Annotated in this window: 158 protein-coding genes, 4 tRNA genes and 3 pseudogenes; 80 read left to right on the forward strand and 85 right to left on the reverse strand. The window is 71.8% G+C overall.

The window, feature by feature from the left end:
- Window positions 1-88 precede the first annotated feature (88 nt).
- Window positions 89-1,531: a CCA tRNA nucleotidyltransferase gene (locus AB0D44_RS00875; protein ID WP_362582430.1), complete on the reverse strand. Its 1,443-nt coding sequence runs from the start codon at window positions 1,529-1,531 to the stop codon at window positions 89-91.
- 185 nt (window positions 1,532-1,716) lie between these two features.
- On the opposite strand from AB0D44_RS00875, the gene AB0D44_RS00880 reads away from it, so the two are divergent.
- From AB0D44_RS00880 to AB0D44_RS00890, 3 genes are all read left to right on the forward strand, one after another.
- The gene (locus AB0D44_RS00880) at window positions 1,717-3,981 is read left to right on the forward strand and encodes a DUF6049 family protein (RefSeq protein ID WP_362582433.1); all 2,265 of its coding nucleotides are present in this window, start codon (window positions 1,717-1,719) and stop codon (window positions 3,979-3,981) included.
- Between the two features lie 46 nt (window positions 3,982-4,027).
- Window positions 4,028-6,202 (forward strand): murein biosynthesis integral membrane protein MurJ, encoded by a 2,175-nt coding sequence (gene murJ / locus AB0D44_RS00885; protein WP_362582435.1) that lies wholly within the window; start codon window positions 4,028-4,030, stop codon window positions 6,200-6,202.
- 117 nt (window positions 6,203-6,319) lie between these two features.
- Entirely contained in the window at window positions 6,320-8,044 is a 1,725-nt protein-coding gene (locus tag AB0D44_RS00890) for a protein kinase family protein (protein ID WP_362582438.1), read from the forward strand.
- Window positions 8,045-8,137: 93 nt separating this feature from the next.
- Here the strand turns inward: AB0D44_RS00890 and AB0D44_RS00895 are convergent, their stop codons facing one another.
- Complete coding sequence (locus tag AB0D44_RS00895) at window positions 8,138-8,320, reverse strand: hypothetical protein (RefSeq protein WP_362582441.1); 183 nt, start codon at window positions 8,318-8,320, stop codon at window positions 8,138-8,140.
- Between the two features lie 126 nt (window positions 8,321-8,446).
- Between AB0D44_RS00895 and sigM the strand changes: the two genes are divergently transcribed.
- The 4 genes from sigM (at window position 8,447) to trxA (ending at window position 11,541) form a co-directional block, all read left to right on the forward strand.
- Window positions 8,447-9,148, forward strand: a complete 702-nt coding sequence (gene sigM, locus AB0D44_RS00900) for an RNA polymerase sigma factor SigM (protein WP_362582444.1) — start codon at window positions 8,447-8,449, stop codon at window positions 9,146-9,148.
- Window positions 9,145-10,059 (forward strand): hypothetical protein, encoded by a 915-nt coding sequence (locus AB0D44_RS00905; protein WP_362582447.1) that lies wholly within the window; start codon window positions 9,145-9,147, stop codon window positions 10,057-10,059. Before sigM ends, AB0D44_RS00905 begins: the two co-directional genes overlap by 4 nt.
- 124 nt (window positions 10,060-10,183) lie before the next feature.
- Window positions 10,184-11,143: a thioredoxin-disulfide reductase gene (gene trxB, locus AB0D44_RS00910; protein WP_362582450.1), complete on the forward strand. Its 960-nt coding sequence runs from the start codon at window positions 10,184-10,186 to the stop codon at window positions 11,141-11,143.
- A 56-nt stretch (window positions 11,144-11,199) separates the two neighbouring features.
- A complete protein-coding gene (gene trxA, locus AB0D44_RS00915) occupies window positions 11,200-11,541 on the forward strand; it encodes a thioredoxin (protein ID WP_361750197.1) in 342 nt (113 codons plus the stop codon).
- 67 nt (window positions 11,542-11,608) lie between these two features.
- Here trxA and AB0D44_RS00920 read toward each other — a convergent pair whose 3' ends face one another.
- The 9 genes and pseudogenes from AB0D44_RS00920 to rpmH all read right to left on the reverse strand — a co-directional run bounded on the left by AB0D44_RS00920 (window position 11,609) and on the right by rpmH (window position 18,082).
- Window positions 11,609-12,226 (reverse strand): GNAT family N-acetyltransferase, encoded by a 618-nt coding sequence (locus tag AB0D44_RS00920; protein ID WP_362582453.1) that lies wholly within the window; start codon window positions 12,224-12,226, stop codon window positions 11,609-11,611.
- Between the two features lie 117 nt (window positions 12,227-12,343).
- Window positions 12,344-13,435: a ParB/RepB/Spo0J family partition protein gene (locus tag AB0D44_RS00925; protein ID WP_362582456.1), complete on the reverse strand. Its 1,092-nt coding sequence runs from the start codon at window positions 13,433-13,435 to the stop codon at window positions 12,344-12,346.
- On the reverse strand, window positions 13,432-14,520 hold the full coding sequence (locus tag AB0D44_RS00930; RefSeq protein ID WP_362582459.1) for a ParA family protein: 1,089 nt from the start codon (window positions 14,518-14,520) through the stop codon (window positions 13,432-13,434). The genes AB0D44_RS00925 and AB0D44_RS00930 overlap by 4 nt, the downstream gene beginning before the upstream one ends.
- A 264-nt stretch (window positions 14,521-14,784) precedes the next feature.
- Complete coding sequence (rsmG, locus tag AB0D44_RS00935) at window positions 14,785-15,501, reverse strand: 16S rRNA (guanine(527)-N(7))-methyltransferase RsmG (RefSeq protein ID WP_362582462.1); 717 nt, start codon at window positions 15,499-15,501, stop codon at window positions 14,785-14,787.
- A 131-nt stretch (window positions 15,502-15,632) separates the two neighbouring features.
- Window positions 15,633-16,145, reverse strand: coding sequence for a R3H domain-containing nucleic acid-binding protein (locus AB0D44_RS00940; RefSeq protein WP_030008408.1), 513 nt, complete (start codon window positions 16,143-16,145; stop codon window positions 15,633-15,635).
- Between the two features lie 15 nt (window positions 16,146-16,160).
- Entirely contained in the window at window positions 16,161-17,267 is a 1,107-nt protein-coding gene (gene yidC / locus AB0D44_RS00945) for a membrane protein insertase YidC (RefSeq protein ID WP_362582465.1), read from the reverse strand.
- A 30-nt stretch (window positions 17,268-17,297) separates the two neighbouring features.
- Window positions 17,298-17,552: pseudogene (yidD, locus tag AB0D44_RS00950) on the reverse strand (membrane protein insertion efficiency factor YidD); the annotation flags it as partial.
- Window positions 17,549-17,923, reverse strand: a complete 375-nt coding sequence (rnpA, locus tag AB0D44_RS00955) for a ribonuclease P protein component (RefSeq protein WP_328926602.1) — start codon at window positions 17,921-17,923, stop codon at window positions 17,549-17,551. The pseudogene yidD and the gene rnpA, both read right to left, overlap by 4 nt.
- Window positions 17,924-17,944: 21 nt before the next feature.
- A complete protein-coding gene (gene rpmH, locus AB0D44_RS00960) occupies window positions 17,945-18,082 on the reverse strand; it encodes a 50S ribosomal protein L34 (RefSeq protein ID WP_018547628.1) in 138 nt (45 codons plus the stop codon).
- Between the two features lie 356 nt (window positions 18,083-18,438).
- On the opposite strand from rpmH, the gene dnaA reads away from it, so the two are divergent.
- The 11 genes from dnaA (at window position 18,439) to AB0D44_RS01015 (ending at window position 32,786) form a co-directional block, all read left to right on the forward strand.
- Window positions 18,439-20,217: a chromosomal replication initiator protein DnaA gene (gene dnaA / locus AB0D44_RS00965; protein ID WP_362582470.1), complete on the forward strand. Its 1,779-nt coding sequence runs from the start codon at window positions 18,439-18,441 to the stop codon at window positions 20,215-20,217.
- Between the two features lie 862 nt (window positions 20,218-21,079).
- Window positions 21,080-22,210, forward strand: a complete 1,131-nt coding sequence (dnaN, locus tag AB0D44_RS00970; protein ID WP_030153167.1) for a DNA polymerase III subunit beta — start codon at window positions 21,080-21,082, stop codon at window positions 22,208-22,210.
- A gap of 189 nt (window positions 22,211-22,399) precedes the next feature.
- Entirely contained in the window at window positions 22,400-23,275 is an 876-nt protein-coding gene (gnd, locus tag AB0D44_RS00975; RefSeq protein ID WP_362582473.1) for a phosphogluconate dehydrogenase (NAD(+)-dependent, decarboxylating), read from the forward strand.
- A 93-nt stretch (window positions 23,276-23,368) separates the two neighbouring features.
- Window positions 23,369-24,505, forward strand: a complete 1,137-nt coding sequence (recF, locus tag AB0D44_RS00980) for a DNA replication/repair protein RecF (protein WP_362582476.1) — start codon at window positions 23,369-23,371, stop codon at window positions 24,503-24,505.
- Window positions 24,502-25,041 (forward strand): DUF721 domain-containing protein, encoded by a 540-nt coding sequence (locus AB0D44_RS00985; protein ID WP_362582479.1) that lies wholly within the window; start codon window positions 24,502-24,504, stop codon window positions 25,039-25,041. Before recF ends, AB0D44_RS00985 begins: the two co-directional genes overlap by 4 nt.
- Window positions 25,042-25,595: 554 nt before the next feature.
- The gene (gyrB, locus tag AB0D44_RS00990; protein ID WP_362582843.1) at window positions 25,596-27,617 is read left to right on the forward strand and encodes a DNA topoisomerase (ATP-hydrolyzing) subunit B; all 2,022 of its coding nucleotides are present in this window, start codon (window positions 25,596-25,598) and stop codon (window positions 27,615-27,617) included.
- 41 nt (window positions 27,618-27,658) lie between these two features.
- Window positions 27,659-30,271, forward strand: coding sequence for a DNA gyrase subunit A (gyrA, locus tag AB0D44_RS00995; RefSeq protein ID WP_362582482.1), 2,613 nt, complete (start codon window positions 27,659-27,661; stop codon window positions 30,269-30,271).
- A gap of 3 nt (window positions 30,272-30,274) precedes the next feature.
- Complete coding sequence (locus AB0D44_RS01000; protein ID WP_362582485.1) at window positions 30,275-30,904, forward strand: DUF3566 domain-containing protein; 630 nt, start codon at window positions 30,275-30,277, stop codon at window positions 30,902-30,904.
- 83 nt (window positions 30,905-30,987) lie between these two features.
- Window positions 30,988-31,061 (forward strand) — tRNA-Ile (locus AB0D44_RS01005).
- A 145-nt stretch (window positions 31,062-31,206) separates the two neighbouring features.
- Entirely contained in the window at window positions 31,207-31,341 is a 135-nt protein-coding gene (locus AB0D44_RS01010; protein WP_208809277.1) for a DLW-39 family protein, read from the forward strand.
- A 122-nt stretch (window positions 31,342-31,463) separates the two neighbouring features.
- Window positions 31,464-32,786, forward strand: coding sequence for a hypothetical protein (locus AB0D44_RS01015; RefSeq protein ID WP_362582489.1), 1,323 nt, complete (start codon window positions 31,464-31,466; stop codon window positions 32,784-32,786).
- Here AB0D44_RS01015 and AB0D44_RS01020 read toward each other — a convergent pair.
- Together AB0D44_RS01020 and AB0D44_RS01025 are read right to left on the reverse strand one after the other, a co-directional pair.
- Window positions 32,773-34,095: a serine/threonine-protein kinase gene (locus AB0D44_RS01020; RefSeq protein ID WP_362582492.1), complete on the reverse strand. Its 1,323-nt coding sequence runs from the start codon at window positions 34,093-34,095 to the stop codon at window positions 32,773-32,775. The two genes, AB0D44_RS01015 and AB0D44_RS01020, sit on opposite strands and share 14 nt — an antisense overlap.
- A 52-nt stretch (window positions 34,096-34,147) precedes the next feature.
- On the reverse strand, window positions 34,148-34,696 hold the full coding sequence (locus tag AB0D44_RS01025) for a DNA-binding protein (RefSeq protein WP_362582495.1): 549 nt from the start codon (window positions 34,694-34,696) through the stop codon (window positions 34,148-34,150).
- Between the two features lie 161 nt (window positions 34,697-34,857).
- Here AB0D44_RS01025 and AB0D44_RS01030 point away from each other — a divergent pair.
- A tRNA-Ala gene (locus AB0D44_RS01030) sits at window positions 34,858-34,930 on the forward strand.
- Between the two features lie 72 nt (window positions 34,931-35,002).
- Here the strand turns inward: AB0D44_RS01030 and AB0D44_RS01035 are convergent.
- Window positions 35,003-35,527, reverse strand: coding sequence for a GNAT family N-acetyltransferase (locus AB0D44_RS01035; RefSeq protein WP_362582498.1), 525 nt, complete (start codon window positions 35,525-35,527; stop codon window positions 35,003-35,005).
- Window positions 35,528-35,680: 153 nt separating this feature from the next.
- Here AB0D44_RS01035 and AB0D44_RS01040 point away from each other — a divergent pair, with 153 nt between their 5' ends.
- Window positions 35,681-36,232: a LysM domain-containing protein gene (locus AB0D44_RS01040; protein WP_362582501.1), complete on the forward strand. Its 552-nt coding sequence runs from the start codon at window positions 35,681-35,683 to the stop codon at window positions 36,230-36,232.
- A 96-nt stretch (window positions 36,233-36,328) separates the two neighbouring features.
- Here AB0D44_RS01040 and AB0D44_RS01045 read toward each other — a convergent pair whose 3' ends face one another.
- Window positions 36,329-37,021 carry a DUF5324 family protein gene (locus AB0D44_RS01045; protein WP_362582504.1) on the reverse strand — a complete coding sequence of 231 codons (693 nt, stop codon included), beginning with the start codon at window positions 37,019-37,021 and terminating at the stop codon, window positions 36,329-36,331.
- Window positions 37,022-37,196: 175 nt separating this feature from the next.
- Between AB0D44_RS01045 and AB0D44_RS01050 the strand changes: the two genes are divergently transcribed.
- Together AB0D44_RS01050 and AB0D44_RS01055 are read left to right on the forward strand one after the other, a co-directional pair.
- The gene (locus AB0D44_RS01050) at window positions 37,197-37,724 is read left to right on the forward strand and encodes a peptidylprolyl isomerase (protein ID WP_362582845.1); all 528 of its coding nucleotides are present in this window, start codon (window positions 37,197-37,199) and stop codon (window positions 37,722-37,724) included.
- A 167-nt stretch (window positions 37,725-37,891) separates the two neighbouring features.
- A complete protein-coding gene (locus AB0D44_RS01055) occupies window positions 37,892-38,767 on the forward strand; it encodes a rhomboid family intramembrane serine protease (protein WP_362582507.1) in 876 nt (291 codons plus the stop codon).
- A gap of 115 nt (window positions 38,768-38,882) precedes the next feature.
- Here AB0D44_RS01055 and crgA read toward each other — a convergent pair whose 3' ends face one another.
- On the reverse strand, window positions 38,883-39,137 hold the full coding sequence (gene crgA / locus AB0D44_RS01060) for a cell division protein CrgA (protein WP_257555397.1): 255 nt from the start codon (window positions 39,135-39,137) through the stop codon (window positions 38,883-38,885).
- A 91-nt stretch (window positions 39,138-39,228) separates the two neighbouring features.
- Between crgA and AB0D44_RS01065 the strand changes: the two genes are divergently transcribed.
- From AB0D44_RS01065 to AB0D44_RS01090, 6 genes and pseudogenes are all read left to right on the forward strand, one after another.
- Window positions 39,229-40,002, forward strand: coding sequence for a DUF881 domain-containing protein (locus AB0D44_RS01065; protein ID WP_362582510.1), 774 nt, complete (start codon window positions 39,229-39,231; stop codon window positions 40,000-40,002).
- Window positions 39,974-40,753, forward strand: a complete 780-nt coding sequence (locus AB0D44_RS01070; protein WP_362582513.1) for a class E sortase — start codon at window positions 39,974-39,976, stop codon at window positions 40,751-40,753. The genes AB0D44_RS01065 and AB0D44_RS01070 overlap by 29 nt, the downstream gene beginning before the upstream one ends.
- Before the next feature lie 87 nt (window positions 40,754-40,840).
- Window positions 40,841-41,017 carry a hypothetical protein gene (locus tag AB0D44_RS01075; RefSeq protein ID WP_030011120.1) on the forward strand — a complete coding sequence of 59 codons (177 nt, stop codon included), beginning with the start codon at window positions 40,841-40,843 and terminating at the stop codon, window positions 41,015-41,017.
- The gene (locus tag AB0D44_RS01080) at window positions 41,014-41,652 is read left to right on the forward strand and encodes an aminodeoxychorismate/anthranilate synthase component II (protein ID WP_362582516.1); all 639 of its coding nucleotides are present in this window, start codon (window positions 41,014-41,016) and stop codon (window positions 41,650-41,652) included. The genes AB0D44_RS01075 and AB0D44_RS01080 overlap by 4 nt, the downstream gene beginning before the upstream one ends.
- 134 nt (window positions 41,653-41,786) lie before the next feature.
- Window positions 41,787-42,482: pseudogene (locus AB0D44_RS01085) on the forward strand (class E sortase); the annotation flags it as partial.
- A gap of 13 nt (window positions 42,483-42,495) precedes the next feature.
- Window positions 42,496-43,230 carry a class E sortase gene (locus tag AB0D44_RS01090; protein ID WP_362582519.1) on the forward strand — a complete coding sequence of 245 codons (735 nt, stop codon included), beginning with the start codon at window positions 42,496-42,498 and terminating at the stop codon, window positions 43,228-43,230.
- Between the two features lie 234 nt (window positions 43,231-43,464).
- Here AB0D44_RS01090 and pknB read toward each other — a convergent pair whose 3' ends face one another.
- From pknB to AB0D44_RS01120, 6 genes are all read right to left on the reverse strand, one after another.
- The gene (pknB, locus tag AB0D44_RS01095) at window positions 43,465-45,486 is read right to left on the reverse strand and encodes a Stk1 family PASTA domain-containing Ser/Thr kinase (protein ID WP_362582521.1); all 2,022 of its coding nucleotides are present in this window, start codon (window positions 45,484-45,486) and stop codon (window positions 43,465-43,467) included.
- 197 nt (window positions 45,487-45,683) lie between these two features.
- Window positions 45,684-47,147 carry a penicillin-binding protein 2 gene (locus AB0D44_RS01100; RefSeq protein WP_362582524.1) on the reverse strand — a complete coding sequence of 488 codons (1,464 nt, stop codon included), beginning with the start codon at window positions 47,145-47,147 and terminating at the stop codon, window positions 45,684-45,686.
- Window positions 47,144-48,568, reverse strand: coding sequence for an FtsW/RodA/SpoVE family cell cycle protein (locus tag AB0D44_RS01105; RefSeq protein WP_362582527.1), 1,425 nt, complete (start codon window positions 48,566-48,568; stop codon window positions 47,144-47,146). The genes AB0D44_RS01100 and AB0D44_RS01105 overlap by 4 nt, the downstream gene beginning before the upstream one ends.
- Window positions 48,569-48,599: 31 nt before the next feature.
- Window positions 48,600-50,060: a PP2C family serine/threonine-protein phosphatase gene (locus tag AB0D44_RS01110; protein WP_362582530.1), complete on the reverse strand. Its 1,461-nt coding sequence runs from the start codon at window positions 50,058-50,060 to the stop codon at window positions 48,600-48,602.
- Window positions 50,061-50,198: 138 nt separating this feature from the next.
- Window positions 50,199-50,696, reverse strand: a complete 498-nt coding sequence (locus tag AB0D44_RS01115; RefSeq protein WP_215145016.1) for an FHA domain-containing protein — start codon at window positions 50,694-50,696, stop codon at window positions 50,199-50,201.
- Window positions 50,697-50,706: 10 nt separating this feature from the next.
- The gene (locus tag AB0D44_RS01120; RefSeq protein WP_362582533.1) at window positions 50,707-51,552 is read right to left on the reverse strand and encodes a DUF3662 and FHA domain-containing protein; all 846 of its coding nucleotides are present in this window, start codon (window positions 51,550-51,552) and stop codon (window positions 50,707-50,709) included.
- A gap of 292 nt (window positions 51,553-51,844) precedes the next feature.
- Here AB0D44_RS01120 and AB0D44_RS01125 point away from each other — a divergent pair.
- From AB0D44_RS01125 to AB0D44_RS01150, 6 genes are all read left to right on the forward strand, one after another.
- Window positions 51,845-51,927 (forward strand) — tRNA-Leu (locus AB0D44_RS01125).
- 298 nt (window positions 51,928-52,225) lie between these two features.
- A complete protein-coding gene (locus AB0D44_RS01130) occupies window positions 52,226-53,896 on the forward strand; it encodes a histidine kinase (protein ID WP_362582847.1) in 1,671 nt (556 codons plus the stop codon).
- Window positions 53,897-53,904: 8 nt separating this feature from the next.
- Window positions 53,905-54,564, forward strand: coding sequence for a response regulator transcription factor (locus tag AB0D44_RS01135; protein ID WP_362582536.1), 660 nt, complete (start codon window positions 53,905-53,907; stop codon window positions 54,562-54,564).
- A 51-nt stretch (window positions 54,565-54,615) separates the two neighbouring features.
- Complete coding sequence (locus tag AB0D44_RS01140) at window positions 54,616-56,016, forward strand: DUF2252 domain-containing protein (RefSeq protein ID WP_362582539.1); 1,401 nt, start codon at window positions 54,616-54,618, stop codon at window positions 56,014-56,016.
- A gap of 50 nt (window positions 56,017-56,066) precedes the next feature.
- Window positions 56,067-56,882 (forward strand): J domain-containing protein, encoded by an 816-nt coding sequence (locus AB0D44_RS01145; RefSeq protein ID WP_362582542.1) that lies wholly within the window; start codon window positions 56,067-56,069, stop codon window positions 56,880-56,882.
- 80 nt (window positions 56,883-56,962) lie between these two features.
- Window positions 56,963-57,307, forward strand: coding sequence for a rhodanese-like domain-containing protein (locus AB0D44_RS01150; RefSeq protein WP_362582545.1), 345 nt, complete (start codon window positions 56,963-56,965; stop codon window positions 57,305-57,307).
- Between the two features lie 83 nt (window positions 57,308-57,390).
- Here the strand turns inward: AB0D44_RS01150 and AB0D44_RS01155 are convergent, their stop codons facing one another.
- The 6 genes from AB0D44_RS01155 to paaA all read right to left on the reverse strand — a co-directional run bounded on the left by AB0D44_RS01155 (window position 57,391) and on the right by paaA (window position 62,270).
- A complete protein-coding gene (locus AB0D44_RS01155; protein ID WP_362582548.1) occupies window positions 57,391-58,533 on the reverse strand; it encodes an acyl-CoA dehydrogenase family protein in 1,143 nt (380 codons plus the stop codon).
- Window positions 58,534-58,691: 158 nt separating this feature from the next.
- Entirely contained in the window at window positions 58,692-59,792 is a 1,101-nt protein-coding gene (locus AB0D44_RS01160) for a 2Fe-2S iron-sulfur cluster-binding protein (protein WP_362582551.1), read from the reverse strand.
- Entirely contained in the window at window positions 59,793-60,299 is a 507-nt protein-coding gene (gene paaD / locus AB0D44_RS01165) for a 1,2-phenylacetyl-CoA epoxidase subunit PaaD (RefSeq protein WP_362582554.1), read from the reverse strand. It lies immediately after the preceding gene.
- A complete protein-coding gene (gene paaC, locus AB0D44_RS01170) occupies window positions 60,293-61,027 on the reverse strand; it encodes a 1,2-phenylacetyl-CoA epoxidase subunit PaaC (RefSeq protein WP_362582557.1) in 735 nt (244 codons plus the stop codon). Before paaC ends, paaD begins: the two co-directional genes overlap by 7 nt.
- Window positions 61,024-61,308 (reverse strand): 1,2-phenylacetyl-CoA epoxidase subunit PaaB, encoded by a 285-nt coding sequence (paaB, locus tag AB0D44_RS01175; RefSeq protein WP_362582560.1) that lies wholly within the window; start codon window positions 61,306-61,308, stop codon window positions 61,024-61,026. Before paaB ends, paaC begins: the two co-directional genes overlap by 4 nt.
- Window positions 61,305-62,270, reverse strand: coding sequence for a 1,2-phenylacetyl-CoA epoxidase subunit PaaA (gene paaA / locus AB0D44_RS01180; protein ID WP_362582850.1), 966 nt, complete (start codon window positions 62,268-62,270; stop codon window positions 61,305-61,307). Before paaA ends, paaB begins: the two co-directional genes overlap by 4 nt.
- Window positions 62,271-62,486: 216 nt before the next feature.
- On the opposite strand from paaA, the gene AB0D44_RS01185 reads away from it, so the two are divergent.
- The 3 genes from AB0D44_RS01185 to AB0D44_RS01195 are packed head-to-tail and all read left to right on the forward strand — an operon-like array spanning window position 62,487 to window position 65,122.
- A complete protein-coding gene (locus AB0D44_RS01185) occupies window positions 62,487-63,149 on the forward strand; it encodes a DUF5819 family protein (protein ID WP_362582563.1) in 663 nt (220 codons plus the stop codon).
- On the forward strand, window positions 63,146-64,297 hold the full coding sequence (locus AB0D44_RS01190; RefSeq protein ID WP_362582853.1) for an HTTM domain-containing protein: 1,152 nt from the start codon (window positions 63,146-63,148) through the stop codon (window positions 64,295-64,297). Before AB0D44_RS01185 ends, AB0D44_RS01190 begins: the two co-directional genes overlap by 4 nt.
- Window positions 64,298-64,354: 57 nt before the next feature.
- The gene (locus AB0D44_RS01195) at window positions 64,355-65,122 is read left to right on the forward strand and encodes an RNA methyltransferase (protein WP_362582566.1); all 768 of its coding nucleotides are present in this window, start codon (window positions 64,355-64,357) and stop codon (window positions 65,120-65,122) included.
- Window positions 65,123-65,126: 4 nt separating this feature from the next.
- On the opposite strand, the gene paaN is transcribed toward AB0D44_RS01195, so the two are convergent.
- Window positions 65,127-66,809, reverse strand: a complete 1,683-nt coding sequence (gene paaN, locus AB0D44_RS01200; RefSeq protein ID WP_362582569.1) for a phenylacetic acid degradation protein PaaN — start codon at window positions 66,807-66,809, stop codon at window positions 65,127-65,129.
- A 124-nt stretch (window positions 66,810-66,933) separates the two neighbouring features.
- Here paaN and AB0D44_RS01205 point away from each other — a divergent pair, with 124 nt between their 5' ends.
- The 3 genes from AB0D44_RS01205 (at window position 66,934) to AB0D44_RS01215 (ending at window position 70,860) form a co-directional block, all read left to right on the forward strand.
- On the forward strand, window positions 66,934-68,454 hold the full coding sequence (locus AB0D44_RS01205; RefSeq protein WP_362582572.1) for a 3-hydroxyacyl-CoA dehydrogenase: 1,521 nt from the start codon (window positions 66,934-66,936) through the stop codon (window positions 68,452-68,454).
- Window positions 68,451-69,038, forward strand: a complete 588-nt coding sequence (locus tag AB0D44_RS01210) for a TetR/AcrR family transcriptional regulator (protein ID WP_362582575.1) — start codon at window positions 68,451-68,453, stop codon at window positions 69,036-69,038. Before AB0D44_RS01205 ends, AB0D44_RS01210 begins: the two co-directional genes overlap by 4 nt.
- Window positions 69,039-69,219: 181 nt before the next feature.
- A complete protein-coding gene (locus AB0D44_RS01215) occupies window positions 69,220-70,860 on the forward strand; it encodes a PKD domain-containing protein (RefSeq protein ID WP_362582578.1) in 1,641 nt (546 codons plus the stop codon).
- 88 nt (window positions 70,861-70,948) lie between these two features.
- Here the strand turns inward: AB0D44_RS01215 and AB0D44_RS01220 are convergent, their stop codons facing one another.
- Complete coding sequence (locus AB0D44_RS01220) at window positions 70,949-71,503, reverse strand: Lrp/AsnC family transcriptional regulator (RefSeq protein ID WP_362582856.1); 555 nt, start codon at window positions 71,501-71,503, stop codon at window positions 70,949-70,951.
- A gap of 194 nt (window positions 71,504-71,697) precedes the next feature.
- Here AB0D44_RS01220 and pdhA (AB0D44_RS01225) point away from each other — a divergent pair, with 194 nt between their 5' ends.
- Genes pdhA (AB0D44_RS01225) through AB0D44_RS01235 form a run of 3 tightly spaced genes read left to right on the forward strand, consistent with a single transcriptional unit; the run spans window position 71,698 to window position 75,175 of the window.
- Window positions 71,698-72,834 (forward strand): pyruvate dehydrogenase (acetyl-transferring) E1 component subunit alpha, encoded by a 1,137-nt coding sequence (gene pdhA, locus AB0D44_RS01225; RefSeq protein ID WP_362582581.1) that lies wholly within the window; start codon window positions 71,698-71,700, stop codon window positions 72,832-72,834.
- Window positions 72,831-73,850 carry an alpha-ketoacid dehydrogenase subunit beta gene (locus AB0D44_RS01230; protein ID WP_362582584.1) on the forward strand — a complete coding sequence of 340 codons (1,020 nt, stop codon included), beginning with the start codon at window positions 72,831-72,833 and terminating at the stop codon, window positions 73,848-73,850. Before pdhA (AB0D44_RS01225) ends, AB0D44_RS01230 begins: the two co-directional genes overlap by 4 nt.
- Window positions 73,850-75,175: a dihydrolipoamide acetyltransferase family protein gene (locus AB0D44_RS01235; RefSeq protein WP_362582587.1), complete on the forward strand. Its 1,326-nt coding sequence runs from the start codon at window positions 73,850-73,852 to the stop codon at window positions 75,173-75,175. Before AB0D44_RS01230 ends, AB0D44_RS01235 begins: the two co-directional genes overlap by 1 nt.
- 64 nt (window positions 75,176-75,239) lie before the next feature.
- Here the strand turns inward: AB0D44_RS01235 and AB0D44_RS01240 are convergent, their stop codons facing one another.
- The 10 genes from AB0D44_RS01240 to AB0D44_RS01285 form a co-directional block, all read right to left on the reverse strand.
- Window positions 75,240-76,217 (reverse strand): NAD(P)H-quinone oxidoreductase, encoded by a 978-nt coding sequence (locus tag AB0D44_RS01240; protein ID WP_362582590.1) that lies wholly within the window; start codon window positions 76,215-76,217, stop codon window positions 75,240-75,242.
- A gap of 19 nt (window positions 76,218-76,236) precedes the next feature.
- Entirely contained in the window at window positions 76,237-77,334 is a 1,098-nt protein-coding gene (locus AB0D44_RS01245; RefSeq protein WP_362582593.1) for a potassium channel family protein, read from the reverse strand.
- On the reverse strand, window positions 77,322-78,629 hold the full coding sequence (locus tag AB0D44_RS01250) for a molybdopterin molybdotransferase MoeA (protein ID WP_362582596.1): 1,308 nt from the start codon (window positions 78,627-78,629) through the stop codon (window positions 77,322-77,324). Before AB0D44_RS01250 ends, AB0D44_RS01245 begins: the two co-directional genes overlap by 13 nt.
- Entirely contained in the window at window positions 78,626-79,552 is a 927-nt protein-coding gene (locus tag AB0D44_RS01255; RefSeq protein ID WP_362582599.1) for an NTP transferase domain-containing protein, read from the reverse strand. Before AB0D44_RS01255 ends, AB0D44_RS01250 begins: the two co-directional genes overlap by 4 nt.
- Before the next feature lie 179 nt (window positions 79,553-79,731).
- Window positions 79,732-80,271 carry a bacterial proteasome activator family protein gene (locus AB0D44_RS01260; protein WP_362582602.1) on the reverse strand — a complete coding sequence of 180 codons (540 nt, stop codon included), beginning with the start codon at window positions 80,269-80,271 and terminating at the stop codon, window positions 79,732-79,734.
- A 93-nt stretch (window positions 80,272-80,364) separates the two neighbouring features.
- On the reverse strand, window positions 80,365-83,127 hold the full coding sequence (locus AB0D44_RS01265) for an FtsX-like permease family protein (RefSeq protein WP_362582859.1): 2,763 nt from the start codon (window positions 83,125-83,127) through the stop codon (window positions 80,365-80,367).
- A 101-nt stretch (window positions 83,128-83,228) separates the two neighbouring features.
- Complete coding sequence (locus tag AB0D44_RS01270; RefSeq protein ID WP_362582605.1) at window positions 83,229-83,975, reverse strand: ABC transporter ATP-binding protein; 747 nt, start codon at window positions 83,973-83,975, stop codon at window positions 83,229-83,231.
- A gap of 25 nt (window positions 83,976-84,000) precedes the next feature.
- Window positions 84,001-84,657 carry a PadR family transcriptional regulator gene (locus AB0D44_RS01275; protein WP_362582608.1) on the reverse strand — a complete coding sequence of 219 codons (657 nt, stop codon included), beginning with the start codon at window positions 84,655-84,657 and terminating at the stop codon, window positions 84,001-84,003.
- Between the two features lie 73 nt (window positions 84,658-84,730).
- A complete protein-coding gene (locus AB0D44_RS01280; protein ID WP_362582611.1) occupies window positions 84,731-85,360 on the reverse strand; it encodes a hypothetical protein in 630 nt (209 codons plus the stop codon).
- A 145-nt stretch (window positions 85,361-85,505) separates the two neighbouring features.
- Window positions 85,506-87,155: a protein kinase gene (locus AB0D44_RS01285; RefSeq protein WP_362582614.1), complete on the reverse strand. Its 1,650-nt coding sequence runs from the start codon at window positions 87,153-87,155 to the stop codon at window positions 85,506-85,508.
- Window positions 87,156-87,416: 261 nt separating this feature from the next.
- On the opposite strand from AB0D44_RS01285, the gene AB0D44_RS01290 reads away from it, so the two are divergent.
- The gene (locus AB0D44_RS01290; protein WP_362582617.1) at window positions 87,417-88,958 is read left to right on the forward strand and encodes a protein kinase; all 1,542 of its coding nucleotides are present in this window, start codon (window positions 87,417-87,419) and stop codon (window positions 88,956-88,958) included.
- 262 nt (window positions 88,959-89,220) lie between these two features.
- Here AB0D44_RS01290 and AB0D44_RS01295 read toward each other — a convergent pair whose 3' ends face one another.
- Complete coding sequence (locus tag AB0D44_RS01295) at window positions 89,221-89,883, reverse strand: response regulator transcription factor (RefSeq protein WP_362582620.1); 663 nt, start codon at window positions 89,881-89,883, stop codon at window positions 89,221-89,223.
- A gap of 325 nt (window positions 89,884-90,208) precedes the next feature.
- On the opposite strand from AB0D44_RS01295, the gene pdhA (AB0D44_RS01300) reads away from it, so the two are divergent.
- From pdhA (AB0D44_RS01300) to AB0D44_RS01325, 6 genes are all read left to right on the forward strand, one after another.
- A complete protein-coding gene (gene pdhA / locus AB0D44_RS01300) occupies window positions 90,209-91,408 on the forward strand; it encodes a pyruvate dehydrogenase (acetyl-transferring) E1 component subunit alpha (protein ID WP_362582623.1) in 1,200 nt (399 codons plus the stop codon).
- A 5-nt stretch (window positions 91,409-91,413) separates the two neighbouring features.
- Window positions 91,414-92,394: an alpha-ketoacid dehydrogenase subunit beta gene (locus AB0D44_RS01305; RefSeq protein WP_362582626.1), complete on the forward strand. Its 981-nt coding sequence runs from the start codon at window positions 91,414-91,416 to the stop codon at window positions 92,392-92,394.
- A 12-nt stretch (window positions 92,395-92,406) separates the two neighbouring features.
- On the forward strand, window positions 92,407-93,819 hold the full coding sequence (locus tag AB0D44_RS01310; RefSeq protein ID WP_362582629.1) for a dihydrolipoamide acetyltransferase family protein: 1,413 nt from the start codon (window positions 92,407-92,409) through the stop codon (window positions 93,817-93,819).
- A gap of 108 nt (window positions 93,820-93,927) precedes the next feature.
- On the forward strand, window positions 93,928-94,866 hold the full coding sequence (locus AB0D44_RS01315; protein WP_362582632.1) for a GNAT family N-acetyltransferase: 939 nt from the start codon (window positions 93,928-93,930) through the stop codon (window positions 94,864-94,866).
- Window positions 94,867-94,892: 26 nt separating this feature from the next.
- The gene (locus tag AB0D44_RS01320; RefSeq protein WP_362582635.1) at window positions 94,893-95,657 is read left to right on the forward strand and encodes a hypothetical protein; all 765 of its coding nucleotides are present in this window, start codon (window positions 94,893-94,895) and stop codon (window positions 95,655-95,657) included.
- 157 nt (window positions 95,658-95,814) lie between these two features.
- A complete protein-coding gene (locus tag AB0D44_RS01325; protein WP_362582638.1) occupies window positions 95,815-98,586 on the forward strand; it encodes a PKD domain-containing protein in 2,772 nt (923 codons plus the stop codon).
- A gap of 75 nt (window positions 98,587-98,661) precedes the next feature.
- Here the strand turns inward: AB0D44_RS01325 and AB0D44_RS01330 are convergent, their stop codons facing one another.
- Together AB0D44_RS01330 and AB0D44_RS01335 are read right to left on the reverse strand one after the other, a co-directional pair.
- Window positions 98,662-99,087 carry a PPOX class F420-dependent oxidoreductase gene (locus AB0D44_RS01330; RefSeq protein ID WP_362582640.1) on the reverse strand — a complete coding sequence of 142 codons (426 nt, stop codon included), beginning with the start codon at window positions 99,085-99,087 and terminating at the stop codon, window positions 98,662-98,664.
- Window positions 99,088-99,194: 107 nt separating this feature from the next.
- On the reverse strand, window positions 99,195-99,599 hold the full coding sequence (locus AB0D44_RS01335; RefSeq protein WP_362582642.1) for an ATP-binding protein: 405 nt from the start codon (window positions 99,597-99,599) through the stop codon (window positions 99,195-99,197).
- A 221-nt stretch (window positions 99,600-99,820) separates the two neighbouring features.
- Between AB0D44_RS01335 and AB0D44_RS01340 the strand changes: the two genes are divergently transcribed.
- The 4 genes from AB0D44_RS01340 to AB0D44_RS01355 all read left to right on the forward strand — a co-directional run bounded on the left by AB0D44_RS01340 (window position 99,821) and on the right by AB0D44_RS01355 (window position 103,359).
- Window positions 99,821-100,684, forward strand: coding sequence for a helix-turn-helix transcriptional regulator (locus tag AB0D44_RS01340; protein WP_362582645.1), 864 nt, complete (start codon window positions 99,821-99,823; stop codon window positions 100,682-100,684).
- Between the two features lie 4 nt (window positions 100,685-100,688).
- Window positions 100,689-100,889, forward strand: a complete 201-nt coding sequence (locus AB0D44_RS01345; RefSeq protein ID WP_362582648.1) for a DUF397 domain-containing protein — start codon at window positions 100,689-100,691, stop codon at window positions 100,887-100,889.
- 215 nt (window positions 100,890-101,104) lie between these two features.
- On the forward strand, window positions 101,105-102,985 hold the full coding sequence (locus AB0D44_RS01350; RefSeq protein ID WP_362582651.1) for a C1 family peptidase: 1,881 nt from the start codon (window positions 101,105-101,107) through the stop codon (window positions 102,983-102,985).
- Between the two features lie 14 nt (window positions 102,986-102,999).
- Window positions 103,000-103,359, forward strand: coding sequence for a protease inhibitor I42 family protein (locus AB0D44_RS01355; RefSeq protein WP_362582654.1), 360 nt, complete (start codon window positions 103,000-103,002; stop codon window positions 103,357-103,359).
- On the opposite strand, the gene AB0D44_RS01360 is transcribed toward AB0D44_RS01355, so the two are convergent.
- Window positions 103,352-104,527, reverse strand: coding sequence for a DUF418 domain-containing protein (locus tag AB0D44_RS01360; protein WP_362582656.1), 1,176 nt, complete (start codon window positions 104,525-104,527; stop codon window positions 103,352-103,354). The two genes, AB0D44_RS01355 and AB0D44_RS01360, sit on opposite strands and share 8 nt — an antisense overlap.
- Before the next feature lie 130 nt (window positions 104,528-104,657).
- Between AB0D44_RS01360 and AB0D44_RS01365 the strand changes: the two genes are divergently transcribed.
- From AB0D44_RS01365 to AB0D44_RS01375, 3 genes are read left to right on the forward strand one after another with little or no spacing between them, the layout of a single operon-like run.
- Window positions 104,658-105,305 carry a GntR family transcriptional regulator gene (locus AB0D44_RS01365; RefSeq protein WP_362582659.1) on the forward strand — a complete coding sequence of 216 codons (648 nt, stop codon included), beginning with the start codon at window positions 104,658-104,660 and terminating at the stop codon, window positions 105,303-105,305.
- Window positions 105,302-106,666, forward strand: coding sequence for an MFS transporter (locus tag AB0D44_RS01370; protein ID WP_362582662.1), 1,365 nt, complete (start codon window positions 105,302-105,304; stop codon window positions 106,664-106,666). The genes AB0D44_RS01365 and AB0D44_RS01370 overlap by 4 nt, the downstream gene beginning before the upstream one ends.
- A 47-nt stretch (window positions 106,667-106,713) precedes the next feature.
- Window positions 106,714-107,715 (forward strand): helix-turn-helix domain-containing protein, encoded by a 1,002-nt coding sequence (locus AB0D44_RS01375; RefSeq protein WP_362582665.1) that lies wholly within the window; start codon window positions 106,714-106,716, stop codon window positions 107,713-107,715.
- Between the two features lie 204 nt (window positions 107,716-107,919).
- On the opposite strand, the gene AB0D44_RS01380 is transcribed toward AB0D44_RS01375, so the two are convergent.
- On the reverse strand, window positions 107,920-108,744 hold the full coding sequence (locus AB0D44_RS01380; RefSeq protein ID WP_362582668.1) for a maleylpyruvate isomerase family mycothiol-dependent enzyme: 825 nt from the start codon (window positions 108,742-108,744) through the stop codon (window positions 107,920-107,922).
- Between the two features lie 156 nt (window positions 108,745-108,900).
- On the opposite strand from AB0D44_RS01380, the gene AB0D44_RS01385 reads away from it, so the two are divergent.
- From AB0D44_RS01385 to AB0D44_RS01395, 3 genes are all read left to right on the forward strand, one after another.
- On the forward strand, window positions 108,901-109,698 hold the full coding sequence (locus tag AB0D44_RS01385; RefSeq protein WP_362582671.1) for a carbon-nitrogen family hydrolase: 798 nt from the start codon (window positions 108,901-108,903) through the stop codon (window positions 109,696-109,698).
- A gap of 138 nt (window positions 109,699-109,836) precedes the next feature.
- Entirely contained in the window at window positions 109,837-110,637 is an 801-nt protein-coding gene (locus tag AB0D44_RS01390) for a hypothetical protein (protein WP_362582674.1), read from the forward strand.
- Window positions 110,638-110,755: 118 nt separating this feature from the next.
- A complete protein-coding gene (locus AB0D44_RS01395; RefSeq protein WP_362582677.1) occupies window positions 110,756-112,594 on the forward strand; it encodes an NHL domain-containing thioredoxin family protein in 1,839 nt (612 codons plus the stop codon).
- A 22-nt stretch (window positions 112,595-112,616) separates the two neighbouring features.
- On the opposite strand, the gene AB0D44_RS01400 is transcribed toward AB0D44_RS01395, so the two are convergent.
- From AB0D44_RS01400 to AB0D44_RS01410, 3 genes are all read right to left on the reverse strand, one after another.
- The gene (locus AB0D44_RS01400) at window positions 112,617-113,909 is read right to left on the reverse strand and encodes a M18 family aminopeptidase (RefSeq protein ID WP_362582679.1); all 1,293 of its coding nucleotides are present in this window, start codon (window positions 113,907-113,909) and stop codon (window positions 112,617-112,619) included.
- 101 nt (window positions 113,910-114,010) lie between these two features.
- Window positions 114,011-114,745 carry a hypothetical protein gene (locus AB0D44_RS01405; protein WP_362582682.1) on the reverse strand — a complete coding sequence of 245 codons (735 nt, stop codon included), beginning with the start codon at window positions 114,743-114,745 and terminating at the stop codon, window positions 114,011-114,013.
- Window positions 114,746-114,926: 181 nt separating this feature from the next.
- The gene (locus AB0D44_RS01410; RefSeq protein ID WP_362582862.1) at window positions 114,927-116,753 is read right to left on the reverse strand and encodes an acyl-CoA dehydrogenase; all 1,827 of its coding nucleotides are present in this window, start codon (window positions 116,751-116,753) and stop codon (window positions 114,927-114,929) included.
- Window positions 116,754-116,928: 175 nt separating this feature from the next.
- Here AB0D44_RS01410 and AB0D44_RS01415 point away from each other — a divergent pair, with 175 nt between their 5' ends.
- From AB0D44_RS01415 to AB0D44_RS01425, 3 genes are all read left to right on the forward strand, one after another.
- On the forward strand, window positions 116,929-117,387 hold the full coding sequence (locus AB0D44_RS01415; RefSeq protein WP_215146094.1) for an SseB family protein: 459 nt from the start codon (window positions 116,929-116,931) through the stop codon (window positions 117,385-117,387).
- 117 nt (window positions 117,388-117,504) lie between these two features.
- Complete coding sequence (locus AB0D44_RS01420; protein ID WP_362582685.1) at window positions 117,505-118,488, forward strand: pirin family protein; 984 nt, start codon at window positions 117,505-117,507, stop codon at window positions 118,486-118,488.
- 165 nt (window positions 118,489-118,653) lie between these two features.
- Window positions 118,654-119,613 carry a hypothetical protein gene (locus AB0D44_RS01425; protein ID WP_362582688.1) on the forward strand — a complete coding sequence of 320 codons (960 nt, stop codon included), beginning with the start codon at window positions 118,654-118,656 and terminating at the stop codon, window positions 119,611-119,613.
- 36 nt (window positions 119,614-119,649) lie between these two features.
- On the opposite strand, the gene AB0D44_RS01430 is transcribed toward AB0D44_RS01425, so the two are convergent.
- A complete protein-coding gene (locus AB0D44_RS01430) occupies window positions 119,650-121,797 on the reverse strand; it encodes a SpoIIE family protein phosphatase (RefSeq protein ID WP_362582691.1) in 2,148 nt (715 codons plus the stop codon).
- Window positions 121,798-121,956: 159 nt separating this feature from the next.
- On the opposite strand from AB0D44_RS01430, the gene aspS reads away from it, so the two are divergent.
- On the forward strand, window positions 121,957-123,774 hold the full coding sequence (gene aspS, locus AB0D44_RS01435; protein ID WP_362582694.1) for an aspartate--tRNA ligase: 1,818 nt from the start codon (window positions 121,957-121,959) through the stop codon (window positions 123,772-123,774).
- Between the two features lie 63 nt (window positions 123,775-123,837).
- Here aspS and AB0D44_RS01440 read toward each other — a convergent pair whose 3' ends face one another.
- A complete protein-coding gene (locus tag AB0D44_RS01440; RefSeq protein ID WP_362582697.1) occupies window positions 123,838-125,280 on the reverse strand; it encodes a VWA domain-containing protein in 1,443 nt (480 codons plus the stop codon).
- Between the two features lie 294 nt (window positions 125,281-125,574).
- Between AB0D44_RS01440 and AB0D44_RS01445 the strand changes: the two genes are divergently transcribed.
- Window positions 125,575-127,674: a PhoX family phosphatase gene (locus AB0D44_RS01445; RefSeq protein WP_362582700.1), complete on the forward strand. Its 2,100-nt coding sequence runs from the start codon at window positions 125,575-125,577 to the stop codon at window positions 127,672-127,674.
- A gap of 18 nt (window positions 127,675-127,692) precedes the next feature.
- Here AB0D44_RS01445 and AB0D44_RS01450 read toward each other — a convergent pair whose 3' ends face one another.
- The 4 genes from AB0D44_RS01450 to AB0D44_RS01465 form a co-directional block, all read right to left on the reverse strand.
- Window positions 127,693-128,988, reverse strand: coding sequence for a HAMP domain-containing sensor histidine kinase (locus AB0D44_RS01450; RefSeq protein WP_362582703.1), 1,296 nt, complete (start codon window positions 128,986-128,988; stop codon window positions 127,693-127,695).
- A complete protein-coding gene (locus AB0D44_RS01455) occupies window positions 128,976-129,692 on the reverse strand; it encodes a hypothetical protein (protein WP_362582705.1) in 717 nt (238 codons plus the stop codon). The genes AB0D44_RS01450 and AB0D44_RS01455 overlap by 13 nt, the downstream gene beginning before the upstream one ends.
- A 64-nt stretch (window positions 129,693-129,756) precedes the next feature.
- Entirely contained in the window at window positions 129,757-131,745 is a 1,989-nt protein-coding gene (locus AB0D44_RS01460) for an FUSC family protein (RefSeq protein ID WP_362582708.1), read from the reverse strand.
- Window positions 131,746-131,826: 81 nt separating this feature from the next.
- Entirely contained in the window at window positions 131,827-132,654 is an 828-nt protein-coding gene (locus AB0D44_RS01465) for a hypothetical protein (RefSeq protein WP_362582711.1), read from the reverse strand.
- 225 nt (window positions 132,655-132,879) lie between these two features.
- On the opposite strand from AB0D44_RS01465, the gene AB0D44_RS01470 reads away from it, so the two are divergent.
- Window positions 132,880-133,290 carry a hypothetical protein gene (locus AB0D44_RS01470; RefSeq protein WP_362582713.1) on the forward strand — a complete coding sequence of 137 codons (411 nt, stop codon included), beginning with the start codon at window positions 132,880-132,882 and terminating at the stop codon, window positions 133,288-133,290.
- 67 nt (window positions 133,291-133,357) lie between these two features.
- Here AB0D44_RS01470 and AB0D44_RS01475 read toward each other — a convergent pair whose 3' ends face one another.
- The 6 genes from AB0D44_RS01475 to AB0D44_RS01500 all read right to left on the reverse strand — a co-directional run bounded on the left by AB0D44_RS01475 (window position 133,358) and on the right by AB0D44_RS01500 (window position 137,901).
- Entirely contained in the window at window positions 133,358-133,531 is a 174-nt protein-coding gene (locus AB0D44_RS01475; protein WP_362582716.1) for a hypothetical protein, read from the reverse strand.
- Between the two features lie 62 nt (window positions 133,532-133,593).
- Window positions 133,594-133,959, reverse strand: coding sequence for a hypothetical protein (locus AB0D44_RS01480; RefSeq protein ID WP_362582719.1), 366 nt, complete (start codon window positions 133,957-133,959; stop codon window positions 133,594-133,596).
- Window positions 133,960-134,060: 101 nt separating this feature from the next.
- Window positions 134,061-134,756, reverse strand: coding sequence for a class F sortase (locus tag AB0D44_RS01485; RefSeq protein ID WP_362582722.1), 696 nt, complete (start codon window positions 134,754-134,756; stop codon window positions 134,061-134,063).
- A 199-nt stretch (window positions 134,757-134,955) separates the two neighbouring features.
- Window positions 134,956-135,201: a hypothetical protein gene (locus tag AB0D44_RS01490; protein ID WP_362582725.1), complete on the reverse strand. Its 246-nt coding sequence runs from the start codon at window positions 135,199-135,201 to the stop codon at window positions 134,956-134,958.
- A gap of 189 nt (window positions 135,202-135,390) precedes the next feature.
- Window positions 135,391-136,308, reverse strand: coding sequence for a factor-independent urate hydroxylase (pucL, locus tag AB0D44_RS01495; RefSeq protein ID WP_362582728.1), 918 nt, complete (start codon window positions 136,306-136,308; stop codon window positions 135,391-135,393).
- Window positions 136,309-136,539: 231 nt separating this feature from the next.
- A complete protein-coding gene (locus AB0D44_RS01500; protein WP_362582731.1) occupies window positions 136,540-137,901 on the reverse strand; it encodes an aspartate aminotransferase family protein in 1,362 nt (453 codons plus the stop codon).
- Between the two features lie 194 nt (window positions 137,902-138,095).
- On the opposite strand from AB0D44_RS01500, the gene AB0D44_RS01505 reads away from it, so the two are divergent.
- Window positions 138,096-138,518 (forward strand): ATP-binding protein, encoded by a 423-nt coding sequence (locus AB0D44_RS01505; RefSeq protein ID WP_362582734.1) that lies wholly within the window; start codon window positions 138,096-138,098, stop codon window positions 138,516-138,518.
- A gap of 107 nt (window positions 138,519-138,625) precedes the next feature.
- Here AB0D44_RS01505 and AB0D44_RS01510 read toward each other — a convergent pair whose 3' ends face one another.
- The gene (locus AB0D44_RS01510) at window positions 138,626-139,510 is read right to left on the reverse strand and encodes a SigB/SigF/SigG family RNA polymerase sigma factor (RefSeq protein ID WP_362582737.1); all 885 of its coding nucleotides are present in this window, start codon (window positions 139,508-139,510) and stop codon (window positions 138,626-138,628) included.
- Window positions 139,511-139,737: 227 nt separating this feature from the next.
- Between AB0D44_RS01510 and AB0D44_RS01515 the strand changes: the two genes are divergently transcribed.
- Window positions 139,738-140,715 carry an ATP-binding cassette domain-containing protein gene (locus AB0D44_RS01515; protein ID WP_362582739.1) on the forward strand — a complete coding sequence of 326 codons (978 nt, stop codon included), beginning with the start codon at window positions 139,738-139,740 and terminating at the stop codon, window positions 140,713-140,715.
- A complete protein-coding gene (locus AB0D44_RS01520; protein WP_362582742.1) occupies window positions 140,712-141,515 on the forward strand; it encodes an ABC transporter permease in 804 nt (267 codons plus the stop codon). The genes AB0D44_RS01515 and AB0D44_RS01520 overlap by 4 nt, the downstream gene beginning before the upstream one ends.
- Here AB0D44_RS01520 and AB0D44_RS01525 read toward each other — a convergent pair.
- The 4 genes from AB0D44_RS01525 to AB0D44_RS01540 all read right to left on the reverse strand — a co-directional run bounded on the left by AB0D44_RS01525 (window position 141,499) and on the right by AB0D44_RS01540 (window position 146,679).
- Window positions 141,499-144,765 (reverse strand): BTAD domain-containing putative transcriptional regulator, encoded by a 3,267-nt coding sequence (locus AB0D44_RS01525; protein ID WP_362582744.1) that lies wholly within the window; start codon window positions 144,763-144,765, stop codon window positions 141,499-141,501. The two genes, AB0D44_RS01520 and AB0D44_RS01525, sit on opposite strands and share 17 nt — an antisense overlap.
- Window positions 144,766-144,819: 54 nt before the next feature.
- Window positions 144,820-145,197, reverse strand: coding sequence for a hypothetical protein (locus AB0D44_RS01530; RefSeq protein WP_362582746.1), 378 nt, complete (start codon window positions 145,195-145,197; stop codon window positions 144,820-144,822).
- A 144-nt stretch (window positions 145,198-145,341) separates the two neighbouring features.
- Window positions 145,342-145,545, reverse strand: coding sequence for a cold-shock protein (locus tag AB0D44_RS01535; protein WP_030011983.1), 204 nt, complete (start codon window positions 145,543-145,545; stop codon window positions 145,342-145,344).
- Between the two features lie 591 nt (window positions 145,546-146,136).
- The gene (locus AB0D44_RS01540; RefSeq protein ID WP_362582749.1) at window positions 146,137-146,679 is read right to left on the reverse strand and encodes a potassium channel family protein; all 543 of its coding nucleotides are present in this window, start codon (window positions 146,677-146,679) and stop codon (window positions 146,137-146,139) included.
- A 170-nt stretch (window positions 146,680-146,849) separates the two neighbouring features.
- Here AB0D44_RS01540 and AB0D44_RS01545 point away from each other — a divergent pair, with 170 nt between their 5' ends.
- Both AB0D44_RS01545 and AB0D44_RS01550 read left to right on the forward strand, forming a co-directional pair.
- Window positions 146,850-147,125, forward strand: coding sequence for an isoamylase early set domain-containing protein (locus AB0D44_RS01545; protein WP_362582752.1), 276 nt, complete (start codon window positions 146,850-146,852; stop codon window positions 147,123-147,125).
- A 7-nt stretch (window positions 147,126-147,132) separates the two neighbouring features.
- On the forward strand, window positions 147,133-147,660 hold the full coding sequence (locus AB0D44_RS01550; protein WP_362582755.1) for a histidine phosphatase family protein: 528 nt from the start codon (window positions 147,133-147,135) through the stop codon (window positions 147,658-147,660).
- Between the two features lie 63 nt (window positions 147,661-147,723).
- Here the strand turns inward: AB0D44_RS01550 and AB0D44_RS01555 are convergent, their stop codons facing one another.
- A complete protein-coding gene (locus AB0D44_RS01555) occupies window positions 147,724-148,464 on the reverse strand; it encodes a PP2C family serine/threonine-protein phosphatase (protein ID WP_362582758.1) in 741 nt (246 codons plus the stop codon).
- A 148-nt stretch (window positions 148,465-148,612) separates the two neighbouring features.
- Between AB0D44_RS01555 and AB0D44_RS01560 the strand changes: the two genes are divergently transcribed.
- Both AB0D44_RS01560 and AB0D44_RS01565 read left to right on the forward strand, forming a co-directional pair.
- Entirely contained in the window at window positions 148,613-148,912 is a 300-nt protein-coding gene (locus tag AB0D44_RS01560; RefSeq protein ID WP_362582761.1) for a hypothetical protein, read from the forward strand.
- A gap of 11 nt (window positions 148,913-148,923) precedes the next feature.
- A complete protein-coding gene (locus AB0D44_RS01565) occupies window positions 148,924-149,568 on the forward strand; it encodes an endonuclease (RefSeq protein WP_362582764.1) in 645 nt (214 codons plus the stop codon).
- A 472-nt stretch (window positions 149,569-150,040) separates the two neighbouring features.
- Here the strand turns inward: AB0D44_RS01565 and AB0D44_RS01570 are convergent, their stop codons facing one another.
- The 9 genes from AB0D44_RS01570 to AB0D44_RS01610 all read right to left on the reverse strand — a co-directional run bounded on the left by AB0D44_RS01570 (window position 150,041) and on the right by AB0D44_RS01610 (window position 159,335).
- The gene (locus AB0D44_RS01570) at window positions 150,041-150,241 is read right to left on the reverse strand and encodes a hypothetical protein (RefSeq protein WP_362582767.1); all 201 of its coding nucleotides are present in this window, start codon (window positions 150,239-150,241) and stop codon (window positions 150,041-150,043) included.
- Window positions 150,242-150,363: 122 nt separating this feature from the next.
- Complete coding sequence (locus AB0D44_RS01575) at window positions 150,364-151,566, reverse strand: FAD-dependent oxidoreductase (protein ID WP_362582770.1); 1,203 nt, start codon at window positions 151,564-151,566, stop codon at window positions 150,364-150,366.
- Window positions 151,567-151,680: 114 nt separating this feature from the next.
- Window positions 151,681-152,622 carry an RNA polymerase sigma factor SigJ gene (sigJ, locus tag AB0D44_RS01580; RefSeq protein WP_362582771.1) on the reverse strand — a complete coding sequence of 314 codons (942 nt, stop codon included), beginning with the start codon at window positions 152,620-152,622 and terminating at the stop codon, window positions 151,681-151,683.
- Window positions 152,623-152,718: 96 nt separating this feature from the next.
- Window positions 152,719-153,132, reverse strand: a complete 414-nt coding sequence (locus AB0D44_RS01585; protein ID WP_362582774.1) for an adenylyltransferase/cytidyltransferase family protein — start codon at window positions 153,130-153,132, stop codon at window positions 152,719-152,721.
- 181 nt (window positions 153,133-153,313) lie between these two features.
- Window positions 153,314-156,088: a S8 family serine peptidase gene (locus tag AB0D44_RS01590; RefSeq protein WP_362582777.1), complete on the reverse strand. Its 2,775-nt coding sequence runs from the start codon at window positions 156,086-156,088 to the stop codon at window positions 153,314-153,316.
- A gap of 231 nt (window positions 156,089-156,319) precedes the next feature.
- Window positions 156,320-157,930 (reverse strand): phospholipase A2, encoded by a 1,611-nt coding sequence (locus AB0D44_RS01595; RefSeq protein ID WP_362582780.1) that lies wholly within the window; start codon window positions 157,928-157,930, stop codon window positions 156,320-156,322.
- 271 nt (window positions 157,931-158,201) lie between these two features.
- Window positions 158,202-158,621: a transposase gene (locus AB0D44_RS01600; RefSeq protein ID WP_362582783.1), complete on the reverse strand. Its 420-nt coding sequence runs from the start codon at window positions 158,619-158,621 to the stop codon at window positions 158,202-158,204.
- A gap of 113 nt (window positions 158,622-158,734) precedes the next feature.
- Entirely contained in the window at window positions 158,735-158,905 is a 171-nt protein-coding gene (locus AB0D44_RS01605; RefSeq protein WP_362582786.1) for a hypothetical protein, read from the reverse strand.
- A gap of 139 nt (window positions 158,906-159,044) precedes the next feature.
- Complete coding sequence (locus tag AB0D44_RS01610; RefSeq protein ID WP_362582788.1) at window positions 159,045-159,335, reverse strand: hypothetical protein; 291 nt, start codon at window positions 159,333-159,335, stop codon at window positions 159,045-159,047.
- A 249-nt stretch (window positions 159,336-159,584) separates the two neighbouring features.
- Between AB0D44_RS01610 and AB0D44_RS01615 the strand changes: the two genes are divergently transcribed.
- The gene (locus tag AB0D44_RS01615) at window positions 159,585-160,586 is read left to right on the forward strand and encodes a helix-turn-helix transcriptional regulator (RefSeq protein ID WP_362582791.1); all 1,002 of its coding nucleotides are present in this window, start codon (window positions 159,585-159,587) and stop codon (window positions 160,584-160,586) included.
- A 241-nt stretch (window positions 160,587-160,827) separates the two neighbouring features.
- The gene (locus AB0D44_RS01620) at window positions 160,828-161,289 is read left to right on the forward strand and encodes a hypothetical protein (protein WP_362582794.1); all 462 of its coding nucleotides are present in this window, start codon (window positions 160,828-160,830) and stop codon (window positions 161,287-161,289) included.
- A 239-nt stretch (window positions 161,290-161,528) separates the two neighbouring features.
- On the opposite strand, the gene AB0D44_RS01625 is transcribed toward AB0D44_RS01620, so the two are convergent.
- The 7 genes and pseudogenes from AB0D44_RS01625 to AB0D44_RS01655 form a co-directional block, all read right to left on the reverse strand.
- Window positions 161,529-162,332: an alpha/beta hydrolase gene (locus AB0D44_RS01625; protein ID WP_362582796.1), complete on the reverse strand. Its 804-nt coding sequence runs from the start codon at window positions 162,330-162,332 to the stop codon at window positions 161,529-161,531.
- A 159-nt stretch (window positions 162,333-162,491) separates the two neighbouring features.
- Entirely contained in the window at window positions 162,492-163,718 is a 1,227-nt protein-coding gene (locus AB0D44_RS01630) for a PP2C family protein-serine/threonine phosphatase (RefSeq protein WP_362582799.1), read from the reverse strand.
- A gap of 294 nt (window positions 163,719-164,012) precedes the next feature.
- Window positions 164,013-164,297 carry a hypothetical protein gene (locus tag AB0D44_RS01635; protein WP_362582865.1) on the reverse strand — a complete coding sequence of 95 codons (285 nt, stop codon included), beginning with the start codon at window positions 164,295-164,297 and terminating at the stop codon, window positions 164,013-164,015.
- Window positions 164,298-164,402: 105 nt separating this feature from the next.
- A pseudogene (locus AB0D44_RS01640) lies at window positions 164,403-164,612 on the reverse strand (hypothetical protein); the annotation flags it as partial.
- A 93-nt stretch (window positions 164,613-164,705) separates the two neighbouring features.
- Window positions 164,706-164,894 carry a hypothetical protein gene (locus AB0D44_RS01645; protein ID WP_362582802.1) on the reverse strand — a complete coding sequence of 63 codons (189 nt, stop codon included), beginning with the start codon at window positions 164,892-164,894 and terminating at the stop codon, window positions 164,706-164,708.
- Window positions 164,895-164,899: 5 nt separating this feature from the next.
- Window positions 164,900-165,475: a DUF5994 family protein gene (locus AB0D44_RS01650; protein WP_362582805.1), complete on the reverse strand. Its 576-nt coding sequence runs from the start codon at window positions 165,473-165,475 to the stop codon at window positions 164,900-164,902.
- An 879-nt stretch (window positions 165,476-166,354) separates the two neighbouring features.
- Window positions 166,355-166,428: transfer RNA gene (locus AB0D44_RS01655), tRNA-Gly, on the reverse strand.
- 178 nt (window positions 166,429-166,606) lie between these two features.
- Between AB0D44_RS01655 and AB0D44_RS01660 the strand changes: the two genes are divergently transcribed.
- The 3 genes from AB0D44_RS01660 to AB0D44_RS01670 all read left to right on the forward strand — a co-directional run bounded on the left by AB0D44_RS01660 (window position 166,607) and on the right by AB0D44_RS01670 (window position 167,977).
- Window positions 166,607-166,819 carry a hypothetical protein gene (locus AB0D44_RS01660; protein WP_079154239.1) on the forward strand — a complete coding sequence of 71 codons (213 nt, stop codon included), beginning with the start codon at window positions 166,607-166,609 and terminating at the stop codon, window positions 166,817-166,819.
- A 73-nt stretch (window positions 166,820-166,892) separates the two neighbouring features.
- The gene (gene dcd / locus AB0D44_RS01665) at window positions 166,893-167,480 is read left to right on the forward strand and encodes a dCTP deaminase (protein ID WP_109779098.1); all 588 of its coding nucleotides are present in this window, start codon (window positions 166,893-166,895) and stop codon (window positions 167,478-167,480) included.
- On the forward strand, window positions 167,477-167,977 hold the full coding sequence (locus tag AB0D44_RS01670; protein WP_362582807.1) for a phosphoribosyltransferase: 501 nt from the start codon (window positions 167,477-167,479) through the stop codon (window positions 167,975-167,977). The genes dcd and AB0D44_RS01670 overlap by 4 nt, the downstream gene beginning before the upstream one ends.
- A gap of 87 nt (window positions 167,978-168,064) precedes the next feature.
- On the opposite strand, the gene AB0D44_RS01675 is transcribed toward AB0D44_RS01670, so the two are convergent.
- On the reverse strand, window positions 168,065-168,970 hold the full coding sequence (locus AB0D44_RS01675) for a Yip1 family protein (RefSeq protein WP_362582810.1): 906 nt from the start codon (window positions 168,968-168,970) through the stop codon (window positions 168,065-168,067).
- A 263-nt stretch (window positions 168,971-169,233) separates the two neighbouring features.
- On the opposite strand from AB0D44_RS01675, the gene AB0D44_RS01680 reads away from it, so the two are divergent.
- Window positions 169,234-169,926 carry a hypothetical protein gene (locus tag AB0D44_RS01680; RefSeq protein WP_362582812.1) on the forward strand — a complete coding sequence of 231 codons (693 nt, stop codon included), beginning with the start codon at window positions 169,234-169,236 and terminating at the stop codon, window positions 169,924-169,926.
- Window positions 169,927-170,126: 200 nt separating this feature from the next.
- On the opposite strand, the gene AB0D44_RS01685 is transcribed toward AB0D44_RS01680, so the two are convergent.
- Window positions 170,127-172,430, reverse strand: a complete 2,304-nt coding sequence (locus AB0D44_RS01685; RefSeq protein WP_362582815.1) for a (Fe-S)-binding protein — start codon at window positions 172,428-172,430, stop codon at window positions 170,127-170,129.
- A gap of 110 nt (window positions 172,431-172,540) precedes the next feature.
- Window positions 172,541-173,077, reverse strand: a complete 537-nt coding sequence (locus AB0D44_RS01690; protein ID WP_362582818.1) for a sugar transferase — start codon at window positions 173,075-173,077, stop codon at window positions 172,541-172,543.
- 203 nt (window positions 173,078-173,280) lie between these two features.
- Between AB0D44_RS01690 and AB0D44_RS01695 the strand changes: the two genes are divergently transcribed.
- Window positions 173,281-174,372: Hsp70 family protein (locus AB0D44_RS01695; protein WP_362582820.1), on the forward strand; the 1,092-nt coding region annotated here is incomplete at its 3' end.

Here is a 174,372-nt window from a genome sequence, read left to right on the forward strand (position 1 = left end):
GGGCGGGGTTTTACAACAAAAACCCCCCCCCCCCGCCCGCGCGTGGGGTCTTTGTTTCACGTGAAACATCGACCCCGGCGTCCCAGCGTCAGGCCTGCGCGGCCCACCACTCCTTGAGGGCGGCGACGGCCGCGTCATGCCCCATCGGCCCGTTCTCCAGCCGCAGCTCCAGCAGGAAGGCGTACGCCTTGCCGATTACGGGACCGGGGCCGACATCCAGTACCCGCATGATCTCGTTGCCGTCCAGGTCCGGCCGGATCGCGTCCAGCTCCTCCTGCTCCTGCAGCTGCGCGATGCGCTCCTCCAGCCCGTCATAGGTCCGGGAGAGTGCGTTGGCCTTGCGCTTGTTGCGCGTGGTGCAGTCGGACCGGGTCAGCTTGTGCAGCCGCTCCAGCAGCGGGCCGGCGTCGCGGACGTAGCGCCGCACCGCCGAGTCCGTCCACTCGCCGTCGCCGTACCCGTGGAAGCGCAGGTGCAGCTCCACCAGCCGGGACACGTCCTTGACGATGTCGTTGGAGTACTTCAGAGCCGTCAGACGCTTCTTGGTCATCTTCGCGCCCACCACCTCGTGGTGGTGGAAGGAGACCCTGCCATCGCTCTCGAAGCGCCGGGTGCGCGGCTTGCCGATGTCGTGCAGCAACGCCGCGAGCCGCAGCACCAGGTCCGGGCCGGCCTCCTCCAGCGCGATCGCCTGCTCCAGCACGATCAGCGAGTGGTCGTAGACGTCCTTGTGCCGGTGGTGCTCGTCGCTCTCCAGCCGCAGCGCGGGCAGCTCGGGCAGGACCCGGTCGGCCAGCCCGGTGTCCACGAGCAGACCCAGGCCCTTGCGCGGATTGGCGGAGAGGATCAGCTTGTTCAGCTCGCCCTGCACCCGCTCCGCCGAGACGATCTCGATCCGGTCGGACATGGCCTTCATCGCCGCGACGACCTCGGGAGCGACCTCGAAGTCCAGCTGCGCGGCGAACCGGGCCGCCCGCAGCATGCGCAGCGGATCGTCGGAGAACGAGTCCTCGGGCGTACCGGGGGTGCGCAGCACACCGGCGGCCAGATCCTCCAGACCGCCGTGCGGGTCGATGAACTCCTGCTCCGGCAGGGCCAGCGCCATGGCGTTGACCGTGAAGTCGCGCCGGACCAGGTCCTCCCCGATCGAGTCGCCGTAGGAGACCTCGGGCTTGCGCGACGTCCGGTCGTAGGCCTCCGAGCGGTACGTCGTCACCTCGATCTGGAAGCCTCCCCGGTGCGCGCCGACGGTCCCGAAGGCGATGCCGACGTCCCACACCGAGTCGGCCCACGGGCGGACGATCTTGAGCACGTCCTCGGGGCGGGCATCGGTGGTGAAGTCGAGGTCGTTGCCGAGACGCCCGAGCAGCGCGTCGCGGACGGACCCGCCGACCAGGGCGAGGCGGAAGCCCGCCTCCTGGAAACGACGGCCGAGCTCGTCGGCGACAGGGGCGACCCGCAGCAGTTCACTCACCGCGCGGCGCTGCACCTGACTCAGGGCACTGGGATTGTCTTCGTTGGCGTTCGGCACAACAGAAAAGGGTACGTGTCCCGCCCGGCGCGGGCTTCCCCGTTTACGGCGACCCCGGTACACGGCCGCCCCGGGGCTGAGCCGATCATGTGGAGCAAGGGGCGGCACTCGCGCACAGCGGGTCTCGTTACCATGCGTGGACGCACAGACGACGACCACTGACACTTCGAGGGACGGGCTAGCGCGTGGCCGAGGCGGCAGACATCCTGGGGGCGTCCCCCACTCCTGTCCGGCGCCGATGGCTGCGGCGCGCGGTGGTCCTGCTCGCCGGGACGCCCGTCCTCGCCGCCCTGGTCTACTCTCCCGCCCCCGAGGCCCAGGCCGCCCAGGCGGCCACCGTGGACGTCCAGCTGACCTCGATGGCCCCGTCCGCCCCGGTCAAGGGCGACACCCTGACCATCTCCGGCACCCTGGTCAACAACGGCTCCGAGACGATCAACGACGCCCACGTGGGCCTGCGGGTCGGACCGCTGCTCGCGGACCGGTCGTCGATCGACGAGGCGGCGGAGCGCACCGGCTTCCGGGCCGGCGCGGATCCCGGGGAGATCGATCCGGCCCACGCCGTGAAGATCGCCTCGCTGCCGCCGAAGGTCAACCACTCGTTCACGCTCACGGTCCCGGTGAACAAGCTGGAGCTGGACAAGGACGGCGTCTACCAGCTCGGCGTCTCCCTGTCCGGCGCGACCGAGAGCCGCCCGTCCGAGCAGGTCCTCGGCATCAAGCGCACCTTCCTGCCCTGGCAGCCGGAGGCCGCCGCCAAGCGGGCCCAGCTCACGTACGTGTGGCCGCTGATCTCCCCCACCCACGTGACCGCGGAAACCGGCTCGGACGAGACCCAGACCCCCGTCTTCCTCGACGACTCGCTCGCCGAGGAGCTGCGTCCGGGCGGCCGGCTGGAGCGGATGGTCGCGCTCGGCAAGGAGCTGCCGATCACCTGGGTGATCGATCCCGACCTGCTCTACACGGTCGACGCGATGACCAAGGGCTACCGGGTCCGCGTCCCGGGCGGGAAGCCCGTCCAGGGCAAGAACAAGGCCGTCGCCGAACAGTGGCTGAGCTCGCTCGAGGCCGCCGTCCAGGGCAAGAAGGTCGTGGCCCTGCCCTTCGCCGACCCCGACCTCGCCTCGCTCGCCCACCGGGGCAAGGACGTCTCCGGGACCCTGGGCCAGCTGCGCCCCGCGACCGACAAGGCCAAGCAGGCCGTCGAGACGGTCCTGCACGTCCCCGCGTCCACCGACTTCTCCTGGCCCGTGGACGGCGCCATCGATCCCTCGATCGTCAACGTCGCCACCTCGGCCGGCGCCCACAACATCCTCACCCGCAGCGACAGCCTCTCGGAGAGCGGCGCCCTCGGGTACACCCCCTCGGCCGCCCGCCCCATCGGCGCGGGCGCCACCGCGCTCGTCGCCGACGAGGAACTGTCCACCGCCTTCGAGGGCGACATGCTGAGCGCCGGGAACTCCACGCTCGCCGTGCAGCGGTTCCTCGCCCACACCCTCGCCCTGAACCTGCAGAAGACCGACGAGCAGCGCAGCTTCGTCGTCACCCCGCAGCGGATGCCCGGCGTCAGCCAGGTGGAGACGATGGCCGAGGCCGTCCGCGCCCTCCAGGCCGGCCGCTGGACGGTGCCGGGCGACCTCGAGGCCGCGGCCGCGGCCAAACCCGATCCGTCGGCGGCCACCCAGGTGCCGGGTGCCGGGCAGTACCCCGAGGACCTTCGCAAGCAGGAGCTTCCGGTGACGGCCTTCGAGAAGATCCGAACCACCCAGAACACCCTCGACCACTTCAAGGTCATCCTCGCCGCACCCGACCGCGTCGAGATCCCCTTCGGCAACACCACCAACCGGGAGATGTCCACCTCCTGGCGCGGCCGCCCCGCGGAGGCCGCCGTCTACCGGGACCAGGTCCAGGACTATCTGATCGGCCTCACCGAGAAGGTCAAGGTCGTCCCCAAGTCCGACGCCACCCTGTCCGGGCACAGCGCCACCATTCCGGTGAGCGTCCAGAACAGCCTCGTCCAGGACGTGCACGACCTCGTCCTGCGGGTGAAGTCCGCCAACCCGACCCGCCTGATGTTCGACGGCAAGGGCGAGGCAGAACAGCAGGTCACCGTCCAGGGCGACCACACGCAGACCGTCAAGTTCACCGCGAACGCCACCGCGAGCGGCCCCGTCGAGGTCACCGCGCAGCTCTTCACGAAGGACGGCGTCCCCTACGGCAAGGAACGAAAGTTCACCGTGGACGCCACCGAGATCACCCCCACCGTCATGCTCGTCATCGCCGGCGGCGTGCTCCTCCTCGTCCTGGCGGGCATCAAGATGTACGCCAGCCGCAAGCGCATCGCGGCGCGTGCGGCCGCCGAGGAGAGCACGCAGCAGAGTGACGAGTCCCCGGACACCGGACCGCAAAGCACCGAGGGGTCCGGCACGAGTGAGACAGTGGACCGTTGAGCGATGCCGTGGCCGGTCGGCCTGGGGACGATGAGGTGGGGTTTCGATGAACGCGCCGTACGACGGTGACCGCGCGCAGGGCACTGGTGGGCCCACGCCCTCCCAGGGCACTGCCCCGGGCACCCCGGTGCCCGGGCAGGTCCCCGCGCCTGCGCCCGCGCCGGACCGTGACCCGTATGTCCAGGACGCCTACGACCACGACCCGTACCGGTCGCAGGACCTGTCCGCGCAGGACCCCGTGGCCGAGGTCCTCTACGACCGGGCCGCGCACCCCCCGCCGCCGCCGGGCACCTACCAGGAGCCCGGCCCGCTCTACGCGGCGCCCACCGCACCCTCATACGCCCCCGATCCGCGCGTCTGGGCACAGACCCCTCCGCCCGAGCCGGACGGCCCCTCCCGCCACCTGCCCTACGGCGACCACGCGACCACGACCCAGTTCGTCGGTGTGGACTCCCTCGTCACCAAGGCGTCGGACGAGCAGCCCGAACCCGACGCCTTCGCGCACCTGTACCGGGACCAGGAGGCGGCGCCCCGCACCCCCGCCGAGGACGTCCCCGTCGCCGCCCCGGCCCCGGCCAAGCCCGCCGGGCGGGCGGCCAGCCTGCTGAAGTCCAGCGCGCTCATGGCGGCCGGCACGATCGTCTCCCGCATCACCGGCTTCCTGCGGACCCTGGTGATCGCCGGCGCCATCGGCGTGGGCACCTTCAACGACACGTACCAGATCGCCAACACCCTGCCCACGATGATCTACGTGCTGGTCGGCGGCGGCGCCCTCAACGCGGTCTTCATCCCCCAGCTCGTGCGGGCCATGAAGAACGACAGTGACGGCGGTCAGGCGTACGCCAACCGGCTGCTGACCCTCGTGGTGGTCCTGCTGGCCGCCATCACCACCATCTGCGTCCTGGCCGCGCCGGTGTTCATCACGATGATGTCGCCGAAGATCGCCTCCGACCCCCGGCAGATGGATGTGGCGGTCGCCTTCGCCCGCTACTGCCTGCCCACCATGTTCTTCATGGGCGTGCACGTGGTGCTCGGTCAGATCCTCAACGCCCGCGGCCGGTTCGGCGCGATGATGTGGACCCCGGTCCTCAACAACATCGTGGTCATCGCCACCTTCGGCGCCTTCATCTGGGCCTTCGGCGGCTTCACCACCTCCGGCGTCAACGCCACCACCGTCACCTCCGACGGGGTCCGCCTGCTGGGCCTCGGCACCCTGCTGGGCCTCACCGTCCAGGCCCTGGCCATGCTGCCCTACCTGCGCGACGCCGGATTCAAGCCGCGCCTGCGCTTCGACTGGAAGGGCCACGGCCTCGGCAAGGCCGCCCGGCTGGCCAAGTGGACGTTCTTCTTCGTCCTCGCCAACCAGATCGGGCTCGTCGTCGTCACCCAGCTCGCCACCTGGGCCGGATCGGTCGCCGAGAAGCAGGGTCATCCCGGCACCGGCATCACGGCCTACAACTACGCACTGCTGCTCTGGCAGATGCCGCAGGCCATCATCACCGTCTCCGTCATGACGGCCGTCCTGCCGCGCATCTCCCGCTCCGCCCACGACGGGGACGCCGCCGCCGTCCGCGACGACATCTCCTACGGGCTGCGCACCTCCGCCGTCGCGATCGTGCCCTGCGCCTTCGCGTTCCTCGCCCTCGGCGTCCCCATGGCCACCCTGCTCTACGCCGGCTCCGGCTCCGGCGCCCAGAACATCGGCTACGTCCTGATGGCCTTCGGCCTCGGACTGATCCCGTACTCGGTCCAGTACGTGGTGCTGCGCGGCTTCTACGCCTACGAGGACACCCGCACGCCCTTCTACAACACCGTCATCGTCGCCGCCGTCAACGCGGCGGGCTCCGCGGCCTCCTTCTTCCTCCTGCCCGCCCGGTGGGCCGTCGTCGGCATGGCCGCCGCCTACGGCCTCGGCTACGCCGTGGGCGTGGGCGTGGCCTGGCGCCGCCTCAAGACCCGCCTCGGCGGCGACCTCGACGGCGCGCACGTGATGCGCACCTATGCCCGCCTCACCGGCGCCTGCGTTCCCGCCGCCGCCGTGGCCGGGGCCGCCGCCTACGGAGTCACCCGGTGGCTGGGCAGCGGAGTCGCAGGCTCCGCAGCCTCCCTCGTGGCCGGCGGCATCGCCCTGGCGGCCGTGTTCCTCATCGCCGCCAAGCGCATGCGGATCGAAGAACTCAACTCGATGGTCGGAATGGTCCGCGGACGACTGGGGCGCTGATGCGCACAACCGTCGCCCCCCTTCGTGTGTCGTGCATAGCGTCGGACTGTGGGCACAATTGGCATGGCTTCGCAGACTGGCCGACAGCGCGCAACGGATGGGGAGGCGGGAACGACGGTGGCGGAACGTAGCACGGCTGCCGTCGACGTGGCCGACAACAGTGGCGACAAGCCGCTGGCCGCGAAAGCGGACAAGGCCACGGCCGACGGGGTGGACACCCAGAACGGACGAGCCGCGGACGGACCCATGACCGAAAAGGACGGCGAACGCACGACCGCGGCTCCTGCGGCCGCACCCGAACTCCACAGCGGCCACAAGCTCGCCAGACGCTACCGGCTCGAAGAGTGCGTCACCCGAGTGGACGGATTCAGCAGCTGGCGTGCGATGGACGAGAAGCTGCGCCGGGCCGTCGGCGTCCACCTGCTGCCCGCCGACCACCCGCGGGCCCGCTCCGTCCTGGCGGCCGCACGCTCCTCCGCCCTGCTCGGCGACCCCCGGTTCGTCCAGGTCCTGGACGCCGTCGAGGAGAACGACCTCGTCTACGTCGTCCACGAATGGCTGCCGGACGCCACCGAGCTCACCGCGCTCCTCGCCGCGGGCCCCCTCGAGCCCCACGAGGCCTACCAGCTGGTCAGCCAGGTCTCCCAGGCGATGACCGCGGCCCACCGCGAGGGCCTCGCCCACCTGCGTCTGACGCCCAGCGCGATACTGCGGACCTCCACCGGCCAGTACCGCATCCGCGGCCTCGCCGTGAACGCCGCCCTGCGCGGCATCACCAGCGAGACCCCGCAGCGGGCCGACACCGAGGCCATCGGCGCACTCCTGTACGCCGCGCTCACCCAGCGCTGGCCCTACGAGACCGACGCCTACGGCCTCACCGGCCTGCCGAAGGGCGTCGGCCTGATCCCCCCGGACCAGGTCCGCGCCGGAGTCCACCGGGGCCTGGGCGAGCTCGCCATGCGCGCCCTCGCCAACGACGGGGCCACCGCCTCCCGGCAGGAACCCGCCTGCACCACCCCCGAGGAGCTGGCCAAGGCCGTCGCCGCGATGCCCCGCATCCGGCCGCCGGAGCCCGCCTTCACCGCCCCGCCCGAGTACCAGCACACCACCTACCAGCAGGGCAGCTACGGCCGCCCGACGCCGCCCGGACTGTCCACCACGCAGTCCTCGGTCGTGCCCCCGCCGCCCCCGCTGCAGAGCCGCACCGGCCGCGCCCTGAAGTGGGGCGTCGCCGCCCTGCTGATCGCCGCCCTCGGCCTCGGCAGCTGGCAGCTCGCCGACACCCTCCTGGACCGCAACAGCGGCGGCACCAACGGCCCGAACCACACGCAGACCGAGTCCGACGACAACCCGCAGAAGAAGCAGGAACCCGCCCCGCTCGAGATCAAGGGGGCGCAGGAGTACTTCCCGGACGGCAAACCGCAGAACGCCGAGGACGTCTCGAACACCTACGACGGAGACACCTCCACCTTCTGGCGCACCAAGAGCTTCTACGACGGCCCCGAGATGAAGATCAAGGACGGCGTCGGCATCGTCTACGACCTCGGCTCCGAACACGAGGTCAACGGAGCCTCGATAACGCTGAAGTACGGCGGCGCACACACCACCCTCACGCTGTACGCCACCGACTCGAAGTCCCCCAAGGGCTCCGTCGGCTCCATGACGAAGATCGCCGGAACCACGACCTCGGAGACCGCCCTCCAGCTGGCCGCCGAGAAGCCCGTGAAGACGCGCTACGTGTTGCTGTGGATCACCGCGATGCCGCATGCCCCACTCGACGACTTCAGCGATCCCGGATACAAGCAGGCCATCACCAACGTCTCGTTCCTCCGGGCCCCGTAGCGTTCCTCGGAACCGGACGCGCCGAAATGAGCGGGGCTGTGGGAGCAAAGCGCCCACAGCCCCCGAACACGACCCCGTCGGTACGACCGGCATCTACGGTCGGTAGGAGGCGGTCCGCGTGTGCAGGCCCGTGTTCGGGTACTGCGGCCGGCCCTCAGCGGACGAATGCAGCGGATCCTGGTCGTGCACCACGGCCGTGTAGCACGTGTGGCTGCCGAGGGAATCGCCGTGGCTCGGATGCGAGCAGGTGGAGGCCTTGCCGTCGTTGTCGCGCACGAGCTGCGCCGTGCCCCACGGCTCTCGGAAAGCCTGATGCGAGCCCAGGCCGTGTTGCTTGACGCTGTATCGCAGTTCAGCGGCAAACCCGCTTGAATACCAGCACGGCCAACCAGGAGGGAAGTCATGAGGCCTGCGGCTGACGATCCCAGCCTGGTCCAGGACCAGGAGCTGTTGGCCCGGCACGTCGCCGGCGATACCGAGGCTTTCGGCGAGCTCGTGAGGCGCCACCGCGACCGGCTCTGGGCCGTGGCCCTGCGGACGCTCGGCGACCGGGAGGAAGCCGCCGACGCGGTCCAGGACGCCCTCGTCTCCGCCTACCGGGCCGCCCATACCTTCCGCGGGGACTCCGCCGTCACCACCTGGCTGCACCGCATCACCGTCAACGCCTGCCTCGACCGTGCCCGCAAGGCCGCCTCCCGCAAGACCTCGCCCCTCGACGACACGGAGCGCCTGGAGCGCCTCCTGGAGCCCCACGAGTCCGCCGAGGCCCCCGCGGAACGCCAGGACCTCCACCGCCAGCTCCTGGCCGCCCTCAGCACCCTCCCCGCCGACCAGCGGGCCGCACTCGTCCTCGTCGACATGCAGGGTTACCCCGTCGCCGAAGCCGCCGCGGTCCTCGACGTGCCCACCGGCACCGTGAAGAGCCGGTGCGCACGCGGCCGGGCGAAACTCCTCCCGATGCTCACTCATCTGCGCTCGAATGCCGGGGATAACACCGCCACCGAGCGGGGAAGGAACCGGACGCCGGGGACAGCCGTCCCACCAGCGGCAGAACCCAGGCATCCAGACCCCGACGCAGTGAAGGGCGGAGGTGGACGACCGTGAGCCCCACCACCGGCACGACCGGCACGATCCGGCACCCGGACGTCTCGGAGATCTCCGACCTGACCGAAGGACTGCTCTCCCCGACCCGCAGCGCCGAGATCCTCCGCCATCTCGGCGAGTGCGCGCTGTGCGCCGACGTCCGCGCCTCCCTGGAGGAGATCCGCGCCCTGCTGGGCACCCTCCCGGGGCCGGCCCGGATGCCCGCGGACATCGCGGGCCGCATCGACGCCGCCCTCGCCGCCGAGGCTCTCCTCGACGCCACCACCCCCAAGGCTTCCCCCGCGGGCGAGCGGCCCGCAGCCGCCCGGCCCCGCCCCGCCGACCGCGATGTTTCACGTGAAACATCGCCTCCTGGTCACCCGACCGGCCCAAGCGGCCCGGGGCGGCGCCGCGCCCGCCGCAGGATCGCCGTCCTCGCGGGACTGGCCGGGGCGGCGGCCTGCGCCCTCGGCATCTTCCTGTTCGGCGACCTCTCCGGCCCGCCCGCACAGACGGCGCACGACGCGGCCAGCTCCGCTGCCCAGCCCCACACCGCCGACGGCGGTTACACCGCCCAAGGCCTCCCGGAGACGGTCCGCCGGCTCCTCGCCTCCGAAAACGATGCCGGCGCGGTACCAGACGAGCAGAACAAGACGTACGGACTGGAGAACTCCCCTCCGGGCGCCGGAGTCGCACCCAACGACCGCCGGGCGGCCCCCGTACCGGCCTGCGTGCAGAAGGCGACCGGCCGAACCGACGCGCCGATCGCCACCGAGCGCGGCAGCTACCAGGGCACCGCCGTCCTCCTGCTCGTCCTGTCCCACCCGGGTGACACCTCCCGCGTGGACGCCTACCTCGTGGACAGCGGCTGTGAAACCGCCCCCGCCACCACCGGACGGGTGCTGCTCACGCACACCTATGCCCGAAGCTGACACATCAGGGCCCGCACCGGGGCAGGCGGGGAATGCGGGCGCCGTAGGATCCGTTGGGTGGGGTGAGAGTCCGCACCGGCCCCCGGTAGGCAGCACGCAGTCCGCAGAGACGAGGAAGAAACCCGTGAGCGACGTCCGAAACGTGATCATCATCGGATCCGGACCGGCCGGCTACACCGCCGCCCTGTACACCGCACGTGCTTCGCTCAAGCCGCTGGTGTTCGAAGGCGCCGTCACCGCCGGCGGTGCGCTCATGAACACCACCGAGGTGGAGAACTTCCCCGGCTTCCAGGACGGCATCATGGGACCGGACCTCATGGACAACATGCGCGGCCAGGCCGAGCGCTTCGGCGCCGAACTGGTTCCGGACGACGTCGTGTCCGTGGACCTCACCGGTGAGATCAAGACCGTCACCGACACCGCCGGCACCGTGCACCGCGCCAAGGCCGTCATCGTCACCACGGGCTCCCAGCACCGCAAGCTCGGCCTGCCGAACGAGGACGCCCTCTCGGGCCGCGGCGTCTCCTGGTGCGCCACCTGCGACGGGTTCTTCTTCAAGGACCACGACATCGCCGTCGTCGGCGGCGGCGACACCGCGATCGAGGAAGCGACCTTCCTCTCCCGGTTCGCCAAGTCCGTCACGATCGTCCACCGTCGCGACACCCTGCGCGCCTCCAAGGCCATGCAGGACCGCGCCTTCGCCGACCCGAAGATCAAGTTCGCCTGGAACAGCGAGGTCGCCGAGATCCACGGCGAGCAGAAGCTCTCCGGTGTGACCCTGCGCAACACCAAGACCGGCGAGACCTCCGCGCTGCCCGTGACCGGCCTCTTCATCGCCGTCGGCCACGACCCGCGCACCGAGCTGTTCAAGGACCAGCTGGAGCTCGACGACGAGGGCTACCTCAAGGTCGACGCCCCCTCCACCCGGACCAACGTCACGGGCGTCTTCGGCGCCGGCGACGTCGTGGACCACACCTACCGTCAGGCCATCACCGCCGCGGGCACCGGTTGCTCCGCCGCGCTCGACGCCGAACGCTTCCTCGCCGCCCTCGCGGACGCCGAGAAGGCCCACGCGACCGTCTGACCGGTCCACCCCCCGTACCAGCCCCACCCACACCCCGCAGGAAGAAGGAGGCCGCTGTGGCCGGCACCCTCAAGAACGTGACCGACGCTGACTTCGACGCCGAGGTCCTCAGGAGCGACAAGCCCGTACTGGTGGACTTCTGGGCCGCCTGGTGCGGACCGTGCCGCCAGATCGCGCCGTCCCTCGAGGCCATCGCCGCCGAGTACGGTGACCAGATCGAGATCGTCAAGCTGAACATCGACGAGAACCCGGCCACGGCCGCCAAGTACGGCGTCATGTCCATCCCGACCCTGAACGTGTACCAGGGCGGCGAGGTCGCCAAGACCATCGTGGGTGCCAAGCCGAAGGCCGCCATCCTGCGCGACCTCGAGGGCTTCGTCCAGGTCAAGACCGCCTGACGAACCCCGTGTTTCACGTGGAACGGGGCCGCCCCTCCCAGGGGCGGCCCCGTTCCACGTATCCGGCTCACAGCGGGCGCAGTGCCGGCTCCTTGCGCGCCGCACCCAGCAGCCGGTCCAGCGCCAGCTCCACGTCTTCCTTCCACGACAGCGTGGAACGCAACTCCAGCCGCAACCGCGGATGCGCCGGGTGGGGCCGTACCGTCTTGAAGCCCACCGCGAGCAGGTGGTCCGCAGGGAGCAGACACGCGGGTCCCTCCCACCGGGCGTCCCCGAACGCCTCGATGGCCCGGAACCCCCGCCGCAGCAGGTCCTTCGCCACCGTCTGGACCATCACCCGGCCGAGCCCCTGCCCCTGATATCCCGGCATGATCCACGCGGTGATCAGCTGCACGGCGTCCGGCGACACCGGACTGGTCGGAAACGCCGTGGACCGCGGGACGTACGCGGGGGGCGCGTACAGCACGAACCCGACGGGAACCTCGTCCACGTAGACCACGCGGCCGCACGACCCCCACTCCAGGAGGACGGCGGAGATCCAGGCCTCCTTCTCCAGCGCCGGCGTACCCGCCTTCATGGCGGCCTCACCACTGACCGGATCGAGCTCCCAGAACACGCAGGACCTGCAACGACGCGGCAGATCCTGGAGGTTGTCCAGCGTGAGCGGTACCAGCCGACGACCCATGAACGCATCGTAGCCACTGGCTCCCGCTCTTTCGACAGGCACGGCGCCTACAGAACGACAAAGGGGCGGACCGCGCCGGTTCCCACCGGCACGGTCCGCCCCTCGGCGGCCCCGGGGTCACTCCCCGGACAGACCCTGCTCCAGCACCCGGCCCTCGCCCGGCGCCAGCGTCCCCAAAATGCGCTCCAGATCCTCCATCGACGCGAACTCGACGGTGATCTTGCCCTTCTTCTGGCCCAGGTCGACCTTCACCCGCGTCTCGAACCGGTCCGACAGGCGCGTCGCCAGCTCACTGAGCGCCGGAGCCACCCGGGCTCCGGCGCGCGGACCCTTGGGCTTCACCGCACTGGAGGGCTCCGACGCCATCAGCGTCACGATCTCCTCCACCGCGCGCACCGACAGCCCCTCGGCCACGATCCGGTGCGCCAGACGGTCCTGCTGCTCGGAGTCCTCGACCGACAGCAGCGCCCGCGCATGACCCGCCGACAGCACCCCCGCAGCCACCCGGCGCTGCACCGACGGCGACAGCTTCAGCAGCCGAAGCGTGTTCGACACCTGCGGACGCGAGCGCCCGATCCGGTCCGCCAGCTGATCGTGCGTGCAGTTGAAGTCCTTGAGGAGCTGGTCGTACGCCGCAGCCTCCTCCAGGGGATTGAGCTGCGCCCGGTGCAGGTTCTCCAGCAGCGCGTCCAGCAGCAGCTTCTCGTCGTCCGTCGCCCGGATGATCGCCGGAATGTTCTCCAGGCCGGCCTCCCGGCAGGCCCGCCAGCGCCGCTCACCCATGATCAGCTCATAGCGGCCGGGAGACGCCTGCCTCACCACCACCGGCTGAAGCAGACCCACCTCCTGGATGGAGGTCACCAGCTCGGCCAGCGCGTCCTCGTCGAACACCTCGCGCGGCTGCCGCGGGTTCGGCGTGATCGCGTCCATCGGGAGCTCCGCGAACGTCGCCCCGGCCACCGAGCCGGCCTCCGGCGCCGTCGGCACGGGTTCGCTCGCCGGCGCCACCGCGAACGATGTTTCACGTGAAACATCGGCCTGCGCCAGCGACGCCAGCTTCGCCGCCGCGATCCCGCGCTCCGAGGTGATCACCGGCACCGCCGACGGTGACGTCGACCCGCCGCCGACCACCGGCGGCGTCTTCTCCTGCGGAGCCGCCGGAATCAGTGCACCGAGCCCCCGCCCCAGGCCTCTACGTCGCTCGCTCACTGGATCCCCTCCGCCACACTCTGCGTGCTGTTCACACCCGCGCCCAGATGGGCTTGCCGGGCGTCGTACTGCATTCCAACCCCACGAAACGCGATCTCCCGCGCCGCCTCCAGGTAGGAGAGCGAACCGCTGGAGCCCGGGTCGTACGTGAGCACCGTCTGGCCGTAGCTCGGCGCCTCGGAGATGCGCACCGACCGCGGGATGCTCGTCCGCAGCACCTCCTTGCCGAAGTGGCTGCGCACCTCGTCCGCCACCTGCGAGGCCAGCCGCGTCCTGCCGTCGTACATCGTCAGCAGGATCGTGGACACGTGCAGCGCCGGGTTCAGGTGGGCCCGCACCAGATCGACGTTCCGCAGCAGCTGCCCCAGACCCTCGAGCGCGTAGTACTCGCACTGGATCGGAATCAGCACCTCCGCGCCCGCCACCAGGGCGTTGACCGTCAGCAGTCCCAGCGAAGGCGGGCAGTCGATCAGGATGTAGTCGAGCGGCTGCTCGTACGCCTGGATCGCCCGCTGCAGCCGGCTCTCACGGGCCACCAGCGACACCAGCTCGATCTCCGCACCCGCCAGGTCGATCGTGGCCGGAGCGCAGAAGAGCCCCTCCACATCCACCACGGGCTGGACGACCTCGAGCAGCGGCCTGCTGTCCACCAGCACGTCGTAGATCGACGGGACATCCGCGTGGTGGTCGATGCCCAGGGCCGTGGAGGCGTTGCCCTGCGGGTCGAGGTCGACCACCAGGACCCGGGCTCCGTGCAGCGCCAGCGAGGCCGCCAGGTTCACGGTCGTGGTGGTCTTGCCCACGCCGCCCTTCTGGTTGGCGACCACGATGACCCGGGTCTGCTCCGGGCGGGGCAGACCCTCGCCGGCGCGCCCCAGCGCCTCGACCGCCAGCTGGGCGGCTCGGCCGATCGGGGTGTCGTTGTCTACAAGGGGAGGAGGCGATGTTTCACGTGAAACATCGTCTCCCGCCGATTCAGAGCGGGGACCGGGGACCGGATCGGCCATCGGCCCCGCGAGGTTGGCGTCGGACCGCACGGTGTCACTCTCCTCGACATCAGGCTCGCGATGAACAGAGCCTGCCATGTCACCCGGGTCGCGAACCAGCGGGGCCCGTACTCCTGTGGATGAATCCACCGTTGTGGACAACTCCGTCCCCCTCGCGTCCTTGCGGGGGCGGGGGGACGCAGCCGCACGACCGCGGCTGATGATTCCGTGCAGCAGAGAGCGACGTTTCACGTGAAACACGATGCCCGGGCGAGCACTGCACGCCGCTACGACACTCCGAAATCCATACCTATAGGGCTCAACACCGGCGAAATCTCCCGCAGAACCCCATGAAGCGGAGGTTCAGCGACGCCGACGCGTGCGCCCGACCCGGGCCGCCTTGGCCCGCTTGGCGGCGAACCGCACCCCGCCGGGGCTCTCTCCGACCTCGACGCGCACCACCGTCGACAGGGGGTCCACGACACCCTCACCCACGTGCAGCACCGAGGTCTTCACCACACCGAGCTTCGCCAGGGCGCTCTTCGCCGACACCAGCTCCTCCTCGGCGGTATCGCCCTTGAGGGCCAGCATCTCCCCGTACGGACGCAGCAGGGGCACGCCCCAGCCGGCCAGCCGGTCCAGCGGAGCCACCGCCCGAGCCGTCACCACGTGCACCGGCTGCACCTTGCCGAGGACTTCCTCGGCCCGCCCGCGCACCACCGTGACGTGGTCCAGGCCCAGCAGCTCCACGGCCTCCTGGAGGAAGGTCGTGCGCCGCAGCAGCGGCTCGAGCAGCGTGATCTTCAGGTCGCGGCGCACCAACGCCAGCGGGATGCCCGGCAGACCGGCACCCGAGCCCACGTCGCACACGGTGACCCCCTGGGGGACCACCTCCGACAGCACAGCGCAGTTCAGCAGATGCCGCTCCCACAGCCGCGGCACCTCACGCGGCCCGATCAGGCCCCGCTTCACTCCCGCATCGGCCAGCAGCTCCGCGTAGCGCACAGCTTCCGGGAAAAACTCACCGAACACCGCGCGCGCCTCTTCAGGCGCCGGGGGGAGCTCAGCTGCCTCCGTCACGGGGACCGTCCCTTCCGTACCGCATGGTTCTGAAGAACCACGTCTTCAAGATGGCGCGTCGTTCACATGCCAGGCTGACAAACTTCGGCCCCGTCTGCGACACAGACGGGGCCGAACACTCTCGCTACCGGTCAGGCCGGGAGCACGACGACGAAGCGCTGCGGCTCCTCGCCCTCGGACTCGCTCCGCAGACCGGCCGCCGCCACGGCGTCGTGGACGACCTTGCGCTCGAACGGGGTCATCGGGGCCAGCTTCAGGGGCTCGCCGGACGCCTTCACGTCCGCCGCGGCCTGAGCGCCCAGCGCCGCCAGCTCCTCGCGCTTCTTCGCACGGAACCCGGCGATGTCCAGCATCAGCCGGCTGCGGTCCCCGGTCTCACGGTGCACGGCGAGGCGGGTCAGCTCCTGCAGAGCCTCCAGGACCTCACCGTCGCGGCCCACGAGCTTCTGCAGGTCACGGCTGGCCGAGTCACTGACGATGGATACCGCGGCCCGGTCGGCCTCGACGTCCATGTCGATGTCGCCGTCCAGGTCGGCGATGTCCAGCAGACCCTCAAGGTAGTCGGCCGCGATCTCACCCTCCTGCTCGAGGCGGGTCAGGGTGTCGCCACTCTCAGCGGCGGCGGTGGTGGTGCCTTCCGTCACGGGAGGGACTCCTTCTTACTTCTTGGAGGGCTTGCTGGGGGGCGTCTGACGCTTCGACTTCGACTGCCGCTTGGGCTGCTGCCGCTTCGTGGCAACACCACCGCTGGCGGCGTCCGAGTCGACGGTGGTTTCAGAACTCTTGATCACCGAGCCGTCCGCCTGAGCGGCCATGCCCTGCTTGGTGAGCGCGGAGATGAACTTGCGCTCGTTGTCGTTGCGGTCCGGACCCTTGGCCACGATCGCCGCGACGACCTTCTTCTTGCCCCGGCCCTTGACGTCACCGTGCGAGCTGACGTGCTTCAGCAGGCGGGTCAGGTACTGGTCCTGGGCCTTGCTGCCCGGCGTCGGGTTCTGGTTGATCACGTACATCTGCTGGCCCATGGTCCACACGTTCGTGGTCAGCCAGTAGACGAGGACACCGACGGGGAAGTTGATGCCCATGACCGCGAAGATCACGGGGAAGATGTACATCAGCATCTTCTGCTGCTGCATGAACGGCGTCTTGACCGACAGGTCGACGTTCTTCTGCATCAGCTGACGCTGGGTGTAGAACTGCGACAGCGACATCAAGATGATCATGACGGCGGTCACGACACGCACGTCGGTGATCGAGGCGCCGAGGGCGGCGACCTTCTCGGAGCTGTCCATGAACTTCGCCGCCAGCGGGGCGCCGAAGATGTGCGCCTCCCGCGCGCTCTCCAGCAGCGGACCGTCGATGACGCCGATCTTCTTGCCGTTGGCGATGCTCGCCAGCACGTGGTAGAGCGCGAAGAAGAACGGGGACTGCGCCAGGATGGGAAGGCACGAGGAGAGCGGGTTGGTGCCCGTCTCCTTGTACAGCTTCATCATCTCTTCGGACTGACGCTGCTTGTCGTTCTTGTAGCGCTCCTGGATCGCCTTCATCTTCGGCTGGAGCGCCTGCATGCCACGCGTCGCCTTGATCTGCTTCACGAAGAGCGGGATCAGGCAGATACGAATCAAGATCACCAGGGACACGATGGACAGGCCCCAGGCCCACCCACTGTCCGCACCGAAGATCGCCCCGTACAGCTTGTGGAACTGGACGATGATCCACGAAACGGGTGTGGTGATAAAGCTGAACAGACTGGCAATCGTGTCCACTAATCAGGCTCCTTGAGCATTGCGAGATCTACGCAACGCACTGCGCAGCTGCTCGTGCCAACGCGGGCGTTTACGAGGTGGGACGTGGTCCACACCACCCGGGGACCACGGATTGCACCGCAGGATCCGCCAGGCGGTCAGAACCGTCCCCTTCACCGCACCATGCCGGTCGATGGCCGTGTACCCGTAGTGCGAACACGAGGGGTAGTAGCGGCACACCGGCCCGAGCAGCGGACTGATCGTCCACTGGTACAGCTTGATCAAAGCGAGCAGCGGGTACTTCATCGAGCCACGCCTCCCAGGAGCCGCACCAGAGCGGCATCCAGGTCCCGGGCCAGTTCGTCGGGGCCGGCATCACCCGCTCCGGGCAACGCACGTACCACCACCAGGCTACCGGCGGGCAGCTGAGACAGCCGCTCCCGGACCAGATGGCGCAGACGGCGCTTCACCCGGTTACGTATGACGGCGTTGCCGACAGCCTTGCTGACGACGAAACCCGCACGCGTCGAGGGATCGATCTCCCCCGGCTCGTGCGGGTCCGTTGCACCGCTTGTACGTAGGTGGACGACGAGGAGCGGGCGACCAGCCCGGCGACCTCGGCGTACCGCGCTCGCGAAGTCCTCGCGCCGCCTCAGCCGATTCTCGGGAGACAGCACGACGTCACGACCTGCGTGTGGTTACGCGGAAAGGGCGGCGCGGCCCTTGCTGCGGCGGTTCGCGAGGATCGCGCGACCGGCACGGGTACGCATCCGCAGGCGGAAGCCGTGGGTCTTGGCACGACGGCGGTTGTTCGGCTGGAAGGTGCGCTTGCTCACTCGGGGGCTCCAGAGAATGAAATCGTTGTGGCGGGACATCGCCTGGCTGTCACCGTGCGCCCACGAGGAAACTCGCGTGTTCGCCCGAGTGGCACCGCTAAACGATCACTGTCAGTGATCTTCGCCCATCGGTAGGCAGGCGGCAGCAGCCATCGACAACTCGACCTCGTTACGGTACGCGCGGCTACGCCATCCGGTCAAACCGAGGCGGCGCTGCCCCACACTGTGCACAGGCTGTGGACAACGACTTGAACCGTACCCGCTGGCCTGACTACCGTTGCCTGACCCTGGATTTTTTGTCCCGACCGTCCCAAAGAACCACACATTCGTGGGACCCCTGTGAGAGAGCGTGCTCTGTGGCTGACGTACCTGCCGATCTTGCCGCAGTGTGGCCAAGGGTGCTCGAAAAGCTCCTCGGGGAGGGACAGCCGGGGATCGAACCCAAGGACAAGCAGTGGGTCGAGCGGTGCCAGCCGCTGGCACTCGTCGCCGACACCGCACTGCTCGCCGTCCCCAACGAGTGGGGCAAGCGCGTCCTCGAAGGCCGCCTCGCGCCCCTGATCAGCGACGCGCTCAGCCGCGAGTGCGGCCGCCCCATCCGGATCGCCATCACCGTGGACGACTCCGCCGGCGAGCCCGCGCCGCCCGCCCCGAGCGGTCAGCAGCAGGGCGGGTACGAGCCGTACGGCGGCCAGCGCCCCGGCGGCCCGGGCGGCCCCTCCGACGACCAGCTCCCCACCGCCCGCCCCGCCTACCCGGACTACCAGCAGCCGCGCCCCGAGCCCGGCGCGTGGCCCCGGGGCGGCCAGCAGGACGACTACGGCTGGCAGCAGCCCCGCCTCGGCGGCTTCCCCGAGCGCGACCCCTACGCCTCACCGCAGCCGGGATACCTCCAGCAGTCCGAGCCCTCCGCCTACGACCAGGGCTCCTACGAGCAGCAGTACGAGCAGGCCCCGTACGAGTCCCAGCAGCCGCACCCGGGCCACCAGTCCCATCAGTACGAGCAGCAGCAGTACGAGCAGCCCACGCCGCGCCAGGCTCCCGGGCGGCCGGCGAGCGCCCCGGCCCCGTCCGGCGGCTCCACCTCCGGCCCTCTCGAGCCGACCGCCCGGCTGAACCCCAAGTACCTCTTCGACACCTTCGTCATCGGCGCCTCCAACCGCTTCGCGCACGCCGCCGCGGTGGCCGTCGCCGAGGCACCCGCGAAGGCGTACAACCCGCTCTTCATCTACGGGGAGTCGGGCCTCGGCAAGACGCACCTGCTGCACGCCATCGGGCACTACGCGCGGAGCCTCTACCCCGGCACCCGCGTGCGGTACGTGAGCTCCGAGGAGTTCACCAACGAGTTCATCAACTCCATCCGCGACGGCAAGGGCGACGCGTTCCGCAAGCGCTACCGCGAGATGGACATCCTGCTCGTCGACGACATCCAGTTCCTCGCGAGCAAGGAGTCGACGCAGGAGGAGTTCTTCCACACCTTCAACACGCTCCACAACGCCAACAAGCAGATCGTGCTCTCCTCCGACCGGCCGCCCAAGCAGCTCGTCACCCTCGAGGACCGGCTCCGCAACCGCTTCGAGTGGGGCCTGATCACCGACGTCCAGCCGCCCGAGCTGGAGACCCGCATCGCGATCCTGCGCAAGAAGGCGGTCCAGGAGCAGCTCAACGCCCCGCCGGAGGTACTGGAGTTCATCGCCTCCCGCATCTCGCGCAACATCCGCGAGCTGGAGGGGGCGCTGATCCGGGTCACCGCCTTCGCGAGCCTCAACCGCCAGCCGGTCGACCTGGGTCTGACCGAGGACGTCCTCAAGAACCTGATCCCGGGCGGCGAGGACAGCGCGCCCGAGATCACGGCGACCGACATCATGGCGGCCACCGCCGACTACTTCGGGCTCACCGTGGACGACCTGTGCGGTTCCTCGCGCAGCCGCGTCCTGGTCACCGCCCGGCAGATCGCCATGTACCTGTGCCGGGAGCTCACCGACCTGTCCCTGCCCAAGATCGGGGCCCAGTTCGGCGGGCGCGACCACACCACGGTCATGCACGCGGACCGCAAGATCCGCGCCCTGATGGCGGAGCGCCGCTCGATCTACAACCAGGTCACGGAGCTCACCAACCGCATCAAGAACGCCTGAGCCGAGCCCCGGTCCGGCTCCTCGAGCCGGCCTCCACCCGCAGCCAAGAGGGCGCTCCCGGTCCATTCCGGGGGCGCCCTTCTTCGTGCGCGCGCCCCTGACCTGTTCGAATACGCCCCCGCGGGAGCAACTCATCCACAGATTCACGGACTTTCTGCCGTCCACACCCTGGGGACGGCCCCCATCGCCCACAATTTGTCCACAGGGGTGCCGGGTGAGGCACCATCAGTCCAGGTCAGCAGGCTGTGGAATTGTGCGCAAGCGTCATCCACAGCCTGTGGACAGTTTTTTCGTCCACAGCACTGTCCACGGCGTTGTCCACCGCCCACCCACAGGTTCGCCGACACTGTGCACAGGATCGGTGCTCTTCTCCACACCGTTGTCCACTGTTCGGCAACCCGCCACCCCCTCTCACCGCCCCGAGTGAAAGCGGTCACACGGAGGTGGACGTTTGGGCTGTGGAGTACTGGGGAAAAGCTGGGGACACACCTGTGGAGTAGTCGAGGTCGTCTGGGGACGGCTTGTGCAGAACTTTCCGTTCTCCACAGAGGCACCGTGTTGTCCACCGGTGCCACCCACAGGGTGTGGGGATAAAAAACGCGGCCTGACCTGCGAGGACGGGGTTATCCACCGTTTCCACAGGCCCTACTACTACCCCATAGAGAGTTAGCCCGGTTTCGGTTTTCAAGCAGGTCCTGTGCACAACTCGGCGGACGGGCTCGCCGCCGCCCCGCTCCCGACTTGACCGCCAGCCGCAGCGACTGTCGGCGCCGTACGTCAGACTGGTCCCCGGCACTCGAGCCATCGACGAGCCGACGACGAAGGCCGGCAGACGAGCGAGCAACAGCAGGAGGCGGTTCCGGTGAAGATCCGGGTGGAGCGCGACGTACTCGCGGAGGCGGTGGCCTGGGCGGCCCGCAGCCTCCCGGCCCGGCCGCCGGTGCCCGTTCTCGCGGGCCTGCTGCTGAAGGCCGAAGAGGGCACCCTCAGCCTCTCCGGCTTCGACTACGAGGTCTCGGCCCGCGTCTCCGTCGAGGCGGACGTCGAGGAGGACGGCACCGTCCTGGTCTCCGGCCGGCTGCTCGCCGACATCTGCCGCGCCCTCCCCAACCGGCCGGTGGAGATTTCCACAGACGGTGTACGGGCGACCGTGGTCTGCGGCTCCTCGCGGTTCACACTCCACACCCTGCCTGTGGAGGAATACCCGGCCCTGCCGCAGATGCCGACCGCGACCGGCACCGTGCCCGGCGAGGTCTTCGCCTCCGCCGCCGCCCAGGTCGCCATCGCCGCCGGCCGTGACGACACGCTGCCCGTGCTGACCGGTGTCCGCATCGAGATCGAGGGCGACCGCGTCACCCTGGCCTCGACCGACCGCTACCGCTTCGCGGTCCGCGAGTTCCTGTGGAAGCCGGAGAACCCGGACGCCTCCGCCGTCGCGCTGGTGCCCGCCAAGACCCTCCTGGACACCGCCAAGTCCCTGACCAGCGGTGACACCGTCACCCTGGCGCTGTCCGGCTCCGGTGCCGGTGAGGGCCTGATCGGCTTCGAGGGCGCCGGCCGCCGCACCACCACCCGCCTCCTCGAGGGCGACCTGCCGAAGTACCGCACGCTCTTCCCGACGGAGTTCAACTCCATCGCCGTGATCGAGACGGCCCCGTTCGTCGAGGCCGTCAAGCGCGTGGCCCTCGTCGCCGAGCGCAACACCCCGGTCCGCCTGAGCTTCGAGCAGGGCGTGCTGATCCTCGAGGCCGGCTCCTCCGACGATGCACAGGCTGTGGAGCGCGTCGACGCCAAGCTCGAGGGCGACGACATCTCGATCGCCTTCAACCCGACCTTCCTGCTCGACGGCCTGAGCGCGATCGACTCGCCCGCCGCGCAGCTCAGCTTCACCACGTCCACCAAGCCGGCGCTGCTCAGCGGCCGCCCGGCGGTCGACGCCGAAGCGGACGAGGCCTACAAGTACCTGATCATGCCGGTTCGCCTCTCCGGCTGATTCTTCCCAGGTCAGGCCCGGTCTCGCGCGCCGCGAGACCGGGCCTGACCGCGTTTCTCCCCCAGCCCGGGGCCGTGCGCGCCCCGTGGAGCCCGGCGGGCCCGCCGGGCGTAGGCTCGGGGCCTGGGATGTCCTCCGGGAAGCAGGAGGCCCCGGCAAAGACGGCCACAACGCTTAAGGAACCACCTGATGGAGCTTGGTCTCGTCGGTCTCGGCAAGATGGGCGGCAACATGCGCGAGCGCATCCGCCGCGCAGGCCACACCGTCATCGGATACGACCGCAACCCGGACCTCGCCGATGTCCACAGCCTGCAGGAGCTTGTGGACAGTCTGCAGGCCCCCCGCGTCGTGTGGGTCATGGTCCCGGCCGGTGCGGCCACCCAGTCCACCGTCGACGAGCTCGCCGAGCTGCTGTCGCCGGGCGACATCGTGGTCGACGGCGGCAACTCGCGCTGGACCGACGACGAGAAGCACGCCGCCGAACTGGCCGCCAAGGGCATCGGCTTCGTGGACTGCGGTGTCTCCGGTGGCGTGTGGGGTCTGGAGAACGGCTACGCCCTCATGTACGGCGGCGACAAGGAGCACGTCGCCGCGGTCCAGCCGGTCTTCGACGCCCTCAAGCCCGAGGGGCAGTTCGGCGCCGTGCACGCCGGCAAGGTCGGTGCGGGCCACTTCGCGAAGATGGTCCACAACGGCATCGAGTACGCCATGATGCAGGCCTACGCCGAGGGCTGGGAGCTCCTGGAGAAGGTGGACTCGGTCACCGACGTCCGCGAGGTCTTCCGCTCCTGGCAGGAGGGCACGGTCATCCGGTCCTGGCTGCTGGACCTGGCCGTGAACGCCCTCGACGAGGACGAGCACCTCGAGCAGCTGCGCGGTTTCGCGCAGGACTCGGGCGAGGGCCGCTGGACGGTGGAGGCGGCGATCGACAACGCCGTTCCGCTGCCGGCGATCACCGCCTCGCTGTTCGCGCGGTTCGCGTCGCGCCAGGACGACTCCCCGCAGATGAAGATGATCGCCGCGCTGCGCAACCAGTTCGGCGGTCACGCGGTCGAGAAGAAGTAGTCGAGTACGAGTAGGGACAGCGTGCGGCTCACAGCGGCTGCACGGCACCAGCACCACACAGAGCAGCAGGAAGCCGGGGGAGGTCGGCGCCGTATGCACGTTTCGCATCTCTCGCTGGCCGACTTCCGCTCGTACGCCCGGGCCGAGGTCCCCCTCGACCCGGGCGTCACCGCTTTCGTGGGGCCCAACGGCCAGGGGAAGACCAATCTGGTCGAGGCGATCGGCTACCTGTCGACACTGGGCAGCCACCGGGTCTCCTCGGACGCGCCGCTCGTACGGATGGGCGCGGACCGGGCGATCATCCGCGCAGCCGTCACCCAGGGCGAGCGCCAGCAGCTGATCGAGCTGGAGCTGAACCCGGGCCGGGCGAACCGGGCCCGGATCAACCGGTCCTCGCAGGTCAGGCCGCGGGACGTGCTGGGGATCGTACGGACGGTGCTGTTCGCGCCGGAGGACCTGGCCCTGGTGAAGGGCGACCCGGGCGAGCGGCGCCGGTTCCTGGACGAGCTGGTCACCGCGCGCTCCCCGCGGATGGCGGCGGTCCGCTCGGACTACGAGCGGGTGCTCAAGCAGCGCAACACCCTGCTGAAGTCGGCGGCGATGGCACGCCGGCACGGCGGCCGGTCCATGGACCTGTCGACCCTGGACGTGTGGGACCAGCATCTGGCGCGGGTGGGCGCGGAGCTGCTGGCGCAGCGGCTGGACCTGATCGCGACGCTGCTGCCGCTGGCGGACAAGGCGTACGAGCAGCTGGCGCCCGGCGGTGGTCCGCTGGGGCTCTCGTACCGGTCCTCGGCGGGCGAGCCGGTGGACAGCGGCTCGGCGCGCGGGCGCGAGGCGCTCTACGAGGTGCTGCTGGCGGCCCTGTCGGAGGTCCGCAAGCAGGAGATGGAGCGGGGCGTGACGCTGGTCGGTCCGCACCGCGACGACCTGCTCCTGCGGCTGGGGGAGCTGCCGGCCAAGGGGTACGCGAGCCATGGGGAGTCGTGGTCGTACGCGCTGGCCCTGCGGCTGGCCTCCTACGAGCTGCTGCGCTCGGAGGGCGCGGAGCCGGTGCTGATCCTGGACGACGTGTTCGCGGAGCTGGACGCGCGGCGGCGCGAGCGGCTGGCCGAGCTGGTGGCGCCGGGTGAGCAGGTGCTGGTGACGGCGGCGGTGGACGATGACGTTCCGGGTGTGTTGGTGGGGGCGCGGTTCGGGGTGTCCGGCGGTGAGGTGACCCGGCTGTGAGCGATCGGGACGGCGAGCGGGGCGCGGAGCCGCGCAAGGTGCCGGAGCCCTCCGGAGTGGACTTGGCGCGGCAGGCGCTGGCCGCGGCGCGGGAGCAGGCGCGGGCCCGGGGCAACGCGGCGGGCGGGAAGAAGCGGCAGCAGGGTCCGGGGCTGCGGTCCGGGGCCCGTGCGGACGGCCGGGACCCGATGCCGTTGATGGCGGCGCTGGACCGGCTGCGCACGGAGCGCGGCTGGGAGATGCCGATGGCGGTGGCGGGCGTGATGGAGCGCTGGCCGGAGATCGTCGGTCCGGACATCGCGGCGCACTGCGTGCCGGAGCGGTACGAGGACCGTGAGCTGGTGGTCCGCTGCGATTCCTCGGCGTGGGCGGCGCAGCTGAAGCTGCTGGCTCCGCAGCTGGTCGCGCGGCTGAACGCAGATCTGGGTCAGGGCACGGTGCGGATGATCCAGGTGCGGGGACCCGGCGGGCGGCCCCGGCAGTACGGGCCGTGGCGGGCGCCGGGGAGTTCCGGGCCGGGGGACACGTACGGCTAGGTCGTCTCTTTCGGATCTTGCCGGGCGGCACGGGTCTGGGGGCCCTCCCGGCGGTAGCTGCGGGAGCAGGATCCGAAAGAGACGGGCTGGATCCAGGCGGTGCCGGGCGGGCGCCGAGCCGGGGCACCGGAACCCAGGGCACCGGAACCCGGGGCACCGGAACCCGGGGCACCGGAGGCCGGAGCGTCGTGACGCGGAGCGTCGGAACCCCGGGCGTCGCAGCCGCGGGTCCTGGATCCGGTGTCATCGATCCGGGCTGCCGCGGATGCCGGCGGGGCCGGGAGCCGGGTGGTGTCCCTCACGGTAGTGGGAGGTTGACAGGCCGAAGCGCTGGATGCCCGTGTGAGCCTCTTTGAGCCCCTTCCCGGATATGGGGAGTCGGAAGGTAGAGGTTCAGGGCGGCACATGCGGACTCAGGTACCGGCAAACCCCCATTCATGTCAGTGGTACCGGTAGACTGGAGTAAATCCCGCCCGATCGCGGGATCACGCAGACAAAGCAGATCGACGCGGCCGCTCCTCCGGCGCACACGCTGGTCCGGAGTACGGGCTGCGCTGTGCCAGAAAGGGCGCTTCGTGGCCGATTCCGGCGACTCCAACGAGAAGAATTACGACGCCAGTGCCATCCAGGTCCTCGAGGGCCTGGATGCGGTTCGCAAGCGGCCGGGTATGTACATCGGCTCGACCGGTGAGCGCGGCCTGCACCACCTCGTCCAGGAGGTCGTGGACAACTCCGTCGACGAGGCCATGGCCGGGCACGCGGACACGATCGACGTGACGATCCTGGCCGACGGCGGCGTGCGCGTGGTCGACAACGGCCGAGGCATCCCGGTCGACATCGTGCCGTCCGAGGGCAAGCCCGCGGTCGAGGTCGTCCTGACGGTCCTGCACGCGGGCGGCAAGTTCGGCGGCGGCGGTTACGCGGTCTCCGGCGGTCTGCACGGCGTGGGCGTGTCCGTGGTGAACGCGCTGTCGACGAAGGTCGCGGTCGAGGTCAAGCGCGACGGCTACCGCTGGACCCAGGACTACAAGCTGGGCGTTCCGACGGCCCCGCTGGCGAAGAACGAGGAGACCGACGATCACGGCACGACCGTGACGTTCTGGGCCGACCCCGACATCTTCGAGACGACCGACTACTCCTTCGAGACGCTCTCGCGGCGCTTCCAGGAGATGGCCTTCCTGAACAAGGGCCTGACCCTGACGCTGACCGACGAGCGCGAGTCGGCGAAGGCCACGGTCGGCGCCGACGACCCGGACGCGGAGGCGGCCGAGCCCGAGGCGCGCACGGTGAGGTACCACTACGAGGGCGGCATCGTCGACTTCGTGAAGTACCTCAACTCGCGCAAGGGCGAGATGATCCACCCGACCGTCATCGACGTCGAGGCCGAGGACAAGGAGCGGATGCTCTCGGTCGAGATCGCGATGCAGTGGAACTCGCAGTACACGGAGGGCGTCTACTCCTTCGCGAACACGATCCACACGCACGAGGGCGGTACGCACGAGGAGGGCTTCCGTGCGGCGCTGACGGGTCTGGTCAACCGCTACGCGCGCGACAAGAAGCTGCTGCGGGAGAAGGACGACAACCTCGCCGGCGAGGACATCCGCGAGGGTCTGACGGCGATCATCTCGATCAAGCTGGGCGAGCCGCAGTTCGAGGGCCAGACCAAGACCAAGCTGGGCAACACGGAGGCGAAGACCTTCGTGCAGAAGGTCGTGCACGAGCACCTCAACGACTGGTTCGACCGCAACCCGGTCGAGGCGGCGGACATCGTCCGCAAGTCGATCCAGGCGGCCACGGCGCGCGTGGCGGCCCGCAAGGCCCGTGACCTGACCCGTCGCAAGGGCCTGCTGGAGAGCGCCTCGCTGCCGGGCAAGCTGTCGGACTGCCAGTCGAACGACCCGACGAAGTGCGAGATCTTCATCGTCGAGGGCGACTCCGCCGGCGGCAGTGCGAAGTCCGGCCGCAACCCGATGTACCAGGCCATCCTGCCGATCCGCGGCAAGATCCTGAACGTCGAGAAGGCCCGGATCGACAAGATCCTGCAGAACACCGAGGTCCAGGCGCTGATCAGTGCCTTCGGCACGGGTGTGCACGAGGACTTCGACATCGAGAAGCTCCGCTACCACAAGATCATTCTGATGGCGGACGCCGACGTCGACGGCCAGCACATCAACACCCTGCTGCTGACCTTCCTGTTCCGCTTCATGCGGCCGCTGGTCGAGGCCGGCCACGTGTACCTGTCCCGCCCGCCGCTGTACAAGATCAAGTGGGGCCGGGACGACTTCGAGTACGCGTACTCGGACCGTGAGCGCGACGCCCTGGTCGAGCTCGGCAAGCAGAACGGCAAGCGGATCAAGGAAGACTCGATCCAGCGCTTCAAGGGTCTGGGCGAGATGAACGCCGAGGAGCTGCGCGTCACGACCATGGACGTGGACCACCGCGTGCTCGGCCAGGTCACCCTCGACGACGCGGCGCAGGCCGACGACCTGTTCTCGGTGCTGATGGGTGAGGACGTCGAGGCCCGGCGCTCCTTCATCCAGCGCAACGCCAAGGACGTCCGCTTCCTCGACATCTGAGTCGGTCTCAGCTGACCGCCTGAAAGGACTTCTGACCAGCAATGGCCGACGAAACCACCCCCACCGCGGAGATGCCCGCGGAGGACCAGCCCGTGCTGCGGATCGAGCCCGTGGGGCTCGAGACGGAGATGCAGCGCTCCTACCTCGACTACGCGATGTCCGTCATCGTCTCGCGTGCGCTGCCCGACGTACGGGACGGTCTCAAGCCGGTCCACCGCCGCGTGCTGTACGCGATGTACGACGGCGGCTACCGGCCCGAGAAGGGCTTCTACAAGTGCGCCCGCGTCGTCGGTGACGTCATGGGCACCTACCACCCGCACGGTGACTCCTCGATCTACGACGCCCTGGTCCGCCTGGCCCAGCCGTGGTCGATGCGCATGCCGCTGGTGGACAGCAACGGCAACTTCGGCTCTCCGGGCAACGACCCGGCGGCCGCGATGCGCTACACCGAGTGCAAGCTGATGCCGCTGGCCATGGAGATGCTCCGGGACATCGACGAGGAGACCGTCGACTTCACGGACAACTACGACGGCCGCAACCAGGAGCCGACGGTCCTGCCGGCGCGCTTCCCGAACCTGCTGGTCAACGGCAGCGCCGGCATCGCGGTCGGTATGGCCACCAACATCCCGCCGCACAACCTGCGCGAGGTCGCGGCCGGCGCCCAGTGGGCGCTGGAGCACCCCGAGGCCACGCACGAGGAGCTGCTGGACGCGCTCCTCGAGCGGATCAAGGGCCCGGACTTCCCGTCCGGAGCCCTGGTCGTGGGCCGCAAGGGCATCGAGGAGGCGTACCGGACCGGGCGCGGCTCCATCACGATGCGCGCGGTGGTGGAGGTCGAGGAGATCCAGAACCGCCAGTGCCTGGTGGTGACGGAGCTCCCGTACCAGACCAACCCCGACAACCTGGCGCAGAAGATCGCCGACCTGGTGAAGGACGGGAAGATCGGCGGCATCGCCGACGTCCGTGACGAGACCTCCTCGCGGACCGGCCAGCGCCTGGTGATCGTCCTGAAGCGGGACGCCGTCGCCAAGGTCGTGCTGAACAACCTGTACAAGCACACCGACCTGCAGACGAACTTCGGCGCGAACATGCTGGCGCTGGTGGACGGCGTGCCGCGCACGCTGTCGATCGACGCGTTCATCCGGCACTGGGTGCAGCACCAGATCGAGGTCATCGTCCGCCGTACGCGCTTCCGCCTGCGCAAGGCGGAGGAGCGCGCGCACATCCTGCGCGGCCTGCTCAAGGCGCTGGACGCGATCGACGAGGTCATCGCGCTGATCCGGCGCAGCAACACCGTCGAGATCGCGCGCGAGGGCCTGATGGGCCTGCTGGAGATCGATGAGATCCAGGCCAACGCGATCCTCGAGATGCAGCTGCGGCGCCTGGCGGCGCTGGAGCGGCAGAAGATCGTCGCCGAGCACGACGAGCTCCAGGCCAAGATCAACGAGTACAACGCGATCCTGGCCTCTCCGGAGAAGCAGCGCTCGATCGTCAGCGAGGAGCTGGCGGCGCTCGTGGAGAAGTACGGCGACGACCGGCGTTCCAAGCTGGTGCCCTTCGACGGTGACATGTCCATCGAGGACCTGATCGCCGAAGAGGACATCGTCGTCACGATCACGCACGGCGGCTACGTCAAGCGCACCAAGACCGAGGACTACCGCTCGCAGAAGCGCGGCGGCAAGGGCGTGCGCGGCACGAAGCTGAAGCAGGACGACCTGGTCGACCACTTCTTCGTCTCCACCACGCACCACTGGCTGCTGTTCTTCACGAACAAGGGCCGGGTCTACCGGTCCAAGGCGTACGAGCTCCCGGACGCCGGGCGGGACGCGCGCGGGCAGCACGTGGCGAACCTGCTGGCCTTCCAGCCGGACGAGAAGATCGCGCAGATCCTCGCCATCCGCGACTACGAGGCGGCGCCGTACCTGATCCTGGCCACCAAGGGCGGCCTGGTGAAGAAGACGGCGCTCAAGGACTACGACTCGCCCCGTTCGGGTGGTGTCATCGCGATCAACCTCCGGGAGACGGAGGACGGCAGCGACGACGAGCTGATCGGCGCGGAGCTGGTGTCCGCCGAGGACGACCTGCTGCTGATCAGCAAGAAGGCGCAGTCGATCCGCTTCACGGCGACCGATGACGCACTGCGCCCGATGGGCCGCGCCACGTCGGGCGTGAAGGGCATGAGTTTCCGCGAAGGTGACGAACTGCTGTCCATGAGCGTGGTGAGGCCGGGTACGTTCGTCTTCACCGCGACCGACGGCGGCTACGCCAAGCGGACGCCGGTCGACGAGTACCGCGTCCAGGGTCGTGGCGGTCTGGGCATCAAGGCCGCGAAGATCGTGGAGGACCGCGGGTCGCTCGTCGGGGCGCTCGTGGTGGACGAAACGGACGAGATTCTCGCCATCACGCTCGGCGGTGGTGTGATTCGTACGCGCGTCAACGAAGTCAGGGAGACCGGCCGTGACACCATGGGCGTCCAGCTGATCAACCTGGGCAAGCGGGATGCCGTGGTGGGCATCGCGCGCAACGCCGAGGCCGGTCAGGAAGCTGACGAGGTCGCGGGCGACGAGATCGAGACCGAGACCGAGGCAGCCGACGGACAGGCCGCCGAGGCCGCCGGGGGCACGCAGCCTTCGGCCGGGGAGCACGAGGAGTAAGTCGTGAGTGGAGCCACGGGCGCCGGACCGGCCATGACTGGAGAGAACGGTGCCCGTGGCCCTGCCGCGGACTCCCAAGGGGGGACTGTGACGGATACCCGAGGACCGCAGCCGCAGCCGCAGGCGCAGGCCGGCGCGGCCCCCGCGCAGCCGTACCACCCGCCGCAGGCCTACACGGCGCCCCCGGGCCCGGGTGCGCCGCGCGCCGGCGGTGCGGGCGCTGCGCAGCGCAAGCCGCGTACGGGGGCCCGTATGGCGCCCAGGACGCGCAAGGCGCGGCTGAGGGTGGCCAAGGCCGACCCGTGGTCGGTGATGAAGGTCAGCTTCCTGCTGTCGATCGCGCTGGGCATCTGCACGATCGTGGCGGCGGCGGTGCTGTGGATGGTCATGGACGCGATGGGCGTCTTCTCGACCGTCGGCGGCACGATCAGCGAGGCGACCGGCTCGAACGAGAGCAACGGTTTCGACCTGCAGTCGTTCCTGTCGCTGCCGCGCGTTCTGGTCTTCACGTCGGTCATCGCGGTGATCGACGTCGTGCTGGCGACGGCGCTGGCGACGCTGGGCGCGTTCATCTACAACCTGTCGGCGGGCTTCGTCGGCGGTGTGGAGCTCACGCTCGCCGAGGACGAGTGACCTGCGCAGACGCCTCCCGAGTACCGATTTTGGAGCTACCGCCTCCGTGCGCTAATCTTCAGGAGTCAGCGCGCAGCGCGGATGGGGCTATAGCTCAGTTGGTTAGAGCGCATCCCTGATAAGGATGAGGCCACAGGTTCAAATCCTGTTAGCCCCACACTGTCGAAGACCCCCAGGCCCCAGGCCTGGGGGTCTTCGTCGTAGGGGCAGTTGGCCGGTTCCCAGGTAACCGATCGGTATCGGTCGGTGTGTATTGTTGGCTGCCAGAAGTCCCCTACGTCAACGAAAGACGAGGTCGCGCGGTGAAGAAGCTGCTCCTGGTCGCACTGGCCGCCATCGGCGGGCTCCTCGTGTACCGCCAGATCCAGGCGGACCGCGCCGAGCAGGACCTGTGGACGGAGGCAACCGACTCCGTGCCCTCTGGTTCCGGTGTGTGAGACCGAAGGCTGATCTCATGAAGCCCCGGCTGCCGCTGCGGCCGGGGCTTTGTGCTGGTCTGTGACAAAAAGTTACGTTATGCAAAGATTTGGCTTGCGCTAGCAAACTCGGGGTGGGCGTGATGGGTCGGGTACGGACGACGAGGCGGACGGGAGCCGTGGCGGGGGCGGCGGCCCTGGTCATGGCGGCGGCACTGCCGGGGGCCGCCCACGCGGAGGGGACGGCGCCGCAGCCGGTCCCGACGTACCGCGCGGCGGACGGCGCCAAGGCCGTGGCGGGCAAGCCCTCCACGGCGGACGCCCCGCTCATCGAGGCGGGGAACGTCTACGAGGACGAGATCTCCCCCGGAGAGCGCGTCTACCGGCTCGTCCTGGAGAAGGACCAGTCGAACGTCTACGTCTCCGCCGTGGTCCGGCCCGGACCGACCGCCAAGGTCTCGGGCAGCGACGGCATCGAGGTCGAGCTCATGACCACGGCCGGACGGTCCTGCCCGCACAGCGTGGGCCGGGCGAGCTTCGGCTACGACCCGGTGCCCATCAGCGCCGCCGGCGTCCGCTGGGGCGCGGAGGACCTCGACTGCGCGCCGGGCGGGGTCTACTACGTGAAGGTGACCCGTACCTCCGCCAAGGGCTCCGACCAGGGCCCCTGGCCGATGGAGCTCAAGGTGCAGCGCGAGCCCGGCCGCGGCGCCGGGGGGCCCACGGCGGCCCCCGGCAGCTGGCCCTCGGGCGCCCCGTCCCTGCCGGGCACCGAGGCGGTGCCCCGTACCGGCGGGACGGGCTTCAACGACGCCCGCGCCCTGGGCGGCGGGGTGTGGCGCGACGAACTGCGGCCCGGACAGACGCGCTTCTACCGGGTGCCGCTGGACTGGGGACAGCAGCTGGGCCTCAGCGCCGAACTGTCCGCCGCCAAGCTGACCAAGCAGTTCACCTCGGCCTCCAACGGGCTCACCGTCTCGCTCTACAGCCCCTACCGGAGCCTGGTCTCGTACGAGGACGCCTCCTACGACGGCAAGCAGGCCGGGGTCACGTTGGAGAAGACCCCTCCCGTCACCTACGAGAACCGCTTCTCGGGCGACACGGACGTCCGGTCCGTGGGGATCGCCGGCTGGTACTACATCGCCGTCACCATGGGCGGGAAGGTCGCCGAGTTCACCGAGGACGCGACGCCCGTGCCGCTGACCCTGCGCACCGACGTGAGCGGCGCCCCGGCCAAGGCTCCGGCCTACGCGCAGGGCCTGGCCGCCGGCGGATTCGGGGTGGGGGCCGAGGACCGGGCCGCCGCCAAGGAGGGGCTCACCGCCCCCGAGGCCGCCGACGCCGCCAGGAACGGCTCGGTGATGCGGGTGGTGGCGGGCGCCGGGTTCGGCACCGGAACGCTGCTGCTGCTGGCTCTGGGCGGCTGGATCCTGCTCGCCCGCCGGGGCTCCGCTACAGCTGGGTGAGGGCCCACACGCCGACGGCGAAGCAGAGCAGCGCCGCGGCGAGGATCCCGGCCTTCACGGCGGCCGGGGGCTGGGCGATGGGGCCGCCGGCCCGGGCGGGAGCGGCGGGCGGGGCCGTGGGCGGCGCGAGGTGGAAGCTCCCGGTTTCCACAGGCCCGTACGCGGGGACGGTCTGCCCGGTGCCGCCCGGGCCGGTGCGGGTGGCCTCCGCCACCGTGGCCGGGGTCGCGTACGGGGAGGCCTGCGGGGGCCCGTACGGCGAGGGGGCCGGCGAGTTCGGCGACGGGGCCTGCGCCGCGTAGGGAGCCTGCGCCGCGTACGGGGCCGTGGGCCCGGTCACGGCCGCGGCGGCCGCGGGGGCCTGCGCGGTGGTCGGCGCGGGTGTCTGCGCGCCCGTTTCCGTGCCCGTTTCCGTGCCCGCCGCCGCGGCCGAAGGGCCCTGGGGTCCGAAACCGGCGGGCAGCGGGCCGAGTTGGTCGAACACCTCCACCGCGACCTCGTCCGGCGCGGGCGGCGCCAGCAGCTCCACGGCCTCGGCAAGGGCCTTGCGCGCCCCGGTGGCCGTCTTGAAGCGGCTGTGCGGGTCCGGCTGCAGCAGCGTGGCGACGACGTCCCACAGCGGCGCGGGAACGCCTTGTGGCGCGCCGGGGGTGCCGTGCGCGAGGAAGTGCTCGACCAGGGCCTGGGAGTCGGGCTTGCGCCCCTGCAGCAGGTAGAGGGCGACCAGGCCGACGGCGAAGAGGTCGGCCGGGAAGTCGGGCTCGGCGCCCAGCAGTTGTTCGGGGGCGAAATAACCCGGAGTACCGACCACGTAGTTGGTCTCGGTAAGGCGGGGCTCACCCTTGCGCATGGAGATGCCGAAGTCGGACAGCCGCAGGTGCGGCCGCCCGGTTCCGGTGGCCTCCATCAGGATGTTGGCCGGTTTGATGTCGCGGTGGACGACGCCCTCCGCGTGCACCGCTGCCAGCCCCGACAGGAGCTGGTCGAGCAGGGTGCACACGAACCGGGGCGGGAGGGGACCGTAGTCCCCGATCACGTGGCCGAGGGAGCCGCCGCTGACCAGGTCCATCGTGAACAGGACCTTGTCGTCGTCGGCCGCCCAGCTGGCCGGGGCCAGTACGTGCGGGTGATCGATCCGCAGGGCCTGTTCCCGTACGAACCGCAGCAGCGTGTGGGCGTCGCTCTGAAGGAGCACCTTCGCGGCGACGTACCGGCGCCGCCGGTGGTCCCAGGCGCGCCACACGGCGCCCGCGCCCCCGCGCCCGATCGGATCGATCAACTCGTACCGACCGGCGAAGACCTCACCCATCGCTGTGCCCGTCCCCCGTCACCTGTAGTCGCCCTGCCCGCCCGCGTGCGGGTCAGTTCTGGTGGGCCTCGTAATGGGCCACCGCGTCGGCGGTGCGGCCCGCGCCGTACACCCGGAGGAACTCTGCCAGTTCCGGGTGGCTGGGGGCGAGCGTGGCCGCGGCGTCGATGATGTCGCCCGCCGCGGAGACCGAGCGCAGCAGCGACTGGATCTCACGCACGACGCGCTTGACGGTGGGCGCACCCGAACTGACGGGGGTCTGGCCGCTGTTGCTGAGGACCGAGCCGCCCTGGGTCTTCTTGATCTCGTCCATCCGGTCGGTGGCCTCGGCCGCACTGACGCTCCCGTCGGCCACCTGGCCGGCGAGGTCCTGCAGGGCCTGGACGCGCTGCACCACGGCAGGGTTGCCGATCTTGGCGCGCTGGCCGCTCATCAGCTGGGACAGCATGGGCGCGGACAGTCCGAGGACGGCAGCGAGGCGAGCCTGGTTCAGCCCGAGGTCATCTATGAGCCGGCGGAAGAGGGCTCCGAGCGGCTCCCCGTACCAACTGCGCTGGAGCTCTCTGGCTCTGGCCGTGGCCTCTTGCTGTACTGCGTCCACTCTTCCTACTCCCCTTCGCTGGTGCGAACCTCGCGAGCATCTTACGGAGCGTGGTCGCAGGGCGGGAGTCCCTATCATTTTGCGAGATGAGGGGGTACACCCGGTACTCTGTTCTGCGGAACACCCGCTCCCCGCAAGGGGAGAGGCGTGCCCCGACCCATGGGGCCTTAGCTCAGTTGGTAGAGCGCTGCCTTTGCAAGGCAGATGTCAGGAGTTCGAATCTCCTAGGCTCCACGTACAGACCCCCCTTGACCTGCGACAACGCGGTCAAGGGGGGTCTTTTTTCGAATCTCGTTCCCCGAAGGGCTACAGGGTGATCCAGTAGCGGCGCTTGGGGCCGATCAAGGTGTCGCGGACGTCTTCGAGGACGCCCCCGCCCCGCTCGATGGTCCGCACCGAGGCGGTGTTGCCGGGATCGCAGGTCAGCAGGACCCGGTCCATCCCCATGATCCGCGCCTCGTGGAGCACCGCTTCCAGGGCCCGCCCGGCCAGCCCGCGCCCCCGCGCCGAGGGGCGCACGCTGTAGCCGATGTGGCCGCCGGCGTCGAGGAGGAACGCGTTGAGGTGGTGGCGCAGGTCGATGGCGCCCAGGTAGGTGTCGCCCTCGGCGATCCACCAGTACGTCGCGTGCACCCGGCCCTGCTCGACCGGCAGCGTACGGTCCGCGTGGCGGTGCAGCCCCTCCACCCAGGCCGCGAAGCCCTCCGGGGTGTCCACCTCGTCGTCCGAGCCGAGGCCGGCCCCGTCCATGTGCGCGTCGTCGCCCCACTCCGCACGGGCCGCGAGCCACGAGGAGTGCAGCCGGGGGGTGGGCGCGATCAGCTCGAACATGCTCCGGACGCTACCAGCCGGGCCCGGGCCGGCCGGGTCCCCCGGATGGCCCCGTCACGGGGCCGCCCTGCGCCCCGTGTCCGACAGTGGGGACAGGCATCGTGCCCTCAGGGCGCCGCCCAGGGGGAAAGACCACGCCGGAGGCGTACGCACATGGGACTCTTCGACTTTCTGAAATCCGACAAGAAGAAGGCACACGAGGCCGCCGAGAAGGCGAAGGAGCAGGTCCAGCAGCAGGCCCCGGCGGCGGGCCCCGCCACGAGCCAGGCGGCCGACGCCGCGTCGGTCACCCGGGCCGCCGCCGACCGGATGGCCGCCGCCGCGCCGCCCAGGTCCACGCCCGCCCCCGCGACCCCGACCCCCGCCTCGGCCGCGCACAAGGCCGTACCCGCACCGCCCAAGCCGGCCGCGATGCCCAAGCCCGGGCCGGCGGCCGCGGCGGCGCCGGGCGCCGCGCACACCCCCACCCCCGGCTCGGCCGCGCACAAGGCGGTCCCGGCGGCACCCAAGCCGGCGCCCAAGCCGGCGCCCATGGCCAAGAAGCGCACCTACACGGTCAGGCCCGGCGACTCGCTCTCCGCGATCGCCCGCCGCGAGCTGGGCAACGAGGCCCGCTGGCGCGAGCTCTACGCCATGAACCGGGGGGTCGTCGGCTCCAACCCCGACCTCATCCGCCCGGGCATGGTGCTGACGCTCCCCCACTGACCCCGCAGGGTCCCCACTGACCGCGCAGGCACGGCGAAGGGCCCGGATCCGAGGGATCCGGGCCCTTCGCCGTGCCGCTGTGCCGTTCTCCCGCGGTCAGGTCTGCTTGTCCTCGCCCGCCGGGCCGCCTTCGCGCTCCTTCGCCGCCAGCTCCTCGTCGAAGCCCGTCGGCTCCGCGTCAGCCGCCGGCACCTCCGTGGCGGCCGGCGGTTCCACGAGCCAGTCCGGGTTCGACTGCTGGTCCCACCACTTCCACGCCGCGAACGCTGCGCCCGCCACGACGCCCACGACGGCGATCCCGCGCAGCGCCCGGCCGCAGCGCGCCCGCCGTTCGTGGCGCCGTGCGAGCCGCTGGATCTCCTGCGGCGTCACCTGGCCGCGCAGGGCCGCGAACGCCGCGGCCGACCGCGAGGCGGCCTCTTCGGCCACCGGAGTGGCGGCCGCGATCGCGCTCTCGAGCCGCGGCTGCGTGTACTCGGCCGCCTGGCGCGCCGCCCGGCGGGTCTGCTTCACGGCCTTCGTGGCCGCGCGGTCCACGTTCGGCGGCACGTGTGCGCGCGCCGCCCTCATCCGCGGGTGCAGATGGGCGTCATACGCGATCCGCGTCTGCCGTGCTGCCTCGTTGGCCGCGTGCGACACCTTCGGCGCGAGCACCTGGTTCGCCTCGTGCGCGTAGTGCGCCATGGCGTCTTTGGCGGTCCCTGCGTACGGTGCCACCACTTCCGACGCGTGCCGCACGGTTTCCCTGGCGCTTTCCGCTGCCGCGAGCACGCTGTCCTTGCGGGTCACAGGATTCCTCCTTCTCGGTGGCGGACACAGTTCACCTTTCCACCCTTTGTCGGATCATGCCTCGCACGACGCGACCGGGCATGCGCGACAGGGCATACGGGTGGAGCATTTCCGTGCGCAGCTTCCCTCCGTGGGAGGATCGGAACCGACAGTGATGACTATGGAAGGCAGATCTGTGGCCGAGAAGCTCTACGCCACCCTGAAGACCAGCCACGGCGACATCGAGATCGAGCTGCTGCCGAACTTCGCTCCGAAGACCGTCCGGAACTTCGTCGAGCTCGCCACCGGCGCCCGTGAGTGGACCCGTCCCACCGACGGCCAGAAGACCACGGACCCGCTGTACGACGGCACCGTCTTCCACCGTGTCATCAGCGGCTTCATGATCCAGGGCGGCGACCCGCTGGGGAACGGCACCGGGGGGCCGGGCTACCAGTTCGCCGACGAGTTCCACCCCGACCTGGCCTTCACCAAGCCCTACCTGCTCGCGATGGCCAACGCCGGGCCCGGCACCAACGGCTCGCAGTTCTTCATCACGGTCGCGCCCACCGCCTGGCTGACCCGCAAGCACACCATCTTCGGCGAGATCGCCGACAAGGCCAGCCAGAGCGTCGTCGACAAGATCGCCGCGCTCCCCACCAACGCGCGCACCGAGCGCCCGCTGGACGACGTGATCATCAAGTCGGTCGCCATCGAGAAGCGCTGATCGACGCCCCCGCCCGGCCCGCCCAACCCGCGCGCGGGGTGCGGGCCCGTGCGCGGGGCCGCCGGGAACCTTTCCGCCCCGCCCGTCCGTCCTGCATGCGTACGCATCGCGGGTCGTCCAAGGCCGGCGGGGCGTCCCCCATGCCCCGCCGCCGATCGAGGGGACCGATGGACACCGAACGTCTGCCGGGCTGCTACCGCCACCCGGACCGCGACACGGGGATCAGCTGCACCCGCTGCGAGCGTCCCATCTGCCCCGAGTGCATGATCAGCGCCTCGGTCGGCTTCCAGTGCCCCGAATGCGTCCGTGCGGGCTCCGGCACCGGCCACCGCCCGACCGCGAACGCGCCGCGCACCCTGGCGGGCGGGGTGGTGGCCGCCGACCCCCAGCTGGTCACCAAGGTCCTGATGGGCCTCAACGCGGCCGTGTTCCTCGCGGGCCTGGCGGCGCCGGCGCTGGTGGTGCAGCTGGAGTTGCTCGGCCGGTACGTGGAGTTCTTCGGCGCCCCCGTCGAGGGCGTTTCCACCGGCCAGTACCACCGGCTGCTGACCTCGGTGTTCCTGCACGTCGAGTGGTGGCACATCCTCAGCAACATGATCGGCCTGTGGGTGATCGGCGGCCCGCTGGAAGCGGCGCTGGGCCGCTCCCGCTATCTCGCCGTCTACCTGCTCTCGGGGCTCGGCGGCAGCGCCCTCGTCTATCTGCTGACGGCGCCGAACACCCCGACCCTCGGCGCGTCCGGCGCCGTGTTCGGCCTGCTCGGCGCCACCGTCGTCCTCGCCCGCCGGCTGCGCTACGAGATGCGGCCGGTGATCGTGATGGTCGTGCTGATGCTGTTCCTGACCTTCGTGCCGATCGGCGGCAGCATCAACGTGTCCTGGCAGGCCCACGTGGGAGGCCTGGTCACCGGGGCGCTGGTGGGCCTGGGCATGCTCGGCCCCACCGCCGGCAGGAACCGCGCGCTGATCCAATGGGGTACCTGCACGGTGGTGTTCCTGCTGGCGGCAGCCGTGGTCCTGCTCCGGACCGCGGAACTCACCTGATCACACCGGCGTCAACTCTCCACAGGGTTATCCACAGATCTTCTGTCTTTTCCTCAGGTGTGGATGACGCTGTGGATAACTCATGGGGAGAGCTTTCCTCAGGGAAGGTTTGGTGCTACTTCCACTGCGTGGAGACGCCGAATCCCGCCGCGATGAAGCCGAAACCGACCACGATGTTCCAATTGCCCAGCGATTCGATCGGCAGCTGGGTCTCGGTCACGTAGAAGACGACGATCCACGCGAGTCCGATCAGGAAGAGTGCCAGCATGACCGGGGCGACCCAGCTGCGGTTGGTCAGCCTGATGGCCTGCGGCTGCCGCGTCGGCGGCGGCGTGTAGTCGTCCTTCTTGCGGATACGTGACTTCGGCACGAGGGGCTCTCCTGTCGATGCGCTGGGGACCTTGCCTGCCCCGGGCGTCCGTTAGCGTAGTGGACCTGTGGCGTTGAAGGAGAAGGGTACGTTGAGCAATTCCGACGACTCCTCCGCGGGTCCCCGTCGCCGGGCCAGACCCGTCGGGCTGCTGACCGCCGCCGTCTTCGCCCTGGCCGGGCTGCTCTTCGTCACCAGTTTCAACACATCCAAGGGTACGAACATCCGGACCGACGCATCGCTCCTGAAGCTGTCTGACCTCATCGAGGAACGCAGTCAGAGCAACGCGGCGCTGGAGGAGAGCCTGGGACCGGTGCGCCGCCGTGTCGACGCCCTCGCCGAGCGGGACGACGGCAGCACCAAGGCCGAGGACGCCAAGCTGGCCGCCCTGCGCGTGGCCTCGGGCACCGAGGAGCTGACCGGCAAGGGACTGAGCGTCACCCTCAACGACGCCCCGCCGAACGCCACCGCCCGCATCCCCAACGTCCCCGAGCCTCAGCCCAACGACCTGGTGATCCACCAGCAGGACCTGCAGGCCGTCGTGAACGCCCTCTGGCAGGGCGGCGCGCAGGGCATCCAGGTCATGGACCAGCGGCTCATCTCCACCAGCGCGGTCCGCTGCGTCGGCAACACCCTGATCCTCCAGGGCCGGGTGTACTCACCGCCCTACAAGGTGTCGGCGGTCGGCGACCCGGGCGCGCTGCGCAAGGCCCTCGCCGCCTCGCCGGCCCTGCAGAACTACCAGCTGTACGTGAACGCCTACGGTCTCGGCTGGAAAGTGGACGAGCACAGGGCGCTGACACTTCCCGGCTACTCCGGCACAGTGGACCTCCACTATGCGAAGCCGGTGGAGGCCTCGTCCTGAGGCATGGCGGCCCGACGTCGTACTGCGTCTGGTGGTACGGACGTTCAGCGAGGTGTGCCTGACGGCGGGCACCCTCATCGTGCTCTTCGTCGCCTACGTCCTGCTGTGGACCGGGGTCAAGGCCGACCGGGCCATGGAGGGCGAGATGAGCCGGCTGCGCGACGACTGGGCGGCGGCCGCGGCGGCGGAGCCCGCGCCCGCACCGGCGGCCCCGCAGCCCGCGCCCGCACCGGCGGCGTCTGCCCCGCAGGCCGCGCCCGCCGCCGGGCCGGTCCGGCCTCCTGCGGGCCAGGCCTTCGCGGAGATGTACGTCCCGCGCTTCGGCAAGGACTGGAACAAACCCGTCCTGGAGGGCACCGGTACCGAAGTGCTGAAGAAGGGCCTGGGCCACTACCCCGGCACCGCCGCACTCGGCGCCACCGGGAACTTCTCGGTGGCGGGCCACCGGCGCACGTACGGGGACCCCTTCAAGGACTTCCCCCGGCTGCGTCCGGGGGACGCCGTCATCCTCAAGGACGCGACCGCCTGGTACACGTACACGGTGCGCGGCGGGCCGCTGCGCACCCTGCCCACCGACATCGCGGTGGTCGACCCGGTCCCCCGGAAGTCGCCCTTCACCACGCCCGGCCGGTACCTGACGCTGACGACCTGCGATCCCGAGTGGGGCCACAGCCACCGGTTGGTCGTCTGGGCGGAACTGACCGCCACCCGCCCCGTGGGCCAGGGCCGCCCGGAGGGTTTGCCGAGCTGACCCACCTGCCGGGCCGCTGGCTTTAGTCTGTTGGCGTACCGCCCCTGCGGTGCGTGGACGAACGTGGACGAAAAGGAAACAGGCGGCATGTACGGCTGGATCTGGCGGCATCTGCCGGGCAACGCGTGGGTACGCGCGCTGATCTCACTCGTACTGGTCCTCGCGGTGGTGTTCGTGCTGTTCCAGTACGTCTTCCCGTGGGCCGAGCCGCTCCTGCCGTTCAACGATGTGACCGTGGACGAGGGATCGGGAGCCACTCCGTGAGCGCGCGCATTCTGGTTGTGGACAACTACGACAGCTTTGTCTTCAACCTGGTCCAGTACCTCTATCAGCTCGGCGCCGAATGCGAGGTGCTGCGCAACGACGAGGTCGAGCTCTCGCACGCGCAGGACGGCTTCGACGGCGTGCTGCTCTCCCCGGGGCCGGGCACGCCGGAGGAGGCGGGGGTCTGCGTCGACATGGTCCGGCACTGCGCCGACACGGGCGTGCCGGTCTTCGGGGTGTGCCTCGGCATGCAGTCGATGGCGGTCGCGTACGGAGGGGTCGTGGGCCGGGCGCCCGAGCTGCTGCACGGCAAGACCTCGCCGGTGGTCCACGAGGGCCTGGGCGTGTTCGAGGGCCTGCCCTCTCCCTTCACCGCGACCCGGTACCACTCCCTGGCCGCCGAGCCCCAGACCCTGCCCGGGGCGCTGGAGGTCACGGCGCGCACGCAGGACGGGATCATCATGGGTCTGCGCCACCGCGAGCACGACGTCGAGGGCGTCCAGTTCCACCCCGAGTCGGTGCTGACCGAGTGGGGCCACCGGATGCTCGCGAACTGGCTGGTGCGGTGCGGTGACGCGGGCGCCGTGGAGCGCTCGGTGGGGCTGGCCCCGGTGGTGGGCAAGGCCGTCGCGTGACCGCGCTCGCGCCGTCCGCGCCCACCGGGGGCCGGGCCGCGCGGCGCAGGGCAGCACAGGAGGCCGCGAAGCGGGCCGCCCGGAACTCCCGGAGGCGGGGCGGACGGCGGCGCAGGCGGCCGGCGTCGGGCGGACCGCTCATCGTCGCGAGCCGGCTGGGCGGGGAGCTGTTCATCACGGTGGGCCTGGTGATGCTGCTGTTCGTCGCCTACCAGCTCTGGTACACGAACATCGTCGCGGAGCGGACGGCGGACGGCGCCGCGGGCACGCTCGAGCAGACCTGGCAGCGGGACGCGGGCACGGACGCGGGCGCGACGGCCGCGCCGCCGCCCGTGACGGCGTTCGAACCCGGCCAGGGCTTCGCGATCCTGCACATCCCGAAGCTGGACGTGAAGGTTCCGGTGGCGGAGGGGATCAGCAAGCCGAAGGTGCTGGACCGGGGGATGGTCGGCCACTACGGAGAGGGCGCGCTGAAGACGGCGATGCCGGCGGACAAGGAGGGGAACTTCGCGGTGGCGGGCCACCGCAACACCCACGGGGAGCCCTTCCGCTTCATCAACCGGCTGGTGCCGGGGGATCCCGTCGTCGTCGAGACGCGCGACGCGTACTACACGTACGAGATGACCTCGACCCTGGCGCAGACCCCGCCGACGAACGTGGCGGTGATCAAACCGGTGCCGGAGGGTTCGGGGTTCACCGCTCCCGGCCGCTACATCACGCTGACGACCTGCACACCCGAGTTCACCAGCACCTACCGCATGGTCGTATGGGGCAGGATGGTCGACGAACGCCCCCGCAGCCAGGGTGCTCCGCCCGCGCTGACCAGTTAAGGACGAATCAGCAGTGTCTCGTGCCCGCCGCCGCGCCGCGGCACCGCCCGCCGGCAGCCGCAGCGTGTTCGCCGGGTTCCTGAGCCTGCTGGGCGAGCTCCTGATCACGGTGGGGCTGGTGCTGGCCCTGTTCGTGGCGTACTCGCTGTGGTGGACGAACGTGCTCGCGGACCGGCAGGCGTCGGCGCGGGGCGACCAGATCCGCCGGCAGTGGCAGACGCCGGGCAGCGAGCCGGCGAAGGCCGCGGAGCCGGGGGCGCTGGACACCAAGGACGGCGTCGGCTTCCTGCACGTCCCGGCGATGGAGAACGGCGAGGTGCTGGTCAAGCGGGGCACGGACCCGCAGATCCTGAACGACGGCGTCGCGGGCTACTACACGGAGCCGGTGAAGTCGGCCCTGCCGTGGGACGAGAAGGGCAACTTCTCCCTCGCCGCGCACCGGGACGGCCACGGCGCGAAGTTCCACAACATCGACAAGCTGGGCAACGGCGACGCGATCGTCTTCGAGACCAAGGACACCTGGTACGTCTACAAGGTCTTCGCGGAGCTGCGCCAGACGTCGAAGTACAACGTGGACGTGATCAGCCCGGTCCCGAAGGAGTCGGGCAAGACGGGCCCGGGCCGCTACATCACGCTGACGACCTGCACGCCGGTCTACACGTCGAAGTACCGGTACATCGTGTGGGGCGAACTGGTCCGCACGGAAAAGGTGGACGCGAAGCGGACGCCCCCGGCGGAGCTGCGCTGATCCTCCACGCCTCCACCAGGCCCCTGTGGACGGCCGTGACGCCTCCCCGGGCCCCCGATGGTCAAGTCCTCCGGATACCGGCGCAGGTGGCCGCGCAGGGTGCCGCACCGGCCCGGTGGAGCCCGGGTGACTGCAGGGAACTGCGCTGCTCACGGCAATCCGGTTCACCACCGGCGCCACATGACTGCGGCCCCTCTCCCAGAGGAGAGGGGCCGCAGTCATCGCCGGGGCGGCTCAGCGGCCGTCGAGGCCTCCGAAGAAGCCGCCGTTGCCGCCGTTGTTGCCGCCGTCCTGCTGGCCCGCCATGGTCATCACGTTGATCACCGTGCCCGTGGGGACCGGCTGGCCGGCCGCCGGGTCCGAGGACAGGACGCGGGCGCTGTCGTCCGTCGGGCCGGAGAGTACGGCGCCGAAGACCAGGCCCCTGGAGGCCAGTTCCGCCTTGGCCTGCTTGACCGTCTTGCCCAGCAGGTTCGGGACCTGGACCTGCTGCGCGGACTTGGCGATGGTGACGTTGACCGTCTTGCCGACCTCCAGCTGCGAGCCCGCCTGGGGCTGCTGGTCGATGACGGTCTTCGGGGCGGCCCCGGGGGCGTCGACCTCCGTCACGCTGCCGAGCTTGAGGTTGACGGCCTTGAGCGCCTTCTCCGCGTCTTCCTTGGTCTTGCCCTTGAGGTCCGGGACGACCGACTTGGACTGCTCCTTGGCGACCGTCAGCGTGACCACGGAGTTCTTCTCGGCCTCGCCCGACTTCGGGTTCTGGTCGAGGACGGTCCCCGGGGCGCGCTCGGACTCCTGGAGCTTGCGGTCGACCTGGAAGCCCTTTTCCTTCAGGGCCTTCTCGGCGTCCTCGTACGTGAGGTTGACGACGTTGGGGACCGGAACCTTCGCGGCGCCCGAGGAGATCGTCACCGTGACGGTGGAGTCCTTCGCGACCTTGGTGTCGGGCGCCGGGTCCTGCTTGCAGACGTTGCCCTTGGGCTGGTCCTCGCAGGGTGCGTCGGCTCCCTTGACCACCTTGAGGCCGACGTTCTCGCCGCTCCTCTGCGCCTGCTCGAGGGTCGAGCCGATGAGCTTGGGCACGCTGGGGCGGTTGTCGGCGGTGCTGCTGAAGAGGGAGCGGCCGATCAGGATCGCGCCGACCAGGACGAGGATGCCGGCCGCCACGAGCAGGATCGTCGACGCCTTGCTCTTCTTCTGGCGGCGGTGCGGCCCCTGGTCGTAGCCGCCGTGGCCCTGGTCGCCGTACCCGTACCCGCCGTCGCCCGGGGGCGTCGGCGGCATCATCGAGGTCTGGCCCGCGTCGGTGGTGCGCAGGGCGGTGGTGGGCTGGTCGTAGCCCTGGTGCCCGTAGCCGCCCTGGTCGTGCGGGTAGCCGTAGCCGGCCGCGCCCATGGCGGCGGTGGCGGCGACCGGCTGGCCGTCGAGGCAGGCCTCGATGTCGGCGCGCATCTCGTCGGCGGACTGGTAGCGGTAGTCGGGGTCCTTGACCAGTGCCTTGAGGACGATGGCGTCCATCTCGGGCGTGATCTCGGGGTCGAAGTTCGACGGGGGCTGCGGCTCTTCCCGTACGTGCTGGTAGGCGACGGCCACGGGGGAGTCGCCGACGAACGGGGGCCGCACGCTGAGCAGCTCGTAGAGCAGGCAGCCGGCGGAGTAGAGGTCGGAGCGCGCGTCGACCTGCTCGCCCTTGGCCTGCTCCGGGGAGAGGTACTGGGCGGTGCCGATGACGGCGGCCGTCTGCGTCATGGTCATGCCGGAGTCGCCCATGGCGCGGGCGATGCCGAAGTCCATGACCTTGACCTGGCCGGTGCGGGTCAGCATCACGTTGGCGGGCTTGATGTCGCGGTGCACGATGCCGGCGCGGTGCGAGTACTCGAGGGCCTGGAGGATGCCGATGGTCATTTCCAGGGTGCGCTCGGGCAGCAGCTTGCGCCCGGAGTGCAGCAGTTCGCGCAGGGTGGACCCGTCGACGTACTCCATCACGATGTACGGGATGGAGATGTTGTCGACGTAGTCCTCGCCGGTGTCGTAGACGGCGACGATCGCCGGATGGTTCAGCGACGCGGCCGACTGGGCCTCGCGCCGGAACCGGGCCTGGAAGGACGGGTCGCGGGCGAGATCGGCACGCAGGGTCTTGACGGCGACGGTACGGCCGAGCCGGGTGTCGTGGGCGAGGTAGACCTCGGCCATGCCACCACGGCCGAGCACGTGGCTCAGCTCGTACCGGCCGCCGAGGCGACGCGGCTCTTCCATAACGTTGCAGCCCTCTCCGTCAGTCCCGACCGCACCTGTGTGTGGTCCGGCGGTGTGCTGTTCGCGCAAAGGCTACCGGCCGATCGTCTGTGATCGGTTCGCGGCCACAGGCTGATACTGGACCGGTACCGTACGCTCGGATCCGGCCGGTATCAGTGACGTGGATCACGTGATTCCGGCGGTCCGTCATCCCTGGGTCATCCCTTGTTCTTCAGTACGGCTTCCATGACGGCCTTCGCGACCGGGGCGGCGAGACCGCCGCCGCTGATGTCCTCGCGGTCGGCGCTGCTGTCCTCGATGACGACGGCGACGGCGACGGGCGAGGTGCCGTCCGGGTTCTCGGCGTAGGAGATGAACCAGGCGTAGGGGCGCTTCTTGTTGCCCTCGCCGTGCTGGGCGGTGCCGGTCTTGCCGCCGACCTTCACGTCCTTGATCTTGGCCTTGGTGCCGGTGCCGTTCTCGACGACGTTGATCATCATCTCCTGCACCTTCTGCGCGTTGGCGGCGGAGAGGGGCCGGCTCATTTCCTGCGGCGAGTGCTTCTCGATGATGTCGAGGTTGGGCGCGGTGAGCTGGTCGACCATGTACGGCTTCATCAGCTTGCCGTCGTTGGCGATCGCGGCGGTGACCATCGCCATCTGCAGCGGGGTGGCGGCGGTGTTGAACTGCCCGATGGAGCTCTGGGCGTTGCCGTCCTTGCCCATCTTCTTGTCGTAGACGCTGGCGAAGGCGCGGACCGGGATGTCGATCTTGTCGTTGTTGAAGCCGAACTTCTCCGCGGTCTCCACCATCTTGTCGCGGGTGACCTTGTCGCCCAGGTTCGCGAAGACGGAGTTGCAGGAGACCTTCAGGGCGTCGTTGAGGCTCGCTTCCTTGCAGCCCTTGGCGTGGTTGACCATCTCGGTCCGGGTGCCGGGCAGGAAGTACGGGTCCGGGGTGTCCGTCGGAGCGTTGATGTCCTGGACCACGCCGTGCTCGAGAGCGGCGGCCGCGGTGACCACCTTGAAGGTGGAGCCGGGCGGGTAGGTCTCGCGCAGGGCGCGGTTGACGAGGTTCTTGTCCTCGCTGTCCTTGAGCTCGACCCAGGCCTTCTCGTCGTCCTTGGAGTTGCCGGCGAAGCGGGAGGGGTCGTACGAGGGGGTGGAGACCAGGGCGAGGATGGCGCCGGTGCGCGGGTCGATGGCGGCGGCCGCGCCCTTCTTCGAGCCGAGGGCCTCGAAAGCGGCCTTCTGCGCGTCGGGGTTGAGCGTGGTGACGACGTTGCCGCCCTGCTTCTTCTCCCCGGTGAACATGCCGATGGTGCGGTCGAAGAACAGCCGGTCGTCGTTGCCGGTGAGGATGCCGTCCTCGAGGGACTCGAGCTGGGTGGAGCCGTAGGCCTGCGAGGCGTAACCGGTGACCGGGGCCCAGAGCTCGCCGTTCATGTAGGTGCGCTTGAACTTGTAGTCGCTGCCGTCGGTGACCTTCGAGCCGGTGATCGGCTCCCCCGCCACGATGATGTTGCCGCGCTCGGTGGCGTACTGGGCGATCTGGACCCGGCGGTTCTCCTTGCGGGTGCTCAGTTCCTCGGCCTGGACGTACTGCAGCCAGTTGGTCCGGATCAGCAGCGCGAGGACGAGCAGCCCGCAGAACAGCGAGATGCGGCGCAGGGGCTTGTTCATGACGGGCGGACCACCTGGGTCATCTCGGAGTCGGGGGACGGGGCGGGGGCCGGCGCAGGTCGGCGTGCGGTGTCGCTGATCCGGATGAGGATGGCGATGAGGATCCAGTTCGCGAGGACGGAGGAGCCGCCGGACGCGAGGAAGGGCATCGTCATGCCGGTGAGGGGGATGAGGCCCATGACCCCGCCGGCGACGACGAAGATCTGGAGGGCGAAGGCGCCGGAGAGGCCGATGGCGAAGAGCTTGCCGAAGGGGTCGCGGGCGGCGAGGGCGGTGCGGACGCCCCGCTCGATGATGAGGCCGTAGAGCAGGAGGAAGGCCATCACGCCGGTGAGGCCCAGTTCCTCGCCGACGGTGGAGAAGATGAAGTCGGAGTTGGCGGCGAAGCCGATGAGGTCGGAGTTGCCCTGGCCCCATCCGGCGCCGAGGACGCCGCCGGAGCCGAAGCTCATGATCGACTGGCCGACCTGCTCGCAGGCGCCCGAGGTGCTGTAGCAGGCGAAGGGGTCGAGCCAGGCGGTGACGCGGGCCTTCACGTGGCTGGCGAAGCTGGCCACGACCACGGCGCCGCCGACCGACATGAGCAGGCCGATGACGATCCAGCTGGTCCGCTCGGTGGCCACGTACAGCATGATCACGAACATGCCGAAGAAGAGCAGCGAGGTACCGAGGTCGTTCTCGAAGACGAGGACGAGCAGGCTCATCGCCCAGATCATCAGGATCGGGCCGAGGTCGCGGCCGCGCGGCAGGTAGAGGCCCATGAAGCGGCGGCTGGCCAGGGCCAGGGCGTCACGTTTCACCATGAGGTAGCCGGCGAAGAAGATCGCGATGACGATCTTGGCGAACTCGCCGGGCTGGATGGAGAAGCCGCCGACGCTGATCCAGATCTTGGCGCCGAAGACGTCGGCGCCCAGGCCCGGGATGACGGGCAGGATCAGCAGGATCAGGGCCCCTGCCATGGAGATGTACGTGAAGCGCTGCAGGACGCGGTGGTCCTTGAGGATGAGCAGCACCGCGGCGAACAGGGCGATGGCGAGCGCCGTGTACATCATCTGGCGGGGTGCGGAGGGGGAGAAGGCACCGAAGGAGCGTTTGGCGAGGTTCTGCAGCCGCTCGGACTGGTCGAGCCGCCAGATCAGCACGAGGCCGAGCCCGTTGAGGAGGGTGGCCAGCGGCAGCAGCAGCGGGTCGGCGTACTTCGCGTACCGGCGCACGACGAGGTGCGCGATCCCGGCGAGGGCGCCGAGGCCCAGGCCGTAGAGCAGCATGCCGGGCGGCAGGCTGCCGTTGATCGCGAGGCCCACGTTGGCGTAGGCGAAGATCGGGATGAACACGGCGAAGCCGAGCAGCATCAGCTCGGTGTTCCGCCGGCTCGGCAGCTCGATGGCGCCGATGGTGGTCGTGTTGGTGACAACGCTCATGGTGTGGCAGGCCCCCTGTGCCCGCGGGTGTCTACTGCTTTCCGCACAGGCTGACCACCTGCTGCTCCGCAGGAGTCAGAGTGGAGCCGGGTGTCTGGTTCTGCGCCTCGGCGGCCCGGCGCTCCTCGTCCTTCTTGCAGGCGGAGACCTGCACGCCCAGGTCGTCCAGCTTCTCGCGGGCGCCGTCGAGGCTGCCTTCGCTGATGGTGGCCTCGACCTGCTTGCGCTTGAAGGGCGGGAGGTACTTCAGTTCGATGTCGGGGCGGTCGGTCTCCACCTTGGAGAGCTCCAGCGGCCCGAGCTTCTGGCTGATGCCGCGGAAGAGCGCGACGTGCTCGCCCTTGACGCCGACGTAGTACTGGGTCTGGGTCCAGCGCCAGCCCGCGTAGAGGCCGCCGCCGACGACGCCGGCGACCAGGAGCAGGGTCAGCGTGCGGGTGGCCCACTTGCGCCCTTTGCCGCGGTGCTTGCGGGGGTGGTCGTACGTGTCCTCGTACTCGGAGTCGCCGTCGTAGGCCTCGGCTTCGCCGAAGCTGCCGTAGGCGCCGCCGCTCTGGCCCTGCTCGGCGTACCCGTAACCGGTGGCGTCGCCGCTGCCGGGGGGGCCGAAGGCGCCGGCGGGCGGGGCGGCCGGGCGGCCGAGGCCCGAGGCGCGGCCGGCCGGGGTCTGCATGGCGTTGCCGCCGTCGAAGAGCTGGTGCTGGTTCTCGGCGACCGCGCCGACGACGACCGGGGTGTCGTTGACCTGGGCGGCGAGGGTGTCCCCGCTGTCGGTGTCGAGGACGTCGGCGACGATGCAGGTGATGTTGTCGGGTCCGCCGCCGCGCAGGGCGAGCTGGATCAGGGACTGCACGGTCTCGCGGGGGCCGTGGTAGTCGGCGAGGGTCTCTTCGAGGGTCTGGTGGGAGACCACGCCGGACAGGCCGTCGGAGCAGATGAGGTAGCGGTCGCCGGCGCGGACCTCGCGGATGGAGAGGTCGGGCTCGACGATGTCGCCGCTGCCGAGCGCCCGCATCAGCAGCGAGCGCTGCGGGTGCGTGGTGGCTTCCTCTTCGGTGATCCGGCCCTCGTCGACGAGGCGCTGCACCCAGGTGTGGTCCTGGGTGATCTGGGTGAGGACGCCGTCGCGCAGCAGGTAGGCGCGGGAGTCGCCGACGTGGACGAGGCCCAGGCGCTGTCCGGTCCACAGCAGGGCGGTCAGGGTGGTGCCCATGCCCTCGAGCTGGGGGTCCTCCTCGACCATGACGCGCAGCTGGTCGTTGGCGCGCTGCACGGCGGTGGCGAGGGAGGTGAGGATGTCGGAGCCCGGGACGTCGTCGTCGAGCTGCACGAGGGTGGAGATCACCTCGGAGCTGGCGACCTCGCCGGCGGCCTGGCCTCCCATGCCGTCGGCGATCGCGAGGAGACGGGGCCCGGCGTAGCCGGAGTCCTCGTTGCCCTCGCGGATCATGCCTTTGTGCGATCCGGCGGCGAACCGCAGGGACAGACTCATGCGCACCTCGCCGGTCGGCTCCGGGTACAACCGGTCTCGAGCCACACTGCCCACCCTCCGGTCGGGAGCGCGCGCGTGTCCGTGTCCTCGGTGGGACGGATCGCCGCCGCGTGCTCGCTCCGCTCGCTCATTCTCGTACTACTTCCGCAGCTCGATGACGGTCTTGCCGATGCGGATCGGGGCGCCCGGCGGAATGGGCGTCGGGGTGGTCAGCCGGGTCCGGTCGAGATACGTGCCGTTGGTGGACCCGAGATCCTCGACGATCCACTGGCCGTCACGGTCGGGGTAGATCCTGGCATGGCGGCTGGACGCGTAGTCGTCGTCCAGCACGATGGTGGAGTCGTGGGCGCGGCCCAGGGTGATCGTCTGGCCCGCGAGGGCCACCGTGGTTCCCGTGAGGGTGCCCTCGGAGACGACGAGCTTGGTGGGCGCACCGCGGCGCTGGCGCTGCTGCGGAGGCGCGGCCTGCCGGCCGGCCTGCTGCGGGGCGGTGCCCGCGCCGCCGCGGCGGGAGCCGCGCTGCGTGACTCTCGTTCCGAAGAGGTCGCTGCGGATGACCTGGACGGCCACGATGACGAACAGCCACAGAACGGCTAGGAAACCCAGCCGCATGACCGTCAGGGTCAGCTCTGACATTGCCCCCGCTTCACCCTTCGGCTTGCCGGTAAATGATGGTCGTGCTGCCCACGACGATCCGCGAGCCGTCGCGGAGCGTAGCGCGGGTGGTGTGCTGCCCGTCCACCACGATGCCGTTGGTGGACCCGAGATCCTGGATCGTCGAGGGCGTTCCGGTCCGGATCTCACAGTGCCGGCGCGATACGCCGGGGTCGTCGATCCGCACGTCGGCTTCGGTGCTTCGGCCGAGTACGAGCGTGGGGCGCGAGATCTGGTGGCGGGTGCCGTTGATCTCGATCCAGTGGCGCTTGGGGCCGCCGGAGGCCGGTACGGGGGCGGCCGGGCCGGGCCCGCCCGCGGGCCGCCTGGCGCCGGGTCCGCCGGGGGGCGGGGCGCTGGGCATGGGCGGGGCGGCGACCGGCGGGTAGCCGTAGCCGCCCTGGCCGGCCTGGCCTGCCGGACCGCCCTGCGGCCGGCCCTGGGGCGGCTGCGGCTGGGAGGTGCTGGCGGCGAGGGTGCGGCTGCGGACCCGGTAGAGGCCGGTGTCGAGGTCGTCGGCCTTCTCCAGGTGGACCTTGATGGGGCCCATGAAGCTGTAGCGCTGCTGCTTGGCGTAGTCGCGGACGAGGCCCGCGAGCTCGTCGCCGAGCTGCCCGGAGTAGGGGCTCAGGCGCTCGTAGTCGCCGGCGCTGAGCTCCACGATGAAGTCGTTGGGGACGACGGTCCGCTCGCGGTTCCAGATGGTGGCGTTGTTGTCGCACTCCCGCTGGAGGGCTCCGGCGATCTCCACCGGCTGGACCTCGGACTTGAACACCTTGGCGAAGGTGCCGTTCACCAGACCTTCGAGTCGCTGCTCGAACCGCTTCAGAACTCCCATGGGGCACCTCCTCCGTCGCTGTCGCCCTGTACTGCTTACTGATCGTATCCACGCGTGGCGGATTCGGGTGGTTCCCCATCGGTCCTGTGAGGACGAGTGTTGGTCCTCACAAGGATCGTAGGGGGGCCTCAGGGACAGTGTCCCGCACCGGGAGCGGAGTGCGGGAGGGGCCGTCCACGGCGGGCGACGGGGGTCCGGGGAAAGCGATGTGATTCCACCCCGTCCGACGTGCTAATGTTTCGACGTCGCCAGGGGAACGGCCCGAAAGGGAAGAACCACTGGGACGCTGCTCGGGCGAGTGGCGGAACGGCAGACGCGCTGGCTTCAGGTGCCAGTGTCCTTCGGGACGTGGGGGTTCAAATCCCCCCTCGCCCACATCGACGGAACGGTCGTCATCGCGAAAGCGGTGGCGGCCGTTTCGTGTTTCCGGCGTTCCCGCGAACCCTCGTACCCGCGAACCGGCGTTGCCGGGGTCCGGCGTTCTGGCGTTGCGGGTTTTGTGGAGATCAACTGCCGTGTCCGGTGCGGGACGTCACGCGTCGGCCGGCCAAGGAGTGATCCAGGACACGTCGTTCACGTCGGGCGTCCGACTTTCGTCGCGCGGGCCGCGACGAAAGAGGGCGGCCGGCGGTGTGCGGGGGTGTCTAGGGTCGGGCGCGTGGATGCGAAGGCGATGACGCGGGCGGGCTGGGACTGGCTGAGGGGGCCGGAGCCCTGGACCCGGCGGATGCTCGCGGGCGACCTGGCGATCGCCGGGGTGCTGGCGCTGCTCGGCCTGGGCGTCGAGGAGCTCGACCACGGCTCCGGCAAGCGGATGCTCGCGAGCGCCGCGACCGTGGTCCTGCTCACCCTGCTGCGGCGCAGGCTGCCGGCGGCGACGCTGGTCCTGGGTTCCGCGGTGAGCGTGTACCTGCCCGGGTCGTTCCTCGTGACGAGCCTGCTGGGCTGGTCCGCCGGGCGCCGGATCGTGGGCGTCGGACGGGCGGGGGCGGCCTTCACGCTGGCGTTCGTCGCGGCGCTCGGCTTCGGCGTGCTGCACGAGTGGGAGCAGATGCGGCCGCTGCTGGTGGTCGTGTTCTCCACGCTGATGTTCCTGGCGACGATCGTGATGCCCGGTCTGGCCAGCCGGTACTGGTCGCAGCGCCGCACGCTGCTGGGCGCGCTCCAGGAGCGCAACGGTCAGCTGCTGCGGGAGCGGGCCATGGTCGCCGGACAGGCCAGGCTGCGCGAGCGGCAGCGGATCGCCCAAGACATGCACGACAGCCTCGGCCACCAGCTGGCGCTGATCTCCGTGCACACCGGTGCGCTGGAGGTGGATCCGGAGCTCACCGACCGTCAGCGCGAGGCCGTGGGAGTGCTGCGGCAGGCCTCGGTGGCGGCGATGCACGAACTGCGCGAGGTCGTGGGGATCCTGCGGGACGGGGTCGAGGCGCCCGTCCCGCAGGAGGAGGCGGCGCAGCCGGCGGCGCGCGGGGTGGCCGGGATCGCGGGGGTGGTGGAGGCGGCGCGGGGCGCGGGGACCGACGTGCGGATGTCCGCCTCGGGTCAGCCGCGGCCGCTGGCCCCCGCCTGCGACCACGCGGCGTACAGGATCGTGCAGGAGGCCCTGACGAACGCGTACAAGCACGCTCCGGGGGCGCCCATCACGGTGGAACTGCGCTACGAGGACGACTCGCTGGTCGTGGAGATCGCCAACGGGCCGGCGGCCGGTCCGGGGGCCGGCGAGGTGGTGTCGGGCGGGCAGGGGCTGACGGGGCTGCGCGAGCGGGCGCGGCTGGTCGGCGGGATGGTGCACGCCGGCGGGACCGAGGACGGCGGCTTCCGGGTGGCCGGGGTGCTGCCCTACGGGGCGGAGCCCGCGGGGGTGGCGGACGTGGCGGACGACTTCGGGCAGCAGGCGCAGGCGTGGGGCCTGCGGGGCGCCCCGCCGATGGACTGGGCGGCGGTGGACCGGGAGCTCGCCGTCCGGGGGCGCAGCCGGGCCGGCGGGTTCGCGCTGGGCTGCGGCATCGCCTTCGCCGCGGTGGTGCTCCTGGTGATCGTGCTCGGGGCGGGGATGCTGCTGGTGGTGGGCTCGATGGGCGATTCCATGCTGGACCGGTCCGGTTTCGACGCCGTGCGGGTGGGAGAACCGGAGCCGGCCGTGCGGGACCGGCTGCCGAGCGGCGACAATTTCCTGACGGCCGGGGCCGACCGCAAGGGACCGCCGCGGCCGGAGGGTTCGGACTGTCTGGCGCTGCTGGCCAAGGACCAGCCGGGGGCGCTGGGGACGGACCTGATCTACCGGTTCTGTTTCAAGGACGGACGGCTCGTGGACAAGCAGGCTTACGAGGTCAAGCAGTAGGAGCACGGGTGACAGCCGAAGTGATCCGCGTGGTGATCGCCGACGACGAGCCGCTGATCCGGGCGGGGATCAGGATGATCCTGACCTCGGCCCCGGACATCGAGGTGGTGGCGGAGGCGGCGAACGGCCGCGAGGCGGTGGACCTGGCCCGCGCGCACGCCCCCGACGTGGTGCTGCTCGACATCCAGATGCCGGTGATGGACGGGCTGACCGCGCTGGGGGAGCTGCGGCGGGCCGCGCCGGAGGTCCGGGCGCTGATCCTGACCACCTTCGGGGAGAAGGGGAACGTGCTGCGGGCACTGGGCGAGGGCGGTGCGGGGTTCTTGCTGAAGGACTCGGCGCCCGGTGAGCTGATAGGCGCCGTCCGGGCGGCCGCGGCGGGCGATGCGTACCTCTCGCCGGCGGCGGCCAGACACGTGGTCGACCAGCTGGCGTCGGGGAAGGCCGTCGTCCGGGGCGAGGAGGCACGGCGGCAGGTGGCGGAGCTGAGCGAGCGCGAGCGCGGGGTCCTCGCGCTGCTGGGGGAGGGCCTGTCGAACGCGGACGCGGGGCGGCGGCTGCACATGAGCGAGGCCACCGTGAAGACGTACGTGAGCCGGATCCTGGCGAAGCTGGGCTGCGACAACCGGGTGCAGGCGGCGTTGCTGGCCAGGGACGCCGGGCTGTAGATACGGTCAGCCCGTTCGACGGCGATCAACGTACGGGTGGGGGCGGCGCGCATGGCGGCGGTTGTGGGACAGCGGATCCCGGAGGTGGCGGGCTTCGCACCGCGGGTGGCGGACGGCTCGCCCAAGCAGGAGGGCAAGGCGCTGCGCCGTCGTGTGCCCCGGGCGGCGCACGCCGTCTTCGAGGCGCCGGCGGACCGGCCGGACGCGGTGCGGGCGGTGGAGGAGTCCAATGTCGGCCGGGTCGCCGAGCTGGCGCCGATACGCGTGGGGCGGATGGCGGCGAACCCCTTCGCGTTCCTGCGGGGCGCGGCCGGGCTGATGGCCCACGACCTGTCCGGCGGGCCGGTGACCGGGGTCGGCGCGCAGATCTGCGGCGACGCGCACGCGGCGAACTTCGGCCTGTACGGGGACGCGCGGGGCAGGCTGGTCATCGACCTGAACGACTTCGACGAGACCGTCTTCGGCCCGTGGGAGTGGGACGTGAAGCGGCTGGCGACCTCACTGGTGCTGGCCGGCCGGGTGGCGGGTGCGGGCGAGGACGCCAGCCGGGCGGCCGCGCTGGACGCGGTGGGCGCCTACCGGCGGACCATGCGGCTGCTGTCCCGGCTGCCCGCCATGGACGCGTGGAACGCCATCGCCGACGAGGAACTGGTCTCGCACACCGATGCCCGGGACCTGCTGGGGACCCTGGAGCAGGTCGCGGAGAAGGCCCGCAACAACACCTCCGCGCGGTTCGCCGCGAAGTCGACGGAGGCCGGCGCGGACGGCGGCCGGCGCTTCGTGGACGCGCTGCCCGTGCTGCGCCGGGTCGGGGACGCGGAGGCCGCGGTCGTGGCGGCCTCGCTGGGCCCGTACCTGCAGACCCTCCAGGGCGACCGGCGGCCGCTGATGGCCCGGTACGCGATCCACGACGTGGCCTTCCGCGTGGTCGGGACGGGGAGCGTGGGCACGCGCTCGTACGTGGTGCTGCTGCTGGACCACCGGGGCGAGCCGCTGGTGCTCCAGGTGAAGGAGGCGCGCCCCTCGGTGCTGCTGCCGCACCTGCCCGCGCTGGGGTTCGTCTCGCCGCCGGAGGAGCACGAGGGGCGCCGGGTGGTGGCCGGGCAGAAGCGGATGCAGGTGGTGTCGGACATCATGCTGGGCTGGACCACGGTGGAGGGGAGGCCCTTCCAGGTGCGCCAGTTCCGCAACCGCAAGGGCAGTGTGGACCCGGCGGCGCTGAGCGCCGACCAGCTCGACGACTACGGGCGGATGACCGGGGCCCTGCTGGCCCGGGCGCACGCGCACAGCGTCGATCCCCGGCTGCTGGCCGGTTACTGCGGGAAGAACGAGGAGCTGGACGAGGCGATGGCCGCCTTCGCGGTGGCGTACGCGGACCGGACCGAGGCCGACCACGCCGATCTGGTGGCGGCCGTGCGGGGCGGGCGGATCGCGGCGGAGTCCGGGGTCTGAGCCGTTCGGCCCGGCGGGGCGCCCGCCCCGCCGGGCCGTAGGCTGGCCGGGTGAGCGAGCAGACCGAACACACGGTTCCCGACGACGAACGTCCCGAGGCGCGCCTGGAGCGGGCCGTGCGGGCTGCCGAGCAGGCGCTGATCGAGTTCGAGATCGCGGTGGAGACCTTCCGGGTCGAGGTGGAGAACTTCTCCCGCCTGCACCACCAGAAGCTCGGCCCGATGTACACGCGGCTCGACGAGCTCGACGCGCTGATCGCCGAGGCGAAGGCGGCCCGCACCGGGGACCCGGAGGACCTGCGCCGGGCGCGGGACGCCCGCTCGCTGGTCATGCCGATGCCCGGGGTGGACGAGCTGTTCCACGACTGGATGGGCTCGGACGGGCTCGGCGACGACGCGGCCGCCATGCTCACCGAGCGGCCCGTGCGGCCGCCGGAGCGGGTGCGGCCCTCGGAGGAGGTGCGCCGCCTCTACCGCGAGCTGGTCCGCCGGGCCCACCCGGACCTCGCCCAGGACGAGGCCGAGCGGGCGCGCCGCGACGCCTTCATCGCGCGGGTCAACGCCGCGTACGGGCGGGGCGAGGAGCAGCTGCTGCGCGAGCTCGCCCAGGAGTGGGAGGCCGGTCCCGCGCCGGAGCGGGCGGAGCCGGAGGAGAGCGGGGAGCTGTACGCCCGGCTGGAGTGGCTGGCGCGCCGCAAGGAGCTGCTGTCGCTCGTGGCCAAGGAGCTGGAGGACAGCGCGATCGGTTCGATGCTGAGGATGGCCCCCGAGGATCCGGACCGGCTGCTGGAGGAGATCGCGGAGCAGCTGCTGGCGCGGGTCGCCGAGCGCGAGGCGGAGCTGGCGGCCGCGCTCGCCGAGGGGTGATGCGGGCCGCAGGGCCGCCCGGCGGGGCCGGGCGGGTCGGATAGGTTGGACGTCAGATCCGTGATGAGAGAAGGCGACGTATGAACTTCGGACCGCTTCCCTCGGTGGACGCCGCCGCGGTGCCCTCCGAAGGCTTTGTCCTGGACGTCCGCGAGGACGACGAATGGGCGGCCGGGCATGTCGAGGGCGCTCTGCACATTCCGATGAGCGACTTCGTGGCCCGCTTCGGCGAGCTGACCGAGGCCGTGGAGGACGGCCGGCGGGTGCACGTGATGTGCCGGGTCGGCGGGCGCTCCGCGCAGGTCACCCAGTACCTGGTGCGCCAGGAGATCGACGCCGTGAACGTCGACGGCGGGATGCAGGCCTGGGAACGGGCCGGGCGCCCGATGGTGACGGACAACGGGAACCCGGCCTTCGTGCTGTAGCCCGAGGGCTCGCCTGGCCCTTCGGGTCCCACGGACCCCACGGGTCCCACAGGCCGCACGGGCGCCTCGGGCCCTTTCGGGTCTCAGGCGAGGGGGTGGGCGGCCAGCAGGTCGCCCAGGGCCTCCTCGTGGGCGGCAGCGGGGCCGAGCTGGAGTTCCAGCTGCTTGGCCCACGCGTGGTACCGGTGCAGCGGGTAGTCGGTGTCGGCGCCGAAGCCGCCGTGCAGGTGCTGGGCGGTCTGTACGACCCGGCGCACGCCCTCCGAGGCCCAGATCTTGGCGACCGCGACGTCCCCCGAGCTCGGCAGCGGGCCGCCGGCGCCGCCGGTCGCCGCGTCGAGCCGCCACGCGGCCTGCCAGAGGGTGACCTCCATGGCGCGCAGGTCGATGTAGCGGTCGGCGGCCTGGACGGCGACGGCCTGGAAGGTGGCCACCGGGAAGCCGAACTGCTCGCGCTTGCCCGTGTACTGGCCGGTCATGGCCAGGACGGCCTCGCCGAGGCCGAGGGCGAGGGCGCAGGTTCCGGTGGTGAGGAGCTGGCGCAGCCGCTCCCAGGCCTCCGGGGTCTCGATGAGATGGGTCGGCGCCACCCGTACGCCGTCCAGGGCCAGTTCGGCGAGTCGCTCCCCGCTGGTGGACACCTGCTCGGCGAGGGCCAGGCCGTCGGCAGTGCGCGGGACGAGCGCGAGGACGGCCTCGCCCTCGCCGGTGTGGGCCGGTACGGCGATCCAGTCGGCGCTCTGCGCCCAGGGGACGGCGGTCTGCGTGCCGTCGAGGATCCAGACGTCCCCCTCGCGGCGGGCGGTGACGGCGAGTTCGGCCGGGTCGTGGCCGGAGCGGCCGTGGGCGGCGGCGGTCAGGACGAGGCTGCCGCGCCCGGCGCCGGGCAGCAGGGCGGCGGCCAGTTCGGGGCTGCCGTGGGCCTGTACGGCCATGGCGGTGGCGCAGTGTTCCAGCAGCGGAACCCGGGCCAGTACCTTCGCGGCCTCGCGCAGCACCAGGCACAGGGCGATGGTGTCGAGGCCGGCGCCGCCGTGCTCCTCGGCGAGGACCAGGCCCAGCAGGTCGGATCCGGCGAGCCTGGCCCACAGCGGGCGGTCGAAGTCGTCGGCGACGGCCCCGGGGGTGAGCGCGGGGCTGGGCACCCCGTCGGGCGCGACGTCCGCGAAGACGGCCTTCGCCGCCTCGACGGCCGCCTGCTGCTCCTCGGTGAAGGTGAAGTCCACTGCCGGTCCTCCCGTTCTGATCTGACGGTCCGTCAAGATAGAACAGGTTCTGGAAAATGGACAGGGCCCCACAAGGGTGCGGGGCCCCGTTCACCAGACACCGGACACCGGTCACTGATTACTGGTCACGGTCACCGGTCACCGGTCACCGGTCACGGTCACCGGTCGAAGTCGATCTCCACTTCCTCCGTCACCGGGTGCGACTGGCAGGCCAGCACGAATCCCGCGTCCGTCTCCTCGGCCTCCAGCGCGAAGTTCCGCTCCATGCGGACCTCGCCGGCCACCACGAACGCGCGGCAGGTGCCGCACACCCCGCCCTTGCAGGCGTACGGGGCGTCCGCGCGGTTGCGGAGCACCGCGTCCAGCAGGGATTCCCCGTCGCGGACCGGCCAGGTGCCCGAACGGCCGTCGAGGCGCGCGGTGACCCGGCCGTGGGCGGGGGCCGCGGCGGTGGCGGCGGGGGCGGGCGCCGTGGTGTCCTCGACGTGGAAGATCTCCTCGTGCACCCGGCTCCGGGCGACGCCGAGCGCGCCCAGGGTCCGCTCCGCACCCTGCACCAGGCCGTACGGTCCGCACAGGAACCAGCCCGTCACGTCCGCCACCGGCAGCAGCGCGGGCAGCAGGGCGGCCAGCCGCTCCTCGTCCAGGCGCCCGGAGGGCAGTCCGGCCTCCTGCTCCTCCCGGGACAGGACGGTGACCAGCTGGAACCGCGCCGGATAGCGGTCCTTGAGGTCGGCGACCTCCTCGAGGAACATCGTCGAGGCCGCCGTGCGGTCGCTGCGCACGAGGCAGAACCGGGCGTCGGGGCGGGCTGCCAGCAGGCTCGCCGCGATCGACAGCACGGGGGTGATCCCGCTGCCGCCGACGATCGCCGCATAGTGCCCGGCGGCGGGGGCTGCGGCCGGATCCAGCACGAACCGTCCGGCCGGGACCATCACGTCCAGCACGTCCCCTGCGGCGATCTCCTTGTGGGCGAAGGTGGAGAACTCCCCGCCCTCCACCAGCCGGACGCCGACCCGAAGCTCCGCCGGGCCCGGGCCGTCGGGCGCCGGGGCGGGGGAGCAGATCGAGTAGGTGCGCCGGATCTCCCCGCCCTCGGGGGCGGTGCGGCGCAGGGTGAGGTGCTGGCCCGGGGCGTGCCGGTACTCCTCGCGCAGCTCCTGCGGGACCCGCAGGGTCAGAGCCACCGAGTCGTCGGTGAGCCGGTCGACCGCAGCCACCGTCAGCGGGTGGAACGCGCCGTGGCGGGGTGCGGCCATCTACAGCTCCTTGAAGTGGTCGAACGGTTCGCGGCAGGCGGTGCAGCGGCGCAGCGCCTTGCAGGCGGTGGAGGAGAACCGGCTGAGCAGCTCGGTGTCGGTGGATCCGCAGTGCGGGCAGCGGACCGACAGGGTCAGCGGGACCGGCCCGTCGGCCGCGTGCGGGCGCGGTGGGGCGATGCCGAACTCGGCCAGCTTGCGGCGGCCTTCGGCGCTGATGTCGTCGGTGGACCAGGCCGGGGCCAGCACGGTGGTCACCCGCACCTCGGGTATCCCGTGGCCGGTGAGGACCCGCTCGATGTCGGCGGACATGGCCTCGATGGCCGGGCAGCCGGTGTAGGTCGGGGTGAGGATCACCTCGGCGCCGCCGTCCTCGCGCACCGTCACGCCGCGCACCACGCCGAGCTCGCCGAGGGTGAGCACGGGCAGTTCCGGGTCCGGGACGGACCCGGCCAGCTCGGCCAGCTCCGCCTCCAGGCGGGTCGTTCCGGCGCGGGCGGTCACCATGACGCCCCCGGGTGGCTGCGGTGCAGGTGCTGCATCTCGGCGAGCAGCCGGCCGAAGGGCTCGGTGTGCAGCCCCTGGCGGCCCGCTCCGGCCGCCCAGGCGCCGGTGCGCGGCCCCTCGGGCAGCGCGAGCCCGGCCCGCTCCAGCACCCCGCTCACCGCGGCCAGCCACCGCCCTTCCAGGGCGGGCCAGTCCAGGCCCTCGAGGCCGTCCACCGGCTGGAACATCTCGCCGGTGTACTTCCACAGGGCGTCCAGGGCGGCGCGCATGCGGCCCCGGCTCTCCTCGGTGCCGTCGCCGAGCCGCAGGGTCCACTGCTCGGCGTGGTCGCGGTGGTAGGCGGTCTCCTTGACGGCCTTGGCCGCCAGCGGCGCGAACGGGCCCTCCCCGCGGGCCAGTTCCCCGTAGAGCTCGTGCTGGTACAGGGAGAAGTAGAGCTGGCGGGCGATGGTGTGGGCGAAGTCGCCGTTGGGCTGCTCGACCAGCTGGAGGTTGCGGAAGGAGCGCTCCTCGCGCAGGAACGCCAGCTCGTCCTCGTCGCCGACCATGGTCAGCAGGATGCGGGCCTGGCCGAGCAGGTCGAGGGCTATGTTGGCGAGCGCGACCTCCTCCTCCAGCACGGGGGCGTGGCCCGCCCACTCGCCGAGGCGGTGGGAGAGGATCAGTGCGTCGTCACCGAGGGCGAGGGCGGCCGTGTGGACCGCCGCGGTGGTGTCGGTGCTGCTCACAGGTGGCTCACCCCCTCCGGGATGTCGTAGAACGTCGGGTGCCGGTACGGCTTGTCGGCGGACGGGGCGAAGAAGGGGTCGCGCTCGTCCGGCGAGGAGGCGGTGATCTCGGTGGAGGGCACCACCCAGATCGAGGTGCCCTCATTGCGCCGCGTGTAGAGGTCGCGGGCGTTGCGCAGGGCCATCTCCGCATCGGGGGCGTGCAGGCTTCCCGCGTGCGTGTGCGAGAGGCCGCGGCGCGAGCGCACGAACACCTCCCACAGGGGCCAGTTCTGCGTCATACCCGTGCCTCCTCGTTCTGTGCGGCGTGTGCCGCCTGCTTCTCCGCGTACGCCGCGGCCGCGTCGCGCACCCAGGCGCCGTCCTCGTGGGCCTTGCGCCGCTGGCTCAGGCGCTGCTCGTTGCACGGGCCGTTGCCCTTGAGCACGTTCCAGAACTCCGCCCAGTCGATGGCGCCGAAGTCGTGGTGCCCGCGCTCCTCGTTCCACTTCAGGTCCGGGTCGGGCAGCGTCAGGCCCAGGGCCTGCGCCTGCGGGACGGCGATGTCCACGAACCGCTGGCGCAGCTCGTCGTTCGAATGGCGCTTGATCCGCCAGGCCATCGACTGCGCCGAGTGGGCCGACTCGTCGTCCGGCGGGCCGAACATCATCAGCGAGGGCCACCACCACCGGTCGACGGCGTCCTGGGCCATCGCGTGCTGGGCCTCGGTGCCCTTGGACAGGGTCATGAGCAGCTCGAAGCCCTGCCGCTGGTGGAAGGACTCCTCCTTGCAGATCCGGACCATGGCGCGCGCATAGGGGCCGTAGGAGCAGCGGCAGATCGGCACCTGGTTGGTGATCGCCGCGCCGTCGACCAGCCAGCCGATCGCGCCGACGTCCGCCCAGGTCAGGGTGGGGTAGTTGAAGATCGAGGAGTACTTCTGCTTCCCCGCGTGGAGCTTGTCGAGCAGTTCGTCGCGGCTGGTGCCCAGGGTCTCGGCGGCGCTGTAGAGGTACAGCCCGTGGCCGGCCTCGTCCTGCACCTTGGCCATCAGGATCGCCTTGCGGCGCAGCGAGGGCGCACGCGTGATCCAGTTGGCCTCGGGCTGCATGCCGATGATCTCGGAGTGGGCGTGCTGGGCCATCTGGCGCACGAGGGAGGCGCGGTACTCCTCCGGCATCCAGTCGCGCGGCTCCACGCGCTCCTCCGCCGCGACCGCCGCGTCGAAGGCCGCTGCGAGCTGTGCGCCCAGGTCGGCGGCCATGCCCGTCCCGTCCGTCCCGTCCGTCCCGAGAGCCGTTTCCGGCCCCGTCTCCGGGGTCACTGCCACCATCCCGGTCCCCTGACTGAGTGTGTCGGCCGGCCGTCTGTCCCACCGACCGACCGATCGTTCGGTTCATCCTCTTCAATGGTGGGTCGGCGGCCCGTAGGGTGTCAACCTCTGAGGTCAACCCTGTGGAAGCCGGACGATCGGGGCGGGATGGATGCGAACGAGCGGGAGCCCGCCCCAGCGGCCGCTCCGCCACCCCCGCGGCGGCCCGGAATCGCCGGTCTGTCCACCCCCTACCGGGTGGTGGCCGCGCTCGCCCTGGGGGCCGTCGCCGTGGCCGCCTGTGCGCACCTCGTACTCGTGTTCCTGCACGTCGCCCCGTCCAACACGGTCAGCAAGCAGCACGCGCGGACGGTCGACGACTGGATCTACCCCGAGTTCGAGCAGAACTGGAAGCTCTTCGCGCCCAACCCGCTCCAGCAGAACATCGCGGTGGAGGTGCGCGCCCAGGTACGGACGGCCGACGGGAAGCTGGTCACCACCGACTGGCGCAACCTCAGCGCCGAGGACGGCGAGGCCATCCGGCACAGCCTGCTGCCCAGCCACACCGAGCAGAACGAGCTCCGCCGGGCCTGGGACTTCTTCACCGGCTCCCACGACGAGGAGAACAAGCCGAACGGCGAGCGCGGCGAGCTGTCCGAGCAGTACCTGCGGCGCATCGCGGTGAACCGCATCGCCCCGGCCCACCCCGGAGGCCGCATCCTGCGGATCCAGCTGCGCTCGGCGACGACGGCGGTGCCCGCGCCGAAGTGGAGCGACGAGACGACGGACACCGAGACGTACTACCGGGAGCTGCCGTGGTGGACGGTGTGAGAGCCGGCCTGGCGACCGCTCTGGCGAAGGTCACGGGGCAGGCCCTGGGCCCGTACCAGAGCGCCGTGATCCGCATCGGCTTCGCCGGGACCTGGCTCTTCTTCCTGCTGCGCGAGTTCCCGCACCGCCATGAGCTGTACGGGCCGGACGGGCCGTGGAGCTGGGCGCTGGCGGACCGGCTGATCGACTCGAACGGGGCCTTCACGGTCCTGATGTGGTCGGACTCGGCGGTGTGGTTCGAGACCGTCTACGCGGTGGCCGTCCTGTCGAGCGTGGGGCTGCTGCTGGGCTGGCGGACGCGGGCCACGTCCGTGCTGTTCATGGTCGGGGTGCTCTCGCTGCAGAACCGCAGCGTGTTCATGGGCGACGGCGGGGACAACGTCATCCACCTGATGGCCGTGTACCTGGTGCTGACCCGCTGCGCGCAGGTGTGGTCCCTGGACGCGCGGCGGGCCCGGCTGCGCGGGTCGGCTTCGGCGGGAGCCGCCGGGCCGGTGCTGTGGGGCGTCCTGGGGGCGGTGTTCGCCTTCGGAGCGGTGACCGGGCGGTTCGGCAGCGGCTGGCTGTCGGTCTTCGCGGCGCTGTGGGTGGTCGCCGGGCTGTGGTGGCTGGTCGACCGGAAGGAACCGGAGGGCGAGGGCCGGGCGACGCTGTCCGTGCTGGCCAACGTGCTGCACAACGCCGGAATGCTGGTGATCATGGCGGAGGTGTGCCTGATCTACGCCACGGCGGGCTGGTACAAGGTCCAGGGATCGCGGTGGCAGGACGGGACGGCCCTGTACTACCCGCTCGGGCTGGACTACTTCACGCCCTGGCCGGGGCTGTCCGCGCTGTTGGCCGGCAGCGGGACGCTGGTGATGCTGCTGTCGTACGGGACGGTGGCGGTGCAGGTGGCGTTCCCCTTCACGGTGTTCAACCGGCGGGTCAAGAACGTGCTGCTGGCCGTCATGATGCTCGAGCACGCCGGGATCGCGGTGCTGCTGGGGCTGCCGTTCTTCTCGCTGGCGATGATCGCCGCCGACGCGGTGTTCCTGCCGACGGTGTTCCTGGTCTGGCTGGGAGCCAGGGTCGCCGCGCTGCGGCCCGGCCGCTCCGCGGCGACGCCGGCGCTGTCCCCCGCGGAGCCGAGCCCGGCCCTCCCCCGCTGATCGCCGCCGGCGGGGGCTCCGCGGCCCCGCGCGGCGCCCGGCCCTTAGGGTCGGGCTATGAGTGAGCAGGGGAGCGCGGACGAGACGGTGCGGCAGTGGCGGGACGCCGCCGGGCAGGAGGACCTCGTCCTGCTGGACGGGTTCCACGCGCTGAAGCACGCGCTGCGGTTCGGCGCCGAGGTGCGGATGGTCCTCGCCGAGGACCCCGGCGCCGTACGGGCGCTCGCCGCCGAGCTGGCCCCGGACGTGGAGGCCGACGTGGCCCGGCTGACGCGGGCGGCGCCGCTGAAGGGGCTGCTGGCCCGGGTGCACCCCACCGGGGTCGCGGCCCTGGCCGTACGGCCCGGCCGGGCGGCGGGCCTGGCGGCGCTGGAGCGGCTGCCGCGCCCCGCGCCCGTCGTGGTCCTCGACAACCCCCGCAACCTCGGCAACGTCGGAGCCGTCGTCCGCCTCGCCGCCGGCTTCGGCGCCACCGGCGTGGTCACCCGCGGCGACCTCGACCCCTGGCACCCGAACGTCGTCCGGGCCGGGGCCGGGCTGCACTACGCCACCACCGTCGAGCGGATCACGCTGGAGACGCTGCCGCCCGGGCCGCTCTACGCGCTCGACCCGGAGGGTGAGGACATCCGTGCCCTCACCCTCCCGGACGACGCGCTGCTCGCCTTCGGCTCGGAGCGCCACGGCATCTCACCGGAGCTGCGGGACCGGGCCGACCATCTGGTGTCCCTGCCGATGCGCCCGCAGGTCTCCAGCTACAACCTGGCCACCAGCGTGGCCATGGCCCTGTTCCACTGGGGCGGGCCTCCGGCGGCCCAGGAAAAGTGACGACCTAGGCCTGGCGGCGGACCTCCACCACGCGGAAGCGGTTGGAGACGAAGGCTCCGTCGCACAGGGCCGCGTTGGCCGCCGGGTTGCCGCCCGAGCCGTGGAAGTCCGAGAACGCCGCGGTCTGGTTGACGTACACCCCGCCGGTCAGGTTCAGCGAGAGCTGCGCGGACTCCTCCAGGCAGACCTCCTCGATCGCCCGTTCGGTGTCGGCGGACGTCGTGTACGCGCCCACCGTCATCGCGCCCTTCTCCCGCACCGTGCGGCGCAGGAGCTCCAGTGCGTCGGCCGTGGAGTCCACGGCCACCGCGAAGGAGACCGGGCCGAAGCACTCGGAAAGGTAGGCCGCCTCCGGGTCGGGCTTCGACGCGTCCAGCTTGACCATCACCGGGGTGCGGACCACCGCGTCCGGGAACTCCGGGTTGACGACCTCGCGCGAGGCCAGCGCGACCTCGCCCAGCCCGGCCGCCGCCTCCAGCCGCGCCTTGACGTCCGGGTTGACCAGGGCGCCGAGCAGGGCATTGGCCCGCGCGTCGTCGCCCAGCAGGCCGCCGACCGAGGCGGCGAGGTCGGCGACGACCTCGTCGTAGGTCTTGTGACCGGCGTCCGTGGCGATGCCGTCGCGCGGGATCAGCAGGTTCTGCGGGGTGGTGCACATCTGGCCGCTGTAGAGGGAGAGGGAGAACGCGAGGTTCGCCAGCATGCCCTTGTAGTCGTCCGTGGAGTCCACGACCACCGTGTTGACGCCGGCCTTCTCGGTGTAGACCTGCGCCTGGCGGGCGTTGGCCTCCAGCCAGTCGCCGAACTCCGTGGAGCCGGTGTAGTCGATCAGCTTGATCTCGGGGCGCAGCGCGAGGGTCTTGGCGATGCCCTCGCCCGGCCGCTCCACCGCCAGTGCCACCAGGTTCGGGTCGAATCCGGTCTCGGTGAGGACCTCACGGGCCACCTGGACCGTGAGGGCCAGCGGGAGCACGGCCCGGGGGTGCGGCTTGACCAGCACCGCGTTTCCGGTGGCCAGGGAGGCGAACAGGCCCGGGTAGCCGTTCCAGGTGGGGAAGGTGTTGCAGCCGATCATCAGGGAGATGCCGCGCGGCACCGCCGTGAAGGTCTTGCCGAGGTCCAGCGGGTCGCGCTTGCCCTGCGGCTTCGACCAGTCGGCCTGCCCCGGGACCCGGGTCTGCTCCTCGTACGCGTAGGCCACGGCCTCCAGACCGCGGTCCTGTGCGTGCGGTCCGCCCGCCTGGAACGCCATCATGAAGGCCTGGCCGCTGGTGTGCATGACCGCGTGCGCGAATTCGTGCGTCCGCGCGCCGATCCGGGAGAGGATCTCGATGCAGACCAGGGCGCGCGCCTCGGGTCCCGCGTCGCGCCAGGCGGCCATGCCCGCCTTCATCGCGGGCAGCAGGACGTCCGGGTCCACGTGCGGGTACTCGACGCCGAGCTCCGGACCGTACGGGGAGACCTCGCCGCCCGCCCAGCCGTCGGTGCCGGGCTGCCCCAGGTCGAGCCGGGTGCCGCGGACGGCCTCGAAGGCGGCGAGCCCGTCGGCCGGGGCGGTTTCGCCGTACGCCTTGGGGTGTTCGGGGTGCGGGGACCAGTAGGCGCGGCTGTGGATCGCCGACAGGGCCTGGTCCAGAGTGGGCCGGTGCTTGGCGGACAGCTGGGGGACGGTGAGCTCGGCGGCCATCAGGGACCAACTCCTCGTTGAGCCGGGCGAAGGAGAGCAGACTGGAGTTAGAGTAACCGAACGATCGGTCGGGACAAGAGGGCCCGGCAGACCTGTGGATAAGTCGGTGCGGGAGGATCAGGACATGACAGCAATCGAGCGGTCCCGCACTGTGGTGGTCGTCGGCGCGGGCACCATGGGCCAGGGCATCGCCCAGGTCGCCCTTCTCGCAGGTCACCGCGTGCTGATCTACGACATCAACGCGTCCCTCGCCGCCGACGGCGTCGGCATGGTCCAGGACCGGGTCGAGCGGATGGCCGCCAAGGGCCGCCTGGATCGTGCCGAGGCCGAGGACGCGATCGGCCGAATCGCTGCGGCGGGCGCCCTCGCGGACCTCGCCGGGGCCGCCCTCGTCATCGAAGCGGTGGTCGAGAACGTCACCGTCAAGCAGACGCTCTTCGCCGCACTCGAAGAGGTGGTGGCGCCGGACGCGCTGCTGGCCACCAACACCTCCTCCCTCTCCGTGACCGAGCTCGCCGCCGGCCTCGCGCACCCCGGCCGCTTCCTCGGCCTGCACTTCTTCAACCCGGCCCCGCTGCTCCCGCTCGTCGAGGTGATCAGCGGTTTCGCGACCGACCCGGCCGCCGCCGAGCGTGCGTACCGCACCGTCCTCGGCTGGGGGAAGACGCCGGTCCGCTGCGCCGACACCCCCGGGTTCATCGTCAACCGGATCGCCCGCCCCTTCTACGCCGAGGCCTTCTCGGTGTACGAGGAGCAGGGCGCCGACCCGGCCACCATCGACGCCGTGCTCCGGGAGAGCGGCGGCTTCAAGATGGGCCCGTTCCAGCTGACCGACCTGATCGGCCAGGACGTGAACGAGGCCGTGACCCGCTCGGTGTGGGAGTCCTTCTTCCGCAGCCCCAAGTTCACCCCCTCGCTCGCGCAGCGCCGGCTGGTGCAGTCGGGCCGCCTCGGCCGCAAGACGGGGCACGGCTGGTTCCCGTACGGCCCGGACGCCACCGTTCCGGAGCCGCACACCGCCGCCCCCGAGGAGGCCCCGGCCAAGGTCACCGTGGTCGGCGACCTCGGGCCCGCGGCCGAGCTGGCCGACCTGCTGGAGGAGGCCGGGATCGCGGTCAGTTCCACCGAGCACGGGGGGCCGTACATCCAGCTGCCGGGCGAGGGCCAGCTGGTGCTGGCGGACGGCAAGACCTCCGTGGAGTTCGCGGACGTCGTCTACTTCGACCTCGCGCTCGACTACCGGGGGGCCACCCGCATCGCGCTCTCCGCCAGCGAGGACACGACGGAGCGGACCCTCGCCGAGGCCGTCGGGCTGTTCCAGAAGCTGGGCAAGAAGGTCTCCGTCATCGGCGACGTCCCCGGCATGATCGTCGCCCGGACGGTCGCGATGCTGATCGACCTGACGGCCGACGCCGTCGCCCGCGGCGCGGCCACCGCAGAGGACATCGACACGGCGATGCGGCTCGGCGTCAACTACCCGCTGGGGCCCGCCGAATGGCACGACCGGCTGGGCCGCGACTGGGCCTACGACCTGCTGCACCACCTCGACGAGCGCTGCCCGGGCGGTCGGTACGCGCCGTCGCTGGCGCTGTTCAGGCTGGGCTACGCCGCCGGGGAAGACGACGAGACGGGGGAGAGCGCATGACGACGGCGAAACGGGACACCTACACCCCCGAGACGCTGCTGTCCGTCGCCGTCCAGGTCTTCAACGAGCGCGGCTACGACGGCACCTCGATGGAGCACCTGTCCAAGGCGGCGGGCATCTCCAAGTCCTCGATCTACCACCACGTGACGGGCAAGGAGGAGCTGCTGCGCCGGGCCGTGAGCCGCGCCCTCGACGGGCTCTTCGCGGTCCTGGAGGAGCCCGGCGCGGTACGGGGCCGGGCCGTCGAGCGCGTCGAGTACGTCACGCGCCGCACGGTGGAGGTGCTCGTCGGCGAGCTGCCGTACGTGACCCTGTTGCTGCGCGTGCGCGGCAACACCCGGACCGAGCGCTGGGCCCTGGAGCGCCGCCGCGAGTTCGACCACCAGGTCGCGGACCTCCTCAAGGCCGCCGCCGCCGAGGGGGACCTGCGGGCCGACGTGGACATCCGGCTCGCCACCCGCCTGCTCTTCGGCATGGTGAACTCCCTCGTCGAGTGGTACCGCCCGCACCAGGGCACGGGGCCGGACCAGCTCGCCGACGCGGTGGTGCACATGGCTCTGGACGGGCTGCGGACAGTGCGCTGACCTTCGGGGACCCCCCTCCGGCGGACCGCCGTGCCCTCTGTACCCTGAGCGGGATTTCGGTCTTGAGCGCGTTCAAAAGACGTCTTCCGGGCCATCGCACCGAACGAAAATGGGGGGACCGGTGCACCGTCGCCGTCTCGTGGTTCCAGCCGCCGCAATCGTCGCGGCCGTCGTTGGTTTTGTGCCGGGCACGGCCCAGGCCGCGGATCCGTCCGCGCCGGGCGCCCACCGGGTCACCAAGCCGTCCGACCTCGCCAAGCCGTCCGACCTCGCCAAGCCGGGGACGTCTCCCTTCAAGACGTTCACCAGTGGCGCCCACAAGTCCACCCGGAAGGGTGCCTCCGCCGTGGCCGCGGCGGAAGGCGCCGCCCTGGGCAATCCGGACCTGGAGGTCGCTCTGAGCGCCACCAACACCGGCGCGCACTCGCTCCAGCTGGAGGCGAACGTCACGAGCGCCGACGCCTCGCTCGAGGTCAGCGTCTCCTGGGGCGACGGGAGCGCGGTGGAGCGGTTCACCGCCTCCGGCTCCACCTTCCTGATGCCGACGCACGACTACGCGGAGGTCGGCGAGTACACGATCAAGGTCGGTGTGAACGACGCCGCCAACAAGGCGTACGTCGAGAACGAGCTCGTGGTCGTGACGACGGGCTCCGAGTTCACGCCGCACGAGCCCATGCGTCTGCTGGACACCCGGGAGGGCTTCCGCGCGCCGAAGGCCAAGGTCGCGCCGTACACCAGTGCCCGCGTGCAGGCCGGCGGCTACGGCATGATCCCGGCCGACGTACAGGCCGTGGTCCTCAACGTCACCGTCACCAACACCACCAGTGCCGGGCACATCACCGCCTACGGCTCGGGCGGCGAGCGGCCGAACGCGTCGAACATCAACTTCGAGGCCGGCCAGACCGTCCCGAACCTGGTCGTCGTACCGGTCGGCGAGGACGGCTCGGTGGACCTCTACAACAGCGGCTGGGAGTCGGTCGACCTGATCGCCGACATCACCGGCTACTTCAAGCAGTCCGCGGCCAGCGGCTACACGCCGGTGGCCCCGGCCCGCTTCGTCGACACCCGCGAGGGCATCGGCACCGTCAAGGGCCAGGTCCCCGGCCAGACGAGCTTCGGCACGCAGATCAGCGGTCTGCGCGGGGTGCCGCAGGGAGTCAAGGCGGTGGCGCTGAACGTGACCGTGACCGGCCCGAAGGAGGCCGGCCACCTGATCGTCTACCCGAGCGGTGGGCGGATCCCGGTCGCGTCGAACGTGAACTTCACCGCCGGCCAGACCGTCGCCAACTCGGTGATCGTCCCGGTCGGCCCCGACGGTTCCATCAACATCCGCAACAGCTCCTGGGCCGGAGCCGACGTCGTGGTGGACGTCGTCGGCTACTACAGCCCCGACAGCACGGGTGCCTACATGCCGCTGTGGCCGATGCGCTGGCTGGACACGCGCAACCCCGAGGGCACGATCAGCGAGATCCGCGGATCGATCCCCGGCCGCGGCTACCTCCCCGTGCCGTTCTTCTCCGGCGAGCCCGCCGTCACCGCGTACGTGCTGAACACCACCGTCACCAACACGGCCGGCGCCGGCTTCCTCTCGGTCGCACCGGACCCGAACTCGCCCGAGCAGTACGAGAAGGGCACCGCGCTCCCGCCGGCGCGGCCCGGCGCCTCGGCCCTGAACTGGACGAAGGGCAGGACCGTCGCGAACCTGGTCCAGGCGACCTCGGGCCCCCACGCCGTCGTCGACTTCTGGAACCAGGGCTGGGAGAAGGCCGACCTCGTGGTCGACATCTCCGGCTACTACGAGAACCCGCTGCCGCAGTCGTAGGCATCGCCGGTCGTAGGCATCGCCGCGCACAGCGCCCCGGGGAGGCCCTCCAGGCCCTTCCCGGGGCGCTTTCGCGTCCGCCCGCCCTTCACTCCTCGGTGAGCGCCGGGGGCCCGGACGGGCCGGGGCCCGTGTCCAGCAGATCCGTTTCCTCGAACACCAGCAGGGTGCGCGTGGAGAGCACTTCCGGGATGGACTGCAGGCGGGTCAGGACCAGCTCGCGCAGGGTGCGGTTGTCCGGGGTGTGGACCAGCAGCAGGACGTCGAAATCCCCGCTGACCAGGGCGATGTGCGCGGCTCCGGGGAGCTCGCGGAGCTTTTCGCGGACCGTCCGCCAGGAGTTCTGGACGATCTTCAGGGTGATGTAGGCGGAGGCGCCCTGGCCCGCCCGTTCGTGGTTGACGCGTGCCGTGAACCCCCGGATCACCCCGTCGTCGATGAGCCGGTTGATCCGGGCGTAGGCGTTGGCGCGGGAGACGTGGACCTGTTCGGCGACCGAGCGTATCGACGCGCGGCCGTCCGCCTGGAGCAGCCGCATGATCGACCGGTCGATCGGGTCGAGGGGGCGGGGCGGAACGGAAGGTACCGGTGGGGTCCCGGGGGCGCCCCCCGGGGGGACCGGTGCGGAACCCGCTCCGGCCATTTGTTCATCCGGCATTGCCCGATGCCTCCCTCTGCTGGACGTCCTGCATCCATCCCAGGCCCCCGACGCCAGTTTGTCCACAGCCTGGAGCCGCCTGTAGCCAAATTGCGCGGACAACCGAACAATCGGTAGGTGAGGCGCCTCACACCCGAGCCGTCGCCCTGCCCGCTTCCCACGAGGAGGTGTACGCCGCCATGACGGTCCAAGAGCTGCCCGGTGCCGGTGCGTCCCACCGTCCCACCCCGCCGCCCGCCTGGAGGCCCCGTACGGACGCCGCTCCGCTGCTCCCGGACGCCGAGCCCTACCGGGTCCTCGGCACGCCGGCGGCGGACCGGCTGGACCCCGCGCTGATGCGCCGCTGCTACGCCGAGCTGGTGCGCGGCCGCCGCTACAACGCGCAGGCCACCGCGCTGACGAAGCAGGGGCGGCTCGCCGTCTACCCGTCGACCGTGGGCCAGGAGGCCTGCGAGATCGCGGCAGCCATGGTCCTCGAGGAGCAGGACTGGCTCTTCCCGAGCTACCGCGACACCCTCGCGGCCGTGGCGCGCGGACTGGACCCCGTCCAGGCGCTGACCCTGCTGCGCGGCGACTGGCACACCGGTTACGACCCGCGCGAGCACCGGATCGCCCCACTCTCCACCCCGCTCGCCACCCAGCTGCCGCACGCGGTGGGCCTGGCGCACGCGGCCCGGCTGCGCGGCGACGACGTCGTGGCCCTGGCCATGGTCGGCGACGGCGGCACCAGCGAGGGCGACTTCCACGAGGCCCTGAACTTCGCCGCCGTCTGGCAGGCGCCGGTGGTCTTCCTCGTGCAGAACAACGGCTTCGCCATATCCGTCCCGCTCGCCAAGCAGACCGCCGCGCCGACGCTGGCCCACAAGGCCGTGGGTTACGGGATGCCCGGCCGGCTGGTCGACGGCAACGACGTGGCCGCCATGCACGAGGTGCTGAGCGAGGCCGTCCGGCGGGCCCGGGCCGGCGGCGGTCCGACCCTGATCGAGGCCGTGACGTACCGGATGGAGGCCCACACGAACGCCGACGACGCCACCCGCTACCGCGGCGACGCCGAGGTCGAGGCCTGGAAGGCGCACGACCCGGTCGACCTGCTGGAGCGCGAGCTGACCGCGCGCGGGATCCTCGACGAGACGGGCATCCAGGAGGCGCGCGACGCGGCCGAGGCCATGGCCGCGTCCCTGCGCGAGGGGATGAACGCGGACCCGGTGCTGGACCCGATGGACCTCTTCGCGCACGTCTACGCGGAGCAGACCGGCCGGCTGCGCGAGCAGGCGGCCCAGTTGCGCGCCGAGCTGGACGCGGAGGGAGACGCATGACCACGGTGGCGGCGAAGACGGCGGCGTCGGGGGCCAAGCCCGCGACGATGGCCCAGGCCCTGACGCGCGCGATGCGCGACGCCATGGCCGAGGACCCGACGGTCCACGTCATGGGCGAGGACGTCGGCACGCTGGGCGGGGTCTTCCGGATCACGGACGGGCTCGCGAAGGAGTTCGGCGAGGACCGCTGCACGGACACCCCGCTCGCCGAGGCCGGGATCCTGGGCGCGGCGGTCGGCATGGCCATGTACGGGCTGCGGCCGGTCGTCGAGATGCAGTTCGACGCGTTCGCGTACCCGGCCTTCGAGCAGCTGATCTCGCACGTGGCGAAGATGCGCAACCGCACCCGGGGAGCGATGCCGCTGCCGATCACGATCCGCGTCCCGTACGGCGGCGGGATCGGCGGGGTGGAGCACCACTGCGACTCCTCCGAGGCGTACTACCTGGCCACGCCCGGTCTGCACGTGGTGACCCCGGCGACGGTCGAGGACGCGTACGGGCTGCTGCGCGCGTCCATCGCGAGCGACGACCCGGTGGTCTTCCTGGAGCCCAAGCGGCTCTACTGGTCGAAGGCCGACTGGTCGCCGCAGGCTCCGGCCGCGGTGCCGGGCATCGGCAAGGCCCTGGTCCGGCGGACGGGCACGAGCGCCACGCTGATCACCTACGGGCCTTCGCTGCCGGTGTGCCTGGAGGCGGCCGAGGCGGCGCGCGAGGAGGGCTGGGACCTGGAGGTCGTGGACCTGCGCTCGCTGGTCCCCTTCGACGAGGACACGGTCGTGGAGTCGGTACGCCGGACCGGGCGCGCGGTGGTGGTCCACGAGGCCGCCGGCTTCGGCGGGCCGGGCGCCGAGATCGCCGCCCGGGTCACGGAGCGCTGCTTCCACCACCTGGAGGCGCCGGTGCTGCGGGTGACGGGCTTCGACATCCCGTACCCGCCGCCGATGCTGGAGAAGCACCACCTGCCGGGAGTGGACCGGATCCTGGACGCCGTCGCGCGCCTGCAGTGGGAGAACTGATGCCGCAGGTCATGGAATTCAAGCTGCCGGATCTCGGTGAGGGGCTGACCGAGGCCGAGATCGTGCGGTGGCTGGTGGCGGTGGGCGATGTCGTCGCCATCGACCAGCCGGTCGTCGAGGTCGAGACGGCCAAGGCGATGGTGGAAGTGCCCTGCCCGTACGGCGGCGTGGTCACCGCCCGTTTCGGGGAGGAGGGGCAGGAGCTCCCTGTCGGGGCACCGCTGATCACCGTGGCGGTGGGTGTGGCGTCGCTCCCCGAGTCCCCGGCGGCCGAAGCCGAAGGCTCCGGCAACGTGCCCCGGCCCCTGATCGGTTACGGCACGGACCACTCGCGCCCGGCGCGTCGGCGACGGGTGCGACCCGTCACCGCCGAGGTCTCGGCGCAGGTCGTCACCGCGCCGATCACCCTGCCGGCCGCGGCGCCCGTGGCGGCCGCCGCGGCCGGGCCGGTCCCGGTGATCTCGCCGCTGGTGCGCAAGCTGGCCAAGGACCACGGGGTCGACCTGCGCGCGCTGCGCGGGTCCGGGCCCGAGGGCCTGATCCTGCGGGCGGACGTCGAGGCGGCACTGGCCGCGCGGCGGGCCCCCGAACCGGCCCCCGTCGCGGCCGGGGCCGTCGGCGGTGCCGTGGCGGTACAGGGCGAGCGGATCCCGCTCAAGGGCGTGCGCGGGGCGGTCGCCGAGAAGCTGTCGCGCAGCCGCCGGGAGATCCCGGACGCCACCTGCTGGGTCGATGCCGACGCCACCGAGCTGATGGCCGCCCGGGCCGCGATGAACGCCGCGGGCGGACCCAAGATCTCGGTGCTCGCGCTGCTGGCACGGATCTGCACGGCCGCACTGGCCCGGTACCCGGAGCTCAACTCCACCGTGGACCTCGCGGCCAAGGAGATCGTCCGGCTCCCGTCGGTCCACCTGGGCTTCGCCGCGCAGACCGAACGGGGCCTGGTGGTCCCGGTGGTCCGGGACGCGCACAACCGCAACCCCGAGTCCCTGTCGGCGGAGTTCGCCCGCCTGACCGAGCTGGCCCGGGCGGGAAAGCTGGCCCCGTCCGACCTGACGGGCGGCACCTTCACCCTGAACAACTACGGGGTGTTCGGGGTCGACGGTTCCACGCCGATCATCAACCACCCCGAGGCGGCCATGCTCGGCGTCGGCCGGATCATCGCGAAGCCGTGGGTGCACCAGGGCGAGCTGGCGGTGCGGCAGGTGGTCCAGCTGTCGCTGACGTTCGACCACCGGGTCTGCGACGGCGGCACGGCGGGCGGCTTCCTGCGCTACGTCGCCGACTGCGTCGAATCCCCGGCGGTCCTGCTGCGGAGCCTGTAACCCGGCAGCGTCCTCACACGCCGGCGGGGCCGGTAGGTCCGGCCCCGCGGCGTGTGAGGCGCGGTCACGCCGTGAGCAGGAGCTTGCCGACGTGGTCGCCCGACTCCAGGACCCGGTGGGCTTCGGCCGCCTGCGGCATCGGGTACGAGGCGTGGACCACCGGACGGACCCGTCCCGCGGCAACCAGCGGCCACACGTGCTCCCGCACCGCCGCGATGATCGCCGCCTTCTCCTCCAGGGGACGCGTCCGCAGCGAGGTGCCGGTGATCGCCGCCCGCTTGGACAGCAGCGCGCCGAGGTTCAGCTCGGCCTTGACCCCGCCCTGGAGGCCGATGACCGCCAGGCGGCCGTTCACGGCGAGGGCGTCCACGTTCCGGGACAGGTACTTGGCGCCCATGATGTCCAGGATCACGTCCGCGCCGGCTCCGCCCGTGGCCGCCCGCAGCTCGGCCACGAAGTCCTGCTCGCGGTAGTCGATCAGGACGTCGGCGCCCAGCTCCTTGCAGCGGGCCAGCTTCTGCGGTCCGCCGGCCGTCACCGCGACCGTCGCGCCCACCGCCTTCGCCAGCTGGACGGCCATCGTGCCGATCCCGCTGGCCCCGCCGTGCACCAGGAGGGTCTCGCCGGGCCGCAGGCCCGCCACCATGAACACGTTGGACCACACGGTCGCCACGACCTCGGGCAGCGCGGCCGCCGTGACCAGGTCCACGCCCGCCGGGACGGGCAGGAGCTGGCCCACCGGCACGGCGACCTTCTGCGCGTACCCGCCGCCCGCCAGCAGGGCGCACACCTCGTCGCCCACCGACCAGCCGGACACCCCCGGTCCGATCGCCGAGATCCGCCCGGAGCACTCCAGGCCGGGGTGGCGCGAGGCGCCGGGCGGCGGATCGTAGAACCCCTGGCGTTGCAGGACGTCGGCGCGGTTCACGGCGCTCGCCGCGACCTCGACGAGGACCTCGCCCTCGCCCGCCACCGGATCGGGTACCTCGGTCCAGACGAGTGCCTCGGGGCCGCCGGGCTGCTCGATGGTGATCGCATGCATGGCCCGGAGGCTACGCGATCTACTCGGCGGAGGGCAGGGTCACCGGCGGTGAAGTCGGCGCCGCGCGGACAATGGTGATGAGACGGTCCGTCAGCTGGATCGGGCTCGCGTGCGGATCGTCGTACGCCAGCAGCCGGTGCCCGCGCAGCACGCTCACCACCAGGTCGTCCGTCTCGCGCACCGACTTGCCGGCCTCGGACCGGTTGGCGGGCCGTTCGATGAGGTCGAGGCCGCTGCCCTGCTGGATCAGGTCCTCCATCACGGTGCCCGCGCTCGGGCTGAGGACGGACAGGCCCAGCAGCCGGCCCGCTGCGCTCGCGCTCGTGATGACCGCGTCCGCGCCCGACTGGCGCAGCAGCGGCGCGTTCTCCTCCTCGCGCACCGCCGCGACGATCTTCGCGCCACGGTTGAGCTGCCGCGCCGTCAGCGTGACCAGGACCGCCGTGTCGTCGCGCTGGGTGGCGATGATGATCTGACGGGCCTTTTGGAGCTCGGCCCGCAGCAGGACGTCGGAGCGGGTGGCATCGCCGACCACGCCCGTGAAGCCCTCCGCGTTGGCCATGTCGATCACCTTGGCGCTCGGGTCGACGACGACGACCTGGTCCCTGCGCAGGCCGGTGGCCAGCAGTGTCTGCAGGGCCGAACGGCCCTTGGTGCCGAAGCCGACCACCACCGTGTGCTCACGCAAGTTCTTCCTCCAACGGCTCAGCCGCCACTCTTCCCTCGTCCGCTCGGTGAGGACTTCCAGGGTGGTTCCGACCAGGATGATCAGGAACAGGATGCGCAGCGGGGTGATCAGCAGGACGTTCACCAGCCGCGCGCTGTCGCTGTAGGGGACGATGTCGCCGTAGCCGGTCGTCGAGAGCGTCACGGTCGCGTAGTAGACGCAGTCGAGGAAGTCGACCTTCTCGTTGGCGTTGTCGTGGTAGCCCTCGCGGTCGAGCCACACGATCAGGACCGTGAGGCAGAGCACGAAGAGGGCCATCAACAGGCGTCTGGTGACCTGCCGCAGGGGCTTCTCGACGACCCGCGTGGGGAGTTTGATGCGCCGGGAGACGAGTTTCTCGTCGGCGCCCCGGGCCATGGCGTCGTCACCGTGCAGTTTCACGTGAAACATCCTCCGGAGGCCCAGGGAAGATCGAGGATCTCCAGCTCCTGCCCGGACCGCGCGCCGTGCGGCGGTACGACGGCCAGCGCGTCGGCGGCCGCCACGCCGCGCAGCATCGCGGGACCGTTGTAGCGCAGCGGCTGCGCGTGCTCGCCGCTCAGCAGGACCGGGACCAGCCGGGTGTCGTGCGGGTGGCCCGGTACGTCGCCCTGGACCGCGGCCGTGTAGCGGGGCCGCGGGCGGCGGCCGGCGAGGGCGCGCAGCAGCGGTTCGGCCAGCGTGAGCAGCCCGGAGACGGCGGCGAGGGGGTTGCCGGGCAGCCCGACCACGTGCCGGCCACCGGCCCGGTCGCCGATCCTGGCCAGCAGCATCGGGTGGCCGGGGCGTACCGCGACGCCGTCGACGAGGAGTTCGGCTCCGGCCCGGTGCAGGACGGGGTGCACGTGGTCGACGGGCCCGGAGGCGGTGCCGCCGGTGGTGAGGACGACATCGGCCCCGGAGGTGGTGACGGCCTCGAAGAGGGCTTCGGCTCCGGCCGGGTCGTCGCCGAGCCGCCGTGTACCGAGGACCTCGGCGCCGAGGCGGGTGAGCCAGGGGCCGAGCATGGGGCTCAGTGCGTCCCGGATCAGCCCGTCGTGCGGGAGGCCCTCGGTGAGGAGCTCGTCGCCGAGCACCAGGATCTCCACGCGCGGGCGGGGCCGGGTGGTCAGCTCGTCGTACCCGGCGGCCGAGGCGAGGCCCAGCACGGCGGGGGTGACGAGCGATCCGGCGGGCAGCAGCAGGTCGCCGGAGCGGCACTCCTGGCCGCGCGGGCGGATGTCCTGGCCGGTGAGGACGCGCCGGTCCGCAAAGAGCTGGGTGCCGCTCTCGTGGCAGTGTTCGGTGCGGATGACGGCGGTGGTGTCGGCGGGGATCCGGGCGCCCGTGGCGATCCGTACGGCCTCGCCGTCCGCGAGGGGTCCGGGCCGCTCGGAGCCGGCCAGTACCCCCTCGCCGGCGCGGACGCTCCACGGGCCGGGACCGGCGACGGCCCAGCCGTCCATGGCTGAGGTGTCGAAGGACGGCAGATCGGTCAGGGCGTCCAGGGGCGCGGCCAGCACCTCGCCGAGGGCGTCCGCGAGGGGGACCCGGTGGGTGCGGGCGCGCACGCCGTCACCGGCGCGGGCGGCGGTGTCCCGGGCCCGGGGCCAGGGGTGGGCGCGGTGGCCGCCGCCGGCGCCGGCGCCGCCGCCACCGTGCGGGGTGCGGCTGACCAGGGCCAGGGCCTCGTCGAGGGCCTGTTCGGCGGAGTTCGCGGGGGTCATCCTGAGCCGTTCTCGCGGGGGGCGTCGGGGGAGTCGGCGGCCTTTGCCTCGGCGGCCCAGCGCAGCGCCAGGCCGGCGGCCTTGCGGGAGGCTTCGGCGACGGCCAGGGCGGGGTCGGCCCCGGCGGCCTCGGCCCGCGCCGCCGCGTAGCCGACCAGGAAGGTGGTCAGCGGTGCGGCGGGCCGGTCGACGCCGTGGGCGGCGTCACGGGCGAGGTCGAGCAGGGTTTTGACGTCGACGGGGAGGTCGATGCCGAGCTCGGTCTTGACGGCGGTGATCCATTGGTCCAGCACGGTTCCATGCTCCCTGATCCGGGCGCGGGCGGCGGCGAGATCGTCCCAGGTGTCGCAGTCGAAGGAGGCGAACGGCGGCGCCGCGACCCGGGTGAGGTCGAGTTCGGCGGTGAGCGCGCGCAGCGGGAGCCCGGCGAGGCTGCCGTGTTCGGTGGCGAGGAGGGCCAGCTCGCGGCGGAGCGGCTCGCCGCGGTAGGCGGCGATGAGCGGCTGGTCCCGGCCGTCCGGGTCGCGCAGCAGGGCGCCCTCGTGGCCGGACCCGGGGCGGGGGCCGGTGCCGGGCTGGTGCCCGCCCGCGTGCGCGCCGGTCGCGGTCAGCAGGGCGCGTACGGTCTCCCGGTCCAGGAAGGGCAGGTCCGCGGAGAGGACGAGGACCAGTTCGGCGGTGGTCTGCCGCAGTCCGGCGTCCAGCGCGGCCACGGGGCCGCCGCCGGGCGGATCCTCCCTGGTCCAGCGGACCGGGCGGGCGGTGGGGCGGCGGCCGCCGACCACGATGGTGGCGGCCGCGTCGGCGCACGCGTCGAGGACGCGGTCGAGGAGGGGGCGGCCGCCGACGCTCAGCGCGGGCTTGTCCGCCCCGCCGAGGCGCTGCGCGGCGCCGCCGGCCAGCACGATGGCGTCGTAGCTCATGCCCCAGAGTATGCGTGGGCCGTGTCCCCCGCGGGGAGCCCCGTCCACCTGCGGCTCATGTGCCGGCCGGGGTCCGCGGCCCGGGATCGCGGCCCGGGCTCCGCCCCGGGCCCCGCGCCGCGAACGCCGGCGGGGCCGCAAGGGCCGGCCCCGCCGTGCGTACTGCTGGAGGTAACGGGCTAGAGGTACGGGCCGGAGCGGATCGCCCCGTGGTGGCCGTCATCGTCGTCGTCGGTGGGGGCGCCGGGCGGCAGGGCGCGGCGCATCTGTTCGAGCTGGGCCCGCGCCGCCATCTGCTGCGCGAACAGGGCCGTCTGGATGCCGTGGAAGAGGCCCTCCAGCCAGCCCACCAACTGCGCCTGGGCGATGCGCAGTTCCGCTTCCGAGGGAATGGCTTCCTCGGTGAACGGGAGGGACAGGCGCTCCAGTTCCTCCACGAGCTCCGGGGCCAGGCCGTCCTCCAGCTCCTTCACCGAGGCGGCATGGATGTCCTTGAGCCGGACCCGGCTCGCCTCGTCGAGAGGCGCGGCACGTACCTCTTCCAGGAGTTGCTTGATCATGCTGCCGATCCGCATGACCTTGGCGGGCTGTTCGACCATCTCCGTCACCGGGACCTCGCGCGACTCGTCATCGGCGCCGCCGACCGTCATCCCGTCCTGTCCCACGATCAGGACGTGCGGGGGACTGTCCTGCGACCGTTCACTCCTCGGCATCTCCATGCCGACATTCTCTCGCACACCTTCGTACTCACACGGTGTGCCCCCGTACGGGCGTGATCCACCCTGTACGGAGGCACCGTGTCACCGTGCGTGCTACCCGGCGGCGCGTCGCGCGAGCGCCCCGCCCGAGCGGGTCACCAGCGCCGCCAGCAGCCCCGCGCCCAGCGGTACGAGGACGATCAGCGCGCCCAGGGTCTCCCAGGGCACGGCGATCGGGACGTACGCCCCGGCCTCGTCCGTGCCGATGTTCCCCAGGGCGATGCCGTTCTCGTAGAGGCGCTCCATGTCCTGCCGCTCGAGGAGCCGCAGGCCGACGGCGGGCAGCACCCCGGCCGCCGTGCCCAGGACGACGCCCATCAGGGCCACGACCGCGCACTGCAGGCCGCTGAGCGTCCGCCGGACGCGCGGGGCCGCGCCGACCGCGGCCAGGGTCTTCAGATCGGCCTCGGCGTCGGCCTGGGCGAGGCCGGTGGCGATACCGGCCGCGCCGACGGTGACCAGGCCCGCGAAGACGGTCAGCAGGAGCAGGACGAGGTCGTTGTCGCCCTGGTAACCCGCCTCGACCTCCACGGAGGCGTCCACACCCATCCGGTCGAGCATGCCGTCCAGGCGCTGCCGCTGCTCCGTCGACGCCGTCTGCTCGAGGGCGAAGTACGAGCCGAACGGGGCGGTCGCAAGCCCTGCCTTCTCGGCCGTCCGGGGCGGCAGGACCAGCTTGAGGCCGTAGCCCTCGACACCGTCGGGCACCTGGTGGGCGGCCAGGACCTTGTCCTCGCCCGGCGGGTCCTCGTTGCGCGACCTCGCGCTCTCGGCCTTCTCCTGGTCGGTGATCAGGCGGATGGTGACCTTGCCGTCCTTGACGTTGCGCTTGTCGAAGGAGACCGCCGTGCCCGCCTTCAGGGCGGACACCGCACCCGGGTCGGTGACCGCCAGGACGGCCAGCAGCTTCTCGTCGGCGACGACCGTGTCGTTCGCCTTGCCGAACCGCGGCTCCGCGCACCGCCAGTCGTTGCGCAGTTCGCGGGCCTGCTGCGGGGTGAAGGACGCCGGCCCGTTGGGGGCCTCGTAGAGCGGGCAGCGCTGCTCCTTGGGCGTCAGGAGCTCGGCCCGTCCACAGCCCAGCTCCATGGTGTAGCCGTCGCAGCCGGGCCTGCCGGCCACGAGCCGCTCCACGTCCGCCCGTACGGCCAGCGGGAACTCCTTGGCGAGGGCGTCGCGTACGGCGGGCACGTCCTTGTGGTCGACGTTGTCGTTGATGCTCACCATGCCCGAGCCGTACGGGTAGGAGGCGACGTACTCGTGCCGGTTCTGCAGGTCCCGGCTGTGTTCGTAGGTGGCGACCGCGACGGTGCCGGCGACGGCGGCCAGTACGGCGGCCACGGCCGGCGCCGTACGCCCCCGGTTGCGCACGGCGTCGCGCAGGGCGAGGCGGGGGGACAGCGGGAGCCATCGCCCGAGCCGCCCGAACAGGCCGACCAGGACCGGAGTGAGGGCGACGATGCCGAGCTCGGCGAGGGCGCTGCCGCCGGCCACGACGGTGGAGCCGGTCTTCGAGGCGGTGCCGAGCAGGGCGATCGCGGCGCCGCCCGCGACGGCGAGCAGGCCGAGGACGGGCAGGACCCGGTTGGCGCGGCGGACCCCGCGGCGGCCCGTCAGCGAGGCCAGCACGGTCTGCCGGGACGCGGTGACGGCCGGGACGATCGCGGACAGCAGGCCGGTCAGGACGGCGAGCAGGGCGATGGCGGCCAGCTCCAGCGGCCGTACCTCGAAGCCGCCGAAGCGCTCGCCGAGGAACTCCTCCAGCACCGGCCGCAGTCCGAGGGTCAGGGCCACCCCGATGGCGGTGCCGATGACGGCGGCCGCGGCGCCGATGACCAGGCCGCCGGAGAGCACGATGGAGCGGATGTGCCGCCGGTCGCCGCCGTTGGCCCCGACCAGCCCGAGCTGGCGGCGCGAGCGGCGGGCGCCCACGGCGAAGGCCGGTCCGGCGAGCAGGCAGATCTCCAGCATGGCGAGGCCGACGACGGTGGCCAGCACGGCCAGTTCGGTGGCGCGGCTGCTCCCGGAGAAGGTGAACTCCTCCTTGGGCTGCTGCTGGTAGAGCGGCACCTCGGAGTCGGGCGGCGGGTCGAGCATTACGGCGCGGGACAGGACGGTCATGCCCTTGGTGTTGGCCGCCTTGACCATGTTCCACGTGAAACCGTCGCCGCCGACCGCGACGAGGTAGGAGTCCCGGATCCGCACCCCGGTGACGCCGGAGGCCTGCAAGGCCGTGTCGAGCGGGCCGAGCAGGGTCCCCGGCGGGGCGATGAGCTCGTCCTTCTTGAGGTCGGAGGGCAGCTCGTAGGCGCCCACGATCTTGTACGAGGCGGTGGCGCCGCGCGGGGTGACCGAGGAGCCGACGAACCGGCCGGAGTGCTCGAGGAAGGCGTTGGTGGCGATGACCTCGCCCGCGCCCTCGGGGAGCCGGCCGCGGTCGAGGGTGATCAGGCCGGCCGTCACCGGGTCGTGCACGTCGAGTTCGCGGAGCTCGATGCCGAGCACTCCGTGGGCGGTGTGCACCTTGGCGTAGGCGTGGCTGTCCTTGACGGACCGCCCGCCCTGCGGGATCGCCGAGGCGGCCGCCTGCGGGTCCGCGTCCTTCCCGCGCGGCGGCGGCGTGTAGGCGTCGAAGCCCCCGACGGGTGCGTAGCCGGTGCCCGTCGGCTCCTGGTAGAGGGGCGCGCCCAGGTGCGCGGCGTCCATCCGCGCGTCGGCGGCGCCCAGTTCCCGGGTCAGTTTCTGTTCCACGGTCAGCTGGCCGCTGCGGAAGGTCAGGTCGGCGGCGCTCACCCCCACGATGGGCAGGGCGATCATCGACAGGACGAGGGCGCTGCGGCCCTTGGCGCGCCAGGCGTCGCGACGGGCGATGCGCAGCGCCGCGACCCACGCGTGGTACCGGCCTTGGAGCGGACGGGTCACTGGCCCGCCGCCTGCCCCGAGAGGAGGGAGTCGGCGCGGCTGCGCAGGGTCTCGTCGACCACGCTGCCGTCGCGCAGGAAGACCACCCGGTCCGCCCAGGCCGCGAACCGCGGTTCGTGGGTGACCAGGATCCCGGCCGCGCCCGCGTCGCAGCGCGAGCGCAGCAGGGCGAGCACGGACTCGCCGGTCTCGGAGTCCAGGGCGCCGGTGGGCTCGTCGGCGAGGACCAGGCGGCGGTCGCCGACGAGGGCGCGGGCGATGGCCACGCGCTGCTGCTGGCCGCCGGACATCTCGTCGGGGAAGCGGTCGGCGAGGGAGCCCAGTCCCATCTCCTCCAGTGCGGCGAGGGCCGAGGTGCGGGCCTTGCGGGCGGAGACACCGTCGAGTTCACGGGGCAGGGCCACGTTCTCGGCGGCGGTGAGGGCCGGGATCAGGTTGTAGTCCTGGAAGACGTACCCGATGCTGCGCCGGCGCAGGGCGGCCAGCTGCTTGCGGCTCGCCGTGGTGAGGTCGGTGCCCTCGACGACGACCCGGCCGCTGCTCGGGGTGTCGAGTCCGCCGGCCAGGGTGAGCAGAGTGGACTTGCCGGAGCCGGACGGGCCCATGACGGCGACGAGTTCGCCGGGGAACACCGAGAGGTCGATGCCGCGCAGGGCGTGTACCTCGGTGGCGCCGCTGCCGTGGGTGCGTACGAGCCGGTCCAACTGCAGGACGGGCTGCTGGGGCTGGTGCTGGTCGGGCATGAAGGGTCCCCCCTGGGACGGTGGTTCAGCTCCGCCGCGTGCGGGCGGTGCGGGGCCGGTCGGTGGTGGTCGGGGCGGGAGCCTCGGCTCCCGCGGCGGCCTGCGGTGGCACGGGCTCGGCGGCTCCACCGTCGGCCGGCCGGGAGAGCCGGACGAGCCGGGCTTCGCAGTGGTCGAGCCAGCGCGCCTCGGCCTCGGTCTGGAAGATCAGCTGTTCCAGCACCAGCAGCCAGGCCACGTCGTCGCGTTCGCGCGACTGTCCGCTTTCGACGGCGGCGAGAGCCGTGGCCTTGAGCCGGGTGTAGTCCTGCATCGCCTTGATCGTGGCGTGCCGCTGGGACTGGATGACGGCGCGGATGTCCACGCCGGGGGCGCCCACGGCCATGGCGAGCTTGATGGACAGCTCGTCGCGGGGCGGGTGGGCGCGGTCGACGGGCCGGCCGTACCACTGGTGCAGTTCGGCGCGTCCGTCGTCGGTGATGGCGTAGAGGGTGTGGCCCGCGGCGTCCTCGCCGCCGGGGGCGACCAGTCCGTCGCGTTCCAGGCGGGCGAGGGTGGTGTACACCTGCCCGACGTTGAGCGGCCAGGTGGAGCCGGTGCGGGATTCGAACTCGGTGCGCAGCTGGGAGCCGTACCGAGGGCCCCGTTCCAGCAGGGCGAGAAGCCCGTGACGGATCGACATACCGAGTATGTATACCGAGTATGTCCACCTCCGGCAACCATCTCAGGTCCTACGCCGGAAGGGGGACGCCGCCCTAAAGGCCCTTGCGCAGCCGCATGCCGAGATAGCCCAGACCCAGCCCCATCAGCGCGAATCCGGTGCCCAGCGGCAGTATGTGGGCGGCCAGGTCGGCGGCCCGCTCGTTCGGTCCGGTGCCCAGGGCGCCGACCGTCGCGGGCGGCGGGGTCGCCGCGGCCCGCGGCGGTTCGGGGGGTTCGGGGCGGGGCCGTACGGGGGGCAGGGGGCGGGAGGCCACCAGCATCTCCGGATTGGCGGGCTCGGTGACGGGCCTGCCGGGGTGCGGCCGGCCGGCTCCGGCGGCGCTGCCGGCCAGCCCGTCGCGGGGGCCGTCGGGCGGGTCCGCGGCCTCCGCCGGAAGCGGGCCCCGGGCGCGCGGCGCCCCGGCGGCCGGAGCGGCGGCGGGGGCGGCGGCGGCCGGGGCGGCGGCGGGGGCGGCGGCGGCCGGGGCGGCGGCGCGGGCGGCGGGGGCGGCGGCCGGGGCGAGCGTGACGCGGGGGGAGAGGACGAGGGCGAGGGGCACGGCCCGTGCGGCGGCGGGGGCCGGTGCGAGGGCCCGGGCGTGTGCGGGGGCGGCGGAGGAGAGCGTGGCGGCGGCCAGCGCGGCACAGGCGAGCCAGCGCGGCGGGCGGAAGCCTTGGATCACGGGGTGCCCCTCCCGTCCCGAGCAGCCAGGATGTCTCGCTCAGGGTTGCATAGCGGGGCAAAGCCGGCATCCCGGGCCCCTCGTCAGGGTGCCCGGGATGCCGGTGTGTCGCGCGGGGGCCAGGGGGCCCGCCGGTGGGGCGGGGTCAGCCCGGATTGCCGGTGGACACGGTCAGCGTGTACTCCGTGCCCTCCTTGTCGATCTTGTCGTCGGGCTGCGGGCTCTGTTCCAGCACCATGTCCTTGCCGTACACGGCCTCGTCCTTCTCGACGATCTTGTACTTGCCGCCGGAGGCCTGGATGCACTCCTTCACGGAGAGCAGGTTCTTGTAGCGCAGGTCCGGCGCCTGGTACTTGCCCGCCTCGCTGTAGTGCTTCGTGGGCTCCTTGCACTTCTTCGGGTCGATCGTGCGCGAGGGGTCGGGCCCCTTGAACCCGGGCTTGGCGGAGCCGGACGCCGCCGTCGAGGCCCCCGGCGAGGCCTCGTTGTCCTTCTTCTTGTCGTCGTCCATCGAGATCGCGGCGATCAGGCCGCCGACCGCCAGCAGGGCCACCGCGACGGCGCCCACGACCACCGGCATGTTCCGCTTGTCCCCGCCGGACCCGCTCGGGGCGCTCGTCGGGGAGATCGTGTACGGCGGCGGGGTCGGCGGCGCGTACTGCTGCTGCGGCGCGGGCGTGTGCGGGTAGGCGTAGCCGCCCTGGGCGTGCGCCTGGGGGGCGGGAGTCGGCGCGTACGGGGACGGCGCCGGGGTGTGCGGCGGCTGGTAGGGGTGCTGCACGGACTGCGGCGCGTGGTAGCCGGAGTCCACCGGCGGGAACACCGCGGAGGCCACGCCCGCGCCGCTGCCGCCGGTCGGGGCGCCCTGGATGATCACCGGAGCCCCGGTCTGCCCCGACCCCAGGACGCGCGCGACCTCGTCACCCATGGCCGCGGCCGTCGGGAAGCGCTCGTTCGGGTTCTTCTTCAGGGCCCGCGCCACCAGCGCGTCCATCGCCGGGGTCACCGAGCGGTTGATGGAGGACGGGGCGACCGGCTCCTCCTGCACGTGGGCGTACGCGATGGCCAGCGGCGAGTCGGCGTCGAACGGAATCCGCCCGGTCAGCAGCTGGAAGAGCATGATGCCGACGGAGTACAGGTCGGAGCGGGCGTCGACCCCGCGGCCCAGCGCCTGCTCGGGCGACAGGTACTGCGGGGTGCCGACCACCATGCCGGTCTGCGTCATCGAGGTGACCCCCGACTGCATGGCCCGCGCGATGCCGAAGTCCATCACCTTGACCACGCCGCGCTTGGTCATCATCACGTTGCCGGGCTTGATGTCGCGGTGGACCAGCCCCATCTCGTGGCTGGTCTCCAGCGCGGCCAGCACGTCGGCCGTCACCTTCAGCGCCTTGTCCGCCGGCATCGCCCCGTACTGCCGGATGTCCGCGTCGAGCACCGAGCCGAGCGGCCGGCCCTCCACGTACTCCATGACGATGTACGGCATCACGGTGCCGTCGCCCGCGCCGGAGCCGGCGAACGTCACCTCGCCCTCGCCGGTATCGAATACCGAGACGATGTTCGTGTGCGACAGTTTGGCTACAGCCTGGGCCTCGCGGCGGAAGCGCTCGCGGAAGGACGCCTCGCGCCCGAGGTCGCTGTGCAGCGTCTTGATGGCGACCTGCCGGTCGAGCGCCGAGTCGTACGCCAGGTACACGGAGGCCATGCCGCCCGCCCCCAGCAAGTCCCTTAGCTGGTAACGGCCACCGGCCAGAGAGCCGCCCGCGTACTGGCCCTGAGTGCCGTCCTGGCTCATGACTGTTGCTTCCCCTCGGGATGTGTCCCTACGCCTCTGGCTGAGCGCATGTCGCGCCCAGTCTGCCGGAGGGCAAGCACACGTCAAGCCAGGTACCCGTTCCGTGACCACATGGCCACGTCGGCCCTTGTCCGAACGGTGACCGGTTCCGAGGCTGTAGCGTTCATCGGAGCACCAGAGCAGAGGACACCGCTGAGCGGCGGCCGAGAGAGACGACGGCGAGGACTGATGGCACCCGAACCCGAGGGAAACGGCGCCGGGATGGCCGATGGTCCTGAGCACTGGGGCGCCGGCGGCCTGGTGGGGGACGGCCGTTACCGGCTGACGCACCGGCTCGGCCGCGGCGGCATGGCGGAGGTGTTCGCCGCCGAGGACGTGCGCCTGGGCCGCACCGTCGCGGTGAAGCTGCTCCGCGCCGACCTGGCCGAAGACCCGGTGTCCAAGGCCCGTTTCACGCGCGAGGCGCAGTCCGTGGCCGGGCTCAACCACCACGCCGTCGTCGCCGTGTACGACTCGGGCGAGGACCGGGTCGGCCCCAACACCGTCCCGTACATCGTGATGGAGCTCGTCGAGGGCCGCACCATCCGCGACCTGCTGATCAGCGCCGAGGCCCCGGGCCCCGAGCAGGCACTCATCATCACCTCGGGCGTGCTCGAGGCACTCGCGTACTCGCACCAGCACGGCATCGTGCACCGTGACATCAAACCGGCGAACGTCATCATCACGGACACCGGTGCGGTGAAGGTGATGGACTTCGGCATCGCCCGCGCCCTGCACGGCGTCCAGTCGACGATGACCCAGACCGGCATGGTCATGGGCACCCCGCAATACCTGTCGCCCGAGCAGGCCCTCGGCAAGGCCGTGGACCACCGCTCCGACCTGTACGCCACCGGCTGCCTGCTGTACGAACTGCTCGCGCTGCGGCCCCCCTTCACCGGTGAGACCCCGCTGTCGGTGGTCTACCAGCACGTCCAGGACGCCCCGGTGCCGCCCTCTCAGCTGCCGGAGGGCCGCCACATCCCGCAGGAGCTCGACGGCCTGGTCATGCGGTCGTTGGCCAAGGACCCGGACGACCGGTTCCAGAGCGCCGAGGAGATGCGCGGGCTGGTCCAGTACGCGCTCCAGATGCTGCACGACCAGGGGCCGAACACCGGCACCTGGAACACCGGCCCGGTCACCATGACCCTGCCGCACGGGCGGGGCGGGGCGGCGGCCACCGCCGCGATGCCCGTGGGCGGAAGCGGCGGGCAGCAGTACCCCGCCAACGCCTCGACCTCACAGTTCCACCAGCCGATGGTGCCGCCGCTGAACCCGGACGACGGCTCGGCCTTCCCGGGCGGCGGCAACGGCAACGGCCAGGGCGGCCGCGGCGGCGGCTACGACGGTTACGAGGACCGCGGCGCGAGCCGCTGGAAGATGTGGCTGTTCGCGGTGCTCGCGATCGTCGCGGTGGCGGCCGGCGTCGCCTACGCCGTCAGCTCGGTGGGCAAGAAGAACGAGGACAACGGTCCGACCACGCCCGTGACGAGTTCCTCCAGCCAGCAGAGCCCGTCCGGTACCCCGCCGACCACGCCGTCGCAGCAGACCCCGGACAACAGCCCCTCCTACAGCGAGCCGACGTTCACCGCGACCCGCAGCCGGGCGCCGAGCTACACCCCGTCCACGTCCCCCTCGGCGTCCCCCTCGACCTCGCCGTCGACGTCCCCGTCGGCCTCGAAGTCCCCGTCCTCCACGCCGTCGAAGACCCCGTCGGCGACGCCTTCGAAGCCCGTGGAGACGGGCGGCGGTCTCTTCGAGGAGTGACAGGCGCACGCGAAAGGGCCCGGCGGAATGAATTCCTCCGGGCCTGTTCGCGTATCAGAGCGCGTTCCGGTACTGCCGTTCCGGAGGGGCGGCGAGGAAGTGCGCGGTCACGAACTGCGGTTCGATCCGCATGGAGACCGGGTCGAAGACCGCTCTATCGACGAAATGCGGACCGGGTCCGAATGGCTCCGGTTCGGCGTGGGTCGGTTCGACGATCCGTGCGGTTCCGGTGCACCGGACCGACCACAAGCGGGGATCCCGGTCAGGCGCGCTTCTCGGCCTGCAGGCGGGCCACATAGGCGGCGGCCTGCGACCGGCGCTCCATGCCCAGCTTGGAGAGCAGGCTCGACACGTAGTTCTTGATCGTCTTCTCGGCCAGGTGCAGCCGCTCGCCGATGGCGCGGTTGGTCAGGCCCTCGCCGATCAGGTCGAGGATCTTGCGCTCCTGCTCCGTGAGGTTCGACAGCCGGTCGTCGCCCTTGCCGTTCTTGCCGTCGCGCAGCCGCTCCAGCACGCGCGCGGTGGCCACCGGGTCCAGCAGCGACTTGCCCGCCGCCACGTCCCGTACGGCGCTGAGCAGCTCATTGCCGCGGATCGCCTTGAGCACGTATCCCGAGGCACCGGCCATGATCGCGTCGAAGAGCGCCTCGTCGTCGGCGAACGAGGTCAGCATCAGGCACTTGATGTCCTCGTTCTGGGAGCGCACCTCGCGGCACACCTCCACCCCGCTCCCGTCGGGCAGGCGGACGTCGAGGACGGCGACGTCGGGGCGGGTGGCGGGAATACGGATCAGGGCGTCGGCCGCCGTGCCGGCCTCGCCGACGATCTCGATGTCCTGTTCGACCGACAACAGCTCGTGGACGCCCCGACGTACCACTTCGTGGTCGTCCAGGAGGAATACCTTGATTTTTCCGTCTTCGCGCACGAAGTCAGTTTCACACACTCACCCCTTCCCTGCCGGAGTTACCCGGGATAACGTGCCGTTGTTCCCGGCCCCTGCAAGGCTGTGACCAGTGGTTGTTCCCGCGTCGCCGGATTTACTTGGAAATCCAAGCAAAATCCCAGGTCAAACGGGGTTTCGCAGATATGCGGCGCACTGGGTAACGTGCATTGCGCAGGGCACTCGCCGGGGCACCTGTCACGCCTGAATCCCGTACACAGCGCGCACCCACCCCGTGCGCGGGTACAGGTTCAGGTGAGCCGCACTGGACCCCGGAGAACCCGGGTGCCGGACCGACGGAGGAGCACACGTGACCGTGGAGAGCACTGCCGCGCGCAAGCCGCGACGCAGCAGCGGCACCAAGCGGGCGGCAGGTGCGGCGGGCGCCGCCAAGCCCGCCGCTGCCACCGCGCAGACGCAGAACGCCGTACCTCAGCTCGTACAGCTGCTGACGCCCGAAGGGGACCGGGTCGACAACGCGGAGAACGCGGAGTTCGCCCCCTTCGTCGCCGACATCACCACCGAGGACCTGCGCGGGCTGTACCGCGACATGGTCCTGACCCGCCGTTTCGACGGGGAGGCGACCGCCCTGCAGCGTCAGGGCGAGCTGGGCCTGTGGGCCTCGCTCCTCGGGCAGGAGGCCGCCCAGATCGGCTCCGGCCGTGCCCTGAACGACGAGGACTACGTCTTCCCGACCTACCGCGAGCACGGAGTGGCCTGGTGCCGCGGGGTCGACCCGACCAACCTGCTCGGCATGTTCCGCGGTGTGAACCACGGTGGCTGGGACCCCAACACCAACAACTTCCACCTCTACACGATCGTCATCGGCTCGCAGACGCTCCACGCGACCGGTTATGCGATGGGCGTGGCCAAGGACGGCGCGGACTCCGCGGTCATCGCCTACTTCGGCGACGGCGCGTCCAGCCAGGGCGACGTGATGGAGGCCTTCAACTTCTCCGCCGTCTACAACTCCCCCGTGGTGTTCTTCTGCCAGAACAACCAGTGGGCGATCTCCGAGCCGACCGAGCGCCAGATGCGCGTCCCGCTCTACCAGCGCGCCCAGGGCTTCGGCTTCCCGGGCGTCCGCGTGGACGGCAACGACGTGCTGGCCTGCCTGGCCGTGACCCGCTGGGCCCTGGACCGGGCGCGCCGCGGCGAGGGCCCGACCCTGGTCGAGGCGTTCACGTACCGGATGGGCGCGCACACCACCTCCGACGACCCGACGAAGTACCGCCGGGACGAGGAGACCGTCGCCTGGGAGGCCAAGGACCCGATCCTGCGCCTGAAGGCCCACCTGCTCGCGACCGGAGGCGCCGACGAGGCCTTCTTCGCCGAGCTGGAGACGGAGAGCGAGGCGCTGGGCAAGCGGGTGCGCGAGGTCGTGCGCGCCATGCCCGACCCCGACACCATGGCGATCTTCGAGAACGTCTACGCGGACGGGCACGCGCTCGTCGACGAGGAGCGCGCGCAGTTCGCCGCCTACCTCGCGTCCTTCGAGGGTGGGGAGTGACCACCATGGCCATCGAGAAGATGTCGATCGCGAAGGCGCTCAACGAGTCGCTGCGCAAGGCCCTGGACACGGACCCCAAGGTCCTGATCATGGGCGAGGACGTCGGCAAGCTGGGCGGCGTCTTCCGGATCACCGACGGACTGCAGAAGGACTTCGGCGAGGAGCGGGTCATCGACACCCCGCTCGCCGAGTCGGGCATCGTCGGCACCGCCATCGGCCTCGCGCTGCGCGGCTACCGGCCGGTCGTGGAGATCCAGTTCGACGGGTTCGTCTTCCCCGCGTACGACCAGATCGTCACGCAGCTCGCGAAGATGCACGCCCGCGCCCTGGGCAAGATCAAGCTCCCCGTCGTCGTGCGCATCCCGTACGCGGGCGGCATCGGCGCGGTCGAGCACCACAGCGAGTCCCCCGAGGCGCTCTTCGCGCACGTGCCGGGCCTCAAGGTGGTCTCCCCGTCCAACGCGAGCGACGCCTACTGGATGCTCCAGCAGGCGATCCTCAGCGACGACCCGGTGATCTTCTTCGAGCCGAAGCGCCGCTACTGGGACAAGGGCGAGGTCGACGTCGAGGCCATCCCCTACGAGCTGCACAAGGCGCGCGTGGCGCGCGAGGGCTCGGACCTCACCCTGGCGGCCTACGGTCCGATGGTGAAGGTCTGCCTGGAGGCGGCGGCCGCGGCCGCCGAGGAGGGCAAGTCGGTGGAGGTCGTCGACCTGCGGTCGATGTCCCCGGTCGACTTCGACGGGATCCAGGCCTCGGTGGAGAAGACCCGCCGGCTCGTGGTCGTCCACGAGGCGCCGGTGTTCCTGGGCGTGGGCGCGGAGATCGCCGCCCGCATCACGGAGCGGTGCTTCTACCACCTGGAGGCGCCGGTCCTGCGCGTGGGCGGCTTCCACGCCCCGTACCCGCCGGCCCGCCTGGAGGACGAGTACCTGCCGGGCCTGGACCGGGTGCTCGACGCCGTCGACCGCTCGCTGGCGTTCTGAGGAGCCACGTTCATGACCATCCGCGAATTCAAGATGCCCGACGTGGGCGAGGGCCTCACCGAGGCCGAGATCCTCAAGTGGTACGTCCAGCCGGGTGACACGGTCACCGACGGCCAGGTCGTCTGCGAGGTCGAGACGGCCAAGGCCGCCGTGGAACTGCCGATCCCGTTCGACGGCGTCGTGCACGCGCTCCTCTTCGAGGAGGGCACCACGGTCGACGTCGGCCAGGTGATCATCTCGGTGCAGACCGGCTCCGGCGAGGCCGCCGAGGCTCCCGCCCAGGAGGCGGCCCCGGCCGCCGCCGCGGCGGAGGAGGCGGCCCCCGAGGCGCGCCAGCCCGTCCTGGTCGGCTACGGGGTCTCCACGGCCTCCACGAAGCGCCGCCCGCGCAAGGCCCCGGCGGGCGCGGCCGTGCAGAACGGCACGGCTCCGGCGGCCCCCGCGGCTCCGGCCGCTGCGGCTGCCCCGGCCGCTCCGGCCGTGAACGGCAACGGGCACGCCGCCGCGGAACGGCCGCTGGCCAAGCCGCCGGTGCGCAAGCTCGCCAAGGACCTCGGCATCGACCTGGCCTCCGTCGTCCCCACCGGCGACGGCGGGGTCGTGACCCGGGAGGACGTCCACGCGGCGGCCGCCGCGGCGATCGCCCCGCAGGCCGCGCCGGCCCCCGCCGCGGTCCAGGCCCCGGCGGCCGCGCCCGTCCAGGCCCCGGCGGTCGAGACGTCGGCGCGGGAGACCCGCATCCCGGTCAAGGGCGTCCGCAAGGTCACCGCCCAGGCCATGGTCGGCTCCGCCTTCACCGCGCCGCACGTCACCGAGTTCATCACCCTCGACGTGACCCGCACGATGAAGCTGGTCCAGGAGCTCAAGGACGACCCGGACCTGGCGGGGCTGCGGATCAACCCGCTGCTCCTCATCGCCAAGGCGGTCCTGGTGGCCGTCCGCCGCAACCCGGACGTCAACGCGTCCTGGGACGAGGCGGCCCAGGAGATCGTGCTCAAGCACTACGTCAACCTGGGCATCGCGGCGGCCACCCCCCGCGGGCTGATCGTCCCGAACATCAAGGACGCCCACGCCAAGTCGCTCGGCGAGCTGTCGACGGCCCTGTCCGAGCTGGTCGCCACGGCCCGCGAGGGCAAGACCTCGCCGGCGGACATGCAGAACGGCACCCTCACCATCACCAACGTCGGCGTCTTCGGCGTCGACACCGGTACGCCCATCCTGAACCCGGGCGAGTCCGCGATCCTCGCGGTCGGCGCGATCAAGCTCCAGCCGTGGGTCCACAAGGGCAAGGTGAAGCCGCGCCAGGTCACCACCCTCGCGCTGTCGTTCGACCACCGCCTCATCGACGGTGAGCTCGGCTCCAAGTTCCTCGCCGACATCGCGGCGGTCCTGGAACACCCCCGCCGCCTGATCACCTGGGCGTGACGGACGACGACGCACATCCCGCAGGCCGGCCCCCGCGAGGCGGGGGCCGGCCTGCGGCCGTTCCCGAACTCCCTGGCCGGTGCGGCCGCTTCATGTGATCATCGCCGGATGCTCTTTCGACCTGCCACCGCAGACGCCACCGACCTGGACCGCGCCTTCGCCTACCCGGCCGACGGCCCCGTCCCCGCCCTGACCGCCGAGCGGATCCGTGAGGAGCTCGCCGGGAACCGGTTCCGGCCCGAGTGGATCTGGTTCGCCGAGGACGAGGACGGGCAGGTCCTGGCCCGCGCCCTGTGGTGGGGCCGCGCCGACAGCGAGCGGCCCATCGCGCTCGACTGCCTCCAGGTGCGGTCCTCGGTGGCCGACCCGGCCGCCCTGGCCGCCGGGCTGCTCGCCGCCGGACACGCCGCCTTCGGCAACCTCCCGGACTACAACATCTCGCTGCCCCGCGACTGGCGGACCGACCCGGCCCTGGCCGACGCGGTCGCCTGGCGGCAGAAGGCGGCGTACGAGGCCGGTCTGACCTCCGAGATCGAGCGCCTGCGCTACGAGTGGACCCCGGCCGCCGGAGCCCCCGCCGCACCCACCGGTCGGCTGGTGTTCCGCGAGGGCACCGACGAGGAGTTCCTGGACGCCTTCGCCCGGCTGTCGGCCGGCAGCCTCGATCTGCACACGCAGACCGAGCTCCGGTCGATGGATCCGGAGCAGCTGGCCCGCGAGGACGTCGAGTTCTACCGCGACTGCCCCGGCGAGCGCTCGTGGTGGCGCCTGGCCGAGCTGCCGGACGGCACCCTCGCCGGCATGGCCATCCCTTCCGCGACCCCGTACCACCGCAACGTGGGCTACCTGGGCGTCGTACCGGAGCAGCGCGGCCGGGGCCTGATCGACGAGGTCCTGGCCGAGATCACCCGCTTCCACGCCGCGGCGGGCGCCGAGCGCATCACCGCCACCACCGACACCGTCAACGCGCCCATGGCGGCCGCTTTCGACCGGGCCGGGTACGAGGTGACGGAGATCCGCCTCGTCCTGGAAGGCCCGTCACGCTGACGGGCCGGACCGGGTAGCCTCCCGGCGTGTCGATAGCCGAGTTGCAGGTGTACTCCGTCGAGGAGGCCGACGCCACGGGCGGTGTGTGCGTGGTCCGCTGCGTCGGCGGGGTGGCGCGGGCCGGGCAGGTCTACGCGGTGGGCGAGTTGCGGCTGGGGCTGCGCCGCATCGAGCGGTACGGGCGCACCGTCGGCTTCTTCGACGCCGGGCACGTCGCGAAGGTCCACCTCACGGGCGCCGTGGTCGCGCTGCTCAGCCGCGGTCAGGTGCTGACCTCGGTGCCGCCGGACGGGCACTCCCTGGAGGAGCTGGAGGACTGGCTGGCCACGGACCCTGCGCTGGGCGACGATCCCCCGCCGCGCACGCTGCGCGCCCTGGCGGTCGGGTGGATGCAGGACGACGCGGTGCCGGACGCGGTCCGGCTGCGCTGGGGCCGGGTGGCTCTGGCCGCCACCCACCGCTGCGCGCAGGCCGAGGGGGCGGGCGAGCTGGCCCGGGGGGCCGAGCTCGCCGCCGTACGCGGTTACCTGATCCGGGAGTTCGGCCCGGAGCGCGGCGGCGACCCGGCGGCCCTGTGCCGGGAGCTGCTGGCGCTGATCGACCTGACCCCGCAGGAGGCGGCCGCGCAGGCCCGCACCTGGCGCGACCTGCCCCGCGCGCGCATCCTGCACCTGCGCCGCATCAAGAACCTGCTCCCGTGGCTGGCCCTCGTCCGCCCGCACCTGCCGGACGGCGAGCCGTTGGCGGAGGCGGTCGACGCGTGGGCGGCGGTGCGGCCGGGATTGCCGTAGGCCGATGGGGTGACATCGGCTTTCGGCCAATGGATGATGATCCTTGTCTTCACGGGTTTACGTGCGCCCGACTGTCGCTGGGGGAAGTGGACGTCTACCAGTCGTGCGGCGCCGTGCCCGTGACGGCTTGACATCACCTCTTTCATGAAGGAAACCTTTGCGTCCCACTCGTGCGACGGTCCTGCTGACCGCAGGTCTCGTCACTCTCCTCGGCGTTCCCGGTGCCGCCGCCGCCGATGCCCCGACGTCGCTCCACGTCAACAACCAGGACGGGTCGAACTGCTCCGACGCCGGGTCCGGCACGCAGGCCGTGCCGTACTGCACGATCTCGGCGGCGGCCAAGGTCGTGGTACCGGGGCAGACCGTCCGCATCAAGCCGGGCAAGATCTACGTCGAGGCGGTCACCATCGACCGTTCCGGAGAACCGGGCAAGCCGATCAGCTTCGTCTCCGACGGGTCGGCGGACGATCCCGTGCTGGTGCGCTCGGGCAAGGGCCCGGTCCTCGTCAACGGTGCCTCCCACGTGGTGCTGCGTGGCGTGCTGGCCGGCACCGGCCTCCACGTCACCCGCTCCAGCGATGTCGAGCTGGACCACGTCCAGACGAGCAGGGTGCCGTCCGCCGCCTCCGTACGGATCGGTGAGGGGAGCACGGACGTCCGGCTGACCCGCAGCACGCTGTCGGGCGTCCGGATCGACGGCGGCGCGCGGAACACCGTGCTCAGCCGCAACGTGATCTACGGCGCCGCCGTCCCGGCGGTCGCCGCCGTGGACGCGCCGGGCACGGTCGTCACCAACAACACGGTCTACGGCTACTGCGCGGCGAGCCTCTCGGTCACGGGAGCCACGACCGGCGCCGGCCTGTTCAACAACGTGATCTGGACCGCGGGCGGCGCCGCCGAGTGCACGGCCGCCGCCGATCCGCGCAACGCCGTTCTGGTGTCGCAGAGCGCGACGACGGGCACCCGCGCCGACTACAACCTCGTCGTCGGCAACGAGAGCAACCCCGCCCCGGTGCCCTACAGCTGGTCCGGCACCACGTACAAGGACCTCGCGGCCTTCCGGGCCGGCACCGGCCAGGGCGCGCACGACATCCTCACCCCGACGGCGGAGAACGTCCACCTGGGGGAGGGCTCCCTGGTCATCGACTCCGCCGACGCGACGGCGCCGGGCGTACTGCCCACCGACGCCGACGGCTTCCCGGCCCTGGACGACCCGCTCACGCCCAACACCGGGAAGGACGGCGGGTACCTCGACCGCGGTGCCCAGGAGGTCAACGACGCGCTGAGCGCCACCTGGATGACGGTCGACCAGCCCTGGGCGCCGGCCGGGACACAGGTGCAGGTCCGGGCCGTCTCGGACAGCCGGTGGCCGACCACGATGAGCTACCGCGTCGACTTCGGTGACGGTACGGAACCCGTCGTCACCCGGCAGGGCGACGGCCCGAACGCTCTGGCCGAGCACGTCTACGGCAAGCCGGGCGAGTACCTCGTGAGGGTGACGGCGGTCAACGCCGCGGGCCGCACGGCCACCGCGGACAAGACCGTCAAGGTGACCGCGGCCGGCCCGCTGACCGGCAGCTTCAGCACCGCGCCGGTCCTGCCGACCTCGGACAACCCGATCGGGCGCGTCGCCCCGCTGACCCTCTCGGTCGACCCGGCCGCCTCTTCGACGCCGTGGCCGCTGGAGCGCGTGGAGGTGGACTTCGGTGACGGCTCCTCCGAGTCCGGTGAGGCCCTGTCGACCGTCCGGCACACCTACAACACGCCGGGCGACTACAAGGTGTCCCTGGGGCTCCGGGACACCAAGGGCGGGACGTCCACGGTCAGCCGGACCGTCCGGGTCGACTACGCGGCCTCCGGCTACGTCGCCACCGCGCCCTTCCGCCTCGCGGACACCCGCACCACCGGCCGTCCGCTGTACGGCGGCGTGACCAGCTCCCAGATCATGCCGGTCGGCATCAACCTGCCGGACCACGTCATGTCGGGCGGTATGGCCTCGGTGGTCCTCAACGTCACCGTCACCGGCGCCACCCAGGACACCCACCTCAGCGTGTCCCCCCAGCAGCAGGACGCCCCGGCGACCTCGAACGTCAACGTCCGGGCGGGCGGCACCTCCTCCAACACGGTGACCGTCCCGGTCAGCGCCCACGGCAGCGTGGGATTCCGGCTCAACGCCGGGCAGGCGGACCTGGTCGTCGACTTCGTGGGCTACTACCAGCCGAACATCGGCCAGCGCTTCAGCCCGGTCACCCCGGCCCGGCTCGCCGACACCCGCACGTCGGGCGGCGCGGTGGCCGGCGGCACGACCCGTACGGTCAAGGTCGCGGGCGTCAACGGCATCCCCGCGGACGCCACGGCCGTCGCGCTGAACCTGACCAGCACCGGCACGACGGCCGACACGCACGTGATCGCCTACCCGGACCCGGCGAAGCGGCCCGTGACCTCGAACCTGAACCCGGAGCCGGGCAAGGACAAGTCCAACCAGGCCATCGTCCCGGTCGGTCCGAACGGGACGATCACCCTCTACAACAACGCCGGTTCCACGCACCTGGTCGTCGACGCGGTCGGGTACTACGGCAAGGACGGCAAGGCCCTGTTCACCCCGGTCGTACCCAAGCGCCTGGCCGACACCCGCACCACGGGCAAGGTCGCCCCGGGCGCGACCACGACCGTGGCCGGCCTGCCGGCGAACGCGGTCGGCGCGGTGCTGAACGTGACCGCGACCGACACCACCGCCGCCGGCTTCCTGACCGTCCACGGGTACGGAACCGCGCGTACGGACGCGAGCAGCCTCAACACGCTGCCGGGCCTGACGGTCCCGAACCACGTCACCACCCCGGTCGGGGACGGCAAGGTCAGCGTCTTCAACAGCTGGGGCGGCGCCAACCACGTGATCACCGACTTGCTCGGCTACTTCACGCAGGGCTAGCCGTCCGACCTGCACCGGAGCCCCGGCCGCCGCACACCGAGCGGAGGCCGGGGCTCCCGGCTGTGCTGCGCCGCCTCAGCCCTCGCCGGCGGCGCGTGCCGCGTTGCCGAGGACCCGGGTCGGGGTGATGCGGACGACGACGCGGACTTCGTCGGCCGGGGCGTCCTGGTACTCCTTGCCGGCGCCCGGGCCGAGGTACTCCTCGGCGATGCGGACGGCGACCGCGCGGCCGGCGTCCTCGGTGACGGTGGCCTTGCCGCGGATCTCGGCGTAGAGGAAGGGGTTGGCCAGGTCGAAGACGGTCAGGCCGACCCGCCCGTCCCGGACGATGTTGCGCTCCTTGCGGCGGCCCTGTTCGGTGGATATCAGCAGGTCCCCGCCGTCGCGGGACACCCAGACCACGGAACTCTGCGGGCTCCCGTCGGGGTTGATGGTCGACAGGACGGCGGGATGCGGTGCGTCCAGCAGTCCGCGCACGGTTTCGTTCAGCTCAACGGTCATGCGAGCAAGGCTAGTTGGCGTGGACAGGCGACCGCCTGGAGTGCGCCGGGCCGGACCCGTCTTCGTCACGTCCGGTCGCGTGACGCCCAGTTCCCCCTGCGGAAACCCTAGCCGGAGGCATGGAGCGCCAGTTCGGCCCACACCGTCTTGCCGACGACCCGGTCCGAGGACCCCCACCGCTGCGAGAGCAGGCTCACGACGTGCAGGCCGCGCCCGTACTGCTCGTCGTCCCCCGCCGCCCGCCGTACGGGCCGGCGCTCTCCCTTCGGATCGCTGACCGCGATGCGGAGCACTGCTCCGGTGAGCTCCACCTCGACCCGCAGGTGCCGGTCCCGCACCGAGCCGTGCAGCAATGCGTTGGTGGTCAACTCGCTGGTCAGCAGGGCGACATCCGAAGCCAGCCCGGGCTGCCCCCACGCGACGGCCAGCCATGCGGCCCACCGCCGGGCGGCGGGCACCGAGTCCTGCCGGGGCGGGTAGTTCCGTACGTCGTACCGGATGGGCTCGTCCATCGTGTCGGCACCTCCTGTGCGGGCGGTGGCATTGCCGGTGCCGGTGCGGGGCAGCCCGGTGCGCTTCCGCCAACTGTGGCTCTGCGGTGAGCAGTTCGTCACCGACCGTAGGGGCGGGAGCACTGCGGGTGCAAGCTATTCCGGGGAAATCTATCCCCAGGGGTGGTTGTGCGGCCGCGGCCGGGCGCGGAAGACTGCCCCAGGTACGAGGAGGTGGACAAGTGCCCACGGACAACCGGGTATCCACGGTGCTCGCGCGCCGACTGGGCGGTGAGCTGCTCCGCTTGCGCGATGCGGCGGGACTCACCCAGCCGCAGGCGGCCCAGGTGCTGAGCGCTACCGCGGCCAAGATCGCCAAAATGGAGCGGGGCTGGGTCCCGTTCCGCGACCCCGACATCGTGGCCCTGTGCAAGCTGTACGACGTGGGGGACGAGGCGGTCGTGCGCAGGCTGCTGTCCCTGGCCAAGCTGGACCGCGAGCGGCGCAAGGCCAAGGGCTGGTGGCAGCAGACGCCCATCGTGGGAGGGCTGGGCGAGTACATCGCGATGGAGGAGGTCGCCATGCGCATCCGTACGTGGCAGCCCGCTCTGATCCCCGGCCTGCTGCAGACCCCGGAGTACATCAGGGCGCTGGGCGTCACCTCCAACTGGTCGCATCCGGACGAGATCGAGGCCCTGGTCACGACGCGGATCAAGCGGCAGGCGCGGCTGTGGGACGACGAACCGCTGGAGTTCCATGCGGTGCTGTGGGAGGCCGCCCTGCGCAACGAGGTCGGTGACGGGGAGGTGATGCGCGGGCAACTCGACCATCTGGTGCGGATGGCGGAGCTGCCCCACGTGCACGTTCAGGTGCTGCCCTTCGGGCCCGGCAGGCACCACGGTGTCAAAAGCTCGTTCAACATCGTCTCGTTCGCCGAACCGGGGGCACTGGACGTCGGTTATGCCGAGGCCATCGGCTCTACCCTGTGGGCAGAGGGGGCTGAGGCCAACGAGGCGTACAGGGAGGCATTCGACCGGGTGTCACGTCTGAGTCTTGCGCCGCACGACTCCCTCGTCCTGATCGAAGCCATCAGCAAAGGTATGTAAGCCCATGAACGAGTTCGAGTTCGTGAAGTCCAGCTACAGCGACGACCAGGCCAACTCGGAGTGCGTTGAAGTGGCGGCGAACGTGGTGGGGACGGTGGCCGTTCGGGACAGCAAGCAGGGCGGCGGGCCCGTCATCCGGTTTGCCGACGCGGCGTGGGCCGACTTCGCGGCCGGGGTCCTCGGGGGGCGGCTCCGCGGCCGGTGACCCGGGTCCTCGCCGTCGCGGAGTTCGCGGAGGTGCCGCCCCGTCCGGGTCGGGCGTGTCGGCCCACCGGCACGGGCTGATCACGGCCCCGTACCGCGCGCCGTGGGGAGCCCCCGCGTGCGACCGCGCGACCGTACGGACCCCCTTGACGGGGCCCGGACGCGGGGAGACGCTCCCCCGTCGGGGATCCGCACGGGTGCAGCTGGGGGGCCGCCATGCCGGAGGAATCTGTCCAGACAGCGGGGGAGTTGCGGGCACGGCTCGCGGCGCACGGGGCGCGGTGGTCGGTCCTCGAGCACCTGGCCGACGAGGACCCGCTGCCGAGGCCCTCGCTCGGTCTGGAGCCCGGGGCGAACCTGACTCCCGCCGAGGCGGTCCGCGGCGCCGACCTGCGGGCGCTGATCGGGCACGCGAGCGGCAATCCGCACCTCACCCGCCGCCGGGCCGCCCACGGGCTCCTCCCCGGCACCCGGGCGGGCGTGCGGCCCGCCGCCGTCGACTGGCGCAGCCGCTGGGGCCGGTCCTGGATCACCAAGGTGAAGGACCAGAACCCGTGCGGTTCCTGCTGGGCCTTCGGCGCCGCCGGGCTGGTGGAGTCCATGGCCCGGATCGAGCACTGCGTGTGGGCGGAGCGCTCCGAGGGGGACGTCCGCGACGGGCTCAGGCTCAGCTGCGGGCAGGGCGGCAACCCCGAGACCGCCCTGGACTGGATCAGGACCAACGGCGGGCTCGCCGATCCGGACTGCTGGCCGTACAGCACCCCGCCCGCCGGTCTGCCCGCCGCCCGGCGCGAGGCCTGGCGCGCCGAGTACACGCCCAGCTGGGACCGTTCGGGCCGGACCGTCCGGATCGGCCACCACGTCCGGCTCGGCGACGTCGAGCAGCAGAAGGTCTGGCTCGACACCGTCGGCCCGCTGACCGCCTGCTTCGACGTGTACGACGACTTCTTCGCCCTGGGGGCCGGGGTCTACCACCGCACCAGCGACCGGTTCGCGGGCGGCCACTGCGTACTGGTCGTCGGGTACGACGACGCGGCGGGCTGCTGGCTGTTCAAGAACTCCTGGGGCACGGGCTACCACGTCGGCGGCTACGGCCGGATCGCCTACGGCGAGGTCAACATCGACTACTGGGCCAAGTGCGGCCTGCACGACACCAACATCGACCCGTGGAGCAAGCGCCGCCTGCACGCCGGCAACGTCTACGAGAGCGGCAACGGCCGCGCCCACCGCAACTTCGAGTTGCTCGCGCGGGCCGGCGGCGGCCGCCTCCAGCACTGGTGGCGCGAGGGCGACGCGCCCCACGTGTGGGCCCGCGCGGGCACCTTCGCGAACGACGCCTCGGGCCCGCCCGCCTTCACCGGCACCACCTACAACCGGAACATGGAGTCCCTGCACGTGACCACCGGCGGCCGGCTGCGCCACTGGTACTACGAGCAGTCCGCCGGCGTCTGGCGCGACGGCGGCGCCTTCGGGCCGGGCGACGCGTCCGTCGGCTCGACCCCGGCCTTCATCCAGAGCGACTACGGCAAGCCGGGCAACTTCGAGGTGGTCGTGCGGACCGCGGACGGCCGCCTGAACCACTGGTGGCGGATCAACGGCGCCCCCTGGACCTGGAACGACGGCGGCCGCTTCGCCTCGGGCATCGCCCACTACGGCCCCGCCCTCGTGCAGACCCGCTCCCGCCGCCTGGACCTCGTCGCGGCGCGTGCCGACGGCCGCATGCAGCTGTGGTGGCGCGACGACGCGCACGGCTTCGTGTGGCGGGCCGGGGAGGTCTTCGGCGCCGGGGCGGTCTGCGCACCCTGCCTGATCGAGGGGCAGTACGGGGCCGTGGACGAGGACACGGCCGGGAACTACGAGCTGTGCGTGGCCGTTGACGGCGGGCGCGTCGAGCACTGGTGGCGGGGCAACGCGAGCGGCTCGGACTGGACCCGCAGCGCGGTCTTCGGGCACGACGTGCGGGCGGTCACGGGGATGCTCCAGGGCAGTTTCGGGTTCAACCTGGAGGTGATCGTCCTGCGCACCGACCGCCTGCTCCAGCACTACTGGCGGGACGGCGCCGGCTGGCACGAGGGGCCGGTCATCGGCCCCGGTTGAGAGGACGGGGGCGCGTGGAGGTACGGAGCGTCGTGCTGAGCCCCGGTGAGGCGTACGAGCTGCGGCTGTCCGGGCGCGGGGCGCGCGGGTACGTGTGGACCTGGCAGGTCACCGGGGACGCGGACGTGGTGGCGGTGTCGGAGGGCCCGGCGCTCTCCGTGGAGCCCGGGGCCGACGAGGCCGGGGCGGCGGTGCCGGCCGGCGAGGCCGGGGCGGGCCGCCCGGTACCGGGGGCGCCGGTGGAGCGCACGTACGTCGTACGGGGCCGTCCTCCGGGCGGCGGCCGGGCCCGGATCCGGTTCGCGCAGATCCGGCCGCCCTACCCCGACGAGGCCCCGTACGACGAGTTCGTCCTGGACGTGGAGGTCACCTGAGCGCCCAGCGCTGTACGGACTCCAGCGGCCCCCGGTCGAAGCGGCGCAGCCACAGCCACGACCCGGCGGCCAGCGCAGCCCCGACGGCCGCCCACAGGCCCATGACCCACCAGGGGCCGGTCCCGGCGAGCCGGTCGGCCAGGCCCAGTCCGAAGCCGTAGCAGAGCAGCATGCACAGCAGGTTCTGCGTGACGTAGCAGGTCAGGGCCGTGCGGCCGATCGAGCCGAGGGCGGTGGTGAGGGCCCGAGGGATCCACAGCCGGTCCAGGGCGACGCCGATCAGCCCGATGTAGCCGACGGCGACGAGCGGCGCGGCCCCGTAGCGGCCCAGGAGGAAGAAGGCGTCGCCGCCCAGCGTGGCCGCCGCGTTCAGCGGAAGTCCGAGGGCCAGGCCCCACAGGGCCATCCGGGTCCGTATGCGCCGGCCTTCGGCGGTGGCGGTGAAGGCGCCCGCGCGGTGCAGCCGGACGCCGAGGAGGAACAGGAACACCAGCAGCCCGAAGGAGAAGACGGCCTCGATCCGCAGGGCGGGGAGGTGCTCCAGCCGGAAGACGATCTGGTCGGCGTAGCCGCCGTGCGCGTACAGCGCGACGGCGGCCGGGTCCGGCCCCCGGGGCGCTGCGCCCGAGGAGCTCAGGTCGGCGAGCGTCAGCAGGGCGAGGAGGGCCAGGTGCACGGAGGCTGCCGTCCACATGGCACGCCGGCGGACCTTCTCGGAACGGGCGAGGAGCCAGGCGACGAGGAGGGCGGTGACGGCGTACCCCATCAGCACGTCCCAGGCGAAGACGAGGACGAAGTGGACGGTTCCCTCGGCGAAGAGGAAGGCGGCGCGTCGCGGGTAGCGGCCGGGCCACGGCTCGCCGCGGCGGGCGGCGGAGTCGTACTGGATGGCCAGGCCCACCCCGAACAGGACCGTCAGCAGGGCCAGGAACTTGCCGTCCGCCAGGAAGCGGAAGACGCTCTCGGCGAGGTGCGCGACCGAGGGGTCGGCGACCGGGTCCGGGGTGGTGAGCCCGCCCTGGAGCACGCCCCATTCCGAGCCGGGCGAGGCGAAGATCCAGACGTTGGTCATGAGCGTGCCGAGGATCGCGGCGCCGCGCAGGACGTCGAGGAGGGGGAGCCGGGTGCTCAGCGGGCCCGCCGGGACGGTGGTCAGGGTATCGGCCATGACTTCAGCGTCCCGGCGCGCGGGGCCCCGCACGTCGTGCCGGTGGACGAACCCGCGGTACATCCTTCGATGCAGTCTTGGATCCTGAGACACGACCAGGCTGTACGCAGCATGTATCTATGCTGTGCACATGCCTGCATCCGCCCCCGCACCCGCCGCCGACCGCGTCTACCGGCACATCAAGCAGGGCGTCCTCGACCGTCGGTACGAGGGCGGCACGCTCCTCACCGAGGGCGAGGTCGCCGAGGCCGTGGGCGTGTCCCGCACGCCGGTGCGCGAGGCACTGCTGCGCCTGGAGACGGAGGGGCTGATCCGGCTCTACCCGAAGAAGGGCGCGCTGGTCCTGCCCGTGTCGGCGCAGGAGATCGCGGACGTGGTCGAAACCCGGCTGCTGGTGGAGGAGTTCACCGTGCGGCGGGCCGTCCCGGCCCCGGCCGTGCTCCTCGAGAGGCTGGAGGAGCTGGTGCGGGCCCAGGAGCGGCACGCGGACGACGGGGACCTGGCGGCCTTCGCGGCCCTGGACCGCTGCTTCCACGCCGAGATCGTCCGGCACGCCGGCAACCAGATCCTCTCCCGCCTCTACGACCAACTGCGCGACCGGCAGCTGCGGATGGGCGTCGCGGTGATGCACGCCCATCCGGACCGGGTCGCGCAGAACCTCGTCGAACACCGCGAGGTCCTGTCGGCGCTGCGGGCGGGCGACGCGGACCGGGCGGCGGCCTGCGTACGGGCGCACCTGGGCAGGGTCGGAAGCCTGATGCGCGGGGACGCCCGGTGAGCGCGCTCGACCCACCCGGCGGGCGGAAGGCCGTCGCCGTGTGGTCCATCGGCGTCGCGGTCTACTTCGTGGCGGTGATCTTCCGTACCAGCCTGGGTGTGGCCGGACTCGACGCCGCCGACCGCTTCCACGTCAACGCCTCGGCGCTGGCGACCTTCTCGCTGCTCCAGCTCCTGGTGTACGCGGGGATGCAGATACCGGTGGGACTGATGGTGGACCGGCTCGGCACCAAGCGGGTGCTGACGCTCGGGGCCGTCCTGTTCACCGCCGGACAGCTCGGCTTCGCGCTGTCCCCCTCCTACGAGATGGCCCTCGCCGCCCGGGCCCTGCTGGGCTGCGGCGATGCCATGACCTTCATTTCGGTGCTGCGGCTCGGCACCCGGTGGTTCCCGGCCCGGCGCGGGCCGCTGATGGCGCAGCTGGCCGGGCTGGTCGGCATGGCGGGCAACCTCGTCTCCACGCTGGTCCTGGCGCCCGTGCTGCACGGGGTCGGCTGGGTCGCGGCCTTCGCGGGGAGCGCGGCGGCGGGAGTGGTGGTCCTGGTCCCGCTGGTGCTGTTCCTGCGCGACCACCCGGAGGGGCATGCGCCGCCGCCGGTCGCGCGGGGCACGGGCGGGGGTTTCGTCCGCCGTCAGATCCGCGAGTCCTGGAGCGAACCGGGCACCCGGCTGGGCCTGTGGGTGCACTTCACCACGCAGTTCCCGGCGATGGTGTTCCTGCTGCTGTGGGGCATGCCGTTCCTGGTGGAGGCCCAGGGGCTGTCCCGGGCCACGGCGGGCGGGCTGCTGACGCTGATCGTGGCCTCGAACATGGCGCTCGGCCTGGTCTACGGCCAGATCGTCGGCCGCCGGCAGTCCGCACGGATACCGCTGGCCCTGGGCACGGTGGGGCTGACGGCCCTGCTGTGGGCGGCGGTCCTCGTCCACCCGGGCGACCGGGCGCCGATGTGGCTGCTGGTCACGCTGTGCCTGGTGCTGGGCTCCTGCGGGCCGGCGTCGATGATCGGCTTCGACTTCGCCCGCCCGGCCAACCCGCCGGACCGCCAGGGCACCGCCTCCGGGATCACGAACATGGGCGGCTTCATCGCCTCGATGACCACCCTGCTGGCGGTGGGCGTCCTCCTGGACGCCACCGGCGAGAACTACCGCATCGCCTTCTCCACGGTGTTCGCCGTGGAGGCGCTCGGCGTCACCCGCATCCTGCGGCTGCGCGGCCCGGCGCTGTCGCGCGAAGCCGCAGCCCGGGCCGTGGTCGCCGCGCCGCAGGCCCCGCAGCTTCCGCACTCCCCGCAGGCCCCGCAACCGGAGCGGGCCCCTCGCGCGTGTCCCCTTCCGGAGACGTCGGGGCACGGGTCACAGTAGGCCCGCCGTAGGCAGCCGACGCACGGTCAGAGGGGGGATCCGCCGGAATGTGGACCAGTGTGTCCGCCGCCTCCGTGCCGGTCGCGGACCGGTTCGAGTGGTTCAACGACCTCGTCGCCTCCGCCCTGATACCGACGGCCATCAAGAGCGAACGCTGCGCCGACTTCCAGGCCGAGGCGGCGATGCTGGACCTCGGCGTCACCCAGGTCTCCACCTTCGCGCACTCGCCCCTCAGCTCGCGCCGCACGCCCGCCCTGATCCGCCGCGGGGACCCCGAGCAGTACCAGCTGGCCCTGATCACCGGCGGCCGGTGGTGGATGTCCCACCAGGGCGGCGACGAGGAGTTCGGGGTCGGCGACATGATCCTGTGGGACACCTCGCGCCCCCAGGCGACCGTCGCCCACCCGGGGAACGGCCCGAGCCGGTCGATCATCCTCCACCTGCCGAAGGACGCCCTGCCGCTGCGGCCGGAGCGGGTCGACCGGCTGCTCGGCCGGCGCATCGCCACCGACAGCGGCACGGCGGCCGTCCTGGCGCAGTTCCTGTCCTCGCTCGGCGAGCACGGCTCCACCTGCGGACCGCAGGAGCTGCGCCGACTGGGATCGGTGGCGGTCGATCTGGCCGCCGCCTGCCTGGCCCACCGCCTCGACGCCTACGGGGAGCTCCCCGCCGAGTCCCGCGAGCGGGCCCTGCGGACCCGGATCGACGCGTTCATCGAGCACAACCTCGGCGATCCGGCGCTCGACCCGGGCCTGATCGCCGCCGCGCACGGCATCTCCGTACGGAGCCTGCACGCGCTCTTCCGCGGGCAGGAAGAGGGCGTCGCGGCCACCGTCCGGCGCCGGCGCCTGGAGGGCGCCCACGCCGACCTGGCCCGGCCCGAGCTGGCGGGCCGGCCCGTCCACGAGATCGCGGCCCGCTGGTGCTTCGGCAACGCCCCGGCCTTCAGCCGCGCCTTCCGCGCCGCGTACGCGCTCAGCCCCACCGAGTTCCGCCGCGCGGCCGCGGCCGCGACCGGCCCGGCCGCCGGGCCCGGCGTACGGGACTGAAGGCGGAGCCACCGAGCGGGGCGGACCCCCGTCCCTCCCCGCCCGGATGCGCTCAACGAGGTCAGACTAGGGACGGCCGGCCACGGGGCGTGTGCCCTGCGCGCAGGATCCGTTGATCTTCCGCGCAGGCACCCGCACCCGCACCGGCCCGACTGCTACGCCGGTCACGCCGGTCACGGCGGTCACGGCGTGCTCAGGGCGTGCTCAGGGCGTGACGGCGAACCCGGCCAGGATGGCCCCGGCCAGCTCCGCGTCGCCCTCGACCTTCACCCGGTCGGCGACGGCGTGCGCCCGGACCCGGCCCGCGGCCAGGCGGACGTACGTCTCCCAGTCCAGGGTGAGCGTCACGGCCGGGCCCAGCGAGGGGGACTTGTCCACGGTCCCCCGGCCCTCCGCGTCGACCCGGACCGTCCGCATGAACTCCAGCTGACCGTGCACGTCGATCACCACCGCAGAGTTCGCCGGCGCGCCCGCCCGCTTCGCGACCACCTTCGGCAGCCCGGCCAGCAGGACGTCCCGCGCCACGTACGCACCCGGCGAGTCCCAGTTCCCCGGCACGCCCAGCGCCGCCCGCAGGTCCTGCTCGTGGATCCACACGTCGAACGCCCGCAGCCGCAGCGCGTGCTCCAGCGTCACCTGGTCGCCCAGCGGCCCCCGCACCAGCGTGGCCGGATCCCGCTTCTCGTTCCGCAGCTGCCGCGAGCGCCGGATGACGGTGTACTCGAGCTCCGAGGTCATCTCCGGCGCGGTGTGGTGGCGCCGTACGTCGACCTGCACCTCCATGTACCGGCTGAACTCGTCCACCACGTGCCGCAGGTCGCGGGCCACGGTGTGGATCGGCCGCGGGTCTCCGAGCTGCTCGCATTCGATGCCGATGATGTGTGACACGACGTCACGGACCGACCAGCCCGGGCACGGCGTCGCCCGGTTCCACTCGCCCTCCGTCAGCGGGAGGACCAGCTCGGATATCGCCTCGATGGAGTGCGTCCACGCGTCGGCATAGGGCTGAAGGCTGGGATGGACGGTCAACGGGACCCCTCGCGGTGCTGTTCAGTGGCGCGTTCTGGAAGCTCTGGACATCAGACTCGGTTTCCAAAACTACGCTGCCGGTGAGCACCCCGGCAGTGCTTTCGTGTGACGATCGTAGGCCCGAGTTGACGGCTGGAAGGCCAGGACGGTGGTAATGTGCGCGCCTCGCTGATTCAAATCGCAGTGAACGAGGGCGAGTCGGTGGATTCCCGGCGCGCCCGGGTGGCCGATCTCGTACGGGAGCAGGCCGGCTCGGACCTCGTCGTGCTGCCCGAGCTGTGGACGGTCGGGGCCTTCGCCTACGAGCAGTTCGAGACCGAGGCGGAACCGCTGGACGGACCGACCTTCGCGGCCATGTCCGGGGCCGCCCGCGATGCCGGGGTCTGGCTGCACGCGGGCTCGGTGGTCGAGCGCGCGGGCGACGGATCGCTGTACAACACCACCCTCGTGCTCTCCCCGCAGGGCGAGCTGGCCGCCACCTACCGCAAGATCCACCGCTTCGGGTTCGACCAGGGCGAGGCGGTGCTCATGTCGCCGGGGGACTCCCTGACCACGGTGGAGCTGCCGGAGCAGACCCTCGGCATCGCCACCTGCTACGACCTGCGCTTCCCGGAGCTGTTCCGGGGCCTGGTCGACGCCGGGGCCACGACGATGGTCGTCGCCGCCGGATGGCCCGCGCGGCGCCGCTCGCACTGGACGCTGCTGAGCCGGGCGCGGGCGGTGGAGGACCAGGCGTACGTCCTGGCGTGCGGCCTGGCCGGCACCCACGCGGGCGTCGAACAGGCGGGACACAGCCTGGTGGTCGACCCGTGGGGCGAGGTCCTGGCCGAGGCGGGTCCCGGCGAGGACGTCCTCACGGTCGACCTCGACCCGGCCAAGGTCCCCGACACCCGCGGTCAGTTCCCCGCCCTCAAGGACCGCGTGCTGGGGCTGCGCCCGCCGGCCGGCGCATGACCTCGCCCTCCGACACGGCGGCTGCCGCCCTGTACGGGAGCCAGGGCTGGACCATCCGGCAGTCGTCCCCGATGGGCGGCATTTTGTCCCGTACGAGGCATTTCAGGCGCTGATCCGTGCCCGCGATAGGTTGCCCCCATGCCCCTGCTCTACGTGACCGACCTGGCGTACCCGGCGCGCGGCCGCCGCTACGGCGACGAGGACGTGTTCCTCACCGCCCGGCTGCGCGAGCACTTCCCCCTGGCGCTGTGCCACCCGCGCGACGCGCAGCGCCTGATGCCGGGCTTCGACGCCGTGGTCGTCCGCAACAGCGGGCCGGTCCTGCACTACCAGCAGGCCTACGACGCCTTCCGCGCCGCCGCGCTCGCCTCCGGCACCCCGGTCTACAACCCGCTCACGGGCCGCGGCGACATGGCGGGCAAGCAGTACCTGCTCGACCTCACGGCCGCCGGGTACCCGGTCATCCCGACCGTCGACGACCCGGCCCGGCTGGCGGAGCTCCCGCAGGTGGCGCAGTACGCGGTCAAGCCGAAGCAGGGCGCGGACTCCATCGGCCTGACCTTCACCGCGGACCCCTCCGGCGCGGCGGGCGAGGTCCTCATCCAGCCGCGCATCGACTTCGCGTACGAGGTGTCCTTCTACTTCGTCGACGACGCCTTCCAGTACGCGCTGTACGCCCCGGACCCGGCCCGCCGCTGGGAGCTGCGGCCCTACGAGCCCACCGGCGCGGACCTCGCGTTCGCCCGGGCCTTCACCGAGTGGAACACCCTGTCCCACGGCATCCAGCGGGTGGACGCATGTCGCGCGCCGTCGGGCGAACTCCTCCTGGTCGAGCTGGAGGACCTGAACCCGTACCTGTCCCTGGACCTCGTGCCGCCCGCGGTCCAGGAGGCCTTCGTCACCGCACTCACGGGATCTCTCCACTCCTTCCTCGCCTGATGTCGGACCCGGTGCCAGGCTCTGTCCACGGCCAAGCGGACGTTCTCCCCCAGAGGCCGCCCGCATCGAGCCGCAGGCGTGTGACCCGGCGTTCACACCCGGATGGCAAGCTTGAAGCATGAACGATGCCGCCCCGGCGCCCACCCCTGCGCCCGCGCCCCGACGTGCCCGTGTCCGTGCCCCCGAGCTGATCGGCAAGGGAGGCTGGCTGAACACCGGTGGCACCCCGTACACCCTCGCCGACCTGCGAGGACGGATTGTCATCCTGGATTTCTGGACCTTCTGCTGCATCAACTGCCTGCACGTCCTCGACGAGCTGCGCGAGCTGGAGGAGAAGCACCGCGACACCGTCGTCATCATCGGCGTGCACTCGCCGAAGTTCGTGCACGAGGCCGAGCACGCCGCCGTCGTCGATGCCGTTGAGCGCTACGAGGTGCACCACCCCGTGCTGGACGATCCGGAGCTCGTGACCTGGAAGCAGTACGCCGTCCGGGCCTGGCCCACGCTCGTGGTGATCGACCCCGAGGGGTACGTCGTCGCCCAGCACGCCGGTGAGGGGCACGCGCACGCCATCGAACGCCTCGTCGAGGAGCTGGAGGCCGCGCACGAGGCCAAGGGGACGCTGCGGCGCGGCGACGGGCCGTACGTGGCGCCCGAGCCGGTCGCGAGCGATCTGCGGTTCCCCGGGAAGGCCCTGGTGCTGCCCGGCGGGAACCTCCTGGTGTCCGACTCGACCCGGCACCAGCTGGTGGAGCTGGCGCCCGACGCGGAAACCGTCGTACGGCGCATCGGGAGCGGGGAGCGCGGGTTCACCGCCGACAGCTTCAGCGAGCCGCAGGGTCTGGCGCTGCTGCCCGACGGCAGCGTCGTCGTCGCCGACACCGTCAACCACGCGCTGCGCCGCTTCGACCCGGCCACCGGGGCCGTCGAGACCGTCGCCGGCACCGGCAGGCAGTGGTGGCAGGGCTCGCCCACCTCCGGGCCGGCCCTCGAGGTGGCCCTGTCCTCGCCGTGGGACGTGGCCTGGTGGCAGGGCAAGGTGTGGATCGCCATGGCGGGCGTGCACCAGCTGTGGACCTGGGACCCGGCCGAGGGGACCGTCGAGGTCGCTGCCGGGACCACCAACGAGGGGCTGCACGACGGACCCGCCGCCGAGGCCTGGTTCGCCCAGCCCTCCGGGCTCGCGGCCGCCGGGGACCGGCTGTGGATCGCCGACTCCGAGACCAGCGCGCTCAGGTACGTGCAGGACACCCCCGACGGCTACGTCGTCACCTCCGCCGTCGGGACCGGCCTGTTCGACTTCGGGCACCGGGACGGGGACGCCGGGCAGGCGCTGCTCCAGCACCCGCTCGGGGTCACCGCCCTGCCCGACGGCTCGGTCGCGGTGTGCGACACGTACAACCACGCGCTGCGCCGCTACGACCCCGCCACCGGCCAGGTCTCGACGCTCGCCACCGACCTGCGCGAGCCCAGTGACGCCGTGCTGGTGGGCGAGGACATCGTGGTCGTCGAGTCGGCCCGGCACCGGCTGACCCGGCTGCGGCTTCCCGAGGACGCCGTACGCGTCGACGCCGTCGCGCACCGGACGCAGCGCGCCGCCACCGAGGTGGCACCCGGCACGCTCCGCCTCGACGTCGTCTTCCAGGCGCCGAGCGGGCAGAAGCTCGACACGCGCTACGGCCCGTCCACCCGGCTGCTGGTCTCCTCGACCCCGCCCGAGCTGCTCGCCGCGGGCGAGGGCGCCGGGACCGACCTGTTCCGGGAGCTCGTGCTGAACCCGCAGGTCACCGAGGGCGTGCTGCACGTCTCCGCGATGGCGGCGTCCTGCGACGACGACCCCCACAACGAGTACCCGGCCTGCCACGTCCACCAGCAGGACTGGGGCGTGCCCGTCCGCGTCACCGCCGGCGGTGCCTCCCGCCTGCCCCTCGTCCTCGCCGGGATGGACGAGGGGTGACTCCCGGGTCTTCCTGGGGGGCTCAGCCCTCCAGGAAGGCCACCAGGGCGTTGGCGAGGAGGTACGGGTCGTCCGCGCCGCACAGCTCGCGGGCGCTGTGCATCGAGAGGATCGCGACGCCGATGTCGACGGTCTGGATGCCGTGGCGGGCGGCCGTGATCGGGCCGATCGTCGTGCCGCACGGCATCGAGTTGTTGGAGACGAAGGTCTGCCACGGGACCCCGGCGCGCTCGCAGGCGCTCGCGAACACCGCGCGCCCGCTGCCGTCCGTCGCGTAGCGCTGGTTGACGTTGACCTTCAGGATCGGGCCGCCGTTGGCCCGCGGGTGGTGCGTCGGGTCGTGCCGCTCACCGTAGTTGGGGTGCACGGCGTGGCCGGTGTCCGAGGACAGGCAGATGGTGCCCGCGAAGGAGCGCGCGCGGTCCTCGTAGGTGCCCCCGCGCGCGAAGACTGAACGTTCCAGCACGTTCCCCAGCAGCGGCCCGTCCGCGCCGGTGTCCGACTGCGAGCCGTTCTCCTCGTGGTCGAAGGCGGCCAGTACCGGGATGTACTCCGGCTTCCCGGTGGCGGAGACCGCCGCCAGCGCCGCGACGCCCGCGTGCACCGACAGCAGGTTGTCCATGCGCGGGCCGGCCAGCAGTTCGCGGTCGCGGCCGAGGTAGGCGGGCGGCTCGATCGAGTGGACCATCAGGTCCCATCCGGCCACGGAGCCCTGTTCCAGGCCCTCTTCCTCCTCCAGGAAGGCGATCAGGTCACCCTCCTGGACCTCGCCCAGCCCCCAGATCGGCTGCATGTGGCGCTGCTTGTCGAGCTTGAGCCCGTCGGAGTTCACCGACCGGTCCAGGTGCACGGCCAGTTGGGGCACGCGCAGCAGTGCGCGGTCCACGTTCACCAGGCGCTCGGTGCCGTCGCGCAGGGTCAGCCGCCCGGCCAGGCCCAGGTCGCGGTCGAGCCAGGTGTTGAGCAGGGTCCCGCCGTAGATCTCGACGGCGATCTGCCGCCAGCCCTGGGAGCCGGTGTCCGGCAGGGGCTTGACCCGCAGGTTCGGGGAGTCGGTGTGGGCGCCGATGATGCGGAACGGGGTGTGTGCCGCAGCGCCTTCGGGGACGTACCAGGCGATGAGCGCGCCGCCGCGGAGCACGAACTTGCCCCCGGTGCCCGCATCCCAGGCGTCCGTCTCCGACAACTGGCTGAAGCCTGCCTTCTCCAGCCGCTCGGCCGCATTGGCCACGGCGTGGTACGGCGACGGACTGGCCGTCAGGTAGGTCATCAGATCGTCGGTGTGGCCGCGGTCGAAGCGGGCGGGAGAGCTCATGTGGTTCACCTTAACGACGGTGGTATGCGCCATGGCCGGACTGCGGCTGATAGCCGGGGGGTTGCGACCGCGGGGTGGGTGATCTGCGGTCCCGTCCGTGTTCAGCCCGGAGGACGCTCGAATCGGCGCTGGAGCTGTCTGCGCTCGCCCCGGCGGATGCGCGGGAGCATCTCCGGGGTCTGCGCGGAGCGCTGCGCGCGTCTTTTGCGTCCGGCGCAGAAGATACAGCCCTCGCCCGGCGGTGCGTCGGGGTCGATGGGCGCCCCGGGGTGCTCGGAGCAGCCGGACGCGTTGCGCGGCCGGGACAGCTCGCGGGCGACGATGAAGGCGCGGTGGAGGTCGTCGGCGATGCGGACGAAGTCCTCCGCGGGCGAGGACAGGGCGAGGTGGAAGCGCTGGTCCTCGACGGTGCGCAGGTACGCGCGCAGCCTCTCGAGGGTGTACGGACCCTCCGGTACGGGGTAGCCCAGGCGCCGCTGCTGCGCGGCGGGTGCGGGGCCGGCCGCGCGGCCGCCCTGCAGCCGCCGTCCGAGCCGGCGCCGGTCGTTGCAGATGAGGCAGCGGCCCCAGCCGTCGGGGGCCTCGGGGTCGAGCGCGCCGTTGGGGTGCTCGGGGCAGCCGGTGTAGCTCTTGGCGGGGGCCAGCCCGGCGGCGGTCTGGAAGGCCACGTACAGCGCGTCGGCGATGCCGTCGTACTCGGCGGGGTGCGCGCCGTCGTACAGCTCCCGGAGATGGTCGCCGAGGCTGCCCAGGCTCGCCTGCAGCTCCTTGAGGGCGTACGGCCGCCCGGTCGGGACGGAGTACCCCCTGCTGCTGTGCTGATCCTGCGGGCTCATGCCCTAGAGCGTCCCATGAACGACCGACAACGGGGAAAGCCGCAGTACAGGGCGCCGGGCCGGGGCCCGGCGGCCGGTGTGCGGGGTCCGTGTACGCCGACGGCCGGCCCCTCCTCGGCGGAGGGTCCGGCCGGCGTGCGTACGTACACCGCGTACGTGTGTGGCCCGGGGGCGGCGCAGCCTAGAAGGCGGCCTCGTCGAGCTCCATCAGGGAGTTGTCGACGCCCTCGGCGAGCGAGCGGGCGACCGAGACGCCGGGCAGGACCTGCGACGCGAAGAACTTCGCGGCGGCGATCTTGCCGGTGTAGAACGGCACGTCCTTGGCGGAGGCGGTGGCGAGCTTCTCGGCGGCCACGGCCGCACCCTTGAGCAGCAGGTATCCGACGACGACGTCGCCGGAGGCCATCAGCAGGCGGGTGGTGTTCTGGCCGACCTTGTAGATGTTCTTGACGTCCTCGCCGGTGGCGGTGAGGTCGACGATCATCTGGCCGACGATGGCCTCGAGGTCGACGGCGGCCTTGGCGAGCGCGTCGCGGGCGCCGGCCAGCTCCTCGCCGCCGACGGCCTCGGCCAGGAACTTCTTGATCGTCTCCGAGAGGACGTTCAGGGAGGCGCCCTGGTCGCGGACGATCTTCCGGAAGAAGAAGTCCTGGCCCTGGATCGCCGTGGTGCCCTCGTAGAGGGTGTCGATCTTGGCGTCCCGGATGTACTGCTCGATCGGGTATTCCTGGAGGTAACCGGAACCGCCGAAGGTCTGCAGCGACTGGGCGAGCTGCTCGTAGGACTTCTCCGAGCCGTAGCCCTTCACGATCGGCAGGAGCAGGTCGTTCAGGCCGATCTCGGCGGAGGCGTCCTCGCCCGCGGCCTGCTTCAGCTGGATCGCGTCCTGGACGGAGGCGGTGTAGAGCACCAGGGCGCGCATGCCCTCGGCGTACGCCTTCTGCGTCATGAGCGAGCGGCGCACGTCGGGGTGGTGCGTGATGGTGACCTTGGGCGCCGTCTTGTCCATGAAGTTGGCCAGGTCCGGGCCCTGCACGCGCTCCTTGGCGTACTCCAGCGCGTTGAGGTAGCCGGTGGAGAGGGTGGCGATGGCCTTCGTGCCGACCATCATCCGGGCGAACTCGATGATCATGAACATCTGGCGGATGCCGTCGTGCTTGTCACCGATCAGCCAGCCCTTGGCGGGGTGCTGGTCGCCGAAGGTCATCTCGCACGTGTTGGAGGCCTTGAGGCCCATCTTGTGCTCGACGTTCGTGGCGTAGACGCCGTTGCGCTCGCCCAGCTCGCCGGTCTCCCAGTCGAAGTGGAACTTCGGGACGAGGAAGAGGGACAGGCCCTTGGTGCCCGGGCCGTGGCCCTCGGGGCGGGCGAGGACGTAGTGGAGGATGTTCTCCTCCATGTCGTGCTCACCGGACGTGATGAAGCGCTTCACGCCCTCGATGTGCCAGGAGCCGTCGGGCTGCTGGACCGCCTTGGTGCGGCCGGCGCCCACGTCCGAGCCGGCGTCCGGCTCGGTGAGGACCATGGTGGAGCCCCAGCGCTTCTCGACGGCGATCTGGGCGACCTTCTTCTGCGCCTCGTTGCCCTCTTCGAAGAGGATGCCGGCGAACGCCGGGCCGGAGGAGTACATCCAGATGGCCGGGTTCGAGCCGAGCAGCAGCTCCGCGTACGCCCAGATGAGGGAACGGGGCGAAGTGGTGCCGCCGATCTCCTCGGGCAGGCCCAGGCGCCAGTACTCCGAGTCCATGAAGGCTTCGTAGCTCTTCTTGAAGGAGGCCGGGACCGGCGCGGTGTTGGTGGCCGGGTCGAAGACCGGAGGGTTGCGGTCGGCGTCCTCGAAGGAGGCGGCCAGCTCGTTCTCGGCGAGGCGGGTGAGCTCGGACAGGACGCTCTTGGCGGTCTCGGTGTCCATCTCCTCGAACGGACCGGTGCCGTACAGCTTGTCGCGGCCGAGCACCTCGAAGAGGTTGAACTCGATGTCGCGGAGATTCGACTTGTAGTGCCCCATGGCGACGGCTCCGTTAAGGCTCGGGGAGACAGGTTCCTCGTACATACCAATCGGTAACGTCATGATGCTACCCACCGGTAATAAGAAGCAACCCTTGCTCGGCGACTGTGACCAGCATCAAGCCTGGCGCGATTGCGTGCCCGGGGGGCCGGGGCCGGTCGGTAGGCTTCGCCCCATGTACGGCTACGACCAGAACGTGAGCGCAGGGCAGCAGTACGCCGCCCCGCAGCAGATGGGCGGCGGGTACGGCGAGCAGCCGCTCTACCCCGAGCCCTCGCCGCCGTCGCTCGCCGACGCGGTACGGGCCTTCACCACCGGATCGCTGTCGGCGGAGGACTTCCAGCAGATCTTCGCCACCTCGAAGGTCTACTGCCCGCGCGGCGAGACCCCGGGCTTCCTGGCGCTGCACAACACCCAGCAGCCGGTCATCCCGATGTTCACCACGCTGAAGGAGCTGCGCCGGTACGCCGGCAAGGAGTCCAAGTACTTCGTGATCACCGGCGCGGAGGTGATCGACCTGCTGCCCACCGGGTACGGCTTCGTCCTCGACATGGAGGGCGACCACCGGATGGTCTTCGACGCCAAGGCGGTCGAGCAGATGGTCGACTTCGCGATGCGCCGCATGTACGGCTAGACCAGGTCGGACCATGTGAAGACCCCGGGGGAATGCCCCCGGGGTCTTCTCTGTTCTGTCGCATGTGGCAGAAAGTTCGAGTTTCAACTAAACTCGACGCAGAAGGAGGTCCTGACCATGCCCGCAGTGACTGTTGAGAACCCGTTGACGCTTCCCCGCGTGGCCGAGCCGACCGCGGTCGCCCCGCGCAAGGTGCTGGCCGTCGTGACCGCTCCCGGTGGGTTCGAGGGCGAGGGATTCCCGGTGCGCCGAGCGTTCGCCGGCATCAACTACCAGTACCTCGACCCGTTCATCATGATGGACCAGATGGGCGAGGTGGAGTACGCCCCGGGCGAGCCCAAGGGCACCCCGTGGCACCCCCACCGCGGCTTCGAGACCGTCACCTACCTGATCGACGGAACCTTCGTCCACCAGGACAGCAACGGGGGCGGCGGAGTCATCAACGGCGGCGACACGCAGTGGATGACCGCCGGCTCCGGCCTCCTGCACATCGAGGCCCCGCCGGAGTCCCTCGTCGTCAGCGGCGGGCTCTTCCACGGCCTCCAGCTGTGGGTGAACCTGCCGGCCTCCGACAAGATGATGCCCCCGCGCTACCAGGACATCGGCGGCGGCCAGGTCCAGCTGCTGACCACCCCGGACGGCGGCGGCCTGCTCCGCGTGATCGCGGGCGAGCTCGACGGCCACGCGGGCCCCGGCATCACCCACACCCCGATCACGATGATCCACGCGACGATCACCCCGGGCGCGCAGATCACCCTGCCGTGGCGCGAGGACTTCAACGCGCTGGCGTACGTCATGGCCGGGCGCGGCTCGGTCGGCGAGGACCGGCGGCCGCTCCACACCGGCCAGACGGCGGTCTTCGGCGAGGGCGGCTCGCTCACGGTGCGGGCGGACGAGTCACAGGACTCCCACGCCCCGGACCTCGAGGTCGTCCTCCTCGGCGGACGTCCGATCCGTGAGCCGATGGCGCACTACGGGCCGTTCGTCATGAACAGCAAGCACGAGCTCCAGCAGGCCTTCGACGACTTCCAGGCCGGCCGGCTGGGCACCATCCCGACCACCGCCCGGGATCGGACCAAATCGGCGGAGCAGCACTCCTAGTGCCCTGACCGGTCCGTCCCCCCCAGCGGCCCCGCCCGCCCTCCCCCGTGGGCGGGCGGGGCCTTTTTGCGTCTTGGCGGAACGGCTGCGTCCGGCGACCGGGGCGCGTCACAATCCGAGGAGACCGTCCCGGCAGCACACGCCCCCGGCCCTGAGGAGCAGATGGTGTCGTCGCAGGAAGTCGACGTAACGATCACTCCGCAGCAGGCCGACCACGGGGTGATCCTGACCGTCACGCTCCCCACCGGGCCCGCCCGCCTGCGCATCCCGTCCGGCACCCGGGACGGCGAGCTCGTCCGGGTCCGCGTCGGCGGGGGCGAGGTGCTCGCGCGGGTCACGGTGTCCGCGCCCCCGGGCGCCGCCCGGCCGGCCCCGGCACAGCCCGTGCCCTCGCCGGCCCCGACGCAGCAGGTGCCGGCCCAGCCGGGCGGCGGCAATCCCTTCGCGACGGCCTCGCAGTCGGGCGGCGGCAACCCCTTCGCGACGGCCTCGCAGTCGGGCGGCGGCAACCCCTTCGCGACGGCCTCGCAGTCGGGCGCCGGCAACCCCTTCGCGACGCCTCCCGTCCCGCCGAGGCGGGGAGGCGGCGGCAAGCCCGCCGCCCTCGGATGCCTGGTGGTGGGCGGACTCCTCGCGGCCGTGCTCATCGGCCTCGTCACGAACGGCTCCGGGGACGACAGCGACAGCAAGGCCTCAGGCTCCGCGACACCGAGCCACTCGACCGGCCCCGAGCCCTCGTACTCGTCGTACAGCCCCTCGTACAGCCCGTCGTACAGCCCCGCCCCCAGCCCCTCGGAGGCCCCGGCCGCGCCCACCTACCCGGCCACGCCCGAGCCGACCGAGGAGGCCGCCCCCGTTCCGTACGACAGGGGCACCTGCCTCAACGGCACCCTGCCGGACTCGACGACGGCCCAGCGCGTCGACGACGTGGAGGAAGTGCCCTGCTCGGCCTCCGACGCGCACTACCGGGTGATCGGGACCATCCCGATGACCTCCGACATGGACCGCTGCGACGCCTACCCGAAGACGGAGTACGCCTTCTCCCACCGCTACACCCGGGGCGGCGCCGTCATCAACGAGTACGTGTACTGCCTGGTCGGCCTCGGTTCGTACTCCCGCGGGTAGGCCGTCCGGAGCGGGGCCGCCGCACGGCCGCCCCGCTCAGGCGTCGGGCCGCTTGGACCGCTCGTAGAGCTCGAACCAGATCGACTTGCCCTCGCCGCGCGGGTCCACGCCCCACGTGTCGGCCAGCATCTCCATCAGCAGGACGCCGCGACCGCTGGAGGCCATCTCGCCCGGGTGCCGCTTGTGCGGGAGCTCGTCGCTCCCGTCCGCGACCTCCACGCGCAGCCGCCGCTCGCCCAGCTCGCCCACGGCCTCGGCGACCAGCAGGGCGTCGCCGTCGGTGTGCATGAGCACGTTCGTCACCATCTCGGAGACCATGAGCACCGCCGAGTCCACCTGCTCGCCGTCGGCCCAGTCGTGCAGCAGCTCGCGGATCTGCTGCCGGGCGCCCGCGATCCGCTCCGGTTCGGCCTGCGCCACGGTCAGCATCGTGCGGCGGGCCGGGCGCACCAGGTGCGCCGGGGCCGGACCGCGGCCGCAGCCCTCACCCTCGCGGCACAGCAGCACGACGGCTATGTCGTCCTCGCGGCGGTCCGCCAGCGGGCCGGTGGTGTGGTGCGAGGACGGCCCGTGCACGGCCTGGACCAGCAGGTCGGCGAGCTTCTCCAGCGACTCGGACCCGTGCGTGTCGGACTCCAGGATCGCGCGCAGCCGCGCCCAGCCGGTGTCCAGGTCGTGCCCGCCGGTCTCGATGAGCCCGTCGGTGCACAGCATCATCGTCTCGCCGGGTTCCAGGGTGAACCGGGTGGTCGGGTAGTCGGTGTCGGGGACGATGCCCAGGGGGAGTCCGCCCGCCGTGGGGCGCATCAGGACGGTTCCGTCGGGCATCCGGATCGCCGGGTCGGGGTGGCCTGCGCGCGCCACCTCCAGCATGCCGGTCCGCGGGTCGCACTCCGCGTACAGGCAGGTCGCGAACCGGGGGCTCTGGAAGTCCGGGTCCTCGTCCGCGTCGGACTCCGGCGCGGAGCCCAGCCCGGCCAGGAAGCGGGAGGCGCGCGAGAGCACCGCGTCGGGGCGGTGGCCCTCCGAGGCGTACGCCCGCACCGCGATCCGCAGCTGGCCCATCAGCCCGGCCGCGCGCACGTCGTGGCCCTGGACGTCGCCGATGACCAGCGCGAACCGTCCCGAGGGCAGCGGGATCATGTCGTACCAGTCGCCGCCGACCTGCAGCCCGCCGCCGGTCGGCACGTACCGGGCGGCGATCCGCATGCCCGGGATCTCCGGTCCGAGCTGCGGCATCATCGACCGCTGGAGGCCGGTGGTGAGTTCCCGCTCGGATTCGGCCACCCCGGCGCGCTGGAGGGCCTGGGCGAGCATCCGGGCCACGGTGGTCAGGACGGACCGCTCGTCGGGGGAGAAGGACACCGGGTGTTTGAAGGCGGCCATCCAGGCGCCCATGGTGCGTCCGGCGACGATCAGGGGCAGGAACGCCCAGGAGACCCTGCCGAACCGCTGGGCGAGCGGCCAGGTGGCCGGGAAGCGCCGTTTGTAGTCCTCCGGGCTGGGCAGGTAGATCGCCCGGCCGGTACGGACCACCTCGGCGGCCGGGTAGTCCGTCTCCAGCCGCATGTCCGCGAAGGGGGCCTCGTCGCCCACGTCGTGCCCGTGGTGCCCGATGATCGACAGCCGGTCGCCGGCCACCCCGAAGACGGCCAGGCCGTCCGGGCTGAAACCCGGCATGGACAGGGAGGCCGCGACCCGCAGCACCTCCGCGGTGGAACGGGCCTCGGCCAGCGCCCGCCCGGCGTCCAGCAGGAAGGCCTCGCGGGAGCGCCGCCAGTCGCCGGTGATCGGGGTGTGCACGGCGGTGGTGCCGGGCTGCGGCTCGGCGATCTCCTGGATGGTGCCGATCAGCTCGTAGTCGAGGCGGCCGTCGGTGCCCCGGTTCTCCACCGGCTTGGAGCGGCTGCGTACGGTCCGCAGGACCCGCCCGTCCTCGTCCATGATCCGCAGCCGGGCCTCGGCGAGCGTGCCCTCGGCGACGGCCAGGGTCACGATGCCGTTGATCTCGTTCCAGTCCACCGGGTGGAACCGCGACCGCACGGCGACTTCCGGCAGCACCACCGGGTCGGCGGGCAGCCCGAGGAGCCGGGCGGCCTCGCCGTCGAGGGTGACCGTCCCGGAGGCGTTGTCCCAACGCCACAGACCCGTCGCGATGGCGGCCAGGACATCCTCGGTGCGCACCCGGTCATCTTTACAGGTCATCCCCCTTGCGTGCCTGTTCGCCCGGTGTGCCGGGCGCGTTCGGGCGGGCCCGGCGGGCATGCCCGACCCGCCGCCCGCCCGGACGGTAACCTTGTGAGGGTTGAATCCACCCTGGTATCGCGAAGAACTGGATGACTGATGCATCGGTACAGGTCCCACACCTGCGGCGAGCTCCGCGCCTCTGACGTCAACGCCGACGTCCGGCTGAGCGGCTGGCTGCACAACCGTCGAGACCTGGGCGGCATCCTCTTCATCGATCTGCGTGACCACTACGGCATCACGCAGCTCGTGGCCCGTCCCGGCACCGCCGCCGCCGCGGTCCTGGACAAGCTGTCCAAGGAGACCGTGATCCGCGTCGACGGCAAGGTCGTCTCGCGCGGTGCCGAGAACATCAACCCCGAGCTGCCGACCGGCGAGATCGAGATCGAGGCCGCCGAGGTCGAGGTGCTCGGCGCGGCCGCCCCGCTGCCCTTCACCATCAACACCGACGACGGTGTGAACGAGGAGCGGCGCCTGGAGTACCGCTTCCTCGACCTGCGCCGCGAGCGCATGCACCGCAACATCATGCTGCGCTCGGCCGTGATCGCCTCGATCCGCTCGAAGATGGTGGCCCTCGGCTTCAACGAGATGGCGACCCCGATCCTCACCGCGACCTCCCCCGAGGGCGCCCGTGACTTCGTCGTCCCGTCCCGCCTGAACCCGGGCAAGTTCTACGCCCTGCCGCAGGCCCCGCAGCAGTTCAAGCAGCTGCTGATGATCTCCGGCTTCGACCGGTACTTCCAGATCGCGCCCTGCTTCCGCGACGAGGACGCCCGCGCGGACCGCTCGCCGGGCGAGTTCTACCAGCTCGACGTGGAGATGTCCTTCGTCGAGCAGGAGGACGTCTTCCAGCCGATCGAGCGCCTGATGACCGAGCTCTTCACCGAGTTCGGCAACGGCCGCGAGGTCACCTCCCCCTTCCCGCGGATCCCGTTCCGCGAGTCGATGCTGAAGTACGGCAACGACAAGCCCGACCTGCGCGCCAAGCTGGAACTCGTCGACATCACCGATGTCTTCGAGGGCTCGGAGTTCAAGGCGTTCGCCGGCAAGCACGTGCGCGCCCTGGCCGTCCCGGACACCGCCGCGCAGCCGCGCAAGTTCTTCGACGGCCTCGGCGAGTACGCGATCTCGCTGGGCGCCAAGGGCCTGGCCTGGGTCCGCGTCGGCGAGGACGGCTCCCTGACCGGCCCGATCGCCAAGTTCCTCACCGAGGAGAACGTCAAGGTCCTCACCGAGCGCCTGGGCCTGGCCGCCGGCCACGCCGTGTTCTTCGGCGCGGGCGAGTTCGACGAGGTCTCCAAGATCATGTCCGGCGTCCGCGTCGAGGCGGCCAAGCGTGCGGGCCAGTTCGAGGAGAACGTCTTCCGCTTCTGCTGGATCGTCGACTTCCCGATGTACGAGAAGGACGAGGAGACCGGCAAGATCGACTTCTCCCACAACCCCTTCTCCATGCCGCAGGGCGGGATGAAGGACCTGGAGGAGAAGGACCCGCTGGACATCCTGGCGTGGCAGTACGACATCGTCTGCAACGGCATCGAGCTGTCCTCCGGCGCCATCCGCAACCACGAGCCCGAGGTCATGCTGAAGGCCTTCGAGATCGCGGGCTACGAGGCCGAGACCGTCGAGCGGGAGTTCGCCGGCATGCTGCGCGCCTTCCGGCTCGGCGCCCCGCCGCACGGCGGCATCGCCCCGGGTGTGGACCGCATCGTGATGCTGCTGGCCGACGAGCCGAACATCCGCGAGACCATCGCCTTCCCGCTGAACGGCAACGCCCAGGACCTGATGATGGGCGCGCCGACGGTGCTGGAGGAGGCCCGCCTGCGCGAGCTGAACATCGCGCTGCGGCGGCCGGTGGAGACCAAGCCGTCCGACGCGAAGCCGATCACGGAGGCCGTCCACCCGGACGCCGCGCGGTAGTCGGACCAGGTGTGACGAAGGGCCCGGGATCGGCTGATCCCGGGCCCTTCGGTCGTGTTCCGGTCAGAACCGCTCGAGGATGCCCTTGAGGAGGGTGTTGGAGGTCAGTTCGCGCGGGGCGGGGCCGGCGTGGAAGAAGCCGGCGTTCTCGGCGTCCAGCTTGCGCAGGAAGTCGAAGGCCTTGGCGTCGTGGTCGCCGAAGGCGACGAACTGCCAGTGGATGCCGGGGGCGGTGGCGGCCGCCTCGGCCAGGGCGGCCTTGGCGGGCTGGCGGTTGTCCGGGGCGCCGTCGGTCTGGAAGACGACCAGGGCCGGGCCCTCGCCGCCGCCCTTGCGGTAGTGCTCGACGACGGCCTCGACGGCGACGTGGTAGCTGGTGCGGCCCATCCGGCCGAGCTCGGCGTGGCGGGCCTCGACCCAGCCCTCGTCGTGGCCGTCGAGGGCGAGGTCGGCGGTGCCGTCCAGCTCCGTGGAGAAGAACACCGTGTGGACGGTGGCCTCGTCGTCGAGGTGCGCGGCGAGGGCGAGGGCGTGGTCGGCGAGGTACTGGGCGCTGCCGTCCTTGTAGAACCCGCGCATGGATCCGGACCGGTCCAGGACCAGGTACACCTTGGCGCGCGCCCCGGCCTTGCCCTTGCTCCGCAGCACCTGGCCGGCCGCCTTGTAGGCCGCGGCCACCCCGGGCGCCCGCCGCCGCACGGCGGCGGCGGCATGCGCGGGCCCGTCCACCTCGGCCTCGGCGACGGCCTCGGCTTCGACCTCGGCGGTTACCGGCTCTGCTTCGGGCTCGGCGGCGGCCTCCGCTTCGGCGGTCACCGGCTCGGCCTCGGCTTCGGCGGTTACCGGCTCGGCCTCGGGCTCGGCCTCGGCGGCCACCGGCTCTGCTTCGGCCTCGACCGGCTCGGCCTCGGCCACGGCCTCGGCGGTCACCGGCTCTGCCTCGGCCTCTACGACCGGTTCGGCCACGGCCTCGGCTTCGGTGGTCACCGGCTCTGCCTCGGCCTCTACGACCGGTTCGGCCACGGCCTCGGCCTCGGCGGTCACCGGCTCTGCCTCGGGCTCGGCGACGGCCGGCTCGGCCTGTGCGACGGGCTCCGCCACGGCGTCAGGCTCGGCCGCCACGGCGTCGGGCTCGGCCGTCTCGGCCTCGGCGGCCACCGGCTCGGGCTCCGCGGCCAGCGGCTCGGCCTCCGCCGTCACCGGGTCGGGCTGGTTCTGCTGGGGCGCCGGAGGCGACGGGCGACGGGCCTCCGGGACCGTGGGGTCCGCGACCGGTGAGGGGTCCGGGGCCGGGGCCGTCAGGACGGTCCCCGGCTCGCGGTCCCGCGGTGCGGACTGCGGCGGAACGGTGGGGTTGTCGAACGAGGCGGCCACCAGTTCGGCGGCCGCGTCCAGGGGGGTGCGCTCCGCCTGGCTCGGGAGGGCCGCCGAAGGCGTGCCCGACGTTTCCGGTACCGGTTCCGCAGACCGTCCGAACACCTTGCGCAACAAGCTCCGAATACCCATGGGCCAGGCCTTTCGCATGAGTGCGTGCGTCATTTGTCCGTGCTGCGCGGATGATCCCTGCCCAGAGTGGACACGTAAGGTTATCGGCCGCCCGGCTGGATCTTCGGGAGGGGCGCCTTTCGTGGCGTCCGGCTCCCGGCCCCGCGCGCACCGCAGCCGAACTCCCGCCCCGACGTGCCGGGTTCACCGATCGTTCATCCCCGCGCCGCCGCTGCGGCGCCACCCGGCCCTAGCGTCACCGCTGGATCGTCCCGACACGTTGTCGGCGCCCACGCAGCTACTCGGAGGACACTCGTGCGCAAGCTCCTGCCGCTCATCGGCAACCCGCATGGGAGCGGCCGTTCCGCTCTCACCTGCCGCTACCGCTGTGGCGACGCATGCTTCCACGAGGTGCCCAACACCAGCGACAACGAGTACGCCGGCGATGTCATGGCCCGCGCGTACTCCCGCCGCTCGATGCTGCGCACCGCCGCCGTGGTGACGGTCGCCGCCGCCGGCGGCACCGCCCTCGCCCTCGGCGGCCCCGGCCAGTCCGCCCATGCCGCCCCGGCCGGCGAGGCCGGCGAGGCCGGGACCGCCGGTGCGGGCAAGAGCGGCGAGGCCGCCCGCGGTCTGCGCTTCAAGGCCGTCGCGCCGAACACCGCCGACCAGGTCACCGTCCCCGAGGGCCACGAGCAGAACGTGGTCATCCGCTGGGGCGACCCGATCGTCAAGGGCGCCCCGGGCTTCAACGCCGACAAGCAGACCGCCGCCGCCCAGGCCGGCCAGTTCGGCTACAACAACGACTTCCTCAGCCTGCTCCCGCTCGGCGGCGCCTACGAGCGCCGGCAGCTTCTCGTGGCGAACCACGAGTACACGGACGAGAACCTCATGTTCAAGGGGTACGACCCGGCCAACCCGACCCGCGAGCAGGTCGAGATTGCCTGGGCGGCGCACGGCCTGTCCGTGGTCGTCGTCCAGGAGGACCACCGCAGTGGCAAGTTGACCGCCGTCACCCGCCACCAGCTCAACCGCCGCCTGACCGCCACCAGCGAGTTCAGGCTGACCGGTCCGGCCGCGGGCAGCGCCCTGCTGAAGACCTCCGTCGACGCGACCGGCACCAAGGTGCTCGGCACGCTCAACAACTGCGCGGGCGGCACCACCCCGTGGGGCACCACCCTCCACGGCGAGGAGAACTTCAACCAGTACTTCGGCAACGCCGGCCAGGTCACCGACCCCGTCCAGGCCGCCCGCCTCAAGCGCTACGGCGTGACCGCAGGCGCCACCGAGCGCAAGTGGGAGCGGTTCGACAAGCGCTTCGACGTCGCCCGGGAGCCGCACGAGTCGCACCGCTTCGGCTGGGTCGTCGAGCTCGACCCGTACGACCCGGACTTCGTCCCGCGCAAGCGCACCGCGCTCGGCCGCTTCAAGCACGAGGCCGCGCAGCCCCGCCTGACCGAGGACGGCCGCCCCGTCGTCTACATGGGCGACGACGAGCGCTTCGACTACTTCTACAAGTTCGTCTCGTCGAAGCAGATGAAGAAGGGCACCTCGCGCGCGGCCAAGGAGCACAACCTCACGCTGCTCGACGAGGGCACCCTCTACGTCGCCAAGCTCACCGGCGACTCCCCGACCGCCCAGATCGACGGCTCCGGCACGCTGCCCTCCGACGGCGAGTTCGACGGTTCCGGCGTGTGGATCAAGCTCGCCACCGGCAACGTCTCCCACGTCGAGGGCATGACCGCCGAGGAGGTGTACGTCTTCACGCGTCAGGCCGCCGACAAGGTGGGCGCCACGAAGATGGACCGCCCCGAGGACGTCGAGCCGTCCCCGCGCACCGGCCGCGTGTACGTCGCGCTGACCAACAACACCGACCGCGGCAAGCCCGGCAAGGCGGAGGGCGCGACCGAGGCCAACCCGCGCAACCTGAACAAGCACGGTCAGATCCTGGAGCTCGCCGAGAACTTCGACGACCCGGCCGGCGACGGTTTCGCCTGGCGGCTGTTCCTGGTGGCCGGCGACCCCAACGACCCGGCGACCTACTTCGCGGGTTTCCCGAAGGACCGGGTCAGCCCGATCTCCTGCCCGGACAACGTGGCCTTCGACCCGCACGGCAACCTGTGGATCTCCACCGACGGCAACCAGCTCGGCTCCCACGACGGCCTGTTCGGCGTGGCGACCTCGGGTGAGCGCCGCGGCGAGCTGAAGCAGTTCCTGACCGTCCCGCGCGGCGCCGAGACCTGCGGCCCGATCATCCAGGACAAGCGCGTCCTGGTGGCCGTGCAGCACCCGGGCGAGCTGGACGGCGCCTCCGTCGAGAACCCGCAGTCCGTGTGGCCCGACGGCCCCGGCAAGATCGTCCGTCCGGCCGTCGTCTCGGTCTGGCGCAAGGACGGCAAGAACATCGGCGTCTGAGCCGATCGGTGACCACCCTCAATCCGCCTCCGGCAGCCGTCCGACGGGCAGCCTGAGGGTGGTCACCGCACCCCCGTCGGGGGCGTTGGCGAAGGTCAGCCCGATCTCCAGCACGGCCGCCTGGCCGGCCACGATCGTCAGCCCCAGCCCGTGGCCCCGCCCGCGCCCCGGGTCCCCGGTGCGGAACCGCTGGGGGCCCTGCTCGATCAGTTCGGGCGGATAGCCGGGGCCGTGGTCGCGTACCACCACCACCGGCCCCTCCACCGTCACCTCGAACGGCGGCCGGCCGTGCTTGTGGGCGTTGACCAGCAGGTTGGCCAGGATCCGGTCCAGGCGGCGCCGGTCGGTGAGCACCACCGTGTCCCGCACGACCCGTACCGTCGCCTCCCGCCCGCTCCCGGCGACGGCGCGCCGCACCGCCCGGCCGAGTTCCACCCGGGCGAGTTCGGCCCGTTCGACGCCCGAGTCCAGCCGGGAGATCTCCAGCAGGTCCTCGGTGAGCAGGTGCAGGGCCCTGAGCCGGTCGTTGATCATCTCCTTGGGGCGGCCCTCGGGCAGCAGCGCCGCCGCGGCCAGCGAGCCCGTGAGCGGGGTGCGCAGTTCGTGCGCCACGTCCGCGGTGAACCGCTTCTCCGCCTCCAGCCGCTCCTGGAGCGATTCGGCCATCGAGTCCAGGGCCTGTGCCACGTCCCGTACCTCGTCCCGGGAGCGGACCGGCCGCCGGCCGTCCCCGCCCCCGTCCCCGCCGTCCTTGCCGTCACCATCGCCGTCGGCCGGGAACCCCACCCGGGCGTCCAGGTCCCCCGAGCTGATCCGGCGGGCCACGGCGGCCGTGGTCGCGAGGCGCCGGCTGATCCGGCCGGCGAGGAACAGGCCGGCCAGCGCGACCACCCCGGCCGCCAGGACCGAGGAGGCGAGGATCGCCGTGTCGATGTCCCGCAGCCGGTCGCGGGTGGTGCGGTACGGGATCCAGATCGCCAGGGCGTGCTCGTCGGCGGGCCCGGCCGCCCACATGACGGGCTCGTCCCCGCGGTGTCCGACCATGCTGCCGGTGTCCCCGCGGGCGACCAGGGCGCGCAGCCGCCCGGGCAGCTCGGGCGGGTCCAGCGCGACGTCCACGTCGCCGTGGGAGGTCCCGTACTCGTAGTGGCCGAGGGCGTGGTCCAGGTCCGCTTCGGCCTTCGCCCGGACCTCGCCGACGATCTGCCGGGCGACCACGTTGTGCACCAGGATCCCGAGCGCGGCGGCGACCATGCAGCACACGGCCGTGGTGGTCAGGGCGATCTTCCAGCGCAGGCTGCTCAGCGCGCGCATCGCGGCCCGTCTCCGCTCGGGGGGAGATCCGTGAGGGCCGGGCACTCGTCGAGGGTCAGCTGCGACAGGTTCATGACCCCCGCCTTCGGGTCCCACTCGTAGTCGGCGACGGCCACGTACTTCGGGTTGGAGGTGGGCTCGCGCACCGCCAGGTGCTCGGCGGCGACCTCCACGCCCTCCAGCACGGCCCGCCGGGCCAGCACCCGGGCGACGGAGCCGTCGTCCTGGACGGTGTAGACGCGCAGTTCGCTGAGCCGGCCGTCGATGTCCAGGGCGGTGATCAGCTCCTCCCGGCCGTTGCCCGTCAGGTCGTGCAGTACGCCCGGACGCACGGGGCAGTCGGGGCCGCCGTCGGCGGCCCGGGTGCACAGGGCGAGCCGCTGAACGGCCCGCGGGTCGACGAGCCGGCCCGTCCCGCCGTCCTGCGCGGTGGCGGAGGTGACGTCGGCGCGGACGACGTCCAGCGCGTTCACGCCGCGCATGCTCAGCCCGTGTGCCTTGGGGACACCGGGCACCACGGCGGCCGTCCCCGGCTTCTGGCCGGGGGCGGGCGGCGCGGGGCGGCGGTCCTTCCACAGGGACTTCGGGGCGTGCACGGTCCCGAGGTCTCCCTGGCTGCTCAGCCCCTCCACGTCCGCGCACCCGGCCGAGGCCGCCACGAGGACGGCGATGGCCGGGCCGGCCAGGACGCGGGCGCGGTGCATGTACCGATGCTCTCCCGCCGGGTGCCCTGCGGCCCGGCCACGGGGCCATCCGGGGGTTCCCCCGTCAGTGCCCCGGGCGGGTGAGGGCGCGGGCCGCCGCGACCTCCTGGTGGACCGCGGCGAGGACGCCCGGCGCCTCGCCCTGCGGCCGCGCGTCGGCGCGTACCGGGGCGGCGCTGCTGCGCACCCGTTCGGCCAGCTCGCGCAGCCGGCCCGCGAGGTCCTCCACCTCCCCCGCGGCGGGCGGCCGGGCCCCGTGGTCGACCCGGACCCGGGCGGCGGTCGTCGCGTCCACGACGCGCTCGACGGCCACCACCAGCGGCCACCACGCGGCGGCCCGGGCCCCCGTCGGCGGCGGCTCGGTCAGGGCCCGCTGGAACTCGCTGCGCACGCCCGACAGGTCGCGGTAGATCCGCCGCCTGGCCTGGACGCGGGCGGTGCGCGCCGCGGCGAGCGCGGCCCCGTCCGCAACCGGTGCGAAGGCCCGCTCGAGGTAGCGGGCGGCGTCGTCCACGGCGTCGGCGAGCCGGTCCCCGATCCGGGTGCGCCAGCTCTCGGGCCACAGCAGGTAGCCCGCGACGAGGGTGATGGCGCAGCCGATCAGGCTGTCCAGCAGGCGCGGCCGGATCAGGTCGAAGCCCTGGTGGTTGAGCTGGTCCGAGAGCAGCAGGATCACCGGGGTGATCGCGGCGGTCTGGAAGGCGTACCCCTTGGCCGAGAAGGCGGGGATCAGTGCGGCGAGCACCACCATCACCGGCACGTCCCACCATCCGCGCGGCACCTCGGCCAGCACCGCGGCGGCGACGACCAGCCCGGCCGCGGTGCCCAGCGCGCGCAGCACGGCCCGCGAGAACACCGAGCCGAAGTCGGGCTTGAGGACGAAGGTGACGGTCAGCGCGACCCAGTAGGACCGCTCGACCTCGATGAGCGAGACGAGGCACTGGGCGAGCCCGATGCACAGCGCGAGCCGCAGTCCGTACCGCCAGGAGGCCCCGGAGAACATCACGTAGCGCACCGCCCTGAGGGCCCGGGCCCGCAGGGGGGCGGGCCGGCCCAGCCGGTCGTCGACGGGGGGCCCGTCCGGTTCGGCCAGGTGGACCACGGCCGCCGCGTGCCGCAGGGCGGAGTCGACGGCCCGCTCCACCGGGGTGCGCGGGGCGGGCAGGTCGAGCACGGGCGCTGCGCTGCGGCCCTCTTCGACCGCGTCGGCCAGGTCCCGTACGGCCGCCGGGATCCCGGGCGGCAGCGGACGGCCGCGCAGGTGGGCGGCGGGGGCGGCCTCCACCAGCGGGATCACCACGTTGAGCTGGGCCAGCATCCGCACCAGCGAGGGGCTGCGCCCGTGCACCCGGGCCCGTCGGCCCAGCACCAGGTCGTAGGCCTGGTTCAGGGCGTGGGTGACCTGCCTGCGGCGCTCCTCGTAATCGGGCCCGCCCGCCGCCTCGAGCGTGTCCGCCAGGGCCCGGTAGGTGGCGGCGACGGCCGTGCGCTCGGGCCCGCGGCCACGCAGCGGCCAGCCCAGCAGGGTCAGCACGAGGACGAACAGCCCGCCCGCGCCCAGCAGCAGGGGGGCCGTCCACCAGGGCTGCGGCAGCGGCAGCCCGGCGCCGATCACGGCGTTGAGCAGGAGCAGCAGTCCGGAGACGGAGGCGACCGTGCCGATCGAGGAGATCATCCCGGAGACCAGGGCGACGAGGGTGAGGGCGCCGACGGCCAGCCAGCCGTGTCCGAAGACCAGGGTGCCCAGGGCCACGCCCGCGGCGCCGAAGAGCTGCGGCACGGCGATGTTCAGGATCCGCATCCGGTAGGCGTCGGCGGTGTCGCCGATGACCCCGGACAGGGCGCCCATGGAGACCAGCGCGCCGTACTCGGGTTCGTCGAGGGCGAATCCGACCGCCAGCGGGGTCGCGAGCGCGACCGCCGCGCGCGCCACGGCGGCCCAGGGGACCGGTGCGGTGCTCGGCCGCAGTCCGCCCAGCAGCCAGGCGGGTGGGGCCAGCGGATGGGGCCGGCCCCGCCCGGACGGTATGTGGTCGGTGCGTTCGGTGCTCATTCCCGCTTCCGTGCCGCCGCTCGCGAATCGGTTCTTCTGGGCTCTTCTGCGTCGTTCTGCGTACGTTGGTACTTTCCGAGCTTATGGGCTGCGGCGCAGTCGGCCCGTCACCCAGGCGACCAGCGCGGCGGCGAGCCCGATCGCCAGCACGGACCAGGCGGTGGTGCGCAGGAACGCGGTGAGGGCGTCGTACACCGCTCCGGCGGCCTGCCGGTCGATGTCGGCCGGCAGGTCGTCCAGCGTGATCCGGCGGCAGACGTCCACCGCGATCCACAGCAGGGCGGCCCCGGCCGCGAGGCCGAGCCCGGTGGCCACGACGGCCTGCCGGCGGCGTACGGCGACCGCGATGGCGGCCGCGGCCAGCACCACGGTCAGTACGGGGAGCCAGACTCCCGCGATCTGGAGCATGCGGAAACCCTTCCGGAGCGCACCGAGGTCGTCGTACTCCATCACCTCGACGGAGACGTGGGTCACCGGGATGCGGTCGGCGAACGGCACGCCGTCCGCCACGAGTTCGCCCTTGACCTGGGCGATGACGGGCGCGAGGTCGATGGTGACGGCGTCGCCGTGGCCGGTGGTGAGCGCCTGGAGGAACGCGGCGTGGGCGGCCCGGTTGGCCGCGTCCCAGGCGGTGCGGTAGGCGGGCGTTCCGGCGAAGGAGCTCAGGGCCTCGCCGAGCAGGGCGTCCACCCCGGTCTGGAAGGGCCCCGCGTCGATCTGGCCGGCGAGGGCGCGCGTGGTCTGGGTGACGACGACGCCCCGGACGGCGGGGTTCCCGGCGAGCGGGGACATGGCGGCGGTGTAGCGGTCGGCGTCGCCCAGCTCGCGGTCGGCCCAGTACGCGACGGCACTCGCGGGTACCAGGAGGAGCACGAGCGCGATCAGGACCGCCGACAGGATGGTGCGCACGTCACCAGGGAATGCCGGGACGCCGCCCGGCGCGAGCGGTGTTGCTGCGGGCGGGTGGCGCGGCGGTGACCGGGGTGGCCGCGCTCGCCCTGCCCGGCCGGAGATCGACGCCATGGCCGTGCGCCCGTCCTGACCGTCCGGCCGTCCGGCCGTGGACCGGCCGTGATCCACTTGCCGCCCGGGGGCGGCGGGTGTGCCCTGGATGAGGGGAGAGAGGAGCCCGTCATGGCACATGCGGCACCCACCGCCCATCGGCGGCACTACACCCGCCGGACGGCGGACACGGACCACCTCGCCAGGAACGCCCTCACGCGCGCCCTGCTGATGGGACTCGTCTACGGAGTCTGGGCCGCCTTCATCCAGCGTCAGATGGGCCCGGTCGACGCGGGCAACGTGTTCTACGGGATCCTCTGCGGCGCGCTGTTCGCCGCCGTCATGTTCGGTCTCAACCGGGTCGGCCCCCGCCTGAAGCGCGAGGTCCACGCCGCCGCGTACGGGGTCTTCGGCGGCATTGCCGTGGGCTACCTGCACAGCCTCACCGGCGCCACTGTGCTCAGCTCCAGCGTCATCGGGCTCTTCTCCGGCCTGGGCGTGGGAGGGGCCGCCTTCTACCGCTACTACACGCGCGAGCCCTGAACCCCTCGAGGTGGCGCCGGTTCCCGCCCGCGCGGGAACCGGCGCTCCTTGCTTCCAGGCGGCGGATCTACGCGGCGGAGTCCGCGGGGGCGCTCTGCTGCGGTTCGCTTTCGGGCTCGGGGGCCGAGTCCGGGGTCTTGTGCGCAGCGGCCGGGTCGGCGCCGTGACGGAGCGGCGGGGTGAACCGGGCGGCCTCGGCGCGGAGCATGGCGTTCAGGGCGGCGTAGGCGTCGATGGGCATGGCGGAACCTCACGGTGTTCGGGGGATGTGGGGGACTGCGTTGCTACGGGGCCTCGGCCGTCTCAGCAGCGCAGCACCACACTCCGCACCGTCCGCGCGGACAGCGCCGGTTCGGCCGTCCGCCACACGCCTGCGGCCACGGGCCGCTCCTGCACGTGTTTCACGTGAAACACCGGCAGGGGAGTCCGCCGCACGCCGGGCACCCCGCGCGGCAGCGACCGTACGGCCGCCCGCGCCTCGGGTTCTGCGGCCGGATCGGACTGTCCCTCGGTGGGCTCGGCGGGGACGGTGGAGGAGGGCCGGGACTCGGCGAACGTCGCCGCGGCCGGACCCGCCCCGAACACGCACAGCAGCACGACGCAGGCCGACGTCAGGGCCTGGGTCAGGGCCCTGGCCAGGGCCGTGCGCACGTACTGCCTCCCGCTCATGCGAGGGGTGTGCCCCGACACGCCGGGAAGCTCCCGGCCGGCCCCCCAGAAGCCCCCGACCGGCGGAACGAAGAGCGCCCCCACGGATGACAGCGGGCCGGTCAGCGGCCCCGGCGCTGCCCCGTCAGCCGGGCCAGTACGGCTGTCTCGCCGCCGAACAGCCGCAGGTGGGGCCGCCCCGTGCGGTCCTCGCGGCCGCCGGACGCGCCCGGGGAGAGCCGGATGACGGTGAACACGGCCGTCCGGCCGTCGTCGCGGGAGATCTCGACGGTCCGGCCCCGCTGGAGCCCGGCGAGGTCCAGTCCGGATCCGCTGACCACGGCGGTGCCGGCCGACCCGGGTGCCGGGCCGTCGGCCTGCCAGGACGCCCCGGTCCGCGCTCCGGTCCGCGCTCCGGCCCGCGGCCCGGCCCGACCAGGCCCCTCGGGCCCGTCGTACCCGTCGGCTCCCTCCGTCCCGCCCGGTGTCGCGGACACGCCGGTCACCGGTACGTCGAGGCCCAGGCTCGGCACGCGCAGGCGCAGCGGCCGGGCGTCCCGCAGCGGCCCGCTGACCGGCCGGAGCGGGCCCGCGGCCGTCCTCGGCGACCGTGCGCCGTGTCCGGGGACGTGCTCACCCGCCTGCTCCCGCTGCCGGGCCAGGCGACGGTGGTCGGAGAGGCCCAGGGCCCGGGAGGGCAGGGCGTCGTCGGTGGTCGACGCGGCGGGGCCGGCACCCTCGGTGTGCTGCAGCACACCGATCCCGGTGGCCAGCACCACCACCGTCAGCGCGGCGACGACCGACTTGGCGCGGGGCATGCGGGTCCCTCCGGTCCGGCTCGGGCGGCCGGGTCATGTGAGCAGTGCATACCTCCACTGCCCCCGGCACCAGGTCAAACACGGGAGACTGACAGAACGTCACGGGCGTGTCGGCCTCGTGATCCCCACGTTCTCCCAGCTGACGGCCGGTCCGGCCGCCCCGCCCCGGGCTGGGATCCCGTACGCCCGAACGGGTGAGTCAGATCGTCACCAGCGTTGCCGTCGCCGCGCCCATCAGCACCGCGGCGAGGTGGACCGCCGGATGGCCGTAGTCGCCGGACCACAGGTGGCGGGCCAGGCCTCCCAGTGCCGCCAGTGCCGCTATCACACCGAGCTGGCCGAAGAGGGTGACGGCGGTGAAGGGGGCCAGGAGCAGCAGGAAGGAGTTCAGCCAGAAGGGGGCGGCGCCCGTCCAGCCCCGCCATTCCCTGATCGCCGTCGGCATGAACTACCGGCCCCCTCGCCCACTCGTCGTCAACGTGTCGGTGGCACAGCCTCCTTGGGTGCGGCGATCGGCACAAGGGTCCGTTTCGGCTACAGAACCGGAACCGCGGCTGGAAGTCGTCCACCCAGCACAACGGCCCGGACCCCGCGGAGCGGTCCGGGCCGAACGGAGCGGCAAACGGAGGGGGTGTCAGGCGACGATCCAGTCGGAGGTCGCGATCACCGGCTGCACGCCGTCCCGGTGGACGGTGCCCTCGATCAGGCCGTACATCCGGTCCGCCGCGAAGTACACCTCGTTGTCGTTCTTGAGGCCGAAGGGCTCCAGGTCGACGAGGAAGTGGTGCTTGTTGGGGAGGTTCAGGCGCACCTCGTTGACCCGGGGGCAGTTGTCGAGCACGCGCTCGGCCATCTGGTTCAGGGTCTGCTGCAGCGAGTACGAGTAGGTCTCCGCGAAGGCTTCCAGCATGTTCTTGCGGACCTTCTTGTACGACTGGTCCCAGTCGTAGGAGGCGTCGTCGGCCGCCAGCGCCGAGTGCGCCCAGCGGGCGGTCACCTTGGTCGCCAGGATGCGGTCGTACGCCTCCTTGAGCGTCGTGTACTTGTCCTTGATGTAGCCGTGGAACTCGGAGTTGGTCGAGTTCATCACCGTCAGGTCCTTCAGGCCCGAGATGACCTGGAGGCCCGTCGTCTCGCTGTAGGTGATCTGCGCGGTGCGCACCTCCTGGCCCTTGCGGACGAAGGAGTGCTGCTCCTTGCGCGTCGGGACCGGGATGCGCTCCCACGCGTACTCCTCGATGCGGATCTGTGCCTCGCGGATCGGCCGCTGGGAGGAGACGAAGTGCTTGGCGAGCAGGATGCCGAAGGCCTCGGGGGATGCGATCCCGTGCTCCTTGCCGAAGGCGTACACCGTGTTCTTGGTGGTGTCGGTCGGCAGGCAGTTGGCGTTGTCGCCGGTCAGGTGGACGTCGCGGAACTCACCGCGGAGCGCGACCGACACGTTCAGGTCGCGTATCTCGTGCCACGAGCCGTCGCTGCCCTTGCGGGTGACCTTGACGATGCGGTTCTCGGCCTTGCCGTACTGGTTCTGGGCCAGGACGTGCTTGCTCATGGGATGACTTCCTTCGGGTACACGGAGTCCGGCGGACTGGATCCCGTACGCCCGGCGTCCAGCGGTCGGCCCGCTCCCCGCCGTTCGGTCCCGCGGGACCGCCCCGGGACTGACGTGCATCCCGGTCCGTAGGTGCTCTGTCGGATTTCAGCACGTTCACGTGCTGTTCGGAATGGCGCGGATCCTCCGAGACAGGCACCCACGGATTGGGCGACCCTACGTCTGCGCAGCTCAGGACGTGTGCGCGTCGGCGACCGACAGGGCCTCGTCGAGGATCGCCAGGCCCTTGGCGACGTCCTCGGGCGAGATGGTGCACGGCGGCGCGACGTGGATGCGGTTCCCGGCGAGCAGGGGCCACAGGCCGCCCTTCTTCAGGGCCGCCCCGAACTCCGCCATGGGCGCGTTGTCGGCGCCCGAGGCGTTGTACGGCACCAGCGGCTCGCGCGTGGCCCGGTCCCGTACGAGTTCCAGGGCCCAGAAGGTGCCCAGGCCCCGGACCTCTCCGACCGAGGGGTGCCGCTCGGCGAGCGCCCGCAGCCCGGGCCCGAGCAGCTCGGCGCCGGTGCGGGCGGACCGCTCGACGACGCCCTCCTCCTCCATGACGTTGATCGTCGCGACGGCGGCGGCGCAGGCCAGCACGTGCCCGGAGTACGTGAGCCCGCCCGGGTAGGGCTTGCGGGCGAAGGTCCGGGCGATGGCGGCCGAGATGGCGACCCCGCCGAGGGGCACGTATCCGCTGGTCACTCCCTTGGCGAAGCACAGGAGGTCGGGTACGACGTCCCAGTGCTCGGCGGCGAACCACCGGCCGGTGCGGCCGAAGCCGACCATGATCTCGTCGAGGATGAGGACGATGCCGTAGCGGTCGCAGAGCGCGCGCACGCCGGGCAGGTAGCCGGCCGGGGGCACCAGGACGCCCGGGGCGCCGCCGACGGTCTCCAGGATGATCGCGGCGATGGACTGCGGGCCCTCGAAGACGATGGTGTCCTCGAGGTGGCGCAGGGCCCGCTCGCACTCCTCGGCCCCGGTGGCCGCGTAGAAGGGCGAGCGGTAGGCGAAGGGGCCCCAGAAGTGCACGACGCCGGCGGTCGCGGTGTCGTTGCCGAAGCGGCGGGCGTCACCGGTCAGGTTGATCGCGGTGGAGGTGGCCCCGTGGTACGAGCGGTACGCGGAGAGCACCTTGGGCCGGCCGGTGTGCAGACGGGCCATGCGGACGGCGTTCTCGACGGCCTCGGCGCCGCCGTTGGTGAAGAAGATCTTGTCGAGGTCGCCCGGGGTCCGCTCGGCGATGAGGCGTGCGGCCTCGGAGCGGGCGTCGACCGCGAAGCCGGGCGCGACCGTGCAGAGCCGCGCCGCCTGCTCCTGGATGGCCGCGGCGACCTTGGGGTGCTGGTACCCGATGTTGGTGTAGACGAGGGCGCTGGAGAAGTCGAGGTAGCGGTTGCCGTCGTAGTCCCAGAAGTACGAACCCTCGGCCCCGGCGACAGCGAGCGGGTCGATGAGCTCCTGTGCCGACCAGGAATGGAAGACATGCTTCCGGTCGGCGTCCTTCACGGCGTCCTTCGCGGCGGCGAGGTCGTGGGCTTCTGCGTTCATGAAACGAGAGTAGTTGTCCACGATGTGGAATAGGGGCCGCATGGACCGGATGGGCTCGCAATTTACCGCATTGTGGAATCTAATTTCCGAGATATGAAATCAAGGCGCAGGGTGGCAGGTGCCGGCCGCCCTAGGATTGACAGCCCCGGGTAGGGGTACATGCGGCGCGGAGAGGCGCGGAGACGGGAGGCCCTGTGGCCGAGCAGACGCGGAGGCTTGTTCTCGGCGGCGCCACGCGCGGTGTCGTGGGACGGTGCCGGGACTTCACCCGCAAGGCGCTGGCCGACTGGCAGTGGCCGGGCGGGGCGGAGTCCGTCGAGGACGTGCTGCTCCTGGTCTCCGAGGTGATCACCAACGCCTGTCTGCACGGGGGCGGCCCCCGCGAGCTGGTCCTGCGGTACACCCCGGAGCGGCTGCGCGTGGAGGTCAGCGACGACAGCCCCGAACCCCCGAGGCGGCGGCTGCCGGGCGACCGGGCCCTGCCGGGCGGCCACGGGCTGATCGTGCTGGAACGGCTCGCGCGCGGCTGGGGCTGGGTGCCGTCGCCGGACGGCCGGCCGGGCAAGACCGTCTGGCTGGACGTCCCGGCCCGCGACCGCCCCCAGGACCTGCTCTAGCCGAAAACAGGAACTGGACCTCCTCTGGACGACCCTCGGACGGGATCCGGACGCGCTCTGGACCGGTTCCCGGACGGCATCCGTACGTCCCTGGACGGTGACGGGCCTCAGGCGGGTCCGGGACGCCCCCCGGAGGTGTCGTGGCCGCCCGGAGCCGCCGCGCCGTCCCCCGTCTCCGCCTCCTCCGTCTCCGCCTCGGGATCCGTGAGCAACCCGGTGCGCAGCCTTTGCAGGGTGCGGCTCAGCAGGCGTGACACGTGCATCTGGGACAGGCCCAGCCGGTCGCCGATCTCGGACTGCGTCAGCTCCTGCCCGAACCGCAGGGACAGCAGGATGCGCTCGCGCTCGGGCAGGCCGGCCAGCATCGGCTTGAGGGACTCCAGGCACTCGATGCGGTCGTACGCCGCCTCTTCCTCGCCGAGCGACGGGCGGTCCGCGCCCGGGTCCCGATCGCCCTCCTCCTGCGCCGGCGCGTCCAGGGAGCGCACGGAGTACGCGGACGCCGCCTTGCGGCCCTCCGCCAGCTCCTCGGCCGTGACCTCCAGCTGCCCGGCCAGCTCCACGTCCGTGGGCTCGCGGCCGAGCTCCTGCTCCAGGGCGTCGTGCGCCTTGGCCGCGTCGATCCGCAGCTCCTGGAGCCTGCGCGGAACCTTGACGGCCCAGCTGGTGTCCCGGAAGAACCGCTTGATCTCCCCGCTGATCGTCGGCAGGGCGAACGAGGTGAACTCCACCCCGCGCTCGGGGTCGAAGCGGTTGATGGCCTTGATCAGGCCGATGGTGCCGACCTGGACGATGTCCTCCATCGGCTCGCTGCGTCCGCGGAACCGCCGGGCGGCGTACTTCACCAGGCTGAGGTTGAGCTCCACGAGGGTGTTGCGGACGTAGCTGAACTCCGCGCTGCCCTCCTCCAGCTCTGCCAGCCGCCGGAACAGGGACACGGACAGGGCCCTGGCCTCGTGGGTTGCGACGTCTGTGAGGTCTGTACGGTGCATGGCGCTGCGCTCCTCCGACGGAGGCCCCGGTGGTGCCCGGGGGTACTGCTCGTCGCGGTGTCTCAGGGGATATACCCCCACACATCCGTACGTACCCACCCAAACACTCACCGTAGTGCAGTATCAGCGATCTGTCAGCGGCCCTCAGCGGTTTCTCCCCGGCCTGTCAGGGCCCGCGGCCATGGTGACGGCGTCACGAGGGAGCGAACGCCACACGAGGGGGCACCATGATCCAGATCCCGGCCCGCGGGACCCGGCCGGCGGCCATCGCCGCCACCGGGCTCCGCAAGTCCTACGGGGACAAGACCGTCCTCGACGGCATCGACCTGCACGTCCCGGCGGGCACGGTCTTCTCGCTGCTCGGCCCGAACGGCGCAGGGAAGACCACCACCGTCCAGATCCTCTCCACCCTCATCGCCGCCGACGCGGGGCAGGTGTGCGTCGCCGGGCACGACCTGGCCGCCGCGCCCGATTCGGTACGGTCCGCCATCGGCGTCACCGGTCAGTTCTCGGCGGTCGACAAGCTGCTGACGGCGGAGGAGAACCTCCGCCTGATGGCGGACCTGCGCCACCTCGGCAAGGCGGCCGGCCGGCGCCGGGCCGCCGAGCTGCTCGAGGCCTTCGGCCTGGCCGAGGTGGCCCGCAAGGTGGCCATGACCTTCTCCGGCGGCATGCTGCGCCGCCTCGACCTGGCGATGACTCTGATGGGCGGCCCGCAGGTCATCTTCCTCGACGAGCCGACCACCGGCCTCGACCCGCGCAGCCGCCGCGCGATGTGGTCGGTCATCCGCGAGCTCGTCGCCGACGGCGTCACCATTTTCCTGACCACCCAGTACCTGGAGGAGGCCGACCAGCTCGCGGACCGCATCGCCGTCCTCGACGACGGCAAGCTCGTCGCCGAGGGCACCGCGCACGAGTTGAAGCGGCTGGTCCCGGGCGGCCACATCCGCCTGGAGTTCACCGATCAGGCCGGCTTCGAGCGCGCCGCCCGCACCCTCGGCGAGGTCACCCGCGACGAGGAGGCCCTGACCCTGCGCGTCCCCGGCGACGGCGGCGTGCGCTCGCTGCGCTCCCTGCTCGACCGGCTCGACGCCCAGGCGATCGAGGTCGGCGGCCTGACCGTGCACACCCCCGACCTGGACGACGTCTTCCTCGCCCTGACCGGGCAGACCCTCCCGACCCAGCACAAGGAGCCCGTGCGATGACCACCACCGCCCTGCACGCCGCCCCCACCGCCCCCGCCGGGCACCTGTTCCGCGACAGCGCCACCATGCTGCGCCGCCAGCTCAAGCACGCCCTGCGCTACCCCGGTCTCTCCCTCGGCACCATCGCCGTACCGGTCATCTTCCTGCTGCTCTTCGTGTACGTCCTCGGCCGTCCGCTCGCCGCGGGCATCGGCACGGGCACCGACTACATCAACTACCTCGCCCCCGGCATCCTCCTGATGACCGTGTCCGCCGCCTCCACGGCCACCGCCGTCTCCGTCTGCTCCGATCGCACCGAGGGCATCGTCGCCCGCTTCCGCACCATGGCCATCTCCCGCTCCTCGATCCTCGTCGGTCACGTGGTCGGCAGCATCATCCAGACCATGATCAGCGTCGGCATCGTCATCGGGCTCGCCCTGCTGATGGGCTTCCGCCCGAACGCCGGACCCGCCGGCTGGCTCGCGGCGCTCGGCCTCATCACCCTGCTCACCGTCGCCGTGACCTGGCTGGCCGTCGCGCTCGGCACGCTCGCCAAGAGCCCCGAAGGCGCCAGCAACATCGTCACGCCGCTGGCCCTGCTGCCCTTCATCGGCAGCGCCTTCGTCCCGACCGACTCCATGCCCGTCGTCGTCCGCGCCTTCGCCGAACACCAGCCCTTCACCCCGGTCATCGAGACCATCCGGGCCCTGCTCATGGACACTCCCGTCGGAGCCGAGGGGATCGCCGCCGTCGCCTGGTGTGCGGGGATCACCGTCGCCGCCGGCCTGTGGGCGAACAAGCTGTTCAACCGGCGAGCGTGACCCGCGCCAGCTCCCGTACGTCCTCCATGGACCCCGCACTCCCGCCACGCGCCGCCTCGGCGAAGTACTCCTCGTACTTCTCGCCGAGCGCGGCGCGCGCCGCGTCCTCCACCCGCTGCGCGTCGGGACGCGAACGGTCGGGCCCGCCCCGCACCGCCAGGGCCCTCGCCAGCAGCCGCGCCGCCTCCTGGGGCCGCTCCCGCCGCACCGCCTGATCCGCCACCCCGACCAGCACCTGGGCGACCGTCGGAGCGTGCAGGGAGGCCAGCGCCAGCTCCAGGGCCTGCGCCCGGTGGGCGCCGGCCGTTGCCAACGCGCCCTCCGCGGCGTCCAGATGTCCGAGGGTGTCGAGCAGCAGCGCGTGGAACACCTGATGGACCGCGACCCCGCGGATCCACTCCCGGGCCCGTGCCACCTCGGCGCGCGCCTGCGCCCGGTCCCCGCTCCAGCGGGCCAGGTCCGCCCGGCCGTGCGCCGTCGTGGCGCGCGCCTCGGGCCAGCCCGCCGCCAGTGCCTCCCGCTCCGCCCGTGCCATGGCAGCGGCGGCGGCCGCCGGATCCCCGGCCAGCCAGTACAGCTGGGCCTGCTTGACCCGCGCGTGCAGCTGCTCCTCGACGCCCCCGATCTCGCCGATCACCGCGATGGCCTCCTCGTAGTGGCCCAGCGCGGCCCCGAAGTCACCGCGCTGCGCGACCAGATCGGCCAGTACGGTCAGCGCGAAGGAGATGCCCCAGCGCTCCCCGAGCCCCCGGAAACCGGTCAGCGCCTCCACGATGTCCGCTTCCGCCTCGGCGGGCGGGCCGCCCGCCCCGAGCCGGGTCCGCGCGCCGCCCAGCAGGGCCTGCGCCCGTACCCAGGGGTCCTCGTCCGTCAGCAGCGCCTCCCAGGCGCCGCTCGCCCCGTCGGCGCGCAGCAGCCGGTCCAGCGGCTCCAGGAACCGCACCACCGGATGCCGGCTGCCCGTCCGTTGCGCGAGGAGCAGCCCCTGGCCCAGCACCTCCGCGGTCTTCCGGTCGTCGCCGAGGCCGGCCGTCGCGAACAGCACGGCCAGCGCGCAGGCCAGTGCGCGGCTCTCCTCGTCGTGCGCCGACTGGGGCTCCCCGTCCGGCAGTGGCAACGCCAGGGCCTGCGCCGAGAGTTCGGCGCCCTCCGCCTTGCGGCCGCTGAGCCACCAGTACCATCCGCTCGCCGCGACCAGCCGTACGGCCTCCTGCGCCTCGCCCGCGGCGATGGCGCCGCGCAGCGCCGCGTTGAGGTTGTCGTGCTCCCCGGCGAGCCGCGCGAGCCACTCCAGCTGTTCGGCCCGGCGCAGGCAGGGGTCGGCCGTCCATGCCAGCCGTGTGAAGTACGCGGCGTGCGCCTGCCGGATCCGCTCCTGCTCCCCGGCCTGCGCGAGGCGCTCCAGACCGTAGGCCCGGATCGTCTCCAGCATCCGGTAGCGCCCGTCGTCCGCCGTCACCAGCAGGGACTTGTCGGCGAGCGAGGTGAGCAGGTCCAGTACCCCGTACGCCTCGACGGGTCCGCCCGCACACACCGCCTCGGCGGCCTCCACGGTGGCGCCGCCCGGGAAGGCGGCCAGCCGGCGCAGCAGCGCCCGCTCCGCGTCCGTGAGCAGGTCCCAGCTCCAGTCGACCACCGCGCGCAGCGTCTGGTGCTGGCGCGGAGCCGTCCGCGCTCCGCCGGTCAGCAGCCGGAACCGGTCGTCGAGCCGGGCGGCCAGCTGCCCGGCGCTCATCGTGCGCAGCCGGGCCGCCGCCAGCTCGATGGCGAGCGGCATCCCGTCCAGCGCCCGGCAGATCCGGATCACCTCGGGAGCCGTCTCCTCGGTGACCGCGAAGCCCGGACGGGCCGCGGCGGCACGGTCGTTCAGCAGCCGGACCGATGCGTACGCCATGGCCTGTCCGGCGTCGGCGCCCTGGGGCGGCAGGGCCAGCGGGCGCACCGGCCACAGGGCCTCCCCGGTGAGCCCGAGCGGCTCCCGGCTGGTCGCCAGGACGTGCAGTCCGGGGCATTCGCCCAGCAGCCGGCCGGCCATCGTGGCGGCCGCCTCGATCAGGTGCTCGCAGTTGTCCAGCACCAGCAGGGCGCTGCGGGTGCGCAGCGCGGAGGCGAGCCGGTCCAGCGGGTCGCCCGCCGCCGGCGCCGGCTCCCGCAGGCCCAGCGCGGTCAGTACGGCCTGCGGTACGTCGGCCCCCGCGCTCAGCGGCGCCAGTTCGACCAGCCAGACGCCGTCGGGGAACCGGCCGAGCAGTGGGCGGGCGCTCTGCAGGGCCAGCCGTGTCTTGCCGGCGCCGCCCGGCCCGGTGAGGGTGGTGAGCCGGAACCGTCCGATCAGGGCCTCCACTCCGGCGAGGTCCTCGTCCCGGCCCAGGAAACTCGCCAGCGGGGCACGCAGGTTGGTCGGCGATGCGGTGTCGGGACCTTCCGGTGGGTCCGCGTCCGCGTCCGCGTCCGCGGCCGGAGCGGGCCCGGGTCCGGTGAGTGCGGCGGCGGCCCGTGCGCCGGCCGCGGGCGGGGTGGTCAACTCGCCGCGCAGCACGGCGGTGTGCAGCGCCGACAGCTCGGGTGACGGGTCGGCGCCGAGCTCCTCGGCAAGGACCTCGCGGGCCCTGCCGTACGCCGCCAGCGCCTCGGCGGGCCGGCCGGCGGCGACGAGGGCGCGCATCAGCGCGCCGACGAGCCCTTCCCGCAGGGGGTGTTCGGCGACGAGCGCGGTCAGTTCACCGGTCAGCTCCCGGGCGCGCCCGACCCGCAGATCGGCTTCGATGCGGTCCTCCAGGACCGCCATGCGCAGCTCGGTGAGCCGGGCCACCGGCGCCCGGAAGAAGCCGGAGGCGGCCACGTCCAGCAGCGCCGGCCCGCGCCACAGCCCGAGCGCCTGCCGCAGCAGCGCCGCGGCCTCGCCCGGGTCGGAGGCCAGGGCGCCGCGTCCGGCCGAGGCCAGCCGCTCGAAGCGGACCACGTCCACCTCGTCCGGCTCGAGGACGAGGCGGTAGCCCGCCGGATGCGAGGCGACCTCCACACCGGGCAGCGAACGGCGCAGCCGGGACACCAGCGCCTGCAGGGCGTTCGCGGCGCCCATCGGCGGATCGTTCTCCCAGATCCCGTCGATCAGCAGGTCGGACGCCACCACCCGGCCCGGTTCCAGGGCCAGCAGGATCAGCAGCGTCCGCAACCGCGCCCCGCCGACCCCGATGCCGCCCCCGTCTTCGCCCCGCACTTCCAGGGCCCCCAGCATCGAAATGCGCATGGCGCCATTCTGCGGGAGGCCCGTTCGGCCGAAGCGGGGGGTGGGGAGCGGGAGTTATCTGTCCGAGTAGCTGAAGTCGCCGACGGTCCAGGCGCTCACGTCCTTGACGGCGATCCGGTACATGCCGCCGGTTTCGGGGATGCCCAGGGTGCCCTGGAGGATGCGCGCCACGTGGAAGTGCAGGTGCGAGGGCGCCGCGGTGGCGGGCTCGGTCCGGCCCGCGGGTCCGGATCCTCGGAAGACCTCGGCGAACGGGGCCAGCTGGTCGGAGTCCTGGAGCACCTCGGCGACGCGCTGGCGCCAGACGCGTTCCGGGGCGAGGCGGCCGGTGATGACGGCGCCGTGGACGACGACGGTCAGGGACATCTGATTGGTTCGCTCCGACTCGACCATGGCAGCGAGATCGATGAGCAGGTCGTCAGGGGTCGACATGGGCGGGACTCTAGCAAGCGCGGACGCCGATGGCCCCCCGCGCCAGGTCAGCGCCCCGGGGTCGCCGTGCCCGAGCCATGGGACGACGCACGAGCCGGGGCCCGCACCTCATGGTGCGGGCCCCGGCTCGTGTGCGCGTCAGCGTCAGGCGGGAACGATGTTCTCGGCCTGGGGGCCCTTCTGGCCCTGCGTGACGTCGAACGTAACCTTCTGGCCTTCCTGAAGCTCACGGAAGCCAGAGGAGGCGATGTTCGAGTAGTGGGCGAAGACGTCAGCGCCGCCGCCCTCCTGCTCGATGAAGCCGAAGCCCTTTTCCGCGTTGAACCACTTCACGGTGCCAGATGCCATATGAATTCTCCTTTGGGGCAGTGCCCGGAATCGCACTGTGCGAAAGCCGGCGTCGCCGCGATGATTGCCCCGACCGGAAACTTCGCCGGTAAATAAAAAGAGCGCCCACCGATGATCCGGTGAGAGCACTTGTAAGTTTTTTGGGAACCACAACTGCAACTGACGTCACCGTAGCACAGGGGGAGCGTCGTGAGCAGGAAAACTCCTCATTCTGCAACGGCTGGAACAGATAACCGTCTGCGGAAGTCATATAAGCGATGCCGGCGATTCAAGAATTTCCGCGTGCGCGGGGTGATGAGGCGTGGGGTGATGAGGCGGACCCCCGCCGAGGGTACGGAGGAAGGCGAGTGTGGTGCGCGGCAGCTCCGCGGCCCGGCCCGTCGTATAAGAGGGGTAGTCGTCATCGTCGAGACGCTCGGCGAGCAGGGATTTCTCATGGCTCACTCACGACACGCCAACCCCGCGGGCAGCCATGTCTACTCCGCCCATGGCAGATTTTCTCCGGCATTGTCCTTTCGAGTGCTGCGCCGCCCGCAGCAGTTTTTCTCGGGGCCTGCGCCGGTTCACCCGGCCGGCAGGACTCCCGAGGCGTCACGGGTCCTCGCCTCCCTCCGCAGGCTCCCGCCTGCGCACCCCGACCCGTACGGCCCCGAAGAGGACCTTGGCGACCACCCCGACCACGATCAGGTCGGCGGCCATCTGCACCGTGGTCAGGGCGCGGCCGGGCCCGGTGGTGGGCGCGATGTCCCCGAACCCCACGGTGGCGAACACCGCGACCGTGAAGTACAGGGCGTCGGTCCGGTCCAGCGGCTCGGTGAACGATTCCGGCGCCTCCTGTGCGAGGACGAAGTAGGTGGCCGAGAACAGCACCAGGAACAGCGGCACGGCCGTGGCCATTGCCTCGACGGCCCGCAGCCGCGGATACTCCGCACGGGTGATGGCCGCGGCCTGCCAGGCGACCAGCCACCCGAACAGCCCCAGGCCGGCCACGAGCGTGACGACCGTGCGCACACCGAATCCGCGGTCGAGGGGGGCCAGGTAGAACAGCGCGGTGATCAGGGCCGTCCAGGTCAGCGACCGGAGCGCATGAGCGGCCAGGACGCGTCGGCGGTGGCGGGCTGCGGTGCGTTCCATGGCTTCAGGAGAACGGTCCGCAACCCGCCCCGCGACCGCAGCGCGCCGCCGCGGACCGTGGTGGACGGGTGACGCCTCGGCGTGGGCGGAGGCTCCGGCGTTGCGGGCCGCCCCCGTGGCCCCCAGGATGGGCGCGATCCCGTCCGCCTCCGCAGTCAGGAGTGTTTCCCATGCTGGAGCGCAAGCTGCGCAAGGACCGCACCGAAGTCACCTTCGTCCTTCCGGCGGACACGCCGCCCGGGCCGGTGAGCGTGGTCGGCGACTTCAACGGATGGCAGCCCGGAACGCACACCCTCAAGCCGCGCAAGGACGGGAAGCGGGCCGTCACGGTCGAGCTGCCGAGCGAAAGCGCGCACTCCTTCCGGTACCTGGCCGCCGGCGACTACTGGTTCAACGACGAGAGCGCCGGGGACCAGGACGGCCCCAACAGCCGCCTGCACACGTGAGGACACCGTGACGGCGGAGCCGCTCCGGCGCCTGGCCGTCCTGCGGCACGCCAAGTCCGCCTGGCCGCCGGACGTGCCCGACGCCGAACGGCCGCTCGGCCCGCGCGGGCTGCGCGACGCCCCGGCCGCCGGCCGCTGGCTGCGCGGGGCGGGCTGGGTACCGGACCGCGTCCTGTGCTCGCCCGCGCGCCGCACCCGCCAGACCTGGGACCTCGTCGCGGCCGAGTCCGGGATCACCGCACCGGTCACGTACGAGGAACGGGTCTACGGCGCGAGCACCGAGGAACTGCTGGACCTCGTACGGGAGACCCCCGCGCAGGTGCGGACGCTGCTGCTCGTCGGGCACAACCCGGGCGCGCAGGAGCTGGTCCTGCTGCTCGCCGGCGAGGGGGACGGCCGGGCGCTGGAGCAGGCCCGTACGAAGTTCCCGACGTCGGCCGTCGCGGTACTGGACCTGCCCGGGCCCTGGTCGTCGCTGGCGCCGGGCGCCGCCCGGCTGACCGCACTCGCCGTGCCGCGGGGCGCCGGGCCCTGAGGCGGCGGGCCCTCAGCCGGCGGGCCCTGAGGCGGCGGGGAGCGAGGGCGGGGGCCGACCCCGCTACTCCCCGATGCGTACCAGCGCGAGCGTGATGTTGTCCGGGCCCCCGGCTTCGATGGCCGCCTTCCAGAGCTCGTAGGCGGCCTTCCCGTCGTCGTGCACCCGCAGCAGGTCGTCGATGGCCTCGTCGGGCACCGGGTCGGTCAGCCCGTCGCTGCACACCAGGTAGCGGTCACCCGTGGACAGCGGGAAGTCCGCCACGTGGGGGGTGATCGCGCGGTGCTCGCGGCTGCCGCCGAGCACCTGGGTGACGGCCGAGGTGGTGCGGCGGCCCGGCGGCGGGGGCGGGCTGTCGTCCACGCTGAGCTGGTGCAGCCCGTCCGCGTTCGCCCGGAACACCTTGCTGTCACCGACGTTGAAGGCCAGCAGCGATTCCCCCAGGACGAGGGTGCCGGCGACCGTGGTGCCCATGGAGGTCAGGTCCGGGCGGCCTTCGGCGGCCGCGTACACCGCGCGGTTGCAGACGTCCAGCGCGTCGCGGACGGCCTGGCCGCCGTCCAGCGAGGGGCCGAGCACGGACAGCTCGCGGACCACCAGCTCGCTGGCGACCTCGCCGGCCGGCTGCCCGCCGAGTCCGTCGGCGACCGCGACGACGAGCGGTCTGCCGAGGGGGAACACGAGCGTCTGCGGGCTCTCGGTCGCGGTCCCGCACAGCGTCCACGGTCCGATGACCAGGCTGTCCTCGTTGTGATCACGGATGAGCCCCGTGTGGCTCAGGGCGGTCACGGCTATGTACGGCACCTCGACGTCCCGCCTCTCGCCTCTCGGCCTCTCGGCTCACCACGACGGCAGACGCTGTCCCTGCCCCCCATTGTCACGCCGCTCGGCATGCGGCGCGTGACCTGCCGGAGCAGGCTGGTCCTGGAACCCGAGGAAAGGACTGCGATAGATGTTCGCGAGGCTGAGCACCTACCAGGGATCACCGGTTCCCGCGGAGGGGGACCTGACCACGCATTCGGAGGCGATCGTCCAGCAGGTCCAGGACCTCCCCGGCTTCCGGGGCGTGTACTACCTCGTCGACCGCGCCTCGGGCAAGGCGACCTCGCTGACCCTGTGGGACGACGAGGGGACCATGGCGGCGAGCGAGGAGCAGACCACCCGGATCCGCGAGGAGACGGCACGGCGGGAGGGCCAGCGGATCGTCTCGGTCGAACGCTTCGAGGTCGGCTTCAGCCAGCTCCGGCCCTAGGCAGCGCCGCCATGCCCCGGCGCACGGCCGTACGACAGCTGCTCGAGGAGTACGGACAGACCCATGCGGAGGAAGCGGGGATCCGGCTGCGGAACACACCGGCGCCGCTCTACCGGCTGCTGACGCTGTGCGTCCTGTTCGCCGTGCGCATCAAGGCCGACATCGCGGTGGCCGCGGCGCGGGAGCTCTCCGCGGCGGGGCTGCGCACGCCGCGGGCCATGGCCGCGGCCCGGTGGCAGGACCTGGTGGACGCCCTCGGGCGGGCCCACTACGTCCGCTACGACGAGAGCACGGCCACCGCCTTGGGCGAGGGGGCCCGTTTCGTGCTCGACCGCTACCGCGGAGACCTGCGGCGACTGCGCGAGGAGGCCGCCGGGGACCCGGAGCGGATCCGCGCGCTGCTGCAGGAGATCCCCAGGATCGGGCCGGTGGGGGCGGACATCTTCTGCCGAGAGGCACAGGGCCTGTGGCCCGAGCTGCGCCCGTCGTTCGACCGCCGCGCCCGCGAGGGGGCCGCCGGGCTGGGCCTGCCTGCCTCCCCCGAGCAGCTGGCGGCCCTCGTCGACGCCGCCGAACTGCCCAGACTGGCGGCGGCGCTGGTCCGCGCCGACCTCGCCCGGCCCTCCGCACGTACGAAGCAACGGGAGTCCCCATGAGCCAGACAGGACTGACAACGACACGGACAGGACGGGCAGGGCACACGAGGAACGCGAAGCCCGCCCCGGAGTCCCCGCCCTTCCCGCCGGACCCGCGCCCCCGCCCCGCCCGTCCGGCCCAACCCTTCCCCCCGGACCCCCAGGCGCCGAGGCCGACCCGCGAACCCGGCCCCGCCCCCACCCCCGCACCCTCGCCCACACCACCCGGACCGAGCCGCGGCAGTCAGCCGGGCTCTGGACCTCGCCGCGGAGGGCTCCCGCGGCCGGGCGCCGGCGTGTCCACGGTGAGGGGGAGGCGGAGGGTGCCGCGGACGGCGGGGTAGCTGCGGGTAGCTGCGGTGTTCCGCGCCCCGCGCAGCGAGCGCGGAGCGCTACCGCGACCGCGCGGGCGGCTTCCGCGGACGCGCCGGAGCCCGGCCGGGGGACTGGGACCGGCCGGGCTCTGGACGTGTGGAGGAGACTGCTCCTGGGGTCAGAGCCTCTCGTCGTGCAGGTCCTCCTCGCGCAGCAGGTCGTCCTCGCGGCCGCGCGAGGTCTCCTGCCGGCCCTTCTTCTGGCCCTGCTCGCGGGACGACTTGCCCGGCTGGGCGTGCGCGGGGTCTCCGGCGCGCTGGTGTTCCTGGGGCTCGCGGCTCTTGCCCGGCTCGTGACGCTTGTCCTGCATACCGCCCATGACGGCGACTCCTTCGGATGTGTGGGGACGGATTCCCCACCGACACGCTGGCACGCACCGTGACAACGCGCATCATTTCGGCTACGGATCGTGGCACGCGGGTGACGGGGAGGTGGGGGAGGTCAGGCCGCCGCCCGCGCCCCCGCGCGGCTCCGGGTCCCCTGCGGTACGACGCGCCGGCGCCGGGACGGCATGCCCACGGTCGGGTTGGCGACGCTCCAGGCCGCGCCCTTGCAGATCAGCTCCTTGTAGCGGGCGGCCAGGCGGCCCGTCAGGGCCCGGTCGACCGCCCGGTCGTCGGCGGTGACGAACTGGATCAAGCCCTCCGTGCGGCCGAGGGAGATGCACTGCTGGGCGTAGCGGATGGGCACGCGGGGGACCTTGGTGCCGGCGAGGCGGGCGGCGAGGGCGTCGGCCGCCTGCCAGGCCATGGGCACGCCCGAGGCGCAGGACATCCGCAGGGGCTTGCCGCCCGGGCCGATCGCCATCGCCGCGTCGCCCACGGCGTACACGTCCGGGTGGGAGGCCGAGCGCATCGTGCCGTCGACCACGATCCGGCCGCCGTCGGTGAGTTCCAGCGTGGTGGCCCGGGCGATCGGGTGGACGGCGAAGCCGGTGGTCCACACCGTGACCTCGGCGGGGATGGCCCGGCCGTCGGCCGTCACCACGCCGTCCGCCTCCACGGCGGTGACGGCGGTGTGTTCGTGGACCGTGATGCCGAGCTTGTCCACCACCTTCCGCAGGTGGGCGCGGCCCTTCTCCGAGAGCCAGTCGCCGAGGGCGCCGTGGGCGGCCAGGGCGACGTGGAGGTCCGGGCGGGCCTCGGCGATCTCGGTCGCGGCCTCCAGGCCCGTCAGGCCGCCGCCGACCACGACCACGGGCCGGCCGGCCTCCAGGGCCGCCAGGCGTGCGCGCAGGCGCACGGCGCCGGCGCGGCTGGAGATCTCGTGGGCGTGTTCGGCGGTCCCGGGGACACCCCCGTCGTCCCAGCCGCTGCCGAGGGCGTAGACCAGCGTGTCGTACTCCAGTTCCTCGCGCTCGGCGCCGTGCACGGCGGTGACCGCCACCGTCTTGCGGTCCACGTCCACGGCGGTGACCTTCGCGAGCTTCAGTTCCACGCCCGTGCCCGCGAACATCTCGGAGAACGGCCGGGGCCGCAGGTCCTGGCCGGCCGCGAGCTGGTGCAGCCGGACGCGCTCGACGAAGTCGGGCTCGGGGTTGACGAGGGTGATGGCGACGTCCTCGCGGTGCAGCCGCTTGGCGAGGCGGCCGGCGGCGACGGCACCGGTGTAGCCGGCTCCGAGGACGACGATGCGGTGCTCCATGTCCGTGCTCCTGTCTGGGCGGGGGCTGCCGTGGTCCGGCGTGGTTGCGCCCCTTGAACCGGACAGCCCCCCGTTCCCTGACAGGATCCAGACGTGACCTGCGTCACACCCTCGTCAGAGGGTGTGGAGCGGGGCTCCGTGGTCCTCGGCGGCCCACTGCTCGCTCGCGCGGACCAGCTTGTCGGGGTTGACCTGGCTGCGGACCGCGGCGATGCCCGCCGCGGTGACCTCCAGGCAGGTGATCGCGACGACCCGGCCGTCCACGACCGCGACGATGGCGGGCCCGCCGTTGGCGGTCGTGGCGTAGATCTCGGGCACGCCGCCGACGAGGGCCCGCTTGGCCGGCGCGGGCTTGAACAGGCCGCGCAGGAACGTGGCGACCGCGATCGCGCCCTCGAACGCCTTGGCGCGGGCCGGGACCTTCCCGCCGCCGTCGCCGACCGAGACGGCGTCCTGGGTGAGCAGGCGTACGAGGGGTTCGGTACGGCCACTGGTCGCCGCGGCCAGGAACTCCTCGACGATCCTGCGGGCGGCGGCCTCGTCGATCTCGGTGCGCGCCTTGCCGTCGGCGATGTGCTTCTTGGCCCGGTGGTAGGTCTGCTGGCTGGCGGCCTCGGTGATCTCCAGGATCTCGGCGATCTCCCGGTGCGGGTAGTCGAAGGCCTCGCGCAGCACGTACACCGCCCGCTCGCCCGGCGACAGGCGCTCCAGCAGGACGAGGACGGCGTACGACACCGATTCGCGCTGCTCGGCGGTGCCGGCCGGGCCGAGCATCGGGTCCCCGGCGAGCAGCGGCTCGGGCAGCCACTGCCCCACGTACCTCTCGCGCCGGGCCCGTGCCGAAGTGAGCAGGTTGAGGCACCAGTTGGTCAGCACCTTCGTCAACCAGGCCTCGGGCACCTCGATCCGCGCGACGTCGGCGGCCTGCCAGCGCAGGAACGTCTCCTGCACGGCGTCCTCCGCCTCACTGGCCGAGCCGAGCAGCCGATAGGCAAGGGCCTCCAGCCGGGGCCTCGCAGTCTCGAACCGGTCCACGTCACTCATGATCAGGGCCATACCCGCGATCCTAGGCGCCGCTCGGCCATGGCCCCAGGGGATGCGGGCCCGGCGTGCGACCCGGATGCGCGCCGACGGCGAGTGGCGGCGCAGGCGTCACAGCTGCTGGATCAGCTGCCGGAGCTTGGTGCTGGAGACGTGCACCGTGTACGGGAGGTAGACGACCTCGACTCCGACCGAGGCGAAGTCGCGTTCCCATTGCTCGCCCCGGGGGGTGCCGCGCCAGTCGTCGCCCTTGAACAGGCGGTGGAAGCCGACCTCCTGCCAGGCGTCCATCTTCTCGAGGGTGTGGTCGACGATCGCCTCGTCGACGTAGTCCATGGAGCGGACGATGTCGAGGCGTTCCTTGAGGGGGATGACCGGGGGGCGGCCCTTGTGGCAGGAGGCCTCGTCGGTCAGGACTCCGGCCACGAGGCGGTCGCACTGGGCGCGGGCGTGCCTGAGCAGGTTGAGGTGACCGATGTGGAAGAGGTCGAAGACGCCTGACGCGTAACCGATGATCTGAGACACGAGGGTCCTCCGGGTGGTGCGGTCGCGGTCAGATGATACGGATGGTCAGACTGGCAGAGATCTTGCACCATCCGTGTTGCCTGGTAAAGCCTTGATCACATGCTGGGGATGACAGGGATCGGCCCGGGAGGGTGATCCTCCCGGGCCGATGCCGCCGGATCGCGACCGGGTCGCGCTGTGGTCAGCCGATGGACCAGCCGAAGGCGCCGCCGACGGCCGGGAGGCCGTTCTGGCCCGGCTGGTGGGTGGTCACCGTGCCGGGGTTCCCGGTCCGTCCGGCAGTGGCGTTGCCCCACGGGAGGGCGTAGGCCGCGCCGAACGAGGGGGTGTGGGGTACGCCGATGTGCAGCGCCGAGGTGGTGGCTCCGAGGTGGGCGCCGATGGCGTGGCCGGCTGTCGGGGTGCCGCCGAGGCCGGAGGTGTCACCTGCCTGGATCCACTGGTCGGTGTCCCCGGGGGTGCCGAGCGGGTTGAAGGTCTGCACCGCGCCCGCGTCCGCGGCTCCGCCGATGTCCTTGCCCGGAATGCCGACCGCGAGGACGAGGGTCGACGCGGTGGCGGGTGCGTCGGGGGAGAGGTTGGCGAGGGTCAGGCTCTGGCCGAAGTGGTCACCGGCCGCGGCCACTCCGGCCACGTTGGCGGCCTCGGCGTTGATCGAGGCGGTCCGGGTGACCGCGCCCGCCCCGGTGATGCGGAAGGTGTGGACGTGGCCGGCCTGGTCGACGGGCGCCGAACCGACCGTCAGGCCTTCGCCGGGCGAGCCGACCGCGACGACGGTGTCGGTCGCAGCGCTCGCGCCGGACGGTACGTAGGCGACGGCGGCGAGGGAGCCTGCGAACCGGTCACCGGTCTCCGCCAGGCCGCCGACGATGGTGTCGTTCTGGTTGAGACCGAGGACGGGGGTGGGCAGGCCGTCGGCGGTCAGCTGGTGCGTGAACACCTGGAGGCTGCCGGCGTCGGTCTGGGCGCCGATGCCTTCGTTGGGGGAGCCGATGACGATGTGGTTGGCGGAGGCGGCGATGGTCGAGCCGAACCGGTCGCCGGTCTCGTTGTCGCCGTCCACGCCGGGCTTGTTCTGGTCGGTGGCCACGTTGGTGGTCCCGCGCAGGTAGTAGACGATGCCGGTGTCCTGGACGGTGCCGAGGTCCTCGCCGGGTACTCCGATCAGAAGGTACGGCTGGCCCTGCGCGGTGTGGCCGGCGGCGACGGCGTGGCCGAAGCGGTCCCCGGCCTCGGGCGTCGAGGACTTGATGGCGCCCTCGCCCGTGCCCTGGATCAGGTTCAGGGCGGCCTTGCCGGTGGACAGGCCGCTGGCGGCGCCGTAAAGGACGTTGACGGCGCCGGCGTCCGCGGCGGCGCCGATGTCCTCGCCCGGGATGCCGACGACGAGGTCGCTGCAGCCGTCCTCGTCGTGGTCGAAGGTGGCCAGGTTCTCACCGAAGGAGTCGCCGGCTTCGGCGTCGCCCGGGATGGCGGCGAGGTCCTGGTGGAGCTCGGCGGTGCCCTTGCCGCCGCCGTAGATCACGCGGACCACGCCGGCGTCGGCCTGGCCGCCGACGGCAGCCTTGGGGTCACCGACGACGGTGTCCTCGATGGTGTCGCAGTTGAGGTCGGTGAAGCGGGGGCGCGGCGGCGGCTTCGGGAGGTCGATCCGGAGCCGGGGGGTGACCGCGCCGGTGTAGGTGATGGGCGTGCCGCTGTCCTTCAGCAGGGCCTCCAGCTCGGCGAGGGTCTTGCCGGGGTGGGCCTGGCGGAGGATCGCGAGGGCACCGGCCACGTGCGGGGCGGCCATCGAGGTGCCGTTCTTGGAGGCGAACCCGCCGCCGGGGACGGAGGAGACGATGCCGGTGCCGGGCGCGAGCACGTCGAGCAGCGGGCCGCGGTTGCTGAAGGTGGAGAGCTGGTCGTCATCCGTGGTGGAGCCCACCGTGAGGGCGGAGGGCACGCATCCGGGGGCGTTGACCGCGTTCGCATAGCCGTTGTTGCCGGCCGCGACGACGGTGGCGACGCCCTGGCTGAACAGGGTGTCGATGATCGGCTTGCGGGGGTCCGCGGCACACGCGGCGGTCCAGCGGCCGCCGCCCAGGGACATGTTCGCGGCGATCACGTTGGTGCCGGCGCTCTTCATCGCCGCGACCTTCTCCAGCGCCTTGATCTGCGAGCTGGTGAAGCTGAGGACGCAGGGGCTGGCGCCCGGCCCGCAGTAGGAGTCGGAGGTGAACTTGGAGAAGACCTGCATGGCGATGATGTCCGCGCCGGGGGCGACACCGCGGGTCGGAGCTCCGGTCACACCGGCTCCGTTGCCCGCGGCGATGCCGGCGACGTGGGTGCCGTGGGAGCAGCCGGTACCCACGGTGGTGCACGGGCCGCTGTCGGCGTCGGCGCTGCCGGGGCCCTCCTGTTCGGCCGCGCCGTTCGGGCACAGGCTGGTGGCGCCGTAGGCGGCGTCGGTGACGGAGAAGCACGCCTCCGCCTTGACCCGGCCGGCCAGGAACGGGTGCCCGGTCGCGACGCCGGTGTCGAGGATCGCGATGGCGCTGCCGGCGCCGGTCTTCCCGGCGGCGACGGCGGCGTCGCTGCCGATCTTGGCGGTGGACTCGTTCAGCGTCGGTTCGACCGGGATGTCCTCGCTGACGCTGACGACACCCGCCATGGTGCTCAGCGAGTCCAGGCCGGCCCGGTCCACGCGCAGGGTGACCATCGGCAGGGTCTCGTAGGAGACGAGGACTTCACCGGCTTCGGAGGCCGAGGAGAGTTCCGACCGTCCGTCGAGGAGAACGTTGACGCGGACGGTGCCGCCGTCCTGGGTCTCGTCGAACAGCGGCGGGTCGACCGGGCCGTTTTCCTCGGCGAACGCCGGGCTGTAACCGGTCAGGGGGTTGGCGCCGACCGGTATCGCGGTGAGCACCACGGCTGCCGCCGAGGCGGCGAGCGCGACCCGCATGGATCTCTTCACTTCGTGTCTCCATGGAAGGGGAGGGGGGAACGGGGAGGGGGTGTGGCCATCGGGCGCGGGGCGACAGCGCGGCGAAGCCGAAGGGTCAGGCGGGGCCGCAGTCGAGAGCTGCGGGCGGGGGACGTAGGGCCGGGCGGCCGGATGGGTCGGGCGCCCGGCCCCTACGGTGTCCGTCGAACGGTCCGTCGAACGGTCCGTCAGGCGATCCGCCGGAGCGAATCGGCGGGACGATCAGGTGGCGTTGGCGCCGTTCTTCGGGTGCCCGCCGTAGAAGACGCCGAGGTAGTAGCTGTAGGCCAGGTCGTTGCAGGTGCCGCGCTTCCACCAGGCGTAGGCCGGGCAGGTGTTGTAGCGGAGCAGGTTGTAGAACGCGACGTCGGTGGCGATGCCCTTGTTGCGGTCCAGGTAGTAGCTGTAGCCCTTGTAGGTGTTGCCGATGGTTCCGTAGCCGTAGTCGTGCGCGTCGCACGCGGCGCGGAAGTCGAAGCCGGCGGGCCGGTCATACGAGTCGGTGCAGTGGTCGTAGTTGAGACCACGGACCCAGGAGCCGGTGGGCGTCTGCTTCCAGGACGGCCACCTCCAGCCGTAGTGGGCCACCGGGGTGGTGCAGCTGCCCCAGTAGCGGATCCACGACTCCGGGGAGGAGCAGGAGCGCGGGTTGGCCTGCGGGTCGGTGATGTCCCCGCCGATGAAGTTCTCGGAGGGCGGGCTGACCCCGTCGGGCTGCTCCTGGCCGGGCGCGATGGAGCCGGCGTCGGGGACGACGTTGCTGGTCTCGTGGGCCTGCGGGGCGGCGGCGTCGCCGCTGAACGTCAGCTCCCAGCTGCCGCCGTCGCCGCTCGTCAGGGTCGAGAGACGGTCGTCGCCGTCGTAGGTGTAGGAGCTGAGCTCGCTGCCCTCGGCCGGGTTGGTGACTTCGCGGAGTAGACCGGAGGCCTCGTAGGTGTACCGGGCCAGCGTCTGGACGGTCTGGCCGCTGGTGACCGTGATGTCCTTGACCTGGCCGGCCACGTCACCGAGGGTCGTGCCCGCCGCGGTGGTCGCGGTGGCGTAGTTCACGGCGAGGGACTGCGCGGGGGCCTCACCGCGGGCGGGCTCGCTGACCGTGGCGACGCGGCCCTGGGCGTCGTAGGAGACCGCGGTGGGCTTGTACGCCTTGTTGCCGACGCTCGTGACGCGCCAGGTGTCACCGGTGCCGGACACCTGCTTCCAGGTGTAGGTGGGCTTGAGATCGGCCTTCGGGATGGGGTTGCCGTCCGCGCCGACGGGGACGTCGTCGCCCTCGACCGCGGTGGCCAGGTCGATGTTCAGCGTCTCGGTGATGCTCGACTTCATCTCACCGGCGAGGTCGTCCCACGTCACGTTCTCGACCAGGGTCGAACCGTCGGCCGCCGTGTAGGTGTTGATGCTGCCGCCGCCGGGACCGTCCATGGACTCGGTCAGCTCGTAGCGGGTGGACGCGCTGCTGTCCAGGTCGGTGGTGGTGATCGACCCCGAGTCCTGGACCAGCTTGCGGTTCAGCTGGCCACCGACGAACTCGGCTTCCCAGCTGGGACCGAAGACTCCGAGATCGGAGCGGGTCGCCGGTGCGTCCTGGGCCTGTGAGATCCCCTGCGCCTGGCCGGTGATGGTGTGCGTACGGCCCATGAGGCCGACCGCGACGTCGTTCTCGAAGACCTGGTAACTGTCGGTCTCGGACTGGTACATGCCGGGGCCGATGTTCTGGATCTCACCCGCGGCGAGGGGCGCGCTGGGCACCTCTTCGGCGGAGGCCGAGAACTGCTGCGGAAGCAGCATGGCCATGGACATCGCGGCCACGATGGGGAGCGCGGATCTGCGCACGATAAGCCTTTCGGTGGAAGGTCGGGCGGGTGGGGAAGTCTGCGGCGGTGCTTGCGGGCAGGGCTCTGCCTACGGGCATGGCTGTGCCCCGGGCACGGCAGGTGAGGGCGTGGAGACGGGGGTGGGGTCCGGGCCTGTCGACCGCACCCGGAAGGGGTCGGGCCGGGCGGGCGCGGGCAGTTGGGGTCCTGCGGCGCGGTCAGGCGCGGTGCTGCGGCGTGGGCGCGCGGTCAGGCGCGGTGCTGCGGCGTGGGGGCGCGGTCAGGCGCGGTCAGGCAACCCGGGCCGGGAGGTCCGTTCGGGCCGGCCGGTCCTGCAGGTCACGTCGATCGGGGAGACCGGGTCGGTCGAGTCGATCGGAAAGTATGTGTCGGTCCGTTCGGCGGGACCGTGCCGCCTCGGCGAGGCGTTCGGTCCAGTCGCGTACCGATGCGGAGATGTGGGGCGTGGCCCGGGCGGTGGCTGCCATCCGGTTCCACAGGTCTTCGTCGCACCACTGGCCGAACCGCCGGTGGGCGTTCTGCCAGGAGACGGGAAAGGACTTCGGCAGTGCGCGCCAGGATTCGCCGCTCACCAGGACGTACAGGACCGCGGCGAACACGGCCTCCTCGTCCGCCCTGCGGGTTCCGCCCCCCTGGGGTCGGTCCGTACCGGTGGTGAGCAGGTGCCGCGCGAGCGGCCAGAGGACCATCGGTGACAGCCACGAGAATCGGCCGGTGGTCCGGTGAAGCGCTCCCCGGCGGGCCGGTGCGGTCACCCCCAGTGCCTCGTGGGCCCTGTTCGCGCCGAACCGGAGGCCGGCGGTCAGCTGTCCGCTCCGTCAGCGGTCAGCGGGGCGGAGTCCCAGCGCCAGTCCGCCTGGTACGTCACACCGTCGGAACCGGTGGATTCCGCGACGGCGCCGGTGACGGCTCCCGCGAGGAGCGTGGTGGCGGTGACGGCAACGAGAGTGGCGGCCTTGAGACGGCTGAGCATGATCGAAGTCCCCCCAATGGTGCGGCGTTTCCTGCTGACGTGTTCAAGGTTGCCGCAGGTGAGAGGGGTGATCCAGGGTTTGCCTATGTCCTGGACCCGACATGTCCTACACACGACAGCGTGCGCTCGGGAGCGTCCGTCAGGCCAGTTCGTCGACGACCAGCAGCGGTACCTCGGCCTTCAGCAGCGTCCACGCGCCGACCCCGAGGATCCGGCGCGCGGCAAGGCGCCAGGCCGCCGCGGCCCAGTATTCGGCGGTGTGCAGATCGGGGGCCCGCAGGTAGAGGGCGACCACCGGGTCGGCCTCCGCACGCACGTGCCGGACGGCCAGTTCGACCGCCGGCTGGGCCTCGGAAAGGGCGGCCTCCACACCGCACGGCAGGTCGCCCGCCCCCGGGGGGGCACTCAGGTGCAGGTGGACCAGATACATGAACCCTCCTGATTCATCGTGTCCTCATCAGACAAGTCCTCGCCTGCGGGACGGAAGCCGACACGTGCGGAGCTGTGGGAACAACCGGCGAGCCGTGATCGCCGCATTCGTCAGATCGGCCGGAAAACTCCGTCCGATTCCGTGTCACCTGCTCTTCGATCATGGCGCCGGGCAAGCTAGCCTGACGCAGGTACGCAGGCCCTTTGAGCTGCGTCGACATGCAGGTCTTCCATGGGGGGGTGGGCGGCTGTGTTCGATCGGCGTGCGCTCGACGACGTGACCGCATCGGTCTACCGAAGCAAACTGGCCTACCCGCAGGACGGTGTTCTGGAGATGGCGCAGCGTCTGGGGCTGACCCCGGACGACGTACGCCACTCACTGACCCTGCTCAGTGAGATGGCGCTGCTGCGCGGCGGCGGTGCCGACGGACAGGGCCGCGCCATCGATCCGCAGCTGGCCCTCCAGCTCCTCCAAGCCCGCCAGCAGGCCGAACTCGCCGCCCAGCAGGAGCGCATGGAGGCGACTCGGGCCGCCGTCGTCGGCCTGATGGCCGAAATCGCCGACTCCTCGTCGCAGGAGTCCTCCAAGGCCGGAGTCCGGTACCTGGACGGCATCGACGCGATTCGGGACCAGATCGAGCTGCTGTCCGCGGAGACCCGCTCCGAGGTGCTGTCGTTCGCCCCCGACTCGCAGATGTCGCAGGCGAGCATCGAGGCGGCCCGCCCGCTGAACCTGCGCAACATCGAGCAGGGCATCGTGATGCGAACCATCTACCTCGACAGCATCCGTCACGACAGCAACGCCCGGGAGTACGCGACCTGGCTGGAGAGCGCCGGGGCCCACATCCGCACCAGACCGGTCCTGCCCAATCGCCTCACCATCGTGGACCGTCGCAGCGCCCTGGTGGCCGTCGACGCGACGAACACGGCGGCCGCGGCCGCCCTGGTCACCAGCCCTGGCCTCGTCTCCGTGCTGGTCACGCTCTTCGACCACATGTGGGAGACCGCAACCCCGCTCGGACCGACGGCAGCGCCCTGCGAGCCCGACTTCCTCACCCGGCAGCAGGCCGCGGTACTGCAGCTCATGGCCGAGGGGCGTACGGACGAATCCATCGCCAACAGCCTGGGCGTCTCCACGCGCACCGTGGGCCGGGTGATCACCGGGCTGCTCACCCACCTGGGCGCCCGCAGCCGGTTCCAGGCCGGAATGCGAGCCGTCCAAAACGGATACCTGTCGCACTCCCCGCACTGACGCACGCCTTTCCCTGTCCTGGACACCGCCGGCCACCGACGATAGGCCGCCGCCCTCCCAGCGGGTCAAGAAAGTGTCTCGGGTGGTGCCGAGAACACACGGCCCACCTGACCCGGAGAGCTACTCACCAGGATTCCCGGAGACCGGCCGAGCAGGATGAGTAGGCGTACTCAGGTGGCGGTCCTCGGCAGCTTCGAGACTGGGTGCAGATCGAACGAAGCGGAAGAGAAAGGGGGGCGTCATGGTGCGGCGCTGGTCGAAGGCCGAGATGTGGGTGCCCGGTGCGTACCTGGCACTGGTGGTCGCGCTGCTGGTCTGCTTCGCGGCCGGCCAGCGCAACGGGGACAGCGGATTCTTCGGGGTCTGGCCGATCCTGGCCACCGCGCCGGTCAGCGTCTTGCTGCTGACGTCCTTCGGACCTGCGGCGGCCGCCCTGGCCTCGGCCCCGCCCCCGCCCATGGATCCCCAACCCCAGGACGGCCCCCAGCCGCCCACGAAGCTGCCCTCGGACTACCCCTCGGAGTCGGACCCGCTCCCCCCGGACTGGGCCCCGGACACGTCCGCAGCCGCCGAGCCCGCGCTGTGGTACGGCTTCGGCTTCTACGCCGCGGTCCTGGTCAGCGCCCTGGTCAACGCCGCGGCAATCTGGGCCCTGCTCCGCTACATGGCGCGCCGACGCGCCACCAGGACCCCGCAGGCCTAGCCGCACGCCCACGCGGACATGCTGCCGACCGGCTGTCTTCCCCGGCACGCCCCGGAACTCCCTGCTCGTCCTACCCCTCACGCTCACCCTGCCCGACGCCCTGTCGGTGGCCCCGGTCGTGGTGGTCACGCAGACCCTCGTCGAAGTCCCCGCGTGGTCGCCTACCTCCGCCCCGTCCCCCGACTCCTGCCTGCCGCCGCAGTCCGAACCCCGCGCAGCAACTGCCACATACGGCTGCCTCAGCGTGCTTGGCCGACCTGGCCCGTCCAGCGGCCGAGGAACCTCTCGACCACCGTCGCCAGGGCCTCCGGACTTTCGTCCGGGGCGAAGTGGCCGGCGTCGTCGAAGCCCTCGAGCTCGGCGTTCGGATACCACTGCAGCCACGTGGATCGCATGGTGTCGGGGCCCATCGCCGGGTCGCTCGCACCGGCCACCACAAGCACCGGCGTCGCGTTTCCCTTGACCAGCTCGTGGATATCGGGGCCGCGCGTCCAGGATTCGAGGTACGAGCGCAGGGCCGCCTGCGAGGAGCGTTCCGAGCCGTTCACCCTGGCGTCCAGCCACGCGTCGTCGTGCCGACTACCGGTGAGCGCATCGAAGATGGTCCTGCGGTTGCCGGAATCCTCCACGGCCCCGCTGAACAGCTCCCACATCTCCCCCTCGAGCGGGAACCCGGACGCGGGCACCGGCGAGATGCCGATGATCGAGCGGACCCGCGAGGGCGCGTCCAGCACCATCTGTTGGGCCGCCTTGCCGCCCATGGAGTGACCGATGACCGAGAAGGTGTCCCAGCCGAGGTCGTCGGCAACGGCGAGGGCGTCCGCCGCGATCTCCTCCATCGTGTACGTGCCGGGGGTGTCCATCGCCTCGCCGTACCCACGGCAGTCCACGAACGCGTAGCTGAACGCGCCTCCGTCCAGGTGCTGCCGCAGGTGGCCGAAACTCGACCTGTCGCTGAGCCAGTGGTGGAGTGCGATGATCCGCCCGGGACCGCTGCCCTGTACCTCGTACGGAATGACGTTTCCTGCTCCACGGTTTGCCACGAGGTTGGATCTCCCCTGTCGGGCCGGGCCCGGAATCCCGTCGGCCGGAGGCTTCACCCCGACGGCGTACAGGGAAACCGGGCCGGATCGCGGCAGGTCTTTCGCTCGCGGAGGGTCGCCACGACCACTCCTTTCATACAGGGTCGGGGCCCGTGGCCGTCAGACCTCGTCGGCGTGGGTGCCGGTGCGGCCGCGCCACTCGACCAGGACGAGCGTCGCGTCGTCCGAGGTGGTTTCGCCGCGTGCCCGCATGAGGGTGTGGGACAGGTCCCGGGCCACCGTCCGGATCCCTTGGTCAGCCTGCTCCAGCTGATTCACCCAGTCGATCAGCTGCTCCTCGCCGAACTGTTCCTGCCCGCTTTCGTGTTCTTCGATCAGACCGTCGGTGAAGCAGAGGACGCGGTCGCCCGGTTCCAGTGCCACCACGCTGACCTGCGGCTGTGCCCCTCCAAAGCCGACAGGGAGGGTCGTGGGGCTGTCCAGACGGCGCACGACGCGGTGCCCGCGGATCAGCATCGGCGCGGGATGTCCCGCGTTGACCCACTGGAGGCGCCCCGTGTCCGTGTCCAGGCGCATCATCTGGGCGGTCACGAAGTGGTCCGGGTCGAACTGCTCGGAGACGGCCCGGTCCATGAAGAGGTAGATCTCGGACAGTTCGACGCTGATCCGGCGGGCGTGGCGGTACGCGCCGATGGCCACCGTGGCCATCGTGGCCGCGTCCAGGCCGTGCCCCATGGCGTCGACCATGGCGAGGTGCAGGACGTCGCCGTTCAGGGCGTAGTCGAAGCTGTCCCCCGCCACGGCGTAGGCGGGCTCCAGGACTCCGGCGACCGCGACGCGCGGCATCACCATCGACAGCGGGGGCAACAGGGACCACTGGATCTCCGCGGCCACGCTCATGGGTTCACTGCGGCGGGTCCGGAAAAAGAGGTCGGTGTAGCCGTTCTTGGTCTGCAGCAGGTCGGCCGCCAGCCCCGTGATCCTGCGCAGGATACGGCGAGTGTCGTCGTCGATCCCGTCCAGGGTGACCGCGAGGACCCCCACCTGGTCGCCGCCGTCCAGCAGGGGCAGGTGGACCCGTATGCCGTCGGGCGTCAGGACTTCGACGGGGCGTGACTCCAGGAAGCACCGGCCGGCTTCGGACCGGTCGATGGGCTGCGGATCACCTGCGGCCAAGCCGCCGACGGGCAGGGGGACCAGCCGTTGCTGCCCGTAGTCCTGGAGCAGGATCTGTGGTTCGCGGCCCCCCATCCGGGCCACCGTCTCGGCGACGAGCGGGCCGACCATGTGCGGCGCCAGCTCGGGCGCCCGGTCCAGGAGCACCCCGAGCAGTTCCTCCCCGAAGCTCTCCGACCGGTCCGGGTCCCCGCGCCCTCCGTCAGTCATCCTGTTGCCTCCAACCGGGCGGCGGGCCGGCGTCCGGCTGCACGGGCGGCGTGCCCTCCAGGATGCTCCCCCGCGACCGGGCACGCCACACGGCTTCCGTGCCCGGCGGCCTCCACGACCCGTATGTCCCGGTGGGCCGGTTCACGCAGGGCTTGCACGGTCGGCTACGGTCGCGCACCTGCGGTGCCTGACATGCTGCTACCAGGCCTTTTCCGGTTGCCCGGCTTCCGCGTCCCGAGCACATCGGCCGAAGCGGAACGCTAGTGATCACTACACTACGGCGGGCCTTTCGGATCAGGCCGGGCCCGTGGCCGTCCCTTCCTCCTCGGCCTCCATGCGCCGGATTCCCTCGTGGGTGAGGGTGACCATCGCGGGGGTGTTGCCGGGTTCCCAGTCGACGGTGATCAGTCCTTCGCCGGCCAGGTAGGTGCAGGCGGCGGCCAGGTCCTGTTCCGGTACGCGGAGGTCGCGCCGCAGCTGTGCTCCGGTGATGCCGAGGAGGCGGTTGCCCTCGACGGCTTCGTACAGGACCCGGAGCACCTGTTCGCGGTAGGTCTTGCGTTCGCGCAGTGTGGCCATGACCGCGTCCTTTCGTGTGAGGGTGCGCTCCGGGGCCGCCGGGGCTTCCCAGATCTCGTCGGAGTGTGCGCCGGTGCCGAAGGGGGGCAGGCCGGTGGCCGACCGCGAGCGGGTCGGGCCGGCGGGTGTTGCCGTGTCCACGGTGAGGTGGAGGCGAGTGTCGCCGTCGAGACCGGGGTAGCTGCGCTGTTCCGCTCCGGCGAAGCAGCGGCGTAGCGCCTCCGCGACCGCGCGGGCGGCTTCGGGAGTGTGCGCGATGATCCGTACCTCGGCGTGCCCGAGCGATGGCAGGGTCTGGGTCTCGATGTACTTCACGTGGGCATGTTCCCTTCAGGGTGGCGAGAGGCCGGCAGGTCGGGGCGCCGGGGCGCCCCGACCGCTGCCCCCGGTCGGAGGAAGGTCTGTTCCTCACCGGTCGGCATCCGTGTGGTGGGCTCGACGACCGGTGTCGTCCGGCAGGCCGGGAGGCCTCGGCAGGGGGTCGCTGAAGTGGTGGGCCGCGATCCGCGCGTCGTGCTGGGCGTTCAGCAGGTGGATCCACCGCATTCCGATGGCAGTCGCGAGGATGATCACCGCGATGAGGACGATGGTCTCCACAACGCTCACCTCCAGCTGTTTCCGGGCAGCGGGAGGGTGCTTCGGTCCAACGGGTTCCCGAAGGGGGACATGCATGCCCCGCCTTCGCCCTCCCAGGTGTCTTCCCGGCGACGGGCGTCGCGGATGCCGCGCCCGGTGGCGGCTTCGTTGGCCATCAGCGCGCCCGACGTGAGGACGCTGCCCGGTATCGTCGCGGCAGCCATCAGGCGGGCCGCGGCTGCGGGGCCGGTCTCCGGCGGGATGACGAGGAGGTCCCAGCGGCCGACGGTGTAGGAGAGCAGGATCAGCTTGTCGGGGTCCTGTTCGGTGAACCAGCCCACGTGCAGCATGTGCCCGTCCATGGGCACGGTGTGCGGTACGACGGGCCACCGGGTGGGGTTCACGGTGACGCGGGTGATGCGCCCCCAGGGCTCGTCCAGGGCAGCCAGCAGCACCGGGAGCTCGGCTTCGAGGTCTCGGGAGTAGGGCCACCAGGCGCCGTCCAGCTGGCCGGCGAGAGTGCTGTTCGGGGTGAGGGACAAGCGAGCCGGAAGCTCTGCGGCGAGGTCGCGGGGCGTGGTCCGTTCGAGGGTCGTGGTCATGATGTGGACCTGCCCCCGGACTGCCCGTCGACAGCCCGGTTTTTAGGCGATCGCCGGAAATGACACCCGCGTGAAAGCCGGTGTGCGAAGTACTTCCGGTGCTTTCACTGTACGCCTGTTCGACGGACTATGACCGGTCTGACCAGGTATTTTCCGGCGAGCGGTGGAGCGGGCGGCGGGAGTACCGTGAAAGGACGACAGGCTCGCGCACGTCGCCCGACCGGTACCGGCACCCGTGCCGCCTACCGAGCTGCCCGTGCTGATCAGCGTGTTGACCGGGCATCTCGACCACTTCGCCCTGCTGGTGGTCCCCCGGACACCGCCGACGCCGCCCGCGAAGCGATGGCCCGCGCCGTCCGAGCCGACAACATCCCGCAGGCCGCTCAGCTCCTCATCGCCACCCCACCCGAACCTGAGGACCACGTCGCCGATGGGGCAGGCTGACCCCGAATCCTCAGCGGTCGAGCCGAGAGCGCGGTGCCAGAGTGGCGGGCAGCCCGGTCTCCTTCGGCGTCGGCGGGACGCAACAGAGCCCGGCCGGCGTGACGGTGGACCGGCCGGGCTCTGGGCGCGTGGGCAAGTCGTCGCTGCTCAGAGCCCCTCGTCGTGCAGGTCCTCTGCGCGCAACAGGTCGTCCTCGCGCCGGCGCGAGGTCTCCTTCTGGCCGTCGACTGCGAAGCGAGGCACGCGCATGACGCCACACCCCGCCCGTCGGCCTCGCCGTGAAAGGCGACTGACGGCAGCCGGTCGGCGTGGAGTAGCGCCCGGGGCTCAACCTGGCGCCCCACGAGGGCACTTGTGGCACGCGAATGGCATGAGAGCCCAGAGAGATCCGGACGGCATGACAAAGCCCCAGGTCGCTGACCTGGGGCTTTGCTATGGAGCGGATGACGGGAATCGAACCCGCGCTATAAGCTTGGGAAGCTCATGTTCTACCATTAAACTACATCCGCGCAGCGTTCCAGTTGCCTGGATCGGTACCGTGCTCACTCTACCTCATGATCGACCCCCGGTGAATCTGCCGCGGGGTCGTCGTCGTGTGTGGCGTGCATCGAGGCGTGTGCGGGCGGGAGTTGGGGCGTACGGTAGGGGTGCGGAGCGGCGGCTGGAGTGGGTCTCGATCATCCCCTAATGTGGCGATTCGTCGCAGTACGGCTCGTTGGGGAAAGGGACTCGATGGAGCACACCGTCGTCCGTTGTGCCGAAGGGCACGTTTTCAGTACCGCCTCCTTCCCGCTGCAGCACCTCGGTGCCGGCCGGATCGGGCCCGGGCGGCTGCTGCGGTGTCCGCGGTGCGCGCGGCTGAGGCAGGCCGTGCCCGTGGGTGGTGCCGTCAGGCGTTAGCCCCGGTCGTCGCGGGCGCGCGGGCGCAGCTCTCGATTGGGGGTGGCCCGCGCGCTCTGCGTATCCTCGGGACGTGCTTCTCTCTGACAAAGACATCCGGGCCGAGATCGACAGCGGACGGGTTCGCATCGACCCGTTCGAGGAGTCGATGGTGCAGCCCTCCAGCATCGACGTACGCCTCGACCGGTTCTTCCGGGTGTTCGAGAACCACCGGTACGCCCACATCGATCCGGCGATCGAGCAGGCGGACCTGACCCGGCTGGTCGAGCCGGAGGGGGACGAAGCCTTCATCCTGCACCCCGGTGAGTTCGTGCTCGCCTCCACGTACGAGGTCATCTCGCTGCCCGACGACATCGCCTCCAGACTGGAGGGGAAGTCCAGTCTGGGCCGCCTCGGTCTGGTGACGCATTCGACGGCCGGCTTCATCGACCCCGGGTTCTCGGGCCACGTGACCCTGGAGCTGTCGAACCTCGCCACGCTGCCGATCAAGCTCTGGCCGGGCATGAAGATCGGGCAGCTGTGCATGTTCCGGCTCAGCTCGCCCGCGGAGTTCCCGTACGGCAGCGAGCGGTACGGCTCCAGGTACCAGGGTCAGCGCGGGCCGACCGCCTCGCGCTCCTTCCAGAACTTCCACCGCACCCAGGTGAGGCACGAGGCATGAGTGACGTAGTGCGCGAGAACCTTGACTACGAGGGGTTCGGGCGGGCCGTGCGGCAGCTCGCGCAGACCATCGCCGACGACGGCTACGAGCCCGACATCATCCTGAGCATCGCCCGCGGCGGCGTGTTCGTGGCCGGCGGGCTGGCGTACGCGCTCGACTGCAAGAACATCCACCTCGTGAACGTGGAGTTCTACACGGGTGTCGGCACCACCTTGGAGATGCCGGTCATGCTGGCCCCCGTCCCCGAGGCGATCGACTTCACCAACAAGAAGGTCCTCATCGCCGATGACGTGGCCGACACCGGCAAGACCCTGAAGCTCGTCCACGACTTCTGCCTCGGCCACGTCGCCGAGGTGCGGTCCGCCGTCATCTACGAGAAGTCCCACTCGCTCGTGAAGTGCGAGTACGTGTGGAAGAAGACCGACGACTGGATCAACTTCCCCTGGTCGGTCGAGCCGCCGGTGGTCAAGCGCGAGGGCCAGGTCCTCGACGCCTAGCCGAGCCCGGCCGTGTGAGTGCGAGGGGCCGCCGCGCAGTCGTTGCGCGGCGGCCCCTCCGCATGTGCCGCAGGGCGGCGTGCGTCGCTAGATCGTGCCCAGCTTGATGATCGACAGCAGGGCGATCAGCTGGATCGCGGACGCGCCCAGTGCCTTCGGCCACGGCAGGTCGTGGGACTTGCCGATCAGCGCCGTGAACAGGGCGCCCGCCGCCACCCAGGTGGCCCAGCCCAGGACCTGGACCAGCCCGTTGTCACCGCCCAGGAAGACGGCGAAGAGCAGGCGCGGCGCGTCCGTCAGCGACATGACCAGCATGGACAGGCCCACCGTGGGCTGCCAGGCGCCGTCACCGCCCAGCTGGCGGGCCAGCGTGTGGGTGACCGCGCCCAGGAGCAGCCCGCAGATCACGAAGGCCGCGCCCGCCGACAGGACGATCGGCACGGCCTTGGAGAGGGTCGCGTTGATCACGTCCTGGCGGGCGTCGTCGAGGCCGAAGACCGCCAGGAGCCCGTAGAGGAAGGTCACGGTCAGCGCCGGCCCCCAGACGGCGTAATCACGCATCTGGAGGAAGGTCTGGCCCGGCCGCATCACGATGCCGCGCAGGAGTTCCTTCCACGGCAGCCGAGGGCCGGACGGGACGGCCGCGGCCGCGCCCGCCTGGTACGTCGCGCCCTGGCCGTACGGGTCCTCGCCGACGGCGAAGACCTGGGTGTGCCCCGGGTTGTCGTTGCTGTAGCCCCCGTGACCGCCCTGGCCGCCCTGCCCGTACGGGGCCTGCGGAGGCTGCTGCTGTCCGTACGGGTCGAAGTACTCGGGCTCGCCGTGCCCTCCGGCGTCCGGCTGCGGCCACTGCTGCTGCGGCGGCGGGCCTGCGGGAGGGTAGGGCTGCCGGCCGTACGGAGGCGGTTGCTGCTGTCCGTACGGCTGCTGCCGCGGGGGTTGTTGCGGGGTGCGGTTGTTGTCCCGGCCGCGTCCGATCCTGAATCCAGCCACGTGATCGAAAGTACCTGGTCCCGCCGCGCCCCGTGGACGGGCGGCCGGAACAGGGGGCCTTTGCGGCTGACCTGTGACATCCCCTAGGGGGTGGCAGGGTGTCCGGTTTACGCATCTGCGGTGCGTTCCGTGGGTCCTCGTTACGTTCTCTACGGAATATCCACATATCGGGCCCGTAGTTTCGAGCCTGTCGACGCCACGCTCGCAGAGCACAGACCGAGCACAGACCGAGCACGAGACCGAGCACGAGAAGAGCACCCACCATGCGCAGCACCCGCCGCACCGCCCTCCGTACCGCCGCCGTCGTCGCCGCAGCGGCCACCGTCCTGGCCTTCCCGGCCGGATCCGCCTTCGCGGACTCCTCGGCCGTGCCGGGGCCGGAGGTGCTGCCCGGCATCGAGCAGCCGCAGGTCAAGCCGTCCGCCGGGGTCCGGGCGTATGTCACCACGGTCAGGCTGGCGGACGGCTCCGTCGCCAAGGTCTACAAGATCGCTGCCCACCACTTCGAGGCGGACGTGTTCGCTGGCTCCACGAAGCTGGACACGCTGGTCGGCAAGGGCGGCGCCGCCGCGTACGGCCAGAACAACGGGCTGCACGTCGTACTCCAGCCGAACGGCACCGTGACCTCCTGGATGGACGGCCGCCAGAAGCCGAAGCCGCAGGTCAAGCCCGAGGGGAAGAAGGAGAGCTCCGTGCGGATCACCATGCCCGACGGCCGCATCGCCAAGCTGGTCGACGGCCCGAACGGCACGTACGCCACGATCTCCATGCCGAACGGCCACTCCCTCGGCACCATCGACTCGAAGCACCCGAGCACGCAGAACGACGGCTGGACGTACAAGCTCGTCCAGGACGGCAAGCGCGTGCGGTTCGTCGTCATCGACGGCAAGGGCGGCGGGAACAGCCGGGTGTACGACTTCGGCGGCAAGCTGATCGAGCAGTACACCGTCCGGTAGGACGCCAAGCAGTACGCCATCAAGGACGAGGCGGAGCCCGCCGTCGCGGAGGGCGCCCCCCGATGCTGCTCGCCGCGGGCGGCCTCGGCTTCGCGATGCTGCGCCGCCGGGCCTCCTGACCAGGCCCCTGACACGACGGAACGGCCGGTCCCCCGGGTGGGGGACCGGCCGTTCCGTGTGCCGTGCGGGGTCGCCGGGGACTACTTGGCGTCCTCGGGCTTCGCTTCCGGCTTCGCTTCCGGCTTCGCCTCCGCCTCGGTCTCGGCAGCGGCCTCCGCCTCGAGAGCCTCCGGCTCCGGGGCCTTCACCGACTCCAGCAGCAGCTGCGCCACGTCCACGACCTGCACGGACTCCTTGGCCTGGCCCTCGTTCTTCTTGCCGTTCACCGAGTCGGTGAGCATGACCAGGCAGAACGGGCAGGCCGTCGAGACGATGTCGGGGTTGAGGGACAGGGCCTCGTCGACGCGCTCGTTGTTGATGCGCTTGCCGATCCGCTCCTCCATCCACATTCGCGCGCCACCGGCGCCGCAGCAGAAGCCCCGCTCCTTGTGGCGGTGCATCTCCTGCTGCCGCAGGCCCGGCACGGCCGACATGATCTCGCGCGGCGGCGTGTAGACCTTGTTGTGCCGGCCCAGGTAGCACGGGTCGTGGTACGTGATCAGCCCGTCGACCGGCGTCACCGGCGTCAGCCGGCCCTCGTCGATCAGGTGCTGGAGCAGCTGCGTGTGGTGGATGACCTCGTACTCGCCGCCCAGCTGCGGGTACTCGTTCGCGATGGTGTTGAAGCAGTGGGGGCAGGTCGAGACGATCCGCTTCGCCGACTTCGGCTTCTTCGTCTCCGGGTCCTCGTCGTCCTCGCCGAACGCCATGTTCAGCATGGCGACGTTCTCCTGGCCCAGCTGCTGGAACAGCGGCTCGTTGCCCAGGCGGCGCGGCGAGTCACCGGTGCACTTCTCGTCGCCGCCCATGATCGCGAACTTGACGCCCGCGATGTTCAGCAGCTCCGCGAAGGCCTTCGTGGTCTTCTTGGCCCGGTCCTCCAGGGCGCCCGCGCAGCCGACCCAGTACAGGTAGTCGAACTCGGAGAGGTCCTCCGCGTCCTTCCCGATGATCGGGACCTCGAAGTCGACCTCCTTGGTCCACTCGACGCGCTGCTTCTTGGCCAGGCCCCAGGGATTGCCCTTCTTCTCCAGGTTCTTGAGCATCGTGCCGGCCTCCGACGGGAAGGCGGACTCGATCATCACCTGGTAGCGGCGCATGTCGACGATGTGGTCGATGTGCTCGATGTCGACCGGGCACTGCTCCACGCACGCACCGCAGGTGGTGCAGGACCACAGCACGTCCGGGTCGATGACGCCGTTCTCCTCGACCGTGCCGATCAGCGGGCGCTCGGCCTCGGCGATCGCGGCGGCCGGGACGTCCTTCAGCTGCTCCGCCGTCGCCTTCTCGTTGCCCTCCATGTCCTTGCCGCCGCCCGCGAGCAGGTACGGGGCCTTGGCGTGCGCGTGGTCGCGCAGCGACATGATCAGGAGCTTGGGGGACAGCGGCTTGCCGGTGTTCCAGGCGGGGCACTGCGACTGGCAGCGGCCGCACTCCGTGCACGTGGAGAAGTCGAGGATGCCCTTCCAGGAGAACTGCTCGACCTGGGAGACGCCGAAGACGTCGTCCTCGCCCGGGTCCTCGAAGTCGATCTCCTTGCCGCCGCTGGTCATCGGCTGGAGGGCGCCGAGCGCGGTCGCGCCGTCGGCGTTCCGCTTGAACCAGATGTTCGGGAAGCCGAGGAAGCGGTGCCAGGCGACACCCATGTTGGTGTTGAGCGAGACGACGATCATCCAGATCAGCGAGGTGCCGATCTTGATCATCGCGGTGAAGTAGATGGCGTTCTGCAGTGCGCCGAGGGACATCCCCTTGAAGGCCAGCACCAGCGGGTACGAGGCGAAGTACGCCGCGTCGTAGGACTCCACGTGGTGGATCGCGCCCTCGAGGCCGCGCAGGGCCAGGATCGCCAGGCCGATGGTGAGGATGACGTACTCGACGAAGTACGCCTGCCAGGCCTTCGAGCCGGTGAAGCGCGACTTGCGGCCCGCCCGGGACGGGAGGCTGAGCAGTCGGATGACGATGAGGACGAGGATGCCCACGACCGTCATCAGGCCGATGAACTCGATGTACATCTCGAACGGCAGGAACCCGCCGATGACCGGCAGCGTCCAGTCGGCCTGGAAAAGCTGGCCGTACGCCTGCGCCAGGGTGGGCGGCAGGGTCAGGAAGCCGATCGCGACGAACCAGTGGGCGAAGCCGACGATGCCCCAGCGGTTCATGCGGCTGTGCCCGAGGAACTCCCGGACGAGGGTGAGGGTTCGGGCCTTCGGGTCGTCCGTCCGGCTGCCCGCCGGGACGGGCTGGCCGAGCTTGACGAACCGGTAGATCTGCGCCACGGCTCGGGCGAGCAGCGCAACGCCGACCACGGTCAGGACCAGCGACACGATGATCGCGGCGAGTTGCATGGGAGGGCTCCTCGGGCGGCACTTACTAAGCGGTAACTTATGCAGTCAAGGCTTGAGGTTACCCATTCCCGACGCCGCAATGTAGCCGAGCGTGCGGTGATCTGTGTCGCTCAGGCAAGCCTGTGTCGATAGGCCGCCCGCGGGGTCTGCGCCAGGATCGCGAGGTCCATCCCCAGCCAGTGGTTCTCCACATAATGCCGGTCGAGCAGGGCCATCTCCTCCCAGGGGAGGTCCGAGCGTGCGCTCACCTGCCACAGACCGGTCATTCCGGGCCGTACGAGGAGCCGGTCGGCGCGGTCCGTACGGGGTCCCGGACGCGGCCCGACCAGCGACATCTCGCCGCGGAGCACGTTGAAGAGCTGCGGGGTGGCGTCCAGCGCGCAGCGCTCCAGGGCGGCGCCGGTCCGCCCCGCGTCCTGCGTGCGCAGCCGCCAGGTCCGAAACGGCCGCCCGCCCAGGCCCGCCGCGGGCTCCCGTACGAAGGGCCGGCCGCCCTGGGTCACGTACAGCAGCCCGGCGGCCGCGGCCAGCGCCGGGGCGAGCAGGGTCAGCAGGATCGCCGCTCCGATGAGGTCGACCACCCGCTTCGCCGGCGGGGCGGCGGGCACCCGTACCCGGAGCCGGGGGGCGATGAGTGAGAGCGGCATGCCAGCACGTTGCCGCACGCCCCGCGCGGGGCACGGGTGCCGCGCGCCGACGGCTCCGCCTCGAACCCGTTCGGGTGCGTCCCGGTGAGTTGCGCGTAAGCGGAGCCTAAAGGTTGAGCCGACCCGGCTCAGCTCTGTTGACGTCGGCGAAGCGGTACGGCATCCTTGAGTCTGTTGCACTCAAGTCAGCTGGAGGAATCGAAATGGCACGTGCGGTCGGCATCGACCTGGGCACCACTAACTCCGTCGTCAGCGTTCTGGAAGGCGGCGAGCCCACCGTCATCACCAACGCCGAGGGCGCCAGGACCACGCCGTCCGTCGTCGCCTTCGCCAAGAACGGCGAGGTCCTCGTCGGCGAGGTGGCCAAGCGCCAGGCGGTCACGAACGTGGACCGGACCATCCGCTCCGTCAAGCGCCACATGGGCACTGACTGGAAGATCAACCTGGATGGCAAGGACTTCAACCCGCAGCAGATGAGCGCCTTCATCCTGCAGAAGCTGAAGCGCGACGCCGAGGCGTACCTGGGCGAGAAGGTCACGGACGCGGTCATCACCGTCCCGGCCTACTTCAACGACTCCGAGCGCCAGGCGACGAAGGAGGCCGGCGAGATCGCGGGCCTCAACGTCCTGCGCATCGTCAACGAGCCGACGGCCGCCGCCCTGGCCTACGGTCTCGACAAGGACGACCAGACCATTCTCGTCTTCGACCTCGGTGGCGGCACCTTCGACGTGTCGCTCCTCGAGATCGGCGACGGCGTCGTCGAGGTCAAGGCCACCAACGGTGACAACCACCTCGGTGGTGACGACTGGGACCAGCGCGTCGTCGACTACCTCGTGAAGCAGTTCCAGAACGGCCACGGCGTCGACCTGTCCAAGGACAAGATGGCGCTCCAGCGTCTGCGCGAGGCGGCCGAGAAGGCGAAGATCGAGCTGTCCTCCTCCACGGAGACCACGATCAACCTGCCGTACATCACGGCCTCCGCCGAGGGCCCGCTGCACCTGGACGAGAAGCTCACGCGCTCGCAGTTCCAGCAGCTGACCGCGGACCTGCTCGACCGCTGCAAGACCCCGTTCCACAACGTCATCAAGGACGCCGGCATCCAGCTGTCCGAGATCGACCACGTGGTCCTGGTCGGCGGCTCCACCCGCATGCCCGCCGTCGCCGAGCTCGTCAAGGAGCTCACCGGCGGTCAGGACGCCAACAAGGGCGTCAACCCGGACGAGGTCGTCGCCATCGGCGCGACCCTCCAGGCCGGTGTCCTCAAGGGTGAGGTCAAGGACGTCCTGCTCCTCGAC

It is taken from the genome of Streptomyces sp. NPDC048349, from assembly GCF_040651925.1.
Classification (GTDB): Bacteria; Actinomycetota; Actinomycetes; order Streptomycetales; family Streptomycetaceae; genus Streptomyces.

Excerpts from the sequence above, each read along its gene's own strand:
- murJ (WP_362582435.1), top strand. The coding sequence starts at position 4,028 with ATGAACGCGCCGTACGACGGTGACCGCGCGCAGGGCACTGGTGGGCCC.
- sigM (WP_362582444.1), top strand. The coding sequence starts at position 8,447 with ATGAGGCCTGCGGCTGACGATCCCAGCCTGGTCCAGGACCAGGAGCTG.
- AB0D44_RS00920 (WP_362582453.1), bottom strand. The coding sequence starts at position 12,226 with ATGGGTCGTCGGCTGGTACCGCTCACGCTGGACAACCTCCAGGATCTG.
- AB0D44_RS00930 (WP_362582459.1), bottom strand. The coding sequence starts at position 14,520 with ATGGCAGGCTCTGTTCATCGCGAGCCTGATGTCGAGGAGAGTGACACC.
- gnd (WP_362582473.1), top strand. The coding sequence starts at position 22,400 with ATGGAGCTTGGTCTCGTCGGTCTCGGCAAGATGGGCGGCAACATGCGC.
- recF (WP_362582476.1), top strand. The coding sequence starts at position 23,369 with ATGCACGTTTCGCATCTCTCGCTGGCCGACTTCCGCTCGTACGCCCGG.
- gyrA (WP_362582482.1), top strand. The coding sequence starts at position 27,659 with ATGGCCGACGAAACCACCCCCACCGCGGAGATGCCCGCGGAGGACCAG.
- AB0D44_RS01015 (WP_362582489.1), top strand. The coding sequence starts at position 31,464 with ATGGGTCGGGTACGGACGACGAGGCGGACGGGAGCCGTGGCGGGGGCG.
- AB0D44_RS01020 (WP_362582492.1), bottom strand. The coding sequence starts at position 34,095 with ATGGGTGAGGTCTTCGCCGGTCGGTACGAGTTGATCGATCCGATCGGG.
- AB0D44_RS01035 (WP_362582498.1), bottom strand. The coding sequence starts at position 35,527 with ATGTTCGAGCTGATCGCGCCCACCCCCCGGCTGCACTCCTCGTGGCTC.
- AB0D44_RS01040 (WP_362582501.1), top strand. The coding sequence starts at position 35,681 with ATGGGACTCTTCGACTTTCTGAAATCCGACAAGAAGAAGGCACACGAG.
- AB0D44_RS01055 (WP_362582507.1), top strand. The coding sequence starts at position 37,892 with ATGGACACCGAACGTCTGCCGGGCTGCTACCGCCACCCGGACCGCGAC.
- AB0D44_RS01070 (WP_362582513.1), top strand. The coding sequence starts at position 39,974 with ATGCGAAGCCGGTGGAGGCCTCGTCCTGAGGCATGGCGGCCCGACGTC.
- AB0D44_RS01075 (WP_030011120.1), top strand. The coding sequence starts at position 40,841 with ATGTACGGCTGGATCTGGCGGCATCTGCCGGGCAACGCGTGGGTACGC.
- pknB (WP_362582521.1), bottom strand. The coding sequence starts at position 45,486 with ATGGAAGAGCCGCGTCGCCTCGGCGGCCGGTACGAGCTGAGCCACGTG.
- AB0D44_RS01100 (WP_362582524.1), bottom strand. The coding sequence starts at position 47,147 with ATGAACAAGCCCCTGCGCCGCATCTCGCTGTTCTGCGGGCTGCTCGTC.
- AB0D44_RS01105 (WP_362582527.1), bottom strand. The coding sequence starts at position 48,568 with ATGAGCGTTGTCACCAACACGACCACCATCGGCGCCATCGAGCTGCCG.
- AB0D44_RS01110 (WP_362582530.1), bottom strand. The coding sequence starts at position 50,060 with ATGAGTCTGTCCCTGCGGTTCGCCGCCGGATCGCACAAAGGCATGATC.
- AB0D44_RS01115 (WP_215145016.1), bottom strand. The coding sequence starts at position 50,696 with ATGTCAGAGCTGACCCTGACGGTCATGCGGCTGGGTTTCCTAGCCGTT.
- AB0D44_RS01120 (WP_362582533.1), bottom strand. The coding sequence starts at position 51,552 with ATGGGAGTTCTGAAGCGGTTCGAGCAGCGACTCGAAGGTCTGGTGAAC.
- AB0D44_RS01130 (WP_362582847.1), top strand. The coding sequence starts at position 52,226 with ATGACGCGGGCGGGCTGGGACTGGCTGAGGGGGCCGGAGCCCTGGACC.
- AB0D44_RS01140 (WP_362582539.1), top strand. The coding sequence starts at position 54,616 with ATGGCGGCGGTTGTGGGACAGCGGATCCCGGAGGTGGCGGGCTTCGCA.
- AB0D44_RS01150 (WP_362582545.1), top strand. The coding sequence starts at position 56,963 with ATGAACTTCGGACCGCTTCCCTCGGTGGACGCCGCCGCGGTGCCCTCC.
- AB0D44_RS01160 (WP_362582551.1), bottom strand. The coding sequence starts at position 59,792 with ATGGCCGCACCCCGCCACGGCGCGTTCCACCCGCTGACGGTGGCTGCG.
- paaD (WP_362582554.1), bottom strand. The coding sequence starts at position 60,299 with ATGGTGACCGCCCGCGCCGGAACGACCCGCCTGGAGGCGGAGCTGGCC.
- paaB (WP_362582560.1), bottom strand. The coding sequence starts at position 61,308 with ATGACGCAGAACTGGCCCCTGTGGGAGGTGTTCGTGCGCTCGCGCCGC.
- paaA (WP_362582850.1), bottom strand. The coding sequence starts at position 62,270 with ATGGCCGCCGACCTGGGCGCACAGCTCGCAGCGGCCTTCGACGCGGCG.
- AB0D44_RS01185 (WP_362582563.1), top strand. The coding sequence starts at position 62,487 with ATGGATGCGAACGAGCGGGAGCCCGCCCCAGCGGCCGCTCCGCCACCC.
- AB0D44_RS01195 (WP_362582566.1), top strand. The coding sequence starts at position 64,355 with ATGAGTGAGCAGGGGAGCGCGGACGAGACGGTGCGGCAGTGGCGGGAC.
- paaN (WP_362582569.1), bottom strand. The coding sequence starts at position 66,809 with ATGGCCGCCGAGCTCACCGTCCCCCAGCTGTCCGCCAAGCACCGGCCC.
- AB0D44_RS01205 (WP_362582572.1), top strand. The coding sequence starts at position 66,934 with ATGACAGCAATCGAGCGGTCCCGCACTGTGGTGGTCGTCGGCGCGGGC.
- AB0D44_RS01210 (WP_362582575.1), top strand. The coding sequence starts at position 68,451 with ATGACGACGGCGAAACGGGACACCTACACCCCCGAGACGCTGCTGTCC.
- AB0D44_RS01220 (WP_362582856.1), bottom strand. The coding sequence starts at position 71,503 with ATGGCCGGAGCGGGTTCCGCACCGGTCCCCCCGGGGGGCGCCCCCGGG.
- pdhA (WP_362582581.1), top strand. The coding sequence starts at position 71,698 with ATGACGGTCCAAGAGCTGCCCGGTGCCGGTGCGTCCCACCGTCCCACC.
- AB0D44_RS01230 (WP_362582584.1), top strand. The coding sequence starts at position 72,831 with ATGACCACGGTGGCGGCGAAGACGGCGGCGTCGGGGGCCAAGCCCGCG.
- AB0D44_RS01235 (WP_362582587.1), top strand. The coding sequence starts at position 73,850 with ATGCCGCAGGTCATGGAATTCAAGCTGCCGGATCTCGGTGAGGGGCTG.
- AB0D44_RS01240 (WP_362582590.1), bottom strand. The coding sequence starts at position 76,217 with ATGCATGCGATCACCATCGAGCAGCCCGGCGGCCCCGAGGCACTCGTC.
- AB0D44_RS01245 (WP_362582593.1), bottom strand. The coding sequence starts at position 77,334 with ATGTTTCACGTGAAACTGCACGGTGACGACGCCATGGCCCGGGGCGCC.
- AB0D44_RS01250 (WP_362582596.1), bottom strand. The coding sequence starts at position 78,629 with ATGACCCCCGCGAACTCCGCCGAACAGGCCCTCGACGAGGCCCTGGCC.
- AB0D44_RS01255 (WP_362582599.1), bottom strand. The coding sequence starts at position 79,552 with ATGAGCTACGACGCCATCGTGCTGGCCGGCGGCGCCGCGCAGCGCCTC.
- AB0D44_RS01260 (WP_362582602.1), bottom strand. The coding sequence starts at position 80,271 with ATGGAGATGCCGAGGAGTGAACGGTCGCAGGACAGTCCCCCGCACGTC.
- AB0D44_RS01265 (WP_362582859.1), bottom strand. The coding sequence starts at position 83,127 with ATGATCGCCCTGCCCATCGTGGGGGTGAGCGCCGCCGACCTGACCTTC.
- AB0D44_RS01270 (WP_362582605.1), bottom strand. The coding sequence starts at position 83,975 with ATGCCCGACCAGCACCAGCCCCAGCAGCCCGTCCTGCAGTTGGACCGG.
- AB0D44_RS01275 (WP_362582608.1), bottom strand. The coding sequence starts at position 84,657 with ATGTCGATCCGTCACGGGCTTCTCGCCCTGCTGGAACGGGGCCCTCGG.
- AB0D44_RS01285 (WP_362582614.1), bottom strand. The coding sequence starts at position 87,155 with ATGAGCCAGGACGGCACTCAGGGCCAGTACGCGGGCGGCTCTCTGGCC.
- AB0D44_RS01290 (WP_362582617.1), top strand. The coding sequence starts at position 87,417 with ATGGCCGATGGTCCTGAGCACTGGGGCGCCGGCGGCCTGGTGGGGGAC.
- AB0D44_RS01305 (WP_362582626.1), top strand. The coding sequence starts at position 91,414 with ATGGCCATCGAGAAGATGTCGATCGCGAAGGCGCTCAACGAGTCGCTG.
- AB0D44_RS01310 (WP_362582629.1), top strand. The coding sequence starts at position 92,407 with ATGACCATCCGCGAATTCAAGATGCCCGACGTGGGCGAGGGCCTCACC.
- AB0D44_RS01315 (WP_362582632.1), top strand. The coding sequence starts at position 93,928 with ATGCTCTTTCGACCTGCCACCGCAGACGCCACCGACCTGGACCGCGCC.
- AB0D44_RS01330 (WP_362582640.1), bottom strand. The coding sequence starts at position 99,087 with ATGACCGTTGAGCTGAACGAAACCGTGCGCGGACTGCTGGACGCACCG.
- AB0D44_RS01335 (WP_362582642.1), bottom strand. The coding sequence starts at position 99,599 with ATGGACGAGCCCATCCGGTACGACGTACGGAACTACCCGCCCCGGCAG.
- AB0D44_RS01345 (WP_362582648.1), top strand. The coding sequence starts at position 100,689 with ATGAACGAGTTCGAGTTCGTGAAGTCCAGCTACAGCGACGACCAGGCC.
- AB0D44_RS01350 (WP_362582651.1), top strand. The coding sequence starts at position 101,105 with ATGCCGGAGGAATCTGTCCAGACAGCGGGGGAGTTGCGGGCACGGCTC.
- AB0D44_RS01360 (WP_362582656.1), bottom strand. The coding sequence starts at position 104,527 with ATGGCCGATACCCTGACCACCGTCCCGGCGGGCCCGCTGAGCACCCGG.
- AB0D44_RS01365 (WP_362582659.1), top strand. The coding sequence starts at position 104,658 with ATGCCTGCATCCGCCCCCGCACCCGCCGCCGACCGCGTCTACCGGCAC.
- AB0D44_RS01375 (WP_362582665.1), top strand. The coding sequence starts at position 106,714 with ATGTGGACCAGTGTGTCCGCCGCCTCCGTGCCGGTCGCGGACCGGTTC.
- AB0D44_RS01390 (WP_362582674.1), top strand. The coding sequence starts at position 109,837 with ATGCCCCTGCTCTACGTGACCGACCTGGCGTACCCGGCGCGCGGCCGC.
- AB0D44_RS01395 (WP_362582677.1), top strand. The coding sequence starts at position 110,756 with ATGAACGATGCCGCCCCGGCGCCCACCCCTGCGCCCGCGCCCCGACGT.
- AB0D44_RS01400 (WP_362582679.1), bottom strand. The coding sequence starts at position 113,909 with ATGAGCTCTCCCGCCCGCTTCGACCGCGGCCACACCGACGATCTGATG.
- AB0D44_RS01405 (WP_362582682.1), bottom strand. The coding sequence starts at position 114,745 with ATGAGCCCGCAGGATCAGCACAGCAGCAGGGGGTACTCCGTCCCGACC.
- AB0D44_RS01410 (WP_362582862.1), bottom strand. The coding sequence starts at position 116,753 with ATGGGGCACTACAAGTCGAATCTCCGCGACATCGAGTTCAACCTCTTC.
- AB0D44_RS01415 (WP_215146094.1), top strand. The coding sequence starts at position 116,929 with ATGTACGGCTACGACCAGAACGTGAGCGCAGGGCAGCAGTACGCCGCC.
- AB0D44_RS01420 (WP_362582685.1), top strand. The coding sequence starts at position 117,505 with ATGCCCGCAGTGACTGTTGAGAACCCGTTGACGCTTCCCCGCGTGGCC.
- aspS (WP_362582694.1), top strand. The coding sequence starts at position 121,957 with ATGCATCGGTACAGGTCCCACACCTGCGGCGAGCTCCGCGCCTCTGAC.
- AB0D44_RS01440 (WP_362582697.1), bottom strand. The coding sequence starts at position 125,280 with ATGGGTATTCGGAGCTTGTTGCGCAAGGTGTTCGGACGGTCTGCGGAA.
- AB0D44_RS01450 (WP_362582703.1), bottom strand. The coding sequence starts at position 128,988 with ATGCGCGCGCTGAGCAGCCTGCGCTGGAAGATCGCCCTGACCACCACG.
- AB0D44_RS01455 (WP_362582705.1), bottom strand. The coding sequence starts at position 129,692 with ATGCACCGCGCCCGCGTCCTGGCCGGCCCGGCCATCGCCGTCCTCGTG.
- AB0D44_RS01460 (WP_362582708.1), bottom strand. The coding sequence starts at position 131,745 with ATGAGCACCGAACGCACCGACCACATACCGTCCGGGCGGGGCCGGCCC.
- AB0D44_RS01470 (WP_362582713.1), top strand. The coding sequence starts at position 132,880 with ATGGCACATGCGGCACCCACCGCCCATCGGCGGCACTACACCCGCCGG.
- AB0D44_RS01475 (WP_362582716.1), bottom strand. The coding sequence starts at position 133,531 with ATGCCCATCGACGCCTACGCCGCCCTGAACGCCATGCTCCGCGCCGAG.
- AB0D44_RS01480 (WP_362582719.1), bottom strand. The coding sequence starts at position 133,959 with ATGAGCGGGAGGCAGTACGTGCGCACGGCCCTGGCCAGGGCCCTGACC.
- AB0D44_RS01485 (WP_362582722.1), bottom strand. The coding sequence starts at position 134,756 with ATGCCCCGCGCCAAGTCGGTCGTCGCCGCGCTGACGGTGGTGGTGCTG.
- AB0D44_RS01490 (WP_362582725.1), bottom strand. The coding sequence starts at position 135,201 with ATGCCGACGGCGATCAGGGAATGGCGGGGCTGGACGGGCGCCGCCCCC.
- pucL (WP_362582728.1), bottom strand. The coding sequence starts at position 136,308 with ATGAGCAAGCACGTCCTGGCCCAGAACCAGTACGGCAAGGCCGAGAAC.
- AB0D44_RS01500 (WP_362582731.1), bottom strand. The coding sequence starts at position 137,901 with ATGAACGCAGAAGCCCACGACCTCGCCGCCGCGAAGGACGCCGTGAAG.
- AB0D44_RS01510 (WP_362582737.1), bottom strand. The coding sequence starts at position 139,510 with ATGCACCGTACAGACCTCACAGACGTCGCAACCCACGAGGCCAGGGCC.
- AB0D44_RS01515 (WP_362582739.1), top strand. The coding sequence starts at position 139,738 with ATGATCCAGATCCCGGCCCGCGGGACCCGGCCGGCGGCCATCGCCGCC.
- AB0D44_RS01520 (WP_362582742.1), top strand. The coding sequence starts at position 140,712 with ATGACCACCACCGCCCTGCACGCCGCCCCCACCGCCCCCGCCGGGCAC.
- AB0D44_RS01525 (WP_362582744.1), bottom strand. The coding sequence starts at position 144,765 with ATGCGCATTTCGATGCTGGGGGCCCTGGAAGTGCGGGGCGAAGACGGG.
- AB0D44_RS01530 (WP_362582746.1), bottom strand. The coding sequence starts at position 145,197 with ATGTCGACCCCTGACGACCTGCTCATCGATCTCGCTGCCATGGTCGAG.
- AB0D44_RS01535 (WP_030011983.1), bottom strand. The coding sequence starts at position 145,545 with ATGGCATCTGGCACCGTGAAGTGGTTCAACGCGGAAAAGGGCTTCGGC.
- AB0D44_RS01540 (WP_362582749.1), bottom strand. The coding sequence starts at position 146,679 with ATGGAACGCACCGCAGCCCGCCACCGCCGACGCGTCCTGGCCGCTCAT.
- AB0D44_RS01545 (WP_362582752.1), top strand. The coding sequence starts at position 146,850 with ATGCTGGAGCGCAAGCTGCGCAAGGACCGCACCGAAGTCACCTTCGTC.
- AB0D44_RS01560 (WP_362582761.1), top strand. The coding sequence starts at position 148,613 with ATGTTCGCGAGGCTGAGCACCTACCAGGGATCACCGGTTCCCGCGGAG.
- AB0D44_RS01565 (WP_362582764.1), top strand. The coding sequence starts at position 148,924 with ATGCCCCGGCGCACGGCCGTACGACAGCTGCTCGAGGAGTACGGACAG.
- AB0D44_RS01570 (WP_362582767.1), bottom strand. The coding sequence starts at position 150,241 with ATGGGCGGTATGCAGGACAAGCGTCACGAGCCGGGCAAGAGCCGCGAG.
- AB0D44_RS01575 (WP_362582770.1), bottom strand. The coding sequence starts at position 151,566 with ATGGAGCACCGCATCGTCGTCCTCGGAGCCGGCTACACCGGTGCCGTC.
- sigJ (WP_362582771.1), bottom strand. The coding sequence starts at position 152,622 with ATGGCCCTGATCATGAGTGACGTGGACCGGTTCGAGACTGCGAGGCCC.
- AB0D44_RS01600 (WP_362582783.1), bottom strand. The coding sequence starts at position 158,621 with ATGGTCCTCTGGCCGCTCGCGCGGCACCTGCTCACCACCGGTACGGAC.
- AB0D44_RS01605 (WP_362582786.1), bottom strand. The coding sequence starts at position 158,905 with ATGCTCAGCCGTCTCAAGGCCGCCACTCTCGTTGCCGTCACCGCCACC.
- AB0D44_RS01610 (WP_362582788.1), bottom strand. The coding sequence starts at position 159,335 with ATGTATCTGGTCCACCTGCACCTGAGTGCCCCCCCGGGGGCGGGCGAC.
- AB0D44_RS01620 (WP_362582794.1), top strand. The coding sequence starts at position 160,828 with ATGGTGCGGCGCTGGTCGAAGGCCGAGATGTGGGTGCCCGGTGCGTAC.
- AB0D44_RS01630 (WP_362582799.1), bottom strand. The coding sequence starts at position 163,718 with ATGACTGACGGAGGGCGCGGGGACCCGGACCGGTCGGAGAGCTTCGGG.
- AB0D44_RS01635 (WP_362582865.1), bottom strand. The coding sequence starts at position 164,297 with ATGGCCACACTGCGCGAACGCAAGACCTACCGCGAACAGGTGCTCCGG.
- AB0D44_RS01650 (WP_362582805.1), bottom strand. The coding sequence starts at position 165,475 with ATGACCACGACCCTCGAACGGACCACGCCCCGCGACCTCGCCGCAGAG.
- AB0D44_RS01660 (WP_079154239.1), top strand. The coding sequence starts at position 166,607 with ATGTGGCGATTCGTCGCAGTACGGCTCGTTGGGGAAAGGGACTCGATG.
- AB0D44_RS01670 (WP_362582807.1), top strand. The coding sequence starts at position 167,477 with ATGAGTGACGTAGTGCGCGAGAACCTTGACTACGAGGGGTTCGGGCGG.
- AB0D44_RS01680 (WP_362582812.1), top strand. The coding sequence starts at position 169,234 with ATGCGCAGCACCCGCCGCACCGCCCTCCGTACCGCCGCCGTCGTCGCC.
- AB0D44_RS01685 (WP_362582815.1), bottom strand. The coding sequence starts at position 172,430 with ATGCAACTCGCCGCGATCATCGTGTCGCTGGTCCTGACCGTGGTCGGC.
- AB0D44_RS01690 (WP_362582818.1), bottom strand. The coding sequence starts at position 173,077 with ATGCCGCTCTCACTCATCGCCCCCCGGCTCCGGGTACGGGTGCCCGCC.